Source organism: Enterococcus sp. JNUCC 77, from assembly GCF_054819945.1.
Window position 1 is genome coordinate 342,997 of record NZ_JBTHIG010000002.1, and the last position, 230,686, is coordinate 573,682.

211 protein-coding genes, 10 pseudogenes, 1 riboswitch and 1 other annotated feature (1 of these 223 cut by a window edge) are annotated in these 230,686 nt (G+C 35.2%); of the genes and pseudogenes, 112 read left to right on the forward strand and 109 right to left on the reverse strand.

All coding sequences use genetic code 11. From position 1 onward, the window contains the following. Nucleotides 1-660: 660 nt before the first annotated feature. The gene (locus ACVWNY_RS14635; RefSeq protein WP_454072274.1) at nt 661-3,207 is read right to left on the reverse strand and encodes a cation-translocating P-type ATPase; all 2,547 of its coding nucleotides are present in this window, start codon (nt 3,205-3,207) and stop codon (nt 661-663) included. 756 nt (nt 3,208-3,963) lie between these two features. Next, nucleotides 3,964-4,836, reverse strand: a complete 873-nt coding sequence (locus ACVWNY_RS14640; protein ID WP_454072275.1) for a LysR family transcriptional regulator — start codon at nt 4,834-4,836, stop codon at nt 3,964-3,966. A 166-nt stretch (nt 4,837-5,002) separates the two neighbouring features. Here ACVWNY_RS14640 and ACVWNY_RS14645 point away from each other — a divergent pair, with 166 nt between their 5' ends. Both ACVWNY_RS14645 and ACVWNY_RS14650 read left to right on the forward strand, forming a co-directional pair. Further along, nucleotides 5,003-5,974, forward strand: a complete 972-nt coding sequence (locus ACVWNY_RS14645; RefSeq protein ID WP_454072276.1) for an ornithine cyclodeaminase family protein — start codon at nt 5,003-5,005, stop codon at nt 5,972-5,974. Nucleotides 5,975-5,991: 17 nt separating this feature from the next. Continuing rightward, a complete protein-coding gene (locus ACVWNY_RS14650; RefSeq protein WP_454072277.1) occupies nt 5,992-7,014 on the forward strand; it encodes a proline racemase family protein in 1,023 nt (340 codons plus the stop codon). Between the two features lie 338 nt (nt 7,015-7,352). Here the strand turns inward: ACVWNY_RS14650 and ACVWNY_RS14655 are convergent, their stop codons facing one another. The 4 genes and pseudogenes from ACVWNY_RS14655 to ACVWNY_RS14670 all read right to left on the reverse strand — a co-directional run. Further along, nucleotides 7,353-8,291, reverse strand: a complete 939-nt coding sequence (locus ACVWNY_RS14655) for an alpha/beta fold hydrolase (RefSeq protein WP_454072278.1) — start codon at nt 8,289-8,291, stop codon at nt 7,353-7,355. Nucleotides 8,292-8,423: 132 nt separating this feature from the next. Then, a complete protein-coding gene (locus ACVWNY_RS14660) occupies nt 8,424-8,915 on the reverse strand; it encodes a MarR family winged helix-turn-helix transcriptional regulator (RefSeq protein WP_218327328.1) in 492 nt (163 codons plus the stop codon). A 463-nt stretch (nt 8,916-9,378) separates the two neighbouring features. Then, nucleotides 9,379-10,230, reverse strand: coding sequence for a DUF6544 family protein (locus tag ACVWNY_RS14665; protein ID WP_454072279.1), 852 nt, complete (start codon nt 10,228-10,230; stop codon nt 9,379-9,381). A gap of 559 nt (nt 10,231-10,789) precedes the next feature. Then, nucleotides 10,790-10,966: pseudogene (locus ACVWNY_RS14670) on the reverse strand (IS30 family transposase); the annotation flags it as partial. A 330-nt stretch (nt 10,967-11,296) separates the two neighbouring features. Between ACVWNY_RS14670 and ACVWNY_RS14675 the strand changes: the two are divergent. After that, entirely contained in the window at nt 11,297-11,710 is a 414-nt protein-coding gene (locus ACVWNY_RS14675) for a VOC family protein (protein WP_218327330.1), read from the forward strand. 200 nt (nt 11,711-11,910) lie between these two features. Here the strand turns inward: ACVWNY_RS14675 and ACVWNY_RS14680 are convergent. Then, nucleotides 11,911-12,018: pseudogene (locus tag ACVWNY_RS14680) on the reverse strand (type VI secretion protein ImpB); the annotation flags it as partial. A gap of 201 nt (nt 12,019-12,219) precedes the next feature. Between ACVWNY_RS14680 and ACVWNY_RS14685 the strand changes: the two are divergent. Then, on the forward strand, nt 12,220-12,963 hold the full coding sequence (locus ACVWNY_RS14685) for a cyclase family protein (RefSeq protein WP_454072280.1): 744 nt from the start codon (nt 12,220-12,222) through the stop codon (nt 12,961-12,963). 267 nt (nt 12,964-13,230) lie between these two features. Here the strand turns inward: ACVWNY_RS14685 and ACVWNY_RS14690 are convergent, their stop codons facing one another. The 24 genes and pseudogenes from ACVWNY_RS14690 to ACVWNY_RS14805 all read right to left on the reverse strand — a co-directional run bounded on the left by ACVWNY_RS14690 (nt 13,231) and on the right by ACVWNY_RS14805 (nt 32,893). Further along, nucleotides 13,231-13,332, reverse strand: coding sequence for a putative holin-like toxin (locus tag ACVWNY_RS14690; protein ID WP_218327738.1), 102 nt, complete (start codon nt 13,330-13,332; stop codon nt 13,231-13,233). A 430-nt stretch (nt 13,333-13,762) separates the two neighbouring features. Beyond that, nucleotides 13,763-14,362 (reverse strand): annotated as a pseudogene (locus ACVWNY_RS14695) (recombinase family protein). Nucleotides 14,363-14,493: 131 nt separating this feature from the next. Beyond that, entirely contained in the window at nt 14,494-15,318 is an 825-nt protein-coding gene (locus ACVWNY_RS14700) for a hypothetical protein (protein ID WP_218327739.1), read from the reverse strand. 131 nt (nt 15,319-15,449) lie between these two features. Then, a complete protein-coding gene (locus ACVWNY_RS14705) occupies nt 15,450-15,845 on the reverse strand; it encodes a hypothetical protein (protein ID WP_461211753.1) in 396 nt (131 codons plus the stop codon). Nucleotides 15,846-15,938: 93 nt separating this feature from the next. Next, a pseudogene (locus tag ACVWNY_RS14710) lies at nt 15,939-16,337 on the reverse strand (C40 family peptidase); the annotation flags it as partial. Between the two features lie 15 nt (nt 16,338-16,352). Further along, nucleotides 16,353-16,595 (reverse strand): hypothetical protein, encoded by a 243-nt coding sequence (locus ACVWNY_RS14715; RefSeq protein ID WP_454072281.1) that lies wholly within the window; start codon nt 16,593-16,595, stop codon nt 16,353-16,355. A gap of 28 nt (nt 16,596-16,623) precedes the next feature. After that, nucleotides 16,624-17,331, reverse strand: a complete 708-nt coding sequence (locus ACVWNY_RS14720; RefSeq protein ID WP_218326714.1) for a hypothetical protein — start codon at nt 17,329-17,331, stop codon at nt 16,624-16,626. 381 nt (nt 17,332-17,712) lie between these two features. Next, nucleotides 17,713-18,294, reverse strand: coding sequence for an NAD(P)H-dependent oxidoreductase (locus ACVWNY_RS14725; RefSeq protein WP_218327742.1), 582 nt, complete (start codon nt 18,292-18,294; stop codon nt 17,713-17,715). Nucleotides 18,295-18,308: 14 nt separating this feature from the next. Continuing rightward, nucleotides 18,309-18,998 (reverse strand): nicotinamide mononucleotide transporter, encoded by a 690-nt coding sequence (locus tag ACVWNY_RS14730; protein ID WP_454072282.1) that lies wholly within the window; start codon nt 18,996-18,998, stop codon nt 18,309-18,311. A gap of 2 nt (nt 18,999-19,000) precedes the next feature. Continuing rightward, on the reverse strand, nt 19,001-19,735 hold the full coding sequence (locus ACVWNY_RS14735) for a nucleoside phosphorylase (RefSeq protein ID WP_454072283.1): 735 nt from the start codon (nt 19,733-19,735) through the stop codon (nt 19,001-19,003). After that, a complete protein-coding gene (locus tag ACVWNY_RS14740) occupies nt 19,732-20,385 on the reverse strand; it encodes a Crp/Fnr family transcriptional regulator (RefSeq protein WP_454072284.1) in 654 nt (217 codons plus the stop codon). Before ACVWNY_RS14740 ends, ACVWNY_RS14735 begins: the two co-directional genes overlap by 4 nt. Before the next feature lie 335 nt (nt 20,386-20,720). Then, a pseudogene (locus tag ACVWNY_RS14745) lies at nt 20,721-20,879 on the reverse strand (site-specific integrase); the annotation flags it as partial. A gap of 307 nt (nt 20,880-21,186) precedes the next feature. Continuing rightward, entirely contained in the window at nt 21,187-21,882 is a 696-nt protein-coding gene (locus ACVWNY_RS14750; protein WP_454072285.1) for a helix-turn-helix domain-containing protein, read from the reverse strand. A gap of 304 nt (nt 21,883-22,186) precedes the next feature. Further along, nucleotides 22,187-24,430, reverse strand: coding sequence for an ATP-binding cassette domain-containing protein (locus ACVWNY_RS14755; RefSeq protein ID WP_454072286.1), 2,244 nt, complete (start codon nt 24,428-24,430; stop codon nt 22,187-22,189). A 161-nt stretch (nt 24,431-24,591) separates the two neighbouring features. Continuing rightward, nucleotides 24,592-25,266 (reverse strand): class A sortase, encoded by a 675-nt coding sequence (locus ACVWNY_RS14760; protein ID WP_454072287.1) that lies wholly within the window; start codon nt 25,264-25,266, stop codon nt 24,592-24,594. An 806-nt stretch (nt 25,267-26,072) separates the two neighbouring features. Then, nucleotides 26,073-26,600 (reverse strand): pyridoxamine 5'-phosphate oxidase family protein, encoded by a 528-nt coding sequence (locus tag ACVWNY_RS14765; RefSeq protein WP_218327718.1) that lies wholly within the window; start codon nt 26,598-26,600, stop codon nt 26,073-26,075. 17 nt (nt 26,601-26,617) lie between these two features. Then, on the reverse strand, nt 26,618-28,006 hold the full coding sequence (locus ACVWNY_RS14770) for a M24 family metallopeptidase (RefSeq protein ID WP_454072288.1): 1,389 nt from the start codon (nt 28,004-28,006) through the stop codon (nt 26,618-26,620). Then, a complete protein-coding gene (locus ACVWNY_RS14775; protein ID WP_454072349.1) occupies nt 27,996-28,385 on the reverse strand; it encodes an NADPH-dependent FMN reductase in 390 nt (129 codons plus the stop codon). Before ACVWNY_RS14775 ends, ACVWNY_RS14770 begins: the two co-directional genes overlap by 11 nt. Before the next feature lie 385 nt (nt 28,386-28,770). Next, nucleotides 28,771-29,538 (reverse strand): DeoR/GlpR family DNA-binding transcription regulator, encoded by a 768-nt coding sequence (locus ACVWNY_RS14780; RefSeq protein WP_218327719.1) that lies wholly within the window; start codon nt 29,536-29,538, stop codon nt 28,771-28,773. Between the two features lie 635 nt (nt 29,539-30,173). Then, the gene (locus ACVWNY_RS14785; RefSeq protein ID WP_218327720.1) at nt 30,174-31,181 is read right to left on the reverse strand and encodes a linear amide C-N hydrolase; all 1,008 of its coding nucleotides are present in this window, start codon (nt 31,179-31,181) and stop codon (nt 30,174-30,176) included. A gap of 612 nt (nt 31,182-31,793) precedes the next feature. Beyond that, nucleotides 31,794-32,027 (reverse strand): hypothetical protein, encoded by a 234-nt coding sequence (locus tag ACVWNY_RS14790; protein WP_454072289.1) that lies wholly within the window; start codon nt 32,025-32,027, stop codon nt 31,794-31,796. Then, nucleotides 32,024-32,377 carry a hypothetical protein gene (locus ACVWNY_RS14795; RefSeq protein ID WP_218327721.1) on the reverse strand — a complete coding sequence of 118 codons (354 nt, stop codon included), beginning with the start codon at nt 32,375-32,377 and terminating at the stop codon, nt 32,024-32,026. Before ACVWNY_RS14795 ends, ACVWNY_RS14790 begins: the two co-directional genes overlap by 4 nt. 230 nt (nt 32,378-32,607) lie before the next feature. After that, a pseudogene (locus ACVWNY_RS14800) lies at nt 32,608-32,700 on the reverse strand (DNA/RNA non-specific endonuclease); the annotation flags it as partial. Nucleotides 32,701-32,731: 31 nt separating this feature from the next. Further along, nucleotides 32,732-32,893: a DNA/RNA non-specific endonuclease gene (locus tag ACVWNY_RS14805; protein ID WP_281419053.1), complete on the reverse strand. Its 162-nt coding sequence runs from the start codon at nt 32,891-32,893 to the stop codon at nt 32,732-32,734. Nucleotides 32,894-33,535: 642 nt separating this feature from the next. On the opposite strand from ACVWNY_RS14805, the gene ACVWNY_RS14810 reads away from it, so the two are divergent. The 7 genes from ACVWNY_RS14810 to ACVWNY_RS14840 all read left to right on the forward strand — a co-directional run bounded on the left by ACVWNY_RS14810 (nt 33,536) and on the right by ACVWNY_RS14840 (nt 39,499). After that, nucleotides 33,536-33,907 (forward strand): hypothetical protein, encoded by a 372-nt coding sequence (locus tag ACVWNY_RS14810; RefSeq protein WP_454072290.1) that lies wholly within the window; start codon nt 33,536-33,538, stop codon nt 33,905-33,907. A 400-nt stretch (nt 33,908-34,307) separates the two neighbouring features. Next, entirely contained in the window at nt 34,308-34,805 is a 498-nt protein-coding gene (locus tag ACVWNY_RS14815; RefSeq protein ID WP_218327723.1) for a GNAT family N-acetyltransferase, read from the forward strand. 100 nt (nt 34,806-34,905) lie between these two features. After that, on the forward strand, nt 34,906-35,592 hold the full coding sequence (locus tag ACVWNY_RS14820) for a CPBP family intramembrane glutamic endopeptidase (RefSeq protein ID WP_218327724.1): 687 nt from the start codon (nt 34,906-34,908) through the stop codon (nt 35,590-35,592). Between the two features lie 158 nt (nt 35,593-35,750). Then, nucleotides 35,751-36,320, forward strand: coding sequence for a GNAT family N-acetyltransferase (locus ACVWNY_RS14825; RefSeq protein WP_218327725.1), 570 nt, complete (start codon nt 35,751-35,753; stop codon nt 36,318-36,320). Between the two features lie 61 nt (nt 36,321-36,381). Further along, the gene (locus ACVWNY_RS14830) at nt 36,382-36,705 is read left to right on the forward strand and encodes a tRNA-binding protein (RefSeq protein WP_438721035.1); all 324 of its coding nucleotides are present in this window, start codon (nt 36,382-36,384) and stop codon (nt 36,703-36,705) included. Nucleotides 36,706-37,755: 1,050 nt separating this feature from the next. Next, nucleotides 37,756-38,007, forward strand: a complete 252-nt coding sequence (locus ACVWNY_RS14835) for a hypothetical protein (RefSeq protein ID WP_218327430.1) — start codon at nt 37,756-37,758, stop codon at nt 38,005-38,007. A 742-nt stretch (nt 38,008-38,749) separates the two neighbouring features. After that, nucleotides 38,750-39,499 (forward strand): alpha/beta fold hydrolase, encoded by a 750-nt coding sequence (locus ACVWNY_RS14840; RefSeq protein WP_218327431.1) that lies wholly within the window; start codon nt 38,750-38,752, stop codon nt 39,497-39,499. 434 nt (nt 39,500-39,933) lie between these two features. On the opposite strand, the gene ACVWNY_RS14845 is transcribed toward ACVWNY_RS14840, so the two are convergent. Beyond that, nucleotides 39,934-40,401, reverse strand: a complete 468-nt coding sequence (locus ACVWNY_RS14845; protein ID WP_454072292.1) for a VOC family protein — start codon at nt 40,399-40,401, stop codon at nt 39,934-39,936. Nucleotides 40,402-40,788: 387 nt separating this feature from the next. Here ACVWNY_RS14845 and ACVWNY_RS14850 point away from each other — a divergent pair, with 387 nt between their 5' ends. Further along, nucleotides 40,789-40,944 (forward strand): hypothetical protein, encoded by a 156-nt coding sequence (locus ACVWNY_RS14850; protein WP_461211745.1) that lies wholly within the window; start codon nt 40,789-40,791, stop codon nt 40,942-40,944. Nucleotides 40,945-41,258: 314 nt separating this feature from the next. On the opposite strand, the gene ACVWNY_RS14855 is transcribed toward ACVWNY_RS14850, so the two are convergent. The 3 genes from ACVWNY_RS14855 to ACVWNY_RS14865 are packed head-to-tail and all read right to left on the reverse strand — an operon-like array spanning nt 41,259 to nt 42,540. Beyond that, nucleotides 41,259-41,672 carry a DUF3788 family protein gene (locus ACVWNY_RS14855; protein WP_218327434.1) on the reverse strand — a complete coding sequence of 138 codons (414 nt, stop codon included), beginning with the start codon at nt 41,670-41,672 and terminating at the stop codon, nt 41,259-41,261. Continuing rightward, nucleotides 41,666-42,013 carry a GyrI-like domain-containing protein gene (locus tag ACVWNY_RS14860; RefSeq protein WP_454072293.1) on the reverse strand — a complete coding sequence of 116 codons (348 nt, stop codon included), beginning with the start codon at nt 42,011-42,013 and terminating at the stop codon, nt 41,666-41,668. Before ACVWNY_RS14860 ends, ACVWNY_RS14855 begins: the two co-directional genes overlap by 7 nt. Further along, the gene (locus ACVWNY_RS14865) at nt 41,992-42,540 is read right to left on the reverse strand and encodes a helix-turn-helix domain-containing protein (RefSeq protein WP_246601573.1); all 549 of its coding nucleotides are present in this window, start codon (nt 42,538-42,540) and stop codon (nt 41,992-41,994) included. Before ACVWNY_RS14865 ends, ACVWNY_RS14860 begins: the two co-directional genes overlap by 22 nt. Before the next feature lie 325 nt (nt 42,541-42,865). On the opposite strand from ACVWNY_RS14865, the pseudogene ACVWNY_RS14870 reads away from it, so the two are divergent. Together ACVWNY_RS14870 and ACVWNY_RS14875 are read left to right on the forward strand one after the other, a co-directional pair. Continuing rightward, nucleotides 42,866-43,132 (forward strand): annotated as a pseudogene (locus tag ACVWNY_RS14870) (type II toxin-antitoxin system RelE family toxin). 89 nt (nt 43,133-43,221) lie between these two features. After that, complete coding sequence (locus tag ACVWNY_RS14875; RefSeq protein WP_218327435.1) at nt 43,222-43,740, forward strand: HdeD family acid-resistance protein; 519 nt, start codon at nt 43,222-43,224, stop codon at nt 43,738-43,740. A 46-nt stretch (nt 43,741-43,786) separates the two neighbouring features. On the opposite strand, the gene ACVWNY_RS14880 is transcribed toward ACVWNY_RS14875, so the two are convergent. From ACVWNY_RS14880 to ACVWNY_RS14900, 5 genes are all read right to left on the reverse strand, one after another. Then, nucleotides 43,787-44,575, reverse strand: a complete 789-nt coding sequence (locus ACVWNY_RS14880) for a DNA adenine methylase (RefSeq protein ID WP_454072294.1) — start codon at nt 44,573-44,575, stop codon at nt 43,787-43,789. A 269-nt stretch (nt 44,576-44,844) separates the two neighbouring features. After that, nucleotides 44,845-45,591 carry a DNA-methyltransferase gene (locus ACVWNY_RS14885; RefSeq protein WP_454072295.1) on the reverse strand — a complete coding sequence of 249 codons (747 nt, stop codon included), beginning with the start codon at nt 45,589-45,591 and terminating at the stop codon, nt 44,845-44,847. Between the two features lie 254 nt (nt 45,592-45,845). Next, nucleotides 45,846-46,769, reverse strand: coding sequence for an alpha/beta hydrolase (locus tag ACVWNY_RS14890; RefSeq protein WP_454072296.1), 924 nt, complete (start codon nt 46,767-46,769; stop codon nt 45,846-45,848). Between the two features lie 39 nt (nt 46,770-46,808). After that, on the reverse strand, nt 46,809-47,816 hold the full coding sequence (locus ACVWNY_RS14895; RefSeq protein ID WP_454072297.1) for an aldo/keto reductase: 1,008 nt from the start codon (nt 47,814-47,816) through the stop codon (nt 46,809-46,811). A 31-nt stretch (nt 47,817-47,847) separates the two neighbouring features. Next, nucleotides 47,848-48,702 (reverse strand): aldo/keto reductase, encoded by an 855-nt coding sequence (locus ACVWNY_RS14900; protein ID WP_343214736.1) that lies wholly within the window; start codon nt 48,700-48,702, stop codon nt 47,848-47,850. A 118-nt stretch (nt 48,703-48,820) separates the two neighbouring features. Here ACVWNY_RS14900 and ACVWNY_RS14905 point away from each other — a divergent pair, with 118 nt between their 5' ends. The 4 genes from ACVWNY_RS14905 (at nt 48,821) to ACVWNY_RS14920 (ending at nt 51,501) form a co-directional block, all read left to right on the forward strand. Further along, complete coding sequence (locus tag ACVWNY_RS14905; RefSeq protein WP_454072298.1) at nt 48,821-49,726, forward strand: LysR family transcriptional regulator; 906 nt, start codon at nt 48,821-48,823, stop codon at nt 49,724-49,726. Nucleotides 49,727-49,826: 100 nt separating this feature from the next. Beyond that, nucleotides 49,827-50,186, forward strand: a complete 360-nt coding sequence (locus ACVWNY_RS14910) for a DUF1304 domain-containing protein (RefSeq protein ID WP_218327441.1) — start codon at nt 49,827-49,829, stop codon at nt 50,184-50,186. Between the two features lie 436 nt (nt 50,187-50,622). Continuing rightward, nucleotides 50,623-50,811 (forward strand): hypothetical protein, encoded by a 189-nt coding sequence (locus ACVWNY_RS14915; protein WP_218327443.1) that lies wholly within the window; start codon nt 50,623-50,625, stop codon nt 50,809-50,811. A gap of 324 nt (nt 50,812-51,135) precedes the next feature. Beyond that, nucleotides 51,136-51,501 carry an ACT domain-containing protein gene (locus ACVWNY_RS14920; RefSeq protein WP_218327444.1) on the forward strand — a complete coding sequence of 122 codons (366 nt, stop codon included), beginning with the start codon at nt 51,136-51,138 and terminating at the stop codon, nt 51,499-51,501. A gap of 408 nt (nt 51,502-51,909) precedes the next feature. Here the strand turns inward: ACVWNY_RS14920 and ACVWNY_RS14925 are convergent, their stop codons facing one another. After that, entirely contained in the window at nt 51,910-52,131 is a 222-nt protein-coding gene (locus ACVWNY_RS14925; protein WP_454072299.1) for a hypothetical protein, read from the reverse strand. Continuing rightward, nucleotides 52,128-52,550, reverse strand: coding sequence for a YopX family protein (locus tag ACVWNY_RS14930; protein ID WP_454072300.1), 423 nt, complete (start codon nt 52,548-52,550; stop codon nt 52,128-52,130). Before ACVWNY_RS14930 ends, ACVWNY_RS14925 begins: the two co-directional genes overlap by 4 nt. 237 nt (nt 52,551-52,787) lie before the next feature. Between ACVWNY_RS14930 and ACVWNY_RS14935 the strand changes: the two genes are divergently transcribed. Beyond that, on the forward strand, nt 52,788-53,243 hold the full coding sequence (locus ACVWNY_RS14935; RefSeq protein ID WP_454072301.1) for a hypothetical protein: 456 nt from the start codon (nt 52,788-52,790) through the stop codon (nt 53,241-53,243). 342 nt (nt 53,244-53,585) lie between these two features. On the opposite strand, the gene ACVWNY_RS14940 is transcribed toward ACVWNY_RS14935, so the two are convergent. Next, nucleotides 53,586-53,744, reverse strand: coding sequence for a hypothetical protein (locus ACVWNY_RS14940; RefSeq protein ID WP_454072357.1), 159 nt, complete (start codon nt 53,742-53,744; stop codon nt 53,586-53,588). Here ACVWNY_RS14940 and ACVWNY_RS14945 point away from each other — a divergent pair. The 5 genes from ACVWNY_RS14945 (at nt 53,693) to ACVWNY_RS14965 (ending at nt 57,004) form a co-directional block, all read left to right on the forward strand. Continuing rightward, nucleotides 53,693-54,094 carry a transposase gene (locus tag ACVWNY_RS14945; protein WP_454072350.1) on the forward strand — a complete coding sequence of 134 codons (402 nt, stop codon included), beginning with the start codon at nt 53,693-53,695 and terminating at the stop codon, nt 54,092-54,094. The two genes, ACVWNY_RS14940 and ACVWNY_RS14945, sit on opposite strands and share 52 nt — an antisense overlap. Before the next feature lie 421 nt (nt 54,095-54,515). Next, a complete protein-coding gene (locus ACVWNY_RS14950) occupies nt 54,516-54,965 on the forward strand; it encodes a GNAT family N-acetyltransferase (RefSeq protein WP_218327447.1) in 450 nt (149 codons plus the stop codon). Between the two features lie 142 nt (nt 54,966-55,107). Next, on the forward strand, nt 55,108-55,761 hold the full coding sequence (locus ACVWNY_RS14955) for a hypothetical protein (RefSeq protein ID WP_454072303.1): 654 nt from the start codon (nt 55,108-55,110) through the stop codon (nt 55,759-55,761). A gap of 122 nt (nt 55,762-55,883) precedes the next feature. Next, the gene (locus ACVWNY_RS14960; protein WP_454072304.1) at nt 55,884-56,363 is read left to right on the forward strand and encodes a MepB family protein; all 480 of its coding nucleotides are present in this window, start codon (nt 55,884-55,886) and stop codon (nt 56,361-56,363) included. Between the two features lie 95 nt (nt 56,364-56,458). Next, nucleotides 56,459-57,004: a DUF6609 family protein gene (locus ACVWNY_RS14965; RefSeq protein ID WP_454072305.1), complete on the forward strand. Its 546-nt coding sequence runs from the start codon at nt 56,459-56,461 to the stop codon at nt 57,002-57,004. 211 nt (nt 57,005-57,215) lie between these two features. On the opposite strand, the gene ACVWNY_RS14970 is transcribed toward ACVWNY_RS14965, so the two are convergent. Both ACVWNY_RS14970 and ACVWNY_RS14975 read right to left on the reverse strand, forming a co-directional pair. Then, a complete protein-coding gene (locus tag ACVWNY_RS14970) occupies nt 57,216-57,446 on the reverse strand; it encodes a hypothetical protein (RefSeq protein WP_218327451.1) in 231 nt (76 codons plus the stop codon). Continuing rightward, nucleotides 57,447-57,524, reverse strand: a pseudogene (locus ACVWNY_RS14975) (DUF1642 domain-containing protein); the annotation flags it as partial. Between the two features lie 641 nt (nt 57,525-58,165). Between ACVWNY_RS14975 and ACVWNY_RS14980 the strand changes: the two are divergent. The 7 genes from ACVWNY_RS14980 to ACVWNY_RS15010 all read left to right on the forward strand — a co-directional run bounded on the left by ACVWNY_RS14980 (nt 58,166) and on the right by ACVWNY_RS15010 (nt 61,886). After that, nucleotides 58,166-58,468, forward strand: a complete 303-nt coding sequence (locus ACVWNY_RS14980) for a DUF3784 domain-containing protein (protein WP_218327452.1) — start codon at nt 58,166-58,168, stop codon at nt 58,466-58,468. Between the two features lie 113 nt (nt 58,469-58,581). Then, nucleotides 58,582-59,007 (forward strand): hypothetical protein, encoded by a 426-nt coding sequence (locus ACVWNY_RS14985; RefSeq protein ID WP_454072307.1) that lies wholly within the window; start codon nt 58,582-58,584, stop codon nt 59,005-59,007. Nucleotides 59,008-59,164: 157 nt separating this feature from the next. Further along, nucleotides 59,165-59,488: a tRNA-binding protein gene (locus ACVWNY_RS14990; RefSeq protein WP_218327454.1), complete on the forward strand. Its 324-nt coding sequence runs from the start codon at nt 59,165-59,167 to the stop codon at nt 59,486-59,488. Nucleotides 59,489-59,709: 221 nt separating this feature from the next. After that, nucleotides 59,710-60,252 carry a MarR family winged helix-turn-helix transcriptional regulator gene (locus ACVWNY_RS14995; RefSeq protein WP_454072308.1) on the forward strand — a complete coding sequence of 181 codons (543 nt, stop codon included), beginning with the start codon at nt 59,710-59,712 and terminating at the stop codon, nt 60,250-60,252. Then, the gene (locus ACVWNY_RS15000; protein WP_218327456.1) at nt 60,239-60,607 is read left to right on the forward strand and encodes a rhodanese-like domain-containing protein; all 369 of its coding nucleotides are present in this window, start codon (nt 60,239-60,241) and stop codon (nt 60,605-60,607) included. The genes ACVWNY_RS14995 and ACVWNY_RS15000 overlap by 14 nt, the downstream gene beginning before the upstream one ends. Before the next feature lie 112 nt (nt 60,608-60,719). Further along, nucleotides 60,720-60,986: a hypothetical protein gene (locus ACVWNY_RS15005; protein WP_218327457.1), complete on the forward strand. Its 267-nt coding sequence runs from the start codon at nt 60,720-60,722 to the stop codon at nt 60,984-60,986. A 591-nt stretch (nt 60,987-61,577) separates the two neighbouring features. Further along, the gene (locus tag ACVWNY_RS15010) at nt 61,578-61,886 is read left to right on the forward strand and encodes a carboxymuconolactone decarboxylase family protein (RefSeq protein WP_438721015.1); all 309 of its coding nucleotides are present in this window, start codon (nt 61,578-61,580) and stop codon (nt 61,884-61,886) included. Nucleotides 61,887-62,275: 389 nt separating this feature from the next. On the opposite strand, the gene ACVWNY_RS15015 is transcribed toward ACVWNY_RS15010, so the two are convergent. Continuing rightward, on the reverse strand, nt 62,276-63,100 hold the full coding sequence (locus ACVWNY_RS15015; protein ID WP_454072309.1) for a helix-turn-helix transcriptional regulator: 825 nt from the start codon (nt 63,098-63,100) through the stop codon (nt 62,276-62,278). Then, a complete protein-coding gene (locus ACVWNY_RS15020; RefSeq protein ID WP_454072310.1) occupies nt 63,087-65,051 on the reverse strand; it encodes a HelD family protein in 1,965 nt (654 codons plus the stop codon). Before ACVWNY_RS15020 ends, ACVWNY_RS15015 begins: the two co-directional genes overlap by 14 nt. 267 nt (nt 65,052-65,318) lie before the next feature. Here ACVWNY_RS15020 and ACVWNY_RS15025 point away from each other — a divergent pair, with 267 nt between their 5' ends. Together ACVWNY_RS15025 and ACVWNY_RS15030 are read left to right on the forward strand one after the other, a co-directional pair. Continuing rightward, entirely contained in the window at nt 65,319-65,762 is a 444-nt protein-coding gene (locus tag ACVWNY_RS15025; protein ID WP_454072311.1) for an AraC family transcriptional regulator, read from the forward strand. 152 nt (nt 65,763-65,914) lie between these two features. After that, complete coding sequence (locus tag ACVWNY_RS15030; RefSeq protein ID WP_218327462.1) at nt 65,915-66,808, forward strand: hypothetical protein; 894 nt, start codon at nt 65,915-65,917, stop codon at nt 66,806-66,808. Between the two features lie 120 nt (nt 66,809-66,928). Here ACVWNY_RS15030 and ACVWNY_RS15035 read toward each other — a convergent pair whose 3' ends face one another. After that, nucleotides 66,929-67,162, reverse strand: a complete 234-nt coding sequence (locus ACVWNY_RS15035; RefSeq protein WP_218327463.1) for a hypothetical protein — start codon at nt 67,160-67,162, stop codon at nt 66,929-66,931. A 295-nt stretch (nt 67,163-67,457) separates the two neighbouring features. On the opposite strand from ACVWNY_RS15035, the gene ACVWNY_RS15040 reads away from it, so the two are divergent. After that, entirely contained in the window at nt 67,458-67,640 is a 183-nt protein-coding gene (locus ACVWNY_RS15040; protein ID WP_218327464.1) for a hypothetical protein, read from the forward strand. A 392-nt stretch (nt 67,641-68,032) separates the two neighbouring features. On the opposite strand, the gene ACVWNY_RS15045 is transcribed toward ACVWNY_RS15040, so the two are convergent. The 4 genes from ACVWNY_RS15045 to ACVWNY_RS15060 are packed head-to-tail and all read right to left on the reverse strand — an operon-like array spanning nt 68,033 to nt 71,652. Then, a complete protein-coding gene (locus ACVWNY_RS15045) occupies nt 68,033-68,263 on the reverse strand; it encodes a hypothetical protein (protein ID WP_438721012.1) in 231 nt (76 codons plus the stop codon). Nucleotides 68,264-68,291: 28 nt separating this feature from the next. After that, on the reverse strand, nt 68,292-68,912 hold the full coding sequence (locus ACVWNY_RS15050) for a hypothetical protein (protein WP_438721011.1): 621 nt from the start codon (nt 68,910-68,912) through the stop codon (nt 68,292-68,294). A 28-nt stretch (nt 68,913-68,940) separates the two neighbouring features. Continuing rightward, on the reverse strand, nt 68,941-69,486 hold the full coding sequence (locus tag ACVWNY_RS15055; protein ID WP_218327467.1) for a hypothetical protein: 546 nt from the start codon (nt 69,484-69,486) through the stop codon (nt 68,941-68,943). Nucleotides 69,487-69,495: 9 nt separating this feature from the next. After that, nucleotides 69,496-71,652 (reverse strand): hypothetical protein, encoded by a 2,157-nt coding sequence (locus tag ACVWNY_RS15060; RefSeq protein WP_454072313.1) that lies wholly within the window; start codon nt 71,650-71,652, stop codon nt 69,496-69,498. A 446-nt stretch (nt 71,653-72,098) separates the two neighbouring features. Here ACVWNY_RS15060 and ACVWNY_RS15065 point away from each other — a divergent pair. The 6 genes and pseudogenes from ACVWNY_RS15065 to ACVWNY_RS15090 all read left to right on the forward strand — a co-directional run. Then, a pseudogene (locus tag ACVWNY_RS15065) lies at nt 72,099-72,200 on the forward strand (aldo/keto reductase); the annotation flags it as partial. A 213-nt stretch (nt 72,201-72,413) separates the two neighbouring features. Continuing rightward, nucleotides 72,414-72,854 carry an Lrp/AsnC family transcriptional regulator gene (locus ACVWNY_RS15070; protein ID WP_218327469.1) on the forward strand — a complete coding sequence of 147 codons (441 nt, stop codon included), beginning with the start codon at nt 72,414-72,416 and terminating at the stop codon, nt 72,852-72,854. Continuing rightward, the gene (locus ACVWNY_RS15075) at nt 72,851-73,474 is read left to right on the forward strand and encodes a LysE family translocator (RefSeq protein ID WP_218327470.1); all 624 of its coding nucleotides are present in this window, start codon (nt 72,851-72,853) and stop codon (nt 73,472-73,474) included. The genes ACVWNY_RS15070 and ACVWNY_RS15075 overlap by 4 nt, the downstream gene beginning before the upstream one ends. Nucleotides 73,475-73,515: 41 nt before the next feature. Further along, complete coding sequence (locus ACVWNY_RS15080; protein WP_218327471.1) at nt 73,516-74,094, forward strand: urea carboxylase-associated family protein; 579 nt, start codon at nt 73,516-73,518, stop codon at nt 74,092-74,094. A gap of 344 nt (nt 74,095-74,438) precedes the next feature. Then, nucleotides 74,439-75,032, forward strand: a complete 594-nt coding sequence (locus ACVWNY_RS15085) for a TVP38/TMEM64 family protein (RefSeq protein ID WP_218327472.1) — start codon at nt 74,439-74,441, stop codon at nt 75,030-75,032. Nucleotides 75,033-75,046: 14 nt separating this feature from the next. Next, on the forward strand, nt 75,047-77,350 hold the full coding sequence (locus tag ACVWNY_RS15090; RefSeq protein ID WP_218327473.1) for an HAD-IC family P-type ATPase: 2,304 nt from the start codon (nt 75,047-75,049) through the stop codon (nt 77,348-77,350). A 57-nt stretch (nt 77,351-77,407) separates the two neighbouring features. On the opposite strand, the gene ACVWNY_RS15095 is transcribed toward ACVWNY_RS15090, so the two are convergent. The 6 genes from ACVWNY_RS15095 to rpe form a co-directional block, all read right to left on the reverse strand. After that, nucleotides 77,408-77,875 (reverse strand): PTS sugar transporter subunit IIA, encoded by a 468-nt coding sequence (locus tag ACVWNY_RS15095; RefSeq protein ID WP_218327474.1) that lies wholly within the window; start codon nt 77,873-77,875, stop codon nt 77,408-77,410. A 15-nt stretch (nt 77,876-77,890) separates the two neighbouring features. Beyond that, nucleotides 77,891-78,628 carry a DeoR/GlpR family DNA-binding transcription regulator gene (locus ACVWNY_RS15100; protein ID WP_218327475.1) on the reverse strand — a complete coding sequence of 246 codons (738 nt, stop codon included), beginning with the start codon at nt 78,626-78,628 and terminating at the stop codon, nt 77,891-77,893. 83 nt (nt 78,629-78,711) lie between these two features. Continuing rightward, a complete protein-coding gene (locus ACVWNY_RS15105) occupies nt 78,712-80,085 on the reverse strand; it encodes a PTS transporter subunit EIIC (protein WP_454072315.1) in 1,374 nt (457 codons plus the stop codon). Nucleotides 80,086-80,106: 21 nt separating this feature from the next. Further along, nucleotides 80,107-81,033 carry a sugar phosphate isomerase/epimerase family protein gene (locus ACVWNY_RS15110; protein WP_218327477.1) on the reverse strand — a complete coding sequence of 309 codons (927 nt, stop codon included), beginning with the start codon at nt 81,031-81,033 and terminating at the stop codon, nt 80,107-80,109. A gap of 95 nt (nt 81,034-81,128) precedes the next feature. Beyond that, a complete protein-coding gene (gene rpiB / locus ACVWNY_RS15115; protein WP_218327478.1) occupies nt 81,129-81,560 on the reverse strand; it encodes a ribose 5-phosphate isomerase B in 432 nt (143 codons plus the stop codon). 15 nt (nt 81,561-81,575) lie between these two features. Further along, entirely contained in the window at nt 81,576-82,226 is a 651-nt protein-coding gene (gene rpe / locus ACVWNY_RS15120; protein ID WP_218327479.1) for a ribulose-phosphate 3-epimerase, read from the reverse strand. Nucleotides 82,227-82,436: 210 nt separating this feature from the next. On the opposite strand from rpe, the gene ACVWNY_RS15125 reads away from it, so the two are divergent. The 4 genes from ACVWNY_RS15125 (at nt 82,437) to ACVWNY_RS15140 (ending at nt 84,658) form a co-directional block, all read left to right on the forward strand. Next, a complete protein-coding gene (locus ACVWNY_RS15125; RefSeq protein ID WP_218327480.1) occupies nt 82,437-83,444 on the forward strand; it encodes a LacI family DNA-binding transcriptional regulator in 1,008 nt (335 codons plus the stop codon). Nucleotides 83,445-83,807: 363 nt separating this feature from the next. Then, the gene (locus ACVWNY_RS15130; RefSeq protein ID WP_218327481.1) at nt 83,808-83,903 is read left to right on the forward strand and encodes a type I toxin-antitoxin system Fst family toxin; all 96 of its coding nucleotides are present in this window, start codon (nt 83,808-83,810) and stop codon (nt 83,901-83,903) included. Between the two features lie 282 nt (nt 83,904-84,185). Continuing rightward, nucleotides 84,186-84,281, forward strand: a complete 96-nt coding sequence (locus tag ACVWNY_RS15135) for a type I toxin-antitoxin system Fst family toxin (RefSeq protein ID WP_218327482.1) — start codon at nt 84,186-84,188, stop codon at nt 84,279-84,281. A gap of 293 nt (nt 84,282-84,574) precedes the next feature. Further along, entirely contained in the window at nt 84,575-84,658 is an 84-nt protein-coding gene (locus ACVWNY_RS15140) for a type I toxin-antitoxin system Fst family toxin (protein WP_490338466.1), read from the forward strand. Nucleotides 84,659-85,279: 621 nt separating this feature from the next. Here ACVWNY_RS15140 and ACVWNY_RS15145 read toward each other — a convergent pair. The 12 genes from ACVWNY_RS15145 to ACVWNY_RS15200 all read right to left on the reverse strand — a co-directional run bounded on the left by ACVWNY_RS15145 (nt 85,280) and on the right by ACVWNY_RS15200 (nt 110,324). Then, on the reverse strand, nt 85,280-87,799 hold the full coding sequence (locus ACVWNY_RS15145) for a hypothetical protein (RefSeq protein WP_454072316.1): 2,520 nt from the start codon (nt 87,797-87,799) through the stop codon (nt 85,280-85,282). A 529-nt stretch (nt 87,800-88,328) separates the two neighbouring features. Beyond that, nucleotides 88,329-92,309, reverse strand: a complete 3,981-nt coding sequence (locus tag ACVWNY_RS15150) for a hypothetical protein (protein ID WP_454072317.1) — start codon at nt 92,307-92,309, stop codon at nt 88,329-88,331. A gap of 367 nt (nt 92,310-92,676) precedes the next feature. After that, a complete protein-coding gene (locus ACVWNY_RS15155) occupies nt 92,677-93,318 on the reverse strand; it encodes a winged helix-turn-helix domain-containing protein (protein WP_454072318.1) in 642 nt (213 codons plus the stop codon). Nucleotides 93,319-93,383: 65 nt separating this feature from the next. Beyond that, nucleotides 93,384-93,611, reverse strand: coding sequence for a hypothetical protein (locus ACVWNY_RS15160; protein ID WP_454072319.1), 228 nt, complete (start codon nt 93,609-93,611; stop codon nt 93,384-93,386). Nucleotides 93,612-93,624: 13 nt separating this feature from the next. Then, nucleotides 93,625-99,786 carry a leucine-rich repeat domain-containing protein gene (locus ACVWNY_RS15165; protein ID WP_454072320.1) on the reverse strand — a complete coding sequence of 2,054 codons (6,162 nt, stop codon included), beginning with the start codon at nt 99,784-99,786 and terminating at the stop codon, nt 93,625-93,627. A 6-nt stretch (nt 99,787-99,792) separates the two neighbouring features. Further along, a complete protein-coding gene (locus ACVWNY_RS15170) occupies nt 99,793-103,044 on the reverse strand; it encodes a leucine-rich repeat domain-containing protein (RefSeq protein ID WP_454072321.1) in 3,252 nt (1,083 codons plus the stop codon). After that, complete coding sequence (locus ACVWNY_RS15175) at nt 103,037-103,372, reverse strand: LPXTG cell wall anchor domain-containing protein (protein WP_454072322.1); 336 nt, start codon at nt 103,370-103,372, stop codon at nt 103,037-103,039. The genes ACVWNY_RS15170 and ACVWNY_RS15175 overlap by 8 nt, the downstream gene beginning before the upstream one ends. Then, entirely contained in the window at nt 103,369-104,427 is a 1,059-nt protein-coding gene (locus tag ACVWNY_RS15180; protein ID WP_454072323.1) for a WxLIP family cell surface protein, read from the reverse strand. The genes ACVWNY_RS15175 and ACVWNY_RS15180 overlap by 4 nt, the downstream gene beginning before the upstream one ends. Before the next feature lie 59 nt (nt 104,428-104,486). Next, nucleotides 104,487-105,158, reverse strand: a complete 672-nt coding sequence (locus tag ACVWNY_RS15185; RefSeq protein WP_454072324.1) for a WxL domain-containing protein — start codon at nt 105,156-105,158, stop codon at nt 104,487-104,489. Between the two features lie 370 nt (nt 105,159-105,528). After that, nucleotides 105,529-106,635: a tyrosine-type recombinase/integrase gene (locus ACVWNY_RS15190; protein WP_454072325.1), complete on the reverse strand. Its 1,107-nt coding sequence runs from the start codon at nt 106,633-106,635 to the stop codon at nt 105,529-105,531. Between the two features lie 469 nt (nt 106,636-107,104). Beyond that, complete coding sequence (locus ACVWNY_RS15195) at nt 107,105-109,711, reverse strand: MBG domain-containing protein (protein ID WP_454072326.1); 2,607 nt, start codon at nt 109,709-109,711, stop codon at nt 107,105-107,107. Nucleotides 109,712-109,940: 229 nt separating this feature from the next. Beyond that, nucleotides 109,941-110,324: a hypothetical protein gene (locus ACVWNY_RS15200; RefSeq protein WP_454072327.1), complete on the reverse strand. Its 384-nt coding sequence runs from the start codon at nt 110,322-110,324 to the stop codon at nt 109,941-109,943. 746 nt (nt 110,325-111,070) lie between these two features. On the opposite strand from ACVWNY_RS15200, the gene ACVWNY_RS15205 reads away from it, so the two are divergent. Both ACVWNY_RS15205 and ACVWNY_RS15210 read left to right on the forward strand, forming a co-directional pair. Next, nucleotides 111,071-111,406: a hypothetical protein gene (locus ACVWNY_RS15205; protein ID WP_438720994.1), complete on the forward strand. Its 336-nt coding sequence runs from the start codon at nt 111,071-111,073 to the stop codon at nt 111,404-111,406. A 9-nt stretch (nt 111,407-111,415) separates the two neighbouring features. After that, nucleotides 111,416-111,730, forward strand: a complete 315-nt coding sequence (locus ACVWNY_RS15210) for a hypothetical protein (RefSeq protein WP_454072328.1) — start codon at nt 111,416-111,418, stop codon at nt 111,728-111,730. A 459-nt stretch (nt 111,731-112,189) separates the two neighbouring features. Here ACVWNY_RS15210 and ACVWNY_RS15215 read toward each other — a convergent pair whose 3' ends face one another. From ACVWNY_RS15215 to ACVWNY_RS15255, 9 genes are all read right to left on the reverse strand, one after another. Beyond that, the gene (locus tag ACVWNY_RS15215; RefSeq protein WP_454072329.1) at nt 112,190-114,142 is read right to left on the reverse strand and encodes a heavy metal translocating P-type ATPase; all 1,953 of its coding nucleotides are present in this window, start codon (nt 114,140-114,142) and stop codon (nt 112,190-112,192) included. Nucleotides 114,143-114,625: 483 nt separating this feature from the next. Then, complete coding sequence (locus ACVWNY_RS15220; RefSeq protein WP_454072330.1) at nt 114,626-116,110, reverse strand: PTS sugar transporter subunit IIB; 1,485 nt, start codon at nt 116,108-116,110, stop codon at nt 114,626-114,628. A gap of 615 nt (nt 116,111-116,725) precedes the next feature. Further along, nucleotides 116,726-116,968 carry a hypothetical protein gene (locus ACVWNY_RS15225; RefSeq protein WP_218327497.1) on the reverse strand — a complete coding sequence of 81 codons (243 nt, stop codon included), beginning with the start codon at nt 116,966-116,968 and terminating at the stop codon, nt 116,726-116,728. An 86-nt stretch (nt 116,969-117,054) separates the two neighbouring features. After that, complete coding sequence (gene murI, locus ACVWNY_RS15230; RefSeq protein WP_454072331.1) at nt 117,055-117,867, reverse strand: glutamate racemase; 813 nt, start codon at nt 117,865-117,867, stop codon at nt 117,055-117,057. Nucleotides 117,868-117,886: 19 nt separating this feature from the next. Next, the gene (gad, locus tag ACVWNY_RS15235; protein ID WP_218327499.1) at nt 117,887-119,278 is read right to left on the reverse strand and encodes a glutamate decarboxylase; all 1,392 of its coding nucleotides are present in this window, start codon (nt 119,276-119,278) and stop codon (nt 117,887-117,889) included. Nucleotides 119,279-119,323: 45 nt separating this feature from the next. Then, entirely contained in the window at nt 119,324-120,787 is a 1,464-nt protein-coding gene (locus ACVWNY_RS15240) for an amino acid permease (RefSeq protein ID WP_454072332.1), read from the reverse strand. A gap of 580 nt (nt 120,788-121,367) precedes the next feature. Continuing rightward, entirely contained in the window at nt 121,368-122,354 is a 987-nt protein-coding gene (locus ACVWNY_RS15245; RefSeq protein ID WP_461211746.1) for a choloylglycine hydrolase family protein, read from the reverse strand. Nucleotides 122,355-122,391: 37 nt separating this feature from the next. Further along, nucleotides 122,392-122,907 carry an HdeD family acid-resistance protein gene (locus ACVWNY_RS15250; RefSeq protein WP_454072334.1) on the reverse strand — a complete coding sequence of 172 codons (516 nt, stop codon included), beginning with the start codon at nt 122,905-122,907 and terminating at the stop codon, nt 122,392-122,394. A 199-nt stretch (nt 122,908-123,106) separates the two neighbouring features. Beyond that, entirely contained in the window at nt 123,107-123,778 is a 672-nt protein-coding gene (locus ACVWNY_RS15255; protein ID WP_454072335.1) for a DUF1361 domain-containing protein, read from the reverse strand. Nucleotides 123,779-124,349: 571 nt separating this feature from the next. Here ACVWNY_RS15255 and ACVWNY_RS15260 point away from each other — a divergent pair. Continuing rightward, nucleotides 124,350-125,375, forward strand: coding sequence for an immunoglobulin-like domain-containing protein (locus ACVWNY_RS15260; RefSeq protein WP_454072336.1), 1,026 nt, complete (start codon nt 124,350-124,352; stop codon nt 125,373-125,375). 418 nt (nt 125,376-125,793) lie between these two features. Here ACVWNY_RS15260 and ACVWNY_RS15265 read toward each other — a convergent pair whose 3' ends face one another. The 10 genes and pseudogenes from ACVWNY_RS15265 to ACVWNY_RS15310 all read right to left on the reverse strand — a co-directional run bounded on the left by ACVWNY_RS15265 (nt 125,794) and on the right by ACVWNY_RS15310 (nt 147,142). Further along, nucleotides 125,794-127,719 carry a bacterial Ig-like domain-containing protein gene (locus tag ACVWNY_RS15265; protein ID WP_454072337.1) on the reverse strand — a complete coding sequence of 642 codons (1,926 nt, stop codon included), beginning with the start codon at nt 127,717-127,719 and terminating at the stop codon, nt 125,794-125,796. A 170-nt stretch (nt 127,720-127,889) separates the two neighbouring features. Continuing rightward, entirely contained in the window at nt 127,890-135,968 is an 8,079-nt protein-coding gene (locus tag ACVWNY_RS15270; RefSeq protein ID WP_454072338.1) for an InlB B-repeat-containing protein, read from the reverse strand. Between the two features lie 21 nt (nt 135,969-135,989). Continuing rightward, entirely contained in the window at nt 135,990-136,667 is a 678-nt protein-coding gene (locus ACVWNY_RS15275; protein ID WP_454072339.1) for a winged helix-turn-helix domain-containing protein, read from the reverse strand. Between the two features lie 315 nt (nt 136,668-136,982). Further along, the gene (locus tag ACVWNY_RS15280; protein WP_454071432.1) at nt 136,983-138,089 is read right to left on the reverse strand and encodes a tyrosine-type recombinase/integrase; all 1,107 of its coding nucleotides are present in this window, start codon (nt 138,087-138,089) and stop codon (nt 136,983-136,985) included. 752 nt (nt 138,090-138,841) lie between these two features. After that, nucleotides 138,842-141,703, reverse strand: coding sequence for a Cna B-type domain-containing protein (locus ACVWNY_RS15285; RefSeq protein WP_454072340.1), 2,862 nt, complete (start codon nt 141,701-141,703; stop codon nt 138,842-138,844). Between the two features lie 1,082 nt (nt 141,704-142,785). Continuing rightward, complete coding sequence (locus tag ACVWNY_RS15290) at nt 142,786-143,082, reverse strand: hypothetical protein (protein WP_218325463.1); 297 nt, start codon at nt 143,080-143,082, stop codon at nt 142,786-142,788. A gap of 169 nt (nt 143,083-143,251) precedes the next feature. Further along, nucleotides 143,252-143,842, reverse strand: a complete 591-nt coding sequence (locus ACVWNY_RS15295; RefSeq protein ID WP_218325464.1) for a hypothetical protein — start codon at nt 143,840-143,842, stop codon at nt 143,252-143,254. An 18-nt stretch (nt 143,843-143,860) separates the two neighbouring features. Next, nucleotides 143,861-144,556: a class A sortase gene (locus ACVWNY_RS15300; protein WP_438720981.1), complete on the reverse strand. Its 696-nt coding sequence runs from the start codon at nt 144,554-144,556 to the stop codon at nt 143,861-143,863. 227 nt (nt 144,557-144,783) lie between these two features. Next, a pseudogene (locus tag ACVWNY_RS15305) lies at nt 144,784-144,972 on the reverse strand (IS3-like element IS1520 family transposase); the annotation flags it as partial. Nucleotides 144,973-145,168: 196 nt separating this feature from the next. Next, nucleotides 145,169-147,142, reverse strand: a complete 1,974-nt coding sequence (locus ACVWNY_RS15310) for a MucBP domain-containing protein (protein WP_454072341.1) — start codon at nt 147,140-147,142, stop codon at nt 145,169-145,171. 785 nt (nt 147,143-147,927) lie between these two features. On the opposite strand from ACVWNY_RS15310, the gene ACVWNY_RS15315 reads away from it, so the two are divergent. Continuing rightward, entirely contained in the window at nt 147,928-148,647 is a 720-nt protein-coding gene (locus ACVWNY_RS15315) for a hypothetical protein (RefSeq protein WP_218325467.1), read from the forward strand. A 293-nt stretch (nt 148,648-148,940) separates the two neighbouring features. Here the strand turns inward: ACVWNY_RS15315 and ACVWNY_RS15320 are convergent, their stop codons facing one another. From ACVWNY_RS15320 to ACVWNY_RS15355, 8 genes are all read right to left on the reverse strand, one after another. Beyond that, nucleotides 148,941-149,102 carry a GIY-YIG nuclease family protein gene (locus tag ACVWNY_RS15320; protein WP_454071865.1) on the reverse strand — a complete coding sequence of 54 codons (162 nt, stop codon included), beginning with the start codon at nt 149,100-149,102 and terminating at the stop codon, nt 148,941-148,943. 415 nt (nt 149,103-149,517) lie between these two features. Continuing rightward, nucleotides 149,518-150,153, reverse strand: coding sequence for a PAQR family membrane homeostasis protein TrhA (gene trhA, locus ACVWNY_RS15325; RefSeq protein WP_246601431.1), 636 nt, complete (start codon nt 150,151-150,153; stop codon nt 149,518-149,520). An 82-nt stretch (nt 150,154-150,235) separates the two neighbouring features. Then, entirely contained in the window at nt 150,236-150,520 is a 285-nt protein-coding gene (locus ACVWNY_RS15330) for a hypothetical protein (RefSeq protein ID WP_218325468.1), read from the reverse strand. A 170-nt stretch (nt 150,521-150,690) separates the two neighbouring features. Further along, nucleotides 150,691-151,275: a ribonuclease H1 domain-containing protein gene (locus ACVWNY_RS15335; RefSeq protein ID WP_218325469.1), complete on the reverse strand. Its 585-nt coding sequence runs from the start codon at nt 151,273-151,275 to the stop codon at nt 150,691-150,693. 103 nt (nt 151,276-151,378) lie between these two features. Then, nucleotides 151,379-152,155 carry a carbon-nitrogen family hydrolase gene (locus ACVWNY_RS15340; protein ID WP_218325470.1) on the reverse strand — a complete coding sequence of 259 codons (777 nt, stop codon included), beginning with the start codon at nt 152,153-152,155 and terminating at the stop codon, nt 151,379-151,381. A gap of 1 nt (nt 152,156) precedes the next feature. Continuing rightward, a complete protein-coding gene (locus ACVWNY_RS15345; protein ID WP_218325471.1) occupies nt 152,157-152,822 on the reverse strand; it encodes a methionine ABC transporter permease in 666 nt (221 codons plus the stop codon). Next, entirely contained in the window at nt 152,823-153,836 is a 1,014-nt protein-coding gene (locus ACVWNY_RS15350) for a methionine ABC transporter ATP-binding protein (RefSeq protein WP_218325472.1), read from the reverse strand. 69 nt (nt 153,837-153,905) lie between these two features. Further along, the gene (locus ACVWNY_RS15355) at nt 153,906-154,745 is read right to left on the reverse strand and encodes a MetQ/NlpA family ABC transporter substrate-binding protein (protein ID WP_218325473.1); all 840 of its coding nucleotides are present in this window, start codon (nt 154,743-154,745) and stop codon (nt 153,906-153,908) included. A 68-nt stretch (nt 154,746-154,813) separates the two neighbouring features. After that, nucleotides 154,814-155,051: a binding site (T-box leader), on the reverse strand. A gap of 134 nt (nt 155,052-155,185) precedes the next feature. On the opposite strand from ACVWNY_RS15355, the gene ACVWNY_RS15360 reads away from it, so the two are divergent. The 15 genes from ACVWNY_RS15360 to ACVWNY_RS15430 all read left to right on the forward strand — a co-directional run bounded on the left by ACVWNY_RS15360 (nt 155,186) and on the right by ACVWNY_RS15430 (nt 170,256). Then, nucleotides 155,186-156,256 carry an iron-containing alcohol dehydrogenase family protein gene (locus tag ACVWNY_RS15360; protein ID WP_218325474.1) on the forward strand — a complete coding sequence of 357 codons (1,071 nt, stop codon included), beginning with the start codon at nt 155,186-155,188 and terminating at the stop codon, nt 156,254-156,256. 1,029 nt (nt 156,257-157,285) lie between these two features. After that, nucleotides 157,286-158,137: a ParA family protein gene (locus ACVWNY_RS15365; protein ID WP_218325475.1), complete on the forward strand. Its 852-nt coding sequence runs from the start codon at nt 157,286-157,288 to the stop codon at nt 158,135-158,137. A gap of 16 nt (nt 158,138-158,153) precedes the next feature. Continuing rightward, the gene (locus tag ACVWNY_RS15370) at nt 158,154-158,684 is read left to right on the forward strand and encodes a hypothetical protein (RefSeq protein WP_218325476.1); all 531 of its coding nucleotides are present in this window, start codon (nt 158,154-158,156) and stop codon (nt 158,682-158,684) included. 648 nt (nt 158,685-159,332) lie between these two features. Next, on the forward strand, nt 159,333-160,343 hold the full coding sequence (locus ACVWNY_RS15375; RefSeq protein WP_454071866.1) for a replication initiator protein A: 1,011 nt from the start codon (nt 159,333-159,335) through the stop codon (nt 160,341-160,343). Nucleotides 160,344-160,430: 87 nt separating this feature from the next. Continuing rightward, nucleotides 160,431-161,720, forward strand: coding sequence for a chloride channel protein (locus ACVWNY_RS15380; RefSeq protein WP_454071867.1), 1,290 nt, complete (start codon nt 160,431-160,433; stop codon nt 161,718-161,720). Nucleotides 161,721-161,873: 153 nt separating this feature from the next. Then, complete coding sequence (locus ACVWNY_RS15385; protein WP_454071868.1) at nt 161,874-162,941, forward strand: M24 family metallopeptidase; 1,068 nt, start codon at nt 161,874-161,876, stop codon at nt 162,939-162,941. 179 nt (nt 162,942-163,120) lie between these two features. Next, the gene (locus tag ACVWNY_RS15390; protein ID WP_454071869.1) at nt 163,121-163,885 is read left to right on the forward strand and encodes a threonine/serine exporter family protein; all 765 of its coding nucleotides are present in this window, start codon (nt 163,121-163,123) and stop codon (nt 163,883-163,885) included. Between the two features lie 24 nt (nt 163,886-163,909). Further along, entirely contained in the window at nt 163,910-164,362 is a 453-nt protein-coding gene (locus tag ACVWNY_RS15395; RefSeq protein ID WP_218325480.1) for a threonine/serine exporter family protein, read from the forward strand. Between the two features lie 538 nt (nt 164,363-164,900). After that, nucleotides 164,901-165,980 (forward strand): M24 family metallopeptidase, encoded by a 1,080-nt coding sequence (locus tag ACVWNY_RS15400; protein ID WP_246601433.1) that lies wholly within the window; start codon nt 164,901-164,903, stop codon nt 165,978-165,980. A 10-nt stretch (nt 165,981-165,990) separates the two neighbouring features. Then, nucleotides 165,991-166,872, forward strand: coding sequence for a proline iminopeptidase (pepI, locus tag ACVWNY_RS15405; RefSeq protein WP_218325481.1), 882 nt, complete (start codon nt 165,991-165,993; stop codon nt 166,870-166,872). 31 nt (nt 166,873-166,903) lie between these two features. Further along, entirely contained in the window at nt 166,904-168,256 is a 1,353-nt protein-coding gene (locus ACVWNY_RS15410; RefSeq protein ID WP_218325482.1) for a peptide MFS transporter, read from the forward strand. 137 nt (nt 168,257-168,393) lie between these two features. Further along, nucleotides 168,394-169,227 carry a prenyltransferase gene (locus tag ACVWNY_RS15415; RefSeq protein WP_454071870.1) on the forward strand — a complete coding sequence of 278 codons (834 nt, stop codon included), beginning with the start codon at nt 168,394-168,396 and terminating at the stop codon, nt 169,225-169,227. Next, nucleotides 169,228-169,500, forward strand: a complete 273-nt coding sequence (locus ACVWNY_RS15420) for a zinc ribbon domain-containing protein (protein ID WP_454071871.1) — start codon at nt 169,228-169,230, stop codon at nt 169,498-169,500. 118 nt (nt 169,501-169,618) lie between these two features. Further along, complete coding sequence (locus ACVWNY_RS15425) at nt 169,619-169,855, forward strand: AbrB/MazE/SpoVT family DNA-binding domain-containing protein (protein WP_218326142.1); 237 nt, start codon at nt 169,619-169,621, stop codon at nt 169,853-169,855. Further along, on the forward strand, nt 169,852-170,256 hold the full coding sequence (locus tag ACVWNY_RS15430; RefSeq protein WP_218325485.1) for a type II toxin-antitoxin system death-on-curing family toxin: 405 nt from the start codon (nt 169,852-169,854) through the stop codon (nt 170,254-170,256). Before ACVWNY_RS15425 ends, ACVWNY_RS15430 begins: the two co-directional genes overlap by 4 nt. Before the next feature lie 43 nt (nt 170,257-170,299). Here ACVWNY_RS15430 and ACVWNY_RS15435 read toward each other — a convergent pair whose 3' ends face one another. The 7 genes from ACVWNY_RS15435 to ACVWNY_RS15465 all read right to left on the reverse strand — a co-directional run bounded on the left by ACVWNY_RS15435 (nt 170,300) and on the right by ACVWNY_RS15465 (nt 176,633). Further along, nucleotides 170,300-170,941 carry an ABC-2 transporter permease gene (locus tag ACVWNY_RS15435; RefSeq protein WP_454071872.1) on the reverse strand — a complete coding sequence of 214 codons (642 nt, stop codon included), beginning with the start codon at nt 170,939-170,941 and terminating at the stop codon, nt 170,300-170,302. Next, on the reverse strand, nt 170,922-171,668 hold the full coding sequence (locus ACVWNY_RS15440; RefSeq protein ID WP_454071873.1) for an ABC transporter ATP-binding protein: 747 nt from the start codon (nt 171,666-171,668) through the stop codon (nt 170,922-170,924). Before ACVWNY_RS15440 ends, ACVWNY_RS15435 begins: the two co-directional genes overlap by 20 nt. Before the next feature lie 5 nt (nt 171,669-171,673). Further along, nucleotides 171,674-172,132, reverse strand: a complete 459-nt coding sequence (locus ACVWNY_RS15445; RefSeq protein WP_218325489.1) for a helix-turn-helix domain-containing protein — start codon at nt 172,130-172,132, stop codon at nt 171,674-171,676. A 585-nt stretch (nt 172,133-172,717) separates the two neighbouring features. Next, on the reverse strand, nt 172,718-173,893 hold the full coding sequence (locus tag ACVWNY_RS15450; protein ID WP_454071874.1) for a cation:proton antiporter: 1,176 nt from the start codon (nt 173,891-173,893) through the stop codon (nt 172,718-172,720). Then, nucleotides 173,883-174,233, reverse strand: coding sequence for a hypothetical protein (locus ACVWNY_RS15455; protein WP_218325491.1), 351 nt, complete (start codon nt 174,231-174,233; stop codon nt 173,883-173,885). Before ACVWNY_RS15455 ends, ACVWNY_RS15450 begins: the two co-directional genes overlap by 11 nt. Beyond that, the gene (locus tag ACVWNY_RS15460; protein WP_454071875.1) at nt 174,233-175,510 is read right to left on the reverse strand and encodes a chloride channel protein; all 1,278 of its coding nucleotides are present in this window, start codon (nt 175,508-175,510) and stop codon (nt 174,233-174,235) included. Before ACVWNY_RS15460 ends, ACVWNY_RS15455 begins: the two co-directional genes overlap by 1 nt. A 46-nt stretch (nt 175,511-175,556) precedes the next feature. Then, nucleotides 175,557-175,628: riboswitch (Fluoride riboswitch) on the reverse strand. 237 nt (nt 175,629-175,865) lie between these two features. Further along, the gene (locus tag ACVWNY_RS15465; RefSeq protein WP_438720952.1) at nt 175,866-176,633 is read right to left on the reverse strand and encodes a DeoR/GlpR family DNA-binding transcription regulator; all 768 of its coding nucleotides are present in this window, start codon (nt 176,631-176,633) and stop codon (nt 175,866-175,868) included. A gap of 167 nt (nt 176,634-176,800) precedes the next feature. Between ACVWNY_RS15465 and ACVWNY_RS15470 the strand changes: the two genes are divergently transcribed. From ACVWNY_RS15470 to ACVWNY_RS15510, 9 genes are all read left to right on the forward strand, one after another. After that, nucleotides 176,801-179,140 (forward strand): formate C-acetyltransferase, encoded by a 2,340-nt coding sequence (locus ACVWNY_RS15470; RefSeq protein ID WP_454071876.1) that lies wholly within the window; start codon nt 176,801-176,803, stop codon nt 179,138-179,140. Between the two features lie 10 nt (nt 179,141-179,150). Further along, entirely contained in the window at nt 179,151-179,930 is a 780-nt protein-coding gene (locus ACVWNY_RS15475; protein ID WP_438720950.1) for a glycyl-radical enzyme activating protein, read from the forward strand. Nucleotides 179,931-180,134: 204 nt separating this feature from the next. Then, nucleotides 180,135-182,099, forward strand: a complete 1,965-nt coding sequence (locus ACVWNY_RS15480) for a BglG family transcription antiterminator (RefSeq protein ID WP_438720949.1) — start codon at nt 180,135-180,137, stop codon at nt 182,097-182,099. 1 nt (nt 182,100) lies between these two features. Further along, entirely contained in the window at nt 182,101-182,562 is a 462-nt protein-coding gene (locus tag ACVWNY_RS15485; RefSeq protein WP_438720948.1) for a PTS sugar transporter subunit IIA, read from the forward strand. Between the two features lie 27 nt (nt 182,563-182,589). Then, nucleotides 182,590-182,904, forward strand: coding sequence for a PTS fructose-like transporter subunit IIB (locus ACVWNY_RS15490; RefSeq protein WP_438720947.1), 315 nt, complete (start codon nt 182,590-182,592; stop codon nt 182,902-182,904). 13 nt (nt 182,905-182,917) lie between these two features. Beyond that, nucleotides 182,918-184,009 carry a PTS fructose transporter subunit EIIC gene (locus ACVWNY_RS15495; protein ID WP_218325499.1) on the forward strand — a complete coding sequence of 364 codons (1,092 nt, stop codon included), beginning with the start codon at nt 182,918-182,920 and terminating at the stop codon, nt 184,007-184,009. A gap of 60 nt (nt 184,010-184,069) precedes the next feature. Then, nucleotides 184,070-184,753 carry a fructose-6-phosphate aldolase gene (locus tag ACVWNY_RS15500; RefSeq protein ID WP_218325500.1) on the forward strand — a complete coding sequence of 228 codons (684 nt, stop codon included), beginning with the start codon at nt 184,070-184,072 and terminating at the stop codon, nt 184,751-184,753. 170 nt (nt 184,754-184,923) lie between these two features. Continuing rightward, on the forward strand, nt 184,924-185,787 hold the full coding sequence (locus tag ACVWNY_RS15505) for a GNAT family N-acetyltransferase (protein ID WP_454071877.1): 864 nt from the start codon (nt 184,924-184,926) through the stop codon (nt 185,785-185,787). An 18-nt stretch (nt 185,788-185,805) separates the two neighbouring features. Then, on the forward strand, nt 185,806-186,321 hold the full coding sequence (locus tag ACVWNY_RS15510) for a GNAT family N-acetyltransferase (protein WP_454071878.1): 516 nt from the start codon (nt 185,806-185,808) through the stop codon (nt 186,319-186,321). Here ACVWNY_RS15510 and ACVWNY_RS15515 read toward each other — a convergent pair. Together ACVWNY_RS15515 and ACVWNY_RS15520 are read right to left on the reverse strand one after the other, a co-directional pair. Further along, nucleotides 186,305-187,498: a hypothetical protein gene (locus tag ACVWNY_RS15515; RefSeq protein WP_454071879.1), complete on the reverse strand. Its 1,194-nt coding sequence runs from the start codon at nt 187,496-187,498 to the stop codon at nt 186,305-186,307. The two genes, ACVWNY_RS15510 and ACVWNY_RS15515, sit on opposite strands and share 17 nt — an antisense overlap. A gap of 350 nt (nt 187,499-187,848) precedes the next feature. Further along, complete coding sequence (locus ACVWNY_RS15520) at nt 187,849-188,727, reverse strand: LysR family transcriptional regulator (protein WP_438720940.1); 879 nt, start codon at nt 188,725-188,727, stop codon at nt 187,849-187,851. 251 nt (nt 188,728-188,978) lie between these two features. Between ACVWNY_RS15520 and prdC the strand changes: the two genes are divergently transcribed. Genes prdC through ACVWNY_RS15560 form a run of 9 tightly spaced genes read left to right on the forward strand, consistent with a single transcriptional unit; the run spans nt 188,979 to nt 196,440 of the window. Next, nucleotides 188,979-190,271 carry a proline reductase-associated electron transfer protein PrdC gene (gene prdC, locus ACVWNY_RS15525; RefSeq protein WP_454071880.1) on the forward strand — a complete coding sequence of 431 codons (1,293 nt, stop codon included), beginning with the start codon at nt 188,979-188,981 and terminating at the stop codon, nt 190,269-190,271. A gap of 21 nt (nt 190,272-190,292) precedes the next feature. Further along, a complete protein-coding gene (prdA, locus tag ACVWNY_RS15530; RefSeq protein WP_454071881.1) occupies nt 190,293-192,206 on the forward strand; it encodes a D-proline reductase (dithiol) proprotein PrdA in 1,914 nt (637 codons plus the stop codon). 16 nt (nt 192,207-192,222) lie between these two features. After that, a complete protein-coding gene (locus tag ACVWNY_RS15535) occupies nt 192,223-192,525 on the forward strand; it encodes a CBO2463/CBO2479 domain-containing protein (protein WP_454071882.1) in 303 nt (100 codons plus the stop codon). Between the two features lie 3 nt (nt 192,526-192,528). Next, nucleotides 192,529-192,981, forward strand: coding sequence for a glycine/sarcosine/betaine reductase selenoprotein B family protein (locus ACVWNY_RS19290; protein WP_218325508.1), 453 nt, complete (start codon nt 192,529-192,531; stop codon nt 192,979-192,981). A gap of 27 nt (nt 192,982-193,008) precedes the next feature. Next, nucleotides 193,009-193,254 (forward strand): hypothetical protein, encoded by a 246-nt coding sequence (locus ACVWNY_RS19295; RefSeq protein WP_218325509.1) that lies wholly within the window; start codon nt 193,009-193,011, stop codon nt 193,252-193,254. Between the two features lie 11 nt (nt 193,255-193,265). Continuing rightward, nucleotides 193,266-194,003: a proline reductase cluster protein PrdD gene (prdD, locus tag ACVWNY_RS15545; RefSeq protein WP_454071883.1), complete on the forward strand. Its 738-nt coding sequence runs from the start codon at nt 193,266-193,268 to the stop codon at nt 194,001-194,003. Nucleotides 194,004-194,025: 22 nt separating this feature from the next. Continuing rightward, entirely contained in the window at nt 194,026-194,505 is a 480-nt protein-coding gene (locus tag ACVWNY_RS15550) for a glycine/sarcosine/betaine reductase component B subunit (RefSeq protein ID WP_218325511.1), read from the forward strand. A 14-nt stretch (nt 194,506-194,519) separates the two neighbouring features. Continuing rightward, on the forward strand, nt 194,520-195,536 hold the full coding sequence (locus ACVWNY_RS15555) for a proline racemase family protein (protein WP_218325512.1): 1,017 nt from the start codon (nt 194,520-194,522) through the stop codon (nt 195,534-195,536). A gap of 22 nt (nt 195,537-195,558) precedes the next feature. After that, nucleotides 195,559-196,440 (forward strand): sulfite exporter TauE/SafE family protein, encoded by an 882-nt coding sequence (locus tag ACVWNY_RS15560; RefSeq protein ID WP_218325513.1) that lies wholly within the window; start codon nt 195,559-195,561, stop codon nt 196,438-196,440. A gap of 145 nt (nt 196,441-196,585) precedes the next feature. On the opposite strand, the gene ACVWNY_RS15565 is transcribed toward ACVWNY_RS15560, so the two are convergent. Continuing rightward, nucleotides 196,586-197,887 (reverse strand): FtsX-like permease family protein, encoded by a 1,302-nt coding sequence (locus ACVWNY_RS15565; RefSeq protein WP_454071884.1) that lies wholly within the window; start codon nt 197,885-197,887, stop codon nt 196,586-196,588. Then, the gene (locus ACVWNY_RS15570) at nt 197,877-198,638 is read right to left on the reverse strand and encodes an ABC transporter ATP-binding protein (RefSeq protein WP_454071885.1); all 762 of its coding nucleotides are present in this window, start codon (nt 198,636-198,638) and stop codon (nt 197,877-197,879) included. Before ACVWNY_RS15570 ends, ACVWNY_RS15565 begins: the two co-directional genes overlap by 11 nt. Before the next feature lie 978 nt (nt 198,639-199,616). On the opposite strand from ACVWNY_RS15570, the gene ACVWNY_RS15575 reads away from it, so the two are divergent. The 27 genes from ACVWNY_RS15575 to selA all read left to right on the forward strand — a co-directional run bounded on the left by ACVWNY_RS15575 (nt 199,617) and on the right by selA (nt 225,724). Beyond that, complete coding sequence (locus ACVWNY_RS15575; RefSeq protein ID WP_461211747.1) at nt 199,617-201,563, forward strand: BglG family transcription antiterminator; 1,947 nt, start codon at nt 199,617-199,619, stop codon at nt 201,561-201,563. After that, nucleotides 201,556-202,017, forward strand: a complete 462-nt coding sequence (locus ACVWNY_RS15580; RefSeq protein ID WP_454071886.1) for a PTS sugar transporter subunit IIA — start codon at nt 201,556-201,558, stop codon at nt 202,015-202,017. Before ACVWNY_RS15575 ends, ACVWNY_RS15580 begins: the two co-directional genes overlap by 8 nt. A gap of 17 nt (nt 202,018-202,034) precedes the next feature. Next, nucleotides 202,035-203,375 carry a PTS galactitol transporter subunit IIC gene (locus ACVWNY_RS15585; protein WP_218325518.1) on the forward strand — a complete coding sequence of 447 codons (1,341 nt, stop codon included), beginning with the start codon at nt 202,035-202,037 and terminating at the stop codon, nt 203,373-203,375. A gap of 25 nt (nt 203,376-203,400) precedes the next feature. Beyond that, entirely contained in the window at nt 203,401-203,685 is a 285-nt protein-coding gene (locus ACVWNY_RS15590) for a PTS sugar transporter subunit IIB (protein ID WP_218325519.1), read from the forward strand. 68 nt (nt 203,686-203,753) lie between these two features. After that, on the forward strand, nt 203,754-204,449 hold the full coding sequence (locus ACVWNY_RS15595; protein ID WP_454071887.1) for a triose-phosphate isomerase: 696 nt from the start codon (nt 203,754-203,756) through the stop codon (nt 204,447-204,449). Continuing rightward, nucleotides 204,449-204,964, forward strand: coding sequence for a YjbQ family protein (locus ACVWNY_RS15600; protein ID WP_454071888.1), 516 nt, complete (start codon nt 204,449-204,451; stop codon nt 204,962-204,964). Before ACVWNY_RS15595 ends, ACVWNY_RS15600 begins: the two co-directional genes overlap by 1 nt. Before the next feature lie 287 nt (nt 204,965-205,251). After that, complete coding sequence (locus ACVWNY_RS15605) at nt 205,252-206,010, forward strand: DeoR/GlpR family DNA-binding transcription regulator (protein WP_218325522.1); 759 nt, start codon at nt 205,252-205,254, stop codon at nt 206,008-206,010. A 211-nt stretch (nt 206,011-206,221) separates the two neighbouring features. After that, entirely contained in the window at nt 206,222-207,076 is an 855-nt protein-coding gene (locus ACVWNY_RS15610) for a class II fructose-bisphosphate aldolase (RefSeq protein ID WP_454071889.1), read from the forward strand. Nucleotides 207,077-207,088: 12 nt separating this feature from the next. After that, nucleotides 207,089-208,183 (forward strand): zinc-dependent alcohol dehydrogenase, encoded by a 1,095-nt coding sequence (locus tag ACVWNY_RS15615; RefSeq protein WP_454071890.1) that lies wholly within the window; start codon nt 207,089-207,091, stop codon nt 208,181-208,183. Nucleotides 208,184-208,210: 27 nt separating this feature from the next. Next, entirely contained in the window at nt 208,211-208,621 is a 411-nt protein-coding gene (locus tag ACVWNY_RS15620) for a PTS sugar transporter subunit IIA (protein ID WP_454071891.1), read from the forward strand. A gap of 15 nt (nt 208,622-208,636) precedes the next feature. Beyond that, nucleotides 208,637-209,128 carry a PTS sugar transporter subunit IIB gene (locus ACVWNY_RS15625; RefSeq protein WP_454071892.1) on the forward strand — a complete coding sequence of 164 codons (492 nt, stop codon included), beginning with the start codon at nt 208,637-208,639 and terminating at the stop codon, nt 209,126-209,128. A gap of 17 nt (nt 209,129-209,145) precedes the next feature. Beyond that, entirely contained in the window at nt 209,146-209,958 is an 813-nt protein-coding gene (locus tag ACVWNY_RS15630; RefSeq protein ID WP_454071893.1) for a PTS mannose/fructose/sorbose/N-acetylgalactosamine transporter subunit IIC, read from the forward strand. Beyond that, on the forward strand, nt 209,955-210,782 hold the full coding sequence (locus ACVWNY_RS15635; RefSeq protein ID WP_218325528.1) for a PTS system mannose/fructose/sorbose family transporter subunit IID: 828 nt from the start codon (nt 209,955-209,957) through the stop codon (nt 210,780-210,782). The genes ACVWNY_RS15630 and ACVWNY_RS15635 overlap by 4 nt, the downstream gene beginning before the upstream one ends. A 189-nt stretch (nt 210,783-210,971) precedes the next feature. Then, a complete protein-coding gene (locus ACVWNY_RS15640) occupies nt 210,972-211,460 on the forward strand; it encodes a PTS sugar transporter subunit IIA (protein WP_454071894.1) in 489 nt (162 codons plus the stop codon). Beyond that, nucleotides 211,457-212,296, forward strand: coding sequence for a rhamnulose-1-phosphate aldolase (gene rhaD / locus ACVWNY_RS15645; protein WP_454071895.1), 840 nt, complete (start codon nt 211,457-211,459; stop codon nt 212,294-212,296). The genes ACVWNY_RS15640 and rhaD overlap by 4 nt, the downstream gene beginning before the upstream one ends. A gap of 27 nt (nt 212,297-212,323) precedes the next feature. After that, nucleotides 212,324-212,626: a PTS sugar transporter subunit IIB gene (locus ACVWNY_RS15650; protein ID WP_454071896.1), complete on the forward strand. Its 303-nt coding sequence runs from the start codon at nt 212,324-212,326 to the stop codon at nt 212,624-212,626. A 26-nt stretch (nt 212,627-212,652) separates the two neighbouring features. Then, nucleotides 212,653-214,080, forward strand: coding sequence for a PTS galactitol transporter subunit IIC (locus ACVWNY_RS15655; RefSeq protein ID WP_218325532.1), 1,428 nt, complete (start codon nt 212,653-212,655; stop codon nt 214,078-214,080). Further along, nucleotides 214,081-215,127 carry a 2-hydroxyacid dehydrogenase gene (locus tag ACVWNY_RS15660; protein ID WP_438720918.1) on the forward strand — a complete coding sequence of 349 codons (1,047 nt, stop codon included), beginning with the start codon at nt 214,081-214,083 and terminating at the stop codon, nt 215,125-215,127. A gap of 33 nt (nt 215,128-215,160) precedes the next feature. Continuing rightward, nucleotides 215,161-217,215: a BglG family transcription antiterminator gene (locus ACVWNY_RS15665; protein ID WP_454071897.1), complete on the forward strand. Its 2,055-nt coding sequence runs from the start codon at nt 215,161-215,163 to the stop codon at nt 217,213-217,215. 11 nt (nt 217,216-217,226) lie between these two features. Then, nucleotides 217,227-217,790, forward strand: coding sequence for a hypothetical protein (locus ACVWNY_RS15670; protein WP_454071898.1), 564 nt, complete (start codon nt 217,227-217,229; stop codon nt 217,788-217,790). Between the two features lie 13 nt (nt 217,791-217,803). Next, nucleotides 217,804-218,958, forward strand: a complete 1,155-nt coding sequence (fucO, locus tag ACVWNY_RS15675) for a lactaldehyde reductase (RefSeq protein WP_454071899.1) — start codon at nt 217,804-217,806, stop codon at nt 218,956-218,958. Nucleotides 218,959-219,362: 404 nt separating this feature from the next. After that, complete coding sequence (gene selD / locus ACVWNY_RS15680; RefSeq protein WP_454071900.1) at nt 219,363-220,385, forward strand: selenide, water dikinase SelD; 1,023 nt, start codon at nt 219,363-219,365, stop codon at nt 220,383-220,385. A gap of 14 nt (nt 220,386-220,399) precedes the next feature. After that, complete coding sequence (gene yedF / locus ACVWNY_RS15685) at nt 220,400-221,008, forward strand: sulfurtransferase-like selenium metabolism protein YedF (RefSeq protein WP_454071901.1); 609 nt, start codon at nt 220,400-220,402, stop codon at nt 221,006-221,008. Nucleotides 221,009-221,033: 25 nt separating this feature from the next. After that, nucleotides 221,034-221,300, forward strand: a complete 267-nt coding sequence (locus tag ACVWNY_RS15690; protein ID WP_454071902.1) for a putative Se/S carrier protein — start codon at nt 221,034-221,036, stop codon at nt 221,298-221,300. Between the two features lies 1 nt (nt 221,301). Next, on the forward strand, nt 221,302-223,194 hold the full coding sequence (selB, locus tag ACVWNY_RS15695) for a selenocysteine-specific translation elongation factor (RefSeq protein ID WP_454071903.1): 1,893 nt from the start codon (nt 221,302-221,304) through the stop codon (nt 223,192-223,194). Between the two features lies 1 nt (nt 223,195). Continuing rightward, on the forward strand, nt 223,196-224,326 hold the full coding sequence (locus tag ACVWNY_RS15700; RefSeq protein ID WP_454071904.1) for an aminotransferase class V-fold PLP-dependent enzyme: 1,131 nt from the start codon (nt 223,196-223,198) through the stop codon (nt 224,324-224,326). Between the two features lie 15 nt (nt 224,327-224,341). Next, nucleotides 224,342-225,724, forward strand: a complete 1,383-nt coding sequence (gene selA, locus ACVWNY_RS15705) for an L-seryl-tRNA(Sec) selenium transferase (RefSeq protein ID WP_454071905.1) — start codon at nt 224,342-224,344, stop codon at nt 225,722-225,724. Between the two features lie 200 nt (nt 225,725-225,924). Here the strand turns inward: selA and ACVWNY_RS15710 are convergent, their stop codons facing one another. Next, nucleotides 225,925-226,449 carry a flavodoxin domain-containing protein gene (locus ACVWNY_RS15710; protein WP_454071906.1) on the reverse strand — a complete coding sequence of 175 codons (525 nt, stop codon included), beginning with the start codon at nt 226,447-226,449 and terminating at the stop codon, nt 225,925-225,927. Nucleotides 226,450-226,714: 265 nt separating this feature from the next. On the opposite strand from ACVWNY_RS15710, the gene ACVWNY_RS15715 reads away from it, so the two are divergent. The 4 genes from ACVWNY_RS15715 to ACVWNY_RS15730 form a co-directional block, all read left to right on the forward strand. Further along, nucleotides 226,715-228,073: an 8-oxoguanine deaminase gene (locus ACVWNY_RS15715; RefSeq protein WP_454071907.1), complete on the forward strand. Its 1,359-nt coding sequence runs from the start codon at nt 226,715-226,717 to the stop codon at nt 228,071-228,073. Between the two features lie 59 nt (nt 228,074-228,132). Beyond that, entirely contained in the window at nt 228,133-228,708 is a 576-nt protein-coding gene (locus tag ACVWNY_RS15720; RefSeq protein WP_454071908.1) for a GNAT family N-acetyltransferase, read from the forward strand. A gap of 209 nt (nt 228,709-228,917) precedes the next feature. Then, nucleotides 228,918-230,207, forward strand: coding sequence for an ABC transporter substrate-binding protein (locus ACVWNY_RS15725; RefSeq protein WP_454071909.1), 1,290 nt, complete (start codon nt 228,918-228,920; stop codon nt 230,205-230,207). Nucleotides 230,208-230,290: 83 nt separating this feature from the next. Continuing rightward, nucleotides 230,291-230,686, forward strand: the 5' end (the start) of a protein-coding gene (locus tag ACVWNY_RS15730) for a carbohydrate ABC transporter permease (protein WP_218325546.1). Its footprint extends 477 nt past the window's final position; the window shows 396 of its 873 coding nt (coding positions 1-396); its start codon is at nt 230,291-230,293; its stop codon lies off the right edge, out of view.

The following is a 230,686-nucleotide window of genomic DNA, read 5'->3' on the forward strand; positions in this document are numbered from 1 at the left end:
ACAATACTTTGACAAGGGGTTGGGAAGCAGTCTCTATTATTGGTATAAGTGTCAATTTGCCGGGAAAATTCCCATAAGTCGATGGAAAGATAAATGATATAAATATAAGATTTTTAATTAAAAAAAAGGTGTTGTCCAGTATGTTTCAAATGAGGAATATTTTACTACTTGAGATAAAGTGATTATGCAAAATAAATAGCCAACTCTATGTAAAAGAGCTGGCTTTTGGGAGTTTTCATTATATTAATATGAAAGTTAAATGGATTCATTAGTGATTACTACTAATAGTACGAGGAAATAGTTTCTTTTTGGCTATCAATAAAAATCAATTTATCAAATTTTACTTATTTTTCCCCAATGATTTCATCTGGAGAGTAGACCATCATATCACTAGCTTCAAAATCTTTGAAATTCCTAGTAACAACTTTATCAATATCATTTCTAAGAGCAATTTGTACCATAATGCGTCTGCGAAATCTTCTAGAGAAGACGCATTATAACAATCGTCCTCATTTTCTTCCAAATGAATCGATTAAAACCATCATTAAAGAACTGAAAGAAATCGTAAAATGAACTTTCTGTGTTTCTCTCATGCTTTAGAACTCATAAAAAGTGCCAACCACAATTCTATGATTGGTACTTTTGGTAGATTACCTTCAGTTATTCAGAAAGCTTTTCCGATTTTGATAGTGGATGAAACCGCAATAATTTAACCAGATCATACCAGCAAACTGAAACCATTCCTAAGATGAAACAAAGAAACAATTGGCTACCTGAGAGAGGTGCCAAATCTAAAAATCTATTCATTGGAGAATAGACGAGTAGGAGTAAAATTGACACTGTCCCTCCCAAAATTCCCCAAATGACTTTATCATGTCTTAATTTTAAGAAAGTTTGGATACCAAGAGACCTATCTGAACTATTCACCTGAACAAGGAAAATATTCGCAATTACTAATACGGCTAGCCCCATTGTACGAGCCAATTCATCATTACTTGGATCTTGCTGTAGAGTAAAATAGTAAACGCTAAAGGTTGCCAGAAAGATCACGAGTCCTTGAATCAAACTTTTTAACAACAAGCCTTTTGACAAAAGGCTGTCTTCAGTACTTCTTGGCGGACGATCCATAATATCAGGTTCACTTAGTTGTCTTTCCAAAACAACAGAACACGTTGGATCAATCACCAATTCTAATAAAACGACATGGGTTGGCAATAGTAATAGTGCGACTTGCGGTATACCTAGTAACGGACCCACTAATGCAGCCAATGCAATTGGAATATGAATAACAAAAATATAGCCGATCGCTTTTTTTATATTGTCGTAAATTCTACGACCATCTTTAACCGTATTCACTATAGTTGAAAAATTATCATCCATTAAAATTAAATCTGCAGCTTCTCGGGAAACCTCCGAACCATTCTTTCCCATAGCAATGCCAATATCAGCATATTTAAGTGCTGGCGCATCATTCACACCATCTCCCGTCATAGCTACGACCTCGCCATTCTGCTTAAAAGCTTGAATAATTTTCATTTTATGTTCTGGTGTGACACGAGAAAAGATATTTACATCTTTTACTTTTTTTGCTAATTCCTCGGTAGTTAATTGATCTATCTCTGCACCTGTTAAATAATTCTCTGCGTTCTCAATCCCTACCTGAGAAGCAATCGCACTAGCCGTAATTCCGTTATCTCCTGTAATCATGACAACTTTTATTCCTGCTGTTTGACAAAGGCGGATATCTTCTTGGACTCCTTGGCGTGGGGGATCGGCCAAACCAACAAGTCCTAGGAAGGTCAAGTGAAGATCTTCCATATTTTCTGGAACCTCAGAATAGTTGGTTACTTGTTGTTCAGCTACACCTAAAACCCGCAACCCTTTTTTCCCATAATCAGCAATTGTTGCTTGAATATCTGCCTTTTCTAATTCTGATAAATCAGAAATATCTAAAACACTCTCAGGTGAACCTTTAACTGCAATCACAATCTTCTTTTCATTATATTGCCAGACATGACCCATCATTTTTAGTTCATCCGTGAAGGGGTATTCCGTCATCAAATCTTTTTCAAAGAGGGTTTCTTTTAGCCAGCCATGTGCTGCATCATAGTCTAGAATTGCTTTTTCCATGGGATCATAAGGGTCTGTTTCACAAGCCAACCCCATGATTTCATTCAAACGCTTCTCCTCTTGACTCGCAACTGTCCATATTTTTTGAACACTCATTTTATTTTCAGTAATAGTTCCTGTTTTATCAACCGCTAGTAAGGATACTGCACCCATTGTTTCAACCGCTGGGAGTTTACGAATAAGGGATTGTTTCTTAGCTAAGCGCCAAGCACCCATAGATAAAAATACTGTTAAGACTACTGGAAACTCTTCTGGAATCATAGCCATAGCAATCGTGATACCAGAGAGAATACTTTGAATAATACGATTCGTAAACGCCAAGTCACTATCGTTGAAAAATGACACTATCGCAACTAAGAATAACAAGACAAACGCAATGATGGCACACACTTTGACTAACTTATCAATTTGTTTATCCAATGGCGATTTTTCAGACGGAGCGACGGCTAAGTGTTTCCCAATTTTCCCATATTCGGTTTGTGAGCCAGTTTCGTCAACTAAAATTGTGGCACTACCAGTTGTGACTAGCGTTCCACTGTAAACATAATCCTCTCGCCAATAATCTTCTGTTTGTTTTTCTTTTTGAGTCGCTACTTTTTTCCAGACCGCCTCAGCTTCTCCAGTTAAAGAGGATTCATTGATTCGTAAATCGTTGGCTTTGACAACATAGCCATCTGCCGGAATTTTGACACCTTCTTCAATTAACATGAGATCATCTGGAACTAATTCTTCACTTAGTATTTCAATAGTTTCGCCACCACGAATCACATTGATTTTTGGTGCAGACAAGTCCTTTAAAGCAGCTAGTGTCTTACCCGTTTTCCACTCCTGATAAATTTCAATGGCAATAATAACCACCACAAAAGTCAGCATAATCAAACCATCTTTTGGTTCCCCTAAAAAAAAATAAATTAGAGCAGCAATGACCAGTAATAGGAACATCGGCTCTAATAAAATATTGAGTATTTTTTTATAGAATGGTTCTTTCTTTTGTTGTTCTAAACGGTTTTTCCCATACTGTTCTTGTTGCTTATCAACCTCATTTTTAGATAAGCCCTTCCAGTTAACATCCTTCATAGTTGCTCCTCCTTTTTTAATAACGTTTTTCAAATATACCGATTTTAGCCAGAGAAAACTAGGCGGAAAAATTTTTTTAAGTTTTCCTTAAAGCTTTAGGCACACCTTGATGAATGTCTCAACAATCACTTTTCTAACTGTTTTATGTGGCTAAAAAATAATATAACCTTACATCATAAAAATCTGGAGGTTAACAATCACTTTTTTTAATATTAGTTATTTATTTAATCTTAAACAAGTGCACAGAAACTGACTCCGAGACGCTCTCAGTAAAGTAGAGAAGAATAGAGAAAAAATTTCAAATCTACTTTATAGAGAGTTTTTGTATGCCAAAAAGAAGCAACAAAGAAGACTACATTCTTACTAACTAGGAATGTAGTCTTCTTTGATTCTGTAAACAATTTAATGAATCATACTGTATTCTTTAGCAACTTTTCTAATTCGTCAACAATATTTCTATAAACTGCACGCCGCCGAGATTTTTAGCATTCAGGTCCAATTAATTTCAGTCGTCTTTTGTAAACACTATTACGCTTAGCGATTTTTATCCCTTATGCGTACCTTATCTTAGATTCGGCTTTTTTTTAGCTTTGATACCATAGCCAGTATTTGGACACTTAGCTTTTATGGTGACACTTAGTTAATAATTAAAACATAAATCACAGATAGGCTATCTACATTACTAAAATTCAATACATTTACTTCTTTGAAGAAAATTTTATTTTTTTCGATTTTCATAATTATTTTTTAGTTTTTCTAAATAATTACCTTTTTAGAAGATTGAATAAAATTTTGTATAATTGGTAATTCTAGTTGGCTTTTACGAACAGCAATTCCTAATCTCCTGTGAATTAAGGGTTCGGTTGGTTTAACTAGTAAATCTGTCACATGTTTATGGTCGATATAGCTTTTAAAAAGTAACCCCAAACCTAAGTTTTGTTTGACCATTTCCAAAATTGATTCTTCATCGTTAGTGGATACATTGACATGCTGGTTTGATACATTGTTCTCTCGTAGAATTCGGTTAATATCATATTCGTAATTTATAGAAGAACCAATAAATTTATTTTCTTTTAACACTTTTAGCGGGATTGCTTTCATGTCCTTATAAGGATGATTTAAAGGCAAAACAACTAATAATGGATCTTGAACTAAATCAATCCATTCAAAATCAGAACGATTGCGGTAGGAAGTAAAAGCAAAGTCAATTGAGTTTGCTTTTAAACTTTTTTCAATCCGTTCACTGGATCCTTGTTTAATATTCACGTTTACTTTGGGGTACTCTTCAAAGAAATTATTTAATATTTTAGGTAGCCAATTGATTGATATGCTTTTGTATGTTCCGATTATAAGATTTCCATTTGCAATTTTATTAATCTTTAAAAGTGTATCATCAAATTGTTCTTCCGCTTGAAGCAGACTATCAATCTGAGGTAATAATTCTTTCCCATTTGTTGTTAATGACATGCCACTTCGATGACGGATAAATAAAGGAAATCCAATTTCAGCTTCTATTTTCTTGATAGTATAGCTAATTCCTGATGCACTAATGTTTAAATCAATAGAAGCATCAGTTAAATTCCCCTTCTCAATGACTTTCCTAATAATCCTCCAATTTCCAGTATCCAAAGTATATACCCCTCTGTAATCAATATTATTGAAGGTTCCCTTCAATAATTTGATTGTTTAAAATTTTTTTTAGGTGCTATGATAAGTGCGTAAACACCAGACACACTTTTTAAATCATTATACCACTACTTTCTTAGTAAATTAGTTGTTAAAAAGGAGGAATTTTATGGAGATATTAACAAAAGAAGAGATAAAACAATTTTTTTCAATGAAGGATTGTATTGCCGCGGTTGAAGATGCCTTTCTGTACTTCTATGAAGGTAAAGTTGAAGTACCATTAAGAACTCAGATTCAGACCGCTGAAAAAGAAGGCACATTTTTATGTATGCCGGCATACTGTGCTGATTATGATGCGTCTTGTGTGAAAGTTCTAAACATGTTTCCCGGAAACATTGACAACGGCTTATCTTCAATTAATGCACAGATTTTAGTAATGGATACGAAAACAGGTCTCTTTAATGCATTACTGGATGGAAATTATGTTACCCAGCTTCGAACAGGTGCGGCAACTGGTGTAGCTATCAAATATTTAGCTCGAAAAGAAGCAACAATCGGAGCACTGATTGGCACCGGTGGGCAAGCAGCAACGCAACTAGAAGCGATGACCGTAGCAGCAGATCTAAAAGAAATTCGCGTAAGTGATTTAAATTTTGATCGAGCAAAAAAATTCGTTGAAACGATGAAAAAAGAATTGAATACGACGATTGATATCAGGGCTGTTCAAAATTCTGACCAAGCTATTAGTGACGCAGATATTATTGTAACAGTTACTCCTTCAACCAAACCCGTCTTCAATGCTGAAAAAGTCAAACAGGGGGCACTGATTTCTGGTATCGGTTCTTATCAACCACAATTACAAGAAGTTCCTGCTGAATTAGTCAAGAGCGCAAATAAAATCTATTTTGATTCTGAGGAAGCTGTTCTTTCAGAAGCAGGTGATATTTTAATTCCACTAAGTAATGGAATCGTTACCAAAGAAGATTTTACGGGAGATATTGGTGCAGTGATAAAAGGTGAATTAGTCGGTCGAGAAAATCAAGAAGAAATCATTTTCTTTAAAACGGTGGGGATTGCGGCACAAGATTTATTTGCTTCCCAGGCGATTTTTAAAAAAATGAATGAAAAAAATTCAAATTAAATTAGGAGAGATAGTCCATGATGAACTTTAAAAACTATATTCAATGTGTAGATACTCACACTGGAGGAGAGGCGCTACGAATCGTGACTTCCGGTTTTCCAAAAATCCCAGGAGATACAATATTAGAAAAACGAAAATATGTCTTAGAAAATCTTGATGATATTCGAAAAATGATTATGTTAGAACCTCGAGGACATAGTGGCATGTATGGCTGTATTTTGTGCGACCCGGTAACTGAAGACGGTGATTTTGCGGTACTTTTCACTCACAATGAGGGATTGAGTTCTATGTGTGGACACGCCGTTATTTCTTTATCGAAAACGGCGATTGAAATGAATTGGATTGACTACAAGGAAGGCTCAAATCATATAAAAATTGATGCACCAGCGGGTCGAATTGATTGTTTTGCAGAAGTTAAAGATGATGCAGTGACAAAAGTTAGTTTCCAAAATGTTCCCTGCTTCGTTTATCAAGAAAATGTCACTTGTGATGTGGAGGGTTATGGAGAAATAATTGGTGATATCGCTTATTGTGGAGCTTTTTATGTCTATGTTGATGTGACACAGTTAGGTATGGATGTATCTCCTGAAAATGCTGATGATTTAGTTCGAATAGGAATGGAAATTAAAAGAAAAGTTTGGGCAAAAACTAAATTTATTCATCCAACAGAACCTGGAATTGATTGGTTGTATGGCACAATATTTTATGAACCAGTTAAACAAGATGGGGAAAACGTCCTTACTAAAAATGTCTGTATCTTTGCTGAAGGTCAGATTGATCGTAGTCCAACAGGCTCTGGTACAGGGGGACGGCTAGCTATTCATTATGCAAAAGGAGATCTTAAAAAAGATCAGACTTTAATCAACAATTCAATTGTAGATACGCCAATGGAAGGAAAAGTACTATATGAAACAACCGTGGGTGATTATCCTGCAGTAATAACTGAAGTTTCAGGCACAGCTAATATTATGGGGTTTAATAACTTGGTTCTTGATCCTACAGATCCATTACCAGTTGGTTTTAGAGTTACAGGGGGATAATTCAGTAGAAAATTGAAGTAGAAATCCCTTTATTACTTTTACTTCAATTTGCTATTAATCATTCTTATTTTTTTAATGAGATTATATAGTGAAGTAAATCATAAAAAAAGAATTCAGTCCTCATCAACAATGGGTTTCCATGATATTCAGTATCATGATGGATTACTCAATACTACATTGTACATTATGTAGAAGTTTGACTGTAGATAGAACTCAGTGTTTGATAAAAACTGAAAGAGACACAACCGGATTGTGTCTCTTTCAATTAAATGGCACAAATCGTAAAATTAAAAAACTTTGAGGGTAGTTCCCTTAAATCACAATTGTACAAAGTAAGTTTATTCAAAAAAAGAATTAGTTTGCTCCGTTATTTCTTTATATCTCGTCCAATGTAAGTAATGATGTCCTTTTAGAGGAACTACCTCACCTTTCACACAATTCTCAATTTGAGTTTCATAAAACTGAATATTTTGATTACCGTCTGCTCTTTCCCTTGCAAATATTAAAATAGGTAATTCATTTGGAAAGTTCAGTTTTCGTGTTTTTTCAGAATTTGATTGGATACTATTTGTCTCATTTACAACAGTTTTATTACTTAATTTCCAAGAAATTATAGCTTTAGTCTCAATTAAATTTTTTTCAGAATACACGCCTTTTTTTGCAATAGGTAAATAATCCTTAGCGTCTAACATCACGGCTAGTTTTGTCATACCTAATGGTGCTAAATAACCCATATAATTTGGAACAGAAGGAGCAGTTTCTTTAAAGTAGGATAAAGTTTGTGGTAATGAAGGGTCAATTCCTACAATTCCTTTAATTTCACTGGGATACTTATTTGCATAATACATACTATATATACCTGATAAAGAATGTGCCATTAAGACAAATGGTTCATCTACACCTACCTTTTTTATAGCCTCTCGTATTTCATAAGTTATATTTTCTACGGATCGTTCTCTATCCGTTAAATCACTCCACCCATAACCTAGCGGCTCCACTACGACAACTTTATTTTTTTTAGATAATTCATCGATTAAAGGTTCAAAATCAAGTACTGGAGAGGCAGTTCCAAGTCCAGGTAATAGTACTATTGTATTAGTTCCAGTTCCTTTCGTGTATACATGTAACTTTTCATTTTTAACAGTTACTAACTGTCCAGGATAACCATATTTACTTTCTTCATATTTTTTAGACACATTACTAAATAAAATCCATAATACGCATACGAGGATAATCCCAATAATTATTTTTTTTAACATACCGAAATTTTTTTTCATATTTTACCTCCATTTAAAAAAACACACTAATAACAATTTGTATTGAATGACAACAAACCAATCATTCAGCTAACACTTCCGAAAATTATGGTAAGGTCTAGAGCTGCGACATTACTCTTTTCATTCCCTATGCTACCCTTTTTCAGCGTATTCATTTTCTAATTTTTCTATCCCTCCGTATAGCTTCATTAAGGTTTTAAAAAAGAGTTGCAATTCAGAATCTGAGTAGTTGTGAAATAGTTTATTTAACGATTGAGTATGTAAAGAAAAAATCTCCTCAAAATACTTTAATCCATCAACTGTTAAATATAATTTTAGTTTCCTTTTATCACCACTATCTGAGTGGATTTTTATAAGGTCGTATTTCTCTAAAGAAACTGCTAATTTTTTTATATTCTGTCTTGAGCATCCCAACAAGTTTCCCATGTTAGTGAGAGTATTTTCTTCTTCGCTAGAAAATTTTAACATCACAAGTAACATAAACTGTTTTAAAGTAACTTTAGGATCAGTTTTATCAAAAATAGTCTGAAGTCTATTCTCCATGATAAATAGACTTGCAAAAATAGCACGTTGCTGTTGATCTCTTGTTTCTTGATGGGACTGAATCAGATCATTAATTTCCAAAGTAATCTTCCTTTCCTATAAGAATAACTTGTACAGTATTTTCTATAATTGATTTTTTAACATTAGAAAGATTTACAAAATCAACCTCTCTAATAGAATTAACCATTTCATTTTTTGAATTTTCATCTTTTAAGTTACTGAGCATTTTTTAAAAGTATTTTTTCAGGAAGACTTAATTTAGCCCTCGATAATCGACCTCGAAGGTGAAAATTCTTTGCTTGAGAGACTTATTGACGAATCATCTCACGTACTTCTAAGTTTTTTTTTATCATTTATTGACTTTAAACCAACTGATATAACCGAACTAATATACATTTTTAACACTCAATAATTTTTCTATAGAAATTTGTTTATCACTAATCGCAATAGTATTCTTTCTCTTTGAAAACTGACTCGCTTATTCTTCAGCACTTCCTCGTTTAGATTCATACATTACCAAATCATTCATATGATTCTCCCCTGTCTACTTGTAGCCATATTCTAAAGTTGTCATTTCTCCATCAAAATAGACAGAATCACCAGTTTCATAATGCCAGATTGCCTTAAGATGTTTCGGGTGTCTCATTTTATTTTCTGACACATAGTTAGAAAATATTGCACTCCAGGGCGCTTGAGTTTTTTTACCAGATGAATCAATTGCTACACGATCATTCGTTGTAAATTTTTCAAGTTCTCCTTTATCATTAAAATAGAAATTCCCCTTAACTTCATATCCGTTGTATTTCAATGTTGCTTCAAGCACATGATTATCAATTTTTTTCCAAGCGATGAAATCTTGAAGTGCTGCAGTTGGTACCAGTAAGCACTCAGATAAGTAAGTGACCAGGCTCCCTGTATAAAAGTCTTCTCCAGATTCATCAAAAAGAGTAATACTCTTTCCTAAAACACCTTTCATAGATCCGTCTTTACCGTCGTATGAATCAACCCCTTGAAAAGGAATGCCATAAAACTTCGTATCAATAAACGCTAAAACATTCGGAGTCACTCCATCATTTACTCTTTCATAATCAATTTTTAGCGGTTTTTGCTTAGTATTCAATATGAAATCGACATTTTTATACTTAGCAATCGAATAAGTCATTTTAGATTTATCTATGAATCCACAAACCCTAAAATAATTTCTTAAAGCTTCTGGATATTTCATTAATTCATCATCAGAAAAAACAGCATCTCTATGATTTTGTTTTCTGCTAATTATTTTTTCTTTCTTCTGTTCGAAATCACTCTTCACTGGAGAGTAATCGATACTTTCATACATAATAATTAATCCTGAAATTGCAAATAAAAGACCTAATGCTATTCCCATTTTTTTCATAAAACCTCCTAAATGAATTAATTTCACTCGCATATATAGCTCATGCTGGATTAGGTAACTAGTTACCTATTAGTAATAGAATATCATAGATTTGAATATTTTTTGTCAGTCTGAAGTACTATTTGATTAAAATATTCATCATTTAAGATATTCTCGTATGAGAAGGTTTGAATCGATAGGAGTTTCAAAATTGCTCAAACCTATTTATTCATTGATTAATAATACATATGTTGCTCAATTTATTATTATTTATTCTCAAGAATCACTGACTTCTACATCGTCATCTAACAGGTGAACTATATTTAGTGGAATGGATAACCCTAAACAATAGTAAACTATTTTAATCTCATCAATATTAAACCATTCACCATGTTACGGCTTGTCTTCTGACAGGAAATATTTTTAAGCCCGCAAAACATACTAATATGGGTTTGTAAGAAAGTTGACGGATTTTCTTACCGCTATAACCTCATAAGTTATAGTAGAAGTGAAAGAAAGCTCGAATCGGAAGATGGATCATAAAATCCTGCCTTAAAACTCGGCTTCTTCATTTTCATTTCTGAATCAGTTCTTTTAGTTTAGGGAAGTAGTCTCTTAATAATCCATTTGTATTTTCATTTGTTCCTCTTTACCAAGGTGCTTGAGGATCAGGGAAATAAAATTGAACACCATTTAATTCTTGAGTAATTTCTACATGCTTAGTGAATTCTCTACCCCTGTCAGAGGTAATAGTTTTGGTTTTAATTTTGTTATCCAAAATTAATATGCTAAATTTATAAGGTATCCTACTATCAAACATTTGATAGTCTAGGGGTATCTGGAACATAATTGAGTGTGCACCTCTGATACAAGGACTATTCCAAAACAATTATGAGAAGTTTAAAAAATTAAAATGATTTTAGATTTTTTCAGCAAGGTGTTAGAATTAGTAATATTCTGACAGTGAAAAATAATCAATGAAACAGAAAAAATTGTTGAGGTCTATGCTCATATCAAAATTTTTTTAGGTATTCGATAATTGAGTAGAGCTGATCTAATAGAAATTTAATTTGAAGGAGGAAACATAATGAGTGAACAACGAGTAATTCCATTTTTAACTTTCAATGGTGAAGCCAAGGCTGCTCTTGAATTTTATGCAGAAAATTTACCGGAAGCAGAAGTTGTAATGGCAGAACCCTATGGCACAGATAATCCTCACATGCCGGCTGAAGAAGGTCAACGTATTATGTATGGGATGCTGTCGTTATTAGGACAAAAAATCATGTTTTTAGATATGGCCAGTCAATATCCAGCGCCAGATTTTAATTGGGCCTCTTCACTATACTTAGAATGTCAAGATGAAGCCGAATTTGATTTAATTTTTGCTGCCTTGTCAAAAGAAGGTAGTGTAATGATGGGTCCAGAAAGCGTAGGCAATATACGCAAATGTGCTTGGGTCGTGGATAAATTCGGCGTTACTTGGCAACCAGTTTGGGTTTAAAAAATAATAAATGCACTGGGAATTTTTTTATCTATTTATGTGCTGAGGTTTTATTTGAAAATCTTGCTAGAAGGAAATAGAGTCCACTAAAGATAGAAGAAACTGATTAACCTAAATAGTTGGATGAAGTTAGCTAGGGCTAAGTAGGAAAAAAAGTAATCAATTTGTTAAATGCAACTGAAAAAGGGACCAAAAAAATTAGTTGTCAGTAGATTAAGACCTCGTTCTACACATTCAACAGAAACGCAAAAGGATTTTATATAGATTAAAAAGTAATCTGACACCGGTTCTTTTCCAAAATTAATCATGTGAAAATCATTCCTTCAAAACAATTATAGTAAACATTGTTCGCATGACAAATAAGAATACTCTAAAAATTTAAAAATGCTAGAAACACCTAAAAGTTGTTTTTTTATCTTAATACGGCACAGATGGAGTTTGACTAGTAACTATTTTCTCGATACTCTTGATACAAGCTAAAAATAGCAGAACGAATAAGGAGGGATAGTATGAGTGATATTACAAAAAGTATTGAATTATTAAAGAATCAAAAGTGGGTTGATCTAAGCCATAATATTCATGAAGGAATTCCTTATTTTCAATCATTTCGACCGATGAAAGAAAAAACATTGATGACAGTAAAAGAGAATGGTTTTTTTGCAAAAGAATATCAACTTGTCACACAATACGGGACACATATTGACGCTCCGATACATTTTGTAGAAGATAGTTTGTCGGTGGATCAACTGCCAATAAAAAATTTTTTACTGCCATTAATTGTTATTAATAAAGAAAAAGAAGTCATAAAAAATTCTGATTATTCATTAACGGTTAAAGATATTAATAATTTTGAAGATGAATATGGAATAATTCCAGAAAATAGCTTTGTAGCCTTTGCAAGTGGGTGGTCCAAGCGTTGGAACAATCCTGCTTCTTTCTACAATACTGGAAGTGATGGGCAAGCACATACACCTGGATGGTCGATAGAGGCTTTACAATTCTTACACGAAAAGCGAAATGTAACCGCAATAGGTCACGAAACATTAGACACTGATTCAGCAATTGACTGCAAGAAAAATTCTGGACTAATTGGAGAATTATATTGGTTACAACAAGAGAAGTTTCAAATTGAGGTGCTGAATCATTTAACGGAGCTTCCTGCGATCGGTGGAGCAATCTCTATCGGAGTACCGAAAGTAGAAGGTGCCCCCGGTTTTAATATTCGAGCAATAGCTATTGTTCCAAAAAATTAGGTAAATATAAGTATAAAATCAATGAAGTAACATATGTTTAGATAAGGAATTAAAATGCACTCAAATTATAGTGTGAAAATTTTAAGCTCGTGATCTTTTTATATTGATAAAATTTCCAAACTAGAAAAAAAGAATCGTCCATGATATACTTAATACGTAAAAAGGAGCTACGCTCGATACGTAACTCCCTAAAATGTAGCCCGTTTAAGACGGTGGCTTAGATTATTTAGTCAAAAATAGACCGTAACCTGCCAAAGTTACAGCGGTCTATTTTTTGTTGTTTTTGCTAAGAGTCACCATCAAGGCAACCAGTGCAACAAGCAGTGTTCCAAACTGGAACATTAAACTGATTGCTTCAGCAACAGACAAAAATGCTATTCCCTTCTATGAAGTAGGAAAATGCTCATAAGCACCACCCCCTGAAATAGCCAACCGCCATAAACTTACTACGTCGTTCAGTATATCATATTTATAATCCTAACTCTTTTGCTACTTTATCAGTATTTCTGATGGTAAATGAATATACAACCAGCTATTTATTCCTATTGAAATGTCCCTCAATAGGGATAGGTTACCAAGCCATAACTTTAGCAGCTGTAAATCATAAATGCGATAGACTGTATTTATACCAATTGAAAATAGCAGAACATTTCGATCATTGAAGTTTCCACCAGTGTATATTACCTCTCTCAAATACTCCATGAATTATTTATCTCGTAGCCAATCTAGTGGGTATCTTTATTTTTAATTTGCTGGAACAAATCTTATATATCCCTTGTTTACTATTTAATACTGGAAATCAATGTTTGGTATTTAAAATATTTTCTTCGCGTGCTTGCTTTTTTATCCTCTTCAGCGTAGATAATGAAATATTCGTCTTCTTTTCTACCTCTCTCATACTTATTGTTTCTATTAATTCTAAGGCGTGTTTATAACATTCATTTATCACTCGTTTTGGACGCCCTTCTTTATAGTTTTTATTATTTGCTCATTGTCACTGTTTCCCTTCTTGCGTACGTGTCACAATTAGGTCCCTTTCAAATTGAGCAAAGCTCCCTAGCATATTCATCATTAATGTTTGCATTGAATCATTTTTCTGAGGTTCAAAGGTTAAAGCCTTTTCTAAGAATGATATTGTGACACCTTTTTCATTTAGTGAAGAAATAATTGAATTTAAATCGACGATACTTCTTGCTAGTCGATCGATTTTTGTGACCAGCACTTTATCTCCTGTTTTTGTAATAGAAATTAATTCTGCTAATTCTTTCCTACCTTCTTTTTTTGTACCAGTATATTTTTCGCTGAATATTTTTTCAGCCCCAGCATCTTCTAGTTTTTTAATCTGGGTTTTATAATCTTGGCTACTAGTACTCACTCTGGAATAACCAAAAACTGACATAAAATCACGCTCTTTTCTGGACATAAGTTTTTGACACTTTGTAAAATCAATTATATCAAGAAAAAGATAAGGGTCGAAAACTTTTAAGTTTTTGACCCTTATGCTTATATTTTTTTATTAATGGTATTTCTTTATTTTTCATACCAGGCTATCCCTTCATCAATCCACCCACTACTTATTAATTGTTGTCGTTCATCATTTGATTTTGTAAGATGATGTGTCCCTACACTCGCATTTGGATTATACAAGCGGTATATTGATTCAGTCCCACTTTTTAATGAATAAAAAGCAACTCCTTCATCAACCCAACCCTTTGAAATTAGAAAATCCACTTCAGGTCTGTCTGTAGTAAAATGGTGATCGCCTGTATTGGGGTTATATAGTCGATACACACGTTCTTGACCTTTGTAAGAGTTCCAAGCAACTCCTTCATCAACCCAACTTAATTTAGTTAGTGAATCTTTTTCAAGAATGTCAGTTGTATAAAAGTGTTCTCCGCTATTCATATTATAAAGTCTATACACATAACTAAACTCTGAAGTAACAGCGACATGAAAAAATGAAGAATACGTTTCTGGTACATCTGCATAACTATATTTTTCCAAAAATTTTCTTTCTGATTCTTCATTTAATTTGACCTTGAAATATATAATTGTTTCACCAGGTTTGAGAGCAATCCATTTCCCGTCATTGTCTATGGATAAAACATCTGGATTGGAAGAAGTAAATTGTACGTTTCCTTTTGCGGAAATTTCCGGAACTGTTGTGAAATAATATTCTAATTCTCCTGTCTGTCCGGAGATTACGGAATTCATTTGATTTTTAATACCAATTAACAGTGGAGTTGGAGGTTTTTCTTCCGCATTAGTAGTGGTAGGAAAAACCAGTAAAAATGAGAGGAAAAGTAATATAGGTATGCTACAGTATTTTATTTTAACTACGCTTGAATCATTCATTTTTTTAACACTCCTTATTTCATTTTGCGCTCTTTGATTCTTATTTAAAAAAAGTCAAAAAGAAGAAACCTTTTTGACTTTTCAATAAAATTAATATAAATTATCGTAAATCCAATGCAATAAATCTAGATTTATTGCATTTCACGGAGAGCATACCACGCTATTCCTTCATATTTCCAACCAGCGTTCACTAAATTTTTATATTCAGGCGTACTTGTCGTATACACATGACTTTCTTGAGAACCTTTTGCATTCGGGTTATAGACACGGTAGACTTTTATGTTTCCACCAGATTTCCAAGAAATTGTTTCGTATTTCCAACCGGCTTGTACTAAACTATCTCTTTCACCTGCACTTAATGTGTACATATGACGTCCATTATTAGAATTGTATAATCGATAAACATTGTTGCCAGTTTTTGGTGCCGCCCATCCAACTCCTTCATATTTCCAACCAACATCTTGTAGGCCAGAGGCTTCACTAACATCCGTAGTATAATGATGGCTGCCACCATTAGCATTGTACATTCTGAATACAAATTGTTCATTATCCCGTTGTCCATTGGTACTAGGTCTATTTACTGGAGCATCACTCAGCACCCGTCTAGCAAAGCTCGGTGCAAAGTATGTCCAGTCAATATTTGCGACTTTAACATATTCACCCGGTTGAGGCGCATGGACGTACTGTCCATTTCCAATATAGAGGGCCACGTGATACGTATTACCTCTAGATCCCCAAAATAACAAATCGCCTGGTTTCAATGAAGATAAACTAACTTCTTTTCCGCTGGATTCTTGAGGTACTGTCCAATCTCCTATATTTACTCCAACTGTATTCAAGTATATATATCATGTTAATCCTGAACAATCAAACCCTGAGGGAGTTTTTCCTCCCCAAACATATGGAATATTTCTCTTTGCCAAATCTATTGCTAAATTAACAACTTTCTGTTGATCTACAGTCATCGACGTACTAGTTTCAGGTTTCGAGGTAACAGCATCATATTTGGGCATAGACATAATTGCTTCAAACTGTTATAAAGTATACCCTGCATCTAAAGCTTTTTGTTTTTCTAATTCGTAAGAATCATCTTGAATCGTAGAGGTTGATATTTCAGAATCAGTCACTGCTTGTATCTGACTGTTTTCTTGTTCACTTAATATACTTTTGTCAACTTCATTACTAGGAATTTCCTCTGCAAAACTATTAATTGAATAAATATTTAAACCAATGATAGACAAACCAACTAGCATAGAAACTTTTACTAATTTTTTCATAGTGACCCTCCGTAGTTTTTTTTTGAAATTATTCAACTATTGATAGAAGTTTTGAAGCAGCATTATGCAAATCAATTGAAGCTTGCAATAAGTCATTTTTTGTTGAATTTGGATTTTCTAAAGTCGCTTTAACAGTAGTTAAAGTAGCTTCGAATTCTGCAAAATCTGCGGTAGGATAGTCTTCTTCTTTGAATGTTGATTCGCAATAGGCAACTTCTTTTTCTAATTTAGAATAAGAAGACTCTGCATAAAAAGATATATCTTCATTATTCCATCCGATATTAATAAGACCATCATGTTCACTTTTACTAGTAGTAAACATATGAGCACCTGCTTTTAAAGCATTCTTGTTATAACTACGATAAACTGGTACCTCATCTCTAGTATCACTTAAGAAAGATTCCCCTTCTTGAGTCCAACCTTGTTCAGCTAACCAGTCATATTCTACGATACTTTTAGTATAAATATGGTCTCCTGCATTCGGATTGTATAGACGATAAACAATGTCACCTTTTTCTGGGACACTCCAAGCAGTTTGTTCTCCAACCCAACCTTGACTAGCTAACCAACTTGCTTCCGCATAATCAGTAGTAAAAAAATGTTCTCCAGAATTCGGATTATACGATCTGAACAACAGATTCTCTAACCCCAAGTTTTCAGCTTTTGCTTCTATCCCTGAGCATAAACCTAATCCTAAACCAGCCAACAAACCTACGCTTAAAACAATTTTTTTCATGAAATATACTCCTTTCTTTGTGAAAGCACTTTCTTATTGTTTTATAATAACATAATTTTTTTAATTGTGAATTATTATTGGTTTTTTATAGTTTTTTATGTGAATCTAAGAATTTTGCACAAATTATTTATCAATATTTGTAACTCATATATTTAATGGACATCTAAAATAGGCAGGTGTAGTTCGTATATTGTCAAAAAAACAAAAAGTCCATTATAAGTATACCTATAACGGACAGTTTCAATCATAATTAATATACACTCAAAAGTTACATTAAAAAAATTCGATATAAGCCTTTATAGCAATATTAATGACAAAATAAAAAGCGTCACCTTTGGGTATGTCCACAAGCAACACTTTTGAAAAATATAAAAAGAATTTTCATTCATTACACGTACGTATTATTTTACTGGCTGAGGTTATAAAATTCTGTCTTTCACTATCAGTTAAGGTACTAATAGTCCCTAAATTGTCCCAATACACATTTTCAATACCAATATCCTTTAAAGTAGTAATAATTTGACCTTCAAATGAATTCTCACATCTTTCACGTAAACTATCTGTTGGCTGTTCAGAAGTTGTAAAAATATGTGCAGATTTAATATTTAATAAAGGTTTAAGTCCGGACCCATCATCGTGAAAAGCTACCCCATCTAGAAAAACCTTGTCCATGAATCCTTTAAATCCTGCCGGACAACTATACCACCATATTGGAAAAATAATGATAAGTTTATTAGTATCTCTCAATATGTTAATATATTTATTGACTATGGGATCACTTGAAAGACCTGCTTGATAAGTTGCTAAATCTTTTGTTTCAAGTATAGGGTTGAATCCGTCTTTATATAGGTCAACAAGATGGTAATCGACATGATTTTCCTTTAGTTGATTAACTAAATTATTCTTTAGTGCATGATTAAAACTCTTATCCCAAGGATGATCGATTATTAAAGTAGTTTTCATTTTAGTTCTCCTCTCTATTCTCCAAACCCATACCATAAGACAAGTGCTTTTACTGAGTTTAGTAAAAACATAAATGTCATAGCTAAATATACTAGAGCTGCTGGATTGGCGCCACTTATATAAACATATGATTGTAAGCATAAATTAATTACATTAATCACTGTAAACCCTACCCAACCGATTGCTTTACCTTCAACCATCAAATATTGGGAAACTACTTGTATGATGAATACAAGTGCGTTACAGTATATGACCCATTGTGGCGCATTATTAGGAAGTATTGTTGAGCCATAAGTAAGTAATAAGATGCCTCCTGCAACTGCAATGCATAGTGATACGATTAAGTTAGATTTAGTAACTTTAGTAACTGCTATTTGTTTACCTAGCGAAAAGAAACCTTTCAAATAAATAAAAAATGCATAAATTCCCACAAACATCATTCCAGATAAGCCAAACATATAATTGTTAAAAGTATCAAATAAGGCACCAACTACTCCTAACCCTGTAGCGAATTTACCTGATTGGTTAGCTAATAATAATACAACTGTCATTCCTATGATACTGCCTAAAAAAGAGGTAACCGTTGCTAAAGTAATATTTCCGTTGCTACTTATAATAGTACTTATAATAACTAAAATTATTCCTAGAGAGATCCAACCGATGTCCCATTGTTTGCTGTTTAAAAGTGAATGTACTTTCTTCATAATTAATCTCCTTCTGTTAGAATTTTTAAAGCTAATTGTATAGATGTTTTTTCTCCCTTCAGCATTTTTGCATTACCGTTCACCAAGTCATTAACCCCCTCTTCTAACGATTCATTGAATTCTACTACTGTATTTAAAATAGACAGCGCTTTAATTCCGCGTACAGCTGCAATGACATACAAAATACTTGTTTCCATATCTGATGCAAGCACATTGTATTCAGACCAAAAGGATTCTTTTTGATAATTAGTTTTCATGTAAAATCCATCATGACTTCTTATTATCCCATATTTAATATCTTTTGTAGAAATTCTAAAAGAAGATTCTAGAAAAGTATTGTTTGGACATGCGGGAAATGACAAAGGTAAATATTCTTTAGACAAGCCGTCCTCGCGAACCACTCCTGTAGCAACGACGACATCTCCAATACCCAAATTATCATTAAGAGATCCACAACTACCTACTCGTACAATTTGGCTTACACCAATATTAAATAATTCTTCAATCGCTATTGCAGTTGAAGGGGCTCCAATACCTGTTGATAAAATTAAAATTTTTTCTCCACGATAGTAACCTACAATTGATTTGAATTCTCTATTAAATTTCAGTTCTGACTGATTATCTAAAAATTTTGCTATCTTGGAAACTCTAGCTGGATCACCTGCGATTATTGCTTTTTTAACATTAATCGAATTTCCTAACTGAATATGAGCTTCTACCTTTTCAATATTTGTCATATACTACCTCCAAATTTTTCTAATAAATCAAAATCATTAACTTGTATATTTCCATTGCTATTCATAATTATTTGTTTTGACTTTAGTTCTAACAAAACTCTATCGACGCTTCTAGTAGTCGAAGAAATTTTTTTTAACAAGCTATTTCTTGAAATAATACTGTTATCTGGTGAAAGTTGAGAAAGTATCAAACAGACTTGTTCCTTTGTAGTCAATAAAGAGTATGTTTCCACCAAATTGCTTAGTTTATATATTTGGTTGCATAAAGAATTTATAAGAATATTATTCAGATGATTATCTAAGGATAACCATTCAAGAAATTGTTTTCTTGGTATTTTCAACAAAATGATTTTACTCGTTGAAACTACTGAAGAACTAAAAGGCTGACTATTAAATATTTCATGCTCACCAATAAAATTTCCGGATTCATAAGAATCTAAAATAATTTGTTTGTCCTTAAAATTATCAATAAAAATATCTACAGTTCCATTTACTATATAAAAAACATGATCATAGATGTTACCACGAGTTAGAAAAAATTCTCCTTTTGAAAATTCTACAATTATAATTTCTCGAAGAATTTTATAAGGACAATACTCTAATAGTTGAGTTGCAGTTGAGTATCTTTTAATCAAATTATCTATATCCATAGTAGTTATCCCCTCTTTTTATATGATTTTAAAGTAATTTTCGTACTGAATCAACGTCAATAGTCTATAAATGGTTGCATTATATGAAAGCGTTTTATGTAATTGTTAGACAAATGTCTTTTCAGAAAAATATTAAAACAGTAATCTGTTTTTCGTTAGATTCCTGTTTTGAGTTTGGCTTCAATATATAGAAAATTACTTGGTATAACATTGTGTATTTTTTTAATTGTGAATAAAAAGTGTCACCTGTGGGTATGCTAGTAATATTTTTTATGAGCAAAAAAACTCTCGTCTAAAATGAGAGTTGACTAATAATTTTATTCTACAGAATCCTTAACATCAGATAATTTTAATTGACGTAAATCATAAATTATACACGCAGTATTTATGCCTATAGAAAATATTAAAAGATTTCTTTCTCTATATAAGGTACTAAACAAAATTTTTAACATATCTTCTATTTTTTTATCTCGAATAGGTGAAACAGTCTTTATTTTTATCAGCTTGTATTAACGTTACATAAATATAATATGTATCGTTTAATACTTTGAGAAAATAGAAAAAACTCGTTAAAATCAATATCTCAAAAACATTTAGAGTGTTTGATAAAATAATTAAAAGTGATAATAGAACTCTCCAAAAATCACAAACTAGGACAAATGAGGAATGTTGAAAAATTGGGATTCTGATCAGTCATTTTAGCTAGACCAATTAAAATTCACAAAAGAAGCCCACCAAAGGCTTGGTGGGCTTGCTCCTTGGGTTAAGCTAGATTATGTTGCCTTGCCAGTTAAATAACGGTTAATTAGTAAAAATTCGCTTAAAATGATTTGATGAAAATTCGTCATCTGAAGGGACATATTTTTTTTCCATATTTTCTCTATAAGCTAGGGGAATTGCTTCCCAAGATAAAAAAGCTATCGATTTTACATACAAGCCCTTGTGCTGAACCATTGCATAGTTTTTATTTTTAGGAGATTGTCCTCCTTGAAAAGTTAATCTAGTAACGTCACCAAAAGGAGAATCTAAAACAATCATATTTTTATAAGGATCTGGAATTTGTACGTCTTTACTAGTTTCGTTGAACTCTTTTCCACCGTTGTAGGAAACATCTGTTGGAAGTGTGACATACCCAACATCCATTTTCATCAAAGGATTGAATCTATCTACCCATTGATTACGATATTGATACATATTTAAAAATATTGCTATTCCTATAAGTGTAATAATTAAGCCAAATAAAAGATATTTATAAATATTTTTCAATTTAAGATCCATATCAATTTTTTTAATCATTGTATTATCCTCCTTCAAAAAATCGTCTAAGGATAAATTAAATAGTTCAGATAGTTTGATAATAAGAGAAATATCGGGGTAGGTGCGCCCATTTTCCCAACTAGAAATAGTTTTATCTGATACATTTAATAAATCACCTAAATCTTTTTGTGTTAAATGGTTGAGTGTTCGATTATCTTTGATTTGCTTACTAATTTTCAACTAAATAACCTCCTTGTGTTTAAGTATGCTTCATGTATTAATTTTAACCTACCTATTGATTGTAGAAGTAAGTGAAAATCGTACTCTACAAATCATAGAGTACGATTTTATCACTTTTTTAACTTAGAATAATGTGATTTACGTAAATAAACAGAAAAGAGCAGACCCAGATGGGTCTGCTTTTAATATTCAAAGTTATGTTAAGTATATCACTATTACTAAAATAAATATTCTTTATAGTCGACAGGCTATTTTAAACAAAATAAACTTGGATTAGTGGGCATTAGATTTTTTGAGTCATTTTTTACATATAAACACCTGTAATCTTGTCATTCGAACCGGCTAATTTTAATGGAGTACCTTCAAATATTAATGCACCACCTTTGGTACCACCTTCGGGACCTAGCTCAATTATCCAATCTGCCTGCTTAATAACATCTAGATGATGCTCCAATAAAACGACAGTATTACCTTTTTCAACTAATCGATTGAATAATTCCATTAAGTATTCAATATCTTTTAAATGTAGTCCATCAGTAGGCTCATCTAGTAAATAAAAAGCCCCTTTTTTGTGTAACTGATTAGCTAGCTTTAATCGTTGTAGCTCACCTCCGGAAAGGGTAGTAAGAGATTGATGCAGTCTTAAGTACCCTAAGCCAACTTCAATAAGTGTTTGTAGATCTGATTCAAATGAAGCATCTTGAAAGAAAGTACAGCTTTCCATGACTGTCATATCTAAAATATCTACAATAGTTTTTTTTCGATAAGTGTAGTTCAATACCTCGGATTTGTATCGTGAACCTTTACAAACTTCACAAGTAGTGACAACATCATCCATAAAAGCCATATTTGATGTAACAACCCCTTTTCCTTTACAATGGGGACAGGCTCCTTGAGAATTATAACTGAACAAAGTTGAGCTAACATTGTTTGCATTCGCGAATAATTGACGAATTTTACCAAAAATATCCAGATAAGTTAATGGAGTCGATCGTAAGTTAACGCCTATACTCTTCTGTGATATAGCAACTACTTCTAATTGTTTATCAATCGCAGTTTTGCGGATTATTTCCCCCAATGATGATTTACCTGAACCAGCTACACCACATAAAACAGTCAAAGTTTGTAAAGGAATGCTTGTCGAAAATCCTCTTAAATTATGTTCCTTTGCACTGTTGACTACTAAATAATTTTTTGCTCTACGTGGTTTTGTTTTTAAAGCAACCTTGGTTCTTAGTGCCACACTTGTAGCTGTATCTTGTTTTACAAACTCAGTATAAGGTCCAGCAAACTGAATTTGCCCACCGAATTCTCCTGCCCCAGGCCCTACATCAATGATGTAATCAGCAATTTCAATTAATTGCGGATTATGTTCTACTAAAACAATCGTGTTTCCTTTATCTCTTAAAGTACCTAAGGCCAGCTTAATTCGATCAATATCTTTTGGATGTAAACCTGCACTTGGTTCATCTAAAACATATAACACATCATTCAATGCATTGGTAATATATTTTGCAATACGAATTCGTTGAGCCTCTCCTCCAGATAAACTCCCCGTTGAGCGATCCAGTGTTAAATAACTTAATCCCAGATTATTAAGCGATCTTAAACGGCTAATTATTTCTACTTTAATTTCTTTGGCTAATTCATCCTGAATCGAATTTAGGAAATCAATTAAAGTTTCTAAGGGAAAACTAACCGTATCAGCAATATTTTTACCGTTTATTTTACAGCTTCTAACTTTTTCATTAACCCGACTACCATGACATGCAGGACAGAATTTAGTTGTAACAAAAGAATCAATCTTTTTTTTATGACGTTTAGCATCATCTTTGTGCAAAATACTACGATTCATTCTAGGAATAATACCCTCGTATAAAGCTGTTTTTGGCCAGCGGCTAGGCGGACTTTTTAGTTTTTGCTGAGGTGCATATAATAATAGCTCCAGTTCTTCTGGTGTATAGTCCTTAATCTTTTTGTTTAAATCGAATAAACCACTGTATGCATACCGTTTCCAACGCCAAGCATCAAAGCCAAAAGTTGGAAAATCAATTGGACTCTCGTTTAACGACTTATTGAAATCAATCAACTTGTGGATATCCATTTCTGTTACATAACCTAATCCATCACATTTAGGACATTTACCATCTGGATGATTAAATGAAAAGGAATCCGAATATCCAATAAATGGTTTTCCAACCCTAGAAAATAATAATCGCAAAAAAGTATAAATTTCTGTGTATGTTCCAACGGTGGAACGAGAATTCGCTGATAATTTTTTTTGCTCTATAGGAATTGCTACCGGCAAATTGTCAATTCTTTCAACAGTTGGCCGACCATATTTAGGCAACATGTGTTGAATATAACTAGAAAAAGTATCATTCAATTCTCTTCGCGATTCTGCAGCTAATGTATCAAAAACTAAAGAAGACTTTCCCGATCCAGATACACCGGTTACTACAGTCAGTTTATGTTTAGGGATCTTTACCGATATATTCTTTAAATTATTTTGTGTAGCGTTGACAATGTGAATAAAATTATTGTTCATTATTTTCCTCCAATATAAAGAAATTCATTCACTGAAATTTAATAAAATATTCTCATACTTTTATTAACCATGGAGTAAACTTCAATTGCTTTTTAATGCTCTATGCATATAATACACCGGATAGTTAAATTTTTACTTAGTATAATGTGATTTATATAATTTTAACAGGTCTTTTCTTCCAAGTTAAAAGCATTTGATACAGGAACTATTTGTTGTAGCTCTCCTTGAACTATTACTCTGTTTACTCCGCTAACATCTCCACATGTAATTAAAGTAACGAGTGACTTATCGGGTACTTCATCTAGCCATTGAACTGCTGTCGGATCAACTTTTTCTTTTGAAGTGACTTTGTATTCATAAATATTTTCTAAGTCAGTCAAGTAGACAGTTACGCCCAAACTAACTTTTCCTAGAGGTGAAAATAATAAGTCATCCTCATAAGCATGGTGACTTGCTAATCCATAGTTATCCACTCCCATTTGTTGATCTTCTTTGGTCGTGCCTGCACCCCACAGCAATGCTTCGTTGGATAGTCCCTTAAATATAGGTAAATTAATAGCTACGCTAGGTATCGCTGCTCCACCAATAGCTGGTAAACGTTTGTTAGGTAATTTAGCTCTTAACACAGCTTCACTACTAATAGGTTGCACTCCATCAAAATCAAATGTTTCTTTCTTATTTTGATTCTTATGTATTTCTTTTTTTGTTACATTGGAAACTTGATAATTTTCACTTGTTTGACTAATGATAAGATTTTTTATCTGGTTATTAAAAATTAAAGCTAATCCAATTAATAATAAAAGAATTAAAGGGATTGTTTTAACTATTTTTTTCATATGTACATCTCTTCTTTTAATGGATATAAATTTAGATTACATTGTCCAGTTAGTAAAAACATTAAAAAGTTAAGAACTCTGAAATTTCCAAATCTAAGTATATATTTTCAATCTTTATGTTAAATAATAGATTAAATGATTAATAGTCATACCTTATTTGACTCAGCTATAATTAGCAGATCAACGATTTGTTGTTCCTCTAATTTTAATAAATAATCTTGTTTTACTTTTTTTAGTAAATCTAATAGCCATACATTCAAAATATCTCCTGAACTAGAAAAATAAAGTGTAGTTTCTAACCCGTATCGGGTACTTATTACCGCTTATATAATCAGTGGAGATAAATTTTTTTAACTGTTCTCTTGTAAATATAAACTCTGAAAAAACTGTTGTGCCTTATTTTCAAAAATATCACCATTCTTTTATTAGTCATTATACCTTAATTTGATATATTAATTGAACATAAATTTTAGACATTAGTTTAAACTAGTAAGTCCAGAGTAAATTAAAAAGGTAAAAAAATTTTAAGTTTCTGACCCTTTAAATAATATTTATCAGTCAAGTAGTATGACTTAAAAGCAACAAATCAAAAAGTCCACCATAAGTACAGCTATAATGGATAATTTTAAATGTATCTAATGTTATACAACTTAGATCGAGTAACGCCCATACTATGTCCCATGTCTGAAAAAAATAATATACATTTTCAAAATAGAATATTATTGATAATAAAAGAACTATCCTAAGAAACAGGATAATTCTTTTATACACTATTCTCCAACACTAAATGGTTATCTTTATTTTTATCAAGTATTTTTGGTTCTAAAATGGTGCTTGGCACTTAAATGTTGCACAGTAAATTTAACTACTTTTACATAATCTAAATCATGTTTTTTGTAGTCTGAATCTGAAAATCCGCCTTCTGTTTCTCTATTAATCAATAGGGTTAGTCCATGTGCTTTGTCTGTAGGGTTTTCTAAAACCTCTCCAATAGCCGTTCCTATAATAGACTTGTAATTAGTTGTAAAATTATAATCATTTTTTTCTACAGGAGACCATAGACTTGTTTCTGTTTCGATATTAAAGCCTACGTGAGGATTTTCCTTAATTAAATCAATTTTTCGTCCAGCAGGAGCACCGTGAATATATATAGTTAGTACATCATTGACGTATTCATAACCATAATCTGTAGTAACTACATACGGATAGACGCTTTTTTTATCATTAATCCCCCAGTGAATATAATGAGCTGTTTCAAATATTTTAATTATTTCCGAAACATCAGTTACTTGATCCTTGGTTCTCCTCATTGGAAATTCTTCTTTAAATGTCATTTCTCTATCTCCTTAATTTACATTTCTTCAACTTTGAAAGCAGTCTTGTGATTTAATAAATAGGGTCTGTAATACCCAACTATATCATTTAAAGGTAGAACATCTTCTGAGATATTAATATTTAATTCTTTCTTCAAGTACTCTTTACGTCTGATTATTCGTGTCCATAATTCCGGGTAATCATTTTCTAACTCTTTCCTTAAAGATTCATCAGCAATAGCAACTCCGTCTTCACAGCCTACGCCACCTAATTCATCTATTTTTGGTATTATATCTATTTGAAAAAGTTGGCCACTTTTTATTTCAATAGGAGATTTATCATAAAAAGGTGAGGACATCCACTCCTCATCGGCAACGAAATGTCCTGGATTTAGTTCCCAGTGATATTTTTTTTGTGGAAGTACTTCTTCAATTTTTCTAAAGATTTCTCCTGCCTTGCAACCAACATGAATGCTTTCTAACCAGGTTACTAATGCAGAGTAATATGGCTTAGCCAAAATAGCTTCGTAATTTTTTTCTGGATCGGACAATTCATCTTTGCTACTTGCAACATATGCTGCTCTACTAGAAAGACCTCCTTTGTATCCAACGGAAGCAGAGAATTTATCCCCTAGAGCTAATTCTTTATTTCTAGGATACAATGTTGCATTTGAAAATCGGTCTCCTGTGGAACAGATAGTTGTCACATTGTTGGGTTGTCCAAACAATGTTAAATAATTTGCTATTTCAAGCTCTGTCTTTCCTACATTTATATGATTAAGCGTATTTAAAATTCCTATACCGGAAAGCGTAGCACCATATTCATAATGTGCTATTTCATTCGAATTATTATATATTCTCAAACCAGAACGTGGTGATATTAATAAATCACTTCCGTTAGTAATTTTTTGATCATTATTCACTAACTTTTTAATATTATCAATAATATAGTATGGTATGTCAAAAAGATATTCGTTTTTTTCACATTTAGAAGTAAAATTTTTCCAACCAATAACAGCTACTTTAGTATCTTCTTTTATTTGAGCATTTTTTAAAAAAGAAATGAACTTTGCATCATGCTCCATCGGTTGATTAGGTAGAGAAAAGTATGGTACGTGAATTAAGTGTGCATTTATTCTTGAATATTCTACCATTTTAGTATTCTCATTACCCAATAGTAAAAAGCTATCACCATTTACATGAACAACTAACAAAGCTTCTTCAAATCTAGGAATAAAACCTGTGAAGTACTCGAAGTTAGAACCATGTTCTCTATCGGCATAAATTAGAACAGTATCTAAGTCTTTCTCCATCATTTTTTTCAGCAGATTGTTTTTTCTGTTGTCCATTGTATTTTGAGTTAAGTCAACTGGGATAACGTTGTTGGATAGTATCGGTTCGGCTAATTCTACTAATTTAATTTTCATTTAAATCTCTCCTATTATCTTTTTTATTGTGCATATCTATGAAGATAGAAAAATTATCAAAGCACTTTTCTAAAAATTTTATGCTTTCATCGCATGTCAAACCAGACATTTGGTTTAAGTTTTCTTTTGCATTGCCAAGCATGAACTCATTCCTAAACATAACATGAGCGTTTACCTTAGGAGAGTCTAAAATATCTCTTAAATGACTTTGAGATCTCACTGTTCCTTTTACTCCATAAGAAGTTCCAACAATCATTGTTGGTTTACCATCTAAAGGATGAACTTGAAAGAATAACCATTCTAGTATACTTTTTAAAGCTGAGGTAATAGAGTGATCATATTCAGGAGAACTAAAAATAACTCCATCACTATTTTCAATTTATTCACTTAACTTCATTACACATTTAGGTTTTTTACATTTTTAGAAACGCGAAATATTGGAAATCTACTTAATTCAATAATGTTAATTTCAGCTTTCTGAGAAAAGTGCTCCTTTATAAAATGCAAAAGAATTCGATTATATGAAAACTCTGCATTTGTCCCTAAAATAGCGGTAATTTTTTCATTTACTATTTCATCATCCTTTCTTACTGAAAACCCTCAAAGTAACTATTTGTACCATATAGTAACTTTATGTAACAAAAAAGTCAACGAAAGTAACAGCGAAAATTTAAATTTTTTAGGTTATCAAAAAAAACTACTTCCTAAAGTAAACATGGAAGTAGTTTTTTTAACTTGTATACAATATTTTAGTTTATGTTTTGTCACGTGCCTGCAATTATTAAACTATCTTTCTTGACTAAGTAATTTTCTAATAAATTTTGTGCATTCTGATAATCAGTAATTATTTTATCAAATTGATTAATTGTACCAAATGAATATGTAAAATTTTTATTGATTTTACTTTTGTCAAAAAGTAGTATTTTATTTTTCGAATGTGTAATTATTTTTTGCTTGACAAAGGCATCTTCTTTAGATTGAACACTCAATCTGCCGTTTTCAGAGATACCTTCGACACCTAGAATACAATAATCAAAAAATAAATTGTCAATATAGTCTAAGGTGTCTACCCCTAAAAACCCATCTGAAAGTGGTCTATATGTTCCTGGAATAATATTAAGCTTTAAGTCCTCAATTGTTGAAAAATATTTCATAATTGATAAAGAATTAGTAAAAAAATTAGAACTACGTTTACCTTTTAGCTCCTTTGCAGCGTAAGAAACAGTTGTTCCTGTTTCTAAAAAGATAGTGTGTCCATCATCTATCAACGAGCTTACTTTTTTTGCAATTTTTTTCTTTTCATTAACAAAGATATCATTTTTTACATGAATAGGATATTCGACTATATCAGTATCAATGTACATAGCACCGCCATGGAATAATTCTACAACACCTAACTTTTCCAACTCACTAAAGTCTCTATTTATAGTCATTTTTGAAACTTTCAATTCATTAACCAACTCGTTTGTTGTAGCTGTTCCTTGCTGTTTCAATTTTTTTAAAATATATTTTTGTCTTTCCTTTAAATTCATTTTTACTTCTCCTCAAATAAAATTATAAGCATAAAAAGATTATACAAAGGCTTATATGTTTAAATAGTCTCTTACTTAAGTTCATTTTTATTACTACTCATATTAAAATTCATATCAATCAGAGTTTAAATAAATTTTGACGAAAACTTTACTAACAGTTTCAAAATCAGATTTACTCATAACATTTAAATATTTATACTTATACAAGGCTTGTATCGGGACTACACCCGAATTTTTTAATAAACGGATCATTAATTCAAGGACTTCTTTTTGCTGATTGGTTAAAGTAATCATAATTCACATATTCAATCCTATCATTAAAAAATTTTTATATAAAGGTATCTTTATTATTATTCTACACGAAAAGCGAAGTTTAAGCTTTATATTTAATAGATACGTAAAACAGACAATTGAGAGGGGTGTAATTTCGACAACTCAAAAAATCCATTATAAGTATACCTATAATGGACAATCTTATTTTTGAATTATATATCTAAACAAAAAGATATACCTGTGTTCGATTTAAAAATACAAATAAAAAGAGCCAGAAACATGTTTCTGGCTCTAAAAAAGTAATTATAGAATTAAGCTGAAGTATATATTCTATTATTCTTTTCCTAGATTATTTATATGTTTTAAACTTCATGATACAAATTTTTTTCTAAATTAATTTTTATAGATCCCGGTTGATCACCAAATTTATTCATCAAAGAATCTAATGTCACTTTTGTAAATGTCTCTGAAGCAGTAGGTTTTAATTGCAATTCTTTATTATTAATATCATATCCTGCCCAATAGGCAGTATAATCTGATTTTGTAGGAGAATCTTTTTCTATACCTTTTGGAATAATAACTGAACAAAAAACATTATATAAATCATTTAGTGCATGTGAATCGTCAGGTTTATCCATCATTTTAGATAAAAGAGTAATTTTAATATATCTTGAGGGGCTAGTGTAATCACCTGGCAATCCATGGAGACCCGATCCGCTCTCAATGTCTTTAATAGTTAAGTCTCCTAACTCAAGAAGAGGCTTAGTGTAGTCACTCAAATTTACATAATTCCTTAAATTAGTTAAGTGCCAATCATATGTTGGACTATTTGCAATAGAACCTGAAGTATTTTCATAAACTTTTAGTTCCCCATTGTCTACAGCTTCTAATATAATAGATTTTCCAGATGCATCTGTAAACATCTGATGTAATGGTAAAAAAGTTTCTAAGTCTAACATTTTATTTCTTGTAGACTTGTTTATAACTGCTAATTTTGAAGCAAGAAATGCCACTTCTTCGACATTAGCGCACTGCGATAAAAATAAAGCTACTAGCTCATCCATTACAACAGGTTTTTTGTCCTTTTTAATTAAACTTTCTTCACTAGTACAAGTGGCTTCTTCGAAATAAAAGCAACCTCCAGTTAAACCTTCACTATTTATACCGTCAGTCATCAAGAAGGTATCTGGCATACCCATTCCAAAAAAAGAATATTTAGAATGTATGTTACCTGAAATCATTGAAAATTCTTTACCGCCTGGAAAATAAAGCAATTCTCCACCACTGTTAAAAAAATCAAAAGCAAAGTCCATAGTTCTTGCCCAATAATAATTACCTTGGTTTGATGAAATAGTTGTTCCTGTACACATAAAAAAACCTCCATCTTAAAATAATTTATTAAATTAACCATAGCCCATATTTCTTGGTTGCACCTTAATCATGTAAACTTAGTTTGCTCAAGTCACTATATAATTTCACTGTTGTATCAGTAATACTATTTATGACCATTTTTTATAGCCCTATAATACGCCTAAACAATTTTAAATGCTAGAAATATCTATATAGTAATCATATTAATGTGCTATTTTTCAGTTTAACGGAAAATACTTTAATATAGGATTCTTTGGAAAGTAGAAAGTGTTACCTATGGATATACCCAAAAATAACACTTATAGTAGTAAATCATTGGACACTAGTGTAGACTAATTAATTTTGAGTAAATTAAAAGAGTCAAAAATTTTTAAGTTTCTGACCATTAAGAACTATTTAATAGTCACACAAAATTGACAATAAAAAGTAACATAGAATCAACAAATCAAAAAGTCCATTATAAGTATACCCATAAGTAACACATTCAATGTTCTGTTTCTGTTATATCAGTGAATTTTAGTATTAAGAGTTTACTTTCAAAATTTTTCTCTACGGAATATAACACTATTAAAATTATACTGGTGTATTTACAAATTTTAAAAATATCTATGTCATTTAGAGTACGTTATTACTCGATTTTTATACCAATCAATATCCAAATATTTTTCCAAAACCATATCCAATATTTTTTTTGTAAAGATTTGTCGATTTATCGAAATTTCTATATCAATAGTGTATTCATCTATTTCAGAGCAAAGAAGAATAAAATGTGAAGCAGTAGGATGAAATTTTATGTTAACATTTTTCCCTTCAATTTGACTGTAATATTTTTTTAATTCTTTCAAAATTCTAGATCCTTTTGGGTTTGCTGCATGCAAAACATGACATCTAAGAGCATACCCAACTGCACCAGATAGATGATAGGCGTATTTTTTTTCGTTATTACCAAATCGGCTTTAAATAAAGGAGAAATATTTTCATTCCACCAGTCAATATAATCTGTATCAGCAGATTGTTTACCATCATTCCTGTCTATTGAAGAGCATATATCTGGAAGTATCAAACAACAGATAAAAGCGGCCCCATAAGCTTCTCTTTTATAAGCAGAATCTATATCATCTAGTAAAAAAAGTAAATTCTGTCTTTTTCTCTCATCTTTTACCTTCATTAATGCCATATCATTTATATTCTTCATAAAACAAATCTCAACTCCCTACTTTTCCAGTAACGTAGTCCAACGTATAACCATCTTCCACATTGTAAATAAATACATTGTAAATAAATACATTGTAACTGATCGTGGTATCTTCCACGCTCTACGCTTCCATTTGCACCCCACGACAAAGTAACTCGGTTTCTTTGAAAAAAGGTCACACAGTAACACACATGATTTTTCGTCTGTCTCAGATAGTCTGCTACTTGATGCTCATATTGTACCATGGTTCCTTGGTTCATTTGTTCTGTCCCTGTAAAAAGGTTCTTCCAGTTGTCATTTTCTCCTGTCAGTTGGTAGCCCAGTAAATGACTACGATTATATAATCATTTCCCATTAGATAGTTTTCTGCTTCCGACCTGTCGGATAGACGGACGAAATATCGCCTCTTTCTTCTTTCGGCATTAAATCATGACCTAACAACGCATTGGCGACACCAACACGATTCAAATTGTCTAAGTCTGAGAAGATTTGCCATGAGCCATTAGCCGGTGACAAATCTTCCTGATTAAAAATTCGATTGATTATTATTGATAGTTACGACTTTGTTCGTGCCTTCATAGTCTAAATTATCGACATCTTGGTTCATTGTTGAATTAGTGATCTCAGAGGTGATCGTTGTATTTGTCTAGTCTTTTGCTGTCTGTTCCGTATCTCCCATGCAAACAATCCAACAGATATTGGGATCAATACACCTAATAAGTCGTTATTGATTTTTTTCTTTTTCATAGTCAATTCCTATAAATATAATTAAAAGGTAATCCCGAGTAAATGCATAGGTCGAAGCTACCATTTATTTCAATCGCGATATTTATATCGTTTGTTACCCATGAACACATCTATACTTATTCGTCTCTTTATTTCTGTCTTTTTAAATGTAATGAACCTCAACCGATAGAATTTCATTCCAGTCACTTACAATCTCTTCAAAACGGTTTTTTACATCTCCTTTGCTAATGGCCGTTATGAGTCGAGGTATCTTTTCATTTTGTTCCCCGCTTGTTTACCAAATTAAAAAAGTATCCATTTCCTCACTCATTTATCTCGGTCGTTTACGGAATATTACTCCCATTTACTTCTCTTAATATTTGATTTATTATTAATATTCAATTAAATAATTCATCACTTAGGAGGATTTATATGAATTACAAAGAAAGAAAAGATTATTTGTTTTATGTTTCAATAGCTTTTTTAGTAGGGTCTTTTCTCTATGGTTGCTTGGCTTTTTTTCCATTCATTGATTCTTCTCTTGATCTTCCTATGAAAACCAAAGTTATTAATTTTATTTTGTCTACGCTTCTAGGTGGATATTTAATTTGTTCCATCCTATCTGGTATTTTACAATTCATTCGATTCATCAAAAAGCAATCTAGACTAGTCAAAATCTTATCGATTGTCTTCTTCTTAATAACTGTTCTAATCATTATTGCAGTTGGTTTCTTTTCAACTCTTCCATACTATATCTACAATATCTGGCAAGTCAAAAAGAGAAAAATTCTGATAGAAAAGTAAACCATATTTTTGAGAGCGATACCACTTAATCTGTTGGTATGCATGTTGTCTCGATATTACTAAGATACTCCTTGCCTTTAAATTTTTCATAAAGTAAATAAGATTTTTCTCCTTATGCAAATCTGAAACCGTCTTTTTAACAAATTCTATATGTTCTTCAATCCTTCCAACTTTTATACTAGTATGTGCGATTGCTGAACTTTCTAAAATTTGGTTTTCTCTTTTTTGGTCAGCTATCTGATTCATTTCATCATTCACAATCCCTTTCTTAATTTGGTAATATTGAGGGTTGGTAGACTTATCATGCTTACTTTTTTATATGACAGTCGTTAATCCGTATATTAATTTTCTAACCATAATTGAACATTTTCAAAAAAATATCAGAAAGGACCACTGTATTATGATGCTTGAAACTAAAAGATTATACTTAATCCCCTTAACCGCTAAACAACTTGAATTATGGATAAATGATCTCCCAAGACTAGAAAAAGATTTAAATTGTCAGTATTTTGCTGAACCTTTACAAGGCTTTTTTCTAGAAATTGTTGCTGAACAATTGAAAAAAACTAAAAAAGATGAAAAAAATTACTTATATCATACGTTTTGGTTTTTAATACGTAAATCAGATAATGTCGTAGTTGGTTTAGCAGACTTTAAAGATATTCCAAATCTAAATCATGAAATAGAAATTGGTTATGGTTTAGGGGAAAACTTTAGACATCAAGGCTTTATGACTGAAGCTGTGCAAATAATGTGCGACTGGGCAATCAATCAAACCAACGTTTCCTTTGTTATCGCTGAAACTGAAATTGACAATTCTCAATCGCAAAACATATTAAAAAGCTGCGGTTTTGTTAAATACAAACAATCTGAAACCGCATGGTGGAAATTATCCTAAACAACATACCAAAAATACCTTTATGCAATCTCAGTCATTAGCGGAATTAACTATATTAATTTTTTTTGGTACAATTAAATAAAAAATATGGAGCGACCTATTGAATAAGTATATGACGGGTAAAAAAATGACGAAAATTAGTAAGCCTGTATTAGTGGCTGTAATCCTGACTTTTCTATATGGGATATTTTTTTACTTCTCTACTTCATTTTTATGGAACAAAGGCTGGTTAATCTCGCTAAAAGATATCACCTCACAAAATATTTGGATTAAGTTTTTATCAGACATTATAACTAATCTATTATTTGTCATCCTAATTTTTGCCCTGATCTTTTTGAAAAAAAGACCATTAAGTGAAGTGGGCCTCACGAAAAACTCTCGGTTGATAAGTGTGCTGCTACTAGTAGTTTATTTAATTATGTTTTTGTCTAACGGAGATTTCACAGTAAAAGGGGTTTATTTAGCTTTCTTTTACTTAGTTATTGTCGCCTTCTCTGAGGAATTTATTTTCAGAGGCTACTTATTCACAATAATAGATCAAGAATATGGTTTTCGAATAGGAATAATCGTTAGTGGTTTGCTATTTGGTGCTATGCATGGACTTTTACCAACAATTATTGGAAATGGTTCACTTGCAGATTTATTTACCAACATTTCAAGTAATTTATTAGGTCAAGGGATTGTTGGTGGCGGACTATTTGCTTTGGCTTATAAAAAGAGTGGAACCTTGTTTGTTCCAATTTTAATCCATGCAATTTTAGATTATTCGAGTGTCCTATTTGGGTAAATTAAAAAAGCATCTTTATTTTTAGTCATTAGTTACACAATTGTCTCAACTACATGAACTTCCATTCCGTTAAAACACCTTTTTATATTCAAAATAAATTGATTTTATGAATAGTATATGGGATAATTTCCTTTAATATTTTGAAAGGTTTGATTCTAATGAGTGACTTATATATAAAGCTTGCACAACATCCAGTAATCAATTCGGAACGCTTAATTTTAAGACCGATGACCTTAGATGATACGAATGCATTATTTGAGCTCACTTCAGATTTAGAAACAGCAAAATACGTGTCCAATATCCACAGAAGCTTAAACGATGCAGCTGATTATATCGTAACCAAATTTTTGAATGCACCTTTGGGTCAATTTGCTATTGAAGAAAAATTAACTGGTAAAATGATTGGCAGTGTAAGTTATAATCGCATTGACTCCCTCATGAAAACTGCTGAGATTGGCTACATGCTTAATCGCCATTACTGGAATAAAGGATACATGACTGAAACTTTAAAAACTATGCTTGAATATGGCTTTGAAAAATTTGAATTTAATAGCTTGATGGCTGTTTTCGATAAAAATAATATAGCATCACGCAAAGTTATCTTAAAAAGTGGCTTAAAATATCTTTTCGAAGATCCTTATTCGAGAAAAGACTTTATTGACCCACAAAAAAATGTCACCGATGTTTTTTATCGTCTGACAAAAGACGAATACTTTCATCCAGAATAATTTCCCATAGGATTTCTAGTGACTTTTTACAATAGAAAACTAATACTGGAGGAAATATATTATGATTACAATGGAACAATTTGACGAAGTTGAAATGAGAGTTGGTACAGTTACAAATGTTTCTTTAAATAAGAGAGCAAGAAAGCCTGCGTATAAAGTTACAGTTGATTTAGGAGAATTCGGTAGTAAAAACAGTTCAGCACAACTAACTAATTATGAGGCAGAAGAACTTATTGGTAAACAAGTAGTCTGCGTCTGCAGTTTTGCACCAATCAGAATTGGGGACGTTAAAAGTGAGATTAGAATACTAGGTAGTGATACAGATTCTGGCTGTATTTTATTAACTTCACTAAGTAAAGTAAAGAATGGTAGTAAGATTTTTTAACCTCAACAATTTAAAATAATATTACTAGATTACTGCTTGTCTTCTGACAGGCAGTTTTTTTTTTCTTCGTTAATCTATTCCATCCATCCACTCAGTTATCTGCATCGTTTACGGATTAAAACCAAGAATTTTGTTTTTTTATATTTTTTGAAATCATTGTTATATCTTCATTTATAGCTGATTATTCCGAAAAAAAATATTAAACTACTCGATTTTTTTGCTATTTTTTTTATACTTAGACTAGCTTAATAATTTTTTTTAATGAATAATCATTACACCTCTATTTAAGCTAGTTTGATATTAGTTTTTCTTTATCTATCTTCACTTTTTACGATAGATAAACAATTTATTATTGTGGTTGAAATTGGTATTTTAATTATTGAATATGGCTATAAGTAGATACTTGTCACGTTTTAAAATGTAGGTTCGATTCCTACCCTCCACATCAAATCTAACTAAGCGAAATACTATCTTTGTTATCAGAAAGGAGAAATAAAATGTTTTTAATATTCTTAGTTTTATTTACCACAAGTTTTTTAGCATTTACAACCTATGACAGCTATCCTGCAAAATATCAAAAAGTATCTCTATTCTTTTCATTTGCTTTTCTTGTCCTATTTTTATACTTTTTACCAATCACACATATACGAAGCTCCTTGTCTTTCTTTGAAAATTCTGCTGCAAAAAGGGAGCAAATGATTCAATACATAAGGAATCCACATAGTATTCTAATTCATACATTCAAGTAATTTTTTATTTACTGAGCCATCACCTTTTTAATTTTTTCAACATCTTTCTAACGTCTACAATATGTTTCATTAGTAGAGTCTAATTCATTTTATTTCTAGTGCAATGAATTTTTGAATTCCTTTATTATCAGGCTTTATATCGACTTTTAACTTATCTTATAACAACATTACTAGTATTATATTAACCAGCATTTTATAGTATCTCTAAACCAAAAAGGAGATGATATTATGTTATTAGCAACAATTTTACTTGTTAAAATGGTACACATGTTTAAATTCTAATGAAAGGTGGGGATAGATCATGAAATTAATTTTTTTAAGTTTTTTAGTAATCAGCTTTTTAGTTGGCTTTTTGGGGACTTGGTACTTTAGTGAGAGAGATGGCAAATACTATAAAATTTCTCTTGTAACTGCTGGGGCTTCGCTTATACTTTTTTGTGCCTTCTTTCCAACAGATAAAGTGATTGATCACATGAGTACAATTGACACATCTGATTCTGTAGTTAAAACAGATGTTTATACAACACGAAAAATTTCACACAAAAATTTTTAACAAATTTTATAGAATTTAAATTAATTCGAGAGGAAATCCATTTGATACATTTAAATCATTCAAAATGAAAGCATCTATACTAATTCAAATAGTAGGTGCTTTTTTCTTTTCTACAATAATTTCTACTTAACGACACTTTTATTTTCATGTTAGTAGGTTAGAAAATAAAAAAACTTCCCACCTGTAGGAATAATCTCTTGTCCCAAGTATGAGGCGCTCTTCTATATATTTTTCCTATCTCTGAAAATATCTCATGCCTCCCTGAAGTAACTAGCCATCACTCAGATCACTGCCAATTCTATATATAAACAGCCAGCCTTTCAACATATCTTTACTTAAGAGTATCTGTGATTTTCTGGATGTAAAACAAGTAAATACATAGTAAATACAACGTTAGGTTTAGTTAGGTTTTATTCACCAAAAATGAGTCTATTAAACTCTGATTTAGCAGACTGATTAGTTCTCTCAATCTTAGGCTAAAAAAATAACTCTCGCCATTTAGTATGGTAAAGCTCGTTTCTTCTTTTAAGTCTATGAAATTTGCCGTTAATTAGCGGACAAGTTGTTCATCATTACCATTTTTCATATTGAAGCGCTCAGAATTCCCACAATCCAGTCTTCAATCACTCTATCTCCATGATATAATAAAGGTAGGAAAATCTTCTTTTTATGAAGGAGGAATTGTTATGGGAACATGGATTGTACCGACTATTCGCTAGTTTAAGAATAGGAGGGTAAAAAAATGAGTTTCTTTAATTATCAAGGCAAAAAGATTTATTACACAATTATCGGTGAAGGTGAACCGCTAGTATTTTTGCATGGCAATACTTCTTCGTCAAAATTATTTGAGCCACTGCTTCCTCTGTATAAAGGTAATCAGGTAATTCTTATCGATTTTTTAGGTTATGGTCAATCGGATCGTGTCGAAAGTTTTCCAACTGAATTATGGAAAGATGAAGCGCAGCAAGTAATCAGTTTGTTAGACTTCTGTCAACTCCCTCCAGTGAACTTACTCGGTACGAGTGGCGGTGCTTGGGTGGCTTTAAATGTTGCCTTAACTCGCAGTGATTTAGTTGCCAAAGTAGTTGCAGATAGTTTCGATGGTCGTACGTTACACTCAGGCTTTCGTGAAAGCTTGGTCACTGAACGAACTATGGTTACAGCGAATCCTGAGACAAGGATTTTTTATGAATGGTGTATTGGTAAGGATTGGGAGCAAGTTGTTGCGCGTGATACTGACTCGCTACTGCGCTTAATTGATGCTAGAAGCGAACTTTTTTCAAAACCTTTGGAAACCCTCGAAGTTCCATTACTATTACTTGGCTCTAAAGAGGATCCGCTGTTGCGTAAAGATTTAGAAACAGAATATCAAGCAATCACTAAAGCCTGCAAAAATTCGATCTGCCACCTATTTGAACACGGTGGTCATCCTGCGATAGGTACAAATGCACAAGCAGCAGCAAAAGTGATTACTTGTTTCATAGAGTCATAAGACCGTCCTACAAATTAAAGTTTAAAAAGAGGGTAACTTCTATTCTTGAAGATTACCCTTTTTTTTTGACCCAATAGTATACCTACTTTAATTTGATCTTCAAAAAAATATAATAGTCCACTAAACTCTGAGATAGCGGACAACCTTACAAAAATCAAAATAGAATCAATTGAATTTATGAATCATAATAAACAATTAGAACTTTTTTAATACTGTAAGTTTGTCATCTTGTATTCGATAGTTTTCTTTATAGCCGACGTTAACAGAAAAACCGCCAACTTATTTTAGTTAGCGGTTTTTGTCTATATATTTTTCTGAGTATTTTCTATACTCTCTTGTTTCAACTACTGATTCGAATCTTTTTTCATAATGACTTTTACCATTGTAATAAAGCAACACTTTTTATTTCGTGCGATTGCTCTGCTGTCACCATCTTATTTCTTGAGCATTCGCTCTGTTCTCCCTTTTTTCATAAAGGTTTTTTCTGCAAGTTGATCTACGGTTAATCCCTCTGCGTGTAGGCGTTTCATCATTACAGCCAAATCTTCGCCCACTTCAATTATGTGCTTGTCTGGATCATAAAAACGGATCACATTTTGGCCCCAGGGCATGGTAGATGCTTCGCCAATGATAGATACATTCATTGCATTCAACTTTTTCATGAAGCCATCAAAATCTTCTTCTTCAAAATACAACTCCACAACGTTTCCCTGATAATTAAAAAAACTTGCATCGCATTTGGTGAATTGCATCCATGAGCTTTCGGTCTGTGCCGAAATCCCACCGGTGAATGTGACGTTTTCGCCAAGGTCAGAGATAACCCGTACACCTAAAATAGCTGTATAAAACTCCTTGGTTCTCTCAATATCCTTTACAACAAGCATTGTTCCTCTGTATTTCATAGTACACACTCCTCGTAATATATATTTTGAAACGACTTTCATCGTTTCAATTCCCCTTATGGGTCATTCCTTATTAAATAACTTTTAGTGCTTAGGTATTGGCCTTTATTCCTGAATAATAGACTTATGGAATGGTCTATCGGAACACTGCTATCTACTTCTGTAGTTTGACTACAACTGGAAGCCTGCATCCCGACCAGTTGGTTATCATGCCCCAAACCCATTAGCTGTACCGTTTATTTTTTTTAATATTTCTAGTAGGAAATAGCGTGGCTTTTAAAAAATGAACTGCAGAGTACTATTAAGCGAGACTGCGGTTATCCAATAGGTTTCAGGGACAAACTTCAATAGCTAAGTATTCCAAATAAATATGAAAGGAGGCCCTCCATGAAATTATTTGTCGGTTTAGATGTTAGTTCTCAAAAATTAGATATTTGTTTTCTGCTGGATTCAAAAGAAATCCTGTTTGAAAGATCCCTCAGTAATGATTTAATCGGTGCTAGTGAAATCAAACAAAAGATTATTGAATACCATGAAACCTAGGGTTTTAATCGAATCGTCATATAGGCTTTCAAATAATTTTTATCAGATTTTTAATCAATGATATTTCCCATCTCAAAATCCTCTTTATCGATTATTTAATTAAAAGTATATCATAAAAATTTTTGCTAACTAATATCAGTTTTCAAAGAGCTATATCTTTACTAGTTTTTTTGTAAAGGGCTGAGTTAATCTACCACTTTTTTATTTATAACAAATAAAAAACTACCAACAGATTCAATAAGTTGGTAGTCAAAGAATTTTTATTAGTTTGAGTAATGGTTTCGGTGGATTGAACAAAAAAATTTTCACTTGGACTATTTAGCATTCTTTTTATATTCAATCAATTGATAGACATCTAGCAAATCATTTTCATTATAAATATCGATTTTAAGTGTCGTAAACTGATTGCCACTGATTGAAGCATTGGAAAATGCCTCTTTTAATTCGTCTGATATGTTGAGATCAAAAACTCCTTGTTTATTTTTTTCATTAAAATGAGCAGCGATCGTGAAAAAGCCCACCTCAGGTTGCCCCCAGAATATTGTTTTTCTTTTTCGAGTGGCCTTTGCAAGCCAACCACCATCTTTATAAAAACGCCATTCTAGGTTAATTTCAAAAGCTGGTAGTTTTTCTATGAGTAGCTTATACGCTGAAAAACTATCGCCCAAAACAACACTTAGATTTTCATCAATTGGCTTTATATTTTTGTCCTTTTTAAAATCTACCATAATCTGCCTCCTTCATTCTTATTTTTTATAGGCACCCAGTATTCAAGAATCTTTCCCATCGCGCCATCTTCAGCATGTACTGAAATATCTGGACCGCAATCATATTCATATCCGCTTGTTGGCAACCATTCTGAAATCACTCGTTTCCCCAAATTTTGTGTTTCTTCAATTGTCTTTCCAGCGTATGAAAAAATTGCCCAAGTATATGCATCCACTACATACTCCTCTAAAGATTCCATTAAAGGTTCCTCTGTTGGAACTGAAATTAAATAGCGCCAACGTTCAACATTTTCATCAGGAATCATCACTTCGAACAATCCTAATTGGTCGTTGCCTGCCATTTTTTTAGTTGATGGATTGTTCCATTGTTCTCAGCTGCTTCCCAGATTTTTTCAACTGGCTCAACCATTCCTTCAAAATCTCCATAAAGTGATATAGAGACGCCTATCACTCGAAAAGATTCCTTTGTCTCAATTCTAAAATCGAGACTCTCTGCCCCTTTTATCTCCATTTTAAAACTGATAGGTGAGTAGGATTTTATCAATGCACCATCTAGTTTAGCACTTGAAGGTGATAGCCCATGAACACTTTGAAACGCTCGATTAAAAGCAGTCGGCGAGTGATAACCGTATTTTAATGCAACATCTATGATTTTCATATCACTCTTTTTTAAATCCGCAACTGCTAAAGACATTCTTCTACGTCGAATATATTCTGATAAAGGAATTCCTGTCATATAAATGAACATTCTTTGAAAATGATACGTCGAGCAGTCTGCTACTTTAGCAATATTTTCAATATTCAATGCATCTGTAATGTGTTCTTCAATGTAGATAATAGCAGCATTCATTTTTTCTATCCAATCCATTTTTACCATCTCCAATATAGTTTAGATACTTTATTTTAAAATAAAAAGACGGTCTCTTCCTCTCTTTTTACACAATATTTAGAGAGTATGTAAATAAACACCTATCCTAAATCGGGAAATAGTTTTCAGCAATGGCGTACATCCTGAGTTAGCAGCTTGACTGATGACCTTCACTTAATTGAATAAAGGTTAGATAAAAATTTGAAATTTTACTTTCCATTTTTATTACAATGAAATACAAGAAAGCGAGTTGATTATTATGGCTAGAAGATAATAAACCAACCCTTCCTATGAACGAAATACTAAAAGAATTTGGTAACATGTGATGGTTTACCATTTAGAATTTAGTAAAGACGTGCAAAAACAACTTCGAAAAATGGATAAACATCAAGCCATTTTAATCGTTCGATAGTTATACAAGAATGTCGATGGCATAACTGACCCAAGACAACAAGGGAAAGCATTAACTGGTAACTTAGGTTCTTATTGGCGATATCATATTGGAAATTATCCTGCAATCGTTGAAATTGAAGATGATCCCATAGTGATTACAGCAATTCAGGTTGGTCACAGAAGAAATATTTATGTTTGAGTCCTTTAAGTCAGTCGTTTACAGACTTTTTAGTTTTTATTTCCAATAATTCTCATTAAAATGTATAATATTTTCCGGAGGTGAGTATTATGGAAAAAAGATCAGGTTTTATTTGGGCACCATTTCTTTTGGGAATTATCTTTATTTTCGTTTCCTTAGTTACATTTCGTGACCCAGAAAGTAGTTTGTTAGCAATTGTTTATGTGTTTGCTTTCTCTGCAATTTTTAAAGGTGTCTTTGAACTATTCTTTAGACGTAGTTTGAACGAATCTGCTGGACAACACTCAACATTGCTAATCGTATTAGGAATATTTGATATAATAATCGGAGTATTTCTTTTATTCAACATTTCAGCGGGCTTAATTGCACTACCTTTTGTGTTTGCAATTTGGTTTATCGTTGATTCTATTGTCGCATTAGCTACATCAGGTATCTATAAAGTTGCAAGTACTGGTTATTATTGGTTTAACGTTATTGTTAATATCATCGGAATTATTTTAGGAATAATGTTGATATTTAATCCTATATCTTCTGCATTAACACTTGCATTTCTAGTTGGTTTTTACTTCATGATGATGGGTATTACACTTATAGTTTACGCATTTTAATTGATAGAGGCTTTTTAGCCTCTATTTTTTTTCGCAATATGTTTCGTTAACCGAATAATGATAGCTGGCCACTTGGTTCATAATTGCACCATAAAACTTCTTGCCTGCTAGCACCAGATTCCGCTTTACTATTGAATGACAATTTATACCAGCTGCTGAGTTTTCGATTGTACAAATCATTATCATATCCGGATAAAATGACTAATCCTTCGAAATTGCATAGAACATCTAATAGTTCTATATGATCTTTATCTGAGTATTCACATGCATATAGTCTCTTCGACCTGGTACTTAATAAGTAAGGCGGATCAACATATGTCAGCACACCTTTTCGGTTATACCTGGTTAATAATTTCGTAGCATCCTGCTGCTCAATTTGTACGCCCTTCAACCGAAAAGCTACTTCCTCAATTCTTTCCCAAACTCCTGCCCATTCGCTAGCTGTATTTGGACCATTAGGATTAATGATTGATCGCCATCCTGTTTTGTCACTTGTTTTCGCACCTATCGCTTGCCAGCATCTAACCATTAATCTTCTAGCGTCTTCGATTGGATCACTGCTCACTTCATAGCTGTTTAAATATTCTTCACGACTATGGGGTGTTAGTAGAATTTTCTGGATTAGATTATCCGGATAATCCCGACACACTTTGAAAAAATTTACTATTCGAGAATCAACATCATTTATCGTTTCAACCTTTGCAGCTGGTTTATTAAAAAACACTGCGCCAGATCCAAAAAAAGGTTCTACATAAGTTTCGTGTTCTGGCATAATTTGAATAATTGTACTGGCCATGTTCCATTTACTACCTGGATAATTTAAAATTCTTTGCAAATAATCACCTCCTAAAGTCAGTAAAATCTTCCACTTGCTGACTCGTTTATCTCCTTCGTTAACGGACTTCTAACGTAAATGTAACTGCCTCATTTTTATGTTCGTCACTTGTAAAAAAATCAATTAAATCTTCAATAGTTGTTAAATTTAAATCTTCTCTCGTATAGAATGCACTTACAATAAATCCTAAGTCATCATTTTTAATTGTTACTTTTTTTCCATATCATTTTCCTCTTTTCTATTAATCAGATATCTGTTTCTTTTGCTGACTACCCGAATAAATTCATTTGGATATTATTGTTTTTAATTCTCGTCAAAGACGTCTCATAATATGCCTTATTGAGTTCATATCCTATATAGCGCCTTTCAGTATTCAAACATGCCACTGCAGTTGTTCCGCTACCCATGCAGTTATCCAAAACTAAATCTCCTTCATTAGTGTATGTTTTAATTAGATACTCGAATAATGCTAATGGTTTCTGGGTAGGGTGCAGTGCTTCTTTTTGAGTATCCATACTAAATACTTGAACACTCCTCGGAAACCTTTCAGTGGAATCATAAGCATTATCAACATTAACAAATCCGTATAATTCAGATTGATGCTTAACTGTTCTTTTTGAAGTTTTTCTTTCATGTCCAATTGTTTTTTGTGGATTATAAGTGCATTGCTTTTTATAAAACACTGATATATTTTCATGATTTCTCATTGGTTGTCTGTTTGCGTTAAGAAATCCAGTTCCTTTGATTTTGTCCCAAATCCAATCATATTTGTAAATATCCAAGTTACTCATCCGTAACATACTGCTAAATGGTTCTGTCCCAGTTAAAACAATCGCTCCATTATCTTTAATGATTCTCATGTATTGTTCCCATAGCGGTTTAAAAGGAATTATTACATCCCAGCTGCAATTTGTGGTGCCGTATGGTAAATCACAAAGAATCATATCGATGCTTTCATCAGGAATTTTTTTCATGCCAATTAAACAATCATCGTTATAAATAATGTTAGCTTCCATTGTATTTACCTACTCTCTATTTCCGCAATTTCTTCCATTAATGGACTATGACAATATCACACCAACTTGTTTAACTGAACACAGCGCAAGTCGTTTATCCTTTAAAATAAGTACATCATTCAATTTTATTAAAGAAAAAAACAATCCTTCAAAATAATTTGATGGATTGTTTTTTGCTTGCTAATATCCGTATTTTACTAAATAGACCTAATTATCTTTTTTAGTGGGTACATTATTTCAGATATGAATAGAAACTATCCTAAATATTTTTTATAAAACGGTACTAATTTTTCCAAAGCTAATCGCGTTGGTTCTGGTTGATCGTATAAATCATAATGTGACCAGCCTTTTAAGACAAACAATTCTTTTTCTTTGGAACCTGCACGGCGAATAATTTCAAAACCATCACGATAAGCACCAAATGCACCAGGTTTATCACCAACAATAACCAACAGTGGTTGCGTCAAAAGTGTTTCGATTAAATGATATGGATCGTAATTTACTAACGCTGTACTATGTGAGTAGACTGATAAGTTAGTGCCATTTGGCTTTTGCCCACGTGGGGTGCGATAATATTCGATAGCTTCAAGTGGATCAATATCGTCAATCCCCATTTTTTTGGCTACTTCTACAGTATCAGGTAGCGCATTATCCACACGAATTTCAGCACCTCGAGCTTCTGCAGTTCGTTGTTTTGCCATTTCTTCCAATTGTTTAATCGGATTAAATTCCGTTTCTCTCCAGAGACGACCAATTGAAGCAGCCGTAACTGTACCAATAGCTTTGAAGCGACGTTCCATTTTTGCAGCGTCAATTGTGTAAGCACCGCCACCACAAATACCTAAAACACCAATTTTTTCTTCATCAACGTAATCTAATGTTACTAAATAATCTACTGCATAACTAAAATCTTCCGTTCTCATACCGGGGTTTTCCAGATGGCGTAACTTCCCATCACTTTCTCCTTGGAAGGAAGCGTCAAAAGCTAAAACCAAAAATCCTGCTTGTGCTAACGCTTGTCCATAGATATTTCCAGCTGTTTGTTCTTTACTACTACCGATTGGATGGGCGCTGACGATTGCTGGATATTTTTTTGTTTCGTCAAAATGATCTGGAAAGTACAAATCACCAGCCATATTCCAGTCTAAATTTTTAATTGTTACAGATTTTTTATTCATGTTTTTTGCTCCTTTGTATTGAAACTTCAGTCATAGTTTTTATTTATTTTCCCATTGATGTCCAAAAGTTGCCTGTTGTGTTTCGATATGTCCACGATGTCCGTGAATCGTAATTCTATCGAGCTCTACTTCTAATCGCGCAAACTCATCATCTGTCAATCTGACATTCCACGCACCTAAATTTTCTAAAATTCTTGCTTGATTTTTTGAACCGGGAATTGGCACCACATTAGGATATTTGTGTAGCATCCAAGCAAGAGAAATCTGGGCATTAGTGGCTTTTTTTTCTTTTGCATATTCAGCTAAAATTGCTAAAATCGGTTGATTCGCTACCATGTTTTCTTTCGAAAGTTGTGGCACGAATTTTCGCACATCATCGCCTTCAAAACTTGTTTCAACGGTAACATTCCCTGATAAAAAACCACTAGCAATCGGAGAAAATGGCACAACAGTTATCCCATTTGCCAAACAATAAGGAAAAATATCTTTTTCTGCATCACATTCCATCATTGAATACAAATTTTGGACCGCAGCAACCGGCGTAACTGCATGAGCTTTTGCTAAAATATCCACGCCCACTTGCGAAAACCCCCATTCTTGAATTAGACCTTCCTCAATCAGTTCACCCATTACCTCAGCAACAGCTTCCACTGGAATTAATTCATTCACACGGTGCAAATAATATAAATCCACATAATCTGTTCGCAAATTTTCTAAAGATTTTTTCAGATGACTATGAATAACCATAGATAAGTCCATTTCATCAGTAATCTCATTTTCATCAATATGCAATTTTGTTGCTAAAACAACTTGATCTCTGAAGCCTTCGACAGCTTTTCCTAATAGTTCCTCATTGTGACCGGGGAAAAATAATTCTCGACCATAAGCTTCGGCAGTGTCAAAAAAGTTACAACCAAACGCATAGGCTTTTTGAATTGCAGCAATGCTATAAGATTCTTCCGGGACCTCTCCATAACCATGAGAAAATCCCATGCAGCCCATTCCGATTGGCGAAACTGTTAAACTACCGATTTTTCTTAATTCCATCTCAATTCCTCACTTTTCTATATGATTAATCCTATTTCTCTGGATATCTGACTTCATTAAATGATTTGGCAATATCAGCGGTTAAATGATCAATAATTTTGAAGCCTGTTTCTAATAATTTGATTTCATCCATATCTTCTTGACTTAATTCAAAGTCAAACACATCAATATTTTGTTTCATGCGATCAACATTAGCTGATTTTGGAATCACCACCGTATCTCGTTGTAATTGCCAGCGTAAAATTACTTGCGCAGGAGATTTGCCATATTTTTCGGCAATTTCTTTTAATATTTCATTTTGAAAAATATTGCCGTTTCCTTCTGCAAAAGGTGCCCACGCTTCTGGTTGAACGCCATATTCTTCCATCACTTCTAATGCGCGACGTTGTTGACGCAGCGGGTGAATTTCGATTTGGTTAATTGCTGGTTTGATTTCGTTGTTCACAATCAAATCCACCAAACGATCTTCACTGAAATTACTCACACCAATCGCACGAATTTTGCCTTCTTTATATAATTCTTCCATCGCCCGCCATGAGCCATAATAATCATTAAAAGGTACATGAATCAAATACAAATCTAAATAATCTAAGCCTAATTTATCTAACTGGCGTTGGAAAGCTTTTTTAGTTGCTTCATATCCGGCATCTTGTAGCCAAAGTTTCGTTGTGACAAAAATTTCTTCACGAGGAATACCACTTTTAGCGATTGATTTCCCGACTGCTTCTTCATTCAAATAACCTGGCGCTGTATCAATCAGACGATAGCCTGCTTTCAATGCTTCTGTGACAATTTTTTCACTTTCTACCAAATCTGGAATTTGAAAAACGCCGAATCCTAATTTTGGCATTTTTACGCCATTGTTTAATGTTACATAGTCCATAATGATGACTTCCTTTCGGTTTGTATACTTGGTATGAACATAGATTATCACCCGACGAATTGTTTGAGAATTTGTAAAATGTTAATATCGTATTAACCAATAGTTAATGGAGGGGAAATTTATGTATAACCACCTTTTAGATACTTTTATTACCGTTGTCGATATGGGAAGTTTTGCTAAAGCATCAGAGTCTTTATTTATATCTGCGCCGGCTGTCATGAAACAGATGAATTTATTAGAAGAACAATTAGATTTACAGCTAATCGAAAGAAGTCACCAAGGAATTACCTTAACTGAAGTTGGTCAATCTATTTATGAAGACAGCAAAAAAATCATCGCCTTTTCGGAAGAAGCGATGACTCGTGCCGATAATCTAATGAAAGACCATCCTTGGAAAATTAAAATCGGGAGCTCATTGTTAAATCCTAGTCAGCAAATTTCCAGTTTATTAGCCGCTATCCGTAAAAAAAATAATCGTTTCTCTTTTGAAATTGTGCCTTTTGACGATAATCGCGATACGATTATTTCTGTCCTTCATCAATTAGGAACGACTTACGATATTATCACAGGATCTTACACTGCCGATATTACCGCAAAGTTAGCCGGTTATCATGAACTTTATCCGGTAACTTTTACCATTGCTGTTCCTCTAAATCATCCGTTATCACAAAAAGATCATTTAGAAATAGAAGATTTATTTGGAGAAACCCTTGTCTCAGGAAAAAGTTCACCGAATCGTCCGGTTGGTATCCTACAAGCCGATTTAGCGGAAAAATATCCCGAAATCAAACAGGAAATCACTTCAGAATTTTACGATATGAATGTTTTTAACAAGTATGATCAGTCCAATAAATTACTGCTTTCTTTACCACAGTGGCAATATGTTCAGCCGAATTTCGTAACATTGCCAGTCAATTGGCCGTATCAAAATATTTTGGGTCTACTCTACCCATTAAAACCAAAAAGAGAAGAAAAAAAATTTTTAGAATATGTCTCACTTGTACAAAAAGAGAACCCAACTGAATAAAGTGATAGAAATCAAAAATATATGTATTCCAAAAGATTGACTGTTTTATACTGGTTAAATATACTTCTATGAGTATTTACATTGTACAAGGAGGAAAAACATGTCTTTTTTAACAAAACTATTAACCGTGTTAGTTGCATTGGAGTTTTTCTATATCATGTATCTTGAAACATTTGCGACAACATCAAAATCTACAAGTAGGGTATTCAATATTCCTCAAAAAGAATTACATTCTTCATACTTAAACACCCTATTTAAAAATCAAGGTATCTATAATGGGTTGTTGGGAGTTGGATTGATATATAGCATATTTTCTCCAACTGCATCTTTAGAAATTAGTCGCATCATTTTAATTTATATTATTTGTGTTGCGATATATGGCAGCGTATCTAGTGATAAAAAAATCATTTTCACGCAAGGCGGATTAGCTATTATCACATTAATTACCACTTTATTTTGAGTGTCACTTAATCCCCTAACTATTTCGTACACGGACTTCGGTTAATCTGAAACATAATATATTCTCTAAATTGCCTAATCCTCTAAAAAAATTGGTAAATTGTCTAAAATAATCAAGTAAGCTATACTCATCAATAAAATATGAATAAAACGGAGTTGTCCCATGAATTTTAATTTTGATAAAAGAAAACAATACCTCACACTTAGCTTGCTTTTAATCCTGATTGGCGCAAATACAAACATTGCTGTATCATTTATAGGCTTTCTTGTTGGAATAAAAGGGTTTTGGGCATTCAAAAGCAATTAGTTAATCTACTATTTATGACTGTAGCCTTAGGGCTTTTTTTCAATAGCTTCCATTTATTGACTCAGCTATCTCCGTCGCTTACAGACTTTTTATTTTCGCTTTGTTATACTTTCAACATGGAGGTGAAAGTATGATTAAACGAAAATGGGCTTTTGTAGTTGCAGTTATTTTTTCTTTATTCGCGATTTATAAACTATTTACTGGGTCAGTTGCTGATCCTAACATGCCTGCTGCTTATAATACTGGTGGGTTATTGGGAACGTTATTTTTTCCTGTATTATTCTTTGTTATTGCATTTTTTCCTAAAAAGAATAAATAGTTAATGGCTATCATTAAAAGATAGCTTTTTTATTTGCCACAATCTGTTTCGTTTACTGACTCAGCTATATCCGTCACTTGCAGTTTTGTATTTTTATAAATTTTTGTTCACTCAGCTAATTCATTCTTGACTTAAGATTTACCTGAATTAAATTCCTGATTTATCAATTTTTCATAGTCGAGTAATTCAGTTAATTCCGCTTGTAGCAATGTATTATTTCTATTGTCGTAACTTTAATTTAACAGAATGGAATTCCTTTGTTTGCACTAAATATTTTACGCTATCTCTTTATTAAGTTATAGTTATTAAAAAAGGAGATTGTCCATGAAAATAAATAAAATAAATGTTCCATTATCAGTTATACAAGTAGCAGCTATTACTGATATTGATTTATCAGTATCGCCATTATTTATAGGAAAAACAGAGGACGAATTATCTGTTGTATTACCTACCCAAAATGTACCTTCAATGACACTATCTCGTGAAGATGATTGGAAGGGATTCAAAATTGAAGGTGTTTTAGACTTTAGCTTAGTTGGAATATTGTCCAAAATATCTTCTCTTTTAGCTGACGCGAATATTAGCATATTTGCTATATCTACTTATAATACAGATTATATTTTAGTAAAAGCGACTCACTTCGATAAATCTATCAAAATATTAGAGAACACAGGGTACAAAATAGTTTAGTGATTTACATATTTGCTGTTACTGTATCCTCTTTTCTATTTTGTGTTTCAACTGTTAGTTAAGCTTAATGGAATTTACCAAATTTACCAGTAAGTGATCGAGTCGATAATAGGCGATACGGCAAAGTCTATTTTGGATGCTGCTACAAGCTTTAACACCGTTCAAAGCACGTCCATAGGAAGAATATGTTTTAAGTTTCTTTGATTTATAAATGGAGTTATCTTCTAACGAGTCGATCAATACTGGATACTGTTCCATCCCCTAATACTGTGTCCAATATTCACAATAAAACCCGCTTAAACTTTCATTACAGGCATAAAAAACATATTTTTTCTTCACTATCATCATCCCACCTCATTCCACTATTTCTTCCACTTACTGACTCAGCTATAGCCGACGTTAGCGGAATTATTCAATCCCGTCTTTTTTATTTCTCAGATAAATTCGATACCACAATGTTCTAATACTCATGTGAATATCTGTAAGTCGGTCATCGATTATGCAAATTGCATACAATACAATAAACAGGACTGCCTTTATCCAATTATCTAGGAAAGTTGCTATCATCGACATAAGCAACAAAAACAAAGGGTAACCAAATTTAAAATATCCATATATTTTTTCTTTCATTTCTCGACCTCCAACAACTCTGGATTTTCGTAGATGTTACCAATAATTTCTTCTTCACCAGTCCAAGCATATCCTTCAGTAAGTCCTGATAAATACCATGTTGGCATTCCGCCAAAAAACATACCACCATATTCTTCGATCCAAATGATCTCGTGAGGACATCCTCTAGTGCAACGGACAATATCCCCTTCATAAACTTCTTGATCATTCTTGTCTTTGAGTCCTGTATATTGCATGAGAATACCATCATTTAAATTTAAGCTGCGTCCTCCTCCTACACTAAATGCTGTAGAAAGATAGTGTTCACTAAGATCATAGACTAATCCAACTTCTAATCCACTCTCTTCTAGATGTAAGGCACTTAGACGAATAAATTTTTTCTTTTCTTTATCCCACGCTCTAAATTTAATTTCTCGCATTGAATCGCTCCTTTACTTAAAAGAATCTGTCTCGAATTTCATCGTATAATTGAAATCCAAACCAAACTGTAGCTAGAATAGCGAATATAAAAACGATTAACGCCATTCCGAATAATATAAAATTCATAAATGTTTCCATTTTTATTTCCTTTCCGTAAAAGGCTGAGTTTATGGACTATTGATTAATCATGCACAGTACCTTATTATTTAACTAAAATTAATATTGGAGACAACAAGATGAAAAAGAGACAAGCTTTCACTATACTTACAGTATTTATATTTTTGATGTATACAGTAAACCTTGTTACAATCACCGTCATACTAGGGGGATACATCAAATTAAATAAAAATTATAATCATCCCTCACCAACTGAATATGTTTTTCTGATTTTGATAATGGCGATAAGTTGTTTGGTTACTAGTAATTTGTTTTTAAATAAATATAAGACACATCGCAGCCAAAATGAATTATCTGAAAAATGGTTACTTGAAAGAACAAAAAGCATCATTTCAACAATTACCATCTTTTTGGCTCTGTTTACTAACTTTATAAATTTGACTTATGTGGGTAGCTTATCTGATTCTTATTTATCACTTATTTTCAGTTTTGAAACATATTCAATTACTTTCGGGTTTGCAACTCTTTCTACAAATGTTTTATATTTAATTAAATATGATCTAGTCGTAGAATGAATGTTTCTTATTTAATAGTAATAGTCTGCAATCTTGGTGGTTAGCGGAAAATTCTATTTCTTATTCAATTTCTACAAGTATCTTCTGAGAACACTTGCTTTCTGCGATCATAGAAATATAATTATCTTAAACAACGTAAAGGAGCTCTCAACTATGAAACTAATACTAATATTCTGTATTGGGATTGCCATTTTTTGTGCATTAGCTTCAAATAAAAAGTCCTAAAAAGATAATCTTAAACTCTACTTTTTCCATTATTTCCGTCGTTAACGGACTTCCGTCACTATGGTCCAACTTGCTCAATTGATTTAAATTAGCAATTGGGTCCAAGTAATTTATTTTCTACAACCTGGTTCTATTCTTTATTTTCAATTCAGCGATATTCAATTTTTGTTCAAGTTCTTTTAATTCGATTGGAATCACTTGTTTGTTTTCCTTCATTTTTGAAATTGAGTATAAAAGCCAATTTATTTCTTCCGAATTTAATTCTATTTTCACCATATTGTTTTCACCTCAAAATTTTAAATCCGTCGAATGTCAATGCCTATATTGGCATTGACATTCGACGGCACCAATCTGGCACCTTTATGTGTACTGACCGGATAAACAAACGAGGTAATCCAAATGCCAGGAGAGTCTTCTATTTTGTGGTTACTAATATGCTTAAACAACAACGCTGGGGGCCTAACCATATAGTAGATTATTACTATAAATTAAAGGAACCACCTTACTCTAAGAAACACAATGTAGCCACTATTGCCTGCATCAATAAATTAATTAAATGTTTGTATGCCATGGTTATTAAAGGCTCGATCTATGATTATCACCTTGCTTCAGTCAGCCAACAGTAACCTCGCTACAATTAGATAATTTAGTACCTACAGTTTTAAAAAAATAAACGACTGCAGTTTCTTTGTGATGTCGTATTTTACATAGATAATTTATTTATTTTTACTTGACACGTAGTAGGAATGTTTCGTTAGCAGAGTTAACTATTTACTACTTTTTTGATACAATAAAATAAATAACTGTGGGATTATTTAGCTTTAAAATATCACTATCGTTAATAAATCTGTTAGAAGAATTTCATTCATTCCATTTGTAATAGTCGACTTATTTATACTTTATTTGCTAGTCAACTCACTTTATATTTTTCTTTAGTACGTCCTCAATGTGTCTCGACGACATATTTAAATTGAACTCATCCACATTTAACCTTTTATTTTTTATTCCCTTATCACTCTTTGCATAAAAACAGAAAGCAGGTTTTTTATGATTACTTTTAGAAAGATGAAAAAACAAGATGTCCCCGTACTATACGACATAGCATTACGAGCGTTTCAACCTGACTACGAAAAATATGGCGTCTATCCACCACTACTAAAAACTGAAAAAAAAAGGTTTTTGCCACCACTTATTTTTGGCAAAGTTATCCTAGCTGACGATAAAGAAATTGGTGGTGCTTTTGTTGTTCCTTTAAGAAAAAAGGGGGAAATCGGCGCTATTTTTATTGATCCTGACCACCAAAAAAAAGGTTACGGCAGACAAATTATGCTGGCAATTGAGAAGCAATATCCAAAAGTAAAACGATGGAAATTAGATACCCCGAGCGAAAACTTTCACTTGCATCATTTCTATGAATCTCTGGGTTATAAAAAAACAGGTGAAATCAAAGACCCTAGAAGCGAGATGATTGGCTTTGTTTATGAAAAAACTATATAGTCTTTTTATATTCCGGAAAATATTTCTTTAGTCAGTTATATCTTCCACTTACTGACTCAGCTATAGCCGACGTTAAAGAACTATTCATTTTTTCCGACCAAGTATATAATTTATCTACATTGGTAATTAAGGAGATGACATAATGAAAAGACGTCAAAATCAATTAATCAAAAAAGATAACAAACTATTTTTGATATTTTCTATATTTACTTTGATTATTATTGTCTTAGTCGCATTTATTTTTCTATTTTCTTATAAACCTTCTTCAAATCAACAAATAGCAAGTTATTCAACAAACTCATCTATAAGGAACTCAACAAATAAATTACAGCAAAGCTCAAATAATGACGGTTCTCATACTTCAAATGAATTTCCATATGAAGTCTCATTTCCCTCTGATAAAATTTTAGTAGGTCAATATAACGAATTGGGTTTCTCAGTAACCACCTATGAGAGTAATCAATCTATTACTGTTGCGTATAATACAACAGATAGTGATAGCTACGGAGAACGCACAGGTCAAGTTGCTTCACTTATCCCTACTACAGTTTCCACACAAACAATTGCTTTTCGAGAATATGAAACCCAAAAAAATGTCCATGTAAATACAGAATTGAAGTTAAGTGACGTAGAACATGCTGCAAGCATTGACTTTTTCACTCCATTTAACGGAAATGATACAAAAATATATGCATATTACATGAACAATGGGAATATTGCACTAGCCTTTACGCCTGCAAATGCAGATACTTATCAAGTTGTCGTATATCAGGTCGTTGAGCTTTCACTTAAATAACTGATCTGAATAAAATTTAACATTCTGCTAAAGGCTGAGTCTGTGGATCAGTATTTTAGTGTGCTACAATATTTTCACGAATCTAATGTGTCTATTTTTCTATTATGAGAGAGGTTGGAAATTTGAATAACTCACTGTGCTATATTAGTCAATTAACAAGTAGAACTCTGCAAAATATTAAATTCGAACATCAAAATAAAGATTATGAAGGATCTACTTTTTCTATCAGCAACTTTACTTTTCGTTGTCGTTTAGCTAAATTAACACCAAAAAAGAAAGGTTATTTCGTTGCTTTTTGGGAAAAAGATTCTAGAGGAAATAATCAAGCTTTTTCATTTCAAAACTACCCTAATAAATTGATTGTAGTAATCATCGATGACAGCTTATCTGGGCAATTCGTTTTTCCTAAGGAAATACTATTAAAGAAAAATATTTTAAAAAGTCCCGGCTCAAAAGGGAAAATGGCTATGCGAGTCTATCCAGATTGGGAAACTGACTTAAATACGAGTGCTACTAAAACACAAAATTGGCAATCAAAATATTTTATCGACACTTCATCAATGATAGATTCAGAAAAATTGAATACTCTTTACTATGAATGAAATCAAATTCCATAATCTTTGTGTTTAGCTGACTCGATTCATTCTAATTTTTTTGTCTTATATTATAATCATTAAAAATAGAAAGAAGTCTTTTTATGTCGAAAGCAAAAGAATTTAAATATCCCCGTCAGTTTATTAATGGTGTCTGGCTAATTACGGCTGGAATAGCAACCCTTTTTCTACTCATCCCGGTTCAAACAACACCCGTTTTTCTTCCTAACCCTATTTTTTTCATCATTGTCTATTCTCTTGGATTGTTTTGGCAATTAAATAAAAAAACTAGGGCAAAATTTAGTATTCATCAAGGAACAAAACAACAAAATCGTTGGGCCAACTTTGCATTGATTTTATTGTTAGGTTTAGTTGCACTTTCGATTATTCCTTCAATCGGTCAGACAAATCTTTCGGCTCCTCAAGTTGTAACTATTTGGAGATTAATTTTTCTATCAGTGAGTATCCACTTTTTAGCCTTCACTCCGGTTCATGGAAAATTGATGCTGATTCTTTCAATTCTTACTATTGTGAATGTTTTGATCAATTGGAAACTTTCTTTACCACTGAATTATCTTTTTTTAATTGATGGTTCAATAAAGATAATAATTGGGATCATTTACGTTAAGGTATCTCCTATCAATTTTTGAAAACCATTCATAAACTTTTCTAAGAAGTCACTATTTTTATAGTGGCCTTTTATTATATCTGTCTTTCAAGTCAATCCGATGAGACTATGCAAGAAAGATTTTTAGGATTAATTGTAATCAGTTTATTGTGTTTGTTTTCTCTAACTGTTAAACAATCTATTTTCCCAGCATTATTTTTTTCTAAAAACTCCAACCAGTCTTCCCCAGTCAATTAGTCAGTTGTATGGGTCACATCGTGATATGGATTATTTAATGTAAATTCCATTGCGTCATCTCTGTCATTAACGTGCTGTACCGGTACAGCTATCCCGCCAATCAAATCTACTACACTATCTGCATCTTCTTTTATTAAGAAATGTTCTGCGTGAGTTTCGCTATTCAGATGGTCATTAATTAAGAATACCTGGCAAGTTCCATCTTCACCCCAATTCAAAAAATACATATTATTTACTTTTACAATCCACTTAGATTCTTTTTCTACCTTATATCCATCTATCCATTCTTTAACGAATAATTCTTGATTTTTGTTGCTTTTTCTTCATTAACGTCGTCAAAGTCATCAAAAATTTGCAGCCAACTAGTTATTTTAAAACTTCTGTTCCAAGTCGTGTTTAATACTTTTCCTAAAAAAGATATGACCTATTTTTTCATTCTTCTATATAGTCTACGATAAATTGTGGGATTATTACTTTTCCTGGTGTTTGTATTCCTTTAATTATCTTAAGGGCATATAAAATACGAACCATTTCACTTGAGTAATTACTAGTATATTTACTCTTTTATTTTATTTTTCGATTGCTTCTTGCTTATTCATACATTTCTCCTTTTCTGCCAAATTCATCATTACTGGACATTTTTTCCTAATCCATGTAACCTCATTTAAAGGAGTGATTTTATGTTAAAAAGATTATTAACATCAATTTGCGTAACATTAGTGTATCTTCTTGTATCCAACCTTGGAAATCTGTTCTTCGGAGTTAGTGAAACTTTCAGTTGGACGACAACACTATGGGAATCTTTATTTTTCTTTATCTTTATATTTTTGCTTTTACAGTTTAAAAAGAAATGATGCCTTCCGTTTATTGATTCATTTATATCCGTTGCTTCTTTAGTCTTGGTGGGTAGCTGACATGTCATACCTATCAAAAAGGAGATTTTTTGATGTCAAATTTTGTTAATCCATTCATGGGCCTACTAAGCTTAATTCTGAATATCTCTGGAATCCAACTAATTCGTGGAAAATGGCTATTTCTTATTGCCGGATATAATACGATGACAGAAAACGAAAAGAAACACTACAATGGTGACACTTTGGGTAAACTTGTAGGTTCATACTTGCTTGTTGTTTCTTTAGTATGTCTTTTCTCTAAAGTCCTCCCTCTAAATTTCCAACTTATTATAATTGTTATATCAACTATTTTTATTTTGTTACTCAGTACCATTTCTACGAAAGGTAAAGTTTAGCTAGTTATCTCTTTCTTTAATAGAATGTCCCGCATATTCATAAATTGGTTTTCACTCAGATTGTTTTCCCATATAATCAATTATATATACGATTTAGAAAAGAGTTGGTTATAATGAAAAATGAAAAACTGATTGTAAAACTGAGTTCCTTTTTAAATTTTTTTATTGGTATTGGAGCATTTGTAGGAAGTTTAATGGCGTTTATTCCAGCATTTCATGAAAGTATGGGCTTATCAACGGCCATGTTGCAAGATACTCCTTTTAAAACATTTCTAATTCCAGGTTTATTTTTATTATTTATCTTAGGCGGTCTCAATATTCTTAACGGTATCTGTTACTTTACACGTCAGGTTGTTGCTTATTTCTTCTCATTTTTTATGGGAGTAATCTTAATGATTTGGATTGTGATACAGTGCCTGCTGCTACAAATGTTACTGCCGATTCAGGCTATTTTTTTCCTATTGGGGTTCCTGCAAACATTTTGCAGTGTCTATTCCATCAGAAAACGTCAATTAATATTTCCTTCTTTAAACAAATAAAAAAATTGAGTAAAGTAGAAGGATATAGAGAAATTTCAAAAATCTTCATCCAAAAATATCTAAAATTTATTGATAATGAATACTTTCACCCAGAATAATTCTTCAAAAAGATTTCTAGCGATTTTAAAAAATAGAAAACGATATTGGAGGAAAATTAATGATTTCAATGGAACAATTTGACGAAGTAGAAATGAGAGTCGGTACAATTACAAATATTTCTTTGAATAAAAGAGCACGAAAGCCTGCGTATAAAGTTACAGTTGATTTAGGGGAATACGGTAGTAAAAATAGTTCTGCACAACTAACTAATTATGAGGCAGAAGAACTTATTGGTAAACAAGTAGTCTGCGTCTGCAGTTTTGCACCAATCAGAATTGGTGACGTTAAAAGCGAGATTAGAATACTAGGCAGTGATACAGATTCTGGCTGCATTTTACTAACATCATTAAGTAAAGTAAAAAATGGTAGTAAGATATTTTAACCTCAACAATTTTAAAAAAATATTTTTAAATTACTGCTTGTCTTCTGACAGGCAGTTTTTTTTCTACAATAGTTTCCATGTATAGACTCAGTTATCTCCCTCGTTAACGGAAATCAATTTTTTGATATATATATTTTAAAGAATAAGATAGCTTGACTTATTTTAATAATGATGTAATATTTGATTAGCCGGCTAACTACTTTTCGGAAAGGAAGTTTTTTTTGGGATATTCAAACTTTTCAGATCGACCTAATATTGAAAGAATTGCTGCTATAGCAAATAAATTCAACTTATCTAGTAATCCAGATTCTGTACATCTATATTTACAATTTCAACAAACCTACAGAGAAATTGAAAAAGAATACAATCAATTACTAGAAAAATACAAATTAAGTGAGTCCAGATTCAGTATTTTAATGTTTTTATCCATTGCAGAAAATGAAAAGCTGTTGCCTTCAGAAATTGCGGATAAACTTAATGTTACAAGACCAACTGCTAGTAAGTTAATAAAAGGTATGAACAGTAAAGGGTTAATAACTATTCAACAATCTTCAACGGATAAAAGAACGAGCTTTATAAAGATAACCTTAGAAGGTAAAAATTTACTTCAAACATTCTTACCCTATAACTATCAAGCGGTTGACAGTCTATTTGATGGATTTTCAGCAGAAGAAAGAAATCAGCTTTCTTATTTACTTGAAAAGCTAGCAAATAATAAAAGTAAATTAAAAAAATGGGAGGATACAAAACATGCAAACAGCTAAAATTGACCTACTTGAAACTTATTTAAGTCTATATATCAATCATTTTGAAGTCCTAAATCATATGGATACGAAAGACTCTCCATACGTGATTCTTGACGTAAGAAACGCACCCAGCGCAGTTAAAAAGGATCAAATTAAAGGTGCTCTAGCCATCCCTGCTAAAGACCTACCTTCTAAAGTAAATGAATTAAATAAAGAAAAAACATACGTAGCTTATGACTGGACTTCGGGTACTATTTTAGGAAAACAAGCCTTGTTAATTCTTTTAAAAGCAGGATTCAAAGCTTACGAACTTGGTGGCGCACTCGAGGGTTGGAAAGGTATGAAGCTGCCAATAGAAACTTTAAACGAATAGTTTAGATTTAAACTACTTTTTTCAAGTAGTTTTTTTGCTAAATATTTCGTTAATAGACTCCTATTGATATTGTTGATATATTTAAAGAAAAAAGAAATTGGAGTTGTTAAGAATGAATATTAATGAGATTTCTTTATTCGCTTTATTCGGAATAATAATTACGACTTTCTTTTTTCTACTTGCACTTTCTATCAATAGAACAAATGGATTATTTTTTTCACGATTACCAAAGCAATTCTTGAAGGATAGTAATAACCCTCAATACGAGCTAGAACGAGAATTTGGAAAAAAATTCGTAGCTATTGTTTTTAAAATCTTCCCTCCCATTTTTCTTGGTTTTGTCTTCATTTTGATTTTATCTTTCTTATTTCATCAGTAAGTTCGCAATAGCTTCAGTTTACTGACTCATTTATATCTGTCATTTATTTTTCTCTGATATAATTAAGTAAATCGGAATTTACCGTGAAAGGGGATAATTGTTATGGAAAAAGAAATCAGAAAAAAATCCAAGGTAGGATGGTATTTGTTATGTTTATCTATTGGAGCAATTTTAGGGATTGTATTGTTTAATAAGATAGGGTGGATATTTTAAAACTGATAAATATAAATTGTCTCCAGCGTGAGTCAGTCACTAGACTGACTTTTTTAATTCAGTAATCTCCGTCATTTATAGAATAAAATCAAAAATTTCTATATTTATAAAATTTTGAAAATATGATTAAATCAATGATTTTAAGCTTTTTTTGCTAATTTGTAAAACACATATATAGCGGTATTTAATGTTTTGCCTTATATTTTACCTAAGCTTAAACAGCTTTTTTTCTTTGAAAAGTATTCTATACTTACTAAGCCAGACAGCCTATCTGGCTTTTTTTTTCGCTAAAATGTTTCTTTAACTGATTTCTCTAAGCAAAAAAATCCCCTTTCTGGTAAAATTAAACTAAATATTATATTAAACGGAGGGTTATCTATGAAATTAAGTAACTCATTTGAAACCTTTGCTAAAGAAGCTCCTCAACATCAACAAGCTTTTGCACAATTAGTCGAAACATGGGGTAATATCAGCTCTTTAGAAGAGAAAACAAACCACTTAGCGTATCTCGCGGTTCTTGCAGCAACGGGAAAAACAAGTGGAATAGCTTTTCACGTCATGTTAGCCAAGAAAGCTGGCGCTAGTAAGGAAGAAGTAATTAGTGCTGTTCTTGTTGGTCTTCCAGCTATTGGAAATGAAGTGATTAGTGCATTACCAATTGTTGTAGAGGCATATGACAACAATTAAATCTTTAGTCTTTAGAAAACGCTTAACTTGTGATCTTGAGTTAAGCGTTTTTTTCGCAATATCTCCCACTTAACAATTTGGAAAGTATATTCAGTTGATTTGATGTTTATTGTAGGAAATATTGAATACTACTATCGCAATAGTTCAAATCTGCTTTAAAATACATGTTTCATCCACTTATTCATCCAAAAATTTCTAAAAAAAAGCATCTTTATCTATCATTAACTCATAAAGAAATGTAAGCTATAAGTTCCAAAATTCAGTTCTGAATAAACTAGATTATTAACAAAAAGTTACCTCCCCTTAAATTATTTTTAAAAGTAGATTGTCTTTTCAAAAAGTAATCCATCGAGTCAGTGCCTAGCATATTCTTTTAATTTAAAATATCCTCATGGCAGTTTAAGCAAAAAGTCTTCGGTTGGATAAGAAAAATTGATAGATTTCTTAGTGGGAATAAAATTTAGCCTCAACAACCTTTCTCTCCGTCCAATATCTAACTTGTCCTTTTCACGAAAACTGGTTGTACTAAGGAAATTACTTGCAAAAAGAAAATTTTCTCTAGCAAAATCTAAAAGTAATCTCTCAATATCCCATCCCCAAAGTGTGGGTAAACTATCTAATAACTCAATTGAACTAGCTTTCAAATCGACTATCATCAAGCCCACCACAGTATTTCCAAGGAATGCAACAACAATTTCTCCAGTTGTCATTTTTCTTAAAATTACTTTTTTTAATTGCTCCAACGATAGATAAGGAAAGCCATCTTTAATCTGTTTCATCAGATTAAGAATCGATTCTAAGTGTTTTTCCTGAGGTATTTTAGGTAACAAGTCTGAAGTTTTATAAGACGTAAAATCAATCATTTGAAACGAATCTAAAATTTCAAAAGACTGTTGGTTCTCTCTAAACTTTTTTGGTGTAATTTTAAATATTTCAGTGAAGGCCTTAGTAAAGGTTCGTTGTTCTTGATACCCATAATTAAGAGATATATCAATAATTTTATCCTCTGTGGAAATCAGATGTTTCGCAGCCTCGTTTAACCGCCTCTTTTTCACATAGTCGTAAGTGGTAAAACAGGTCAATTCCTTAAATTCATGTGCTAAGTAATATTTCGAATAGCCAATCTCTCTACCAATCTGTTCCAAGGATAATTCTTCAAGAAGATTCGCTTCAATAAAAGAGACGGTAGCTAAAAATGCCTTATTTTTGTTCATATAACGCTTTCCTCCTTATAAGATACAGCTCATGCAGTGCTCTGGTCGCAATGACAAATAATTGGTGTTTCCCCAGCTTTCCAGAATAATTTTCATCACCAGCATTTATAACAATCACTCTATCAAATTCTAGACCCTTTGCGAGAACCATTGGGCAAATAATCGTTTTTTCTTCTGTAAAATCTTTTGTATCTTCGGCTAAAACCGGAACATCCACATTTTTACGTTTTAAGTTCTCTTGCAAAAGATAGGCTTCCTGTTTAGTTTTTGTGATCAACACATTTTTTGATTTTTTTTTAATCAATTCCAAAATAACTGTTAACTCATCTTGCATCGTTGCAACCTCAATTTCAACAGGCTGTTGACCATGTCTCAAGACTGGCTCAATCTTTTGATCTCCAATCAAATTCTTGGCGTAAGACATAATTTCAAAAGTGGAACGGTAGCTTCTATTTAATTGAACAATTGGAGCCCCTCCAAGTAAATTACTCAGATTTTCCAAAGTTAGTTCTGCAGTTGGTGTTAAAATTTGATTTTGATCGCCGACTAATAAAATAGGACAAGCAATTACCTGACGAATAAATGAGAGCTGTAGCCACGAGTAATCTTGCATTTCATCAATAATTAAATATTTAATCTCAGTATAATTTGACATTCCTTGATAAAAATATTGAAAATATCCCAGAGCAAACAAATCAGAAAAACTACGTGTTCTCACCTTTTTAAAGCCTTTGCTTTCCAAAAAATTCTGATAAAGACACTCTGGAGATTTCACAATCAACATATCTTTTAATAGTTTTCTCAGTTTCCCAGCTGTTGGTCTTTTTGAGGGTTGAAACGGACGCTTCCGTAGGTCTTCAAGAATATCATCTGCAATCAAACGAATTCGTTCCAAAATTGACTGTTTTCTATAGCCATGAAAACGGGTTAAAATAAAACTTTTATCGTAATGGTACTCATCAATTATTATATCTTTAGGAGATAATATTGATTGTTCAAGAGAGTCGAGGTATATTTGGATATCCTGCACAACTTTTTTACTATTTAAGTAACTGAGCCGTAAATTACTAGTATTCATCAAAGATTCAGCCTCTGATATTCTTGTTTCAAAACTTTGTATCTTCGTTTCCTTTTGGATAAATTCATCTATTGTTAATTCTTTAACCGGACTTTCTCCTAGCTCCGGTAACACTTGAGAGATAAAATTACTGTACACGTGATTGGGGGAAAGAATCAGAATATTTTCTGGACCTAATCTTTCTCGAAAATGATAAAGCAAAAACGCAATCTTATGAAGGGCAATGGAAGTTTTTCCTGAACCAGCAGCTCCTTGAATGACTTGGCTTTGAATTTTTTGATCTCTAATAATTAGACTCTGCTCTTTTTGAATAGTTCCAATAATAGTAGACATTTTTCCACCAGTTTGATTAGCTAGTTCATTTTGCAACGCTTGATCGAAAATAGTCATCTCAACTTCTACCGCATATTCGAGACATCCTTTAAAAAATTTGATCTGCCGTTTTTTATTAATATAGCCTTCAGATAAACCGTTCGGTGTTTTAAACGATGCCTTTCCTAAGTCAAAATCATAAAAAATGCTAGCAATCGGTGCTCGCCAATCATAGATTACGATTTCATTTTGCATATTCATAAAAGATTGTGCCCCAATATAGATGATTTCAGCCTGCTGCTCTCCTGAAAAAATAAAATCCACTCTGGAAAAGTAAGGATTTTGTATAATTTTTTGTAGTTTATCTAATTGTGTGAAGTTGATTTTTTCAGAAATCTGCTGTTGATTTAGAATTCTTTGATTGGTAAACATTTCATGTGGATCGATCTCCCCTTTATAATCTACTAAATATTGTTGAAACTGTTTAACTTCTTCCTTAGTCGTGGTGTGTTGTTGAATAATCACCGATTCACTTTTTCTAATTTCTTGTAATATTTCCAACCAATTCTTTTTTTCTTCCAGAGTAATCTGATCCACAGCACTCATCCTCCCCCTGATAATCTATTTTCGAATAATAAATTTTATCAGAAGCTCGTAAAAAAAGTTGCACCAATCTTGCTAAAAGAATTCGACACAACCTTTCGTTCTTTTTTGTATTTTCCAATATATATTTTTTAAAAATTTTGTTGGAAAGCATTTTAAATGCTGATATCATCAACTTATGGAAAGATTGGCCAATCTTCCAAATATTTTTTTGGAGGATTTTAAATGGAACTATCAATAGAAAATATGGATTCTGAAACAATATTTTATAAACGACGTATTGGAACATACGGTCCTGAAAACTTTATTCTAATGGATACTTTAAAAACACTTATGAAGGACAAAAATGTTTTTAATAACGATACTATTATCTATGGAATAGCCTTAGACAACCCAAACATTACTTCACCACAAAACTGTCGATATGATGTAGCTACTAGTACTGAAATCTCAAGCAATGAAATTAGTAAAAGAGAATTGCCTTCCGGAAAGTATGCGACATTTCTAATTGATCACACTACCGAAGCAGTTCAATCTTTTTGGAATACATTCTCAGATCATCTTTCAGAGAGCTCACTAGAATTTGATAATTCCAGACCAATACTAGAACGGTATAAACAATCTTTAGTATCTAATAGTTTATGTGAAATACTTGTACCTATTTACTAAATCTTTTCTTGACAGAATCCATTTTTGGATTCTGTCTCCACATTATGTTTCATTACTCAACTCAGACACTTTTTTTCAAGTCTCCTCCTACACAACTACTTTTTGCTATAATAAAACTAAAGATTCAAAGTCTTAGGAATGGAGCTGATTGCTTGGAAAATACACCTCTTGATTCGGCACTCATATTAAAACAAAAATATCGTAGTCTTCGTGCCGCAGAGCTAGATGAAAAAGAAATTTTGAAGCTGTTAACCGAATCAACCTTGATTCAAGAAATCTTGTCAGACAAACACAGAACAGACACCTTTACAGGCTTACGAAAAATTGAATTTTTATTAGCTGAACTTTCAGAAATTCCTTATTTTGAAAAATTACCAGAGGTACAAGTACTTCTGAAAACTCTCTACGAATACACCGCTACAGCAGATGGATACTCTTTAACAGGACAGTCAAAAGGCATTTTGGCATGCCATCAAGCAATTTGTACGTTGATCTTTATTCGAGCAAACGAGCAAGCCTGGGCTAAAAAAGGGATTGATTGGATAATTAACTACTTGCCTTTTGCAAAAAATGAAGCAACGACCTGGCAAGAAACCGATTTATTTGAGCGTTTTGGCTGTGTTGGTAATACGCCTTGTTATGATGGACTAGTAAAATCAGTCAAGGCATTGTCTGAATATCGTCAAAAATTTCCATCCGATCCTATCTTAGCTGAAAAACTTACTCAAGGCTTAAATTATATTATGAAGCACAGAGTGATTTTCCATCAGGACTCCGACGATTATTTATATGATGATTTGATCACGCTGTTTTATCCTTATCCCTATAGAACGAATATCATTGAAGTCTTAAGCCTGCTCAAAAAAGAAAATCTTTTGAAGGACCCACAATGTCAGGATGCAATTGCCTTTATTAAAAATAAAGAGCTTGTTAATGGCGGTTGGCAGGCAGAAAAAATTTTTATGAAAAGTTCTTGGATTCCTTTTGATGCGATGAAGAGAAAAGGAAATTGGATTACTGATGAAATTAATTGGATTTTAAGTTAAGTTGAGGAGAATGGCTATTAGACATAAGTGCATCTTTTTTAAAATTAGTTGCTCCTTATCCATCTATCTCGTTAGCCGCTCACTTATACAATTTTTCATATGATATAATATTTCAAAAAGTTAGGAGACTACCATGATTACTATCTCAATCTTTATCATATCAATGTTTTTTGTGGTACTAGCCCTGATATTTTTTGGAATCTTTCTTTCTATCAGTGGAATAGTAACTGGAACCACAACGCTATTTTTAAAAAATAAAACAGCAAAACCTTTTTTTGGTATCTTCTCAGCTATTCTTTTTTTAGCAGGACTCGTTATGTTATTACCTTTTTCTCTCGGGTATCTTGCTCCCATTGCAGTTACTACTTTATTGATTATTCTATGTATATCTATTTCAATCCTTGCAATCGTTGGAATTTTCTTCTCTAAGCGGTTAGATACCTTACTACTTAAAACCCTCCTGATAGGTGTCTATATGTTAATAATCATTTTATCGCTATCCTGCTTGTTCTTTTTTCTCTTTTTCTTGATATAATTACTAACGCTTAATTTACGCTTTGATCCATACTTATGAATCCTAGAAACTTTTCATGATTTATTTCATTACTAGAACTAAAAACTGGTAAAATATCCTAAAAAGGGGAATCCTATGCAGAATTTCTATGTCCTATTTAGTTTTATTTGTACATTTGGCATTATATTAATGATTATTACATTCTTTAAAGACTATAAAAGACTCACAGTATTACAAAAAGCTTCACTTATTCTCATTTCAATTGGTGGCTTAGCACCAATGATTTTAGGGACTATCCAAGGATTTTTGGCTCATTAACAGCTCTTATGGGCTGTTTTTTTGTATCTTAAATTGACAAAATGCAACATAAAAATGACTCATAACTGTAACCCATATAAAATAGGTTTGTTGAAAACACTATTAAGAAGAATCTATGACTGAAATCGAATAAAAAAGTAGGCAACAATTTATGTTAGCCTACTTTTTAAAATCCATTAGATTTGTTTTAAAGTATCTCCTATTTTGTCAACACTCATGTCCTGATGATTATTAGGAACTGTAATATTATCTATAAAAGAAAAAGCTTTGGGATATCTTCTTTCATGTCATTTGAATTTATTGCCTCTTCACTTTCATATAAGAGGACTTTCGATTTAACTAGTACCTGATAATTATTCACATTGTTATATATCTTTTAAGATTTTTTTCAGTTAAGCTTTGCTAAATCTTTTTAATTTTCTCAGTACAATCGCTATCAAACAAAAAATTACTCCTAATAACATTAAACTGTTTTCTAACGGTTGATTGGTTTTTGGTAGCGAACCTTGATAAACTTTTACCTCGCGAAATGTTTGTGTTGATTTTCTCACATTCGATTCTGGCAAACCTGCATCAGTTGGTGCAACACCTAATGTGCCACGAACCTCAATTTGGCTGTCCATCCTGTTGCCCCCTCTTAAAAAATGCTAATTACCATTTAATTGGAACAAATTTCAAACTAAGATCATATGTTTCAGTGATGGTTGCTTGTGATGATCCTGCTGTAAAATTACCATCATAGTTAAATGTTAATTCTTGAGACTGTCCAGTTGGTCCAGCATTAACTAATCGACCTTCACTATTTGCCAATTCTCCTAAAGAAGTTGTTGTTAATACTCCAGAGTCTCCATCCGTAATTACTGGTGCTGTCACTGCTGTGGATGTTTTCAAGTCTAAATCTAAATCAGTAGCAGTAATCCCTCCCGCCGATTTTGTGGTAAAGCTTTCCGCAGAAACGGTTACTGGTCGACCAGAATTATTTTTTACAGTATAGGTTGGAGAAGATACACTACCCGATGAACCAACACTATAGAAAATTGTTTTCATTGGGACGGTGACATTGACCCATTTTTTGTCTCCTTCGTCAATTGGTGCTGTAGGATCCGTATTGTCTATTCCTAAAGTACCCTCTACTTCAACTGTCGTATCATTTTGATCAATGACCGTTTTTAGACCAGCGCTAGGATCATCGGTGGTTTCAGTTGCTGATACCCCAGCCGTAAATCCTAGTACTCCTGAAAACAATACAACACCTGTTAAAAATTTCTTCATTGTAAAACGCTCCTTTTTTGTCATTATATTATTGAACCATTAAGGTCAACACTGATTGAACTTCCCCTTGTTTCTTTTTTGAATCTGGATCATACACCTTGAAGGTTGCTGTAGCTGGATAATCTCCTGGCTGCAGTTCCTTTTCTAGCTTGGCTGTTTGGATTTCTTCGCCTGGCTGAATGGCCCCAGAATTATAAACTACTTCATTAGTCTCATCGATTGTGACAACCACGCTAACTGGTTGAGCGTTGCTAGGTGGATTTTGAATCGCTAAATTCCCTGTCATGTTGGTGCTATCAATCGTGGCTTCTGAAACAATTCGCATGTTAAATTGACTTTTATCTATATTTGATTGAGCAAATTCCGCAATTTCTTTTTCTGTCATCCTAGAAGCATCCTTACCATCTGGCAAAAAATCCCCTGCGATAATATTTGCTGGGACTTCCTGAGTTTTGAAAAAATGATCATAAACTACGTAACCTGCAGCTAACAACAATAGTAATAATAATAAAAGCAAGTATTTTTTTTTCTTAGCGTCATCTTGCTTCTCAGTTTGTTGATTGGTATGTTCCATGTTTTCCTCCTAAGGCTTAGTCTGACTAATTTTAAAATTGACTTGATAATTGACTTGTTTTTCTATATAAAACGAGCCTGTATAACCGCCTAAAAAACTTAAATTGGCTTTTGAATTAGTTTCAAAATAAGGACTCAACTCTAAAGTCTGACCAGCGCCATCATTAGCCATTGACCAAGTGGTATTGGTATTACTTAACGCAGCTAAAATATCCAATTGTAATAAACCTTCATCACCAGATAATGTTTCCACCAAACGAATCGTAGAATCACTGTTTGCTCCAGTCGTTACTTTAGTCATAGTGATATAGGTTGGCACATTGCTATAACTTTCTAAAAAATAGTCATTTTTTTTAGTAATTAAAGGTCCATCATCACTTAGAAAAGACAGAGCCATCGGAAAAACAGTTGAGATATGTTTTGGTACTTCCACCACATTTTCTTTCCACAAGGTTGAACCTGATCCACCGTTACTGGTACCAGATACGCGACCATAAATATAATAATTTTGTGCCAGTACATCATCTAAAGTTCCTCTCGTAGCTGAATCGCTACTAGAAAAATCCTCTCCAGTAAAGGTATAGACGCCATCAGGTTTGGTTTGATTATTAAAATCATTAGTTAAAGTCGTTTGATCCAAGCGACCATCACTGTCGGAATATGGTGTTTTTGACAAAATAAATTCCGTTCTAAATGTCCAACCATTCACTAAGTTAGTCTGAAAATCTTGTACATCGCTTAATACTTGGCTTAATCTATTCCCAACAGTAGAGCTAGCCGAAACACCATAAATCGACATAGCGGGATCATATTTTATCCAGCTTTTATTTTGATAATTGGTACTATCAAAAGTGACACGATTGTTTGGCGAAACTGCCGACTGTACCACACTATTATTAGTAATTGCTTGATAAAGACTGGTGCCTGTATTAGTGATAGTGATGCTCCCGGCACTAATCGGACTGCTGAAATTGTTCGCGTCTTCTGTTTTACCAACATAAAAACTGGCAGGATCAGTCGCAGATACATTTAACTTTTTCATATTAATTGCTCTGCTTTTAGTCAGATATTCAAAGCTAGAGCCTTCAGCAAGTCTCATATCAAGTGCAGCAGAAGCCACTAATACATTGGATTGGGCGCCCGCACGATCACGCACTTTATAGATAAACTTTGCATTATCTTCTAAAATAAGTTTTTGATTCACCGTTGCTGCTCCATAATAAAACATATAAACTCTAGAAGAATTCATATCCAAGACAGCATTCTTTTCAACAGTTACGGTTAAATCCCCTGCGCCATACATATAAAAGAATGCGTGATTTTCGTAAGTATAATTTGAAATATTGGTTTGACTGCCTTGCTTGAAATTCACATAACGAAAACCTTCCACAAATTCCCCACCATAGGCTGGACTAGTATTAGGACTGTTGTAGCTACTTGTCCCACTGATATTTAACGTACAATAGCCAGCTGCAGCAAAGAAAGGCTGAGAACCCCTTTGAATGTTATAGTTAATATTTTCAACATTCAGCGTTGTACTTGCGCTAAGAACTCTGACAAATCCGTAATAAGTATTTTGAGAGTAGCTATCTGATCCTAGATTTAAATTTTTAAGCGTAATGGTTAGACCACTTGTACCAGTTTTAAACATTGTGCCATTAGCTACAGCCGAATAATTTAAATACCAATAATTTTCAGGTGTGCTAGGTTGCGAAGGATCTTTTATACCATTTATTTCAGTGTTTCTATTGAAAGCTAAATCTGCTGAATTACTTTCATTGACAAGAATATCTGCTAGTAATTGAATATATTTAATGTTGGTCACAGAATCCACGTTGCCACTCTTAATTGCGCTTTTCAGTTCACTATAACTAGAGACTGTAAAAGGATTATTCTCTGATCCATCCCCTCCCATTGCTTGCGGGTCAATACTATCTGTAGTTATGTTATCTTTATTTTCTTCATCTGAAGAACTAGACTGGGTCTCTTCTTCGATAACAGCCTCCACCCACTGACTTGTTTCTGACTGATTCGTTTCTGCTGGATTATTTATTTCTTCAGTGGTCCGTAATGTCTCCAAATCATCTACTTTATTCTCAACAGCAAGTACGTTTGATACCCCTACAAAAGAAAAAAGCAAGAGAGTTAAATAAAGTATTTTCCTCACAATCTTTCATCCCCCCTATTCAAAAAATACTTTTTATCAAAGTATTAAGACAATGTTGTTAACCCCAAACATTATCTTTTCATAAGAATTATATTATTAATTTTAATGTAAATCAATATAAATTAATGTATTTGATATAAAATGTGCGTTATATTTAGAAGATATCCTTTATAAAAGTGCTTGATAACCGTAACAAGTTATAGATATATAATTTCTCCCCTTTAATAGATTCTTTGAAAATAGCTGACGGTTTACAATCATTTAAGTGTGTGCACATTTATGCAATCGATTGGCTCAATCCCAGTGAATCTCTTACTATTTTCCCATTTAACTTAATGTCGATTTTAAATGCTAGACTTAGAAGAATTCCAAAAAGAGAGGACGAGATTATGATGGTGAAGATTGTATTAAATAACGGATTGTAGATGAATTGATTAGGTTGTGGTGTGTTTCAACTAGAGGATTTGGCAGAATGTGGGCAAGCTGTTTTAGCTGCCTGTAAAACAGGATATCGCTTAATTGATACAGCCAGTGCTTATCGAAATAAAGTGGAGTAAACCTGATTCATCCTCCTTCAGAAATTTTTGAGGGAGGATTTTTTTATCTTTCGTTTCGTAAAGAAAACATACATGATTATTTCTTGCTTTTTACTTTTTTAAGGAATTTGATTAATAGAGCTAAAAATTTACGGATATTTAGTTCTTGTATTTACATTTTATAAGTAAAACACTAGAATATTTAAAAAAGAACGGAGAAATATTATGGATGCAATTGATTTACTTATTATTGCCGAATTGAAGGAAAACAGCCGTCAATCTGCCTCACAAATTAGCAAAAAAATACACATGTCTGTCCCTTCTGTATCTGAAAGAATTAAAAAGTTAGAAGCTAGCGGTGTTATCGAAAAGTACACTATCAAAATCAATCGTAAGAAAAATGACGAGAATTTGATGGCCTTTATCTTAGTAAATTTGGATCGAAATAAAAAAACCGAAAACTTCAAAAAGCTGATTAGTGCCCATCCAGCCGTTTTAGAATGCCATCATATTGCTGGTTCCTCTGATTTTATTTTAAAAATTGTTTTGAAAGACACCGATGCTCTAGATGATTTTTTAGGCAATTCACTAGGTTCGATAACGGGCGTCGTTAGTTCAAATACCATCATTGTACTGAAAACTCTAAAAGAGGAACTAAATACATGACCCCTCGGATAAACCCTGCCCTTCTAACCGGTTTGCGTTTTGGCATGATCTTACAATTAGCGATTGGTCCGGTGGCTTTTATGATCTTAAATACCTCAGCCTCAAAAGGTTTCCTAGCGGGATTACAAATTATGATCGCTGCCGCATTAGTTGATAGCTTATTTATCTTACTATCTTTTTTAGGTATTTCAGCAGTGATTGAACGACCTAAAATAAAAATCCTCTTCAAAATAAGTAGCAGTATCATTTTAAGTCTTTTTGGAATGAATCTTGTCTTAAGTTTTTTTCAAATTTCACTGATACCTAACATTTCGCTTTTTTCTGAATTAACAGCGACTAGTCCTTTTGTTAACGGACTTCTTTTGACGGCTTCTAATCCGTTGACGATTATTTTTTGGGGTAGTATCTTATCAAAACAAATCATTGAAAATAACTACACTAAACGGCAACTTTGTCTATTTGCTGCCGGTTGTGTTTTAGCAACTATTGTTTTTTTAACCTTTGTTGCAATTCTGGGAACACTGTTGAATAATTTTCTTCCTGAAAAAATATTGAAGCTGTTAAATATTTTTATCGGTGTTCTATTGATATTCTTGGGAATAAAGCTTCTACGTGATTAATTTCGTGATAAACTTTAGTAACTATTAAAAAGGAGACTACTATGGAAAAAGAATACTTAATTGCTGCTTGCACCGGACAAGCGATCGATATAAAAAAAGGACAACAAATAACAATTATTGATGTTGAAGGAGGTCAAGTTGCTGATTTCTTTGCCGAAAACACTGCTGACCAAAATGAATTTTTATCGACTGCAGTCACAATTGATTGTAATGAATCCATTCGTTTAAATATAAATGATACGATTTATTCAAACCTCTATACGCCAATGTTCACCGTTATTTATGATGAAGTAGGTCAACACGATTTATTGTTTCCTTGCTGTCGCCCAGAAATGTATGACTTTTTTTATCAAAATGGCGCCAATCATCCTAATTGTTTCGACAATATCAACAAAAGCTTAGGTGAAAACCGACTGATTATTCAGCCACTTAATTTATTCATGTATACAACCATCGACGACAAAGGAAAAATAACTATCCACAAACCACTTTCCAAAGCTGGCAGTAAAATTATTTTAGAAGCCAAAATGGATATGAAAATTGCCGTAGCTGCCTGTAGCGTTTCAGAAGCTGACACTAACGGTCGAAAAAACTCTCCGCTAAAAATAACTGTTAACTAATTTAAAACCACTTCAATATCACAAAAAGGAGCGCTAATTATGATTCTGACAATTCTCGGTATCCTGATTTTAGTTAGTCCGATTGCTTATCTTCCTCAGCTATATATAGATAAAGCAAACACTGGATTTAATTTCCCTCCTTTTTTACTGAAGTATTTCTAGCAAAACCAAAATGCATCTTCCACTCCACCTATCACCTCTAAAAATTTACCTTCAAAAAACCAGCCCAACTTACTTTTTTCACTTCTTTTTTACATTTGTTTATAAACTGTTTAACTTTTCTTACCATTTTATTTGTAATTAACCGTTAGACTAAGCATGTGTTAGAGAGGTAAGTGAAAAGTATGAAAACAGATGCGTATCCTGCGCTTCCTAAAAAATTGATTACCCTTTTGAAATATTTGGGGATTATTGCCGCACTGGTGTTAATATATATCATCTTTCATAATGGTGTGGCACCATTCCAACATCATTTGTATGCTTTTATTTTGAAGGCTGGAATTTTTGGTCCGATGTTCTTTATCTTATTTCAAATCATTCAAGTAGTGATTCCAATTTTACCTGGAGGTTTGAGTTTGAGCCTTGGGGTATTGGCTTTTGGCAGTACCTGGGGATTTATTTATAACTATTTAGGCATTGTGATGGGTTCTATTATTTCATTTTTATTGATTCGCAAATTTGGTAAACCGCTGATTCAGCAGTTGGTTTCAGAAAAGAATTACCAAAAAATCATGCATTATTTAGATAATAAGCAGCGTTTCACCAGATTTTTTGCTTTAGCTATTTTATTTCCAGTTGCACCAGATGACTTACTATGTATGGTGGCCGGTTTAAGCAAAATGAAATTAAAAACTTTTACCTTGATTATTATCCTAGCTAAACCATTTTCGATTTTCGCTTATGGTTACGGACTAACATTTTTATTACAACATATCTAATTGGAGGAACAACCATGACTATCGATAAAGGTTTATCACAAGCAGCAGTAACACAACGGATTAAAAAAGGTCAAACCAATGATTACCGACCGAATATGACCAAGTCCACCAAAACAATTATTTTGCAAAATACCATGACTTTATTTAATTTTTTAAACTTTGCATTGGCGGCAGCATTGATTATTGTCGGCTCCTATTCAAATGTTTTTTTCATCAGCATTATTATTTTCAACATTGTGTTAGGAATTGTCCAAGAATTACGGGCAAAAAAAATGGTGGAAAATCTTAGTCTGATTTCTGAAAAGAAAATTAAAGTCCGACGCGCAGGTGAAACCCAAGACATTTCTCCTAGTGAATTGGTTTTAGATGATATTGTCCTACTAAAGAGCGGTGATCAAGTGCCTAGTGATTTAGTGGTTTTGGAAGGCTCAGCGGAAGTCAACGAATCATTATTAACCGGTGAATCTGATGCTATCGCAAAATCGATTGACAGCCACGTTTTATCCGGCAGCTATCTAACTAGCGGGCAAATCGTGGGTCAAATCGAACATGTGGGAGCTGATAATTATGCCACCAAAATTGTCAGCGAAGCCCAAGGTGATAAGGGTTACGAATCTGAATTGGTTCGCTCCATTGGCAAAATTTCGAAATTTACTAGTTGGGTAATTATTCCATTAGGTTTAATTTTATTTGCAGAAGCGCTATTTTTCCAATCTACTTCAACCACTACGGCTGTTGTTTCTACAGTTGCGGCGCTGATTGGGATGTTACCAAAAGGTTTAGTCTTGCTGATTGGTTTGGCTTTGACGACTGGTGTTTTGAAGTTGGCTAAGAAAAATGTCTTGGTACAAAATAAATATGCGATTGAAATGTTAGCTCACATGGATATTTTAGCTTTAGACAAAACTGGCACCTTGACTGAAGGAAAAATGTCAGTGGAAGAATTGTATCTTTTGAACGACAATTATCGCAAAGAAACACCGGATTTTATTAGCAGTTATCTTGCCGCTTCAAACGATAGTAACCTGACTGCCCAAGCTTTAAACAATTATTTCGACTCTAAAGCAGTCTATTCTGCGTCATCAGTCACAGCTTTTTCTTCAGAAAGAAAATACGGCGCAGTCACTTTAGAAGCTGTCGGAACGGTTTATCTCGGCTCGCCAGAAAACTTAATGCCGGATTATTCGCTACCATCGATTGCTCGTGAAGCGCAAAACGATGGCAAACGAATTTTATTGATTGCTTTAGCAGAAAATGATCAAGCTAATTTGACGGCCCTAGCTTTAATTATTTTAAGTGATCCGATTCGGCCGAACGTCAAAGAAACCTTGGGCTTTTTCAAAGAACAAGGAGTAGCATTAAAAATTATCTCTGGTGACAATCCCATCACCGTTTCTGCCATCGCTGCCAATGCTGGTTTAGATAATCCCGAAAATTATATTGATTTGTCTACTTGCACAGATGAAAAAACCGTCCGAGAAGTTGCCCATCAATATACAATTTTTGGTCGTGTGACACCTCAACAAAAAAAATTGTTAATCAACGAACTGAAAACTTCTGGTAGCACTGTTGGTATGACTGGTGATGGTGTCAATGATATTTTGGCTTTGCGGGAAGCCGATATTTCGATTGCTATGGCTGAAGGCGATGGTGCCACCCGACAAATTGCAGATGTGGTACTATTGAATTCCGATTTCGCAACTTTACCCGAAATTATTTCAGAAGGACGGCGGGTCATTAATAATATTACTCAAAGTTCTGGCGTTTTCTTTATTAAAACTATCTACTCCTTCTTACTTTCAATCTTTTGTATTTTGACAGCGACGGCTTTTCCTTTTATTCCGTTGCAAATTACCTTGATTGATTTGGCGATTGAAGGTTATCCAGCTTTCTTTGCCTCATTTGAAGCCAATGATAAAAAAATCACTGGAACTTTCTTAAATACTTCCATCAAACGGGCGTTACCAAGCGCACTTCTCGTTTTATTTGGGATTATGGTCAGCTGGTTGATTCATGCTATGGGCTTCATTTCATTAGCGCAAAGTCATTCATTGATGTATTTCTTATTGATTGGCATTAGTTCTATCGGTGTGGTTAAATCCTTGCAACCATTTAATCCGTTGAGAGTCTTTTTAGCAGTGACTTCCATTGTGGGAACCTTTGTGGCCGTCTTATTGTTCCATAAATTATTGGTAGTTAGCTTGATGAACCTACCAACTTTAGCCATTTTCTTAATCGTGATGCTAATAAGTGGACTTGCTTGGGAACCAATCTATCGTAAAGTTTTACATTTAGGCGCTCGTTTAGTTCGGGCATAAAAAAATCCCTTCAGTTATTGATACTTAACTGAAGGGATTTTTAATTTAGTAATAAACCTATTCTAATTCACCAATTTGTTCTTTAGCTTCATATTTCCCTAAATCTAGCTTTAACTTTTCCTTAGCTAAATTAGTGAAAATGACCATCACGTCCGTTGGTTTTTCTTGTGCTTGTAGATACGCCAAGTCTACATTGGCTAATAAAGTATTTTCATCCACTTGATCGTCAACTTCGACAGAAATATCAAAGCCTTCACCATTTAATTCTACCGTGTCAATACCGATATGAATCAATACTTCGACACCACCTTTAGTTACTAATGAAATCGCATGTTTAGTTGGGAAAATAGCAGTAACTTTCGCTTTTATTGGACTGTAAATATCTCCATTAGTAGGAAATATGCCAAAGCCATCTCCCATCACTTTACTGGCAAACATTTCATCATGGACGTCTGCTAAAGCAACGACTTCGCCAGCCACTGGATTGAATAGTGTCACAGCTTTATTTCTACTAAATAGTCCCATTTAAAATTTGCTCCTTTATTTTGAAATAATTTTCATTTCTTTTGCTAATTTTTTATCAGTCTGGTCAGAAATCAAAGTCACCTCAGCTAAATCAAACGCCCGAACAGTTGCCGCTTTGTGGAATTTGGTGCTGTCACATAATAAAAACGAATTTCTAGCTTGATTGATTATCACTCGTTTTTTAGAAGCTTCCACATAATCGGGTGTGGTGACACCATACTTCACGTCGACGCCGTTGGCACCTAAAAATGCTTTGTCAAAGATATATTGTTTGATATTTTCTTCCGTTAATGGTCCCGAAATCGAAGAAATAATTGGGTTAAAAGTGCCTCCCAACAAAGTGATTTCACAAGAGAAATCTCCTACTAACGAAAGTGCGTCCGTGTTCGTGGTAATAATGTGGACTTTTTTATTTAAAATTTCTTTGAGCAAAGCAAAGCAGGTGGAACCAGAATCCAAATAAAGTGTGTCACCATCATTGATTTGCTTGGCTGCTAATTTAGCAATGTATTGTTTTTCTTTGGTTTGTAGATTGGCTTTATCAGAGATCGGAATTTCCGTTGTGCTAGTAATTAATTTTACCCCGCCACCCGCCAATAGATGGACTTTATTATTTTTTTCCAACTCTTTTAAATCACGTCTTAAAGTCGAGGTAGAAACACCGGGAATGTAGTTTTGAAACTCTTCAATCCGAATCAGCTCTTCCTGACTGAGAATGTCTAATATTTTTTCTTTTCGTTCGTAAGGAATCATTTTTCAATCCTCATTTCATCTTCATGTGTTAACAATAATAATAACACAAATCAGCCATATCACGAGGATCGATTGCGGATTTCCTAAGCCAATTGGTCGTCTTTATTCGTAAAGATATAGCCTAAAATCGCTGAAACAACTAATGAGATCAACAAACCAATCATTGCTTGAATAAAGTTGGAACTATTTTCTGTCACAAAGGCTGGGAATGTCGTCACACTACCAAATACGAAAGCATTGGTTACCACTTTCATCAAGCCAAGATACGCGCCACCAACTGCACCACCGATAATTTGTGCTAAAAATAGCTTCTTGTTTTTTACTAATAAACCAAACAATGTCGGTTCAATAATTGCTGAAAGCGCAACCGTAATTAATCCAGTCAAAGCAAACCCTTTTAACTTTTTATTACGTGCCTTGAAAATAACACCAATCGTCGTACCAATAACCGCAAGGTTACAAGCAAAAGTGAAAGGTACAATATAGTCAAAACCGTAAGTTGAAACATTATTAATCATGATTGGATTAACTGCCCAATGAATTCCAAAACTTACCAAGACACTCCAGCCACCACCGACAACTACACCAGTTAAAACACTACTGCGTTCAATTAACCAATTGACGATATTGGCAATACCTTCACCACCATAAACACCGATCGGTCCAATCACAATCACAGTTAAAGGAATCATTACAACTAATGAAATCAAAGGAATAATAACCAATTTCAACGTTTCTGGAATATGTTTATCTAAGAATTTATATAAGTAAGAAAAGGCCCAAATCGATAAAATAATCGGTACCACAGTAGAATTGTAATTCATTAAGACTACCGGAATTCCCATGAAGCTTGTAGTCGCACCGTTACCTTGATTACCTAATAGCGCGATAAAATCCGGATGCAACAAAGCAGCCCCGATTAAAGCTGAAAGATATGGACTCGCACCAAATCGTCGCCCAGAAGTGAAGGCTAATAACACTGGTAAGAAATAAAAGACACTCATTGCTGCTGCATTTAAGATTGCATAAGTTCCACTACTTTCACTTAACCAGCCTAATTGAACGGCTAAAATAGTCAGCCCTCTCAGGATACCTGAACCGGCTAAAGCTGGCAGTAATGGCGCAAAAATTGCTGAAATCGCTGAAAAAATATTGGTAATGATACTGCCGCTTTTTTCATTACTCGTAGCTACTTGTGCTTGACCATTATTATTGACTAACTCTTCGAATTCATCATAAACCTTTGGTACTTCGGTTCCAATCAAGACTTGGTATTGACCAGCTTTGTTGACGACGTTTGCTACGCCGTCCATGTCTCTAATCTTGTCATCGTTTGCTTTTGATGGATCTTTTAACGTCAAACGCAAACGTGTGGCACAATGAGTCATGTTGGAAATATTCTCTGGTCCACCAACTTCGTCTAGAATGTTTTTAGCTAAAGCTTTATAATCTGTCATTTTGTACACTCCTCCAAAATTTTATCCTAAAAAGGCAAGAATTAAATCACTCGCTTTTACTGCACTATTTTCATTAATTACCGCTTGAATCTCTGCCATTCCCACTCTATCAATCAGTTCATCTAGCTTTTTAATCATTTTAATATTTCGTTGGCATTCTTCCACCGGATCTTCAATCACTGGGAAAGTATCAAAATAAAAAGCATAGTCATAATCATGCAACTTCGCATAATAGAGAAACTCGATTGTTTTAACTAAATTACTGGTCCCAATCATCAAACCATCATCATTTAAACCATAACCGTCATTCAAATGTACGCCATATAATTTCTGGCGACTCCCCAAAATACTGGCACCATAAGCTGGATTTTCATGCTTCATTAACATGTGACAAAAATCTAAAGTGATTCCCAAGTTATCACGCTTGACTTCATTCATCATCGCCAATGCTAATCCAAATGAATCAATAAAAGCATAAGCTCGCGGCTGAAATGGTTTATATTCAATACTAAATTTCACATCTGGCGCATAATCAGCTATTTCAATAAAACAATCACGAATTTGGTTCCAAACTTTTTCATAGTTGATTTGGAAAGAATAATCAAAGCCGTCAAAACCTAACCAAATAGTTACGATGTCGCCACCTAGCTCGCGACAATAATCTGCAGCTTCTTTACATAGTTTTAATGCCTCAGCTGAAATCGTTAAGTTAGCGTTTCCAATTTCACCATTGATAAACTCTTCTCTAAATCTTAAAGCGACACCATTTGGTTTCAAATCATTCTTTGCTAAAAGCTCTTTCATATCAGCTGGTGTGTGATTCACTACATGCTCCGGATAATTTAAATCAACATGACTTAGACCTAGATTTTTAAACTCTCCAAATACTTTTTCTAGGTCATGGTCAAATTTCGGTAAAAACGAATTAATTCTAGTTGCCAATTTCATATGATGATTCCTCCTTAAATCTTTTACTGAAATCATCATAGCATATGTTTTCATATTATTCCATATTTTTTCAAATTATTTTAAAATTTTTCAAATTAGATTTGGTCAATCATTTTGATTCGGTTGGCATGTCGACCACCTTCAAAGCTGGCCTCTAGCCATTCTTTCACGATCATTTTAGCCAACTCACTGCCGATAACGCGTGAACCAAAAGCTAAAATATTGGTATTATTATGTTCTTTAGAAAGTTTTGCAGAATAAGGTTCGCTACAAACAACCGCACGAATCCCTTTCACTTTATTAGCTGAAATCGAAATCCCAACTCCTGTCCCGCAAATCAAAATACCGCCGTCATAGTCACCGGCTGCCACAGCTTCCGCAACTTTTTTACCATATTTAGGATAATCCGTTCGTTGGTTTGTAGTTGGTCCAAAATCTTCTACCTGATGTCCTAATTCTTTTAAATAATCAATAATTGTGGGCTTTAATTCTAGTCCCACATGATCACTACCAATAGCTAATTTCATAAAAAAACCTCCGATTTATTTTTTTAATTCCGTTAATATTGCTTCATACGATTGGTCTTTGTTGAACAATGCTGAAGTTCCTAAAACAAATCCATCCACACCGATTTTACTTAATTGTTCTATTTTTTCCGGTGAAATCGCACCGTCTACCATTACTTTAAAAGCATAGTCAGCCTTCAGAGCGGTTAATTCTAAGATTTTTTTATCTACAAATGGCAAATACTTCTGACCAGAAAAACCCGGGTTAACCGTCATCACCATCACATAATCCACTAACGGTAATAATTCATGAATTGTCGCAACCGATGTTCCTGGATTGATAGCAATTCCAACTTTTTTCTGCTGATTTTTAATTAAATCAAGAGTTCTAGTAATTTGCGGATCTGACTCAGGATGCACATAAATAATATCCACGCCCATTTCCGCAAATTTCTCAACATATCGACCGGGATTCTCAATCATCAAATGAACATCCACCAGTTTATTGGTACTTTTTCGAATGGTTTCTAAATCTTGTATCCCCATCGCAAAATTTGGCACAAATTGACCATCCATAAAATCCAAATGAAAAATATCAGTCCCAGCTTGATCTAGTGCCACAACTTCTTTTTCTAAAGCAGCAAAATTTGCACACATCATTGACGGACACATTATTTTCTCCATCATAAAATCCTCCTTCATAAATTTTCTTTGAGTAATCGTTTACTCAACGGAGCTAAAAATAAACAATACAAACTATATCTGTAAATGTATTGTTTGGGTAAACGTTTACTCTTAATGTCTATAAATTACCACGATTACTCGTCGCTGTCAAAGAATTTTTTTTATTAATTATGTTAAACTGTTCATAGACAACTATACAAGGAGTTCATTATTATGAAGAAATATTCCATCAAAGATATCGCTAGACTGAGCGGTGTATCAGTGGCCACCGTCTCTAGAGTCATCAATAATAACGGACGATTTTCCGAAGAAACCCGTAAAAAAGTTTTAAGCGTGATTGAAGAAACCAATTATAAAATCAACTACAGTGCTAAAAGCTTACGAATGAATAAATCCTTTACCATCGGAATCTTAGTTCCTGATATTAAAAACTATTTTTTCTCAGACTTGGTTCAAAAAATTGAGGAAATCCTATTTGAACAAGGCTACACCACGATTATTTGTAATACCGCTCGCAATGCTGAAAAAGAACAGGCCTATTTACAAATCCTACAAGCCAAAGGAGTTGATGGCTTAATTATCATTTCAGGCGTTGAGGCTTTTTCTATGAATGCCGCTTCATCTGAAAAAAAGATTCCCTATATTTGCATTGACCGAGAACCACAAGACAAAAGCAAAACAATTTTCATCTCATCAAATCACTACCAAGGTGCCGAAGCTGCTACCGAAAGTTTGATTGCTTCAGGCGCCAAAAATCTAGCCATTGCCTTATATAACCGGATGTCTTCTGCCTCACGAAGCCGTCTATCAGGATTTGAAGAAACATTAAAAAAACATCAGCTTGGTTTCGATGCTGAAAAAAATAGTCTTCGCATCAGTTCCGACGACACTATCAATCAAGAACTAGATAACTTTTTAAAAAATAATCCGACTGTTGATGGTTTCTTTTCCACCAATGATACATTGGCTATGAAGTTAAATAGTCGGCTTAAAAAAATTGGTAAAAACGTCCCTCAAGATATAAAAATGATCGGTTTTGATGATACGCCTTATGGAGAATATTCTAGTCCAACTCTTTCATCTGTTCGACAAAATACACAACAGCTGGCTCAGAAAACTGTTGAAAGCTTACTAAAATTAATGGATTCTTCCACCACGTTAGGTGAAACTATCCTAATCCCCGTAGAATTAATTGTACGAGAATCCAGTTCCCGAATATAAAAAAACTTCGTTAGCTAAAATCGGCTAACGAAGTTTTTTTAGTGAGATTGTTCATCCGTACTACTTTTTTGTAGGGTTCATCTTACTAATGGTTAATCACTGGTTGAGTGATTCAGATGACCAATAATCAGCTGCCTTCTTCAACCCACACGCTTAAGTTTTGTATGAATGATGTAATCTCATTTGTACAATTATATTAACATATTTTTCGATATTTGTAAAACTGAAATCTCTATAAAACGCCGGCGTTTCAACGTTTATAGCACCTTTGATCATTCATGTATTCATCTCGCCAGACAAAAATTATAAGCTACAAACTGCATATATTATTTATGGCAACCCGCCTCATCAGGAGATGAAATCATGGAGAAATTAATCTCGTTAATCATCGCGCCACTTTTTGTGGGTCTAGTACTTCGACTAGCTGATCATTGGTTGAATGATCACGATGAAAAATAACCGGTTGCCATTCTTCAACCCACACGCTTAATTTAAGCGAAAAATAAACCCCAGCCTATCACACTAGGCTGGGGTTTTGTGTATGGAAAACTTAATCTCGTTTGTACAGATACATTAACATATTTTTCATCATTTGTAAATGTTTTATCTTCGTAAAACGTTGGCGTTTCAACGTTTATAGCCCCTTAGGTCACTGGGCTTTTTCATCTCGCCAGACAAAAATTATAAGCTTCAAACTGCGTATATTATATATGGCAGCTTGCCTCAGTAGGAGGTGAAAGTATGAATGAGTTAATCTCATTAATCATCGCGCCACTTTTTGTGGGACTAGTTTTACAATTAGTTAATCACTGGTTGAGTGATTCAGATGACCAATAGTCAGCTGCCTTTTCTCAACCCACACGCTTAGTTTAAGTGAAAAATAAACCCCAGCCTAGTAGGATAGGCTGGGGTTTTGTGTATGAATGATGCAATCTCATTTGCACAATTATATTAACATATTTTTTATCAATTGTAAAACTGAAACCTTCGTAAAACGCCGGCGTTTCAACGTCTATAGCCTCTTTAACCATTCATGTATTCATCTCGCCAGACAAAAATTATAAGCTTCAAACTACGTATATTATTTACGGCAACCCGCCTCATCAGGAGGTGAAATCAAGGAGAAATTAATCTCGTTAATCATCGCGCCACTTTTTGTGGGACTAGTTTTACAATTAGTTAATCACTGGTTGAGTGATTCAGATGACCAATAATCAGCTGCCGTTTCTCAACCCACACGCTTGGTTTAAGTGAAAAATAAACCCCAGCCTATCCCATTAGGCTGGGGTTTTGTGTATGAATGATGCAATCTCATTTGCATGATTATATTAACATATTTTTCATCATTTGTAATACTGAAACCTTCGTAAAACGCCGGCGTTTCAGTCTTTTAAACTCATTCGTTCATTCAAAATAAGAACCCAGATATATGAATTATTAATGGTCATTGTCTCTCCAACCCTGTGCAACCCACCAAGAGTTATCTGCACTATTCAACCGATAATGATCAAAGCCGGTTTCTTGTGAATTCAGATTAAGCATCCTAAAAATTGATATGCCTTGCTATTTAAAAAGCCACACCTTCTTTTATCCAGCCAGTTTGCGTATCAGAATCTTACTCACCAATTTTTAGGACGAGTAGATATCTTTCGGAAGACATATTTTTCGAAAAAAAAAGAAACGCCGTAGCGTCTCTTTTTCAGGCACACCCCAGAAGGACAGGAATAGGGACAAGGGAGAGTTTATTATTGTCCTTTCTGGAAATGTGCCTTTTCAGGGCAAAAATTTATGGAAATGGGGGATGTTTAGTTTAAATACTGTTGTTACTTCTTTTACTAAGCAGTTGTTAAACCATCAATTGTAGCTTGTAATTCTGTTCTTGCAGCTGTTAATTCGATAAAAGCGGCTACTCTAGCATCTGCTGCTGTGGCATTAGTCATGGCATCTCTTGCATTAGTTGTGCGAGTATGTGCTGATTGCATCGCATTCCAAGAATCATTTGTATAACTTCCTTGACCACCTTCATTTGCAACACTGTAATTTGCAATAGCTGTAACAGTAGGAAGTGTGTTTACTTGCAAACCTACAATCGCTGCATTAATAGAATCAACTGCATCAGTTACTTCCGTATGAAGTTTTCCTAATGGTGCATTTACAAGATCATTTCCAGCATTCACAGCTTCAGTTAAAGTTGCATTCGAAGCGGTAGTAATATCGGCAGTGCTTCCAGCAAGTGTTCCTGCAAAAGTGATGCGAGTTTCTAACGCAGTCGTAACTGGTACTACTTGAGCCATCGCAGCTTCTAAGTTCATTCTTGCTGTTGTTAAACTATTAATCGCTGGTGCTCCTGTATTAGTATCAGTATTAGCAGTTTGCGCTGCAGCATAGATTGTAGCGTAATTAGCAACAGAATCAGCTACATATGCTGAAGCTGTTACACCAGTATTAATTGTATCAGCAGGAGTCATCAATTCACCTAATGCAGCTTTATTTAATACTAAAGCCTCCATTGCAGTATTTAATCCTGTCAATGCTGTAGTAACAGACGCAGGTGTACTATCAGCACTACCTGCAACAGTAACTGCTAGTGAAAGTGCATCTGTAAATGCTGTCGTTGATGTATAATCAGTTGCATTTAAACCTTGAGCAGTAGCAATTGCTGTATTTAACGCTGCTTTGTTAGTTGCTAAATTATCAATAGCATCAGTAATAACTTGTGTTGCAGCAGCTACTTCTTCGTTTGTATAGTTGTTTGTTCTATATTTGAATGATTCTCCTTCAGAAATAGCTAATTGTAACTTATTATAAGATTCTGGCGTATACATATCATTAGTATTAGCAATTGCTTTCCCTGCGGTAATTGCAGCATTCAAATCTTCAGTACTTACTAGGTTAGCCATAGCATCACGTAATGCAACTCTTGCTGCTGTAATTTCAGCGATTGTAGCAGCATCTGTATCAAGAGCAGCAGCGGCAGTATTTGCAGTGTCGGCTACACTATAACTGTAAATTGAGTAATCATCTGCGTCAGGAGCTAACTCCTTATAAGCTTCTACTTGCGCATCTAAAGCAGTAGTATCTTTCACCAATCCAGTAGCTGCTTCTTCTAAAGCAGTAATTGCTTCTGCAACTTGTGTTGGTGTCACGCCTGCTGGTTCGTTTACATAACCATTAGCAGTTTCTAATGCTGTAGCCATTGCTGCATAGCTAGCTTCTGTAATATCATCTGCATCGAATGCTGTTGCTACTTCGATTGCTGCTGATAAAGCAGTCATGTCAACAGATAAACCGTCGATTGCTGCACGTAAACCAGTTCTTGCTGCAGTAACTTCTTCAACAGAAGAATCAGCAGTGATGGCATTAGCAGTTGCTAAAGCTTCATTGAATGTTGCAATAGATTCTTCAGAGTAGCCATCTGTTGATACTTCATCAGCTTCTGTAATTACTTCGTTTAAAGCAGAAGTATTTGCTGCTAAACCAGCTAATGCTGCATTTAAGTCAGCTAAAACTTCTTGTGCTTCAGCAGGTGTTTTACCAGCTGCATCTTTTACAAAGTCTTCTGCTGCTTTGACAGCTTCTTCTAAATCAGCATAGCTATCAGCAGTGATATCAGCTTCATCATAATTGCCAGCTGCTTCGATTGCTGCATTTAAGTCAGTTAAGTTTGGTACCAATGCGGCAACAGCTTCATTTAATGCTGTTACTTGTGCATTTACTTGTAATTGTGTTGCGTCAGCATTGTCAGCCACTGCTGCTGCCGCTGTGATCGCTTCTTGTAAAGCTGCGAATGTTGTTTCATCGTAATCTGCAGCATTTAAAGCTCGTGCATCTGTTAACGCAGTGTTTAACGCTGCTTTATCAATTGCTGGTGCTGCGTAGAATGAAACTGCTTCATTTGTCCAACCTTGATCAGTTGTTAACCAATCATGCTCAATAGATGATGTAGTAAACATATGTGCACCTGATACTGCGTTAGGATTGTAGCTACGATATACAGGTACTGATTTATCAGTTGAGCTAAAGAAAGCTTTTCCTTCTTGTGTCCAGCCTTCTGCTTTTAAGTTTGCATATTCACCTTCATCCGTAGTGTAGTGATGATCACTCGCATTCGGATTATACAGACGATAAACAATATCACCTTCTGTAGGTGTAGCCCAACCACCATCTTCGGGAATCCAACCTTGATCATCTAACCAATCTCTTTCATCTGCACTCTCTGTATAAAAATGTTCACCAGTGTTTGGGTTATACAGACGGAATAATTCAAGATTAGCTGCATCAGCATTAGTCCCTCCGTAAATTGCTAGACCCAAACCTATTACTGCTCCAAGACTAAGTAATACAGTCTTCTTCATAAAACTTCTCCTCCTAAAAAAAAATGAATAGTTGCTTCGTTACAATAATAAGAATAACATATTAAAAAACAAAAACAAAGCAAATTTGTCACATTTCATAAATTTTTTTACGTTTTATTATAATTAACAGATAACTAACGAACGGTTGTTATCAACCGGTTTTTATTAACAAAAAATTTTCTATTTTTAGTTATTTTTGTACGTTTTTTTGGGGAATTGGAAATTCCTAAATAACAAAAAAAACGACCCTCTCCATAGACTCGTAAAAAAAATTCAAAATAATTGATGATTAATATAAGAAAATATTCTTTTACTTTTCATAATCGATAATACGTCTCGGTTTTCTCGAAAATCTATTTATCTTATCTCCAATATTCTCTCCAATTACTTTTTATACTCCACAGATTTTTTAATGAACTCCAAAAAATAAACACTCCGAACTTTTCAACCCAAATGAGCAAATAGCATCTTTTTTTCTAAACAAAAAAACTCCTGATCATCGTAAAATAATCAGGAGTTCCTTTTATCTTTATTTTCCGTAAAATCCGATTGCTTCTGAGATCCAGCCGACACTTACTAAATGAACATTTTCACTTCTTTCGACTGTGAAGTGATGTGACCCTGCATCTGTCGCATTTGGATTATATAGACGATAAACTGGTACATTTTCTTCTTCTGATGCATAGAAGGATACGCCCTCTTTCGTCCAACCAGAATTTCCGACAAAGTCATATTCCCCTCGGTCAACTGTGTAGAAATGTTCACCTGAGTTAGCATTATACAGACGGTAGACTGGTACGCCAGTTGCTGCGTCGCTACCATGCCAGCTAGTGCCTTCATCTTGTAAGCCTTGATCCCTTAACCAATCTGCCTCTGCTCTTGAGCTAGTGAAGATATGCTCACCATTATTTCTATTATACAGACGGTAAACCGGCACTCGTTCTTCTGATGGTGTTGGTTCTGGATCAGGTGTTGGTTCTGGGTCTGGATCTGGTATTGGTTGTTCAACTGCATTGACAGTTAATTTTCCATCTACATAGTTAATCGTGTAATTGGTATCTGCTTCGACAGTAAGATTCCCTGGTGTAATGGTGATTGGGAACTCACCAGCTGTTCCACTATTTGAACCATAAGTAGCTCTTGGTTTTTCTCCACCAACGAAGGCTGTATCAGCACTTTGCCCGTCAATAAAACCAGAATAGTTTATATCAATCTCTGCTGGTAAATGCCCATTTTGATCGACCACTACATCGGCGGCTCTTACTTTCACCGCTTTTTTGGCAATGGTATAAGTCTCATTTGCTTCGTAGGTCGGATATTTGTCTCCACCTGCTACAGAAATTTTCGCCTTGTATGCGCCCGCCTGGATCGGTGCTTCTGTCGTATAACTTTCTGAACCTTCGGCAGCATAGGTTACTGTGATTGCGCCAAACTCTGCTTCACTATAATCGGCAATACTGACATTCTCAATTCCTTGAGCTGTGCCATTGTATTCCGCATTTTCTGGGATATTATACGTCAAAGCACTTGTTGGGAAGTTCAAGGCGGTAACAGTTAATGTGCCAGATGTGTAGTTAATATCATAATTTTTCGGTTTTCCAGTATTTGCTTGATTGATCGAGATACTTGAGGTACCTTTTTTATTTGTTGCTCCAGTAACATAGCTCACTGTTGGCTTACCAATCTCAGCAAAGACTGACTGCTCAGTTTCACCTTCTACAAAGTCTTTGTAAGTAATTGCTGGTTGTTGAACCGTGCTCAGATCTGTCCCCACAGGAACACTTATATCACCAATAGTTGCTTGTACGGCTTTTTGAGTGATGGCGTAATCTAAATCTTTTGTAGATGCTCCTTTATATTTTCTACCCTCTTCACCGACAGTAATTTTTATTTTGTATTTGCCAGCATCTTTTGGCAAAGTATCCTCATAATCATAAGGTCCCTTTTCTGCTGAACTTGGTACATTTGTATATTCGACTGATATTGTTCCATAGTCGGCTAGATTTCCGTCATCTCCTGTAATTGTTGGCGCAGAAATTCCTTGTTCAACCCCATTATATTCAACATTTTTAGCATATGGATAACTTAGCTCACCTGTTGCAGAACTTAGATCGATTTTATTGACAGTTAGTTCCCCTTTAACGTCTGTAAAGTCAACAACATAGTTATTATTATGATATGTCCCTTTTTCTAAAACAGTGATATCTTTTTCACCTGCTGTATAACTAGGACTAACACCCGCAGAAACATCCTTGTACTGTAAGGTTGGTTCTGATTGATAAATAGCAGATGCTAAAATAGAGCCATTTTTTTCACCTGTATAAGTGATCGTTGGATTCACAGATTCATCTACATCAACTATAGGGCTACTAATTGTTGGTGTAACTTTTTGACTAGAAATTATAAAGGTTCCTATAATCTCTTCAAATGCTTGATACTTACTTCCTGTATCATCAGTCTTGATTTTTACCGCGTATTCACCGACATCAATAGGCTCTGTAGAACTAAATGCCTCTGGATCCTTTTGCTCAGCTACTGGTGCATAGGTGATTCCATTATCTACAATCTCTCCAAATTCTTCATCGTTATAGCCTGTAATATTAGTTGATGTAACCTCATGTCCCTCTCCATCATAAATCAAGTCGCCCATGCCAGTCGAATCCAATGATAATAGTGCCGACTCAATAGGAATTCTAACGTCTACACCTTTAATAGGAAAGAAACCTTGGTTATCACCATTAGTGTATGCAATTCCTGAAATATCATCTTGTCGATCCCATGAGATAGATGGAGTAATCAGTTGATTTGCACCTTGTCGTAATAATGCCTCATCTGTATCTTTGTTAAAGAGGGTATCATTACAATTTTTAGCAATTAGGATCGCATTACCGGAAAAATTTCCGCCGTCATTTAAGTAGTTAACATCTAATGCTCCATCACGCTCTCCGTAAATCACACCTGAACGAATACCAAGAGTACCGCCGCTTATGGCACTCACCGCATTCCCAGCATCTGACGTATTATTAAGTAATACGCCTCCATCCATATTAAAGGTGCCTCCAGTATGACCAACACGCACAGCGCCACCAGTACCATCAGTACTAGTATTCTCTGCTTGGTTATTGCTGACAGTCCCTGCCGTTAACGTCACTGTTGAATTGTTGCCAACATAAAAAGCACCACCAGTACCGTTTGCACTATTTGCCTGGTTATTATCAATAAGCGTGGTATTATCGTTTGGCTCATCAATGGAGGTCGTTGCATTGTTTCCAGCTGTTCCTACAGAATAGATGGCTCCTCCGTTCCCAGTCACGGTGTTTCCTTCAATGGTTCCACCAACAATATTGATATCTGCACCATTAGCTGCATAGATAGCGCCTCCATTAACTGCACTATTCTGCTCGATTGTCCCCTCTTCCATTGAAACGTCTGTATAACCTGAAGCATAAATAGCACCTCCGTTTCCGGTACCCTCCTTTGCATTGTTGGAAGCTATATGTGTATTTGAGCCTTTAATGCTAAGGGTCGTAGGATTTGTGTCTGTTCCCGAAGCATAGATTGCACCTCCATGTAGTGCGGACTCATTTCCGTTCATATCACCACCATCTATTACAACATCTGAGCCGCTTGCTGCATAGATACCACCACCTCCATATCCGGTAGTAGTATTTGTCGTTTCATTATTTTTTATAACTCCCGTACTTCCCACTATAACAGATGAATTATTAGCCCCTGATCCGGTACTATATATCCCGCCACCTCTAGCCGCTTCATTATTCTCAATAGTTCCAGCTACTGAAATTTTTGAACCAGAGGTCGCATAGATGGCACCACCATGAGCTGTAGTCTTATTCCCACTAATAGTACTTTCTTCATTCACATTTACAATTGACTTGTTAGATGCGGCTATTGCCTGTCCATTTACTCCACCATTTCCGTCCTTCACTGTACTATTCTCTTCTAAATTTAAAGTTGAATTAGAGACCGTAATTAATGATTGGCTTGAAGTATATGTTTCTTTTTCTCCATCTATTGTTACATTTTTTAAACTAAGTTTCCCTTGAGTATTATTGTTTCTGGAGTCGGTAAGATTAATCACTTTCCCTCCAATAAAACCAAGACTAATCTCATAATCTTCGCCCTCTTCAGACTGAATAATAATATTTTTACCTGCAATGTTAATCTGTGAAGAAATCGTTACATTATTCTTTAACGTAATAGTCGTAGGCGTCGTAGCACCTACGGTTGTGTAATCATCAATTACCTCTTGTATTTCGCTTCCTTCGGTCACTGTATATTCATTTTCGTCTACTTTAATCGCCGCTCCCACCACCAATGACTGGTAGTTCAACAATGTTTCTCCGATAGTCGCTTTGGTGGTGTTTTCAGCTGCAAAAGATTCCACTGATCCTAAACCAAACGACGTCAATAAGATGACCCCAGTTGCGACACTGACTAATTGCTTGTTCCACTTGATCTTTCGATACCGCTGCCCATTTTCTTTATTCATTTTTTTATTCTCCTCCCAGAATTTTTCTAGTTGCTTCGTTACACAATAATAATATCATAAAATTACAAAAAATATCTAATTTTTTTACAAAAAAATCATGTTTTTGTTTTTTATTATAATAAACAATTAGTTAACGCGCTTATACATATAATAAAAAGGAAACTTTTATCAAATTTTATTTTTTACGAACAAACAGTTTATGTTATCTTTAATTTCAATATAAATAACAAAAAATATTCCAAAGAGTCGATATCAACCTCGCTGGAATATTTTTCTTTGACATTTTTGTCTCATATTCTTTCAAAAATTCAAAATATTGGTGTAATTTAGTCGTCACGTCAAAGTATTCCCCTATTTATTCTTACCTTTAAGCCACTTTCAACATATACCCGACATTCCGAACCGTCATAATCTTGAGATGATCCAGCTCATTTTCTTCTAGTTTATCCTTGATTCTTTTTACCAGATTAGATAGTTGGCATTTGGTAGACAGGCTGAGTTCTTTATTCCAGATTTTCTGACATAAGTCTGCCCGTGAAAAAGGAGTGCCCGGCGTATCTGCTAATATGTTCAATAGGGTTCTTTCTCTTTTACTTAAACCTAGACGATCTACGACATCTTCTAAAGTTTCCGCATAACGTCCCATTTTTTCTGGTGAATCATAGTGACTAAGGGCTTCTCTCAATTCGGTTAAGGAAACTCTTGGGGACATATAGGTCACTTTTTTTTCTTGATGATCATCTTCTGTTAACGGGCCATCTTTTAATTGGATGATGCCTAAAGAGCTTAAGCCAATATCTTCCAAGATCACCTTAGTTTCTTGATTGGTCAACGTTTCACTCAGGATTACTATTTGGAAAGTTTCGAGGAAACTTTTTGGTAAAGCATGTTTTTTGATTGTATTTAAAAGAGTCGTGCTGCATAAAACTTCATGACCCAGATGTCTGATTTTTTCTTCTAATTCGATTTCTACTGAGATACTTTTAGTTAAAAATAATACCCTACACATTCCTAATCACCCGCTTGTCATTTTTTATGTAACGGGCTGTGAGTAGATGACCCACAGCCCTTTTTTTAACTAATAAATTGATTTAATTGGTCTTGCCAGTTGAGATACAACAAGACTGCCGCGATCACTGCCAGCAACGCTACACATAATAGTCCACCATCAACTAACAGTGTGAGAGGATTTTTTTGTTGTTCCACTCTCAGGCGACTATCTTTAATAAAGAAAAACATGAAGCTGATGAGACTGACCATTCCCAGTCCACCAAAGATTGCGATCCATATCGAGATTGTCATACTCTCATCCTTTCTACGGCGTATTGTCCAAGGACCAGCTCACCGTTGCATTGTATTTTTCTCCAGTCTTTCCGGCATTTGGTGGTAATTGTAATTCAACACCATTAAATGGGATTTGAAGTTGCCAAGTACCAGCTCCTTGTGCCTGTTCTGCCGAGATCAGTTGCTGAGGCGAACCTCCAGAAGCTAATTCAGTTGTACCTACAGTACTTGGTATACCAGTCGGAGAGTCATTAAATATCTCGTCTTCTGTATCTGGCTGAAGTACATTTTTGATTGACATACTGCTAAAGTTCAAACTTGTACCATTACCAAATGGCATGATCCCTTGTTGATTATTAAAGTTTGAAAGACTTGCTGATAATGACCAGCCGCTGTTCGTTGACTGATTATTTTGCACCCGCACATAGAAACCATTTTGCGGTACTTTCGTATTGGACTGATAATCAGATTCTCTCAAAGGATATAAAGCTTCTTTATCCGATCTTGAGCGATAACCAAAATTGAAACCAGCTGGCACCGAAGTAATCGCTAAACCTTCATTACTTGGTGTATAACTTTGTTGGTCGTCTTTGACTTGGACTTTTGTGGTGGCGGTACTAGTGAATCTTGTTGCATCACCCGTTGTATCCGCCCATGTCACTGTTCCAGTCGTCGTTAACCATTTTAAGACTTCGGTATCTTGGACAGTAGCGTTAAAGGTAATTGTCGCCGAAGCTCCCTTAACAATATCGCCGATACTTATTTCATTATTAAAGTCTGCCGGAGGCGTAATAGCAGTACCATTTGTGATACTAATACTCTCTGCATCCACTGCTAATCCTTCTGGTAAATCAAGCTTAGCTTGAACATCCTTCGCATCTATGTCACCGATACTATAGACATTCCAACTAAATCCAACTGTTTCTCCAATCTCAGCTTTCGTCTTATCTGCTTCTAAAGTTTGATTGGTATTACTAGCCTTATCAAAAGTGACTGTACCATTAAATGATTTCGTACCTGATGTAGCACCTTCTTGCAGATTGCTGTAACTAAAATTATAAGATTTTCCGCTTAGACTACTTCTTGTTACATTTGATAGCACTGCTTTATCACCAACAGAACCATATTCTGCTTCTGGCGTAATCAAGTTCGTGCTATTTCTTGAGGTAGTCAAAGTACTTCCAGCAGTTGTTTTTAATAGATCGACTTCTGCTTTTTTGGTCCCATCAATTAGTGGAATAGAACTTGTCAGTTTTTGATTACTGACGTTCATTGTTGTTAATTTCGTTAATTTATTGAAGCCGCTAATATCACTAATTTGGTTGTTGCTTGCATTTAAACAGGTCAAATTAGGTGTATTACTTAAATCTAACTCGGTCAGACCTGTGTTATAGATGACTAGACGACCAAAATTATCTTTATTATTTAAATTAACCTTTTTGAGATTAGGGTTATTCCCGACATTCAGTTCTTCCAGCTTCTTATTATTATCTAAATCAAGTGATGTCAGATTATTCTTGCCTTCTAGTTTTTCATCTGTTTGATTATAGACATTTAAGATGGTTAAATTCTCATTTTGACTAGTATCAATCGTCCCTTGGATTTTGTTATCACTCATCAAAAGCATCGACAATGCTTTATTCTGAGTCACATCAATTGTTTCTAATCGATTGTAAATTAAAGTAATTTCATCTAGCACAAGGTTTTTCGTAACATCTACATCTGTAAGTTGATTACGATCCACATTCAATTTTTTCAAATTTATGGCGTAGTTAATGCCTTTCAAAGAAGTAAGGTTTCCATAGTTTGAACTAACTCCAGCACCATTAATCAAAGTCAATTGTTCCATATCCAGATCCGTTATTTCGTGTTTACCTTTTTTTAGACCACTCCAAGCATTTCCCAGATTCGTCACATTGGCTTTATTCCAAGGATTCTTCTCTTTACTTAGTAAGTCACCTAAATTGGTATCAAGATCATAATCAGTAGGATATAGGTCTGTCGGACCCTCTCTAAGCGCTGTCCCAGCATACTCCTCAAAGTCAATCGTCCCAGTGAAGGTTATTCCGGTGGTATTCCGTTCAAAACTAATCGTTTTACCATTTAGAACCGATCGTGACGAGCCAGTTACGATAATCTGGCTGGCATCATAAGTAATCTCTGCATCCGAATCTGCGATAGTTGCACTTAATGTCGACGAGTCAGTCATCTTCAAGTGATCGATTGCCGTCGTATATTTGCCCTCTACCTCAGTAAAAGTCGGGTAAGCTAACTTGAATGTTTGATTTGTTAAATCAGCACTCATCAGTTTTGAATTTGTCATATTTTTCAAAGCTTCAATGTTTGTAAGATCACGGATTTGATTATTCCTTAATGTCAATGTTGTTAAGCTAGTCAGCTTTTCAAGACTAGGGACCTCACGGACTTGATTGGTATTAATATTCAAGTAATTTAACATTGTCAATTCACTTAAACTACTAAAGTCTGAAATTTGATTTTCATGGGCATTCAAGCTAACTAACTTGGTCAAGTTCTTAAAGCTACTGATATCACTGATTTTATTGACATGAATAATCAGCTCAGTCAATTCTTTGTTGTTACTGACATCCAGAACCTCTAACTGATTGTTATCAATTTCTAAACGTGTTAAATCTGTATTGTTGCTAAGATCAATCGTTTTCAATTGATTTTGGCGAAGAACCACATTACTCAGCTTCGTATTCTTAGTCAGATCTACTTTAGTAATCCTGTGATAACGCGCGTTCAAGGAAGTAATATTTGTCGCAAAGTTCACACCTTTTATTGATGTTAAATTACCTCTAGCTGAGCCAGATCCACCTGCAACAGTAATTGCGATCAATTCCTCCATATCAAGGTCAGTGATTTCATTTGTCGGTTTATTTGTGCCGCTCCATAAACCAGTGTTTGTTGTCCAATCACCGCTATTTTTTCTTAATCTGTCTGCTAAAATCTTATTAAGATCGTAGTCTTCATTACCACTCGCGTCAGGAACGCCTTCGATAAGTTTCCGACCGGTATACTCATTAAAAGTAATCGTTCCGTCAAATGTCTTAGTATCTGCAGTAGTCGCACCTTCACCTAAACTTGCATCAGCGTATTCAAATGTAATACTTTGCCCTGCAAAATCTCGTGCCGCTACACCGCCAATGGTGATATCATCACTGTCTGCAGTATTTGTTACAGTTGCACCTTCAAGATCACTTGCCACCAAATTTGCAGTCAATCCAGTACCGTTGGTTGTCGTCAGCACATCGACGATCCCTGTACCTTTACTAAGATCAAACCTTGGAATGTCAACTTGGATCTGTTGATTACTGGCATTCAAAGTTGTTAACTTAGGTTTGCCACTTAGACTACTGATATCACTGATTTTGTTGTTACTTACATTTAGGGATGTTAATTCTGTCATCCCACTTAGACTAGAAATATCACTGATTTGATTCTGAGAGATATTCAATGTGGTAAGGTTCGTCAAGTCACTTAAAGAATCGATATCGCTGATATTATTGGCGTAGAACTGCAATGTTGTCAGGTTTGTCAAAAAATTGATTCCTTCAACTTCGGTAATTTTCGGGTTGCTACGGCAAAACAATGTCGTCATTGCCTTTGCGTTTCCTGTACCAAAAGTCATTTTTTCTAAGTTTTCACATAAGTACACCCTTACATCAGCTAAAACCGGCAACATCGAGAGATCAATTTCTGTTAGTCCGGTACTCCCCGTATTGATTGTGGTAAGTTTCGTATTCTCGCTGAAATCAATCGTTTTGAGGCTAGAATTAGATTGCCCATGAAACGATATTAATTCAGTATTCTTACTAAGATCAATACTTTGTAGACTATTAATAGAAATGTCCAACGCTGTTAATGCCGTATTCTGTGTCAGGTCAATTGATGTTAAGGAATTATACCCTATATTTAAGCTTGTTAATTTGATATTTTTTGTCAAATTAACATCTGTGATAGCGTTCTGATATGCACTTAATGAAGTTATATTTGTTGCATATTCGATACCTTTTAGAGAACTCATGTTGCTCGGACGGATATATATCCCGATCAACTCTTCCATGTCGAGATCGGTGATTTGATTTCGAGCTTTTTCTTTACCGACCCATTCACCACCCCCTGCGATTGTAACGCCATTTATTTTTTTGTCTCTTAACCTAGCAGCTAAGTTTGTATGCAAATCGAAACCGTGTCCTGAGTTTTCTGAACCCTCTATCAGTTTCGTCCCTGCATACGCAGCAAAGCTAATATTTCCATTAAAGCTGACTGCAGGGTTCATAGGCTGTGTTACAGAAAAGTTAAGCTGGTGACCATTTAAGATTGATCGCATTAGGCCGGTGACATCGATTGCGGCGCCATTTGGTTTGATTGTGGCTTTTTTGTTTTGTGTCTCATCAACTATTTTCGCCGACTCGACTGAATAACCTGTCGGCATCTTCAAAGGATCAACCGTTGTCTTATAATTAGCACCATCTGCTGTAAAGGTCGGATAATAATCCACCGTAAACGCTTGGTCCTTTGCATTAACTGTCGTCAATTTAGTCAAACCTCCAATAACAGAGATATCATTAATCTGATTTTCATTTGCATCGATAGCTGTTAATTCTGCATTTGACTTTAATTCATTCAGACTGGTTAACTTATTCTGGTTGACATTGATTGTTTGAAGATTCGTCGCATGTTCAATCCCATATAGTGAAACAAGGTTTTGATTCACTGCTTTGATGGATAAAATATCAGCCATATCTCGTTTACTAATTCGATCAGCTGGTTTATCTTTACCACTCCAAGGATTACTACTGACTGTTGTCACCTCAGCTTCGCCGCTTCTTAGAGCTTGGGCTAATGTAGCATCAATATCATAGGGCTCTATATCGCCAGGACTACCTTCTGTTAAAAACTCTTCAGATTCAATGTTGATAGCACCCGCAAAGGTTCTATTGGGACCTCGCCATAAAAATTCAAGATATATTTGATCCAATTTTGGAAAAGTAGCTGAAGTTAAGACTAACTTATTTGAACCTGCTTCTTTCGATGCTGTAACTGGACTATCTTCATTCATATCACTAAGTATATATTGTTCACTCGTCCATGGTGACGAGCTCATATTTGGTATTTTCAACAGATCAATGGTCGCTTTGTATGTTCCATCACTTTGCTTTTTAAAATCAGGAAAGTCCATACTAATGATTTGTGCCGATGCATCTATCGTTCCATCTTTGAATGGTATTCCAGTGATGTCAGCAATCTTATTCCGGACAATATAAATAAAAGTTAAGTTACTGTTTTCCCTGAAATCATCCAGATTGGTCAAGTTATTATTAACGCCAGTATAATGCTCTAAATTTTTAGCAAAGTTGAGCCCTTTCACCGAATCTAGTCCCAAGTCATTAACAGCGAGCGCTGTGATTGCTTCCATGTCTTCTCTGGTTAGTGTATTGGCTTCTTTCTCCCTGCCACTCCAAGGAGTGAGGTCACTTGTCACTATATAACTAGTTCCTTTTCTTATAGCCTCCGCAAAATCTGCATCGATATCATAATCACCATTTGATCCATCATTTGGTCGACCTTCGGATAAAGTAGCTTCACTATACTCGAGCGTCCCACTGAAAGAAATTCCCTTACCAGTTCGTTTAAAAGAAATTGTTTGTCCATCAAGACTTACTTTGCTTCCACTGGTAGCAATAATATTGTTTCCCTCAGTTTTTACTGATACACCACTAGCGTTATCTGTGTCGGCTGTAAAAGTAACACCATTAGAGACATTCATCTTCAAATAATCAATCGTCGCTTTAAACTGATCGCCATCCTTCCAAAAACGTGGGTAAGGTGGTTGCAATGATTGATCATCTAAAGTGGCATCTTTTAGATTACTCATTTGGTCAATACTGGTGATATCTTTGATTTGATTCTTGTCTGCATTCAAGGTGGTTAAGTTTTTCAGATCACTAACCTTGCTAATATCACTTAATTGATTGTTACTAATATCCAAAGATTTCAAGTTTGGAAAATCGTTAAGAATATCGAGATCACTGAGTTTACTATCGTTAACTGCCAAAGTAGTTAAGTCAGTCAAACCACTAATACCATCAAAGTTATCAAAAGAATTACCGCCAATTTTCAATGTAGTTAAATTAGTTAATCCACTAAAAATCTGACTATTGGTCATCTGATTCTATCCACAGTCTAAGGAGGTCAACTTTATTTGATTCTTCAAATCGAGCGTCGTTAACGAGTTATGATTCAATTCCAAAGTTTCCAATTCTTTGTTCCCTATAAAGTCTACTTCTTCAATATCATTATTGTTTGCTTTAAGATTTTTCAAAAACATAGCAAATTCAATTCCTTTTAAAGAAGTTAAATCACTATCAGAAACGTCAACACTGGTTAATGCTTCCATGTCTAAGTCAGTCAGGCGATTTTCTTGCTTATCATCGCCACTCCACGCTTCACCACCATTTGTTAAATCACTGTTTTCTCGCAATAATTGGGCAAATTTTGGATCAATTGTTTCGCTGTAGCTTGGTTCATCCTCTGTTTCCCTAAGAACTGTGCCGGTATATTCTGGAAAACTGACATTTCCAGTATAAGTGATATCAGCTTCAAGACTATCTGGATCCAACTCAAAATGGAGGGTACTACCATTATTCAAAATTGATCGCCGTGGAGCATTAATTTGAACCCCCACATAATTATTGTATATAGTACAGATCGCATCAGGATCTTTACTCTTATCAGCCCGTTCTACACTAAAAGTAAACATTGTATGAGGCATCGAGCCAAAAAGAGGAAAAACAGTGGAATAGTCAACAAGATTATTATTTACAACATTTGCTAAAAAATATGGATAGGAATTTTCTTGCCACTTTTGTCCCTGAAGATCTGCTTTTTCGAGAGCTCGAAAACCCTCAACTGCTGTGAAGTCTCTAATTTTGTTATTTTTTGCAGATATTCTCTTCATTGACAAGTTTGATCCTAAGACGTACAGGTCAGTTATCTGGTTGTCATCAACGCTTATTTCTTCTAGTGTTGTCATATCTGTCAGACCATCCAAGTTGGTTAATTGGTTGTCATTAACACTAATTTCTTCTAGTGTGGTCAGGTCTATCAGTTCTTCTAAGGTGTCTAGCTGATTATTATCGGCTATGAGTTTTTTTAAGTTTGTAGCATACTTAATACCCCACAATGACGTCAGCTCTTTGCCAGAAACATCGATACTGGTTAAATTCTCCATGTCAGCTACGGTTAAGTCATCTTTAAGCTTTTCATATCCGCTCCATGCACTGCCGTCATTTGTCGCAGCTTTATCTTCCCTTAAAATTTTAGCAAACTCATGATAAAGAGCATCTGTTTCCCCCTTCAAACCCTCTACTAAATAGGTACTTGGATTAGATTCTAAAGTTATAGTCCCCTCTTGAAACGACACCCTATCAGCTCCAGTCAATTCATCACTGATATAAGAAATTCTCACCATCATACCTGACAATATGCTTCTTCCATAACCAGAAAAAGTGAGTTGATCACCCTTGTGCGCTATTGATGCACCTGCCACTGGATTACTAAGAGTGGCTTCAACAGTATCTACTCTCTTTTCACTACCTGCAGTCTTGAACGGACTAATATCCAAATTATTATCCTTGATATTCTCCGACCATATTTCATACGGAACTTCAATTGACTGATTGTTCATTGTTAAAGTATTCAAACCCGAAAACCCAGAGATATCTTGAATACCATTACTTGTTCCATTAAGATCTTTTAAGGTTTTTGATGTAAACAGACAGGACACATCGCTCACATCATTCCTATTCATACTTAATTTTTCAATGGGTGAATCCTTGATCGCTTCTATACTCGTCAACTGATTACTGCCACAGTCTAGTCTGACAAGAGGTGCTCCCTTGAGTGGCTCAATACTGGTCAATTTATTATTGCTACAATTTAAATCAACAAGAGGCAAGCCCTTGAGCTGTTCCAAACTAGTCAACTGATTGTTTGAACAATTTAATTCCGTCAGATTGGTCGCAAACTCTAGCCCTTTTATCGACTGAAGATTGCCATATGACACAGTTGCCTTTGTAAGAGTAACCATATCATCGACGGTCAATTCTCCAGCATTTTTTCTATAACCATCCCAACCACTTTTAGCCCGCAAAGCTGTTGATAAATTCTTGTCAATACTATATTCCAGACTATTGTCACCCTCACTTAATAGTTGAGGATTGTAGTCTTCGAAGGTGAGTACGCATTCCATCATTGTGAAACCATCAGAACCATTATAGTCCCCATCACTCTCATAATTTATTGAACCCTTACTGAGTTTTTGCTTAGACATATTCTTAAATTTGATAGAATTACCTTCTATTGTTCCCTCAATTGACTCCAACCCATCATTTGATACATATGTTGCTTTTGTTAATGGAATAGTGGGAGAAATTATTATACTATCAATACTTTTTTGCTGTTTTTCTGCCTCAACCTTAACATCTGATAAAGGAATGGTGACTTCCTGCTCATAAGCAGATATACCTGTAGCTTTTATGATTCCCGTGAAATCTCTGATTTTATTTCCGAAGCACTGTAACATATTAACTTGAGAACCTTGATCATAAAGTGAAATATCGCTAATTTGATTTCTATCACAAAGTAACAGCGTAAGATTAGGATTTTTTGTTAAATCTAAAGATACTAAGTCATTCTGAGCACAATTCAGATCCATCAAATTGAATGCGTACTCCAATCCTGTTAGATCTCTCACTTTGGGAGAGTTTTCGACTCCGCCGCCGTTTCTAATGATTGCCACCTCTAACGATTTCATATCTCCTATAGTCAGAGTGCCTGGATCCTTTTGATCACCGGTCCATGGCCCCCCACCTGTGCCTACATTTATACCGCTAATTCTCAAAGCATTAGAAAGTGTATCATCCAGCATATAAGTCTCAGGATCATCTTCTCCAAAAGTCCCTTCTACCATCAGTGTTTTATCATTCACGGCAGCTGGTTCAATACCATGGACTTTTGCAGCCTTTGCACGCAATGCATCACTAATGTTGTCAGAGGCTAACTCATCTACTTCACTATCACTTTGTGCTTCCACGTCACTGTCAGCAACTTCTTTATCCGAATCGCTGGTAGTTTTAGTAGTTGCTTCGTTTGCATCCTTGTTGGTGGAGCTGGTGGTATTTGTCGTACCTTGTGCTTTACTTTCAGATGAACTACTTGAACCGGCTTCTGTGGTCGGCGTATCCGCTGGAACATCTTTGTTGATAATTGATTGGGCGGCGACTGTCGGTTCATCAGTGATTGTCGGCATCGTTGCCTCTGTATCTGTTAAGGGATCGACGGTCTCTGCGAATATCGTTGGCGCAGGGAAGCTCGATCCTAGGATCAACAAGGTACAGACACCTGTCAGTATTTTTTTAATCATCAGTGGCCTCCTTTCTCAAACGCGAGAATAGGAACAACCAAAAACTTGCCAGTACGCAGCCGAGACCGATGATCTGCCATTGATTAAATGTCCCACCGGTCTGGGGAAGTCGTCCCCGACTGACTGGTGTCCTACTTACATTTATGGTTAGCGGAATCACATTGTTTCTTTCCGCTGGCTCTGGCGGTGGTTGCGGACTCGCCTCACTGAAAGTAATCCCAATCGTGTCTTGCCATTGGGCAGCAAAGGATTGGGTAGGAAGTACCGTCATACCTATACAAGCAGCCAGTACTAGCCAGCTTTTTTTTCTTTGCCTCACACCCCTCACTCTCCTTTTATCTGCCATCGACGCTGGCGTCTAAACAGATAGAAAACTAATCCAAGCCATATCACAAATAATCCTGCCGCAATCCACAGTACCCAACCGGGTATCAATATTTTGTAGACTGTTTCCCGATTGATCTTCGCCGCTCGATTCCCACTGACGGTGAACTCTTCTTCCCACTCCCAAGTCCGACCTGCGCCTTCTGCTTTTCCAGTAAAGACATAAGTCCCAGCTGAAAAATTATTCAGATCAAGGGGTAATTGGAAGTCAAAATTAGAATTCGGTGCCACTGCAAAGTTGGTCTGACGATTGCTGACGATCGTATCTGATTGTCCTCGTCGTCTGACTTGCCCTTCGATCACCATTTCTTGCAAGACTTTCGGTTGGTCATTTTGGATATTTGCTGCAATGACTTTTCGACCATTTGATAGTTTTAAATTAACATTCTTTAATTTCAAATCCGCACCTAAGTTAAAACGCTCTCTATCTTCCGTCAACATCAATGCGATCGTATAGCCATACTCCGAACTCAATGCTGCCTGTCCGGCTTGTTGCGTCCCGCCATCTCTGTCAACGAATCGTAACGATCCTAATTTCACCCCAGTAAAATTTTCTGCTGGTGGCTGGATCGTATACTCGATCGTTTTTTCCTCATAGTTGGCGACGGTGACTTCGGTCTGTCCACCATTGATGGTCACCAGATCCGTCACTGGATTTTTTAGGCTTTCATCTAGTTTAGGATTCACTCTCGTGTAATCGATCGATCCTCCCGAACTACTGACCGCATTATGTACGGTTAAGTGAACAGTCGTGGCTGCCTCTTGAGTACTTCTTACTTTCACCTGAATCACTTGCGGCGTATCAGGCTCGATCCCTAAATAAAAATAGGTCTTCATGACATCCACTTGATTATCTGGAATCACTGCTTCTACAGTAAAACCTGTCGCTGACTGTGCATCAGATGCATCTGCTGCTTGAACTTGACTCGGAAACAACCAGACACAACCGACCAGAACTAGGAGGATGACTCCTCGAAATGTTGCTTTGTAATTGTTCATCATTTCCTCCTAAAAAAAGGGGAAAAACGATGTTTATTCCCCTTGGGTTTTTGTGTGGTTTAAACTAGATCATCCAAGGTCCAAGTGATTGTACCTTTGTATTGACCTGCATCCGCAGTATCACCAAGAACACTCAATTTAATGGCTGACATTTCTAAAGCTGAGTAACCCTGTTTAGAAGACACGCCTGCTGTTCCATCTCTTAATACTTCTTCCGCAGCGGCATCTTGAACAAGCTCAACACTACCGGTTGCGATAGCTGATGAGTTATTTTTAGCACCAATAGTACCATTATTAGGACCTGGTGCTGTCAAACCACCACCATCAGGATTTAAGTAATCTCTAGATGTACCAGTAAATAATAGTTTTGCTCCTGCTAAATTATCTGCAGATGAGTTCACTTTTGTGATTTGTCCAAGTTTTGCTGACAATACCCACTGGTTTCCTGTTGCTGGAGCTCGATCATCTTGAATAACAAGATACCCACTGTCAGCCTGCGTAAATTCTTCAACGGTACTTACACCTGTTGGTGCTACTTTCGTCCCAAAATTAAAAGCAGAGGTTGCTGGAATATGTCTAAACTGTAATTCCCCTGCTTTAACTTCTTCGGTAAAAGTAATCGTTGCATCAGACGTTTTGTCCGTCGTTGCTGCAAGCGCTGTCGTTCCCGATAAACATAAACCTAATACACTGACACTCGCCAATAAACCTGCCAATACCTTTCTTTTCATGTTAAATCTCTCCTTTTATTTTTTTATATTAAATGACCTGAGCCATTTGATATCTTTTTCTAACAAAAAACCTTAAACTTGAATGTGACGCGCTTGTTATGGCAGCCACTTATTTTTTCCTAGTCGTAACAAAAACAAGAAAACAGTTATAAAGTCTTTTGTAGCAAGGCGTTTATTTATTGACGGCTGACTTTGACGGCTTTGGCTTTTTTTTTGAAATCAAATAAATAACAATATATATAGTGAAATCTATTTTTTAATTGGTATTAATATCAATATATTTTCAAGAATTATTAACAAGTCGTTGTTAGCGCTTACTTAAAAAATCTAAAAAAATCTTCAGAATTCACTAAAAAGTAAGCGTTATCACCTAGGCGCTTTTATATTCTAATCCTTGAATCACAGCTCTTCTTTGTTCTAATAGAGAATCGGTATATATGTCTAAAGTCATCTGCGTAGAAGCGTGTCCCATCATGGCACTAATAGATGAAATATCTGAGGACGACTCTAGGCAACGGGTCGCGAAAGTATGGCGCAATTGGTGGAAATGGATATTTTCTAAGCCAGCCATTTTTCTGATGCAATGAAAATGGTACGTCAATAAACGAGGTTCACAGGCTTTTCCTCTGACACTTAATATGTAAGGACTATTTGTCGTTTTTTTCATTTTTTCCAATAGTTCTCTGACTTCACTCAACATGGGGATGACCCGATGAGAAGCCGTTGTCTTAGCGGATCCTAAGCTCATCTCGGTACCTTGTCCTTGGTTATTGGCGATTCGTTGATATGTATGATTTATCGTAATGATATTTTGTTCAAAATCAATATCTTCCCATCTTAAACCAGCGATCTCACCAATTCTTAGTCCTGCATCCAAGGCAAATATGACCGCTTTTCCTTTATCGTCATCATAATCTTCAACCGCATTTTTTAGTGCATGCTCTTCTTTTTGTGATAGTGCATGGACTTTTTGTGGTTGTATTTTTATTTTCGGCATCTCTTGAACAAGATCTTCTGACACGATTTTTTTTGCAACCGCATGGCGCAGGGTTTTATTTAATATCCGCAAAATGACGGTACAGGTACTGTTAGACAAACCCATTTCTTGCCATTTGACGGTGATTTCCTTTAAAAAAGATTCAGTTATTTCATATAAAGAAGTCTTTCCCATGAAGGGTAAAAGGTAGCGCTTAATTTTATAGCGATAACTTGCCACAGTCGAAGGTTTCAAGCCTTCAAAGATCTCATGACCGGTATAGTCGATCCATTCTTGATAAGTTACCGTGCTTTCTCCGTATAGTTGGCGCATCTTTTCTGTCTTTTTCCTTAATGGCACTAATTTTTCTGCTACTTCCTCAAAAGATTTTCCATAAATGTAACCATATTTAATCTGTCCATTGAGCTTTCGATTTATTTGATAACGACCCTCCCATCTTCCATCCTTTCTTAGGTAAATATTATTTCCTTTTGCTGTCATAAAATAATCATCCTTTCTCTTTTATTGACGGCGCAGTTTGACGGTTAAAAAAAACAATTTTAATATTCTTTTTTTTAACATAAATAAGGCACAAAAATTCATTTTAATGGATAAAACTAACATTATAAAGACATTATTTAAATAATTTCCAAGGAAATAAATTATTTAATGTTGAAACTGATCATCATTTATAATATAATTTATGTGAAAAGAATAATGCTTTAAAAATAGTCTCAAAAAGCACTTTTTTCCTGTTTTTGTTACAATCAAGATACGTTTTATAAATAACAACGGAAATTTATAAATTAAAAAAAATTCATTCACCTATAATAATAATATATGCAAAATAAGCCACTTATTTTAAACAAACAAATAAATCTTAAAAATAAATCATTTGTTATTAAAAATAACATATCTTATCTAATTTTCTGTATACAAGTGATATCACAACCAACTAAACAATTCCCGATTACTTCCCGTAAAACCCAACACCCTCAGAGCGCCAGCCTTCACGAACCAAGCCAGTATTTTCAGTTGTACTCAACGTATAATGATGGGATCCAGCATCTTGCGCATTCGGATTAAATACGCGAAAAATCGGAATTTCTGTATCTTCTGACGCATAGAATGCAATGCCTTCTTTATTCCAGCCAGCTTCTCCCACCGAATCATACTCAGCTTGATCTAAAGTATAGAAATGTTCGCCAGAGTTTGGATTGTACAAACGATAAGCTGCTTTGCCAGTTTTTTCGCCACCGTACCAGCCAATGCCCTCATCTTGCCAACCTTTATCAATTAAACCTTGAGCTTCTGATTGACTCAAAGTATATAAATGTTCACCATTATTTTTGTTGTAGACTCGATAAAGTGGTAGGCGATCTGAGTCTGATGTGACCGTCAACCTGCCAGACACATATTCGATGGCATAATTATTTCCTAGTGGCGCTTTGACTCCTGGAGTTAAAATAATCTCAAAAGTTCCGGCAGTTTTACCATCACTAGTGTGACTAGCTGTTGGCAAACTACTAAATATTGCACCAGCAGTTTGTCCTGTCACAAATCCGTCATAACTGATGATTGGAGTTGGTAAAGTTGCACCAAGTGGACTGCTGGTATTTTCAGCAGCGACTGTTAATACTTTTTCAGTAATGTCGAAGCTGCCTAATAAAACATCCGCCGCCGCATAATTTGTCGTTTCCTTCGTGCGGGCATAGACCTGATATTCCCCAACATTGGTAGAAGCAGATTCATTTCCACCTTGTTTGATAATGGTTTCGACCCCTTCTAATTCTGGGATGTCGCTGGCAATTTCAATGGCAGGTTGTGTGCCGCTGTATTCGTAACTTTTGGCGATGTTCCCTTGGAAATTCGCCGCTTCTGGCTGCGCTTTTTCACCGACTGTAACTGTTGCATCTGAAATAATAAAATCTGTCTTGTTGAAGTTATCATTATCCTCAACTGTGATTTTGATTTGGTAAGTGCCTGCTTGAGTCATGGTAGCTGTTTCTTTACCATCTTTAAGGTAGCTGACTGTATAATTTTTTAAACTTTCATCCTTGGCATTGATTTGATCATTCATGTCCCAGCCTTCATTACGATAAGCTAACTGAGTTGCTTCTGGATAAGTAAAATCAGTCTGAGTAGGGATTGCCTTTTCAATCGTAAAAGGAAAAGCATTTGAATAAGAATGATAAACATCGCCACCAGCCGTTTGGACTTTCGCTAGATAATTTCCCGCTTGAGTAGGCATTTTATTTCCATATTGACTACTATCTGCTTCTGCATACTCAATCGTTAACGCCCCAAAATTCTGACGATTAAATCCACTAATATTGTTTCTGGTGATACCTTGAGCTAAGCCGTTATAGGTAAATTTATCATCATTGATGGATAACTGATCAGTAACGTTAACACGATTCACCGTGACATCATCCACTTCAAAAAAACCTGTGTTGTCATCATTTTGATAGGCGATTCCTGAGACACCGTTGCGGTATGCCCAGTTTACAGTTGGGCTATTGATCGAAGACGCATCAGCTGTAAAACTTAATTCATCTTCCGTTCCAGCAGTGTAACTAGCAGAAGGATTTTCAGCTCTTTCAATCACAATCGCTTTTTCTTTTGGACCATCCCAATTGGATGATTCATTGACTTTGTATATTGAATCTACACCACTAACCTTTTCATTGTAGATAACGCCATTGGTTGTATTTAGTGTTGCTTGATTACTTGGGTCACTTCCCCTTAAGTAGATATTGTTGCCATTGTAACTAGAATCCGTGACTTTGTTGTCGACGATTTGACCGCCATTCAGGTTTATTGTAGATTTATCTGCATATATTCCTCCGCCGTGCTGGTTTGAACTATTATTGCGGATACTTCCACTATTTACATTTATTGTGGAACTAAAACCCAATATACCGCCTCCGCCATTACTTTCTGATCTATTGTCACTAATTGTCCCACCATTTATATTTACTGTGGAATTAGTAGCATATATTCCTCCGCCAAATTCAGTCCCACTATTTCCTCTCATAACCTCACTACCACTATTCAAATTAAGTGTTCCATTACTGTCAACATAAATTAGTGAACCGTCACTTACTCTATCCTCACCATCAATCGTCACATCTTCCAGCGTCAAGCTGGCACTATTATTAACTCTAAATACTGCATTACTCCCTCTCGTTATCCTAGTATTTCCACTTTCTGGTTTCAGCAAAATATGACGATCACTTCCTAATATATCAATCGTATTAGTCAAAGTAAGCGCAGCACCCAAAATAATCTCCACAGGGTTCTCTAATGTACCCCCTGTCGCATTTGCAATTGCCGCATTTAAATCAGCTTCTGTCGTGATTGGTCCCGTCACTTGCTGCGCGATAGGCGTTCGCAACATGCCTAATTTCAAAGATTTATTCATTAAACTCCCTGCTTTTACTTGATTACTTGTATCTACTTCTGCAGATGCTGGCAAACTGCCTAAAGCTATTTGGCTGACTAATAAGATTCCTGCGCTGACTTGGATGAATTTTTTGCTATGAGTAGCTAAATGATGATGATGTTTTTTTATCATTATTTTTACTCCTTCCCTCTCAGTTCATTTAGTTTAATTATAGCAAATCCCCCCCTGACAAAAATACAAAAATTATTCTATTAGAAGTAAAAATATTTGATTTAACGCATTTTTTTGATGTTTTATCTGAAAATGTTTTATTTTTCAGAAATTGATATTCTTTTGGAAATTATATCTCTAAAATAAAAGAATTTTACCTATTCGTTATTTTAATCGTTAATATAAAGTCCTATCCACTTAAAAATAAAGCTTGTCCATCCCTTTTTTTAAAAATTTCCCCGAGGATTTTGACAAAGATATATAAACGCACCAATTGACGGTACTTTTCCATTAACAAATGCCATTCTCCTGCGGTGAAATATTCTCCAAACTGATAAATTTCAACAGCCATATTAGGTGTCGCTGGATTTTTTAAATAGATTTCTCTGACGATTTCTACTAGTGGTAATGCTAGTTTCTCAGCTACAAGATTTCGGCGGATTAATAGCGCTTGGATGATTTTCAGGCAAAGAATTAGATTCGGCGTGCTTCTGTAATATTTCGTCACTTGACGTTGGATTTTTTGGTAGTTGCGGTTTAATAGTTGGCGGCAAGTAAAGGGTTGCTTTTCCATAAGTTTTTCTCCTCATTTTTCCTCTTACACCTAATAACGAAAAATTTCTCGAAAAAGTCCAAAAAAATCTTAAAATTATTTTTTCGCTCCTCCAGACCATACTCAACTGTTTTAAAAATCCACGACATAAGAAAAATCCCATTTTATTTTCCACTAAAAAAACATTGATTTAAAGCCTTAAAAAACAAATGACGCAGATTTAAAAATCTGTTGAGTGTCATTGAATTTGGTGAATTTTTTTCAAAAAAAATCCCAGAGCTAAGATTTTTCATCTGCACTCAAGGTGTCCCATCTTTTTGAATCTCCTTCTTGCGATACATAATATAACAACTTTCTTCATAAAAACTGTCTACCGAAACAGATAGTATTTTGTTGAATAAATAAAATTACTCTCTAACGATCAGGCTGTGATTTCGTTTCTTAAATAGCTAATCCTACTGGATAATGACCGAATGATATGCATATAATATCAATCAAGTTCAAGACTATTTATAATCATGTGAATCGCTTTTTTAATACTTCCTCATCCTTTTCATTTGTAATTTAAAATCAATGAATAATTTGGTTAGCTACTTCTCAAAAGCATAATTTACTGTTTTCCCTTGCTTTAAAAATATAAGGTGCTATGATAGATATATATCGTTTGTTATTTTTTTATCAAGAATGGAGGTGATAGTTTTGCAAGACAAACTAGCGCAGGACTATTTCCTGCAAACAATAATTAAAAACTGAGAGGAAGTTAAAAATTGTTTATTCTTGAAAAGAAAATAGAACCTACACAACAAATATGGAGTCATATTAAACAACATTATCCAGGAGAAAAAATTGCGTTCATTGGTATAAAAAAACAATTACCCCACACCTTCTTACGTAATAAGCAGATCACTTTTTATGAAAATTTGGAAGATAGCCCATCATCTCTACTAAACCAAGGGAAGGAAATTTTATATAAACTGGCAAAAGACTACTCTGCTATAGTTTTTTATGTAGATTGTCCAAAAGACGTGGCAGAGCAGCTGATTGAGTGTGGAAAAAACTTATGTATTAGATTGACCGTAACTACTGAAGAAAAGGTTGCCTAGGAAACGATCATGTGGAATAAAGTCATTCGAGAAAAGACTGTTCACAATACTATTTTGCGGAATGGTTTACGACTATTGCATCAAAAAGGTGCCTGCCAAAATACTGATAGAACAGTATTATTAGAGATATCTGAACATCTTCAAAATGTAATGCAACTGCATTTAGAAACAAAAAATCTGGTTATCGGAATACCTGGCTTCGGAAAAGAAGTCATGTTATTGGAAACAGATGTTCAAGAATTTGTTCCTCATTATAAAATAGAACAAATGATTGAATCTGCTGAAGGCCATTTTATTAGGTTAAAACCATTGAAGACTATATAAAAGTGGATTCTATTGTAAATGTTTCTGAGAGGACAGATGGTGGTTTTTTTTAAAGGAAGTCATTTCAGATTATTCTAACCTTGATCCCCTTGTCTTCGTTTCAATCTAAGCTATCTTGCAGTGGAAGAACTCCTCTATAATCAAAGAATGTATAAAGAAAAGCCAAAAAGTAGCTACTCTTTTTGGCTTTTCGGTTTATATGGGAATAAAAATATTAAGATTAAAAAGGAAAACTCACTGAAAACAACAACTATGTTAGCGCCAATTTTTTTGATCAATACATAACTTCATTCTCTAATTCCCTTCACAGTACGTTTACCAACCATTAATAGCAATAATATTTTGGGACGAATCTTATTCTTTAATACAGGGAACAAGTTAATCCTTTGATCTATTACTTCTTCCGTTGGGTATGATTTAACCTCAATAGTTACAATTTCACTTCAGTCCCACTCCTACTTATTTTTGTAAAAATTTCTTGGGAGTCCGCAACATCCTTAAAGCATTTAAAATGACGACAATTGTGCTTCCTTCATGCATGATCACACCAATCGTAATATCCATCTTTCCTAAAAAATTCAAAGTAACTAAAAAGATGACGACAAACATCGAAAATAAAATATTTTGCCAAGTCACCTTGTCCATTTTCTTACTCAATTTATGAGCGTAGACAAGTTTTGACAAATCATTTTTCATCAACACTAAGTCTGCTACATCCATCGCAACATCTGTTCCATCACCCATCGCGATACCTACGTCGGCAGTAACTAAAGCTGGGGCATCATTGACACCATCACCTAACATCCCAGTTGAACCATATTTACGCTGCTGCGCTTGAACAATACTTGCTTTGTCTTCAGGCATAACATTGGCAGCAACTTCATCTACACCAATTTGTTTCCCAACGGCTTCACCAGTTAATTTCGCATCACCAGTAATCATAGTAGTGTGTAAACCAGCAACCTTAAAGTAATTAATGGCATCTTTCGCATACTGATTTGGAACATCCATTAAAGCAAATAAACCAATCACATGTTCATTTTTACCTACGTAAACAACCGTTTTACCTTCAGATGACAATTGTTTTTCTTTTTCGCTATACACGAAAGATACTTTTCCAAAAGAAGATGGTTTCCCGATACGGTATTGGCTATTTTTGTATTGGGTAGACAATCCTCTGCCCACTTCGTTTTCGACTGATAATTCTAAGGACTTTCTTTCAGGAAATTTATTAATAATCGCAGTTGCTAGTGGATGGTTTGATTGCTTTTCCATCGCCACAACGAGATCGATCATTTCTGATTCATCCATACCTTTTTCAAAAGAATAGTCGGTTACTACAGGTTTACCGTTCGTCAATGTTCCAGTTTTATCAAATGAAATAGCTTTTAGATCTTGTAGTTTAGAAAGAAAAGCACCGCCTTTAACTAATACGCCTTTTTTAGATAAATTAGAAATAGTTGCTAAAGTTGTCGGTACTGCGCTAGCAGCCAAGGCACATGGAGACACCGAAATGAGATACACCATACTACGATATAAACTAACCGACCAAGACCAACCAAAGATGTAAGGTCCTGCTAATAATACTAGAGGAAATAGGGCTAAAACGATCGTCACATATTTTGGTTCTAGTCGTTGAATCAAAGTAGCTGTCTTCGTTAAACTTTTCTGGGATTGGTTGACCATCTGTAAAATTTTAGAAAAAACCGTTTCTGAGCTATCTTTTGTGACTTCCATGGTAAAAGTACCTGCACCATTTATAGTACTTCCATAGACTTCATCGCCAACACTTTTTTCTTTTGGTATGCTTTCTCCATTAATTGAAGCTTCATCAATCGCCGTTGTTCCTGTAAGTATCACACCATCAGTTGGAACTTGTGCGCCATTGAGGACTTGAAGAATATCTCCAATTTTAACTTCATCAACAGAAACAACTTTTGTCGAACCATCTGAACGAAGAATTCTCGCTTCAGTGGGATTCAAATTTAACAGATTGGTAATTTCTCTTTTACTTTTTCCGTCAACGTATTCTTCTAAGAAGTGTGCCCCTGCAAAAATGACAATCAGCATAGCAGCTTCTTCAAAACTTCCAATCGCAATTGCTCCCGCAGTAGCAAGGGCCATTAAAAAGTGAACATTAGGTTGGAATTTTTTTTCGGCAATAGAATTCTTAAATGTATCCCCAATACCTTCAAGAATAATATGATACCCTGCCGTTACTACAGAAGTTACAAAGGCGATATTGGCAAGTAATTCATTGCTTCCTTCCAAAATAAATCCCGTGATAAATGCTGCTATTCCAATAAAAAACATGATTATCGTAAATTTTCCGCCATGACTATGATCGTGCTCATGTCCTTCGTGATCATGTGCTTTTTCGTGGTTGTGTACTTTTAATTTTGCGTTATCCATTCAAAACCCTTCTTTCTTTTATAGATCTTTCATATGAGCGAACATTCATATGTATGACCTAATTATATATGAACAGATATTCATATGTCAATGGGTTTTATTCTTAAAAAAAAAAACATAGACATTATTTTGTCTATGGTTCTACAGAAAAAATCAGATTTGAAACGAAGATCGAAGTTTTGTAGATCTTTGTCTTAACACCTGGCTATACCCATCAAACTTGTTAGTCTGAGTATAAAATTTATTCTATTATTCCACTAAAAAAATTAGGAGATTCAAGGTCGAATAAAAATCTGAAGCAACTGAATTTTATTCTACTTTTAATGGGATTATGAGTTTTGATGTTTCCAGTTGAAACAAATCCTTTAAAAAATATCAGTCTGCTTTCTATGATTATTCAGATCTTCCACAGCGTGAATTTACTGAAGATATTTTAGTATTAAATAGGTGAGCCCATAAGTTCATATGGGCTCACCTTAGTATTTATCCTACTAGGGAGGATAGCTTATTCACTTTTTCATAGGTCAAGTGGGTAAATATTTCTCTAAGATTCTCTAGATTGCGCAAAGTAGGCACGTCATCAATAATATAAAAATCAATATTTATATTATCCATATCTTTAATATTTGTTACGACAAGATCGCAATCATTTGTACTTAGTACTAATCGCATCTCATCTGGATTAGCAGTAGTCATATGAATTTCCCGACCGAAGTATTTTTCTAAAAAGTAACAGACCATTTGGGTATGTCCCTCTCCTAAGTCACTTACAACAAGAACATCAATGGTAGGCTTTTTACTTTCTAAATTGAGAAATAGGTTTTTCCAATTGATAAATATAAATGAAACTATTTGATCCTTATACATGGAATACCAAGGAAAATTAGATTGTTTTTCCATCATTAATAGTAATTCAAGTATCTCTTCATGATAAGCTTTGAAGGTTATTTCTAATGAATTTGCAAACATGGTCCGTCGATCATAAAACTTTAAGTGATCTTTGGGATAAATCTTATGCTTGAGATAAATTGAAAGGAGGTATTTTTTTATTTTAATATTTATAGTCTCGATCATTTCACAGTCAAATCTTACTTTTAGACTATTGATAAACTCATCTGTTTGATTGTTTAATTTTTGATATTCCAATTCATTTTCCCACCCGAAGTACCACCAAAATACAGTGTAATAGAAATTTGTAAGGTTAAAAACATCTTTGGAAATGTTTAATTTGTTTACCGTATCTAGAATCAAAACATCCACTTTCTCACTAGCATGGTAGTCTAGATGAAAAAATTCAACATACTTGATATCCACATTGTCTATAAAATACCCTTGGATTTGTCTGGTAAGTGTTAAAGCAATCAAATAATCTAATTCTGTCAATTCAAATTTAGATAAATTCAATTTAAATTGTTTGTTCAAATGAAGAGATAATTGTGAAATATGACTTTCATCTAAATCGAAAGGCCATTCATATGTGGTATTAAGTAAATAATGAGTGAAGAAGAATCTTAATTGTCTTTCATCGTTACTGATTATTTCAACAGGATCCATGTTTACAACTATTTGTCGATCGGCTAAAAAGGATTTTATATCTTTTAAATCTCTATACAACGTGGAATGACTGATAAATAGTCTTTTTTCCCACTCAAAAGAACTTTGAGGGGGATTTAAAAGTAAATCTATTAACAAGCTTGTTTTCCGAGAATTCTTATAAGCATCAATATAAATTGCTTGGATATTTTGATTTTTTAATTCTTCTAATTTGACCCCCTTTTTCTTATCAAATTTTATATTGATTGTACTATCATAAATATCATTCAAATTAGCAATATCTTTAAGAACAGTTTGTTTTGAAACTTTAATTTCCGAAACCAAAGAGTCAATTTGAATCCATCTATTCTGACTTAAAATAGTCAACAATCTTAATTTACGATCAATATCTTTGTTTAATAAATTAGTAGTCACAGCTATCTTCCCTTCTGAAAAAAATTTTTTTATGTGTTTAAACTTTAATATGATGCTTTTAGAAAATCAAAGAAAAAGGTTAGTTGGACATACTCACGTTTTAAAAAACTATCAAAAATCTTATTCACAGCTTTACTGCAGCAATAGTGTTTCTTTTACACTGGATTCATTGCTCAATTGATAAAACACAGAATACAAGGATTTATATACTCTGTTTCGTCAAGAACAAACAATATTTTATTCAAATAAATTATTGGTATTTAAAGCATTATTCGAAATATTTTTTCGATTAATTGTGATATGTCCTATTTGTATTATAACTTATCTTATATTAATTGTAGCTAACAGAACCTTCATCTGACATTACATTTTTGTCATGAAAAATTACTACCGCAAAAAAATCAACCCACTAAGAAACAGATAAACCTTGAGGGGATCTGTTTTTAATGCTTATTTATGTATATTCAATAGAAAAAACCCAATGAAATCCTATTGCTTGATTTCATTGGATCTTCTTTTGTGATTAAAGAAAATTTAATATCTATTAACCTTTATCTAAATTGTAGCCTGTTGCTTTACTATGAAGAAATCTAAATTCCTGTGTAGATTGACCTTTTATTTCTCAGTGCCAACCTTTTTAAAGAACTGATTAAGAGCATCTAACTCACTATCAGATAAGTCATCAGAAATATCTAAAAATTTCTTATTATTATTAAAAGTATTTTTGACAATCTTTTTTGTTTTACGACGAGTTACTTCACGTTCGATTCTTTTTAAGGTCTTTTTCGAAAAGTTAGCCATAGCATATGTTCCTGTTAGTGTTAATATACTAAGTCCAATTTTAGTGTTCGTACTCATAATATTCAGTCCTTTCTTAAAAGATATTGTGTGTTTTATGAAGCTGAACGATTTCAATATAGTTCAATCTCCAGATGATTATTAATTTAATTATTAACTATTTTTTGTGTAATAGTCGTTGGCGTCTGTAGCTTCAACTTATCTACAATTTTTTTATAGGTAATTGGCTCTCCAGACGTGTATATAGTAAATTCTGAATGAGATCCACTGTTTAACATGTCATAATGCGTCAAATAATCCTTTACATATAAAGCCTGTTCATGGGCTGGATTAACAAAGCGTATTTGAGGATACAGCTTTTGAAATTGATCTAAGACTATCGGATAATGGGTACACCCTAAAACAATATCGCTAACTTCAGAATCATGTTTTAGAATTGAATCAACTTCTTTAGTAATTTCAGCATCAATTTTAGAATAGTCGAATTCTCCACTTTCGATTAATGCCGCTAACGACGGACTTCCTTGACTGTATACCGTGGTTTCTGGTAAATATTTATGAATATAATTATCATATTCTTTCGTACTAGTAGTAAATACCGTAGCAACAACACCAATTTTTTTAGGTTTTATTTTTGCAATAAAGGCTGCTGCGGGACGAACGATTCCTACGATTTCAATATCGTACTTTTGAGTTAATTTATTTACTATAGTAGACATTGTATTACAAGCTATGACTACGATTTTTACCTGATTAGCTTCGAGAAAATTGATAATGCCACTTGCTAATGCTACAATTTCGTCCTCTCCTCGATTACCATAGGGACAATTTGCAGAATCTCCGTAGTAAATGATGGATTCATTTGGTAGTAACTGTTGTAATTCACTTACAACAGTCAATCCACCAACACCTGAGTCCATAACGCCAATTGCATTATTTGATAAATTTTTATCATTCATAGGTGTAACCTCCTAAATTTTAATGAGTAAATCCGTAACTACCTTGGTTTTTATTAGAGAAATTGGTTTCTTTATTTAATTTTTCTATCCCCAATTTTAAATCTTCAATTAGGTTATGCGCCATTTCCATACTTAAATCAGCTCTACAAACGAACCGTTGAATATTGACATTCGTTAAGTTTGCAGGTAAAGGATAGGTAGGAACTTGCCAGCCCTTCATTGCAAATTGATCCGTTAGATCGTATAACGACCAATTAACATTAGCATTAGGTTTTAATTTATAACAAACTATCGGTAAGTGAGAGCCATCATTATAAATATCAAAATAACCTAATTTCTCAATTTCAGATGCTAAATATTTTGCAACATCTTGTGTACGTTTGTGGATTTCATAAAATCCATTAAACCCATTACGTAAAAACACGTAATATTGCCCAATGATTTGACTAGCACTACGAGAAAAATTGATAGCCATGGTGGGCATTGTACCACCTAAATAACTTACTTCAAATATTAATTCTTTTGGTAAATAAGATTTGTCTTTCCATAATACCCATCCGATACCAGGATATACCAAGCCATATTTATGACCAGAAGTACTAATTGAGTGAACATTATCTAACTGGAAGTCCCATACTAAATCAGGTTCAACAAAAGGTGCAAATAATCCTCCAGATGCGGCATCCACATGAATATAAACAGGTAAATCATGCGTTTTATTGTAAGCAGTAACTTTAGCATCTAGTGCTTTAATATCATCATATTGACCAGTGTAAGTAATACCTAAAATACCGATGATACCAATAGTATAATCATCTACATAATCCATAACAGTATCTACATTGATGCTACCATGCTGCTCATCAATTGGTACAAGACGCATGTCAACATCCCAATAAACACAGAATTTTTCCCAAACGACTTGGTATCCCGAAGAAATAACTAAATTGGGTTTTTTCTTATTAATGTCTAATCCTTGTTTTTCTGCACGGTTTCTCCAAGAAAATTTAAGCGCTAGCCCACCTAACATACATGCCTCACTAGAACCTACAGTAGAGGTACCCATAAAGTCCATAGACTCAGGTGCATGCCATAAATCAGCAATCATATTGACACATCTATTTTCCATTTCAGCAGTTCGTGGATATTCGGTCTTATCAATAGCATTTTTTTCGAGCGTTTCAGACATTAATTGGATTGCTTCTGGCTCCATATAAGTTTGACAAAATGTAGCTAAGTTTTCTCGAGCAATCCCTTCATCAATTAATTCATCCTTAATATACTGATACGCGTCTTTAGGGGCTAGAGAATCTTGACGTAACTGATACATAGGAAGCGTCATATCAGCTTCAGATCCAAATATTGGTGATAATGATTCAGGTGTTTCTTGATTGTTTTTTCCGTATAACATAATGCATTCCTCCAAAATAATAAATATTTATATTAAATCAATTAATCAATGATTAATTGATTGTTGCTGTGATTGAATTTTTTTATCTTGTATCATCTTAGTTGCTTCTTGGTTTGATAAATGATGTCTGCTATAGGTATAGTAGATAATGAAAGGTACGGCGGCCATGATAACTGCACAGACAATTAATATTGTTAAATATGCTGCATGAGATCCTCCTAAACCGGTAGGTGGTACAAAAGAAATAACAAATGCAAAAATAGATACGATTAAACCTAGCAAAGCAATACCAATTTTTGTTTTTTCACCACCAGGTAGCGTGTAGCCTCTCTTTAGTTCTTTTTTATGTTTCACCAAATTTATATATGATAAGAATAGTAAGAAATAAGCGAGTAAATAGATCACTACTGTTAATGCCATGGCTACGAAGAATGATAGATTAGCACCCCCGCCGCCTAAGGTTAATACCACTGCCCAAATAGAAACGACAATTCCTTGTACAAAAATGATATTTACTGGGACATCATGTTTATTTGTCTTAGCAAGTTTTTTAGGCATTAGACCATTTTCAGCTGCCTCTAGTAGAGCAGTTGATGGTCCAACAACCCAAGCTGCAATCTCTGCGATAACGCCAACACATAAAACCAAAGCAATGATTCGAACAATCCATTCGGAGCCTCCAAAATGTAAAATTAAAAATTTGAATGTTTGAACTACACCTGCATTCAACGAAAGCTGACTTTGAGGAATCACCGCTGCAACAGATAAACCTCCCAATGTATCCACAACAATAGCTGTAATAACTAACATGACGATTGCTTTTGGATAATCTCGACTAGGATTTTCCATGTCTTTTACATGGCTAGCAGATGATTCAATCCCTGCGTAAGCCAAAATAAATGATACGAACACAACCAATGTACTAATCTTCGTGAAATCAGGTATAAATGACTTGATAGATAAATCAATTTGAATAGGATTTCCTTGTACGATATAGGCAATGCCTAGTCCGAATAAAATAGCACCTGTAGCTAATACGCCACCAAAAAAACCAATTTTTGCAATTTTAGCAGTATTTTTTGTTCCTCCTAATTGTGAGAAGCTGACTAGCCAAAATATAATCAGAGTAGCTGCTAACTTGAGACCAACATTTGTATTTAGCGCTGGCCAATTTAAGGCATAGGATAAAGCACCTACAATAAAATAAATCATTGTAATAAATCCAACGGTTACTTGAAACCACTGAAAGAAAATAGCCGCCAATCCCCATTTCTCACCAAGTGTTTTAGAAACCCAGGTGTATAAACCACCTTTTTCCCATCCTTCCACGGTAGCCATTTCGGCTGAACATAACGCCACTGGGATAAACCAAAGGAATCCAGCAATTAGTAAAAATATCACTAAATGTAGTTTAGAAGAAGCAAATGTCGGATATTCATATACTGTCATCACCATAGCAGCCGTTAATGCAAAAAAACTAACTAAAGATAACTTTCCTTTTTTTTTCATAAAACCATCTCCTTTATTATTTTTTGTTGAATAGGAAAATTAATATTTCTTGTTGAACAGGATACTAGTCGTATTTTTTTTCAATATCAATTTCCAAAGTATAAAAACACGATTTCCTCAATTATAAAATAACAACATTATAAAAATAAATATTATTAAAAAAGCATTTCCAACCCTTTAAAAATACGGGTAATCAGAGGTTTCACTTTTTTTATTATTTTAAAATTCCATGACATCATTAAATTACAGTAGTTATTTTTATTTAATAAAAGAGCTACCTAGTTAAGTATTTGAAGGTAAAAAAAATTGGCTCACTGCCAATCAAATCATTTTTAAAATTCCTGAGGCAAAGTTTAAAAAGAAAGAATGCTCTACATTTCTAACAATAAATCAAGCAGGGATTTCCACTACTATTATTATTTTCGTGCATGCAAAAAAGCCCAAAAGAGCCTGCTCTTTTGGGCTTTATATATATATTTCTCTAGATAGACGACAATTCATTTATCGAAAATACAAACAAAGCATCAGTAAAATTATCCTATTTTTATAAAAGTTAACTAGTAAATGCACGTGTGCAAACCTACTTATTCAAGTTTGTCGCAGTAAATATGTTTTTAAAATCATATTGTGTTGGTTCTTTGGCATTTACCAATTCTTCAGTTAGACTTACTGAGTATACTGTTTGATTACTGTAGTCGTTAAAGTAATAAACCTTATTATTTAAATCAAAGGCTGCTCTATATTGTGTATAATCAACCGAGCCATCATCTTTCATATTAATACCTTTAGGAATAGTCACATTATTAAGAATATGAAATATATTATTCAGTACCTCATTATTGGAACCTGATTTATCTATATACTCTTTCATATATGCTGTTCGAACGAAACGTTCTGGAGGAGTTAATCCACCAGGTAGGCCAAATGTTCCAGAACCCTGACCAAAAGGATGAAAATTAAGACCATTTACTTTTTTGTTAGGAGTATTCGTTGGTGATAAATTCAAATAATTATTTAGGTTTTTTATATGCCAACTTAAATCTGGACTATTTGTCATTACACCTACAGGATTGTTAATTAAATTCAGTTGTTGATTATTCGTTTCAATTACGACTGTCTCACCTGTTTTATCAGTGATTATAAAATGTAGCGGAGGGACTATTCCTAATAATTTAATTTCACTGCTAACAATTGAAACTTCAGACAAACGTAATCTTAATTCATTGATCGATTCAATTTCTCCCAACACCCATAAAATAAATTCATGAGGAGCAAAATTTAGCTTATTTGGAGCAGGAATGCTACTGTAAGAAGCTTCATTTGGATAATACAATTCAGCAATGGCCAGACCTTTTTCATTCACACCATCTGCTAGTACATACTCATCGATCTTTCTACCTGTACCAACACAACCATATTTTGTTTTTTGATCCTTAGAAAATACGCTCTGCCACTTATAATTCCTTGGTATCACAGTTGGCTTCCCATTAAGGCTAAAACCAAAGTCCATCGTTCTGGCTAGAAAATTGTTACCATTATCAGCTTGCAATGTTAAGCTAGTACACATAAAAAAACCTCCATAAGATAAAGTAATATTTTTATTTCTATTTTTTTAATTTAAAATATATGACTATTTCTGAAATAGTCATGGCTATAAACCAAACACCTAAAAATCTTGTCAGGGTTAAAATTGTTCCAAAGGGATTAAATAGGAGAACAAACCCAAGTGCTAATACTAATATAGAGTAAAAGATACCAAACTTAAGTTTGAAGCCAATATTTTCAATAAGTTGAAATACGCCATTGATAATAAACACTATTCCTATGACAATTGGAAAGAAAGATAAAATTCCTTTGGAGAAAAATAAGATAATAAATGAAAACAGCAACTGAAATATCCCGATATATAAATCAATCCCGATCGTATTTAATTTCTTTTTTAGCTTATATGAAGCATAAAAATGAAGCATACTTGATACGAATAAATAAATTGATAAAATATAAATAGTTAAATTGATCACCTTGTTAGGGCTAACCAGAAGTAGTACCCCCAAAACAAAATAAGTAAGTAATCTAATGAATAATGAATCTCGTAAAGATTTTGTTACACTCACTAACATACAAAGTCCCCTTTCTTGAAAAACAAATGCGCTTTAATTTGATATTTTTAATCATAATAAGTTCAAGAATAAATTCATTCTTTATTAATAGCAAGTATTTTGAATATACAATATGAGCGAGTCAAAAAAAGACAGAAACTATTCAGTTTCTGTCTATCATTGAAAAAATGTTTTCTATACATGATGCAAAGGTAACTACTTACAGTATAGAAGTTCCTTTTCTAGAAGATAAAACGAAAAATAAAAGAGTTTGTAAAATAGTAAATAGTAAAATAAATGCCATAGAGTGCAAAGTAAAAATTGTGGGGATATACTGCAATATCGATATGGGATGGGTTAGCGCATTTACACTATTAAGTCTTAAGAAACGTCCCAGAAAAACACCCGTACTAATCAAAAAAAACAGGATAAGTTGGATTGCTAAAGTTTTATTTCGTGTCCATGAATATTTTTCCGATAACAATCTCAAAATAGCTTGTTCACTTTGTACACCTAAGATATACAGGCTTAAAATTCCCCCTACTACCAAGAAGAACATAAACCAAACCAAAATATTCTCAGACATAATTAGATTGGATGAAGTATAAAAATTGATACGATTCAAGTGAACTAGATCTGTTAATAAATAGGCATTGTTGGGAATAAATAGGATATAAAAAATTAAAAGTACTGTGGTGCTTTTTTTTTGAAATCTATACTTCATAAAAGCATAAATTTCCAATGGTAAGTAAGCTAGCAAAGAGTCGATCAATAAAAAATGGATCGGTAAATCATATACATAAAATGGTATAAGAACAATAATGTAAATACTAAATAGAACTCTAATTTGCTTCATGTAATTTATAATTCCTCCGTTAAAGACTGTATTCATTTTAAGATGTCTTAGTCCTATATTTTAATATAAACAAGCACTTTAAAACAGTAATAAGTGCACAACTAAAAATAACACTGTTTGAGTCAAAATAAAATGCGTAGAATAGGATTCTTACCTAAAATAAAAGTATTACCTGTGGGTATATCTATAACGGATAGTTCTAACTTTAATCTGTATACAATCCATATGTTACATTCCAAAAACTAATAGAGCGGCTGCACAACAAATTCGTAGATATGAAAAAAGCGTTACCTTTAGGTATACCTATAATAGATTTTTTGATAATTTAATGCTAGCAATTTTCCGATTTGTATGTCTATTAAATGAATCAAAATCAATGGCGAGACACTTTTCGAGGGAAAATTATTTTTAATATAGATATTTACCCCCTAATTAAAAAAATTACATTATAAACATACATAAAACAGATAAATTGATTAAATAAATTAAGTTCGTATTATATTTATGATATAAATTGTATTTTTTTAAGAAAAAAACAACAAATCAAGGTCGTTATTTGTCATTATTTATAGTATAATCGTATATAATATTCGAAAGGAGATAACACATGAAAAAATTCCATATTTTCTTGATTGCTTTATTATTTTTCCCATATTTAGTTACGGCAACACCTACTTTTGCAGAGGAGCAAAAAATATTTTCTAATGAAACTACTAGTAGTGATCGAATAGAATTATCAAAAGATAACATCACTCTAAATGTTGGAGATGATTTTAATCCAGAAAATTACGCAACTGCTTACCGTAATGACGATGAAATACCCTATGGTGTTGAATTTATCGCTATTTACAATGATGTAGATACTTCTAAACCAGGAAATTATAAAGTGATTTATTGGTTAGAAGATAATATTGCAGGTACTTATATTGAAAAAACCATGAATGTTACTGTACAAAATAATGATCGAATAGAATTATCAAAAGATAATATCACTCTAAATGTTGGGGATGATTTTTATCCAGAAAATTACGCAACTGCTTACCGTAATGACGATGAAATACCCTATGGTGTTGAATTTATCGCTATTTACAATGATGTAGATACTTCTAAACCAGGAAATTATAAAGTGATTTATTGGTTAGAAGATGATATTGCAGGTACTTATATTGAAAAAATCATGAGTGTTACTGTACAAAATAAAGATACTAGGTTAATACCTGTATTAAGATCATATAATATAAATGATGGAGACCATTTATACACGTCAAGTCAAGAAGAATATGATTGGCTCATTGGATTAAGATGGAATGCTGAAGGAACTGCATTCAATAGTGTTCTTTCTGATTATGAAGGTGCTATTCCAGTATATCGTTTATATAACCCTAATTCTGGCGAGCACTTCTACACATTAAGTAAAAAAGAATACAATAGCGTTGCTTCTAAAGGCTGGACAGTAGAAGGCGTAGGTTTCTACATGGTTCCTGAAGATAAGGGTGAAGCCGTTTATCGTGTGTTTGATCCAAATGCAACTGGACCGGGGTCCCACCTGTATACTTCAAGCAGAGCAGAAGCTGATTGGCTAGTTGATCTTGGCTGGAGAGATGAAGGGACTGCATTTTACAGTGCTAAATAATTAACTAGACTATCAAAACACCGCATAGAATTCTATGCGGTGTTTTTTTATTGACTAATCGACATAATCTCGCTTAACCCAAGCAACAAGCCCACCAAACTTTTGGTGGGCTGCTTTTGTGAATTTGAATTGGCCTAGCTAGAATCACTTATCAGAATACCTGTCACTTTTGAAATTATATTGTAATTTTTTCAACTACTAAATTGCACAAATACAAAAAATGTTTCCTTTGTCATAATTTTATTTCCTTTCATAAATCCTATTATTGTCCATTAAGGGATACCAAAAAGTAATGCTTTGTATTAATCAATCATAGGTAGCCATGTTAAAAGATAGGCTCTCTTATTGGAGTAACGGATTCAAGTTAATAATTTTTTACAATATTTATATCCTATGTTGCATTTCATTTTTAAGTTAGTTATTGAGCACTGTAGAAAGCAATATCCTCATCTTTCCAACCTTGATTGACTAATTCATCTGCTTCACTTTTATTTGATGTGTAGACGTGAGAACCTGGTCCTGTAGCATTGGGATTAAATATACGATACACATTCACGCCCTTATCTTTAGGAACCATATAGAAACCAACTTGTTCCCTTTTCCATCCAGCATTCGCTACATTGTTATACTCACTTTCACTTATAGTATAGAAGTGCTCACCTGAGTTAGGATTGTATAAACGATAGACTGGGATAGCATCTTCATAGTCTGAGAGCACACTGTGAAAAGCTACACCTTCAGCAGACCATTTAAGACTAGTTAACCATTTATATTCTTTTTCACTTGTAGTGTATAAATGATCTCCGTCATTTGGATTATAAATCCTAAAAATAGGAATTGTTGTAGCTTTTTTATCGCTAACTGTAATTGTAGCAATTTTTTTTATTCCACTATAAGAATAATTTACTTGATAGTTTCCAGGAATGTTCGTGTTGACTGTTCCATTAACATTTATTGATGAAAAATTAATATTGTTACCTGAAGAATCTTTTGCATAGTCAAAGTTGTCTTCTGGAGACCAGATATCTCCAACTGCAATAGTTGAGTCATGAACTTCTAAAGCTGTATGATCAACATTTAGAACCCATTGTGCATATAAAGTTACTTTTCCATCCTGTTCAGCAGACAAATCAGATACCTCAGCTAAATCATCATAAGGGTCCCCTGTCCCATCAGCAGAGGTATTCCAACCTGAAAATGTGTAGCCATCTCGTACAAATTTATTTTCACTTAATTTTTGCGCTTTATCATAAGTGAAAACTTGTCCCATCATTTCTCCCCCAACATCTTCTGCATTTTTATCGAATGTTACACTGTAGTTATTGGTTGAGTATTCTGCAGGATATAAAGTTAATCCACCAATGAACATTGTATATTTTTTATTGGTCTCGTAAACATTAACACCATCTGTTAATTTAGTTACATGATAGCCTACTTTAGAAACTTCCTGATTGGCCATTGTTGAAAATTCATTTTCAGTAATTTCCTGTCCATTCTTCCTTTCTATATAAATCCCCTCTGGATTTATTAATTTTCTTTTTATATTCCATTCAGATTTGTCTTTAGCAAAATAGATTCGAGAAGTTTCTTCTTTTAAGCCCCATGATAGAAGTAAAGGGATTTTCGTTTGACTGTTCATGGCAGCCACCCCTCCCCCTCCATGGTATATTCCAACTACTTGTGCCGAATCATTTAATAAAGGAGCTCCTGAATTACCTCCACTACTTTTTAAGTTTCCATCTATTCGATAATTCCCTCGAAATCCGGTAATCGTATAAGTTGAAAAGTATTGTGTATGACCGTTAAAACTAGGATATCCTAGAGTTGCTAGTTGATATCCAACAAAGAACGTTCTATTTTGAGTATCAGGCATTACTGTTAACGGCTTCACAACATCGCCTATATGAGTATATGAACCATCTGATTCTTTTCTGGGGTTCACTTTAGTTAAACCATAATCATCTCCAGGATATCCACCCACATAATTAGGACTTGTTATTGATAATGCTCGATCACCACTCCAGTTCCCTAGAGGATAGGTATTATTACTTTTTAGGGCCGGGATTATATTAGCTGACTCCCATCCGTTATTTACGTGACCAGCTGTAAGTACATAATCTTTACCTACAACCACTCCCGTTCCTCTCGATAATCCGCCATTTTCATACCTTTTGCTAAAATAAACAATAGATGAATATGGATACTTGGTGACATCTGTATTTGTTATAGAATAGTCAGGATTAGGAACTTGAAAATCTTGTGCATGGGAATGAGTGTTGAAATAAATACTACTAATTACGATACTGAAAACCGTAATAAAAAAAATTGATATTTTCTTTTTCATTATTACCTCCTGATGTTTTACCAGATAAAGATTATGCATTGATTTTATTTGACTTAAAGATGGTAATGTGGAGTTTTCAAGGTAATCGGTTTTTGTTTTAAATAATAAACTACTAGTTTCATCAAAAAGAAACAAAAGGAATGGACTGATATCCATTCCTTTTGCAAAGTTTATTTTTCTAATTGATCTTTATATTTTCTTCTTATAAAAATTATTAGAGAAGTTATCACAATGATAAAACCTGAAAAAATTGATAAAATTGAGAAGTTATCACCTGTACGGGGAAGACTTTTCCCTGTTGTGCCACTAGTTCCATTTGTTCCGCCATTAATAGCATTATTAGAACCTAATCCATTTGATTGTTTGGCTGTCCATTTGGCATAATACGTGATGTCATTTGAAGGCATTTTTACAGTATCCGGCATTTTTTCATTACCATCTTTACTTGTATACCAACCCTCAAAATTATAACCCTCTCTTGTAGCAAGTTTAATATTTGTTAAATCAACTTGAGCATCAGTAGGCTGACTTATTGTGTTTTGCTCAGTTGCTCCACCATTAGGATCAAAATAGATATTATTTTGATTGGCACTCCATATAGCAAATAGTGTAATTAACCCATCATTTTTGGTAGTTAAGTTTTTAACATTTTGCTTATTACCATAAGTAGGTGTTGATGATGTTTGTGGGGTAATACTCCATCCTACAAATGTATAACCAGCACGCTTAAATTCATTTTCTGACAGGTCTTGAGAAACATCGTAAGCAAATTTTTGATTTTTCATAGCACCTGTCGCATTAGATGCATTCTTATCAAAAGCAACTTCGTAATTGATTGCTTCCCAATGGGCATAGTAGGTTGTATTTCCGTTAGGAATGACTAATGAAGCTGGCATCTTAGTGGAGCCTGTTGCTTCTGTATACCAACCTGTAAATTTATACCCTGTGCGGCTGGCATCTTTGATGCCTGTAGAAAGATCATAACTTGACCCTGTTGCTAAGTTCAGAATGTTCTCTTGTTCCGTTGTTGCGTTAGGGTCATTATCTGCATTTAAATCAAATAGAATACTATTTTCTTTATTACCAGACCATTGAGCATACAACGTGATACTACTACCATCTTTAGCTAACAAGTTTTTGACTTGTACTTTATCTGCATAGGTTGTTCCTGATCCTTTTGCCTCTGTATTCCAACCTGTAAAGGTATATCCAGGTCGTGTGAAAGTATTCTCAGATAATTCTTTTTGTTCATCATATGCAAAAGCTTGATTACTCATAGAACCAATTGCATCTGATGCATTCTTATCAAAGACAACTTCGTAATTGATTGCTTCCCAATGAGCATAATAAGTTGTATTTCCGTTAGGAATGACTAATGAAGCTGGCATCTTAGTGGAGCCTGTTGCTTCTGTATACCAACCTGTAAATTTATACCCTGTACGACTAGCATCTTTGATGCCTGTAGAAAGATCATAGCTTGACCCTGTTGCTAAGTTCAGAATGTTCTCTTGTTCCGTTGTTGCGTTAGGATCATTGTCTGCATTTAAATCAAATAGAATACTATTTTCTTTATTACCAGACCATTGAGCATACAACGTGATACTACTACCATCTTTAGCTAACAAGTTTTTGACTTGTGCTTTATCTGTATAGCTTGTTCCTGATCCTTTTACCTCTGTATTCCAACCTGTAAAGGTATATCCAGGTCGTGTGAAAGTATTCTCAGATAATTCTTTTTGTTCATCATATGCAAAAGCTTGATTACTCATAGAACCAATTGCATCTGATGCATTCTTATCAAAAGCAACTTCGTAATTGATTGCTTCCCAGTGGGCATAGTAAGTTGTATTTCCGTTAGGAATGACTAATGAAGCTGGCATCTTAGTGGAGCCTGTTGCTTCTGTATACCAACCTGTAAATTTATACCCTGTGCGACTGGCATCTTTGATGCCTGTAGAAAGATCATAACTTGATCCTGTTGCTAAGTTCAGAATATCCTTTTGATCTGTTGCTGCATTAGGATCATTGTTTGCATTTAAATCAAATAGAATACTATTTTCTTTATTACCAGACCATTGGGCATACAACGTGATGGTACTACCATCTTTAGCTAACAAGTTTTTGACTTGTGTTTTATCTGCATAGGTTGTTCCTGATCCTTTTGCCTCTGTATTCCAACCTGTAAAGGTATATCCAGGTCGTGTGAAAGTATTCTCAGATAATTCTTTTTGTTCATCATATGCAAAAGCTTGATTACTCATAGAACCAATTGCATCTGATGCATTCTTATCAAAGGCAACTTCGTAATTGATTGCTTCCCAATGGGCATAATAAGTTGTATTTCCGTTAGGAATGACTAATGAGGCTGGCATCTTAGTGGAGCCTGTTGCTTCTGTATACCAACCTGTAAATTTATACCCTGTACGACTGGCATCTTTGATGCCTGTAGAAAGATCATAGCTTGACCCTGTTGCTAAGTTCAGAATATTTTTTTGATCTGTTGTTGCGTTAGGATCATTGTTTGCATTTAGATCAAATAGAATATTGTTACTTTCATTACCTAGCCATTGAGCATATAACGTGATGGTACTACCATCTTTAGCTAACAAGTTTTTAACTTGTGCTTTATCTGCATAGCTTGTTCCTGATCCTTTTGCCTCAGTATTCCAACCTGTAAAGGTATATCCAGGTCGTGTAAAAGCATTTTCAGATAATTCTTTTTGTTCATCATATGAAAAAGCTTGATTACTCATAGAACCAATCGCATCTGATGCATTCTTATCAAAGGCAACTTCGTAATTGATTGCTTCCCAATGGGCATAGTAAGTTGTATTTCCGTTAGGAATGACTAATGAAGCTGGCATCTTAGTGGAGCCTGTTGCTTCTGTATACCAACCTGTAAATTTATACCCTGTACGACTGGCATCTTTGATGCCTGTAGAAAGATCATAACTTGACCCTGTTGCTAAGTTCAGAATATTTTTTTGATCTGTTGTTGCGTTAGGATCATTGTTTGCATTTAGATCAAATAGAATATTGTTACTTTCATTACCAGACCATTGAGCATACAACGTGATGGTACTTCCATCTTTAGCTAACAAGTTTTTAACTTGTGCTTTATCTGCATAGGTTGTTCCTGATCCTTTTGCCTCAGTATTCCAACCTGTAAAGGTATATCCAGGTCGTGTGAAAGTATTCTCAGATAATTCTTTTTGTTCATCATATGCAAAAGCTTGATTACTCATAGAACCAATTGCATCTGATGCATTCTTATCAAAAGCAACTTCGTAATTGATTGCTTCCCAATGGGCATAGTAAGTTGTATTTCCGTTAGGAATGACTAATGAAGCTGGCATCTTAGTGGAGCCTGTTGCTTCTGTATACCAACCTGTAAATTTATACCCTGTACGACTAGCATCTTTGATGCCTGTAGAAAGATCATAACTTGATCCTGTTGCTAGGTTCAGAATATTTTTTTGATCTGTTGCTGCGTTAGGATCATTGTTTGCATTTAGATCAAATAGAATATTGTTACTTTCATTACCAGACCATTGAGCATATAACGTGATGGTACTTCCATCTTTAGCTAACAAGTTTTTGACTTGTGCTTTATCTGCATAGGTTGTTCCTGATCCTTTTGCCTCAGTATTCCAACCTGTAAAGGTATATCCAGGTCGTGTGAAAGTATTCTCAGATAATTCTTTTTGTTCATCATATGCAAAAGCTTGATTACTCATAGAACCAATTGCATCTGATGCATTCTTATCAAAAGCAACTTCGTAATTGATTGCTTCCCAATGGGCATAGTAAGTTGTATTTCCGTTAGGAATGACTAACGAAGCTGGCATCTTAGTGGAGCCTGTTGCGTCTGTATACCAACCTGTAAATTTATACCCTGTACGACTAGCATCTTTGATGCCTGTAGAAAGATCATAGTTTGACCCTGTTGCTAAGTTCAGAATATCCTTTTGATCTGTTGTTGCATTAGGATCATTGTCTGCATTTAAATCAAATAGAATACTATTTTCTTTATTACCAGACCATTGAGCATATAATGTGATGCTTTCATCTACTTCTGCCAAATTTTTGATGCTAACTTTATCTTCATAGGTATCGCCTGAACCATCTGAATTAGTAGTCCAACCAGTAAAAGAGTAGCCTGGTCGTTTATACTGATTCATATTTAGATTTGTATCTTTATCATAGGAGACTGTTTGGTTATTCATGGTTTCAGTAGCATCTGCAGCATTTTTATCAAAAATAATTTGATAGGTTCCTGGCACCCAAACGGCATACAAATCTAAACTAGTAGTATTCATATTAATAACTTGTTCGGATGAATACATTGCTTTAGTAGCTTTAGGGTCTGTAGACCAACCAGCAAAAGCGTAATTTGTTCTATTAGGAAGTCCCGTAGTAGAATAAGAAGCCACCGTATAATCTTCACCTAAATATACGCCACCATTTATTTCTTGTGCGACAACTTTATGTCCATGAAGAATATTAGTCCCATCAACAGTAGCTGTGCTGTCTACAGATCCTTTTACATTGTAAGTATCTGAGACTCCATTATAGTTAGGATGATAGGTAACTTCAGATGGGGTCGCTATATAGTTCCCATCCTCTGCCCAAATCGCATATAAAATAGTATTTTCATTAAAGGTATACGATTGACCAGCAACATACTGTGTTCCTGTTCCTGCAATATTTTTTGACCACCCTGCAAACATATAACCAGTTTTTTTCAATCCTAGTGCAGTAACATCTGCAGAACTTGCAAGAGTAACGTTGGATCCTTTAGGCCCATTAAATGAATCTGGAAGGCTGCCTGAAGTATTACCATTTCCATTATAGATAACATTTATTCCACTGGCTGCTTTTTCCCATTGAGCATACAAAACTAAACTTGTGTGATCACTTGTCGTAATAGATTCTCCGGCATTGTAGCTAGTTCCTGTGCCATCAGCTTTTGTATTCCATCCAGTAAATATATGTTCACTTTTAGCCATGTTTCCTGCACCCTTGATTGTATAACTACTAGCAGAAGTGTCATCATATCGAATAAAATCTCCAGAGGTCTGACCATTACCAAGATAGATAATTCGAGCTAAAGAAGTTGATTTTATTGGCACCCATTTAGCATAAAGTGTTGTATCCTGAGGAAAATTGAACAATGAACCTGAGTAATAATCAGTTCCTGTACCATCAGCTTTCGTATTCCATCCAGCAAATACATAAGTTGTTAGTTCCCCAGATACTACAACAGATTTTGTGAGTGTTGAACCCTGATTTGAACTATCAATTTTTCCTTCTGTATAACGTTTCTCAGTCACACTGGCTGGAGGTGTTCCACCAGTATTCCCATTTCCATCATATGTTAAAGTTATATCTTTCACTTTTAAATCCCAAATTGCATAATAAACTTCATCAGAAGTTGGCGTAATAGATGTTCCTGCAAGAAGAACATCTGAATCATTTGCTTTGGCATCCTTATTTTTACTCCAGCCCACAAAAATATAAGGGTTTGTTTCAATAGTTCCAGTAGAGGCATTATTATCCTTAAATTCGTCCCTGACTAAAGTATTAGAACTTGGTAGTTTTGTACTACTACCTTTTAGTACGTATTGACTATCCGGAACCAGTCCTGATGTATTTTTATTTCCATTAAACTCTACTTTATAAGAGTTTTCAGGAACTGGTACTTCTTTTGTCCATGCCGCATAAAAAATTAAATTAGTATTTCCAACAACAAAAGACGACCCTGGGGAATAAAATATCTTTTGACCCGTAGAATCTAATAAATACCAACCAGAAAAGGTATATCCTGGATAAGAGAAATTACTTTTTGGATTAGCTACAGTATAACTAGTAGTATAATTTCCCACTACATTTACAGAATCTGGCAGATCACCCGTCACACCACTTTCCAATGCAACATACATAATATTGACATTTCCAATAGTTCCTCCGCCTCCGCCACCACTAGGATTTTTTTTCCAAGCAGGTTTCAAGACTATATCCTTTGTTGGAGAAAGGTTCTGACCAGGTGTGTAAATATTTGTTCCATCAGTCCAACCTATAAAGGTATATCCGTCTTTTACTAAGGAATTCGTGTTTTTAAGAACTGTATAGGATTTATTATAATTTACAGTGATCGTGTCAGTAGTTGGAACTGCACCACCAGTGGCGTCTCCTTTATCATAGGTTATTTTATATGTGATAGGATCCCATTTAGCTGTTAACGTTCCAGGATTTTTAGTTTCTGCAATGTTTGCTAAACTTATAGTATCACCTGGTTGGTATGTCTTTGCATCCTTACTATAGTACCATCCAGTTAATGTGTATCCTGTTTTTGTTATTGTAGGTACAGTAAACAGATGGGTGTCAGTAGCGCTAGTAAGTTCATAAAAATTATTTGATTTTATACCTTCTGGTAAACTTCCATCTGCTCCATCAACATTCACCTTGATTTGTGTCCAATATTCAGATAGTGAACCTGTCCACACACCGTAAAGTGTAGTTATTCCTGTTGATAGGGTATAAGATTTCCCAGCATAATAGTCGGGAACTGTTGCATTTTTGTCTTTAGCCCATCCCCAAAAAACGTATCCTTCTTGCGGAGGAGTATTATCTACAGGAATATCGGGTAACTTAATTTGATCTCCCGCAGTTCCAGTTTGAGCAGAAGGATTACTTCCACTTTTAGATTGTGTAATGAACTTTATGGTTCCCTGTGTACTATTCTCCATCCATTCAGCAGTAAGGGTTATATTACCTGTAGGAGTATAACTATCTCCTGCAGAATATACAGTAGTGCCATCTGACCATCCGACAAAAGTGAATCCACTTTTAACCATACTCCCTCTACCAGGAATAATTAATGCTTTTCCTTTATCAACATAAGTATACTCATATGGTTTGGCTCCCCCAGTTGCGCTATTAGAATTTAACGAAACAGTCCATTGGGATGTTGGATTAAATGAAGACCATATCGCGACAAAATGCCATGTTGCAACTTGCTTGTTAGTGCTCCATTGACCACCTGGTGCGATATTCTGAGTATTATCTAATCTCCAATATTCAAATTTATATATAGTCCCACTTCCATCATTAGAAGTCCTTGTAGGTACATTGTTGGGTACTGTATATTTTGCTCCATTCGCAGGAACTTGTGTATTAGATGGCATCCCTGCCACAGTATCACTAGATCCTGAAGGCAATCCATTTTCATATAAAACATATTGTATCGGTGTCCATAACGCTTTTGCGACAGTAGAGTATGTTAAAGTAACTTCAGATGAAGCAGCATAAGTCTTGTTATTAATGGACCATCCTGCAAAAGTATAATTTGTTTTGGTCGGCGTAGCGGAAGGCAGACTTACTTTATAGTCATTACTGACATTAGTTTTAATTCCATTTGTGAGATCTGTATCTGTAGTAGTACCACCATCTAAGTTGAAGGTTAAAGTTGCATCTGCATCAAAAGGATTAGCAACAATTTTTAAATACAGAATGGTATTGCTATCCGTTAAAGTATAAGAGCTACCTGGCGAATACTCAGTTCCCGTTCCATCGGCGTTAGTCGTCCATGTCCCCGCTGCACTAGTATTTTCTTTCATTACCAAATCTGTAGGTATACTAGGTACCGTAACGGTGGTCCCAGATTTTCCAAATTGACTTGCAGGTGTCGACTGACTAGTTGCACCGTTCAAATTGTACGATACTGTAGAAGCAGTTGCCCATTGAGCATATAGAATAGTATCCGTACTGTATGGCCAAGAATCAACCACTTCACCTGACGAATAGCTATCTCCTCCACCATTAGGATCTGTATTCCATCCATCAAAAATTTGTTTAGATGGACTTGGAGCTGTGAAATTTAATTGATCCGCTCCTGTTCCAACAGTACCTACAGTATATGCACCGTTTAGAGCGATTTGATCGTTTTTAACTACACCAGAGTTTGATCCACCGTTTGCATTATAAGTTATTCTTGGGTTTGTCACCTCTCCTTCATAACTTACAGGGTCTTCTGTATCAATTTTACTAGATGTTGTTGCTGAACTTTCTAAACTACTAGAATCTGCCGAGGGAATCGTTGACTCTTCCAAAGTGCCTGACGTATTACTTCCCGCTGGTTCTTCAGTAGACGTTGTTAACTCCTCAGCTAAAACAACTCCGGGTTGTAAAAAAGAATTGAATAGCAAGGCAAACAAAGACAAATAAACTGCTATCTTTTTCTTACTCATAAAAATTTACTCCTATCTAATTTAATTTATATTTGCATAGAAAAGTTCTTTGAAATAGTAACCTTTACCCCATAATGTTTGGATAGCAGATTTCACACCATATTCATTAAAAATTCGTTTATTAATTTTGCCTATTCGTAATGAGAGTTGACTTAAAGTAGCATTTGTACATTTATGCCACAATATATTTGACAATTCTTTTCTAGTAATGGGTCTATCGGTAGCTTTTAGTAATACGGAAATAATTTGTTGATCTTTTGGAGCCAGTTGCTCTTGAAAATTTTTAAAAGTAACTGTTAACTGTTTTTTTTGAATATCTATCCCTTTTTTTTCTTTTGTCGAACAATTAAATATTGTTTCTCTAAGTTCTGAAAAGGATCCTTGAGTTGAAATACAAGCATCAAAGCCGCCATCACATAGAATTCCTTCTTCCTCAATAGTTAATACTTCATCTGTTTTTAATAAACAGATAGTTTCCCAACTAATAATGTACTCAAGAATTTCCAGAGCTTCCTTTTGTGAAATTGTTTCACTGATAATAATAATTGGAAAATTACTTGTCCAACGTGGGAATTTCCCACTTTGCAACCAATTTACATATAAATCACGAGTTATATATATCTCATGATTTAATCGGCATAGTTGCTCATGGAGCGTCATTTCATTTTCTATATTATTTGTTACAATAAGAACTCTCACTTTTACACCTCCTTTCATTTTTTTCTTTCTTAAAAAAAGATAATCAACATATTCGTTTATATTAATTTGTACTTGGTATAGTGAATACCAAGCACAAGACTATAAACCTTGATATCAATAGTTTTTGAATAGGCTCATTGACGACCATTGACGGCTATTACGGAATAACGAGGTACTTTTTATCTTGAAAGCTAGCGATAACATAAACGGAAAATGTCACAGCTTTAAAAGAGGAAGAATCTGAAAAAAAAACAAAAAAAGCCCCCCTCAGTTTTCTCATTTCATTTTTTAAATGAATATTGAAGAAAAATGACGTTAGGCGATTTGTTCTCTTTTTAAGATTGCTTGTTGGCGACTTTTTAAATTTGCATCAGTATAGACATCAAGGGTCATTTGAGTAGATGCATGGCCAAGAATTGCACTTACTGCTGTGATGCTAGCATTAGCTTCAATACATCTCGTGGCAAAAGTATGACGCAATTGGTGAAAGTGAATATTTTTCAAGTCACATTTCGTTAAAATTTGGTGGAAATAGTAAGTAATTTGCCTAGGCTCTTGAGGTAGTTCCCGAGAGGAACAGACGTAAGGTCCCGTTGCTTTTCGTGCACCCTTTTTTAACCATTTGTAAAGATTTCGACCGATAGGAACAACCCGTATTGATTGTTCACTCTTTGCCGATGTAAATAATAAAGTTGTTTTCTGTTGTTCCTGTTGTAAAGGAACCCGTTGGTAAGATTGAGTAACACGAAGTGTTTTTGCCTTAAAATCGATATCTGACCACTTTAAAGCTGATATTTCTCCAATCCTTAACCCAGTATTTAGCGCTAAAATAATAGGTAATCCCTTAGACAGGGGTAGTTGCTTGGCAGCAATTTCAACCTTTTCTTCTTCCTCAGTAGACAGAGATCGAATCATCTTTTTTTGTTTTTTTGGTAAGTCTATATGATGACAAGGTTGTTGATTAATTTTTCCTTTTGTAAGAGCATCTTGTAAGCTCTTTTTAACAATTTGATAGATAACGTGAATGGTTGAAGCGCCAAGGTTTTGGTCACTTAAGGTATCAATAACTTGTTGAATACTCTCTTTTGTTAACTGATTTAAAGGCATATTCCCTATATGAGAGAAGACATAACGCTTTAACTTATAAAAATATGTGGCATAGGTACTTTCCTTTAGCGTCTTTCTTCGTTCTTTTAGCCACTGATAGACCCATTCTTCATAGGATTGCGCACTTAACCCATTTTGTTGACAGACCTTTTGATAAGTCAATTTGTAATAATAAAGCTTCTCCTTTACTTCTTTATAGCTGCGTCCATAAATATAGCCATAATGGATTTTCCCATTTTCTTTGATCCCTTTTTTATATCGGCCTTCCCACCGTAAGTCTTTTCTTTTGTAGATATTTTCGCCTCGTTTAGGCATTAAAAAACACTCCTTTTTTTGACGGCTTAATTGACGGTTGTTAAAAATATTAAAAAAACAAAAAAAATCAAATTTATTTGTTAATTTTCAACTAACAATTATTTTTATTTGAAAAAAGATTGAAATTAATATGATTTTTGGTTAACATACCAATATAAGCTATCGTTATATTTGCTTTTAAATAGTGTATATTGATTTATACTTGGTATTCACTATACCAAGTACAAAAACAGTTAAAAGAAGTAAAAAAACTTGTACAAATACCTTCTCCTGAAAAGAGTAGATATCTGTGCAAGTTTTTTTGTAGCTATGGTACCTAGAAACAGGCTAACTAAATAACTATTATTATAAATCAATTTCACAATTATTTATAAAAATAAAACATAAATCTTATACTATTTTAAATAATAATTAAAAACTATTTAAGGCAAAGAAAAGGAGGAACGCAGTAATAGAATTCATTTTCATCATATAAAATGGAAGTCAAAATTTTACCACAATTTTTAAAGGATGTTCTCATTTTTGAACCGCATAAAAATATCAGAAATTTAAAAACTCTAATATGCGTATACTCATAAACTACACTGAGAATACATTTGATAACTGCCACAATGTTGCAGAAATTACATTATTTCTTGCAACATTGCACAGCGTGCTTGTGTAACGTTCATCAGTTCCCATTTAAAATAGGGACGTTCTTTTTCTCAATAAGACATTTCTATCTATCCTAATATATTTGACGATATCGACAATTAACTCTTTGTATTCTTGTTATAAAGTTTCTTTAGTATTATATACCCGAGAAAAGCTATTAAAATCAAACCTACAATTAGATATAGCTTATTTTGATTTTCACCGGTTGCCGGAAAGCTCTGCTGTTTTGTTTTTGAATTAGATCCATCTTTTTTTACAGCATTGTGAGAATTGGTAATAATAATATTACCCTTATCATGATCATCGATGCTAACGTCATACCCATCCAATTTATCTACTTCTTTAACTGTGTATTCAATAGCCTTTTCTGATTCTCTTTCAGGTAAGTCATCCCAAGTAGTTGTCCAATTATTAGAATCATTCAATAGTACTGGCGATTTTAGCTTCTCCCCATTTGCATATAATTGCACTTTAATGCCCTCGGGACGAAGACCATCTTGATTATTACTATCATCCCAAGCTTTTGTCACAGTGACACTTGTTTTACCTGGCGTATAGCTATTTGTAATTGTTGTACCGTTAATACTAGTTGAATAGTCTGGAATAGTATTTTCGGTGACTGTGTAAACTATTTCGTGTCCTTCTTTATACTTAGCCAGATTAGTAAACTGGTAGGTCCAGTTCTCTTTTTCAGTCACTACTTTTGAATCTATTTTACTTCCATCCGCTAAAAGATTCACAGTAATAGAATTCGGACGCTTTCCATCTTGGTTATTACTATCATTCCAAACTTTTTTACCATCAATTTTTGTTAACTCAGGTGTATGGGCATTCGTAATGATAATATTACCCTTATCATGGTCATTGACGCTAACATCATATCCATCCAATTTGTCTACTTCTTTAACTGTATATTCAATTGTTTTTCCTGCTTCTTTTTCAGGTAAGTCATCCCATGTAGTTGTCCAATTATTGGAATCATTCAGTAGTACAGGTGATTTTATCTTCTCCCCATCTGCATATAATTGCACTTTAATGCCCTCGGGGCGAAGACCATCTTGATTATTACGATCATCCCAAGCTTTTGTCACAGTGACACTTGTTTTACCTGGCGTATAGCTATTTGTAATTGTTGTACCGTTAATACTAGTTGAATAGTCTGGAATCGTATTTTCGGTGACTGTGTAAACTATTTCGTGTCCTTCTTTATACTTAGCCAGATTAGTAAACTGGTAGGTCCAGTTTTCTTTTTCAGTCACTACTTTTGAATCTATTTTACTTCCATCTGCTAAAAGATTTACAGTAATAGCATTTGGACGCTTTCCATCTTGGTTATTACTATCATTCCAAACTTTTTTACCATCAATTTTTGTTAACTCAGGTGTATGGGCATTCGTAATTGTGTTGCCATCTATACTTGTGGTATACCCAGGCACATCCTGTTCCTCAACAGTATAGACAATTTCTTTTCCATTTTTAAATTTCGGTAAATCAGTAAATTCATATGACCATCCTAAATTTTCATTAGTAGTCGTAGTTTGAATAGCTTCCCCGTCGGCCAACAAATTGATTGATATATTATTTGGGCGAATGCCATCTTGATTATTAGCATCGTCCCATTTTTTTATTCCGGCTAAATTAATTTGTTCAGGATCATTTGAATTGGTTAGAAGAATAGCATTGCCATTATCTGTATCTTTTATCGTGAGATCATAACCAGAATTTTCATTTAATTCTTCTCTAGCAGTATAATATAATTTTTCTCCTTGATCGTTCTCTGCTGGTAAATTTGCCCAAATATATTCCCATCCATTCTCTTGGTTTAATAATTGTGTATCACCAAATTTGTTTTCCTTACCAGACGTAGTGGCCTCTGTATTTGTATATTCATAGGGTGTATCACTCTGATACAATTGCACTTTTAAGCCTTCAGGCCTTTTTCCATCTTGATTATTATTATCATCCCAGTGTTTTAGGACTGAAAATGATTTGTTGGAGGTGTTTAAATCAATACTAGCTCTTGTGGTTAGTATTTTTTTAATAGGTTGATATCCTCCAATAGGTTGTACAAACCCTGTGGTCCCAAATACCAAATAATAAGGTTGTCTCGTCACAAGAGCAGAATCTATATTAAAATAAAGACTAGCATCTTCTGAAGGATTATCATCAATAAGTGTTTTTGGGATATTTATTAAAATAGTACGATCTTGATAATTATTTTCAATTGTCACATCTTTGGTAATATTTTCTATAGTAGAATTTTTGTATAATTGAACATTAATATTGGTCTCGTTACTATCAATTTTAAATAGTTTTTCCGTTTCCGAGTCTAAATTATCTTCAAATTGAAGTTTGTAAAGATAATTATCGCCATCTTCCCCATGAGGAGTTATCTCACTGGCATTTATTTCGACATTGTTCAATCTATCAATCATTTCTTGATAAGAGTGGTCATCAGTTGGTTTTGCTTTTGCTTCATTATATAGTTCATTAACTATCGGATTCGATGTGAGTAACTTGTCACTAAATTTTCCTCCAGTAAATTTCCATATAACAATTTGAGTAGCAGCATATCTGGTCAATTCATTTGCATCTTTGTAGGCAGGGATATTTTTAACTTCTTCATTTTTTCCTTGATTTTGATAAAAATTTTCCATTAACCATAAAACAGAACTAGGTAGTTTTTCATTTAAATCCGCCCGATAATCATTTCCAGTAGGATAATATTTACTTTCATCTAAACAAAAATATAAATTTTTTTCATTGTCCACTAAGGTATAAAGTCTAGAATTAAGCATATCTAAATTATCCAACTTTACTTCTGCATTATTTTTTAAATTTGCATCAATTCGAACATTGGTTATAGGATTAGGAGGTAGTATAGTAGTTTCTGCATGTACTGTCTTTGTAACAGTTATAAAACTAAAGAGTAGCGCCAGTATAAAAATTAATTTCTTCATAGTTATCCTCTTTCTTTTTTGATTATTTTATTGTAGCTAAATTTAAATGTAACTAGTGTAGTTTATCAACAAAAATATGGAGCAGACATACTACAAGTGTTATTTAAATAAATTATAATATTCAATTTAAAATCAATGAGAGGCACTTATATAGCGAAAATAAAGAGGATGGAAACATGAAATTAACTACTCTTATAATGTACTGATGTCTTGATCTCTTAAATAATCATTATTTTATATTTAATATATTTAGTGAACTTCTAACATCCATAATTGACTGGGAGATAAGTTTAATGCCCACAAATCATAAAGGGAACGTAACATAAGTCATAGTTGTTATTTTGAAAAAGTTGGCTCCTGGAAACTGTAAATGATTTCTGGGAGCCAACTTATTTACGTACTCAAAATGTTGATATATTTTCTTGCAGCTAGAGTGCTCATATTTAATGCCCTAATAGGAGGATTGGTTCTTTCTTCACCTCTCCCATCCCTCCATACAACGCAGCCCTCATTCACGCAAAGACTGGTTCTAGATCAATTTTTCTTATTGCGCAGATTTTTCCATTTTTAAGTTCTGAAAGTAAAGCTCATTGTTTACATTAAAATAATCCGTCAAAGGACTAACCTTAATGATGTACGTATTGCCACCTTGGATTAACGCTTCTTGAATTGTTTCTTTTTTAGTATATTTTTCTGTTTGTACTCTTTGATATCTCGAGCATAGCTATAGATTTTTTGCGTATTTGTTCGGTACGGATTGAAATTGAGGGGAAAAGAACTAGCTTTAATCTTCCCGCACAGATCATAATTTCGAGGACGCCAAAAAAGATCAAGCTCATTGATTTCAAGGGATTCGACGCGTTCATTGATAAACTAAGTGGTATTATCTTCTTTTGGGTAATAGCAAGTTGAGATATCCAAAGTGAGCATATTTACTTTAATTCCTTTCGGAGATTGAATGATTGAGAGTACGATTACCACTGCTATTTTACAAAAAAACTCCAGAAATGGACGGTTTTCCGCCATTTCTGGAGTTTTTTCGGAGACTTATGTTATAGACTCAAGGAATTAAAGACTTTCTATTACAATACAATTCCCGCAGTATCTTTTATCTTCTTTCCCATTTCTTTAACTTTTTCTCGACTAGTTTTAACGTTTTTAATGATTTGATTAAGTGAGTCTAGCTCGCTATCAGATAAATCATCAACAATATCTAATAATTTTTCGTTACCATTAAATTTATCTTTAACAACTTTTTTAGTTTTGTAGCGAGTTACCTCACGTTCAAACTTACCTAGTATTTTTTCTGAACAGTTAATTGTAGCGTATGCACCAGCAATAGTTAGTACACCAATTCCAATTTTAGTACATGTTTTCATAGCATTCATTCCTTCTTTAAAAGATATATTTTTGTATCTTCATTTTACTCAATACTAGGCTTAAATACGTTTTATGTCTAATCATAACTAAGATTCAATTAACTTCCATGCTAAAGTAACACTTACAATTTACAGCATTTTAATTAAAATAGATGAATATTGAATATAATTACTCTATGATTTCTTTATTAGTATGGAAAAGAACTTCTTTAATAACTATGTTTCTCTTACACAAGAATAAAAGGTATGACAGACTAGAAAAACCATATAAAGACCACGTGAACCAAGCCTGTGATCCTTTCTGAAAATCTTGTAATCTATATATAGAAAATAAATCCTCAAGTAGTTCCCCATAAAGTGCTGAATTTAATTGAACCTTACTGGCTGTAAAAATTACTTGGATTACCACTTGAATCACAAAAATGGTAATCCAACCGATCAAATAATGTAGACCACCTTTCACGGCCACTTGATTTTTATATATATTCTTTTTTTCACCATTATCGTCAAAGTAAACATACATCGGGATTAAGTGCTGCCTGATCATTGCATATTTTGCTTGATAATAGCCTACTGAGGAACCAATAAAAATACATAAAAGTAAAATGATTAAATTATTTTGACTGTAATGAAATTGAAAGATCACTTGTAGCAAGGAAAAAGAGGGCAAAAAATAATAAGTTAATTTACTAACGGATTCATACGAGAATTGCTTTCTTATAAAATAAAGCAACATTAGGATTATTAAAAATGAAATCAAATTAGAACCTCTTTCCTATTAATAGGTTTTTTCTTCCATATTAAAAGCATTTGTCATGTCTTTATCAGCACTTAATACAGGTACTGTTTGCTGTAACTCTCCTTGAACAATTACTCTGTTTATTCCACTCACATCTCCACATGTAACTAAAGTAACTAATGATTTATCAGGTACTTCATCTAGCCATTGGACTGCTGTGGGATCCACCTTTTCTTTTGAAGTGACTTTGTACTCATAAATATTTTCTAAGTCAGTTAAGTAGATAGTTGCGCCCAAATTAACTTTTCCTAAAGGTGAAAATAATAAATCATCCTCATAAGCATGGTGACTTGCTAATCCATAGTTACCCACTCCCATTTGCTGATTCTCTTTAGTCGTACCAGCACCCCACAACAATGCTTCGTTGGATAATCCCTTAAATATGGGTAAATTGATAGCTACGCTAGGTATCGCTACTCCGCCAATAACTGGTAAGCGTTTGTTAGATAATTTAGCTTTTAATACAGCTTCACTACTGATGGGTTGCACTCCATCAAAATCAAAAGTTTCTTTCTTTTTTTTATTTTCTTGTATTTCTTTTTTTGTTACATTGGAGACTTGATACTGTTCACTTGTTTTACTAATGATAAAATTTTTTATCTGATTGTTAAAAATTAAAGCTAATCCAATTAATAATAAAAGAATCAAAGGGATTGTTTTAACTATTTTTTTCATACATACCCCTCTTTATTTAATATTTCCAGTAACATAGTCCAACGTACAACCCTTTTCTAGATTGTAGATAATACGCTGTAAATAATCGTGCTGCCTTCGATACTTTGCGCCTCCGCTTGAACCCCAAGGCAAAGTAACTCATTATTTTTTCAAATAAGATATCATACATAATTTTTCATCTGTCTCAGATAGTCTGCTACTTAATTGGCATATTGTACCATTGTTCATTAGTTCCCTATAACTAATGAAATCCAATCATTATTGTACCAACGAATATAGTTATCAATTCCAATTATTGCTCCACCTATTTGCATAAACGCTTGGAAGTTTATATGTCCACGCTTCTAATTCAAGTGAAAACACTCAATTCTAGCATTATCTTCTGAGCATCTATTACGAGAATGTGTATGCTTTATCTGATTATTTTTTCATAGATTTCTATATGGAATCAAAAATATACTAAGCCAGAAAAAATAATACTATTGATTAAACCATAAAAAAATCCTACATACAACAAAGACGCGGCTAGGCAAAAGAACACCTATCCGCGTGAATTACTCTATTGATTTTCTTTCAATAGTTGGCAATTAGCTCAAGTATGAAATGAATTTTTTATCTAATTTTTTTTTGTCTTGAAATAAATATACCTATTCCAATGACTAGAATTACTCCACCAAGTAATGTGAATAATATAGTCTTTGATTCACCAGTTTGAGGAAGAAATTTCATTATTGGTTTTGAATTAATAGGTATATTACTATCTGTGGGAATTACAGAAGAGACCTGATTATTCGTATAAACGTAGGTAACCGTTTGTGGATCAGTTGTAAATGTTCCTGACGCAGCTCCTTTAACTTCTTTAAACGTATAACCATCAATAGTTAGTTTCTCTGATGTATAAGGTTCCCCAACATTACCGGATTTAACCACATTAGGTGCAATAGTATTACCTTTAGTATCTTGATATTGAATAGTTACCTCAGCTTTTTTATCAGGATCCTTTGTATAAACGTAGGTAACCGTTTGTGGATTAGTTGTAAATGTTCCTGAAGCTTGTCCTTTAACTTCTTTATACGTATAACCATCGATAGTTAGTTTCTCTGATGTATAAGGTTCCCCAACATTACCGGATTTAACATCGTTAGGTGCAATAGTATTGCCTTCGGTGTCTTGGTATTGAATAGTTACTCCACCACCTTTATCAGGATCCTTTGTATAAACGTAGGTAACCGTTTGTGGATCAGTAGTAAATGTTCCTGAAGCATTACCTTTAACTTCTTTAAACGTATAACCATCAATAGTTAGTTCTTCTGATGTATAAGTATCACCAATATTTCCGGATTTAACATCGTTAGGTACCAGGGTATTACCTTCTGTATCTTGATATTGAATAGTTACCTCCGCTTTTTTAACAGGATCCTTTGTATAAACGTAGGTAACCGTTTGTGGATCAGTAGTAAATGTTCCTGAAGCATTACCTTTAACTTCTTTAAATGTATAACCATCAATAGTTAGTTCCTCTGATGTATAAGGATCCCCAACATTACCAGATTTAACCTCGTTAGGTGCAAGGGTATTACCTTCTGTATCTTGATATTGAATAGTTACATTCTCTCCTATTTCTATAGGTTTTTTCAAATATATATCTGTGTTTAATTGTGTACTAAAACGATAATTACCTAATAAGCTTCTAGTAGGTATTAACATATGATATAACGATAAACTAGTACTTAAAGGTTCATCTAAATCAATATCTGATAAATCGATATCACCTTTCTTTAATTTAAAAACCAAATTATCATTTTCTAGATATATAGCATAAACTAACTTTATGTTTTCTTGAGAAACATATACATAATCCAAAAAATTTAACGGGTTTTCTGCCTCTTCTGTTGTATCAAAATCATTGTCCCATACCGCTTCTAATGGATCTATGGACAAGATTGCACCACTATATGATTCCGAAAATGGTGTTCCTTTTTGATAAAAATTAGAAATAGGTAGGACTATATTTCTGTAGTCATCGATAGTTGTTTCTAAACGTAAATTAGTTGTTCGATTTATTGACTGACTGTCAGCTAAAGAAAAAGATGAATAAGTATTATCACCATTTAAATAATCCCAAAATAGAGAAAAATTTGTGAATTCCGAGTTATAATTTTCATTAAAAATCGTATGATTTCTTTTTGCATTATTTTTGATATCTAAAAAGTAGGATTGATCTATACTCATAAATGTATTAGTTGTATGATACAAGCTAATATCTACATTTAACATTCCTGAAATAAATTCTAAACCTTTCAAATTTTCTACATAGTAACGTCCGCTATCACTGGCTGTGTTAAGATCATCTGTTAGCATAAGGTCCACATAGGATTCTTGATTGTTTTCTAATATTTCTTTTGTTAAATGATCAACATCAACATTATACTTCTCAGCCACCGCTTTTTGTAAATTTTTATCGGGCATCCAGGTATCAATTGCTTCACTATAACTTGTAGTTGTTTCAGCAGCAGCAGAAATCGGCAAAATTAATTGACCTAACATTATTATGATTATACATAATAAACTATATGATTTTTTCATTTTGTTCTCCTATAAATTATTTATTTAAAATATTTTGGATATCGCGTGATTGTGAGATTATATCGGTTAATTTACAGTCTTTTTTTTATTTTAAATTTACTATATATTATAAAAACACCGATGATTAGAATTTCCCCGCTAAGTATTGCGAATAGTATAGTTTGTGGATCAGTAGTAAATGTTCCTGAAAACAGTATGACTGTTTAAACAAAATTAATACTTAGTTTTTCTGATGTATAGCACCCCCAACATTACCGGACTTAATCACATTAGATGAAATAGTGTCACCTTCGATATTCTGATATTGAATGGTGCAATTAATAGTAAACATAATTCAGAACTCACTATTAAAAATATTAATAAAATACCAGTCAATATTTTATATTTTAACCAAAACCAATAATTATTTCAACTTTTATTCCAATAAACGAAATAAATTCATTTTATTTAACAATAAAATGAATTTAATAATTTTTTAACTGTTAATTGATTTTTCCAAAAAATAGATATTTTATAAGAACTAAATTCATTTAGAGTACATTAAGAATTATTTATAAATAGAAAATCTATTTTTTTATGTTAATTGAATAATTTTTTTAGTTGACATAATAAAATCATAAAAAGTTAGCCTGATGCAGGCGTAATTTAATTGGTAATTTTAAATAACTTTATATATCTATAAATTGAAACATACAATAATTAGAGATGACTGCTACTTAATAAGTTCATATGGTATAATTAATTTCCAAAATATTTCAAAATTTTATTACACAAGGAGGAGTTATATGAAAAAAGTATTTTTAGGTATAGGTTTATTGGCATCTATGGGGTTAGGTGGATTGTTTGATACAAGCGCAAATGCTGATGTATCGGAAGTTTATAATACGTCAATTCCAAGCGTAAATTTTTTATGGAGAGAATATAATCCAAATACGGGTGAGCACTTTTTAACTGAAAGTTTTGAAGAAACCGAATGGTTAGAAGAACAAGGATGGATAACAGAGGGACTTGCATGGATGACACCCACTAGCGGAGAAGAAGTATACCGTCTTTATAATCCTAATGCAGGAGATCATTTTTACACTAAAAGTATCGTCGAATATAACTGGTTAAAGCAACAAGGATGGCTACAAGAAGGAAGATCTTTCTTTAGTTCTGAGGGTAAAGACACAGCCGTATATCGTAGCTATAATAAAAATGCTGTAGCAGCTGGATCCCATATGTTCACCATTAATAAAGACGAACACGATGGTTTATTGCGTTCTGGATGGCTTAATGAAGATGTACAATTTTATGCAGTTTCAATGTATACTCATTTGGAAACTCTAACTTTAGTAGCTGAGAGTATCACTGAAACAGAAGTCGGAAGTGCAGATTTCGCAAAATTACAACAAGTTATAGCACAATCACATACAGTGTTAAACAAGGCAAATATTTCTGATAACGAATTAAGAAATCAGTATCAAACACTATACGATACTATTAATACTTTGAATTATCTATAAACATATTTTAAATATGAGTCAATATTATTAAGAATGAAAGTGTTCCCTTATAACTCTAGGGAACACTTTTATATTCTAATTTTTATCATAATCATGAACTCTAGTATCAAGGGTCTGTTTCCAAAATTCTTCTCTAAGGTAAATCACACTATCAAAGTCTACTCGTGTATCAAAGATTTCTAAAATTGAATATTGAATATAATTTTGACTTTATTATTCCCTTTTTCTTTTACAACAATTATCAAATCAACATCTCCTCCGGCATGATCCCCTTTTGCGTATTGCATCCATCTTTACCACAATCCGTTGCTATTTCCAGAAGATGAACCTACATAATGCTTCCTTGTTGCTAAATCAGTTTGTAAACAGATAGCATTCACATTTGATAGTGGAGCAAGCTGTTTAAGCTGTGAAAAGTTACCTAAAATATTAGCATCAGCTGGAAAATCACTCATATTGCTTTCTACTGGAAGTTCATAAACACTTAATAAAGTTACAACAGTTTCGTATTTAAAGAAAACTATTCCTAATTTCAGAATCAGCTTTAAAAATCAATCTTCCAATAAATTGTTTACCCATACTTAGTTTCTCAAAGTCATTTTCTGTTGATTTTGCATGCTTATAGTACGTATTTCTCTTTTTATAAACGCCGGTGAAAAGATAGTAATTATTCCCATATCCAGGTTCTGTATAATGATTTAAGAATAATAAGTTTTCACATGAAACATCCGAGGTATCATAGCCTCCTTTGTTTTTACGCGAATAATATAAATAGTAACTTCTATCTCCCAGATTCGTTCTAAGTAGTGAAGTCTTCTATAAAATAAAAAAATCCCAAAAGCCGATGATTCAGCTTCTAGGATTTTATTTTTAAAATTGACAGATTGATAAGAACATCAAGACTGCCCCCAACATCACAAACAAATGCCAGATGACGTGGGTGAATTTTTTATCTTTCATGGTGTAAAATAATGAACCAACCGAATATGCGACACCGCCGAAGAATAGTAAAATCAACGCCTTTAATCCGATGGAATGATACAGTGTCGGCAAAGCAAAAACGATCGCCCAGCCCATCACATTATATAAAATCGTCGAGACCTTTGAAACTTTGTTCTGCCGTTTTAAAGTGACACTTTTATAAACAATACCGCTAATCGCTGCCACCCAAATCACTGTCAAAATAATGATACCTTTTGCTCCGGGAATTCGTAATAAGCAATATGGTGTGTACGTGCCAGCAATCAATAGATAGATCGAACAATGGTCAAAGACTTGAAAAACTTTTTTTGCCTTAGTAAAAATCAACGAATGAAATAATGTCGAGGCTAAAAATAGTAAAAACAACGAAAGACCATAAATAATAAAGGAAACATAACTCAACGTGGTATTGGCTTTTTGCAGCAAGACCACCAGCCCGACAATACTCAAAATCGCCGCCAAACCATGGGTCACTGCATTCAATACTTCGTTAGTTATCAAATATTTCTTACTAAATTCAACCATAATTTCACCTCGTTCATTTCTACAGACAATATATCATGATTTCAAAAATAATTCAATCTAGTTTTCAAAACTATTTAGGATTTTATCCTAACATAATTCCTGTATCTACTATTTTATAGCCAAAAATAACCTGATCATCTGCATATAAATAGGCTTCTTTCTTCCGATTCAAAACCCGCACAAAAGCACTCAAAGTCAAAGGCTTAACCCGCGGATTGGCTTTTAAAACGATCCGATCAGCTAAAACAATCATTTCTAAACGATTAATCGGATTTTTCGCAGGCAAATAAACAAAGGAAATCACAGGTACTTGATTGGGCTCACTACTAGCCACTTGTAAACTTACTAATAAATCTTTGGCTTTCATCTGGTTTCCTCATTTCTCTAACAGCTATTAAATGGCAGTTTACCACAAACTTTTTAAGCAAAAATAAAAATCTCCAAAAGTTAGGAAAACTATCTAACCTGTGAAGATTCTTTTAAATTAATTTAATCCTTTTATTTCTTCGACAAGCATTTTATTTTTTCAGTTGTAAATTACGCATTTGCCGCCATTCCTGCTAAATAATCTGCTCGATCATTGTATTTATCGCCAGAATGTCCTTTAACTTTGACAAATGAGACACTGATATTGCGGCTTACTTGATCAAATTCCTTTTTATAAAACTGAGATATCGGTTTATTGGTTTTCCAATCACCGACGGCCCAAGATTCGATGCCTTGATAATCGTAATGAATGATGATTTTGTCTAGCTGATGATCCACCGCCCATTTGACCGCTTCCAGTGAGGCGATCACTTCGCCAGCAATCTGAAAACTATCGAGAAAAGTTGCATCATTTCCAGGAATCGATAGTTCATCTACCACTTCACCATTATTCAAAATAACGACACCAGAGCCGTATTGTTGTTTGCCTTTATTGAAGGAGCCATCCACAAAAGCCGAATACCCACTGAAATCATCCGTTACTTTAGGAGCTTCTAAATAGTTTTGCGCCTCTGCTTTTGTAGGAAAAGATTTATATTTTGCGCCGGGATAACCTTTGACTAAGCGGCTGGTTTCTTCCCAAGTTGTAAAGATGCCGGTTTTTTTGCCGACCTTAATTGCATAAAATTTTGCCAAATCCTTGTTCACCTCATTAATTATTGTGCTTTATTTTAACATGTTTGCATTCAAAAACAAAAAATCCTCAAAAGTTAGAAAGAACCAACTTTTGAGAAAGTAATTAGTATAATTCTGGTCGGCGATCGTTGAAAACAGGAATATCTTTACGGGCTTCTTTTAATCGTGAAAAATCAATTTCCGTCTGAAGAACTGTTTCGTTTTCGCCCAATTCCATCACGATTTCCCCAAAAGGATCAGCCAACATGGAATGACCATTAAATTGATTGTTGGGATCACTCCCCACTCGATTAACCCCTAAAACATAGCATTGATTTTCAATTGCTCGCGCCTGTAATAGTTTTCGCCAGACTTGAATCCGTTGCTTCGGCCATTGTGCTGGTACAACAAACAGTTCGGTTCCTGTCGTCCCTTGTTTGCGAAACCATTCTGGAAAGCGCAAGTCATAACAAATCACTGTGGAAACTTGATGTCCTGCCCAATCAAAAGAAGTTGCTTGATCACCGGCAGCCAAATATTGATCTTCTGCCATCAAGCCAAACAAATGGACTTTGTCATAGTCACCCACGATTTCCCCTTTTGGATTGAAAGTGTAAGCCGTATTAAAAAATTCTGCACCCACTTTACGAGCAATTGAACCTGCCACGATATAAATCTGATGGGTTTGGGCTAATTCAGCAAAAAATACTTGGGTCTCCATCCCCTCTTCATCAGCAATCTCTGACAAACGAGTCAAATCATAAGCAGTATTCCACATTTCTGGTAAGACGACTAATTGATTAGGCTGAAAAGTTTGCTGGGAAAAAATTTCCTTAATATGGGCAAAGTTTTTTTCTGGTTCACCAAAGGCTAAATCGATTTGCATGACTGTGATCTTCATATTATTTGCTCCGATCTAATTGATTTGCGATGAGATTACCCACCGTTTGTACCAATTGTACCAAAATAATCAAGATCACGATGGTGGCATACATCACACTCGGTTCATTTCTCAAATAACCATATTGATAAGCAATACTCCCAAGTCCACCTGCCCCAACTAAACCAGCCATCGCTGTCGCACCGATTAAACCAATCAAAGCAATCGTCAAACCACGAATAATTCCGCCTCGCGATTCTCTTAACAATACTGTTTTAACAATATTAAAATTGCTAATCCCCATTGATTGGTAAGCTTCAATCACGCCAGGATCAACTTCTAACAACGAGGTTTCCACTAGACGAGCCAAATACGGCGTCGTATATAAAATCAGTGGAGGCAGCACGCCAGGAACCCCAATGGTTGTCCCCACTAAGAAACGTGTCACTGGTAAAATTAAAAATAGTAAAATAATAAATGGTAATGAGCGAAAAATATTGATCAACGTGTTGGCAATTGAATAAATCACTGTATTAGGAGTTAACCCTTCTGCTCGCGTCATCACCAGCAAAACCCCCAATGGAATCCCAAAAATAATCGCAAACGCCAAGGCGATTCCCACCATGATTAAGGTTTGACCAATCCCTTCATAAATCACACTACCCCATTCTGAAATCAATTGACTCATCTACTTAACCTCCTCAATAAAAACGCCTTGCGATGCAATATATGCTTTAGCTGCTTGAAACTCAGCCTCACTGCCACCCTCTAGCTGCACTAACAGATGTCCATGAGGTTTTTCCTTCAAATAACTGATATTGCCGCTTAAAATATTCGCCGCAATCGGATAATCCTTGGATACTTGTGACAAGATTGGTGTCGTCGCCTTTTCACCAATAAATTGCAGATTCAACAAACGACCCGTTGCTTTCGCTTCTGCCAAGACATCTTCAGGTACATTGTAACTTTCATTGGCACCAATAAATCGTTTGGTGGTCGGACTCTTTGGTCGCGTAAAGACATCGATCACTGGACCTTCTTCAATCACGGCACCCTCTTCCATCACCGCAACGCGATCACAGATTCGTGTCACTACATCAATTTCATGGGTAATCAAGAAAATTGTGATCCCTAATTCTTGATTAATTTTCAGCAATAATTCTAAAATTGATTCAGTCGTCTCCGGATCTAACGCACTTGTCGCTTCATCTGACAACAAAATCTCCGGTTCATGTGCCAATGCCCGTGCAATTGCCACCCGTTGTCTTTGTCCGCCAGAAAGTTGCGCCGGATAATTATCCTTGCGATCAGTCAAGCCTACCAAGGTTAAATACTTATCTACCCGTTCTTTAATCACATCGGCGGAAAGACCTTCTAATTTTAAAGGCTTCGCAATGTTGTCATAAACTGTCGCAGTTGATAACAAATTATAACCTTGAAAAATCATGCCGATTTTACGACGCGCCAATAGCAATTCTTTTTTTGACAACTGGTTTAGGTTTTTACCATTAACTAAAACATCGCCAGTCGTTGGTGGCTCCAAAAAGTTCACCATCCGAATCAAGGTGGATTTCCCAGCACCTGAATAACCTACCACTCCGAAAATTTCGCCTTTATTAATCGTTAAACTAACTGGCTTAACGGCTTCAATCTGACGCTTTTTTTGTACATAAGTTTTTGATACATTTTTCAACTCAATCATAAAATTTCCTCCACTTTAAAAACTCTAAAAAAAAACGATAAGACGAAGCCGCAGCTTCGCCTCAGATGGTTATTCAAACGCCGGAACGATTGCTCCTTTAAAGGTATCTTCGATGTATTTCACATTTTCAGCCGATTGGTAATATTTTTTGATTGTTTTAACGACTTCATCATCTTTATGACCTTTTTGTACAGCAAAAACGTTGTAATACTCGTTTCCTTCTGTTGGTTCACCGAAAATTGCATCGTCTTCCACACTTAAACCAGCATTTACAGCAAAGTTTCCGTTGACCACTGCAGCACTTAAATCATCTAATTGATTTACGATTTGAGAAGCTTCTAATTCTTGAATGTCCAAGTTTTTTGGATTTTCAGCGATGTCATTTTTAGTCGCTGATTCATTTAAGCCAGATTTTAATTTAATCAAACCAGCTGTCTCCAATAATTTCAATGCCCGATATTCATTACTTGGGTCATTGGGTACGCCAATTTTTGCACCATCAGGAATATCTTCTACGCTATCAACATTATTTGAATAAATTCCCATTAAAGCATAGATGGTTTTGAAAGCCGGTACGATGTCATAGCCACGATCTTCCACTTGCTGATCTAAAAACTGAATCGTTTGATAACTGTTACTATTCAAGTCACCATCATTTAAAGCTGTATTCGGTGTATTATAATCATCAAAAGTAGTTAATTTAATCGTTAAACCATCTTCTTTTGCTAACTTGGCTACATTTTCCATAATTTGTTCGTGAGGTCCCGCTGTCACCCCAACTGAAATTTCTTTTGTGCTTAACGCTTCATCTGAACCTGATTTCGATGCGCCGCACCCTGATAATAAAACCGCTGCTGCTAATGCTATCCCACCAAAAATTGTCGCTTTCTTAAATACTCCTGCTTTCATGAAAATGTCCCCCTAATTTTTTATTACTAAAAGAAAAAACTCGCCCTCTCTACCCAAATTTATTGAGCAAAAAGGACGAGCAAGTCGCGTTACCACCTTTAATTCGTAGCCGCCTCACAGCAAAAGCTACCTTGACTAGTACCATTGATACTAGAGCATTGTTAACGGAAGCTACTCCGTCACTGCCTACTTATCGACAATGCCGTTCAGAGACCATTTTTCAACCTCAGCTTCTTATCTCCTTTCACCAGGCGGAGACTCTCTACAAAGAAACATGAAACTTACTTTTCTCTTCCACACGTTTTCTTTCAGTTGTCTTGTTGAAGTTATAATACTCATTAACATCTCATTTGTCAACACAAATATTTATTGAAATCACATTTGACTTTAATAATTCAGAAGATTACAATAAACAAAATTTAAGAACTGGAGATGAATACATGAATATTGCCAACGAAGTCCGTCCTGGCGCCAATCGTTACGTCAGTGGACAAAATATTTTAGAAGAATTACCAGAATACTTGGCTTCTTTTGAAAAAATTGCTGTAATTACTGGAAAAAAATCTTACGAAGTTTTCACTAGCTACTATAAAGAAGAACTACCCTACCCGATTTATCGCTATGACGAAACAGCCAGTCGCGAAGATGCGCAGCGTTTAGCAGATGAAATCGGTCAAGTAGACGTTATTTTAGCTATCGGTGGCGGTCGTCTATTAGACGCTGCCAAAATGACAGCCGAAGTTTTAAATGTAGAATACATTTTGATTCCAACATTGATTTCAAACTGTGCGCCATTTACACCAATCGTAGCAGTTTACCATCCCGATCGAACTTTCCGTTCAATTGGCTATATCACTCGCGCACCATTTCTTTCATTAGTAGACTGGGACTTTTTATTAGAAGTGACACCGGTAGACTACTTTATCGCTGGAATCGGTGATACTTTAGCAAAATGGTACGAAATTGACGGCATTACTCGTCGCTTAAGTGAGGATAAAAAATCAGCTTATGTACGCCTTGGAATTGCTGCTGCTAAAGCAATCTTAGACATTTTACTACAAGATTCCGTCGCAGCGATTGACGATTTAAAAAATAAACGCCTATCTCCAGCCTTTGGACGCATCACAGACTGCATCATCGCACTCGCTGGTGAAACTGGTGGCTTTGCTGCAACTTATGGACGTAGCGCAGGTGCTCATGCTGTTCATGACGGCCTTTCTTATATTGAAGCAACTCATAATCAATTACATGGTAAAAAGGTCGCATACGGCATTCTAGTCCAATTGGCACACACTCAAGAGCATGACGAAATCCAAAAACTGATTCCCTTCTACCAAGCTACCGGTTTACCATTAAAATTAGCTGCATTAAATGTAGCCGATACTAGCCAAGAAAGTCTTATAAAAGTGGTCAACCACGCGGCTTCTGCCAATGAAACCTTCAACATGGTTGATCCTGATGTAACGGCTGAAGATGTCTTCGCAGCCATTCAAGTTATCGAAAGTCTTTAAAAAGTTTACTTCAAAACCAATTGAGTATACCTCAATTGGTTTTTTTGTGGTTTACTTTTATTTTCAAAGTAAACTCAATCATACTATTTTAAGGTAAACTTTTATAATTGCAGTTTACTTTTTATTCTCCTTACAATCACTGCAGTAATTAAAAAATTGTTTACCTGATATTTTTGAGGTTTACTTTTTTATTGAAGTTTACTTTATTAAATTAAATAAGGTATACTCTTTTAATTTAGAGTATACCTTATTTTTTATATTTCGTTTACCTTAAATATTTGAAGTGTACTTTAAATATCATAATTAAGTTTACTTCTTTTATTTGAAGTTTACCTTTTATACTGAATTAAAGTTTACCCACATATATTAGGTTTACTTTATTTCAGTTGAAGTATACTCTTGATGTTTTATGATTAACTTTTTTAATTTAAAGTGTACTTTAAATTAAATTTTGAAGTATACTTTAAATGACTATTTTAGTTTACTTCATTTCTTTAATAGTTTACCTCTTTTATATAGAAGTTTACTTTATGATGATATAAAGTTATCCTAAAAGAATTTCAGTAAACTTTTCTATTTGATTGGGTAAACTTTTTAATAATTAAGTTAACCTCAAATAAAGCTTTTATATCAGTGTTTTAATTTAAAGTTTACCTTTTAGATATATATAAAGTTTACCTTTTGTTTAAATTATAGAGTATACTCTAAATATATAAAGTGTACTTAAAACGATTTATATAGGTTCACTTTTATATTCTAATAGAGTTTACCTATTTTATTTGAAGTATACTTTTTTATTGTCATAAAAGTTTACTACAATTGTTTAAAAGTTTACTCTTTTTAATTAAAGTTTACCCATGTATCAAAGAGTATTCCTTAAATCTTTTCAGTATACTTTTTTAACTTTATTAAGGTTACTTTTAATATCTATTACAGTTTACCACAAAAAAAGAGTTGAAGTAAACTTTTACAAACGAACTATTATATGGTAAACTTTATTTGAATATAAAATAGATTGGAGTTTACCTTATGGCAAATAAGAAAGCTGAAACATATGTCGTTGGTAATTTTAAAGGTGGGGTAGGTAAATCTACCACTGTACAAATGCTCTCATTCGAGAGCGCCTATCAGACTGAACGAAAAACCTTAGTTATCGATTTGGATCCTCAGGGCAATACCAGTGACGTTTTAAAGTTAACTGCTGAGAATTTTGGTACCCACGATTTACCTGATGAATTCGACAATACGATTTGGGAAGCAGTTAGGGGAGGGGACATTAATGATTCCATTTACAATATCATCCCCAATTTGGATCTGATTCCTGCAAATATCTCTTTTTCTGATTTTCCAGATTACATGATCGAAAAGTATCCCTCTGATAAATTGGCTCAATTTCAGTATATGGAAAAGCTATTTGCGCCATTAAAAGATATTTATGATGTCATTTACATTGATGTACCACCGACAATTAGTACTTATTCAAATGCTGCTATGTATGTGGCTGAATACGTTATTGTCATCTTGCAAACCCAAGTAAAATCTCTAAAAGGGGCACAAAACTATATTGATTACATGAACTTTTTCATTGAACAATACGATACTAGCCTAGAAGTGGTGGGTATTGTGCCTTTCATGATGCAAAAAAGAGACTCAGTTGACCAAGAAATCTATCATGCAGCCAGAGATTTATACGGTAATCATTTATTAGACACCGTTGTCTTAAATCAAAGCCGTTTGAAACGATACGATGGCTCTGGTATTACTTATGAAATCAACAAAAACGGCAAAGTAGAGCAATGGGACCGTCGAGCTCATGAAGTTTTCTTGTCAATTTTAGATGAAATCGATCAACATCGTCGCTTACTAAGCGGTGAAGAGTAGGGGAGGGGAGAGCTAAATGGCAAAAAAAATGAAGCTAGACTCCCTTTTAACTGCCAACAAGAAGAATAAAGGGATCGAAAAAATGTCCCAGTATTCCAATGAGGAAAAGAAAGCACCTGCACCAAAGCCAACTTCAAAGGAATTATTGTCAGCAAAGAATATAGAAAACACCAGTAGCTTACGGGAAACGCACTTGCTGAATCAGCAAAAAGCACTTGCCCAGGAACAAAGAGCCAATCGAGAAAAGGGCACGCCTGCTAAAAGGGGACGCAAGCGCCAATATAATGATCCTCGAAAAAAAGCACTCGAAATGCAAAAAATCTCTGCTCAAACAAAAATCCGACTACAAGGCTTGATTGATTCTAAATTTGACGGCTATACACCAGACAAAGTGATTGAATTTTTATACGATTATTACTTAGAAAAAGAGTTGCTGCAAGACGACCGAATCTTCTTAAAACAAGTCGAAGATGCCGCGATGGAAGAGTATAAAGAGAAGCCTAAATATCAGAAATTATTTGCTGAATTAGAAAATGATGAGAATTAATTACAAAAAAAGTAAACCGCAAAACCTTCTTTTAAGAGGTTTGCGGTTTACTTTTTTTATCTTTGCACTTTATTTTAAGTTTACTTTTATTACTTTTGAAACTTGATTTAAAGTTTACTTTTTGAATAAGGGGATTCTGCCTTGTCCTGTGGATAATTCAATTATAGATAGCGACTCACCAATATTTTTCCACAAAAGACCTTTTTAAAAAACTTTTTTTTCTTTTATTTAAGTTTACTTTATTGAAAGATTTAAAAGATTTTAGGGTTAACTTAAATTATCTTTAAACAATTAATAAAGTTTACTTCATTCATCTTTGAAACTTTTATAAAAGTTTACCCTAAAAAAAGATGTTCATAAATTGCTTTACAATAGGCTTTATTTCGATTATTCTAAATGCGTAAAGAAAAAAAGAGTTCAAAGATTTGGCGATCTTCAAACTCTTCGGTGAATGATGTTAATTTGGCGATTAACATATTCAGTAGTCAAAATAGATTGTTTAAATCCTAAAGATTAGTGAAAATTTGGCGTTCTCCTAATCTCTATTTAGTATACCACAAATTTACTCAAATCTCAATCACCTCAGACTATTGAACCACGAAGTTTCACCAACTTTTTCTTAAGTTTTCCTAGAGAAAGGTGAGTATTATGAATAGTCTTACATCAACATTTATGACCGCAGATAATCTGCCCAACAGCAATTTTTTACCAATTGATTTTAATTTTTTAAATAATCCACAATATGCCGATCTATCGATTGAGGCAATCTTTTTGCATGCTCTTTATACCCAGCGTATGACTTGCAGTATCCACAATAGTTTGCAAGATGGCAGCTGGCTGGATGAAGAAAAAATTCCCTTTATTTACTATAGTAATGCAGAAGTAGCCGAGGTTTTAAGAATTTCTGAGCGAAAAGTGACGACTTTACGAAACCAATTGGCTGAACTTGGCTTAATTAAAGTGGTTCGTCATGGTTTAAAAAATTATCGGATTTATGTGGCGAATCCAAAAGCTCCTGCAGAAGGGACCGTCATGAAATTTACTTTCAAAAATTATCGCGCCCCGCAAACTGTGGATAAATCACGAGACGCAAAATCTGCTAGCACCAGTTCGCAAAATTTGCCGATAAGTACAAGTAAACAACTAGTAAAAACAACAAATAAAACAAGTGAAACAGACGTAGCGCCTAAAAAATTACAGCAACCTGTGGATAAAGAAGCCGCTTTGCTGGCTGGTTTACAGGCTCGTTATGCTCATTTAATCCCTGAGACAGCCTTTATGCGTTTTTTGCCTTTTTGTGATAATCGCTATCTCAAAGCCAAAAAATTCGTTGATTTAATCTTTAAAGCTAAATATGTAGCTAATCAACAATTTATTAAAGCTGGATTACCGCCAGAAGCAGAGGCTTTAACTTTTGAAAACAATCCTTATTTTAAAAACGGCTTACCTGATGCTATAGCAAAAGCCTGTGAACAAATCTATCGTTATGGCAATGTTTCTCAACCAGAAGCGTTCTTCTTTAGCTTTTTGAAGGGTTTCTTTGTGGAAAAAACCCGTCAGTTTCTAGTGGACAGTTATGAGGTGAATGACCACCTGGCTGCTACTTTGGAACGGGTAGAAAATTTTCAGAAAAAGAAAGTTTTAGTAAAATCCGCTTGATTTTCTGAAAAAAACCCGTAATTTAGCTACTAATCATGGCAAGCTTTGATATAATGTAGCAGAGTCTATGTTGAAAGGTATTTATTTATGGATAATTTTAAGTTACGTTACTTTGCCTATAGTGGGCTATTTGGGCTGGCTTGTGGGGCAGTGATTGGACTATTTTTAAGTATTGTCACCTTGTGTCACAATTTTATTTGGGATTATATTCCCGGTCTAATCAATGATCCGGCGTTGTATCCTTTACTAATCTGTTTGATTGGTGGGGGACTGGTGGGAATGTTTGCCCAACGTTTTAAAGCCTACCCTCGTTCGATCAATGAAACATTGTCGGAGTTTTATAGTCGGGATCGAGTGGATTATAAACAAGGTCAGATTTGGAAGAATGCCGCTGCTGGCTTTTTGATTTTATTATTTGGAGCAAGTGTCGGACCAGAAGCTGCTTTGATTGCGATTATGGCGGGCTTATTGACTTTTGCGGCTGACCGGATTGGTTTTGTTTCAGAATACCGGGAAGAGTTGCTAGAGTTCGGTGTTGGAACGACTTTGGGAATCATTTTCATGGCACCTTTGTTTGGGATTGGCCGGACATTGGAGGCTGATGATTGGCGAAATTTAACTGAAAGTCGCTTGAAGCGGTATGTGATTTATATTTTCACGACCTTTGCCGGGTTTTTAGGTTATCTTCTGATGAATCAATTGCTGCCAGGACAAGAACAAGTTTTTGCGATCCGCAGCATGGATAATGGGATTACATGGCAAGGATTATTACTGATTGCGCCGATGATCGTTTTAGGTGCTTTATTCGGACAATTTTTTATATTTGCGCAAGAAAAAGCGGAAAAATTTAACCGCCGGATCAGGAATCCGTTGCCGTTAGCTATTTTAGCTGGATTTATTTTCGGCTTAGTGGGCGTCTTTGCACCGAATTTATTATTTTCTGGTGAGCATACTTTATTATCTTTTACTCGTCAGGCTGAAAATTTAAGCTTTGTGATGCTTTTGGTAATGGCATTAGGGAAAGTTGCTTTGACTATGATGTCTTTGGCATTTAATTGGCGGGGTGGAACTATTTTCCCAATGATTTTTGCCAGTGTCGCTTTTGGATTAGCACTTACCAATCTTTTGCCCTACTCTGAAGGTCTGTTAGTGGCGATTTTTACTGCTGCAAGTTGTGCAATAATCTTGCGTCAACCCTTTGCGGTTGCGTGTTTGTTCCTCCTATTGTTTCCCGTGGAACTTTTTTTATGGATCTGGTTAGCTGGTTATGCAGCCACCGTTTTCATGCGTCATTTACCCTTTGGAAAAAAAGCACCGGTTAGCCGTCGAATTGCGGATAGTCAGACAAATGGCAATCGCAGACGTAGCCGCAGATAATTTTTTGAAACGATTTTCGCTTTTAGCGGGAGTCGTTTTTTTGTAGATTAAAAAATTTACTTAAAAACTGTGGTGATTTTCTCAGAAAAATTTGATACGCTTATTTGTGGAAGCGTTTTTGTTTTCAAAAATAAAAGCAAAGAAGGTATGAAAATGAACGAGGAAAAGATTCGCGCGTATTTAGCTCAAGAAAAAATTGATGGCTTCTTTTTGGCCAAACGGGTGAACATTCGCTTTGCCAGCGGTTGGACTGGTGATGATTCCTACATGTTGATTACACAAGATGGATTGTATTTTTTAACTGATCCCCGTTACACAGAACAAGCAGCAAAAGAAGTGCCTAACTATGAAATTATCAACTGGCGCTTGCCTGGACGTACGGTAGGAGATACGGTAGCTGATTTGGCAGAAAAACACAATATTAAATCAATTGCCTTTGAAGCCGATCATTTAACCTATGACATGTATGCTGATTTTTCTAGTAAAATTAAAAGTGAACTGGTGCAAGCAGGCGGCGTGATTGATCGGATGCGGGTGGTTAAATCACCAGAAGAAATCCAATATATGCGCAATGCTTGTGAAATCTCATGTCGGGCATTTTATCGTATTTTAGAAGATATCCAAGTTGGGGTAACGGAAAAAGAATTGGCAGCTAAACTTTCTATGTACATGGTGCAAGAAGGGGCCGACACACAACCTTACGGTAACATTTTAATTTCTGGCGCAAATACGTCATTGCTTCATGGCATTCCTTCTGAAAAAGCGATTGAATACGGCGATTTTGTTTTGATGGATTATGGTTGTCAGTTTAATGGCTACATGTCAGATATGACGCGGACAGTCGTTGTCGGCAAAGCTACAGAAAAACAGCGAGATGTCTATGAATATGAAAAACGCAGCTTAGAAGCGTCGTTAGAGGTCTTAAAAGCGGGTGTACCGGTGCGGGATGTTTATCGTGCGTCGTTGGAACCTTTGAAAGACACTGACTACATTCCATATACTTATGGCAACATCGGTCACTCGATTGGTTTGTTTGTTCATGAATTGCCTTATTTGGCAGAACAATATGATGATGTCTTAGATGAAAATTCTGTAATGACAGTTGAACCAGGAATTTATATTCCTGATTGGGGCGGCGTCCGGATTGAAGACCAAGTGCTAATTACTAAAGATGGCTACGAAAATATGATTAGCGTACCGCATGATTTGATTGAATTATAGGAACTAAATAAGCTATACTACAAGGGGCTAACTCAACACGAGGGAGCCCCTATCTTTATGCCAGTTCTACTTGGCGTATTTCGCCTTAGTAGAATGGTATGCGTACTGAAAATCTAGTAAAATTCTGGTAAAAACGAATCAGATTAAAAATACATAGAAACAATAAAGGAGGTTTGGTCATGGAAATGAGCGAGCAGGAGCGTTTTGATTTTGTTTATGATATTGGAGAAACGCTTTTGGAGAATGGTGCTGAGATTAAACGGATTGAAACCACCATTCGTCATGTGGCGGAGGCTTTAGAGCTGAAGGAATTTGATAGTTTTGTTTTGATAAATGGCATTTTCATGACAGCCCGTTTAAAAGATCAAACGGTGCAGGCTAAGGTGCGGGATGTGCCGATATCGCCGATTAATTTAGGGCGGATTGAACAGATTAATACTTTGTCGCGACGGATTAAAGAAAATAAATTGACACCTTTTGAGGCGCGGGCGCGTTTAGAGGAAATCAAAGCGGAAAATTTTGCCTCGACACCTTTAAAGATAGCTGCGTATGGCATGGGCAGTGCCAGCTTTTGCTATATCTTTGGTGGGACAGTTTGGGGTTCATTGGGCGCCTTTTTCTTAGGATTGGTCTTGGCTTGTTTCATGCTGTATTTGGTACCGAAATTTCAAATGTCTAGCATTATCTCAAATATTACTGGTGGTTTTTTAGTGACGGTTTTGGCAGGGATTTTGGTGGCTGTTTTTCCTACATTACATTTAACGCCTTTAGTTTCTGGCGGGATCATTTCTTTGTTGCCTGGGGTAGCGGTCGTCAACGGAATTCGCTATTTATTTGATGGTGATTACAGTTCTGGCTGGGGTCAAATGATTAATGCAGTGATTACCGCTTTGTGTGTGTCGATGGGCGTTGGTCTGGTTTTATCAGTGCTTAATATTTTTTAAAAATTTTACGGAGGAGGTGCCAGCATGAATCCTTTTTTTCAAATTTTAACTGGTTTTTTAGGGACTGTTTCTTTTGCTATTTTGTTTGAAGTGCCGAAAAAATATTATATTTGGTGCGGGACGATTGGGGCGATTGGCTGGGGGATTTATTTGGCCTTTATGCATTTTGTTAATGCGCCGATTGCTGCGACTTTTGTGGCTTCTTTGGCTTTAATCTACTTGTCGCGAGAAGCATCTTTTGCTTTGCGGGCACCAGTGACTATCTTTTTAATCTGCGGAATTTTCTGTTTAGTGCCGGGATTGGGGATTTATAATTTTACTTACAATTTCTTTATTGGTGATTCGATCGAGGCTGCACAAATTGGTGTTCAAGTCTTGAAAATCGCTATCGCCATTTCGTTAGGAATCTCTGTTGGCTATGAACTATCGCCAAATTGTTTTTACTCTTATCATCGAAGAAAAAAATTAGCAGAATAAATTTTTGTAGTAGATGTTCTATAACAGTTCTTTTTTTAGAATAAAAATAATGAGAAAATGCAACCTTCAGGAAAAAATAGTTCTGAAGGTTTTTTGTTATATATAAAGTTCAAAAAATGACAAAAAACCCTAAACAAGCTTACTGCGCTTGATCATGTAGGCGCTTTCATATGATTTAAAACTGCCATGACAGTGTTTTTAATAAAGTAAAAGACGAATGTTTCTCTGAATTTTTGGTGAAAAAATCAAAGAAAACGTTTAAAAATGTGAAAATATATAGTAAAATCGTCATAGCGATGAAGATAGAAAAACATTTTTTCCGAAAATAACTTGCATTTTTCTGTGCTTTATGGTTATTTTTATGTCGGGTTAGGTGAATTATTACACAAGCATATTATTTGACTCGGGAAATTGCAAACTGTTATACATCAAGTTTTTTTGGTAATCGTCGCTATAAAAAATGTCATGTAAAACAATCTGCGTATTGTTTTTATGAGCCATGTGAAGATGGCAAAATATAGCTAAGGGAGTGTTGATTTTGTTAAAAGAAAGTCGCGTTCAAAGAATCGTTGAGAAGATGAAAGAGGAAGACTACGGTCAGTTACTTGTTTCTGATCCAGTAGCAATCTTTTATTTGACTGGACGTTGGATCCATCCTGGTGAACGGTTATTAGTATTGGTGATTACACCAGAAGGTAAAAATACTTTAATCGTTAACAAACTATTCCCGATCGAAGAAGATTTAGGTGTGGACAAAGTCTTTATCGATGATACGGATGATGGTGTGGCTAAAGTTTTAGAATATGTTGACTCAAGCAAAAAATTTGGGATCGACAAAAACTGGCCAGCTCATTTCTTATTACGCTTAATGGAATTAGTGCCAGATGCAAAATTAGGCAACGGCTCAACGATCACTGACAGTGTGCGTGCAATCAAAGATGATGAAGAACAAGAATTGATGAGAGAAGCTTCTCGTTCTAATGACATGGCGATTGATCGCTTGAAGAAACTTCTTTCTAATGGCTGGACAGAACGTAAAATGACTGAAGAATTAGCGAAAATTTATGCTGAATTAGGCAATTCTGGTTATTCATTTGATCCAATCGTTGCTTATGGCGCAAACGGCGCTGACCCGCATCACGAAACAGATGATTCATTACCTAAACCAGGTGATAGCATCGTTGTTGATATCGGTGGCGTGAAAAACAACTACTGCTCAGATATGACAAGAACTTATTTCTACAAAGAAGTTCCTGAAAAGAGCCGAGAAGTTTTCGAAATCGTTAAAGAAGCTTGTCAAAGAGGGATCGATGCAGTGAAACCTGGCGTAACATTGGCATCAATTGATGCAGCTGCTCGTGACTACATTACTGAAAAAGGCTATGGCGAATACTTCACTCACCGTCTAGGTCACTTCATCGGTATTGAAGATCATGAAACTGGAGATGTTTCAGGTTCTAACCAAAACTTGACTGAAGTCGGCAACGTCTTTTCAATCGAACCAGGCATTTATATTCCTGGCGAAGTTGGTGTGCGGATTGAAGATTTAGTAATCGTAACAGAAGATGGCTGCGAAAACTTAAACAGCTATCCAAAAGATCTAGAAATCGTTGGCTAGGAGGAATAAGATGAAAATCACCGAAGGCTATATGCCCTTTAAAGATTACAAAACTTATTATCGGGTAGTCGGTGAGCAAGGTCAGGGGAAAACACCTCTGATCTTACTTCACGGCGGCCCAGGCTCTACCCATAATTATTTCGAAGTACTAGATGAGATGGCAGTCGATGGCCGTCAGTTGATTATGTATGATCAGCTTGGCTGCGGAAAATCAGCAGTTCCATCAAATCCAAGTCTTTGGACAAAAGAAACCTGGACAGAAGAATTGATTGCTTTGAGAGAACATCTAGGGTTAGACGAAGTCCATATTCTAGGTCAATCTTGGGGCGGCATGTTAGCAATTATTTATGCTTGTGATTACCAACCCAAAGGAATCAAGAGTTTGATTCTATCAAGTACCTTGCCTTCAGCAAAATTATGGGCGCAAGAACAACACCGCATGATTAAATTCATGTCAGAAGAAGATCAAGCAGCAATTGCTAAGGCAGAAGCTACTGGGAACTACGATGACCCAGCTTATTTGGCTGCCAATGATCGTTTTATGGTGCGTCATGCTGCGGCAGTACCAACAGCAGATTCACCTGAACCACTGCGTCGGGAAAAAGTACCCGGAACAGAAAGCTACATCACAGGTTGGGGACCAAACGAATATTCACCAACTGGTACTTTGCATGACTATGAATATACAGATAAATTACCAAACTTAATGATTCCTAGTCTAGTAACTAGCGGCACCAATGATTTGTCCACACCACTAGTTGCAAAAACCATGTTTGATGCCATCCCAAATGCAAAATGGGAACTATTCGCCTACAGCCGTCACATGCCATTTGTTGAAGAAAAACCTAAATATATGGCAATTTTGGAACAATGGATGCGTGATAACGACTAAAAAAATATTTATTTAAGAAAGAAGGATGAAAATGGAAGCGACTCCTGTGAAAAAGAAAAAACCTTTTGGCTTTTATGTCTGTTCATTGAGTTTCTCTTTTGAGCGTTGTGCTTTTTATACTGTAAAGTATATGTTGGCAATTTGGATTGCAACAACTGTTGGTAAAGGCGGGTTAGGATTTGATGATGTGAAGGCAGCTTCAATGTCTGGGGCATTCTTAGCTGCGACTTATATCACACCAATCGTTGGGGGCTATTTAGCCGATTACTGGTTGAGCCCACGACTTTGTGTACCAGCAGGTGCAGTTTTAATGGGGATTGGTTATTTGCTTACTTGGCAAGCCAATTCATTAGGTATGGTTTGGGCAATGATTATTTTAGTTGCCATCGGGACTGGTTTATTCAAAGGGAACTTATCAGGGATTAACGGGTTGCTGTTCAGTGATGAAAAAGAACTGAATGAGGCCTTCTCAGTACAGTATTCATTTGTAAATATCGGTTCATTTACTGGGACAACATTCTTAGTATTATTAATTCCAGTAATTGGTTACAACGGCGTATTCTTAATTTGTGGATTGCTATTATTCTTAGATGCTATTTGGTTCTTAGTAAACGGTCGTGCTTTAGGTGACGCTGGTAAAAAACCATTCAAAATCGACCAACGTCAATTCGTTGACGAACAAAAGAAAGCAGCTGAAGAAAATCAACCTTTATCTGCTACTGATAAAAAACGTGTATTTGCGATTGTATTAGTAACAATCTTCTCAATTGTTTTCTGGACTGTTTGGTATTTGGCTTATATGCCTGCTTACTACTACTTCGGTTGGGGTGACGGCGCTGGATTCTTAGGCCGTGCCAACTGGTTTATCGGTAACTTCCATGTACCAACTTCTTACTTCGATTCAATGAACGCCTTGACTTGTATTATCTTAGGTCCACTTTTAGGTCGTTTATGGACGAAGATGGCGAACCGTCCGAAAGGCGATATGAGCATGTTCAAGAAAACTGCCTTAGGAATTATCCTAGTTGGTCTTTCTTATGTGGTTATGGTCTTCTCAGACATGATTGGTAACGGCGCAACTTCATTAGTATGGATTGCAGTTATTTCAATCTTGATGTCAGTTGGGGAAATGATCTTCTCGCCATTAGGGAACTCATTTATCGTGAACTTGGCACCATCAAAACTAATGGGCTTCTTGTTAGGTTTATGGCCAATCGCGGTATTCGCTTCAACTTTGATTTATCCAAGAATTTATTCATTGTTACAAACAACTGATCCTAGTCAATTCCAAATGGGTTACGGAATCTTAGCAGCTATCGTAATCGTGATTGGTTTGGTTCTATGGTTTGGTTCTAAAACATTGGATCAATTAGAAAAAGATTAATCAGACTTTAGACTTTGGAGAATTTTCTTCGAAGTCTTTTTTTTATCAGTTTGACCGCTATTTTTAAAAAAGATAAAATGGATAAAAGCGCTTCAAAAAAGGAGAAAAGCTAATAAGTAAACAAAGAAGGTGAAACCATGTACCAACGAGATATCGAGATCATTATGAGTTATAAAAAGCAGTTTGATTTTGATTATTGGACGACGGAGGATTTACGTTTGTTTAAGGGCAGTCCGTATAATGCAGTGACGGCACCGACTTATTTGGTGGAGCTGGGAATACCAATTGATGATCCGGTGATTCAGGCAAATGTCGATTTGCTGTTTTCAGTGTTAAGGGAAGATGGGCGTTTTAAAGTCTATCCAAAAGGTGGTATGGTCCCTTGTCAGACAGCGATTACTTTGACGAGCTTGTGTCGTTTAGGACAAGCGCAAGATCCGCGGCTGGCAAACTCTTACCGCTATTTTTTAGAGACGCAAGAAGCTGATGGTGGTTGGAAATGTAAAAAATATAGTTTTGGACGGGGACCAGAGACGGAATTTTCCACTCCCATGACAACGTTGTATGTGTTGCATGCTTTTATTTATCAACCGAATTTTAAAGAATTGCGGCAATTAGATGGGGCGGTAGAATTTTTATTAAAACATTGGGAGATGAAGGTGCCAATTGGTCCTTGTCATTATGGAATTGGCAGGTTGTTTATGCAAGTGGAGTATCCGTTAGGGGATTACAATATTTTTCATTATGTCTATGTCTTGTCTCATTATCCTAAAGCGCAAAAAGACCCGCGTTTTTTGGAAGCGTTTGAATGGCTGAAAAGTCGAACGGTTGCGGATCAAATCGTGGTGGAACGCCATTCTCCTCGTTTGAATAAATTGGCTTTTTGTAAAAAAGGGGAAGTCAGTCAGTTAGCAACAAAGTATTATCAAATGATTTTGGAAAATTTGACTATCAATAAAGGAACTGATTAAATGCAAGAAATCACTTATTGTCAAAGTTGTGGAATGCCCTTGGAAAATCAGGAAATGTTGGGGACAGATGCTGACGGTGGTAAAAATCAAGAGTATTGTTTTTATTGTTATCAAGATGGAAATTTCACAAGTGAAATGACGATGGAGGAAATGATTGCGCTTAGTGTGCAGCATTTGAAGGAAGATGGGGTACTGAAGGCACAAAATAAAACAGAAACAGAAGCCCGAGAATTTATGTTGGGATTCTTCCCGCAGTTGAAACGGTGGCGGTAAAAGCTTGTTATAATAATGAACAGTTCTAGGTAAAGTCATCCTAAAACTGTTTTTTTATCGAGATAAGTATCTACTTTTTAAATGTATATACACATGATATAATAGATACAAAGGAGAGATTTCAATGGAAAAAAAATATAAAATCAGAAAATCTGGCAATAGTGATGTGACCACGATTCCTAAAGAAGTTAAAGAACATATCGGGGTCAATACTGGCGATTCAATAAGTTATTTGTTGAAGGAAGATGGTTCGATTGTGATCACTAAAGCCGTTGAAGAGGTTGATATTGATCAAATTGTGATTTCCGTGATGGCTGAATATGATGAAGCAATTAAAGATTTGGTAGACTTATGATTTACTTGAGTAGTGAAGCAATTGTAAGGATTAACGCGCGAGTCATAACAAATTATTCGCCTGGTGAAATGATTGGATTGAAAGATGCAAAAGCCTTAGCAATGATAGTAAATTTGCCACAGCAAGTCGTTTTTGGTCAAGAACTTTATCAAACGATTTTCGATAAAGCGGCTATTTTAGTGATAAATTTAATCAAACGTCATCCTTTTCACAATGGGAATAAGCGTACAGCGCTAGTCGCTATGGTGACTTTTTTGAAAATAAATGACTACCGAGTTGATTTGGACCAAGCAGAGGCGGTTGCTTTTATTTTAAAGATCACAACTAGCCAACTGGCATTTGACGAATTAAAAGCAGAAGTTGTTGAAAAACTAGCCGAAATAGCTGGCTCAATAGATTAAAACTTGTCTGGATGAAAGTATCTAAGACAAGTTTTTTTGTATGCTATAAATCAACTTTTTCAAAGCTTTCTTTGGAAATTTTAAAAGCCAAGATGTTACCGGCAATGAAGAAAAGTACTGCAAAAAGAAATAACGGTAGTTGCAATCGTAGATCGGTTTTATTTAGACTATTTAACCAAGCTAATTTTGGGATGTGGCTGATGGTTTCAGTTAAAACAGCTATTAAAAGGGCGGGTACCATTCCTTTGATAAAGTCCTTGCCAATTTTGTAGGCTGTTTTGTAAAATTCGGTGAAAAAGAAAAAGTTGAACAGTGTGAAAACCAGCAAACCAGCGGCATAATAAGTTAAATTTGGCGCAATACCGACGGTGTTTTTAATGGGGATTTGAGTGATTCGAATGATTGTAAAAGGTAGAGTCAGAAATAATTGGGCGATTTGTGTAGTGATAAATAATGAAAACTTACCTTTTACTACCTGACTTTTTTTAACTGGCAAAGTTGCAGTGTAAAAGGCATCGTGATTTTCTCGTCCATTTTGCAAAGTAATCAGTGGCGCGAAACAGCCAAAAATAAAAACCGTCGTGTAAGGATAGCTAGGAATTAAAATCAGTGCACCCATCCATAAAAAAATATAGAGAGTGGGATGGGCTGCTAAACGAAACTCTTTATACAGCAAATGATTCATGTGAAACATTCCTTTCTGAGTAGAGCATGATGTCTTCTAACGTCGTATTTGCTGGATTTTCCTTTTGAAAAGTCTGGATAAAGCGATCTTTCTCAGCACTTAATACCAGTTGACCTTTTCGAATATAAGTAATATGAGTGGCACATTTGTCTAAATCCGAAGTAATGTGCGTAGAAAAAAGAATACTTCTGGTGCCATCAGCAACTAAGGATTGAAAAATCTCTAATAATTCCTCGCGAGCGACAGGATCTAAGCCGCTAGTCGGTTCATCAAAAATAAACAATTTTGCTTGGTGGGATAAAGCTAAGGCAATTGCATACTTGACTTTCATGCCTTCAGATAATTGGTTAACTTTTTTATTTTCAGCCAATTCAAAAAGCGTCATGTATTTTTGGTAAGCAGCTTCATCCCAATGACGATAAAATTTTTTAGTGACTTGAGTAATATCTCGTAATTTTTTGTAAGGATAAAAATCTGTTCCTCCTAGGACAATCCCTAATTGTTGCTTACAAGCTGCTTCAGCTTGAAAAAAATTTTGTCCAAACATCTTAATTTCCCCACTATCTGGGTGCACCATATTTAGCAAAGATTTGAGAGCCGTGCTTTTACCAGCCCCATTTTTGCCAATCAGCCCCATGATTGCGCCGGCGGGCAAATTAAAGCATAGTCTGTCTAAAGTAAATTGCGGGTATTTTTTAGTCAAATTTCTGACAGTCAATAAATCCATGAAAATCACTCCTTTGTTTTCGGATAAAAATTGTCCATCATTTCCTCAGCTGCCCGCAAGAAATGATCCGCGGGAATCAAGGCCAAACCTTGTGTTTCAGTTGCACTATCACCTAAGACCATCAAGCGATCCCCAGCTTTTAGCTGCAACAAATCTCTAGCAGCTTTTGGCAATACTACTTGTCCTCTTTCAGCGAGAACGACAGTGCCAAAAATATGTTTATTTTTCGGTGGCAGGGGAATATTTTCGGTTGGCGAATAATAAATTAAATCTTCTAAGGAAACATCATAAAGTTGCGCCAATAAATCGCAGTTTATCAAGTCTGGAATCGTCTCCCCAGCTTCCCATTTAGAGACAGCTTGGCGGGAAACACCGATTTTTTCAGCCACAGTCTCAATGGAATAATGATTGCCTTTGCGCAAATAAATCAAATTCTGACTGAGATTCATTTTTTTATTTTTCATACTTTTCATACCTCCCACTTTCATTTTAACAAGTCATTCCAGAGATTCAACCAACTCTTGAATACATTTTTTGTTCGTTTTAGTTGCACAAGTAAAATCAATAGTTGCTGTAGCAATTGTAGATTTTCATCATCATACATGCGATAAGCATAGTCAGATATTTTTTTGACTTTGAATCGAACCCTAGCTAGCGTAAGGTACGCGTAGAAATATCATAAGATCTAGAAACAGCAGTATTCGCACATTATGACATGCTTTTTATCTCCATTTTTCAGTATGAACTGCGGAAGGACCTTGACGTCAAAATAAGTCTGATAAATATTGTGCTAGAGGGAATTTCTTTCAAGACTGATTTTATTCGAAAAAATGCTAATACTGATTAATTTATCAGTATTAGCATTCCAATTGTAATTTAGCGATCTGGAAGTCTATTTGCTATTTTTACCTTACGATTTCGATAGATAAAATGATTGAGTGAAATAGTATGAACCATTATATCGGTGGATATAGTGTGGGTCGCTAAAAAATGTAAATAAAAATGATTGTCATTCTTTTTAAGGTATCACAGTAGTTTTATTGGTAAACTCATTCAGTCAACAGTTTTTGATAGGACAAGTCTATCAAGTAGGCTCCAATAGGTGCGGTTATCAAGATGGATAAAACAGCAACGGTTAACATCATTTCACCATTAGAAATGCCAAGAGCAAAAGGAATACCGCCAATTGCAGCTTGAACGGTTGCTTTTGGTGTATAGGCAATCATACAAAATAACTTTTCTTTAGAGTTTAAGTTCGTTTTAAGAAGCGCGAGCAGTACACCAACCATTCGGATGAGTGTAACCAATAAAATAAATAAAATAGGCAATATACCAGCCTTTAAAGCAAATGTTATATTTACGCTGGCACCGACAAGTACAAAAAGAAAAATTTCAGCAGCTAACCATAATTTATTAAATTTGATGGCTAATTTTTGTGCAATAGGAGGTTGAAACTGAAAAATTGTCAAACTTAAGCTGATGACACTGAGCATACCAGAAAATGATAAGATTCCTTCCAACTGATCCTCAACACCCATTAAAAGAAATGAGACACTCATAATAATTAAGACTTTGAGAGAATCTCTTATTGCCATTTTTTTGAATAACTGAACTATAATAATACCAGTTAAAACGCCTCCTAGAAAGCCTAAAATAATGGCGACAGGAATTTGTCCTAACAGACTAACTGTAAATTTATCACCTTGATTTATACCTAAAAAAGAAGCAAATAGAACTAATACAAATACATCGTCAACAGATGAACCAGCTAACAGTATTTGTGGGATTTTTTTATTTTTTCCTAAGCCTTCTTCCATTAATTTTAACATTCTAGGCACGATAACTGCTGGAGAAACTGCGGCAATGATACTACCTAATAGCAATGATTCTGCTATCGAAAAATTTAAAAACAAAGGTGCTAATATAACTGTGCCGATAATTTCTATCAAAGCAGGAAGAAAACACATTAAAATGGCTGGTCGTCCGACTTTTATTAAATCTTTTAAATCAAGGGAAAGTCCAGCTCGAGTCAAAATAATAATTAAAGCAATTTCTCTTAAATCAGTAGAGATGGATAAAAGATCCGAGCTAAGCAAGTCTAAAGCAAAAGGACCTAAAAGGATTCCTGTACAAAGAAAACCAACTAATGGTGGTAAATGCACTTTTTTGGCAAAACTACCAAGTATTAACCCTAATAAAATTACTATAGCAATACTAATTAACATCCTCTTCTCCTTTCTTTGAATGATTATTTATCTTTTTAAAACTAATTTTTGAAGGTTTAAAAAAAAGTTCATTGGTTAAGAAAAGTCGGTCCAATCGATTGTGTTGCTGATGAATGTGAAAATTTAAAACGTATTCTTTTCCTTCTTCTAAAATGTAATATTTTTTTTTATCTGCTGGATGCCCTAACCAAGCCCCATTTTGTATATCAAATATGTGGTGCCCTAGTCGAACACTCCCTTCATCAACTTTTATGATAATCGTTTTTTTACCAGTCGTTTCAAAGGGAATTTCATAATGTTTTGAACGCCAACCTTTTGCTAGATGTATATGATTGTTCATTATTTATTTTCCTTTCTGCTAGTTAAATCACTTATTCGATAGCCTTCGTGATGTTTTAAATAAAATGATTTCGCTTGTACAATAGTTTGAGCAGGATATATTCCTTGGTGACCAGAAACAAGATAACTGATAAATGAGGCCATTGCATAATAAGGCAGAGCTTCAACACCAAACAAATCAATACCTAACATGATAGTCGTAATTGGTACATTTGCTGCACAACCAAAGACAGAAATTAACCCCAATGCTGCTAGAAAAGATGGCGAGATATTTGTTAAATTACCTATGACACTGCCAAGAGAAGCACCTATGTCAAAAAGAGGAGTTACTTCGCCACCTTGAAATCCTGCTCCCAAAGTTAAACCAGTATAAAAAAGTTTTAATATTGGATCTAGCCATGAGGAATTACCTCTAAAAGCATGATTGATTAAATTTAGGCTTAAGCCCTCATATTGCTGACCAGAAAAAAGTAAGATTAAAATAACGAATATGGAAGCACTAATTAACGCCCTAAGTAAGTAATTAACAATTTTTTCTTTATAAATTCGTTTTAATGTATGGGTCCATAAAGCAAATAAACGCCCAAAAATGCCAAATAAAATTGATGCGATGAAAACGATAAATAAAAGTTTCCAACTCATTTGTGGCAGGTCAACAATTCTATGCAGCTCATGACTAGTTCCGAATTTCAATGAAGTATAGTTAGCTATATAAGAAGCTAAAAAGCAAGAAATCAAGGAGGAACGTTCTATTTTTCCAATGTAAACCATTTCCATACCAAAGAAAGCTCCTGCCAGAGGGGTTCCAAAAATGGATGAAAACCCCGCGCTTACTCCTGCATGAATCAATTGTTTATGTTGATTTTTTTCAAGCCGAAATAGTTGACTTGCTTTGTTAGAAAGAACACCACCAATTTGGACGGCTGAACCCTCTCGACCTGCGGAACCACCAAAAAGATGGGTAAGTAAAGTAAATAAAAAAGTAAAGATACCCATTCTAAAAGGGACATCAATTTCATTTTGAGTACTTTCGATAATCAAATTATTACCTTTTTGGGATCCTTTTCCATAGTTTTCATAAACGAAAGCAGTCAGCACGCCAATTACTGGCAGAAATAGCAAGAGGACATCATGGTGACTTCTATAATTTGAAACAAAATTTAAACCGAATAATAGATAGTGAGATACGACACCCATTGTTAAAGCAACTACAATGACTAAAAAATAAAAAATTAACCTTTTTTTGAAATGCGGATTTTTTAATCTATTAATTTTCATTTAACCTTCCTTTCTGAACAAAAAAACTGATGGCTTCCACAAATAAACATTTGCAGAAGTCATCAGCTATTAGGCAGTTTTGGATTAACCAAGGGAGACATTCATTCCCTTATTTAATTGTTCATTTATTTTTAGCATAGAGATATTTTGTTGTCAATTAAATTTATGAGAAAAACTGAACATTCTGTTGTTTAGTTCTTACCGGATGCTGATTAACGAATATTCGAGAGACAAGTAAAAGCTACTGTTTCTTGTTATCTATCATTTATAAAAAAATTCCCCTTAAATTTTTTAGATATAAAAGCTGAAAATTGCTAAATTGACTATTTTTTTATGGATTCACCATCCTTAAAAATCATGGAACCAAAATCAAGCGAGTCTGGTGTCGAATATTATTAGCAATTTCAGGTGATAAGCCTTGATTTGAGATAACGACATCAACCTCTGACCAAGAAGCGACTTGTACAAGAGAAGTGGTTTGGAATTTTGAATCGTCGATTAGGACGATTTTTTTTGATGATTTTTTCAGCATTAATCTTTTGGCTTCAGCGTCTGCTAGGGAAGAAGTACAAAAACCATTTCGATTTTTAACCCCACTGGAACCAAAGAAGCAAACGTCAAATTGGATATCGGGGTACATTTCTTTTCCCGTATCGTTTCGAAAAGTCATATCTTCGGCATTGTATTGTCCGCCAAAAGAATAAAGTAGGTGATGGGCGTTGGCCAGCTCTAAAATGGCAGCTAACGAACCTGTAAAAATTTGTCGTGACGATAGCTGAGCGATTTTGTTGGCAAGAAGTGCTACGGTACTGCCCTGATCAAGACCAATAATTAAATCTTCTGATTGCAAGAGCTCCAACGCTTTTGTGATGATGGTTTCTTTTTTGGCTAAATTTTTTGGTCGACGATGGAAGACTGGCTCCAAAGGTTTCTCTTTGATTAAGATGGCGCGTCCGTGTTTTTTTTCTAAAATTCCTTCACTAGCTAAATAGGCTAGGTCCTTACGAATCGTTTCGTCTGATACATCAAACAAGCTAACCAAAGTAGCGACTTTCAAGTTATTTTCTTTATAGAGCAAAGCGGTGATATCTTTTCTTCGCTGTGCAATTTCTGATGCCTTCATTTGACTCACCTCATTAATAAATTAACAAGTATTTCCAATAAATTCAACAAAAAAGTTGGGATAATCGGTAAAAATTAGAATATTTTTACTTAATTCCAAGAAAAACGTGGAAATCTTTTATGTGAAAAATTATACTAAAGAAAATATAACGAGGAGATGAAATAGCTATGTCACAGATAGTAAGTGAGGCTAACACTGCGAATATCGTAGTTGATGGCAATCAGCGGATCCAAACAATGAAAGATCATTTATTTATGGAAAAACGCCAAATTTCATTAGAACGTGCATTACTTTATACGGAAAGTTATCAGAAAACAGAAGGGGAACCGACGATTATTCGACGGGCGAAAGCGGTGGTTCATATTTTAGAAAATGTCGCGATTAGCATTCGTGAAGGAGAATTGTTGGTGGGCAATCGAACGATTCGTCCTCGTTCAGGGATTCTTTCACCGGAAATGGACCCTTATTGGATCATGAAAGAAATTGATACGATTGATGGACGACCCCAGGATCAATTTGAATTTACTGAAGCAGATAAGAAAATTTACCGGGAAAAATTATATCCTTATTGGCAAGGTCGCTCCATGAAGGACTTTATTAATCAGCAACTGACTGATGAAGTGAAAGATGCTTTAAAAGATGAAGTCTTTAAATTAAATCAAACAGACAAGGGCCAAGGACATATCATCATGGATTTTCCCGGCATTTTGAATCATGGGATTGCGTATTATATTGATCAGCTAGCGGAAAAAATCCATGATCAGCCGGAAAATGATTTTTTTAAAGCAGGATATTTAATTTTTGTTGGATTGCGGAATCATTTTATTCGTTATCAAAGACTGGCCTTAACCTTAGCAAAATCTGCCGATTCGGTGAGAAAAAATGAACTGTTGGTTATTGCTGACATGTGTCAGAAATTAAGTCAGGAAAAACCAAGTTCTTTTTACGAAGCACTTCAGCTATTATGGATGACCAGTATTGTAGGTCAATATGAATCCAACGCCTCTTCCTTGTCATTAGGGCGAATGGATCAATATTTATATCCTTTTTACGAGGCTTCACTTAGGGCAGGTGAATCAGAAGCGTTTTTATACGAAGTTTTAGGTGATTTTTATATTAAAACCAATGATGTTGTTTTACTGAGAAGTGAAAGCAGTGCTAAATGTTTCGCTGGTTTTCCGACGGGCTACACAGTCGTTTTAGGTGGTCTCGATGAATTAGGTCACGCTTCAGTTAATCCTTTGTCTTATTTGATGTTGGATCTATATCATGAAATTTTGCTACCGCAACCTAATCTGTCTGTTCGGATGAATGAAGTTATTCCTCGAAAATTTTTGTTAAAAACTTGTGAAACGATTCGTCTAGGAACCGGGATTCCGCAATTATTTAATGATGAGGTTTGCGTGCCAGCCTTTTTAAGTAAAGGCGTTTCATTAGATGATGCTCGAGATTATGCAACAGTCGGTTGTGTTGAAACGTCAATTCCTGGGAAAACATATGGTTTACATGATATTGCGTTGTTTAATCTTTTAAGGATTATGGAACTCAGTATCTATGATCTGAAGGATAAAAAAACCGTGAGCTACGAAATGTTGTCAGTCGATATCAAAGCTAAAATTGATTATTATGTTGAATTGGTTGTTAAAGGCTCAAATATTGTTGATTTGGGTCATCGGGCTTATGCACCTACACCATTTTTATCTGTTTTAATTAAAGATTGTTTAGCTAATGGTCAAGACGTAACAGAAGGTGGTGCCCGTTATAATTTTTCTGGTGTTCAGGGAATTGGCGAGGCAAATTTGAGTGATGCCATGTACGTCATTAAAAAAATGGTCTTTGAAAATCAAGAGTTGACCTTTGCTGAATTAGTGGAAGCATTGGCTGCAAATTTCGAAGGCAAATATCAATCCCTGCAACAACATGTGATTCAAGATTTTGATAAGTATGGTAATGACAATGATGAAATCGACCAAATCGCGGCAAGCTTTTTCCGACATTATGCAAAAGAGCTAGAAAAATATGAAAATGTACGTGGCGGAAAATTTATTCCAGGAGCATATACAGTATCGGCTCATATTCCTCTAGGGGAAGCCGTGGGGGCAACACCAGATGGTCGTAAAGCGCAGGAACAGTTGGCAGATGGCGGCTTATCACCTATGGTGGGGCGTGATCGTTTAGGACCGACTGCAGTATTGAAATCGGTTAGTAAATTGGATAACTATTTAACTGTAAATGGCAGCTTGTTAAATATTAAATTTCAACCCAATACTTTAAAGGGTCAGCAAGGTCTTAATAAATTTGCGAACTTTTTAATGGCTTTTACTAAATTAAAAATTCAACATGTCCAGTTTAATGTGCAATCAAAAGAAACCTTGTTGGATGCTCAAAAAAATCCCGCAAAATATTCTGGTCTGCTAGTGCGAGTTGCTGGCTACAGTGCCTTTTTTGTCGATCTGAATAAGCAAATTCAAGATGATATTATTGCCCGCGTAGGACATGAATTATAGGAGAAGAAAAATGACTGAAGGCCTAGTTTTTAATATTCAACGCTATTCGGTCCACGATGGCGACGGTATTCGGACGATTATTTTTTTAAAAGGCTGTCCCTTGAAATGTCCTTGGTGCTCAAATCCAGAATCACGCTTAGCAGTTAAGCCAACGGTCTGGAATAAAAATGGTCAAGCAGAGACAGTAGGCGAGTGGTGGACGGTCGATCAATTAGTCGAAGAAGTAATGAAGGATGAAATATTTTTTAGAACTTCCGGCGGTGGTGTGACTTTATCTGGTGGAGAAGTTCTGATGCAAGCAGAATTTGCCCAAGCATTGTTAAAAGAGCTACATCAACTAGGTGTAGATACCGCCATCGAGACGACTGGCTGTTTTCCCCTTCAAGAAATAGCTAGTTTGACGCCTTATCTAAATCAAGTATTATTCGATTTAAAAATAATGGATCAAACAGACGCTCGTCAGGTTATTGGTATCAATCAGGAGCTAGTTAAGGAGAATTTTGCGTTTTTACGCACACAAAATCTGGAATTAACACCAAGAATTCCTTTGATTCCAGGATATACCACGAGTCAGTCAAATATCCAGGCATTGATTGACTATTTGATACAACAAGAAGTGTCTGCGGTTCATCTTTTGCCCTTTCATCAGTATGGAAGTAACAAGTATCAATATCTTGGTTGGGAATATCAGTTAAAGGATGCTTTGACTTTGACTGATGCAGAGGTTAGAACCATTCAATCAATTTTCGAAGCGGAAGGTATTTCAGCAAATGTAGATGGTCTGAAATAAAAACGAGGCGGAATAAATAGGAAATTTATTTTTTCTATTGAATACCGCCTGGTTTTTTCTTTTTTATTATAAATGAAACGATTCATTACATAAAAAATGCTTATTTCAACATTAATGTGGAAATCAGATGTATTATCTTGCTGGAAAATCATGTGATATATTAAGCTTACAGTTGATAAGCGCTTACAATTTGGAGGAGAAAAAATGGGAGGAATAAAAGCCAGACAAAAATATTTGATTCAGTTGCTAGTTCAAAATGAAGACTATTTACCAGTTGCTTATTTCGCAGAAAAAATCGCAAAAACCAATCGCACAATTTATTCCGACCTTGAAGCGATTCAAAATGAGATAAATTTAGAAGCCTATAATATTACCCTTGAAAGAAAACCACGCAGAGGCATTCGTTTATTGGGAAATGCCGAGGACAAGATGAAGTTACTCCAGCAGATGGATCTAGATCTAGTTGAATGTCCCGGGCAAAGACCCGCACAGAGACAATTTCTGATTGCCAAAATGTTATTAATTGATGAAGCAACAGTTACACATAAAGGTTTATCGGAAGAATTTCATGTTAGTCCCAGTTCAATCATGCAAGACTTAGAAAAAATCCATCAGCAGTATCATGTCAATGTTTTGTCTTCAAACAAAGGGACCTGCGTCGTTTGTAGCGAAGAGGATTTGCAAAGAAGTATTTTTCGTTTTTGTGAAAACTATTTAAAAGAGCACCATATATCAGATGATGGATTATTTGAACAAAAAGGTTACCAAGCATTAACCGCATTATTCGGCGACCAGATCGTTACAGCTATTATTGAACAAATCACCAATATTGAACGACACTCAGAATTTGATCTTTCCTATCAGTATAAAAAATCGATTTTACTTAGTTTTATCATCTATTTTTTCCGATTAAAGAAAGGCCAGCTATTAAGTCCCCAAAAAGAATTCTTATTTGAGCAAATTCAATCTATCGATACTTATTATCTTGCCACTGAGCTAGTCGCGGATCTTGCGAAAAGACTTGATTTTGATAATTCTGAAGAAATTGTGGCTTACATTAATCGTCAATTGATTGGTTATGGCGTAAAAATGAAAATGAGCGATCAAAAAGACTACCAAAAGTTTGAACCAATCATTGATCAAATCTTTCAACAAATGGGGGAAATGATGCAAGTTGATTTCAGCCAAGATCGAGAGTTAAAAGAGCGATTTGTCAAACATTTTATTCCAATGATTTATCGCTTGAAACTAGGTCTAGAAACCACCAATCCATTATTGGCAGAAATAAAAAATCAATATTCGGTTATTTTTAGAGCGACTTGGTATGCCATGGCTGTCGTTGAAAAACAATTAGCTGTTAGTTTCAATGAAGAGGAAGTCGCCTTTTTAGCAATGTACTTCCAAGTATCATTAGAAAAATCTAGAAATGGTAAAAAGATTTTAATTGTCTGCCCGACAGGGGTGGGAACCAGTGAATTGATTTTAAATCGAATTGCACGGGTCTTACCAGCACAAGACATTGCTGAAGTAACGACCTTGCAATCGTTATATAACAGTCAATTAGCTAGCGTGGATTTGATTATCTCTTCCGTGGAACTAACGGATATTCAAGTGCCCGTGATTAAAGTTTCTCCGTTGATTACGGAAGAAGACATCAAAAATATTTCTTCCTTGTATGCCGATTTCTTTTTTAGAAATGAAGAAACAGAACAATTAATCACCACTGATTTCTCTCATCTGAGAGAAATCTTAGATCTTTCGTTGATTGAAACCCGTTGCAGGTTTAAAGACAAACAGCAATGCTTAAACTATATGATTGAAAAACTAGAAAAACGAAAAATTGTCACCAAAGATTTTCGTAGAGAAGTTTTCGAAAGAGAAAAGCTTGGCGAAACAGCGTTGAGCACAGGAGTAGCCATTCCTCATGCGGCACCACAAAATGTGCGGGTAACAAAGATATTTTTATTGGCACTAGAGGAACCGATTTTATGGAGTAACAAAAAAGTTAAATTCGTTTTATTGATTTGTATTGCTGATCAAGAGCGCCGTTTGTTAAAAGGTGCGATGACTGATATTCACAAATTAGTAAAAACAGATCAAACAGTCAACTATTTCTTCCATAACAAGAGTGCTGAAGAAATCTACCAACTAATTAAAGGAGTGTCGTAAGATGGAAATTATTAACGCAGAATTAATTGATTTAGATATTGATGCCACCACCAAAGAGGAAGCCATTCAAGCCTTAGCCAAAAAAATTCATAGGGCAGATCGACTGAATGATTATGATGGCTACTACGAAAGTGTAATTGCCCGCGAAGAATTGACCACTACTGGCATCGGATTTGGGATTGCGATTCCCCATGGGAAATCGCCCCATGTAAAAGAAACCACCGTCGCTTTTGGTCGTTTAAATCAAGCATTGGACTGGAAAAGTTTAGATGAGACGGATGTGAATGTAGTCTTTTTACTAGCTGTTCCAGAAGCGTGTCAAGGCAATCAACATTTAAAAATTATCGCCAGTCTTTCCCGTAAGTTGATTCATGAAGATTTTAGAAAAACTTTACAAGATGCTAAGAATCCTTCAGAAATTTTAGCTGTCTTAAATGAAAGTTTACAAGCAGCCGTAGCCTAAAAAAACATTTAAAAGGAGAAATATAATATGAAAATTGTAGCCGTAACAGCATGTCCTTCAGGAGTAGCCCACACTTATTTAGCAGCCGAAAGTTTAGAATTAGCTGGAAAAAACAACAGTGTCGAGTGTCATGTAGAAACACAAGGGTCGATCGGTATCGAAAATGAATTAACCGCAGAACAAATTGCTGCCGCAGATGCCGTAATTTTAACCAACAATATCGGTATCAAAAATGAAGATCGTTTTAAAGGGAAGCCAGTTGTCCGTATGAGTGCCGCAGATTGCATTAATAAAGCTGATGCAATTATAAAAAAATTGCAAGAAAAATTAGGTAAAGCATAGGGGGAGTAAACGAATGATAGAATTACTGAAAAATACCCGTAAAAATTTAATGACTGGCGTTTCTTATATGATTCCTTTTGTAGTTGCTGGTGGGATTTTACTGGCATTGAGTGTCTTATTTTCAGGAACAGCCGCGGTCCCGACTGAAGGGATCTTAGGAGATATTGCCAATATTGGTGTCGTTGGCTTAGGTTTAGTCGTACCTATGTTATCAGGTTATATTGCCTTTTCGATGGCTGATCGTCCAGCTCTGGCACCCGGAATTATTGGTGGGATGATTGCCAGTAATATTGGTGCTGGATTTATTGGTGGGATTTTATCAGGTTTGATCGCAGGGATTGTGATTTATTACTTGAAAAAAATCAAATTGCCGTCTAGCTTACGTTCATTAGGCCCAATCTTTGTTTTTCCATTGTTGGGAACAATCATTGTCGGCGGTTTAATGTACTGGGTAATTGGTCGACCAACTGCAATGTTAATGGCCAGTTTAACTTCATGGTTAGAAGCAATGGGCACAGGAAATTTAGTAGTTTTAGGTCTGATTTTAGGAGCGATGATTGCTTCTGATATGGGTGGACCGATTAATAAGGTAGCCTTTAGTTTTGGTTCTGCAATGGTTGGAACGGTCGATCCGTCAACCGGATTACCTAGCGCAACAGCGGTCGCAATTATGGCGGGGATTGGTGCAGCTATCTGTATCCCACCATTGGCGATGGGTTTAGCAACGATTGTGGCACCAAAAAAATTCTCAGTTGAAGAACGCAATTCAGGAAAAGCTGCTATTGTCATGGGCTTGGTTGGTATTTCAGAAGGCGCGATTCCTTTTGCAGCAGCCGATCCGTTACGTTGTATCCCAGCCAATATCATTGGAAGTGCGATTGGTTCAGCAGTTGCCATTGGTTTAGGCGCTGGTAATCCTGCACCATGGGGTGGCTGGATTGTCGCACCAGTCACGAGTAATCCACTAATGTATATTCTTGGAACTTTGATTGGAACGGTGATTACAGCTGGAATTGTCATTGCTTTGAAGAAAAATGTAGAAGAAAAAGTTGAAGAGATCCATCCACTGAACAATGATATCGAGTTTGATATTGAAATTATGTAATTTGTTGTAAAATCTCAATATAGTATTGGTCGCAAAAATAATTTTTAAGGAGCCCTCATCATGGAATTTTTACTGGATACAGCCAATTTAACAGAAATTACTCGTTACAATGATAGCTTGCTGCTAGCCGGAGTTACCTCTAATCCTTCCATCATTAAAAAAGAAGGTAAAATCGATTTTTTCAATCATATGAAGCAAATTCGCGAAATCATTGGTTTTGATAAAAGCTTACACGTTCAAGTTGTTGCCAAAGATTACGAAGGCATGCTAAAAGATGCTGAAACAATTTTGGCAAAAATTGACGATCAAGTCTACATTAAGGTCCCGACTTCAGAAGTTGGTTTGAAAGTTATGAAGGAACTAAAAAAACGGGACATCAATGTCACCGCAACGGCGATCTACACAAAAATGCAGGGATACTTAGCGATTGCGGCAGGAGCTGATTATTTAGCCCCTTATTTTAATCGAATGGAGAACTTATCGATTGATTCTAGTGAAGTAATCTATCAACTAGCAGAAGAAATCACTCGAACAAAGAGCGCGACCAAAATTCTGGCTGCCAGTTTTAAAAATGTTGGTCAAGTAACCACAGCACTAGAAAGTGGATCCCAAGCGGCAACTATGGGGGCCGATATTTTAGCCGCAGCTTTTGCGATGCCTTCGATTGAACAAGCTGTGACTGATTTCTCCAACGATTGGGAAGAAACTTTTGGTGAAGATGTAACTATTTATAACTTAGGTTAAAAATATCATAAAAAAAGCCCACTCTTTAAATCTAAAGTGTGGGTTTTCTTTGGTTTGTCTTAAAGTATGAATCAAGCTATTGATAAACGTAGTTGTCATGACAATCTTAATCAGTTTTCAGCAAACCGTCATACCTAACTGTTAAACTAATCGAAAAGGAGGCTAAAAATATGTATCAAGTCAAAACTCTTGAAAATTTTCCTTTAGAGAAATTGTATCAGACATTTATGAAAGCCTTTTCGGATTACGCGGTACCCTTCAATCAAGATTTTAGCCAGTATGAGAACATGTTAAAGCGCCGCAGCTATCAACCGGAAATTTCGGTGGGGGCTTTTCAAGAAGATCAATTAGTTGGTTTTGTTTTAAGTGGATTGCGAAAAATTGAGGGTCAGTGGACGGCTTATGATTTGATGACGGGTATTGAACCGGAAAGTCGTGGAAAAGGACTGTCTAATCAAATGATGACTGCCATCATGGAAGCTTATGTTGAAGCCGGTGTGGAAGAATATCAGTTGGAAGTTTTACAGGAAAATACGACAGCTTATCATCTGTATGAAAAACAAGGAATGACCATTCGGCGCAGTTTTTCAGTGATGCAAGCACAAAAAGAATTGGTGCCACCAGATAAATCTATCAGCCAATTATATTTTGTCGAAAAATTATCGCCAGCTGAATGGGACTTAGTGGAAACTTTTGCCGATGTGGCTGATTCATGGCAAAATGCTCGTCAATCAGTCGAAAATGTTGCAGAATTATTTGATGTAGTTTTAGCCAAAATCGACAATAGAATTGTTGGCTACGGTATTGTTGAAAGAGCCACTGGTGACGTACCGCAATTGGCTGTGGCGAAAAATGCGCGCCGTCAAGGCATTGGTCAAGATCTACTGGCGGCGCTACAGACCCATAGTCAAAAACCGTTGCGTTTAGTGAATATTGATACTAGTTTGGTGGAGATGCTGCAATTTCTTACAAATCTGGGCTTCACCGAAACTACTAGCCAATATGAAATGGTCATGGCGATAACAACTGAATAAATGCGGAGGGTACGTGGGATGATGATTGAAACACAACGACTGATTTTACGAGAAATGTCGCAAGCCGATCTGCCAGATTTAAAAGCGATGCTGCAAAACCCTAAGGTGATGTATGCTTATGAGCACGATTTTACTGATAAAGATGCGCAAGAATGGCTGGATCGTCAGCGAAGAAGGTATTATACAGATGGTTTTGGCTTGTGGGCCATGGTTTTAAAAGAAACAGGCGAGATGATTGGACAAGCTGGTTTATCTTTACAAGCCTATCAAGAAGATCAAGTTTTGGAAATTGGCTATTTATTAAAGGAAAATGCTTGGCATCATGGCTATGCTCGTGAAGCTGCCGAAGCTTGTAAAGGGTATGCATTTGAAGTATTACAACAAGATCAAGTTTGCTCGATTATTCATCCTGATAATCATGCATCTATTAAAGTTGCTGAAAGTATTGGTATGACTAAACTGGCTGAATTTATTAGTAGTTATTATAATGGTGATCAGCTACAGTATTTATATGGAATTAACCGACCACTTTAATGGTGGCCGGTTTTTTTGGCTGGACATCCTGGATTTTAAGAATCATTATTCGGTCGGTAATAATCGGTCGCCCAAATAAAGCATCAACTTCGCGATATTTTTTTGCGCCGCTTTCAAATATAGCGGATAAATGGTCGGAATAAACCGATATTTGCTCAATCGATGGCGGCATAGTGATAGTGTGATCCCCGACAGTTTCTTTGTCCAGTCTGAAACCAGTGCCGGATTTTTGATTGGGTTGTTTCACTTGAATCATTGAGTTTTCTATTCCTTCCGAAGAAGAAATCAAAGTCAAACCGGATTTACCAGTGACAGCAACACCTTGTGTATTAGGATCGTCGATAGAAATTTTACTTAAAACATTTTCGGCTAACAGTCGTTTTACTAGTTGTTTGCGAGAGGTTAAATCAACTCCATCGACTACGGTTGAAATCCGAGCATCAGGTAGACCAGTTGTTTGGTCGGTGGGCATCACCATTAACGGGCCGGGTTTTCCAGGTCGATAAATGCCGACAATTAATTGATTTTTATAATATTGGATGGTTGAAGTCCGGGTATACCAGGGAATCGAAATACGGGTAAAAGCAATCGCGCCTTTGACTTTACGGGCATCATAACTATCAATCGTGGCTTGACTAGTATAGGCAATTCCGGCAGCATCTTTTTTGTGATCATCCGCCCACCAAAGTCGTTGCCGTTCCTGATCATAAGTAATTCCACCAACATGGGATTTGGAGCCTAAAATCAAAGTTTTTTCGTAAGTTCGACTTTTTTTATGAATGATCACAATGATTGAATCACGTTTATGATCACCATCATACAAACTGATAAAATATTGGTTACCAGATTCAGTCACCCCTTGAGGTACCCAATTAGTCCCAAAAGAGGCTTGTTTGGTTTGATGATTGACAGACCAAGCACCTCTCAAGCCAGGAATGACAATCGAAGAAACATTGGCAGGATCGATTTTCTGCCCATCGGCTTTGACGCGGGAAATACTATTTTGTTCAAAATTTTTCTTAGTTACCAGTGCTTTAGTGTCAGCAGTCCATTTTGGTACTTCACTGGATCTGGCGATCATATCGTTTAAATTTTGCCGGTTTTGATACCAATTGATGGCCAAAAATAATAAGACTACTGTTACAATAGCTCCTAGAACCCAAAAAAACTTTTTCATGTTGTCCCTCTCCTGTCAATAAACGTTTGCTGTATTATACAAACAAATGCGAATCGAAGGAATTAATCTGTCTTTTTGTAGTACCAACTATCAGTAATAAAATAATTTTTAAAAAATGAAAGGCCATTATTTAAAAGTGAAAAATCATGGTACAATAGACTTGTAAAGTAAGCGTTTTATTATAGATCAAATTCGCAATCATTTTTTCTTCATTCCTGAAACATTACCCTCCTTTGTGAACACTTTAAAAAATTTTGCCCCTTTTTGCACGCGTAAATCATTTCATTAAGTTTTTGAACATAAAAAAGCTGCCAAAGAATGACAGCTTAATCCTCTTCCCTCAATCTAAATCAGATCACCGGGTTTTCTTGAAAGTATTTTTTTGTATAGTCGACAAATTTGGTAACCGCTGGAGTGACAATGTCTTTTGGTAATAAAATCCCAAGCTCAATAAATGCTGGTGGATTCAATGGTTTTTTAGCTAAATTAACGTTGCGGCCTTTAGTAATCAGTTCGTTCATGACACTCATACCTAAACCTTCCTCAATCATTGCCAAAGCAGAATAGTTTTCAAAAGTTTGGTAACCAATTTTCGGAGTTAGTGAATATTTTCTCAATAAATTAGAAACATCTTCGTCATTCCCGCCAGCAGTGACAATGAAGTCATCAATTTCGACATCTTTTAAGTCGTAGTATTCGTCATTGGCTTTTGGATGATCCAAAGGTAAAACGGCAATCATCGGGTCAGTTCCTAAGGGAATCCAGGTGTAGTTTTGTGTATTTTGGCTACTGGCAAAACCTACGTCAACGCGCTTTTCATCTAAAAGGCGCATGATTTCTTGATTGACGCCTTCGGTAATTTTGATTTTTATTTTAGGGTATTGTTGATTAAATTGTTTGATAATTTTTGGGAGCCAATGGTTTGCGACACTGGGATAACTACCAATATGGATGGTTCCTTGATTCAAGTCGTGAATCTCACTTAAAGTCTGCTCATATTTTTCTTCTAATTTGATAATTGAACGTAAAATCGGTAGAAGTTCGGCGCCATCGTGCGAAAGGGTAACTCCTTTTTTGGAGCGAAATAAAATTTTAAATCCGATTTCTTCTTCTAAGGAATTCATCATATGAGAAATGCCTGAGACCGTATAGCCTAGCTCTTCAGAAGCTTTAGTGAAGCTGCCTAAGTCAACGACTGACAACAATACTTTGTATTTTCTAGTATCCATTTTTTTACTCCTTTTTTTTAGAAAAAGCGAAATCACTTCCATTGTTGAGACATCTTCAAGGATAAGTTGAAAAAGTAGCGATTTACTTAATAATACTATTAAATTATATTATTCACAAGAGGGTCACTCTGAGCTTATTATTATAAGTGAAAAATCTTACAATGGTTGGTTAAATAACTGTATTTTAAGTGATATTAACTTTCCATCAGCAACAAAAAGTACCACCATTAACTAAGAGGAGGTGAATCAAATTGACAGAAATTCTAATACCATTAAAGCAACATGTTGGCGCACCTTGTAGAGGTATCGTAGAAAGTGGACAACATATTTCTCGCGGAGAATTAATAGCGGTTCCAAATGGTTTAGGTGCCAACGTTCATGCGAGTTTTTCGGGAACAATTGTGGAAGTAGATGATCAAAATGTTGTGATGACGATTGATCAAGAACAAGATTTTTCGACTTACGAAAAAATTCCCGAGACTGAATCTGACATTCAAGCAGTCGAAGTCGCAGGTGTCGTAGGTGCTGGCGGAGCGGGTTTTCCAACTTTTCTTAAGTTAGCTTGTGAGATCACAGAAGGTACCTTTATTGCAAACGGAGCTGAATGTGAAGCGTTATTAGCTCACAATGTTAAACAAATGAAAGAACATTTGGCGCAGTTAGTTCGTGGTGTGAAATATTGCATGACGATGACGCAAGCACCAAAAGGCGTGATTGCCATCAAAGGTAAGCATCGTCAATTGGTTTTACAAATGGAAAAAGCGGTAGCTAACGAACCGAATATTTCTGTTTATCAATTGCCAGATATTTATCCGGCCGGCGATGAACGGATGATTGTGCGGGAAGTTTTAGACATCGTTTTAGAGCCTGGTCAGCTGCCATCAGAAGTTGGTGCTGTAGTTGACAATGTGGAAACCATCAAACGAATCGTTGAAGCTATTGAAGACCGTAAACCTTTTATTGATAAAGATGTGACTGTATCTGGTCGCGTGAAACAAAAAGAAACAGTTTTTGTTGATGTACCGATTGGGACATTTGCAAAGACGTTGATTAACAATGTCGGCGGCTATGTGGAACCTCATGGCGAAATCGTTTTAGGGGGACCTATGACTGGTCGAAGTGGCACAGAAATGAGTACGATTACTAAAACTTGTGGCGGCGTGCTAGTCGCAATGCCATTCCCACAAGAAAGCCGTAAGATTGGTTTATTAATCTGTGAGTGTGGCGGTTCTGCTGAACGCATGACCGAAATTGCCAACAACATGGGTGCTGAAGTTGTGGCAGCCGAGCGTTGCAAACGAATGGTAGAAGTGAATGGACGATATAGATGTGCCTTACCAGGTATCTGTCCGGGACAAGCGCAAACCGTAATGGCCTTGAAGAAACAAGGTGCTGAAGTTGTGATGACTGGATCGTGTTCCGATTGAACGAACACCGTTATGGGTGTAGCTCCTAGGTTAGGAGTTCCGGTTTATCATCATACAGATCATGTGCTGCGTGCAGATGGACATAAGCTATATCGTCGATTACCAACTAGCAATTAAAAATTAGGAGGAATTAACGAAATGTCTATTACTGCAGATACTGCTAAAGAGCATGCACTAGATCCAGCGGTTTTATGTTGCCGCGCTGAAGCAGGGAAAGTGATTGCACCAGATGATTTAGAAGATCCAGCGATTTTCGCGGATTTAGAAGATTCTGGTTTGCTTGAACTACCTGACAATGCATTAACGATTGAACAAGTCCTTGGGGCAACTTTGAAAGAAACCACGGATGCGTTAGTACCATTAACAGAATCTATTTTAGAAGGCGTCAAAGCTTCCAGTGCACCAGTTGAAGAAGCTGCACCAGAAGTTGTTGAAACAATTGAAGAGATCGTTGCACCAGTTGCTCCAGTGGCGCCAGTCGCACCTGTTGCACCAAGTGTAGCCGGTCAAACAATCAAGATTCACATTGCTGAAGGTCGTGGAATTGATTTAGAAGTACCAATGGCAATTGCGGGTCAAATGGGTGTTGCACCTAGCGCACCAGTAATTACTGAAACACCAATGCAATTTGAAGCAACTGAAGGGATTCCAGCAGTTGAACCTGAACCAAAAGTTGAAGAAAAAGTTATTCGTTCCGTTCGTCATGATCATATGAAAATTTCGGAAGTTGTTTTCGGTGATGAAACGAAAATCGAAGGCACTACGTTGACTATTCGCAACATGAAAGACATTTGTGCGGAAGCAGTCGAATTAGAAGAATTAGTTGAAGCAATGACGATTGAAATCATCACACCAGACAGATATAACGAATATAGTGAAACAATCATGGATGTTCAACCAATAGCTGCTAAAACAGAAGGCGATCTAGGTCATGGCGTTACACGTGTTTTAGATGGTGTCGTTTTAGTTGTTACTGGGACAGATGCTAATGGCGTACAAATTGGTGAATTTGGTTCATCTGAAGGTGAATTAGATCGTAACATCATGTGGGGTCGTCCAGGAGCACCAGATAAAGGCGAAATCTTTATTAAAACTCAAGTGACCATTAAAGAAAATGCCAACATGGAACGCCCTGGTCCATTAGCTGCCCATAAAGCATCTGATTACATTACCCAAGAAATTCGCGAAGCCTTGAAAAAAGCTGATGAAAGTTTAGTTGTGGATTCAGAAGAAATCGTTCAAAAACGTCGTTTTGGAAACAAACGTGTGGTAATTGTGAAAGAAATCATGGGTCAAGGTGCAATGCATGACAACTTAATCATGCCGGTTGAACCAGTGGGAACATTAGGTGCCAAACCAAACGTTGACCTTGGAAACTTACCAATCATGTTAGCACCAACAGAAGTTTTAGACGGCGGAATTCATGCATTAACTTGTATTGGACCAGCTTCCAAAGAAACTTCTCGTCACTACTGGAGAGAACCATTAGTGCAAGCTGCGATGGCAGACGAAGAAATCGATTTAGTCGGTATCATGTTCGTCGGTTCACCACAAGCTAACACTGAAAAATATTATGTCTCTAAACGTTTAGGGATGACAATTGAAGCGATGGCTGTTGATGGTGCCATCGTAACGACTGAAGGATTTGGGAACAACCATATCGACTTTGCTTCTCACATTGAAGAAATCGGCAAACGTGGCGTTAAAGTTGTCGGCGACTCATATAGTGCAATGCAAGGCGCGCTAGTTGTCGGTAACCACGAAATGGGTGCCATGGTTGATAACAACAAATCAAAACAAGGGATCGAAAACGAAATCTTGTCTAACAATACTCTTTGTCCTGAAGATGCGATTCGTGACTTAGCAATGTTGAAAACCTTAATGGGCGGCGGCACAATTAAAACCGCTGAACGTAAATGGAATCCAAACGTTAAACAAAACAACATTGAAATCATTGAAAAAACTACGGGTCAAAAAATTGAACAAGTCGACAATGAACAAGTCTTACCGAAAAGCAAAAAACGTTTAGAAATTTACGAACAAGAAGACTAAGATTTTAGGTGAACTTATGGATGGAATAGATAAACTCAAATACACCTCAACTGAGCAAATGTTTGAGGGTATCATTGTAGAAGTCCACGACGCCAGTGTCACGATTGACATTAAAGGTCGTCTAGGACAATTAAAGATTCCTAGGAGAATGATTATTTCTGAGTACGATTTAGAAATCGGCCAAGAAGTCGGCTTTTTAATGAGTTATCCAGAAGTGTTGGAAGAGGCGCCGAATGAGCATTATAAAACGGCGATCTATGAACACGAAAAACGTCGCCTAGAAAATCAAAAACGACGAGAACCAAGAGAGGAGAATTAAACGATGGGCTTAACAGTCTTTGAAGGGTTACAGTCAGAAATTTTCGTGCCAATTACGCCGAAATCTGTCTTCACCCCAGTCAAAAAAGAGCTTAAAGATATGCGTATCGCTTTGGCAACAGCTGCCGGCGTACATTTAAAATCTGATAAAAGATTCAACCTTGCAGGGGATACTAGTTATCGGGAAATTCCTGATACAACTCCAACAAGTGATTTAATGGTTTCACACGGTGGGTACGATAATGCCGATGTAAACCGCGATATCAATGCGATGTTTCCAATTGATCGGTTACACGATTTAGTTAAAGAAGGTTTCATCAAAGAAGCTGCACCAATCCATTATGGGTTTATGGGCGGCGGGGGCGACCAAGAAGCCTTTCACGATGTAACTGGACCAGAGATCGCACAAAAATTAGTGGAAGAAGACGTAGATGCAGTTGTCTTAACCGCTGGCTGAGGAACCTGTCATAGAACTGCCGTGATCGTGCAGAGAGCTATTGAGGAAGCCGGGATTCCTACAATTTTAATTGCCGCATTACCACCAGTAGTACGGCAAAATGGTTCACCAAGAGCCGTTGCCCCACGCGTGCCGATGGGTGCTAACGCAGGTGAACCGAACAACATCGAAATGCAATTAGGTATTTTACATGATACCTTAAGAAACTTAGTATCAATCGAAACACCAGGCAAGATCGTTCCATTACCTTACGAGTATATTGCTCACGTTTAAGGAGTAGGCTTATGGCAGACGATACATTAAAAATCAAAGTCTTTCACATGCAGCAAGTGACCATGGGGAAAAAACTTAAATTATCCCCTGACAGCTTGCAGCTAAAAGAAGACTTTGAGACCGACTGCCCCGATCTTGAATCATTAACGGTAAAACTTCTCGCTCCTGGCCAGACACACATTGTCACCAATACCATCATGGATGTCATTCCGATCTCCACGAAGGTATTGGGACGGCTAGGTGCCGGAATTACCCACACTTTAACCGGTGTGACCGTTGTGATGACTGGTGCTATTTGTGCTGGGGAACAGATGCATGAATTCGGTTCTTCAGAAGGAATATTGGCGGAAAACATGATGTTTGATCGTGTTGGCACACCAAAATCCAGTGATCATATAATATTGATTGACTGTCTGGCAAAAGCTGGGACGGCTTTTAATCGTGCCTTGGCTTTAAAAATGTTCGAAATTGTTGATCAATATATTCAAGAAATTCGGGAAGAATTAAAACTGTTGTCAGGCAATCAAGCGATTGAAAGTTACGAATACAAAGAAGAACAGCACCCAGGAAAACCCAAAGTCAGCCTAGTCAAACAAGTAGCTGGACAAGGCGCCATGTATGATATGTTACTTTTTCCTGATGAGCCGAGTGGTTTTAAGGGTGGTCAATCAATTATTGATATGAACAACATGCCAGTCTTTTTAAGTGCTAACGAATATCGAGACGGGGCATTGCGTTCAATGGTTTAGTTTTTGAAAAGAGGTACAGTTTATGGGGATTGGACCATCGACAAAAGAGACATCTTTACACCATTTTCAAGATCCGCTAGTTGATTTATTAGCCGGTGACCCTGATATTGATTTTCAAGGAGTCATTGTGGTGGGAACACCGCAAGATAATGCCATGAAATATTTGGTGGGACAACGGACCGCCGCATGGTTAGCTGGTATGAGGACCAATGGCGTAGTTGCCTCTACTGATGGTTGGGGTAATTCGGATGTGGACTTTGCCAACACGCTGGCAGAAATTGGTCAGCGAGAGATTAGCGTGATTGGACTCAAGTTCATTGGATCACAAGCGAAATTTGTAGTGGAAAATGAGTATACACCTTATGTTTTAGATTTTAATAAGTCAGAAAAAGGAATTGAAACCGAAATTGTCGGTGAAAATACCATAGATCGTCGCGATGCAGCCAAAGCACTAGCTGCAATCAAATTAAAGATGCGTAAAGACGATCAGAAAATTAGATAATCTGGAGGAATATCATGAAAGTATCAAAAATGATTTCAGCAATCGACACTCATACAGCAGGCGAAGCCGCACGTTTAATCATCGGTGGCATTCCTAAATTTCCTGGAAAAACGATGGCTGACAAACGAGCTTATTTAGAAAATGAACAAGATCATTTACGAACGATGTTAATGCATGAACCACGTGGACATAACGAGATGTTTGGTGCTTTTATTTGCGAACCTGTTCATGAGGAAGCCGACTATGGCATTATTTTCATGGATGCTGGCGGTTATTTAAACATGTGCGGTCACAATACCATTGCAGCTATGACGACTGCGGTTGAAACTGGCTGGGTGGATGTAAAACCAGGGGACCGAGAAGTCAAAGTGGTTCAAGATACACCTGCTGGGATCGTGACAGGCATGGTCCATTTAGATGAAGATTATTCAGCAGAATCAGTCTCATTTGAGAATGTAGAATCTTTCTTATATAAAGAAAATGTTTCAGTAAATGTTCCTGATGTAGGAGAAATAAAAGTCGATATTTCCTTTGGTGGCAGCTTCTTTGTCTTATTACCAGCGGAACAATTCGGCTTAACAATCGAACCGAAAAACGCGTCAAAATTTAGCGAATTAGGCATGAAGATTCGCGATGCTGTTAATGAACAAATTGAAATGCAACATCCGACCTTAGCACATATTAAAACCGCTGATTTAGTGGAATTTTATGGTCCTGGAGTTAGTCCAGAGGCGAAATATCGGAATGTTGTGGTCTTTGGTGAAGGGCAAGTCGATCGCTCACCATGTGGCACAGGAACCAGTGCAAAATTAGCAACTTTGTACGGTAAAGGAGAAATGGGTGTTGGTGACACCTTTGTATATGAAAGCATCTTGGGAACGAAATTTAAAGGAGAAATCGTAGCCGAAGCAGAAGTTGAAGGCTTTAAAGGAATTATTCCGCGAGTGACTGGCTCAGCTTATATCACTGGCTTTAATAATTTCTTGATTGATCCAAAAGATAGTTTGAAGGACGGGTTTACTTTGGGCTAAATTTATTTGGAGGAGTGGGAACATGGTAGCAGCTTTACTTACCCTTTTAGGGGCATTACTTGTATATTATTTGTTTTATTTTATTCGGGATTTGGTAAAAAACAAAGGCAACTGGGGAAATGGTAGTTGGTTAATCTCTGGGGCAATCGGTTTTGTGACTGACTTTTTAGATACTTTAGGAGTAGGGAGTTTTGCACCTACTACAATGTTGTTAGAAATTACGAAACAATTGGACGATGACCGTCATTTACCAGGCGTTTTGAATATCAGTCATGCAATTCCAGTGATGATGGAAGCTTTTATCTTTATTACAGTAGTAAAAGTAGCTCCATTAACGTTATTTTCACTAGTTGTTGCAGCAATTGCTGGTTCATTTATCGGCTCAAAATTTGTTACTAAATTACCTGAACGTAAAGTCCAATTTTTCATGGGCTGTGCCTTAATTGTAACAGCGATCCTAATGGCCTTACGTCAATTAGGAATGTTAGATTTATTAGGTGCTGGAAATGAAGCAACAGCATTAACTGGTGGCGCTTTAGTCATCGGAATTGTCGGAAACTTTATTTTAGGTTCATTAATGACGATTGGTGTGGGACTTTACGCGCCATGTATGGCAATGGTTTATATGTTAGGGATGAGTCCTTTAGTTGCCATGCCAATCATGATGGGCTCTTGTGCAGGCTTAATGCCAGTCGCTTCAGCTAACTTTATTAAAACGGGGGATTACAACCGTAAAGTTTCGTTAGGTATCACGATCGGTGGTATTATCGGCGTAATCATTGCCGCGAAATTTGTGACTGGCTTAGATATTGAAGTATTAACTTGGATTATCATTGTTGTAGTTATCTATTCCGGTATAACTTATATCCGTAAAGGTTTACAACCAGCGAGAGTAGCGGAATAAAAAAACATTAACCGAAGATTTAGTTCTTCGGTTTTTTTGTTTATAAAAAAGGTTAAGAAGACGATCATAACAGTCTTCTTAACCTTTTTGAAGGACTTTTATAGAGAAGAAAAGTGAAGAAAATGTTGTAGCTAGATTCTCCTTTTTAAGGCTGAATAACTTCTTTGATAGTTCGGCTATTCAGCTGATAGGTTACGCTGGAAAATAAAAGTCCTAAAATCAGTAAGAGTATAAAATAGGCAGCAGCACTTAACCAGAGTGTTTGAATCAAAATAGTCGAAAAATTGCCAGCTGTAATACTCAATAGTAATAGACCACAAATTAATGCGAATGAAACAACTGGTAAAAGAAAACGAGTTAGTAGATCTGTTAGAGCAAAGTTCTTTAAGGCTGTCTGATCTTTGCCCAGATAATGCAAAATGCGAAAATCGTTTCTAGTCTGATAACTGTCTACCAGTTGTAGTAGCGAGAGCAGACAAAAATATAGGAAAGTAAAAATGAAGCTTAGGACATTTTGTAAAAAAATCATATACTCAGAAACTGCAAAAGATGGAAACAGCCCTGTTTTTAGTGCATTAGCGAAGCTCAAAGAAATAAAGGAAAACAGCAGACACAAGGAAAGAATAGTGTACAATAACGCGTTGGAACGGTGGTGGCTCAATAGCTTGCTGATCCGCAGTAGGCGGTTATTTTCATAAAGCTCGGTATTTTCTGGTCGACGATATTCTCGTAAAGCGAGAAAAACAGTTTTGTAAAAAGCATAAATAGCAAAAATCAGTGGCATACTCAGCATAGAAATCAGGGAATAGCCAAAGGTTTCAAAATCCCATAGAATCATACCGCTAATAATTACTGTAATCAGTGTACTGATTAGACAAGCTTTTTTCCAAAAATGAAAGGAGCAGCGTTCTTTTCTTTCTTGTTGCGCTTTCATATTTATCAATTGACCTAGTGGAAGCTTTTTAATTTTTTGACGCAGCAGAAAGGCTGTGAATAGTTCAATCAGTAACAAGCAACCCAGATTTTGAGAGAAAATCTTAATCAAAGAAAAAGTTAAAGAAAGAGTTGAATCAGCGAGAAATGTAAAGATGCCAAAAAGCATAACACCTAAGAAAGTTCCCATTAATAGGCAAATAAGTCCCAACAAAAATAATTCGGCACAAATTAAGCGAGCGATTCGCTCTCTACTCATGCCTAATAAAGAATAGGTTGCTAATTCTCTGGAGCGCTGTTTCAGGAAGAATTGATTCATGTAATGAAGCATTGCTACGGCAATCAAAACAATCAGTACCGGTAGGGAGGAGCCTTCAATTCCAGTTTCGGCAGATACAGTTGAAACGATATTGGACAGACAAATGATAGCAGTGAGTATGGTTAGCGTGACTAAATAAATCAGATAATCTTTTAATGAACGTCGCGCATTGCGCAGGGTTAAATTAAGATACATGGGCATCATCTCCTAAAGCTCCCATCAACTTCAGAATTTGGTGAAAGGTTTCTTTTTGACTTTGTCCTGTAGTGTGGAGTTCATTACTGAATTGACCGTCCTGTATAAATAAAACGCGCTGGCAATAACTGGCAGCAATGGCATCATGGGTGACTAGTAAAATGGTCGTTCCTTGTGTTTCATTCATAGATTTTAAAGTCGTCAGCAACTGTTTGGATGATTGGGTATCCAAAGCTCCAGTGGGCTCGTCGGCTAAAATCAGATCTGGTGAAGTTGCTAAAGCCCGAGCACAGGCACAACGCTGTCGTTGACCACCGGAAACCTGGTGAGGGTATTTAGCCAGTAGTTCTTCAATCCCTAATTTGGCAGCAGTCTCAAGAACTAATTGCTGAATTTCTTGTTTGGGATATCCTTTGACGGTTAGTGCTAAAGCAATATTTTCCTGCAAAGTTAAATTTTCTAGCAAATTATAGTTTTGGAAAATGAAGCTTAAGTGTCGACTACGAAAATCAGCTTGTTGTTTTTCCGATAGCTGGGATAGTTCTTCATTTCCTAATAGTACGAGTCCAGAGCTAGCTAGATCTAGGGTTGCGAGAATATTTAGTAGTGTAGATTTTCCTGATCCAGAAGCGCCCATAATGGCGACGAAATCACCTTTTTCAACGAAAAAAGTGAGATTGTCCAAAGCTTTATAATGATGGTCTTCTATTTCGTAGGTTTTGGTAAGATTTTTCACTTCTAATATAGACATAACTCAGCTCCTTAAAAATTATTACTCTAATCATAGCACAAATTACTTTTAATAAATTTCTAATTTTTATTCAATAAAAATTAAGTTTAGAGGCCATGTTTAGATGATAGCGCAAGAGACTATAAGTAAAAAATGATGATCAATATGCTAATAAAATACTGTTTTAAAAATGTTATTTGGATATTTTTTTGCTACTTAGTTTTATTAAGACAGTTACATTGATTCTGTAAACGTTTCTGAATGGAATTATGTTAGTTTGTTTTCTCTTATTAAAGCTAGTATTTTATTTACGGTACGTTAGTTTTGTAACGAATGATGCATGATGCATATGTTGAAAAGTTAAATGGGTTTCCAAATTGGTGGGAAGGTACAAGATTGTTATTTAATCAACTATAAGCTAAAATTCAAATTGTTTAAAAATTGGTAATCGATTACAATATTTTTTAAAAAAGAAAGTTGGGATGAAATGAGTTGGTTAAAAAGATGTAATTGAAACAGAAAAAGCCGTGATTGCCCGGATAAAGGAATACTAAATGCGGTAAAAAATGCTGTCCCTGAAACTTTGGGTTTTACCAATATTCGGCGTCAGGGTGGATACGTTAAAACTAGCTGACGGCATAGTCCCCGCCAATTCTTTCAAATATGGCAATTTTGAAAATCATATGGATCTGGAACAGGTCAAAACCATTCGTTAAACATCAGTTGATTACCGTAAACAATCTTAATTGAATAGTCGCTTGTTATCTTGGAAAGAGCATTTATAGATGCAGAATTGAAGCATTTATAGAGGCTCTTTCTTTATTTTCAACAAAAATATAGGTAAGTGGCTTTTTGAAAAAGTAATAATCAGGGGATTTTTATTAGAAATAAGTGCAAAAAAATCAATAGTTCTACATTAATCTGGAACTATAAAACAATATCCGTCAGTAATCTTTGACGGTAGTATAAAAATATGGAAACGCTTAAGAGGTGATTAGTTTGAATCTTAGAGAGAGGGAAAAAGAATTTTTGAAAATGTTGATTCGCCAAAAAAGTTACCAGTCTGCTCAGTATTTTACTGAAAAATTACAAGTTTCCACAAAAACCATTTACAAAGACTTGGTGAATATTCAAGAATTTTTAGCACCGTACCAAATGTCGATTGAAAAAATTCCGAGAAAAGGAATTCGTTTAGTCGGTAATGATGAGAGTCGTGGGAAATTAAAGCTGATGTTGGGTGAAATAGTCACCAGTCATGATGCTTATGATGGTCAGTATCGGCGGTTATTTATTTTTGCAGAGATGCTATTTTCAAACGATTATTGCAGTTATCAAGCATATGCTGATTATTTTTTTATTAGCACCCAAACGATAAAAAAAGACATTGATTTGATTGAGGATTATTTAACAGAACGACAGCTGGTCTTGCAAAGAGTGTCTCCTGGCTTGTCGGTGAATGGGGATGAAGCGGGGATTCAATTGGCTTTTAAAGATTATTTGGAAAAGTATCAAGCCACTAATTCTCTCAGTAATGAACAAGAAATAGAGTTATTTAATGAAGGAATTATCACTATTGTTGAACAATTTATTACTAGTTTGCAGGAAGGGAATTTCCCTAACGCTTATATCATTCACTCCCTTCGAAATGAGTTACTGATTTTAATCAATCGGGTCAAAATCGGTCACCATCATCGGGAAAATACCAATTTGTTATTTAGTGATATGGAAAATATGCAGATGTATATGACCGCCATCGCCTTGTCGGAGCAATGCAGCCGAGAAATGAATATTATTTTTTCTAAGTCGGATATTTATTATTTGTGTTCTTTTTTAGTCGCCCATGGGATTGAACCAAATTTTCAGGAATCAAACGAGACGATTACTGATGGGGTGAAAAAGTTAATTGCCCGCATGTCGTTGTTGATTGATGTTGATTTGAGTCATGATGAACGCTTGTTTAATTCTCTTAGTGCCCATATTTCGCCGATGATTTTTCGTTTACAAATTGGGGTTGAAATAAAAAATCCTTTAAAAGAACAAATTATTGCCCAATATTCAACCATGTTCACTTTAGTTAAATATGGTGTTGCTGTAATTGAAGATATTTTCGAGATTAAATTAACCGACGACGAAATTAGTTTTTTAACGATTCATTTTCAACTGGCCTTTGAAAAAATTCGTTCGGCCAAACATATCTTAATTGTCTGTCCAACAGGTTTAGGGACTTCTCAATTAATTTACCAACGGATTCGGCAAAATCTGCCGACAGTCAACATTATTGAAGTGGTGGATTATCAAGAGTATCAAGAAAAAACTTTAAAAGATGTTGATTTAATTATTACTGCTATTAAGTTGTCTGATACCCAAGGCATTCCAGTTGCTTATGTTTCTGCTTTGCCAACTTATGAAGAAATCAATGCCATTATTAAACAATTATCCCAAATCGTCGCCAAAGAAAAAAGTTTCAAGACAAAAGCAATTTATTCAACTTCTTATTCGATTTCGACGGTCTTAGATCCGCAGTTGATTTTTTTGAATTTAACATTGGCAAGCCAAGCAGAAGTACTGTTGTTTTTAAATCAGCAATTTCACTTAAAAGGCTACGTGACGGAAGATTTTAAAGAAGCGATTTTTGAACGAGAAAAATTAGGTTCAACGGGATTGAGTACTGGCGTGGCGATTCCTCATGCCAGCCCCGAGACAGTTTTAGCGACCAAAGCCGCCATTATCACTTTAAAAAAACCGATAAAATGGGGCGAGACAGAGATTCGTTTAGTTGTTTTATTAGCGATTTCTGAAGAGGACATGCCAGTTGCTAAAAATATGCTGGCCTCTATTTATAACATTTTAAGTTCCCAAGCTAAGATCCAGCAACTGATTGCTTGTGAATCGGCTACCGAAATTATTCAAATTCTACGTTCAGAGAGGAATGACAATTATGACTGAGTTTTTTAATGAAGAGATTACTTTGTTTCAGCAAGAAGCAGACTCAGCTGCGGAGGCGTTAAAAAGTCTGGCAGAAGTCTTTCAAGAAAAAAAACTTGTGACGACTGATTTTTATCAGAATATTTTAAAAAGAGAGGAGGCTTTTCCAACAGGTTTAGATGTGAATGGTATTGGTGTGGCATTACCTCATACCGATAGCGAATTTGTTCATCGTTCACAAGTTGGTTTCTTATCTTTAAAACAACCAGTCAGCTTCTTTCAAATGGGTACCACCGATCAACCGGTGAAAGTCCAAATTTTATTCATGTTGGCTTTAAAAGAACCGCATCAACAACTAACAATGCTTCAAAATTTGATTGCGATGTTTCAAACAGAAGGAGTTTTACAGCAATTATTAGCAGTTGATCAAACTGCCGATTATTTATCAATCATTCATGAAAGTGGGCTTTATTAATCAAGGAGGGGAAAATTATGTTAGATGCATTACAGTGGTTTGTCGATTTAGGTGCAACAGTTGTGTTACCGATTTTGATATTTATTTTTGGTTTGGCTTTAGGAACAAAACCGGGGAAAGCTTTCTCGGCAGCATTAACGGTGGGTGTAGGATTTGTCGGCTTGAACTTGGTGATCGATTTATTGACAAATAGTTTAGGACCCGCCGCACAAGCGATGGTAGAACGCTTTGGGCTGAACTTAACAACGATAGATGTAGGTTGGCCGGCAGCTGCCGCGATTTCTTATGGTACGATTTTAGGTTCTTTAGCGATTCCGATTGCGGTTGCTTTAAATGTAATTTTGATTGTTGTTGGTTTAACGAAGACTTTAAATGTCGATGTTTGGAATCTTTGGCACGCAGCTTTTATCGCTTCATTGGTCTATGCTTTAACCAATAATTTTGCGATGGGGATTGCAGCGACTGTTATTTACACGATGATGATTTTAGTATTTGGTGATATTCTTGGTCCTGTTATTAATAAATTTTATAGTTTTCCAAATATTACTTTCCCTCACGGAACAGCGATTCCCGGTTTTATTATTGCTTTACCGTTTAATTGGTTGTTTGATCGAATTCCGGGGATTAAAAATTGGAAGGCCGATCCAGAAACGATTCAAGAAAAATTTGGTGTCTTTGGTGATTCCACTGTAATGGGTTTTATTATCGGGTTAGCAATGGGTATTTTAGCTGGGTATGATGTTGCCGGCATTGGACAATTAGCGATCCAAACCAGTGCGGTAATGGTGATTATGCCACGGATGGTTTCATTATTGATGGAAGGTTTGACACCTATTTCAGAAGCAGCCAATACATTTGTCCAAAAACGTTTTCCAGGGCGAGAATTATATATTGGGATGGATGCGGCGTTATCAGTTGGACATCCGGCAGTTTTGTCATCTTCTTTAATTTTAGTGCCAATTACAATTTTCTTAGCAGTTATTTTACCAGGCAATACCACCTTACCATTTGGTGACTTGGCGACGATTCCATTTCTAGTTTGTTTAATGGCAGCTGTTTTTAATGGCAATATTATTCGGACAATTATTGCAGGAACCATGTATATGGCTTCAATTTTATACATTACTTCATGGGTGGCACCATTAGTAACTAGTGCAGCAAAAGCAGCCAGCTTTGATTTACAAGGACAAGCGTCAATTACAGCTTTAGCAGAAGGTGGTTTATGGACAACTTGGATGTATGTGGGCTTGACGAAATTATTTAGCTGGGGTGGACTAATTGCCATTGGAATTGTTATTTTAGCCTTAATGATTTACGTGAATAAAGTTTTACCAAAAAAACAAAGTCAAAATGCATAAGACAAATTTGAGAGGACTGTTTTAAATGAAAAAATTACTGATTATGTGTGGCACCGGTGTAGCAACTTCGACTGTTGTAACGGGCAAAATGAAAGAATGGCTGAAGGAAAAAGGCTTAGAAAATGAAGTCAAATTATACCAATCAAAAGTTGCAGATGAAGTCAACAAAATTGATGACTATGATGTGGTTGTAACGACCACTGTTGTGCCAGATAAAATCAAAGACAAAGTCATTATGGGCATTCCTTTATTGACGGGTATTGGTGCTGATGCGATGTATCAAGAAATCGAAGCAAAATTAAAAGAATAAAGAGGGGATTGAAGTAAGAATGTAAAAATTTTTACTTCAATCTATTTCATTAGACTGGAGGCGTTTAAATGTCAAAAAGAACCTTGCGAACACCTTTTTTTTCGGTGAATCCTAAATCTTATCTATTTGGTGAAGAGGCTGTTCAATTTGCGATTGCTTTAGATCAATTAGCTGAAAAGTATGATGTGGATATCTTATTTACTTGCCAACATGCCGATTTGTATCGCGTAAGTCAAGCTGTTCAGCACTTATTTGTCACTGCTCAGCATATGGATGGACATCAAATCGGTCGCGGTATGGGAAAAATATTGCCGGAAAGTATTTTAGCTGCTGGCGCGGAAGCAACCTTTTTAAATCACGCCGAACATCCCATGATGGTAGAAGATTTGGTTAATGCTATCAAACGAGCACAAGCTCTGGGAATTTTAACGATTGCCTGCGCCAACTCGATCGCCGAAGCTCAAACAATCGCCACATTAGCACCAGATATGATGGTGTGTGAACCGACTGAATTAATCGGAACTGGAAAATCCAGTGATGTTGATTATATGAAAGAAACCAACGAAGCCGTTCGTCAAGTGAATCCTGATATTTTAATTTTACAAGGAGCCGGCATTTCAACAGTCGCAGATGTAGAAAAAGCCTTAAAATCAGGAGCCGATGCGACTGGTGGCACAAGTGGCATTGTAGCTGCAGAAAATCCTTTAAAAATTGCCGAAGAAATGATTGCAACAGTCGCAAAATATAAAAAGGAGGCCAATTAATGATTTTCAAAAAAGAAGATTTAACGCTGCGTTCCAATGGTCGAAGAGTGAGTTATCATAACATTACCAAAGAAATCAAAGAACTGGTGGCTAATAGTGGTATCACCAACGGAATGTGCGTGATCCAATCACCACATACTACTTGTTCAGTTATTTTTGAAGAATTTATGCATGATTTAGATTGGAACGGTGACGAATATTTACAAGTCGATTTAAACCGAATTTTAGATAAAATCGTTCCTCGTGAGCTATCAGAGGATACGGGATATCGTTATCCCGGACCGAAACATTTAGATTTTTTATTGGCAATCCAAAATCCTGATTACCAAGGCGATCCTTCGACTATATTAAATGGTGATGCTCACATTCGTGCATCATTTTTTGGCGCCAGTGAAACCTTTGTGGTATCCGAGGGAAAGATTATGACCGGTGAGGTTGGCTCGGTTTATTTCATTGATTTTGATCAAAACAGAGAACGAAATCGAACTTGTTACGTGATGGTGATGGGTGAGTAATCAACTTTAGCAAAATACTTTTTAGTAATCATAAATGAGGACAAACAGTTAGGGATTTTTTTCTAGCTGTTTGGTTTTTTTATTTGATTAATAATTTCTAAAATAACAAATGATAGCACAATTATACTTAATCAAATTTTTCTATCAAATATGAAAATATCCACAAGAGTATAAAAAAATTTGTTGAATATGGATTTGTCCATATGAATCATAAAGAGACTTATTTTCTATTGGTTTTCTGTTCAGTCTATAGTATTATTCTAAAAAACAAAATATGAGGTGTAAGAATGAAAAGTAGACAGGAAGCGATTATTAGAATATTGAACCAAAAGAAGTATGTCTCAGTAGCAGGTTTGGTTACTCAGTTGCATTATAGTGAAAGTACGATTCGACGAGATTTAACAGCTTTAGAAAAATTAAAATTAGTAAAAAGAACAGCCGGCGGGGCAGTTTTAATCAAAGATAATTTGATTGAAAATCCCTATTTAATAAAATACAAAATCAATACCGAAGAAAAAAGCTTGATCGCTGAATTAGCGATTGATTTCATCGAGGATTATTCGACAGTCTTTTTAGATGCTAGCTCAACCAGTCGTTTTTTAGCTGAAAAAATTGGTAAAAATAGAGAAAACGTCAAAGTTATTACTCCTAATTTGATGACAGCGTTAGAAATAGACAGTCAGCCGAAAAATAATGTGTATTGTATAGGTGGTTTAGTAACTGATGGTAAGGTAGGTGGTTCATTAAGTGAGAAGCTTTTGCGGGAGTTACAGGTAGATTTTGCCTTTGTTTCTTGTCGTGGTTATGACAATCTGTTTGGCGCATCAGATATTTTAGAATCAGAGGCAGGGATCAAAAAAACAGTGATTGCTAACAGTCAAAAGGTGGCTTTATTGTTAGATTATTCTAAATTTGATAAGCATTATACTTTCCAAAGTGTGCCAGCACAAAAAATTGATTACATGATTACGGATAAAAAACCAGCAGCTAAATTTATGCCGGAGGAGAATGGTTTAGACTATGAATTAATTTATTGGAATGATTAAAACCTGCCAAATTTTAAATTTGAACGGTGAAAAATAGCGGATAAATAGAAATTTTATAATGTAATGCCTCAATATGACTAATTTCAGTCATGTTAGGGCATTTTTTTTGACCGAAATCCTTCTTGCTTTTCATTTGAATGTAAGCGTATTTTTCTATGGTATTCTGACCTTGTAAAAAAGAACACAAACTTTTTGAAGGGAAGTTGAAGGAATGTTAGTAAATTTAAAAACGGTATTAGAAAAGGCTAAAACTGAAAAATATGCTGTAGGAGCTTTTAATGCGACTGATTTAAATACAGCGCGAGGAATTATTGCAGCTGCAGAAGCTGAAAACGCACCAGTGATTTTGCAATTTGCGGAGGTTCATGGACAATACATTTCTTTGGAGCAGGCGGCATCGATGTATTTACAACTGGCACAGACAGCCAAGGTACCGGTAGTTGTCCATTTAGATCATGGTGAAAATTTTGACACAATTGTTAAGGCCATGCACTTAGGTTTTACCTCTGTCATGGTAGACGCATCGACCCAACCTTTTAAAGGAAATATCACGCGGACTAATCAAGTCTTGGAAATTGCTCGAGCATTAAATGTCTCGGTGGAAGCTGAATTAGGGATTATGAACGCAGAAGACGGCAGTGGTGATTTAGATTATGACCAGATGGATGATACTTACACTAATGTTGCAGAAGCAGCGGAATTTGTTAAAGCTACTGACGTGGATGCATTAGCGATTGCTTTTGGTACAGTTCATGGATTATATAAAGCCGAACCTCATTTGAATTATCAACGAATTAAAGAAATTCATGATAAAACCAATAAACCATTGGTCATGCACGGTGGTTCTGGTTTGAAAGATGAAGAATATCGCGAATCGATAAAAAATGGGATTACTAAAATCAATTATTATTCCACCATGTCATACGAAGTTACGAATGGTTTACGAGATTATTTAAACGAAAATAATGATGCTTTTCTATTTGATGTAGACATGAAAACAATCGAATTAGTTAAAGAAAATATTGCTGCAAAAATTCGTGTGTTTGGATCATCTAATAAGGCATAAGGAGGAAATCTGATGACAAAATCTAGTAAAATTGCTGTTTTGACTGGTGAAAAAACAATCGAGCTTAAAGAAGTTGAGATTCCAGAAATTAATGAGGATGAGCTTTTAGTAAAAGTTGAAGCATGTGGTATTTGTGGGACTGATGTCCATGAATACAAAGGAGATCCATTTAATTATATTCCGATCCATCTAGGGCATGAAGGAACCGGAGAAATCATTAAAATTGGAAAAAATGTAACCGAAGATTATTATGGCAAACCGTTAAAAGTGGGCGACAAAATTGTGACTGGTTTAAAACCTTGTGGTGAATGCGACACTTGTTTAAATGATCCTGAAAACCTACATTTGTGTGAGAATGGTGCGATTTATGGGTTGCTGCCAGGGAAAGAGCATTTCTTAAATGGTTGGTTTGGTGAATATATTAAAATCAATCCTAACAGTGTTATTTTCAACGTTAGCGATATGGATTTAGACTTGCGAATGCTGATCGAACCTGCTGCTGTCGTAGTTCATGCTGTAGAAAAAGCCAAGGAGATTACAAATTTTAAACATCATTCAAATGTAGTTATTCAAGGTTGCGGACCAATTGGGTTGTTACTATTAACTTTAGTCAGAACTATGGGTGTCAGAAATATCATTGCTGTTGATGGCGACAAAAATCGTTTAGCTTTGGCTAAAAAATTAGGAGCCCATTGGACGGTTAATATAGCTGAAAGTGATGATCCTGTCGCGGAAGTAAAAGCTTTAACAAATGGAAAAGGTGCTGACTTTGCCTTTCAATGTACGGGTTCACCTAAAGCTGCAGCAGCCATTTGGAAATATGTTCGTCGTGCTGGAGGAATGTGTGAATTGGGTTTCTTTGTTGATAACGGTGAGGCAACTTATAATCCCCATTTAGATATTTGCAATAAAGAAATTAAAGTAGTGGGCTCGTGGACGTACCAATCAATTGACTGGATTCAAGCGTGTGAATTTTTAAAAGAAGCGAAGCAACAAAATTTACCAATAAACGAAATCATTACTCATCGTTTTGATTTGGCAGATATTAATGAAGCAATGGAAACAAATATTCAGATGGACGGCGTAAAGTTAGGAATTTTTCTATAACCAATGAAATGAAACAGGAGGTAAAAAATGCGTAATATTCTAATTGCAACTCATAGCACCTTCGCGTCAGGTATTCAGGGAAGTTTAAACTTGTTAATTGGCGAACGGTCGGAAATTACTGTGATCGATGCCTATGTGGATGATACCGATTATACAGAAAAAATAGATGATTTTTTTGAAAAATATAACGATCAAGATGAGTACATTGTTTTTACTGATTTATATGGCGGTAGTGTGAATCAAAAAATGGTGAATTATAAAAACAAGTATGATTTTCACCTGATTACAGGCTTTAATTTACCTATTTTGTTAGAAATTATTCTGGCTGGTGAGACATTAACTAGTTCAATGGTAGAAGAGTTAGTTGAAAAATGTCGTCAAGAACTATCACTGGTTCACATAGATATGACTGAAGATGCTGAAGATGATTTTATTTAAAAAGGAGTGGTACTAATGATTAAAGATTTACGAGTAGATGATCGGTTAATTCATGGACAAATTGCTTTAACATGGCCCAAAGCATTAGGTGTGAATCGTATTATTGTGGCCAATGATGGGGCAAGTCAAGATAAGACGCAACAAATGTCATTAAAAATGGCATTGCCATCAGATGTAAAAGCGTTGATTCGTTCAGTTGAGGATACAGTTACCTTTTTTGACAATCCAAAAGCGAAAGAAGCAGATTTAATGGTGATTGTAGGTAATGTGACCGATGCAGAAAAATTAGCCCAAGCTTTAGGTACATTAGTTGAAAGAGTCAACTTAGCCAATGTTGGCCGTTTCGATGGTGTTCCAAAAGAAGAAAAATTAGCAATCGGTTCTTCAATTTTATTAAGTAAAGCAGAAAGCGAAGCCCTCGATCGTTTATTGAAGCTTCCAAATCTAAAAGTAGTTCACCAAATTATTCCAGATAATAGTGCAAAAAAACTTGAAGATATGATGTAAGAAGGAGGAAAAGCGACATGACTACTTTAACAGCAGCTTTACTGTGTGCCATTGCTTATTTCATTTGTTTTGGTGGGAATTGGTTATTGGCACAAAATATGGCCGATCAACCCATTGTTGTTGGTGCTTTAGTCGGTTTATTATTAGGTGATTTACAGACAGGTTTAATTTTAGGTGCCGCCTTACAAGCACTATTTATCGGTGCTGTAAATGTCGGTGGGGCGGTTTCTTTGAATCCTTCATTTGGAACGACCTTGGCTATTGCTTTTGCGATCTTAAGTGGCGGCGATCAAAAATTCGCTTTGGCAATCGCTGTACCATTAGGACTTTTAGGTGGCCTTTTAGAAATTGGTGTCAATATTTTATGCTCGGGTTTTGGAGGCGCGTTTGATAAAGCAGCTGCAGCTGGCGATGAAAAAAGAATTGTATTCTTGCATTACGGTGTCTGGTTTTTGAAATATATTATTTTTTCAGTAGTAATTTTTGTATCCGTTTTAGCAGGAGCAACACCGGTTTCAAATTTTGTTAATAGTTTGCCAGAATTTATTACAAATGGTTTAGGTGTCGTAGCTGGATTATTGCCGGCAGTTGGTTTCGCGATGCTATTGAAAATGGTTTGGTCAAACAAATTAGCGGTTTATTATTTGCTAGGTTTTGTTTGTGTAGCCTATCTGAAATTACCATTGATTGCGGTAGCTACTTTAGGAATCATCGCAGCAGTGATCCAAGTAAGCATTGATCAAGACTTTTTAAAAATGAAAAACTCAGGGGTGGCAACAGCTGCTACTGGTGATGCAGCAGAAATGGAAGAGGAGGACTTTTTAGCATGAGCAATCAAACAGCAACAATTTCAGCAGATGAACAAAAAATGTTACGATCCATCTTTTTTAGATCTTTTACCGTGTTTGCCCCTTTTAATTATGCGAAACAAGGTGGGAGTGGCTTCTGTTATGCCATGATGCCCTTTATCAATAAGTACTATGATAAAAAAGAGGATCGCATTGCTGCTTTAGAGCGACATATTACTTGGTACAATGCGACTTCAAATGTCGGTACTTTCATTATGGGACTTGCAGCTTCAATGGAAAAAGAAAATAGCGAAAAAGAAGATTTTGATGCTTCCTCGATTAATACTGTAAAAGCTAGCTTAATGGGACCATTTTCAGGAATAGGTGACACATTATTTTGGGGCGTTTTACGAGTAGTCGCAGCTGGGATAGCTATGACATTTGGAGAACAAGGAAATCCTTTGGCACCGATTATTTTTCTATTGGTTTACAATATTCCATCATTAATTACCCGTTGGTCGCTGACCAAATTTGGTTTTTCTGTCGGTGCTAAATATATTGAGGAATTATATGCGTCCGGCATGATCAGCGTGTTAACAAAAGCGGCGAGTATCTTAGGTTTGATTATGATTGGCGGAATGACTGCAAGTAACGTCTCATTTCAATCGAGCTTAAAATTTAATTTAGGCGGCGGACAGGAATTAGTTATTCAAGAAGTACTAGACCAAATATTTGTTGGTATTATTCCATTACTGTTCACTCTATTGTGTTTCTGGTTGCTATCTAAGAAAAAAATGAATTTTGCTTTATTGATTGCGCTAGTAGTAGCATTGGGAATTGTGTTGTCTTTAGTGGGTATTGCATAGTATTAAATTAGAAAGACTTTGAAATTTTTCAAGGTCTTTTTTTTGTTCTCCAAAATAGTCAGTGGAAAAAGACGTCGATAACTAGATCACACTTTTTTATCAGTAGAATGTTTTTTTTGTGATGAAAGCGGATACTTTTTGTAAAATAGCCATGCTAAACTTGGTTCAAGTTGAAGGGAGGTAAGTCAAATGTTTATCACTAATAATCTCTTTCATCCCAAATTAGTCGATATTTATCAAGGGAATGAGAATTTTGAATCATTGGTTCAATTTGTTGAACAAAAATTATTGGCGGAAAATTTTATTAATGAAAGCTACAGCGATGCCATTATTCAAAGAGAAGCGGAATATCCGACGGGTTTGCAAACCCCAACTTGTGCTGTAGCGATCCCGCATACAGATCCGAATCATATTAAAGAACCTTTTATTTATATTTTAAAATTAGCACATCCCGTAAAATTTGGACAAATGGGGACTACGGATCAATTCATCAATGCAGATTATGCTTTTTTTCTAGGCTTTAACAAGGGGGAAGATCAACTCACCTTGTTGCAAAATTTAATGGCAATGTTTATGGATCAGGCAGCCATGCTGGATTTAGCTAGTAAGGAAAATGAAACTGAGATCTTTAACTTAATCACAAATTTTTTTAAAAAAGAAAGTGAGGAAAAAGAATGATTATCCATGATATTTATCAAGCACCTTTTATTAAAGAAATGCAGGAAGTGACCGAAAATTTATGGAAAAACGGTTGGGACGAAAGAAATGGTGGAAATATTAGTTACCTTTTAGATGAAGAGGAAGTTCGTTTATATTTAGATATTGATGCGGCGATTAATCAAAAACAATTAGATTTTGAAGTGCCGGAATTGGCGAACCGAATCTTTTTAGTTTCCGCTTCGGGTAGCTACTTTAAAAATATTTGCCAAAATCCGACAAAGAATTTAGCGATTGTTAAATTAGATGGAACTGGCAGTAGCTACAAAGTATTGTGGGGCCTAGAAGGGGGCGGCTTACCAACCAGTGAATTTGCTTCACATCTAAAATGCCACGCGGTTCGTTTAGCAGAAGATAAAAATCATCGAGTGATTCTACACTGTCATTCAATTGCGGTGTCGGCGATGACTTTTGTGCATGATTTAGATGAAAATAAATTTACCCGTTCTTTATGGGAAATGATTACTGAATGTTTAGTGGTGTTCCCTGATGGTGTTTCTGTTTTACCTTGGATGGTAGCTGGCACAGTGGAACTTGGTTTGGCTTCGGCGGAAAAAATGCACGATTCACGTGTTGTTATTTGGCCACATCACGGGATTATGGGCGCTGGACAATCGATGGATGATGCGTTTGGTTTAGTGGAAACGGTGGAAAAAGCGGCGGACATTTATATGAAAGTTGTCGGTGTTCCCGGTGGCTTCAAACAGAAAATTACTAGTGATCAATTGTGGGATTTAGCCGATCAATTTGGTGTGACTCCAAAAGCAGGAATTTTAGAAGCCCGGAGTAAAAAATAAATTTCAAAAAATTAGGAGGAAATAAAAATGGCAAAAAAATTAAATATCATTTCAGTCTGTGGCTCTGGCACTGTTACTAGTTCGATGGTGGCTGGAAAAGTAAAAGATTTTTTAGAAGAGCATGGTTATAAAGCCAGCACGGTGGAAGTCAATCCTGGTGGCGTCGATGAACAACTAGCCAGCGGCAAATGGGACATTATTGTTCACACGAGTCCATTAAAACGCAAATATGAGTTACCAACTATTAATGCGGTGGCTTTACTTTCAGGTATGGGGGAAGAAGAATTTTTTGAAGCTTTATTAAATGAAGCAAATAGCTTAGATATATAGAAAATTAAGAAAGAAGGATCGATGACATGCTAAATATTTTATCATCTATAATGGATGCCTTTGGTGCGGCAATCGTCGTACCAGTGATTATCTTTTTTATTGCTTTAATCATGAAAGTGAAGCCAAAAAAAGCGTTTAATGCAGCGTTGAATGCCGGAATCGGATTGACTGGTTTTAATATGATTATCGGTGCGTACACGCCGATTGTGACACCCGCGATTAATCGGATGGTGGAAACAACTGGTGTAAATTTAAGGATTTTGGATACTGGTTGGCAGGCGACAAGTGTGGTGGCTTACTCGACACAGGTCGGTATGATTTTCTTGGCGCTAGGTTTAGTATTACAGGCAGTTTTATTTATTATTAAATTTACCGATATTTTTATGCCGTCTGATTTGTGGAATAATTATTCTTTCATGCTTTGGGGTTCGATGTTGTATATTTCTACCGGCAATTTGTGGTTGTCAATTGGTTTGATGGTCTTATCTAATCTTTACTGTTTAACTTTTACCGAAATTGTGGCGAAAAGATGGTCAATTTACTATGGTTATCCTCGTTGTACCATGAGTGCGCCACATCATATTTGTTCGGTACCTTTAGCTTTATTGATGGATTTTCTGTTGACAAAATTAGGTGCTAATAAAGTTCGTTGGAATCCAGAAACTTTGCAAGATAAATTAGGCTTTTTAGGAGAACCAACTTCTTTAGGCTTTGTTTTAGGCTTATGTTTAGGGATGGCCGGTAACTTCATGCGGTTAGATAGTTTGACTGGTTGGGGCGAAATTATGATTATCGGGATTTCGACTTCAGCAATTATGGCGATCTTCCCGAAAATTGCTGGGATTTTTGCTTCGGCATTTACAGCGATTACCGATGCATCAAAAGGCACCGCAAAATCTTCTGGCGGCAAAGACCGTGTATGGTATTTAGCGATCAATGATGCGGCGGGTTATGGTGAAACAGCAACTCTTTTAACGGGGATGTTATTGATTCCAATCGTGTTGCTTTTGGCGATTTTCTTACCTGGTAACCAAACTTTGCCAATGGTCGATTTGATTGCAATTCCTTATATGATTGAATTAATTATTTGTATTTCAAATGGGAATATTTTTAAATCATTGATTAGTGGCACGATTTGGTGTGTTGGTGGTTTGTATATTATTACTGCAGTGGCACCAATTTTTACCCAAGTTGCGGTTGATGTTGGTGTGAATTTACCAGAAGGTGCGTTGATGATTTGTAGTTTTGCTGTGATGACCAATCATATTATGGGGATTTTATTCTTGATCTTTATGACGCAAAATCCACTCTGGATCGGACTTACCGTGGTAGTTTACATTATTTTGTATCTATTTGTCAGAATCAAAAAAGAATCAATCCACGCCTACTTGGAAAGCATGGCAAAAATGGAAGAAGAAGCCGGAATTTTGGCTGAGAAAGGAGCCGCAGTTTAGATGAGCAAAATTGTCGTAGTTGGAGATGGTTTAGTCAGTGGGGAAACTTTAGTCGATGCCGCGCAACAACTAAATGTCCCACAACCAATTGAAATAGAAAAATTTAACTGGTATGCCGATTTAAATAAGGAACAGTTTCAAGAAAAAATTAAATTGATTGAGCAAAAAGGACCAGAAGCGGTGGAAATTCCTGAAGGTATTTTGGAAGCATTAGCCACAGCGGATTATTTATTGGTGCATATCGCGCCGATTTCAAAAGCAATGCTGGCAGCTGCACCGCAGTTAAAATTAATCGGCACTTGTCGCGGTGGTTTGGAACATATCGCCACTGATGAAGTCAAGAAGCGAGAAATTCCTTTGATTCACGTGATTCGTAATGCCGAGCCAGTCGCGGATTTCACGATTGGTTTGATGTATGCGATTACACGAAATATTGCTTTTGCTCATCAGCAAGTGATGCAGGGCGCTTGGCCGAAACAGTTCCCCAATGATCCTTACAAAACAACTTTGGCGAATTTAAAAGTCGGTTTAGTCGGTTTAGGATACATTGGCAAACTAGTTGTGAAGCGTTTGAATGCTTTAGGCGTAGAAGTTTTGGCGTATGATCCATTTGTCGACCAAGAAAAAATCGCCGCAGAAGGATTGCAGATTACGTTTGTCGACTTGCCAGATTTATTCCGCACAGCAGATATTGTTTCGCTGCATGTGCGAGTGACGCCTGAGACGAAAAATATGATTAACCGAGATTTATTTGATCTGATGCCACCGTCATCCTATTTGATAAATACAGCACGGCCAGATATCGTCAATAAAGCTGATTTGGTGGAAACTTTGAAGAATCATAAAATTGCTGGTGCTGCGCTGGACGTTGTTTGGGAAGAGCCAATTAAAAAAGACGACCCATTGTTGGCTTTAGATAATATTGTGATTACTTCTCATATTGCAGGAGACACGATTGACGCGATACCTCGCTCGCCGTATTTGTTAAAAGAAGTTTTGAACGATTATTTTGAAACCAACGTGAGCGATATGTTGATTAGATTATAATAAAGCTTTAACAGTAACAAGGAGGGAAGACCAATGGATGTTTTGGCGGTGCAACTTTTAGAAATGATTTTGTCAAATCGCAATAACAGTCTGACTTCACTGGAAAGAAAATTCAGTTTGACGAAAGGGAAACTTGATTATCGGATTAGAAAAATTAATCAGGAACTCCAATTAAATCAATTAGGTAGCATTAAAAAAGTCGGAATTTTCTTAACTTTTGATGGTGAAGAAAAAAAGATCAGAACGTATTTAAAAAGTGTTGTCGCCGAGCTCCATTTTAGTGATGAACAGCGGCTAATTGTCTTATATTTAGCCGTCTTGTTTCATCATCACGAGACATTGCAATCTTTGGCCGAGCGGCTAAAGATAAGTAAAAACACGGTGATTAAAGATAAGAAGAAACTCCAAACTGACTATTTAGATGAGTTGCAGATTGAGCTTTCTTTTTCCCGAAAGACCGGGTTTTTCTTGAAAGGGAAAGAAAGTGACATTCGCCGTTTGGGGATTAAATTTATCCGCAAGTTTGAAGATAGTGCCACGAAATTAAAAGTAATTTTGCAAGTAATTAAGATGGATCCGCAAATTTTTGAAGCTTTGAAGCAAAAAATCGAGGTTTTGGAAGAGGATTTGGATTTAGAATTTACTGAGTTTAAACGAACAGATTTATATTTGACGATTGCCATGTGTATCTATCGTTTTAAACAAGGCAATACGTTAGAGAATGGTTTGTTAGATGGTTATATTCGTATGGTGGAGCCGGATTTTTATCAAAAAATCGGCACGGCGTTGTCGCCCTTTTTAACGGGGCAAGACAGTATCAACGAAATTCATTTTATTTCGATTCAACTGTTGAGTACCAACTTGATTAAGATTCGCTCGAATTATCAAGATCCGCAGCTGGAGCAAGAAATTATTCGCTTTATTAATAGTTTTGAAGTGTTAGGGATCACCAATATTAAAGATAAATGCCAGTTAGAACAAGCTTTGTATCAGCATTTGATTCCGGCGTATTATCGAATTCGATTTGGTTTGCCAGACAATGAAGTTTTAAGTGTGAAAGCCGTCGATGATTATGAATATATTCATCCGCTAGTGAAACGTTCGATTTCTGGAATTGAAAAATACTTAAAGATCACTTTTCCAGAAGGCGAATTGATTTATCTGTCGATTATTTTACTGAGTTTTGTCAGTGAAGAGTTGGAAAAACAAACTAAGCGTACGATTGATGCGATCGTGGTTTGTCAGCATGGAATTTCGGTCTCAAAATTGCTGTTTGGCGAATTAAAACTGTTGTTCAATAACATTCGTTTCGCCAAAAATGTCTCATTAAGAGAGTTTTATAAAGAAGATTTGAGCCAAGTCGACGTGGTTTTTTCAACGGTGCCGCTAAAAACCAACAAAGAAGTTTTTCTTATCAATCATTTTCTTAGCAATGAAGAGAAAATTAATCTGAAAAATGAAGTCACTAATCGAATTAATTTCCAACCAAATACCAGCAATCATAATCATCAGATGGTGACGCAACTGGTAAATATTATCCAACAAAACAGTGAAGTCACGGATCTTCAGCGTTTGGTTGATGATTTGCAAAATTATATTTTAACCAACAATGTCACTTTGGAAGTGAATAAAAGTCAAAACGATCCAGAGCTGGTGGAATTATTGCCAGTTTCCCATATTCAAATTTATCCGAAAGTTGATTCATTAGCCGAAGCCATCAGAATTGCTGGTAAACCACTAGTTAATCAAGGATATATTCACAAAGATTATTTGGAGACGATTATTGAAAATTATGATCCAGAATTTCCTTATTTTGTTATCGCACCCGGCGTCGCAATTCCTCACGCTGGCCCAGAAGATGGCGTCTATAAAGTCGGGATGTCGTTATTAAAGCTCCATCAGCCGATTCATTTTTCGGAAAATTTAACGGTCGATGTGATTGTCATCGTCGCACCGAAAGATAAAAAAAGTCATATGAAAGCAGTCACGAAATTATACGAAATCGCCAAAGAAGCTGATTTTTTAGCTAACATTCGACAGCTGACTTATGAAAAAGAAATTCAACAATATATTGCGAAAAAAGGTTAGGAGGAACCACGATGGGTGGACAAGGCATTTTACTTAGAAAAGTTACTTTAGATAAAACCTTATACCAACTGAACTATTTTTTAAAAGGCGCGTTGGTAATCTTGGTGTTATACATGGTTAACGGACTCGTGATTGAAAAAAATCTGCAAGCACGAGATTTACAAATACTGGCAGGATTGTATCTGATTTTATTTTTAGGTTTTTATTTCCTGAAAAAGAAAAAAGAAAAACTACAAGAAAATGAAGTAATGCAAGATTTACGTAGTTATTTTGGGATAGAAAAAATTTCTGAAGTGGCTAAATTAGACAAACGTTTAATCGATGAAATCAAGAACAATCGCCAGTTTATTACTTATAACGGGCAGATTGTCGGCACCGATCATTACTTACTATTAGATTTTAGCGATGGGCAGTTTATGTTATTTCCGATCCAACAAATTCAAAGTCTGCACTTAGATAAAGTTGGTATGAATTTCTGTGTCAAATTAAAAACGGTAATAAAAACCGAAGAAATCTTTTTTAAAAAGAAAAAAGATGCTTTAGAGTTTATCGACTTTTATCACAATAAATATTAATGGAGGCAAGAAAATGGTTGTAAATCGCATGATTTTAAATGAAACAGGTTATTTTGGGAAAGGCGCAATCACCGAAGTGGCCAACGAAGCCAAAAAACGCGGCTTCAAAAAAGCTTTAGTAGTGACGGATAAAGATCTGCTGAAATTTGAAGTGGCGACAAAAGTGATAACTATTTTACAGGAAGCTGATTTGGCTTATGAAATTTTTGATGAGATTGTACCAAATCCGACGATTGAAGATGTGCAAGCGGGCGTTGCAGCTTGTAAAGTGGCGAAGGCAGATTATATTGTGGCGATTGGCGGCGGCTCACCGATTGATACCGCAAAAGCAATTGGAATTATCATTGAAAATCCTGAATTTTCCGACGTGATTAGTTTAGAAGGCACCGCAGCGACAAAAAAACCAAGTCTGCCGATTTTAGCAGTGCCGACAACTTCTGGTACAGCAGCAGAAGTAACGATTAATTATGTGATTACTGATGCAAAAAATCATCGCAAATTTGTCTGCGTCGATCCTCACGATATTCCGGTGGTGGCCTTTGTCGACAGCGATATGATGATGGGCATGCCAAAGAGTTTATGCGCAGCAACGGGAATGGATGCTTTGACCCACGCGATTGAAGGTTTCGTAACTAAGGGCGCTTGGGAAATGAGCGACATGTTGCATATTAAAGCGATTGAAATAATTGCGAATTCATTACGTCAATCTTTTGCGGGAGATCAATCTGCTAGAGAAGCGATGGCATTGGGACAATATATTGCTGGCATGGGCTTTTCGAATGTTGGTTTAGGTTTGGTTCACGGCATGGCCCATCCATTAAGTGCCTGGTACAATATTCCCCACGGTGTGGCATGCGCAACTTTATTGCCGCTAATTATGGATTACAATAAAGATTTTACAGGCGAAAAATACCGCGAAATCGCTGAGAAATTTAATATCCCGGGGGTTGATCAATTACCGTTGTCAGAAGTGCGAGAAAAAGCTGTCTCTGCTGTGAAGCAACTAGGCATTGATGTAGGCATTCCGCAAAACTTGACGGAATTAGGTGTGAAGAAAGAAGATATTCCACAAATTGCTAAAGATGCGTTAAAAGATGTTACCACACCAGGGAATCCACGAGAAACAACGGTGGAAGAGATTATTGCGTTGTATAATGACATGTTGTAGCAGCTATAAAAAACCGTAAACTTAATTGTTTTCGGTTTTTTTGGTGTTTAAGATGTAAAGTCCAATATACCATCCACTTAAAATCGTAAAAAGGTTATATCCATTTGACGAGTAATTTTTCAAATTGAATCATCGATAGCTATAAATGCAAATATTATTTATCGTTAAAATATAGTAAGCTGTTTGTAGTTATTCATAGTTGATCCTTCTTAATAGTGTTCTTACCAAACTTCTTTTATATAAATTTCAATGATGAGCTATCTTTATGTGTAAATTCAAGGTATTGCATTTTCTTATTAAAAGCACCATCATAACTCTATGAGTCTTATCTTAATAACGAGATCTTTTGTGGAGAATTTCACATAAAACTGTTATAATATGACAGTGGAAAGGGGTGCACAGAGATGGAATCAGTGCAACAATTAATTGTATGTGGCGGATGTAATGCCAAAATTGGACCGGGGAATTTAGGTGATCTTTTAGCCGATTTACCTAAGTCAAAAAATGAGAACTTATTAGTGGGCTTTGATTCAACGGATGATGCTGCTGTTATTAAACTAACAGATGATTTGGCGATTATCCAGACGGTTGATTTTTTCCCAACAATGGTGACTGCCCCTTACTTATTTGGAAAAATTGCGGCAGCCAATGCCCTAAGTGATGTCTATGCGATGGGTGGAACGGTGTTATCGGCTTTAAATATCGTAGCATTTCCAGAAGAAAAAGATTTACATATATTAAAAGAAATTTTACGAGGTGGGGCAGAAAAAGTTGAAGAAGCTGGCGCAATTTTAGCCGGTGGTCATTCAATTCATGATCACTCAGTCAAATATGGCTTGTCTGTGACAGGCACTGTTGATCCCGAAAAAATTTATCAAAATAACACTTGTCAAGTTGGTGACCATTTAATTTTAACTAAACCATTAGGCGTTAGCATTTTAACTGTCGGCTATTCAGCAGGTGAAGTATCAGAAGACGCTTTTAATCAAGCGACTAAATCAATGGAAACTTTGAATAAATATGCGATGGATATTATTCGCAATTATCCAATCACGAGCTGTACCGACGTGACAGGTTTTGGTTTAGCTGGACATCTACATGAGATGGTGGGAGAAAAATTCTCCGCTGAAATTTATTCAAAAAAACTACCGTATTTTGAGGAAGCTTATACTGCCGCCAAAGAATTTATTTTAACAGCTGGCGGGCAACGCAATCGTAATTATATGGAGAGCAAGATGGATTTCACGATTGAAGATTTTGGTATTGAAGAATTGTTATATGATCCACAGACTTCAGGTGGTTTATTGGTTTCAGTACCTGAAACTGATGCAGAAAAATTAGTTTCAGAGCTACAATCAGCTGGTATTCCAGCAGAAGATTTCGGCGTGGTGATTCCAAGAGAAGAAAAAGATATTATCGTTTATTAAGGAGAGAATAGGTTATGTTTAAAGTTAATGCATTAGGAATGGCTTGCCCATTACCGGTTATTGAAACAAAAAAAGCTTTACGTGAACATGAAGCCGTAGAAACGTTAGTCGATAATGAAATTGCTACACAGAACTTGCGTAAGATGGCGGATCAATTAGGTTATGTCTATCAAATGAACCAAGATAGTCCTCAACATTATACAGTCGTAATTTCAAAAGCGAACGGCGAAGAAACCGATATTCCTGATCCAGAAGTGACTGAAGAAGTTGTGGTTGCACCAAAGTCTGACGATTATATTGTGGTGATTGACACTAACACGATCGGTCAAGGCTCAGCAGAATTAGGTAAAAACTTATTAAAAATGTTTATTTATTCATTAACCGAGCAGGATGTTTTACCTAGTAAAATTATTTTCTACAATGGTGGTGTGCAGTCTGTGATTGAAGGCTCTGACTCAGTAGAAGATTTGATAAAATTACAAGATAATGGTGTAGAAGTTTATGCTTGCGGTGCTTGTTTGAACTTCTTTGAAATTACCGATCAAGTGGCTGTCGGTGAAGTTACTAATATGTTCCGCATTATCGAAATGATGCGGGTATCTGACCGGATTGTGAAACCATAAAAATTATTTTAAGGAGTATTTGGCGATGGAGAAATTTGGCGTCGCCCTCTTTTACTCAACCCATGAAGCGATGAAAGCTGAAAAAATTGCCAAAGAAGCCCAACTACAGGCGCGAATCATTCCCACTCCGGAAAAGATTTACGCCAGTTGCGGCTTTTCTTTAAAGTATCCCTTGGAAAATCATCAGCAATTAGATACGTTATTAAAACAAGCTGAAGTGAAATCAGAAGGCTATTATATTGGGGAGCAAGAGGGCTTGAAAGCAACATATCAAAAAAGAGAGGAAGATTAGCTTGGCAAATATTGTTATTGGAACGGCCGGACATATCGACCACGGGAAAACCACGCTGATTAAGGCCTTGACGGGGATTGAAACCGATACCACGAAGGAAGAGAAAAAGCGCGGCATGTCGATTAATTTGGGCTTTGCCTATTTAGATTTAAAAAACGGGATGCGTGTGGGAATTGTCGACGTTCCTGGTCATGAAAAGTTCATCAAAAACATGGTAGCTGGGCTTCCGGGAATTAATCTAGTGTTATTGGTGATTGATGCCCAAGAAGGTATCATGCCTCAAACTAAGGAACATATTGATATTTTAACCTTGTTAGGAATTCGAGATTTTCTGATTGTGTTGACTAAAGTTGATACCGTTGATCCTGATTTAAAAGAACTAGTAGTTGATGATATTCGAGAGCAATTAAAAGAAACACCATTAGCCGATGCAGAAATTATCGAAACTGACGCTGTGACCGGCACAGGTATTCCTGAATTACTGGAAAGAATTCAGACCCATGCGGAAAATATCAGTGAAACTACCCAAAATGGACAAGCTCGTATCAATGTCGATCGGGTATTTAGTGTCAAGGGATTTGGGACGGTTATTACTGGCACGTTATTGGATGGTCCAATTAAGGTTGGTGCCGAATTAAATTTATATCCAGAAGGGAAAAAAGTGCGGGTACGAAATATCCAGGTCCACGAAACTGATGTGGAAGAAGCTTTTCCTGGTCAACGAACGGCTTTGAATTTAGCTAATTTGAGTAAAGATGAGATTCAACGAGGGGATGTCTTGTCAATTTCTGACAAATTACATGATACTTGGATGTTGGATGTTAAAATAAAATGTTTGCCAGAAGTAGAAAATGGGATTGGCTTATGGGATCGTGTGCGGTTATTAATTGGCACGCGAGAAGTCATGGCACGAACGGTTCCTTTAGGTGCAGAATGGATTGCACCTGGGACAGAAGGTTTTTTACAGTTGCGCTTAGAAGAACAAGTGGCTGTCAAAGAACGAGATCATTTTATTTTGCGGGCCTATTCACCAATGGAGACGATTGCTGGTGGTGAAGTGTTAGATGCTGCGCCAAGCAAGCATCGCCGATTTAAAGTAGAAGTCTTAGAAAGTTTGAAGGCTAAAGAAGAAGGCAGTACTGAAGAAATTATTGCTGACTTTATGACCAATAAAAAACAACCATTTACAACTGCAAAAGAATTGGCCGATTATCTAGGCACTGCTCAAAACGAGTTGACCGAAATTTTGGCAGAGATGGTCACGGAAAATCAGTTGATTCAAACAAAAGTCGGTTATTTAACGTCAGTAAGCTATGCCAAATTAGAAGAACAAGCAATAGCTATTATTGATGAGTACCATAAGAAATTCCGTTTACGCCAAGGGATTCCAACTGAAGAGTTCCGCTCACGTTTACGAAAAAATTTATCGGATAAAGAGATTACTGCTTTGCTGCAATTATTAACCGAAAATCAATTAATCAAGTCAGCCAATGACAAGCTTGCTTTAGCTGAGTTCACTGTCACATTTAATAAATATCAAGAAGTTGCTCAAGCCAAAATTGAAAGAATGTTAGCTGATAGTGGTTATACGCCAGTTAAAAAAGAAGACTTAGAAGTGTTGGATAAAAATGCACCGGAAGTTTTAGAGGCAATGAATGGCGATAGGGTTATCTTTTTAACTCATGAATTTGTTATTCTGAAAAAAGTTTATCAAGAGGCCATAGACTTAATTAAAAAATATATTGCTGAACACCAGCAAATGGCGCTGGGAGATTTCCGTGACATGACCCAATCTAGCCGTAAAGCTTCCATGTTAATTTTAGAATATTTGGATAAAGAAAATGTGACGAAACGTGTTGAAAACTACCGTGTTTTAGGAGAAAAGGGGAAATAAAATGGGTTACTATTTCGATAATGCTGCGACGACCTTGCAAAAACCACCAGTAGTGGCCAAAAAAGTAGCGGAAATTTTGTCAGCTGATGCCTATGGCAATCCATCTCGTGGCGCCCACGGTTATTCTTTGAACGCTTATCAAGTAGTGGATGAAGCACGGGAAAATCTAAAAAAACTTTTTCATGCTAATCAAAATTACGAAGTAGCTTTTACCAACAACGCCACTGTGGCTTTAAATGAAGTGTTAAAAGGCTTACTGCAAGCTGGTGATCACGTAATTACAACTAGCTGGGAACACAATTCTGTTTTGCGCCCGCTATATCAACTGGAAACAAGTGGGATAACGCTAGATTTTGTCAGCAGCTCATCTGTAACTGGCGAATTAAATTTAGCGGAGTTCGTTGAAAAAATAACTACAAAAACCAAAGCAATTGTCATCAACCATGCGTCAAATGTAACGGGAAATTTAGTTGATTTGGCTGCAATCAAAAAAATCTGTCGTGAGCATGATTTATATTTAGTGGTGGATGCTTCGCAAACAGCAGGTGTAGTGCCTATTGATTTATCAGATGAGGGCATTGATGCGCTATGTTTCACTGGTCATAAAAGTTTATACGGTCCGCAGGGAACGGGTGGTGTTTGTTTGAAAAAAGATTTACCATTAGAGCCGGTTTTAACTGGTGGTGATGGGATGCAAAGTTTTTCTAAGACACAGCCCAAGCGCTTGCCGACGTTATTAGAAGCCGGCACTGTAAATGTACCTGGGATTGCTGGTTTAGGTGCTAGTGTCGCATGGTTATTGGAAAATACCTATCAATCCAATGATTTGGGAGAATTATTTGTCACTGAACTACAAAAAATGCCAGAGGTTACTTTATATGGTGATTTTACCAAACCACGGGTAGATGTTTTTTCATTAAATATCAAAGATGCGGAATCGGCAATCGTGAGTGATTTATTGTGGTCGGAATTTGAAATTGCTACGCGACCAGGTTATCATTGTGCACCGTTGATGCACGAAGCATTAGGCACAGCAGATCGCGGCACCGTTCGTTTTTCATTTTCACGTTTTACTACTAAGGCTGAAGTCGTTTTAGCGATTGAAGCTTTGAAAGATTTAGCGCAACGTTAGAAAGGACAGGCAAGTATGGCAAACCAAATACAGAAAATTTTAGCGCAATTACCGAGTGTTGATTTGTTATTAAAACAAATTCCAAACGAGGGATTAACTCATTCGAAAGTCAAAGAACGACTACAAAAAATTTTAGCTGAAATTCGGCAGGCAGTTTTAGCTGGTGACATGACTGAAGCGCCTAGTGAACAAGAAATTATCGCTTTGACTTTAGATGAATTAGATAAACATCAATATTCCTTCAAGCGGGTAATCAACGCTACCGGTACAATATTACACACCAATCTAGGACGTTCCAATCTATCTGAGCGAGTGCGACAACAATTAAATGAAGTCAGTTTCAATTATTCAAATTTGGAATTTGATTTATCAAACGGGCAACGAGGCTCCCGTTATAGTCACTTAGTTTCGGTGATTCAAAAATTAACAGGTGCTGAAGATGTGATTGTCGTGAACAATAATGCGGCGGCGGTTTTACTAGCGCTAAATACATTGGCTGATCAAAAAGAAGTCTTAGTTTCTCGTGGAGAATTAGTCGAAATCGGTGGTGCTTTTCGGATTCCTGAGGTAGTGACGGCGGCAGGCGGTGAAATTGTTGAAGTCGGTACCACCAACCGCACCCACATTAAAGATTTTCGTGAAGGTGTCAATGAAAATACAGGTGCCTTATTAAAAGTTCATACTAGTAACTATCGGATTATCGGTTTTACAGCGAAGGCGGATTTGGCAGAGTTAGCTGAATTAGCTAAAGAACATGGGCTTCCTTTGATTGATGATTTGGGCTCAGGTTTATTGATTGATATGCGTCAATTTGGGTTGCCATATGAACCATCCATTCGTGAAGTCCTAAAATTGGGTGCCGACATCGTAACCTTCAGTGGTGATAAATTATTGGGTGGACCACAAGCTGGTATTATTGTTGGTAAGAAAAAATATATTGAACAAATGAAGAAAAATCAATTGTTGCGGGCAATTCGAATTGATAAGATGACCTTGGCAGCTTTGGAAGCAACTTTAAGTCTTTATTTGGATGAAAAGGAAGCAATTCGGGAGATTCCAACACTCAGAATGATTGCCCAAAAACCAGAAGAAATCGCTGAAAAAGCACAGGCTTTAAAAGAGAAATTAGTTGATATTTCTGACCAACTACAAGCGGAAGTCTTACCAGACGATAGTAAAATCGGCGGTGGTTCTTACCCTGAGCACCTGCTACCAACATTTGCGGTAACACTAAAAAGTCAGACGGATACTGCCGATGAATTACAAACCAAACTACGTGAGCAAAAAGTACCGATTATTTCACGAGTGAAAAATGAACGGAATTATTTGGATTTAAGAACGATTGAAGTAGCTGATTTTGATTGGATTGAAGCGGCCGTAAGAGAAATATTTGAATAAATTTAGAAAGACAAAACTCAGATTTTTGGGTTTTGTTTTTTTGTCAATAAATCGTTTGTATACTTTTTAAAATAATCTACTCCAATATTGCTAACCAAAGTTTAGAAAAATTGGATTAACTTTGGCGGCACTATTCACCTAAAAAAGCAGGACAGTAGCTATTTTAAATAACCGTCGTCCTGCTTTTTATTTAATGATTTTTATCTATTTAACTCGTCTAGAATGGGTTTAATATATTTTATGTCAGTCCAGTCACAGCTTTCATCGCCAGCAGCCATCAATGCTTTCTCCCATAATTGATAGTCGTTAGGATTCTTTTTCTTAACTGATTTACGTAAAACTCGGCATAAATTTCTATCAATTGCAGTCATAGCAGCCATATCCCAAGCACCACGACAATAATAAAAAGGAATATCAGACCATTCTTTCTTCAGATTGTGCTGGATCATTGCTTGAATTGTCGCTTCGTCGTAAGGTGAAGCGCCTATACAAAAGATCACAATTTTTTTATCCATCAAGGCATTGAAATGTTTTTTTAAGAATGACAATCCCGAAATTCCTGATGCATAGATAGCTCCACCTAAAATAATCGTGTCAAATTTTTGGACCATTTCAATTTTCGCTTTCTTGGTTTCTACGCAGGAAAAACCAGTTTTATCAGATAACCAATTAGCGTATTTCTTTGTTGCGCCGTATTTTGATTGAAAAAGAATAATACCCTTCATTTTTTCTCCCCCAAAAATGCCATTTTATTTTACTATATCAGGATAAAATAAAAAAATAAACTACTATTTTTTTTAAATGTCTATATGGTGTACTTTGGAAAGGGTTAATTTTTTTCTATATTATGAGACGTAATGGAATGCTTTTTTGTTATTTTAGCCATAAATAAAGGATAAAAATAATTTTTTTGCCACAAAAAATATTTATACAACCTGAATTATTTGTGATAAGATGAACGTGTAATTTTAAACAGGAGGCGAGAAAAAAATGTCGAAGCTTTTAATCAAGAATGCCAAGACGATGGTGACTTGTGATGATCAAGACCGCGTGTTGGAAAATGTCAATCTCTTAATTGAAAACGGTGTCATTACGTATATCGGACCGGATTATCAAACCGCCGATGAAGAAATTGATGCCAGCCATCACTTGGTTTATCCCGGTCTAGTCAATACCCATCATCATTTGTATCAAACATTTACCCGGAATTTACCTGATGTGCAAAATATGGAATTGTTTGATTGGCTGGTTTATTTGTATGAGTTGTGGAAAAATTTAGATGACGAAGTGATTTATTATTCTACCATGACAGGTTTGGGAGAATTATTGAAAACTGGCTGTACCACAGCTTTCGATCATCATTATGTTTTTCCGCAAGGTAGTGAAAGTGGCATCATGGAAGCGCAGTTTGCTAGTGCTGATCAGCTGGGTATGCGATTACACGCGGCGCGAGGCAGTATGGATTTGAGCAAAAAAGATGGCGGCTTGCCACCAGATTCTGTCGTGCAGGATATTGACACGATTTTGAAAGATTCAGAACGTCTCGTCAAAAAATTCCACGATCCTGCTGAATTTTCAATGCATCAAGTGGTTTTGGCTCCGTGCTCACCTTTTAGTGTTACCACTGATTTAATGAAAGAAACGGCAAAATTAGCGCGTCATTTAGGGGTACGCTTGCACACTCATTTGGCGGAAACGATGGATGAAGAAGTTTATGTAAAAGAGCATTATAATATGCGTCCGTTAGAATTTATGGAGACTTTAGGTTGGACTGGTAGCGATGTCTGGTATGCCCACGGAATTTTCTTTAATGATGATGAATTGAAATTTTTGGCAAAAACTCAGACAGGGGTAGCTCACTGTCCATGTTCTAATATGAAATTGTCTTCAGGTATTTGTAAAGTGCCGCGGATGTTAGAATTAGGCGTGCCGGTGGGACTAGGTGTTGATGGTTCTGCCAGCAATGATGGCTCAAATTTATTGGAAGATTTGCGGGTGAGTTATCTACTGCATCGCTTAAATTCTTCTACTAAAGCGCCAACTGGTTATGATATTTTGAAGATGGCTACACGAGGTAGTGCAACTTTATTGGGTCGAAAAGATATTGGCTCATTAGAAGTTGGTAAAGCCGGTGACTTATTTATGATTGACACTAGAAACTTGGCTTTAGTCGGTACCTTGCAAGATCCGAAATCTTTACTAGGAACAGTTGGTTGGAAAAATTCAGTAGCCAATACCGTTGTTGCTGGTAAAGTGGTGGTTCGTGATGGGCAGTTAGTTAATGTTGATGAAAGAGAAATGGCTGAAAAAGCTAATGCAGTTGATTTTCAGTTTTTAGCTCGTAAATAAATGTGGTAAACTGCTGTCAAAGCTATTTTTGATAGCAGTTTTTTTGAGGAGCTGAAAGAATGAATCAATTATATTTAAAGCTTTATGAGCACCGCCAATTAGAAACGGAACGGATGATTTTACGACCGTTGGCAATCACTGATGCCGATGACATGTTGGAATATGCCGGCGACGAAGAAAATACCCGTTTTGTATTTCCCACCCATCAAAGTTTAAACCACACTAAACACGATTTGGCGCGTTTTTTCTTAGCCGAACCTTTAGGAAAATATGCAATGGTCTTAAAGAAAAATCGCAAAATGATTGGCACTTTGGACTACCATGATTTAAATGAAGAAATGATGACCGGTGAATTGGGCTATATTCTCAATAAAAAATATTGGGGGCAAGGACTAGCGACTGAAGCATGTCGCCAGTTGCTTGTGACTGGCTTTGAAGAAATCGGTTTTAATCGCTTAATTGCCAAACATCAACTGGAAAATACAGCATCTGGCAGAGTGTTAACCAAAAGTGGACTAGAAAAAATCGCCACCATGCCTTATAGCGATAAAGACCCCAAAGAAACCGGCAAAATGATTACGTGGGTGATTTATCAATTAACCAAAGAACAATATAGAGGGAATAAAAGTCCATGAAAATGGGCTTTTTTTGTCGCTCTTCTTTAATTTCTATCTTTAGAGACTTAGTAACTTTACTAGGAAGTTGTGAGGCTTTTTCTAGAGGAAATTATATTAAACCAAAACAATACTGAAAATTTACAAAACTTTTTCATTAAATTTACGTAGGTTCTTTATACTGATTTTGGCTAGAGAAATAGTCAAGAAGGTAAATTAGGAGGGAATCAATGTTTAAGAAAAGAATGATTTTGGGTGCCGTTTCAGCCTTGAGTATTTTGGGACTGGCAGCTTGTGGTAGTGGTAATGCTGATACGACCAAAAAATCCAATGAGCCCGTAACAATTGAGTATTGGCATGTCAATGCAGATACCCAAGGGGGAAAAACGGTTAATGAATTGGTGGAAGATTACAATCAGTCACAGGACAAAGTAAAGGTTGTTGCCAAATACAATCCTGATATGTACAAAGGATTAATGCAAAATTTACAAGCTTCAGTTGCGTCTAATGAAGTACCTGATGTGGTGCAAGTTGGCTGGGCATTTAAAGATTATTTTGCCGAGAATTTTGAATACACTGATCCACAATCATTAGTTGAAGAGGTTGATCCTGATAATGCTGATTTTTTTAAGGATCACTTCTTAGATAATATTATGGCGCTGTCGGAAAAGGATGGCAAACAAGTTGGGATTCCTTATTCGATTAGTAATCCGGTATTGTATTTAAATCAAGATATGTTAAAAGCAGCTGGTTTAGACGAAAATGGTCCCAAAACTTGGGAAGAAGTTCAGAGTTTTTCACAAGCAATTAAAGAACAAACCGGCAATTACGGTGTATATATCCAAGAACCCGCTGATAATTGGGCTCAGCAAGCCATTTTAGAAAGTAATGGCGCTAACGTTATCAAAAATGGAAAAGCAGCGTTTGCTTCTAATGATGGTATTGCGGCTTATGAATTGTATCAAGGTATGGTGGAAGATGAAACTGCTCTTCATACGACTTGGGAACAAGGTGTGCAAAGTTTTATAGATGGCAGTGTGGGGATGGTTTACACGACAATTGCTCAAAGAAACAATATTCAAAGCAACAGTCCTTTTGCAGCAACCGCGGTCGAGTCCCCTAGTTGGCAAGGAAAAGAAGTGAAGTTGCCAGCTGGTGGCGCAATGTTGGCAGTGACTTCTCAAACAGATGAGAAAAAAGCAGCCACTTGGGACTTTTTACAGTATCTTTACAGCGTTGAATCAATGGCGAGATGGACAGAAGGTACAGGCTACTTACCACCAAGAAAAGATGTGGCTGATGCAGAAGATGGTTTAAAAACTTTTCTGGCTGAAAATCAAATGATGACACCGGCGATTGATCAAATGGATAAGATGGTCAGCTGGAGTTCTTTCCCTGGAGATGCTGGCTTAGAAGCCGAACAAAAGTTGTTAGATATGCGAGATAAGATTTTAGCTGGTGACGATGTGAGCGACACTATGAAAGCAACTCAAAAAGAAATCAATCAGTTACTCAAATAAGAATAATAAGCAGTCAAGTTAGTAGGAAAAACAGGAATTTTTCATCTACTAACTGACTGCTTTACATAAGGAGTTTGCCTTTGATGAAGCGTTACATCGGTTATATTTACTTGGCACCAGCGGTTATTCTGCTGGGAATTTTTGTTTTTTATCCTTTGATCTATACGATTTATTTAAGTTTTTTTGATTGGAATATGGTTTCACCTACCAAAGATTTTGTTGGCTTTGCTAATTATAGTAAGGTCTTGACCGATCCAGTTTTTCATAAAGTGTTGAAAAATACTTTGGTTTATACGATTCTTTTTGTTTTATTAAGTTGTGTCGTTCCATACATTGTTTCCTTTCTTTTAGGGGTAGTAGTGGAGAAATGGCAAAATTTTTATAAGCCACTATTTTTTATTCCCGCAGTAATTTCGCTAGTGGTGGCAGGGATGGTTTTTACTTGGATCTTGAACCCAGTGTCTGGACCAATCGCCATC

What these genes read in the sequence shown, in the direction of transcription:
- ACVWNY_RS14635 (WP_454072274.1), bottom strand. Translation starts at nt 3,207, where the DNA reads ATGAAGGATGTTAACTGGAAGGGCTTATCTAAAAATGAGGTTGATAAG.
- ACVWNY_RS14645 (WP_454072276.1), top strand. Translation starts at nt 5,003, where the DNA reads ATGGAGATATTAACAAAAGAAGAGATAAAACAATTTTTTTCAATGAAG.
- ACVWNY_RS14650 (WP_454072277.1), top strand. Translation starts at nt 5,992, where the DNA reads ATGATGAACTTTAAAAACTATATTCAATGTGTAGATACTCACACTGGA.
- ACVWNY_RS14655 (WP_454072278.1), bottom strand. Translation starts at nt 8,291, where the DNA reads ATGAAAAAAAATTTCGGTATGTTAAAAAAAATAATTATTGGGATTATC.
- ACVWNY_RS14665 (WP_454072279.1), bottom strand. Translation starts at nt 10,230, where the DNA reads ATGAAAAAAATGGGAATAGCATTAGGTCTTTTATTTGCAATTTCAGGA.
- ACVWNY_RS14675 (WP_218327330.1), top strand. Translation starts at nt 11,297, where the DNA reads ATGAGTGAACAACGAGTAATTCCATTTTTAACTTTCAATGGTGAAGCC.
- ACVWNY_RS14685 (WP_454072280.1), top strand. Translation starts at nt 12,220, where the DNA reads ATGAGTGATATTACAAAAAGTATTGAATTATTAAAGAATCAAAAGTGG.
- ACVWNY_RS14700 (WP_218327739.1), bottom strand. Translation starts at nt 15,318, where the DNA reads ATGAATGATTCAAGCGTAGTTAAAATAAAATACTGTAGCATACCTATA.
- ACVWNY_RS14705 (WP_461211753.1), bottom strand. Translation starts at nt 15,845, where the DNA reads ATGTACAATGCTAATGGTGGCAGCCATCATTATACTACGGATGTTAGT.
- ACVWNY_RS14715 (WP_454072281.1), bottom strand. Translation starts at nt 16,595, where the DNA reads ATGAAAAAATTAGTAAAAGTTTCTATGCTAGTTGGTTTGTCTATCATT.
- ACVWNY_RS14720 (WP_218326714.1), bottom strand. Translation starts at nt 17,331, where the DNA reads ATGAAAAAAATTGTTTTAAGCGTAGGTTTGTTGGCTGGTTTAGGATTA.
- ACVWNY_RS14725 (WP_218327742.1), bottom strand. Translation starts at nt 18,294, where the DNA reads ATGAAAACTACTTTAATAATCGATCATCCTTGGGATAAGAGTTTTAAT.
- ACVWNY_RS14730 (WP_454072282.1), bottom strand. Translation starts at nt 18,998, where the DNA reads ATGAAGAAAGTACATTCACTTTTAAACAGCAAACAATGGGACATCGGT.
- ACVWNY_RS14735 (WP_454072283.1), bottom strand. Translation starts at nt 19,735, where the DNA reads ATGACAAATATTGAAAAGGTAGAAGCTCATATTCAGTTAGGAAATTCG.
- ACVWNY_RS14740 (WP_454072284.1), bottom strand. Translation starts at nt 20,385, where the DNA reads ATGGATATAGATAATTTGATTAAAAGATACTCAACTGCAACTCAACTA.
- ACVWNY_RS14755 (WP_454072286.1), bottom strand. Translation starts at nt 24,430, where the DNA reads ATGAACAATAATTTTATTCACATTGTCAACGCTACACAAAATAATTTA.
- ACVWNY_RS14760 (WP_454072287.1), bottom strand. Translation starts at nt 25,266, where the DNA reads ATGAAAAAAATAGTTAAAACAATCCCTTTAATTCTTTTATTATTAATT.
- ACVWNY_RS14765 (WP_218327718.1), bottom strand. Translation starts at nt 26,600, where the DNA reads ATGACATTTAAAGAAGAATTTCCAATGAGGAGAACCAAGGATCAAGTA.
- ACVWNY_RS14770 (WP_454072288.1), bottom strand. Translation starts at nt 28,006, where the DNA reads ATGAAAATTAAATTAGTAGAATTAGCCGAACCGATACTATCCAACAAC.
- ACVWNY_RS14780 (WP_218327719.1), bottom strand. Translation starts at nt 29,538, where the DNA reads ATGAATTTAAAGGAAAGACAAAAATATATTTTAAAAAAATTGAAACAG.
- ACVWNY_RS14785 (WP_218327720.1), bottom strand. Translation starts at nt 31,181, where the DNA reads ATGTGTACAGGAACAACTATTTCATCAAACCAAGGTAATTATTATTGG.
- ACVWNY_RS14795 (WP_218327721.1), bottom strand. Translation starts at nt 32,377, where the DNA reads ATGAAGAATATAAATGATATGGCATTAATGAAGGTAAAAGATGAGAGA.
- ACVWNY_RS14810 (WP_454072290.1), top strand. Translation starts at nt 33,536, where the DNA reads ATGAATTACAAAGAAAGAAAAGATTATTTGTTTTATGTTTCAATAGCT.
- ACVWNY_RS14815 (WP_218327723.1), top strand. Translation starts at nt 34,308, where the DNA reads ATGATGCTTGAAACTAAAAGATTATACTTAATCCCCTTAACCGCTAAA.
- ACVWNY_RS14825 (WP_218327725.1), top strand. Translation starts at nt 35,751, where the DNA reads ATGAGTGACTTATATATAAAGCTTGCACAACATCCAGTAATCAATTCG.
- ACVWNY_RS14830 (WP_438721035.1), top strand. Translation starts at nt 36,382, where the DNA reads ATGATTACAATGGAACAATTTGACGAAGTTGAAATGAGAGTTGGTACA.
- ACVWNY_RS14835 (WP_218327430.1), top strand. Translation starts at nt 37,756, where the DNA reads ATGAAATTAATTTTTTTAAGTTTTTTAGTAATCAGCTTTTTAGTTGGC.
- ACVWNY_RS14840 (WP_218327431.1), top strand. Translation starts at nt 38,750, where the DNA reads ATGAGTTTCTTTAATTATCAAGGCAAAAAGATTTATTACACAATTATC.
- ACVWNY_RS14845 (WP_454072292.1), bottom strand. Translation starts at nt 40,401, where the DNA reads ATGAAATACAGAGGAACAATGCTTGTTGTAAAGGATATTGAGAGAACC.
- ACVWNY_RS14850 (WP_461211745.1), top strand. Translation starts at nt 40,789, where the DNA reads ATGAAATTATTTGTCGGTTTAGATGTTAGTTCTCAAAAATTAGATATT.
- ACVWNY_RS14855 (WP_218327434.1), bottom strand. Translation starts at nt 41,672, where the DNA reads ATGGTAGATTTTAAAAAGGACAAAAATATAAAGCCAATTGATGAAAAT.
- ACVWNY_RS14860 (WP_454072293.1), bottom strand. Translation starts at nt 42,013, where the DNA reads ATGGCAGGCAACGACCAATTAGGATTGTTCGAAGTGATGATTCCTGAT.
- ACVWNY_RS14865 (WP_246601573.1), bottom strand. Translation starts at nt 42,540, where the DNA reads ATGGATTGGATAGAAAAAATGAATGCTGCTATTATCTACATTGAAGAA.
- ACVWNY_RS14875 (WP_218327435.1), top strand. Translation starts at nt 43,222, where the DNA reads ATGGAAAAAAGATCAGGTTTTATTTGGGCACCATTTCTTTTGGGAATT.
- ACVWNY_RS14885 (WP_454072295.1), bottom strand. Translation starts at nt 45,591, where the DNA reads ATGGAAGCTAACATTATTTATAACGATGATTGTTTAATTGGCATGAAA.
- ACVWNY_RS14890 (WP_454072296.1), bottom strand. Translation starts at nt 46,769, where the DNA reads ATGAATAAAAAATCTGTAACAATTAAAAATTTAGACTGGAATATGGCT.
- ACVWNY_RS14895 (WP_454072297.1), bottom strand. Translation starts at nt 47,816, where the DNA reads ATGGAATTAAGAAAAATCGGTAGTTTAACAGTTTCGCCAATCGGAATG.
- ACVWNY_RS14905 (WP_454072298.1), top strand. Translation starts at nt 48,821, where the DNA reads ATGTATAACCACCTTTTAGATACTTTTATTACCGTTGTCGATATGGGA.
- ACVWNY_RS14910 (WP_218327441.1), top strand. Translation starts at nt 49,827, where the DNA reads ATGTCTTTTTTAACAAAACTATTAACCGTGTTAGTTGCATTGGAGTTT.
- ACVWNY_RS14915 (WP_218327443.1), top strand. Translation starts at nt 50,623, where the DNA reads ATGATTAAACGAAAATGGGCTTTTGTAGTTGCAGTTATTTTTTCTTTA.
- ACVWNY_RS14920 (WP_218327444.1), top strand. Translation starts at nt 51,136, where the DNA reads ATGAAAATAAATAAAATAAATGTTCCATTATCAGTTATACAAGTAGCA.
- ACVWNY_RS14925 (WP_454072299.1), bottom strand. Translation starts at nt 52,131, where the DNA reads ATGAAAGAAAAAATATATGGATATTTTAAATTTGGTTACCCTTTGTTT.
- ACVWNY_RS14930 (WP_454072300.1), bottom strand. Translation starts at nt 52,550, where the DNA reads ATGCGAGAAATTAAATTTAGAGCGTGGGATAAAGAAAAGAAAAAATTT.
- ACVWNY_RS14935 (WP_454072301.1), top strand. Translation starts at nt 52,788, where the DNA reads ATGAAAAAGAGACAAGCTTTCACTATACTTACAGTATTTATATTTTTG.
- ACVWNY_RS14940 (WP_454072357.1), bottom strand. Translation starts at nt 53,744, where the DNA reads ATGGTGAAAATAGAATTAAATTCGGAAGAAATAAATTGGCTTTTATAC.
- ACVWNY_RS14950 (WP_218327447.1), top strand. Translation starts at nt 54,516, where the DNA reads ATGATTACTTTTAGAAAGATGAAAAAACAAGATGTCCCCGTACTATAC.
- ACVWNY_RS14955 (WP_454072303.1), top strand. Translation starts at nt 55,108, where the DNA reads ATGAAAAGACGTCAAAATCAATTAATCAAAAAAGATAACAAACTATTT.
- ACVWNY_RS14965 (WP_454072305.1), top strand. Translation starts at nt 56,459, where the DNA reads ATGTCGAAAGCAAAAGAATTTAAATATCCCCGTCAGTTTATTAATGGT.
- ACVWNY_RS14970 (WP_218327451.1), bottom strand. Translation starts at nt 57,446, where the DNA reads ATGTATTTTTTGAATTGGGGTGAAGATGGAACTTGCCAGGTATTCTTA.
- ACVWNY_RS14980 (WP_218327452.1), top strand. Translation starts at nt 58,166, where the DNA reads ATGTCAAATTTTGTTAATCCATTCATGGGCCTACTAAGCTTAATTCTG.
- ACVWNY_RS14985 (WP_454072307.1), top strand. Translation starts at nt 58,582, where the DNA reads ATGAAAAATGAAAAACTGATTGTAAAACTGAGTTCCTTTTTAAATTTT.
- ACVWNY_RS14990 (WP_218327454.1), top strand. Translation starts at nt 59,165, where the DNA reads ATGATTTCAATGGAACAATTTGACGAAGTAGAAATGAGAGTCGGTACA.
- ACVWNY_RS15000 (WP_218327456.1), top strand. Translation starts at nt 60,239, where the DNA reads ATGCAAACAGCTAAAATTGACCTACTTGAAACTTATTTAAGTCTATAT.
- ACVWNY_RS15005 (WP_218327457.1), top strand. Translation starts at nt 60,720, where the DNA reads ATGAATATTAATGAGATTTCTTTATTCGCTTTATTCGGAATAATAATT.
- ACVWNY_RS15010 (WP_438721015.1), top strand. Translation starts at nt 61,578, where the DNA reads ATGAAATTAAGTAACTCATTTGAAACCTTTGCTAAAGAAGCTCCTCAA.
- ACVWNY_RS15015 (WP_454072309.1), bottom strand. Translation starts at nt 63,100, where the DNA reads ATGAACAAAAATAAGGCATTTTTAGCTACCGTCTCTTTTATTGAAGCG.
- ACVWNY_RS15025 (WP_454072311.1), top strand. Translation starts at nt 65,319, where the DNA reads ATGGAACTATCAATAGAAAATATGGATTCTGAAACAATATTTTATAAA.
- ACVWNY_RS15035 (WP_218327463.1), bottom strand. Translation starts at nt 67,162, where the DNA reads ATGGGAGCAAGATACCCGAGAGAAAAAGGTAATAACATAACGAGTCCT.
- ACVWNY_RS15040 (WP_218327464.1), top strand. Translation starts at nt 67,458, where the DNA reads ATGCAGAATTTCTATGTCCTATTTAGTTTTATTTGTACATTTGGCATT.
- ACVWNY_RS15045 (WP_438721012.1), bottom strand. Translation starts at nt 68,263, where the DNA reads ATGGACAGCCAAATTGAGGTTCGTGGCACATTAGGTGTTGCACCAACT.
- ACVWNY_RS15050 (WP_438721011.1), bottom strand. Translation starts at nt 68,912, where the DNA reads ATGAAGAAATTTTTAACAGGTGTTGTATTGTTTTCAGGAGTACTAGGA.
- ACVWNY_RS15055 (WP_218327467.1), bottom strand. Translation starts at nt 69,486, where the DNA reads ATGGAACATACCAATCAACAAACTGAGAAGCAAGATGACGCTAAGAAA.
- ACVWNY_RS15070 (WP_218327469.1), top strand. Translation starts at nt 72,414, where the DNA reads ATGGATGCAATTGATTTACTTATTATTGCCGAATTGAAGGAAAACAGC.
- ACVWNY_RS15075 (WP_218327470.1), top strand. Translation starts at nt 72,851, where the DNA reads ATGACCCCTCGGATAAACCCTGCCCTTCTAACCGGTTTGCGTTTTGGC.
- ACVWNY_RS15080 (WP_218327471.1), top strand. Translation starts at nt 73,516, where the DNA reads ATGGAAAAAGAATACTTAATTGCTGCTTGCACCGGACAAGCGATCGAT.
- ACVWNY_RS15085 (WP_218327472.1), top strand. Translation starts at nt 74,439, where the DNA reads ATGAAAACAGATGCGTATCCTGCGCTTCCTAAAAAATTGATTACCCTT.
- ACVWNY_RS15090 (WP_218327473.1), top strand. Translation starts at nt 75,047, where the DNA reads ATGACTATCGATAAAGGTTTATCACAAGCAGCAGTAACACAACGGATT.
- ACVWNY_RS15095 (WP_218327474.1), bottom strand. Translation starts at nt 77,875, where the DNA reads ATGGGACTATTTAGTAGAAATAAAGCTGTGACACTATTCAATCCAGTG.
- ACVWNY_RS15100 (WP_218327475.1), bottom strand. Translation starts at nt 78,628, where the DNA reads ATGATTCCTTACGAACGAAAAGAAAAAATATTAGACATTCTCAGTCAG.
- ACVWNY_RS15105 (WP_454072315.1), bottom strand. Translation starts at nt 80,085, where the DNA reads ATGACAGATTATAAAGCTTTAGCTAAAAACATTCTAGACGAAGTTGGT.
- ACVWNY_RS15110 (WP_218327477.1), bottom strand. Translation starts at nt 81,033, where the DNA reads ATGAAATTGGCAACTAGAATTAATTCGTTTTTACCGAAATTTGACCAT.
- rpiB (WP_218327478.1), bottom strand. Translation starts at nt 81,560, where the DNA reads ATGAAATTAGCTATTGGTAGTGATCATGTGGGACTAGAATTAAAGCCC.
- rpe (WP_218327479.1), bottom strand. Translation starts at nt 82,226, where the DNA reads ATGATGGAGAAAATAATGTGTCCGTCAATGATGTGTGCAAATTTTGCT.
- ACVWNY_RS15125 (WP_218327480.1), top strand. Translation starts at nt 82,437, where the DNA reads ATGAAGAAATATTCCATCAAAGATATCGCTAGACTGAGCGGTGTATCA.
- ACVWNY_RS15130 (WP_218327481.1), top strand. Translation starts at nt 83,808, where the DNA reads ATGGAGAAATTAATCTCGTTAATCATCGCGCCACTTTTTGTGGGTCTA.
- ACVWNY_RS15135 (WP_218327482.1), top strand. Translation starts at nt 84,186, where the DNA reads ATGAATGAGTTAATCTCATTAATCATCGCGCCACTTTTTGTGGGACTA.
- ACVWNY_RS15145 (WP_454072316.1), bottom strand. Translation starts at nt 87,799, where the DNA reads ATGAAGAAGACTGTATTACTTAGTCTTGGAGCAGTAATAGGTTTGGGT.
- ACVWNY_RS15150 (WP_454072317.1), bottom strand. Translation starts at nt 92,309, where the DNA reads ATGAATAAAGAAAATGGGCAGCGGTATCGAAAGATCAAGTGGAACAAG.
- ACVWNY_RS15155 (WP_454072318.1), bottom strand. Translation starts at nt 93,318, where the DNA reads ATGTGTAGGGTATTATTTTTAACTAAAAGTATCTCAGTAGAAATCGAA.
- ACVWNY_RS15160 (WP_454072319.1), bottom strand. Translation starts at nt 93,611, where the DNA reads ATGACAATCTCGATATGGATCGCAATCTTTGGTGGACTGGGAATGGTC.
- ACVWNY_RS15165 (WP_454072320.1), bottom strand. Translation starts at nt 99,786, where the DNA reads ATGACCAATAGTCAGATTTTTAGTGGATTAACTAATTTAACTACATTG.
- ACVWNY_RS15170 (WP_454072321.1), bottom strand. Translation starts at nt 103,044, where the DNA reads ATGATTAAAAAAATACTGACAGGTGTCTGTACCTTGTTGATCCTAGGA.
- ACVWNY_RS15180 (WP_454072323.1), bottom strand. Translation starts at nt 104,427, where the DNA reads ATGAACAATTACAAAGCAACATTTCGAGGAGTCATCCTCCTAGTTCTG.
- ACVWNY_RS15185 (WP_454072324.1), bottom strand. Translation starts at nt 105,158, where the DNA reads ATGAAAAGAAAGGTATTGGCAGGTTTATTGGCGAGTGTCAGTGTATTA.
- ACVWNY_RS15190 (WP_454072325.1), bottom strand. Translation starts at nt 106,635, where the DNA reads ATGACAGCAAAAGGAAATAATATTTACCTAAGAAAGGATGGAAGATGG.
- ACVWNY_RS15195 (WP_454072326.1), bottom strand. Translation starts at nt 109,711, where the DNA reads ATGATAAAAAAACATCATCATCATTTAGCTACTCATAGCAAAAAATTC.
- ACVWNY_RS15200 (WP_454072327.1), bottom strand. Translation starts at nt 110,324, where the DNA reads ATGGAAAAGCAACCCTTTACTTGCCGCCAACTATTAAACCGCAACTAC.
- ACVWNY_RS15210 (WP_454072328.1), top strand. Translation starts at nt 111,416, where the DNA reads ATGTGGAATAAAGTCATTCGAGAAAAGACTGTTCACAATACTATTTTG.
- ACVWNY_RS15215 (WP_454072329.1), bottom strand. Translation starts at nt 114,142, where the DNA reads ATGGATAACGCAAAATTAAAAGTACACAACCACGAAAAAGCACATGAT.
- ACVWNY_RS15225 (WP_218327497.1), bottom strand. Translation starts at nt 116,968, where the DNA reads ATGAGTACGAACACTAAAATTGGACTTAGTATATTAACACTAACAGGA.
- murI (WP_454072331.1), bottom strand. Translation starts at nt 117,867, where the DNA reads ATGAATGATAAAAATTTATCAAATAATGCAATTGGCGTTATGGACTCA.
- gad (WP_218327499.1), bottom strand. Translation starts at nt 119,278, where the DNA reads ATGTTATACGGAAAAAACAATCAAGAAACACCTGAATCATTATCACCA.
- ACVWNY_RS15240 (WP_454072332.1), bottom strand. Translation starts at nt 120,787, where the DNA reads ATGAAAAAAAAAGGAAAGTTATCTTTAGTTAGTTTTTTTGCATTAACG.
- ACVWNY_RS15245 (WP_461211746.1), bottom strand. Translation starts at nt 122,354, where the DNA reads ATGTGTACTAGCTTAACATTGCAAGCTGATAATGGTAACAATTTTCTA.
- ACVWNY_RS15250 (WP_454072334.1), bottom strand. Translation starts at nt 122,907, where the DNA reads ATGTTAGTGAGTGTAACAAAATCTTTACGAGATTCATTATTCATTAGA.
- ACVWNY_RS15255 (WP_454072335.1), bottom strand. Translation starts at nt 123,778, where the DNA reads ATGAATACAGTCTTTAACGGAGGAATTATAAATTACATGAAGCAAATT.
- ACVWNY_RS15260 (WP_454072336.1), top strand. Translation starts at nt 124,350, where the DNA reads ATGAAAAAATTCCATATTTTCTTGATTGCTTTATTATTTTTCCCATAT.
- ACVWNY_RS15265 (WP_454072337.1), bottom strand. Translation starts at nt 127,719, where the DNA reads ATGAAAAAGAAAATATCAATTTTTTTTATTACGGTTTTCAGTATCGTA.
- ACVWNY_RS15270 (WP_454072338.1), bottom strand. Translation starts at nt 135,968, where the DNA reads ATGAGTAAGAAAAAGATAGCAGTTTATTTGTCTTTGTTTGCCTTGCTA.
- ACVWNY_RS15280 (WP_454071432.1), bottom strand. Translation starts at nt 138,089, where the DNA reads ATGCCTAAACGAGGCGAAAATATCTACAAAAGAAAAGACTTACGGTGG.
- ACVWNY_RS15285 (WP_454072340.1), bottom strand. Translation starts at nt 141,703, where the DNA reads ATGAAGAAATTAATTTTTATACTGGCGCTACTCTTTAGTTTTATAACT.
- ACVWNY_RS15290 (WP_218325463.1), bottom strand. Translation starts at nt 143,082, where the DNA reads ATGAAAACATGTACTAAAATTGGAATTGGTGTACTAACTATTGCTGGT.
- ACVWNY_RS15300 (WP_438720981.1), bottom strand. Translation starts at nt 144,556, where the DNA reads ATGAAAAAAATAGTTAAAACAATCCCTTTGATTCTTTTATTATTAATT.
- ACVWNY_RS15310 (WP_454072341.1), bottom strand. Translation starts at nt 147,142, where the DNA reads ATGAAAAAATCATATAGTTTATTATGTATAATCATAATAATGTTAGGT.
- ACVWNY_RS15315 (WP_218325467.1), top strand. Translation starts at nt 147,928, where the DNA reads ATGAAAAAAGTATTTTTAGGTATAGGTTTATTGGCATCTATGGGGTTA.
- ACVWNY_RS15320 (WP_454071865.1), bottom strand. Translation starts at nt 149,102, where the DNA reads ATGAGTGATTTTCCAGCTGATGCTAATATTTTAGGTAACTTTTCACAG.
- trhA (WP_246601431.1), bottom strand. Translation starts at nt 150,153, where the DNA reads ATGGTTGAATTTAGTAAGAAATATTTGATAACTAACGAAGTATTGAAT.
- ACVWNY_RS15330 (WP_218325468.1), bottom strand. Translation starts at nt 150,520, where the DNA reads ATGAAAGCCAAAGATTTATTAGTAAGTTTACAAGTGGCTAGTAGTGAG.
- ACVWNY_RS15340 (WP_218325470.1), bottom strand. Translation starts at nt 152,155, where the DNA reads ATGAAGATCACAGTCATGCAAATCGATTTAGCCTTTGGTGAACCAGAA.
- ACVWNY_RS15345 (WP_218325471.1), bottom strand. Translation starts at nt 152,822, where the DNA reads ATGAGTCAATTGATTTCAGAATGGGGTAGTGTGATTTATGAAGGGATT.
- ACVWNY_RS15350 (WP_218325472.1), bottom strand. Translation starts at nt 153,836, where the DNA reads ATGATTGAGTTGAAAAATGTATCAAAAACTTATGTACAAAAAAAGCGT.
- ACVWNY_RS15355 (WP_218325473.1), bottom strand. Translation starts at nt 154,745, where the DNA reads ATGAAAGCAGGAGTATTTAAGAAAGCGACAATTTTTGGTGGGATAGCA.
- ACVWNY_RS15360 (WP_218325474.1), top strand. Translation starts at nt 155,186, where the DNA reads ATGAATATTGCCAACGAAGTCCGTCCTGGCGCCAATCGTTACGTCAGT.
- ACVWNY_RS15365 (WP_218325475.1), top strand. Translation starts at nt 157,286, where the DNA reads ATGGCAAATAAGAAAGCTGAAACATATGTCGTTGGTAATTTTAAAGGT.
- ACVWNY_RS15370 (WP_218325476.1), top strand. Translation starts at nt 158,154, where the DNA reads ATGGCAAAAAAAATGAAGCTAGACTCCCTTTTAACTGCCAACAAGAAG.
- ACVWNY_RS15375 (WP_454071866.1), top strand. Translation starts at nt 159,333, where the DNA reads ATGAATAGTCTTACATCAACATTTATGACCGCAGATAATCTGCCCAAC.
- ACVWNY_RS15380 (WP_454071867.1), top strand. Translation starts at nt 160,431, where the DNA reads ATGGATAATTTTAAGTTACGTTACTTTGCCTATAGTGGGCTATTTGGG.
- ACVWNY_RS15385 (WP_454071868.1), top strand. Translation starts at nt 161,874, where the DNA reads ATGAACGAGGAAAAGATTCGCGCGTATTTAGCTCAAGAAAAAATTGAT.
- ACVWNY_RS15390 (WP_454071869.1), top strand. Translation starts at nt 163,121, where the DNA reads ATGGAAATGAGCGAGCAGGAGCGTTTTGATTTTGTTTATGATATTGGA.
- ACVWNY_RS15395 (WP_218325480.1), top strand. Translation starts at nt 163,910, where the DNA reads ATGAATCCTTTTTTTCAAATTTTAACTGGTTTTTTAGGGACTGTTTCT.
- pepI (WP_218325481.1), top strand. Translation starts at nt 165,991, where the DNA reads ATGAAAATCACCGAAGGCTATATGCCCTTTAAAGATTACAAAACTTAT.
- ACVWNY_RS15410 (WP_218325482.1), top strand. Translation starts at nt 166,904, where the DNA reads ATGGAAGCGACTCCTGTGAAAAAGAAAAAACCTTTTGGCTTTTATGTC.
- ACVWNY_RS15415 (WP_454071870.1), top strand. Translation starts at nt 168,394, where the DNA reads ATGTACCAACGAGATATCGAGATCATTATGAGTTATAAAAAGCAGTTT.
- ACVWNY_RS15420 (WP_454071871.1), top strand. Translation starts at nt 169,228, where the DNA reads ATGCAAGAAATCACTTATTGTCAAAGTTGTGGAATGCCCTTGGAAAAT.
- ACVWNY_RS15430 (WP_218325485.1), top strand. Translation starts at nt 169,852, where the DNA reads ATGATTTACTTGAGTAGTGAAGCAATTGTAAGGATTAACGCGCGAGTC.
- ACVWNY_RS15435 (WP_454071872.1), bottom strand. Translation starts at nt 170,941, where the DNA reads ATGAATCATTTGCTGTATAAAGAGTTTCGTTTAGCAGCCCATCCCACT.
- ACVWNY_RS15440 (WP_454071873.1), bottom strand. Translation starts at nt 171,668, where the DNA reads ATGGATTTATTGACTGTCAGAAATTTGACTAAAAAATACCCGCAATTT.
- ACVWNY_RS15445 (WP_218325489.1), bottom strand. Translation starts at nt 172,132, where the DNA reads ATGAAAAATAAAAAAATGAATCTCAGTCAGAATTTGATTTATTTGCGC.
- ACVWNY_RS15450 (WP_454071874.1), bottom strand. Translation starts at nt 173,893, where the DNA reads ATGTTAATTAGTATTGCTATAGTAATTTTATTAGGGTTAATACTTGGT.
- ACVWNY_RS15455 (WP_218325491.1), bottom strand. Translation starts at nt 174,233, where the DNA reads ATGAACAATCATATACATCTAGCAAAAGGTTGGCGTTCAAAACATTAT.
- ACVWNY_RS15460 (WP_454071875.1), bottom strand. Translation starts at nt 175,510, where the DNA reads ATGAAAATTAATAGATTAAAAAATCCGCATTTCAAAAAAAGGTTAATT.
- ACVWNY_RS15465 (WP_438720952.1), bottom strand. Translation starts at nt 176,633, where the DNA reads ATGAAGGCATCAGAAATTGCACAGCGAAGAAAAGATATCACCGCTTTG.
- ACVWNY_RS15470 (WP_454071876.1), top strand. Translation starts at nt 176,801, where the DNA reads ATGTCACAGATAGTAAGTGAGGCTAACACTGCGAATATCGTAGTTGAT.
- ACVWNY_RS15475 (WP_438720950.1), top strand. Translation starts at nt 179,151, where the DNA reads ATGACTGAAGGCCTAGTTTTTAATATTCAACGCTATTCGGTCCACGAT.
- ACVWNY_RS15480 (WP_438720949.1), top strand. Translation starts at nt 180,135, where the DNA reads ATGGGAGGAATAAAAGCCAGACAAAAATATTTGATTCAGTTGCTAGTT.
- ACVWNY_RS15485 (WP_438720948.1), top strand. Translation starts at nt 182,101, where the DNA reads ATGGAAATTATTAACGCAGAATTAATTGATTTAGATATTGATGCCACC.
- ACVWNY_RS15490 (WP_438720947.1), top strand. Translation starts at nt 182,590, where the DNA reads ATGAAAATTGTAGCCGTAACAGCATGTCCTTCAGGAGTAGCCCACACT.
- ACVWNY_RS15495 (WP_218325499.1), top strand. Translation starts at nt 182,918, where the DNA reads ATGATAGAATTACTGAAAAATACCCGTAAAAATTTAATGACTGGCGTT.
- ACVWNY_RS15500 (WP_218325500.1), top strand. Translation starts at nt 184,070, where the DNA reads ATGGAATTTTTACTGGATACAGCCAATTTAACAGAAATTACTCGTTAC.
- ACVWNY_RS15505 (WP_454071877.1), top strand. Translation starts at nt 184,924, where the DNA reads ATGTATCAAGTCAAAACTCTTGAAAATTTTCCTTTAGAGAAATTGTAT.
- ACVWNY_RS15510 (WP_454071878.1), top strand. Translation starts at nt 185,806, where the DNA reads ATGATGATTGAAACACAACGACTGATTTTACGAGAAATGTCGCAAGCC.
- ACVWNY_RS15515 (WP_454071879.1), bottom strand. Translation starts at nt 187,498, where the DNA reads ATGAAAAAGTTTTTTTGGGTTCTAGGAGCTATTGTAACAGTAGTCTTA.
- ACVWNY_RS15520 (WP_438720940.1), bottom strand. Translation starts at nt 188,727, where the DNA reads ATGGATACTAGAAAATACAAAGTATTGTTGTCAGTCGTTGACTTAGGC.
- prdA (WP_454071881.1), top strand. Translation starts at nt 190,293, where the DNA reads ATGTCTATTACTGCAGATACTGCTAAAGAGCATGCACTAGATCCAGCG.
- ACVWNY_RS15535 (WP_454071882.1), top strand. Translation starts at nt 192,223, where the DNA reads ATGGATGGAATAGATAAACTCAAATACACCTCAACTGAGCAAATGTTT.
- ACVWNY_RS19290 (WP_218325508.1), top strand. Translation starts at nt 192,529, where the DNA reads ATGGGCTTAACAGTCTTTGAAGGGTTACAGTCAGAAATTTTCGTGCCA.
- prdD (WP_454071883.1), top strand. Translation starts at nt 193,266, where the DNA reads ATGGCAGACGATACATTAAAAATCAAAGTCTTTCACATGCAGCAAGTG.
- ACVWNY_RS15550 (WP_218325511.1), top strand. Translation starts at nt 194,026, where the DNA reads ATGGGGATTGGACCATCGACAAAAGAGACATCTTTACACCATTTTCAA.
- ACVWNY_RS15555 (WP_218325512.1), top strand. Translation starts at nt 194,520, where the DNA reads ATGAAAGTATCAAAAATGATTTCAGCAATCGACACTCATACAGCAGGC.
- ACVWNY_RS15560 (WP_218325513.1), top strand. Translation starts at nt 195,559, where the DNA reads ATGGTAGCAGCTTTACTTACCCTTTTAGGGGCATTACTTGTATATTAT.
- ACVWNY_RS15565 (WP_454071884.1), bottom strand. Translation starts at nt 197,887, where the DNA reads ATGTATCTTAATTTAACCCTGCGCAATGCGCGACGTTCATTAAAAGAT.
- ACVWNY_RS15570 (WP_454071885.1), bottom strand. Translation starts at nt 198,638, where the DNA reads ATGTCTATATTAGAAGTGAAAAATCTTACCAAAACCTACGAAATAGAA.
- ACVWNY_RS15580 (WP_454071886.1), top strand. Translation starts at nt 201,556, where the DNA reads ATGACTGAGTTTTTTAATGAAGAGATTACTTTGTTTCAGCAAGAAGCA.
- ACVWNY_RS15585 (WP_218325518.1), top strand. Translation starts at nt 202,035, where the DNA reads ATGTTAGATGCATTACAGTGGTTTGTCGATTTAGGTGCAACAGTTGTG.
- ACVWNY_RS15590 (WP_218325519.1), top strand. Translation starts at nt 203,401, where the DNA reads ATGAAAAAATTACTGATTATGTGTGGCACCGGTGTAGCAACTTCGACT.
- ACVWNY_RS15595 (WP_454071887.1), top strand. Translation starts at nt 203,754, where the DNA reads ATGTCAAAAAGAACCTTGCGAACACCTTTTTTTTCGGTGAATCCTAAA.
- ACVWNY_RS15600 (WP_454071888.1), top strand. Translation starts at nt 204,449, where the DNA reads ATGATTTTCAAAAAAGAAGATTTAACGCTGCGTTCCAATGGTCGAAGA.
- ACVWNY_RS15605 (WP_218325522.1), top strand. Translation starts at nt 205,252, where the DNA reads ATGAAAAGTAGACAGGAAGCGATTATTAGAATATTGAACCAAAAGAAG.
- ACVWNY_RS15610 (WP_454071889.1), top strand. Translation starts at nt 206,222, where the DNA reads ATGTTAGTAAATTTAAAAACGGTATTAGAAAAGGCTAAAACTGAAAAA.
- ACVWNY_RS15615 (WP_454071890.1), top strand. Translation starts at nt 207,089, where the DNA reads ATGACAAAATCTAGTAAAATTGCTGTTTTGACTGGTGAAAAAACAATC.
- ACVWNY_RS15620 (WP_454071891.1), top strand. Translation starts at nt 208,211, where the DNA reads ATGCGTAATATTCTAATTGCAACTCATAGCACCTTCGCGTCAGGTATT.
- ACVWNY_RS15625 (WP_454071892.1), top strand. Translation starts at nt 208,637, where the DNA reads ATGATTAAAGATTTACGAGTAGATGATCGGTTAATTCATGGACAAATT.
- ACVWNY_RS15630 (WP_454071893.1), top strand. Translation starts at nt 209,146, where the DNA reads ATGACTACTTTAACAGCAGCTTTACTGTGTGCCATTGCTTATTTCATT.
- ACVWNY_RS15635 (WP_218325528.1), top strand. Translation starts at nt 209,955, where the DNA reads ATGAGCAATCAAACAGCAACAATTTCAGCAGATGAACAAAAAATGTTA.
- ACVWNY_RS15640 (WP_454071894.1), top strand. Translation starts at nt 210,972, where the DNA reads ATGTTTATCACTAATAATCTCTTTCATCCCAAATTAGTCGATATTTAT.
- rhaD (WP_454071895.1), top strand. Translation starts at nt 211,457, where the DNA reads ATGATTATCCATGATATTTATCAAGCACCTTTTATTAAAGAAATGCAG.
- ACVWNY_RS15650 (WP_454071896.1), top strand. Translation starts at nt 212,324, where the DNA reads ATGGCAAAAAAATTAAATATCATTTCAGTCTGTGGCTCTGGCACTGTT.
- ACVWNY_RS15655 (WP_218325532.1), top strand. Translation starts at nt 212,653, where the DNA reads ATGCTAAATATTTTATCATCTATAATGGATGCCTTTGGTGCGGCAATC.
- ACVWNY_RS15660 (WP_438720918.1), top strand. Translation starts at nt 214,081, where the DNA reads ATGAGCAAAATTGTCGTAGTTGGAGATGGTTTAGTCAGTGGGGAAACT.
- ACVWNY_RS15665 (WP_454071897.1), top strand. Translation starts at nt 215,161, where the DNA reads ATGGATGTTTTGGCGGTGCAACTTTTAGAAATGATTTTGTCAAATCGC.
- ACVWNY_RS15670 (WP_454071898.1), top strand. Translation starts at nt 217,227, where the DNA reads ATGGGTGGACAAGGCATTTTACTTAGAAAAGTTACTTTAGATAAAACC.
- fucO (WP_454071899.1), top strand. Translation starts at nt 217,804, where the DNA reads ATGGTTGTAAATCGCATGATTTTAAATGAAACAGGTTATTTTGGGAAA.
- selD (WP_454071900.1), top strand. Translation starts at nt 219,363, where the DNA reads ATGGAATCAGTGCAACAATTAATTGTATGTGGCGGATGTAATGCCAAA.
- yedF (WP_454071901.1), top strand. Translation starts at nt 220,400, where the DNA reads ATGTTTAAAGTTAATGCATTAGGAATGGCTTGCCCATTACCGGTTATT.
- ACVWNY_RS15690 (WP_454071902.1), top strand. Translation starts at nt 221,034, where the DNA reads ATGGAGAAATTTGGCGTCGCCCTCTTTTACTCAACCCATGAAGCGATG.
- ACVWNY_RS15700 (WP_454071904.1), top strand. Translation starts at nt 223,196, where the DNA reads ATGGGTTACTATTTCGATAATGCTGCGACGACCTTGCAAAAACCACCA.
- selA (WP_454071905.1), top strand. Translation starts at nt 224,342, where the DNA reads ATGGCAAACCAAATACAGAAAATTTTAGCGCAATTACCGAGTGTTGAT.
- ACVWNY_RS15710 (WP_454071906.1), bottom strand. Translation starts at nt 226,449, where the DNA reads ATGAAGGGTATTATTCTTTTTCAATCAAAATACGGCGCAACAAAGAAA.
- ACVWNY_RS15715 (WP_454071907.1), top strand. Translation starts at nt 226,715, where the DNA reads ATGTCGAAGCTTTTAATCAAGAATGCCAAGACGATGGTGACTTGTGAT.
- ACVWNY_RS15720 (WP_454071908.1), top strand. Translation starts at nt 228,133, where the DNA reads ATGAATCAATTATATTTAAAGCTTTATGAGCACCGCCAATTAGAAACG.
- ACVWNY_RS15725 (WP_454071909.1), top strand. Translation starts at nt 228,918, where the DNA reads ATGTTTAAGAAAAGAATGATTTTGGGTGCCGTTTCAGCCTTGAGTATT.